The following is a 227,549-nucleotide window of genomic DNA, read 5'->3' as shown; positions in this document are numbered from 1 at the left end:
GCCTGCTTGGAGACCTCCAGGCCGGGCAGTGTGGGCGATCCGGGATGGGCCACCCACTCGACGCCCTGCACCTTGCCCTTCTCGTCGCTGAGCGTGGCCCCCGCCACGATCGGCTTCCCGGCGGACACCCGGACCTCGAGTCGGGCTTGGGGCAGCGGATGGTTCTGTCCCCGCACCAGCTCGGCCGTCATCGCCTTCTCCCCCTCGTTTCGTCTGCGCCGGGCTGTCTAGAGGTGCGGCAGGATCGCGGGCATCAGGTCCTGGAACGTACGGCCGTTGGCCGGCGTACCCAGTGCGGTCATCTGCCATCCGGTGCCCGCGCGGTGCACCTTCGCCATGATCTGCGCCGTGTACTGGCCGCCGCCCGCGAGTGTGTAGCGGGCGAGCTCCTGGCCGTTGGTCTCGTCGACCAGCCGGCAGAACGCGTCCTGTACCTCCTGGAACGTCTGCCCCGTGAAGGAGTTCACGGTGAAGACGATCTGGTCGATGTGGACCGGGATGCGTGCGAGGTCGACGAGGATGGCCTCGTCGTCGCCGCCCTGGCCGACACCGCCGACGAGGTTGTCCCCGGTGTGGCGCACGGAGCCGTCGTCGCTGACGAGGTGACGGAAGAACACCACGTCGACCGGCTGCTTGTCCGCGAAGAGCACGGCCGAGGCGTCGAGGTCGATCTCCCGGGTGCGCGAGCCGAACAGGCCGCGACGCGGGGCCGCCTGCCAGCCGAGCCCCATGCGCACCGCGGTCAGGGTGCCTCCGTCGTTCTTCTGCAGACTGATGGCCTGACCCTTGGTCATGTTGACCGTCACGCGCTGTTCCCCTCTCGAACGTCCCCTGTTGCCGCAGAAACCTGCGGTTGACCAGCAACCCTACGCAGGGGCACTGACAGTGCCGAAGCCTGCCCCACACTTTGTGTCGGTCTTGCAACACAGCGCGCCATCCGCGGTGGTCAGGCGATGCCCGCCTCCTTCATCTGGCGTAGTTCCTTCTTCATCTCCGAGACCTCGTCGCGCAGCCGGGCGGCGATCTCGAACTGCAGGTCCGCGGCCGCCGCGCGCATCCGCTCCGTCATCTCCTCGATCTGCGCGGCGAGTTCGGCGGCGGGGCGGTCGGTGGGCACGGTCTCCTTGGCCTTGCCCTTGGCGGTCTTGGCTCCCTTGGCGGCCTGCGAACCGAGCGCGGGCACCGGGGCCTTGGCTCCCTTGCCGTCCTTCAGGTTGCGATAGCCCGTGCCAAGCAGCTGCTCCGTGTCGACGTCCTCGCGGGCGATCTGCGCAACGATGTCGTTGATCTTCTTTCGGAGGGGCTGCGGGTCGATGCCCCTCTCCTTGTTGTACGCGACCTGCTTCTCCCGGCGGCGGTTGGTCTCCTCGATGGCCTTCTCCATCGCTGGGGTGATCCTGTCGGCGTACATGTGGACCTGGCCGGAGACGTTGCGCGCCGCGCGGCCGATGGTCTGGATCAGTGAGGTGCCAGAGCGCAGGAAGCCCTCCTTGTCGGCGTCGAGGATCGCCACCAGGGAGACCTCGGGCAGGTCGAGGCCCTCCCTCAGGAGGTTGATGCCGACCAGGACGTCGAACTCTCCGGCACGCAGTTCCCGCAGCAGTTCGACTCGGCGCAGCGTGTCGACGTCGCTGTGCAAGTAGCGCACCTGGATGCCCAGTTCGAGGAAGTAGTCGGTGAGGTCCTCGGCCATCTTCTTGGTGAGTGTGGTGACCAGGACCCGCTCGTCCTTCTCGGTGCGCTTGCGGATCTCGTGCACCAGGTCGTCGATCTGGCCCTCGGTGGGCTTGACCACGACCTCCGGGTCGACGAGGCCGGTGGGGCGGATGATCTGCTCGACATGGCCGTCGGAGCGGGAGAGTTCGTACTGTCCCGGCGTTGCCGACAGGTAGACGGTCTGTCCGATGCGCTCCTGGAACTCCTCCCACTTCAGGGGGCGGTTGTCCAGGGCGGAGGGCAGCCGGAAGCCGTGGTCGACGAGCGTGCGCTTACGGGAGGCGTCGCCTTCGTACATGGCACCGATCTGCGGCACGGTGACGTGCGACTCGTCGATGACCAGCATGAAGTCGTCCGGGAAGTAGTCGAGGAGGGTGTTGGGCGGGGAGCCGGGCTCGCGGTCGTCGAAGTGCATCGAGTAGTTCTCGACGCCGGAGCAGGAGCCGATCTGGCGGAGCATCTCCAGGTCGTACGTCGTGCGCATGCGCAGCCGCTGGGCCTCCAGGAGCTTGCCCTGCTTCTCCAACTCGGCGAGGCGCTCCTCGAGTTCCTTCTCGATGCCGTTGACGGCCTTTTCCATGCGCTCCGGGCCCGCCACGTAGTGGGATGCCGGGAAGACGTACAGCTGCTCGTCGTCGCTGATGACCTCGCCGGTGAGCGGATGCAGCGTGGAGAGGGCCTCGATCTCGTCGCCGAACATCTCGATGCGGACGGCCAGTTCCTCGTAGACCGGGAAGATCTCGATGGTGTCGCCGCGGACCCGGAAGGTGCCCCGGGCGAAGGCCATGTCGTTACGCGTGTACTGGATGTCGACGAAGCGGCGCAGCAGCTGATCCCGGTCGATCTCGTCGCCGATCTTGAGGGCGACCATGCGGTCGACGTACTCCTGCGGTGTGCCGAGGCCGTAGATGCAGGAGACCGAGGCGACCACGACGACATCACGGCGGGTGAGCAGCGAGTTGGTCGCGGAGTGGCGCAGGCGCTCGACCTCCTCGTTGATCGAGGAGTCCTTCTCGATGTAGGTGTCCGACTGCGGGACGTATGCCTCGGGCTGGTAGTAGTCGTAGTACGAGACGAAGTATTCGACCGCGTTGTTCGGCAGGAGCTCTCGGAACTCGTTGGCCAGCTGGGCGGCCAGGGTCTTGTTCGGCGCCATCACGAGGGTGGGGCGCTGGAGCTTCTCGATCATCCACGCGGTGGTCGCGGACTTGCCGGTGCCGGTCGCGCCAAGAAGGACTACGTCCTTCTCACCTGCGCGAATGCGCCGCTCAAGCTCGGCGATGGCAGCGGGCTGGTCGCCGCTGGGCGAGTAGGGGCTGACGACCTCGAAGGGCGCCACCGTGCGTTCGATCTTGGATACGGGCCGCATGGAATCCACCGTACGACTCCGCACTGACAACCGGGTCGTCTCACCAGCGCTGCGGGGTCCTGGAGCCGGGGCGGTCGGGGCGGCGGCGCGGGCGGGTCGTGGGCCGACGGCCGGTGTGGCGGACCATGTGGGCGGGGATTCCGGGCTTCTTCTGGGCGGGGCTCCACTCGGGCTTGCCCATGACCATCAGCGGGTCGAACATCACGACGGCGCCGGCCAGCAACAGGAACGTGAGAGGGCCGATCAGCATGGGGGCCAGCAGGGCCGCGGGCGAGTCACCGGCAGGGACGTTGGTGGTGCCGTGCAGATGGACGCTGAGCGCGGCCATGCCTGTGTAGTGCATGCCGCTGACGGCGAGGCCCATGACGAGGCTCGCGCCCACGCTCCACAGGAAGCCGCGGACCTGGCCCGCCGCCCAGAGCGCCGCGGTCGCGGCCGCGACGGCTATGACTACTGAGGCGGCGACGGTGAAGGTGTTGTACTCGAGCTTTCCGTTTAGTCGCATTCCGGCCATGCCCAGGTAGTGCATCGAGGCGATACCTAGGCCGGTGATGGTGCCTCCGGTGAACAGGGCAGTTCCGGAAGCCCCCTTGTAGCCGACGATGAAGATCCCGATGCCGACCATGAGGATGGCGACGCCGAGGCTCGCGAACGTGATCGGCTTGTCGTAGTGGATGGGGGTCTCCTGGACGGAGAAACCCATCATCGCTATGAAGTGCATGGTCCAGATGCCGGAGCCGATCGCCGCGGAGCCCAGCGCGAGCCAGCCGGGCCGCCAGGAGTGGGCGACCAGCATCGATCTGGTGGTGCAGCGCAGGCCGAGCGCACCACCGAGGCAGGCCATGAGGTACGCCACCAGCGGTGTGACGAGTCCGTAGCTGAATCCGTCGACCGTGCCCTGCATGCGCGGCTGCCCTTCCGCCCTGTTGCGTCCCGGAATTTCGTGCAATGCCCCCGTCCCAGGACCGCCATGGCGACCAGGGTTGACGCAGAGAGTATGACCCCCTCCGGAGCCCTCGAACGATTTTCCGGCAAAGAAACACGGCCTTGCCTCAGTTGTGCGGCACTGGTGATCGCCGTCGGGCAACTCCGTTCAATCTGTGGCCATCCTGTACCTCCCTCCTGTTGACACTCCGCTGTCACGCTGGAGCGGCCCGTGACCACAGACGCAAGGAGTACGCATGCATGCGCGCGCTGCCGCCGGCACGACCACAGCACTCCTGGGAGCCGCCGCCCTTGTTCTGCCCCTCTCCCCCGCTCACGCCGCGGTGGGCGACGACCAGCCGCTGGTCGTCGCCCACCGCGGTGCTTCCGCCTACGCCCCGGAGAACACCCTGGCCGCCGTCGACAAGGCGGCGGAGCTGGGCTTCCGCTGGGTCGAGAACGACGTCCAGCGCACCAAGGACGGCGAGCTCGTGGTGATCCACGACGACAACCTGGCGCGTACGACCAATGTCGAGGAGGTCTTCCCCGGCCGGGCTCCGTGGAAGGTCGCGGACTTCACCGCGGCGGAGATCGCGCGCCTGGACGCGGGCAGCTGGTTCAGTGCCGAGTACGCGGGCGCGCGCGTGCCGACGCTGAAGCAGTACATGAACCGGGTTTCACGCAACCACCAAAAGCTCGTGCTGGAGATCAAGAAGCCCGAGCTCTACCCGGGCATCGAGAAGGAGACCCTCAAGGTCCTCAGCAACGAGGGCTGGCTGGGTCCGCACCACGTACGGAGCAAGCTGGTCATCCAGAGTTTCAGCGCGGACACCGTACGGACCGTGCATGAGCTGCGGCCCGACATCAAGACGGGCTTCCTGGGCACGCCGGCGGTCGCGGATCTGCCCGCGTACGCGAAGTTCGCCGACCAGATCAACGCGACGCACACATCCATCTCGGCCGACTACGTCTCCTCGATCCACGCGCTCCGGGGACCGCACGGCAGGCCGCTGGAGATCTTCACATGGACCGTCGACACCGCGGACGGCGCGCGCCGCGTCGCGGACTTCGGTGTGGACGGCATCATCACGAACAAGCCGGACGTGGTCCGGGCGGCGCTGAACGAGCTCTGAGGCTCTCGACCGAAGCGCTCACCGGTGGCGCGGACGCCGCTCGCGTCCGCGCCACCGGCATTGTCAGTGGTGCGCCGTACGGTGGAGCGCATGAACAGCCATGGGCAGAACGAGCAGCGGGTGGTGTGGGCGGTCGTCAGCAGCGACATCGGTCCGCTGCTGCTGGCCGCGACCGGCGAGGGCCTGGTCAACGTCGTCTTCCACGCCACGGACGCGGTGCGCGACAAGGCGCTCGACCGACTGCAGTCCCGGCTCGGCACCAAGCCCGTCGAGGCACCCGACTCCCCGCTGCTGGCCGAGGCGATACGCCAGCTTCAGGCGTACTTCGCGGGTGACCGGTACGACTTCGAGCTGCCGCTGGACTGGTCCCTGATCTCCGGGTTCAACCGCCAGGTGCTGCACGAGCTGGCGTCCGGCGTTCCGTACGGGAAGGTCGTGGGGTACGGCGACCTGGCCGACCGCGTGGGTCAGCCGGGCGCTGCGCAGGCCGTGGGGATGGCCATGGGCGCCAATCCGCTGCCGGTCGTCGTGCCGTGCCACCGGGTCGTCGAGAGTGACGGCGGCATCGGCGGCTTCGGGGGCGGGCTGGAGACGAAGCGGAAGCTGCTGGCACTGGAAGGGGTGCTGCCGGAGCCGCTGTTCTGAGGGCGTCCCGAATTCGGAAGACCGAGTTGGGAAAAGGGGGGAGACTGCGCCGGTGACCACATCCTTCACACGTGTGCACGCGTCCGGCACGGCGAGTTCACCATGAGCGCCGTCGAGCGGCAGACCACCGTGCCTGGCGACGCGGTAGCGCTGTCAGCACTGCAGCGCCGTACGTCCGCTGTGCTCATCGCCAGTCAGATCCTGGGCGGGCTCGGCGTCGCCACGGGCATCGCGCTCGCCGTCGTACTGGCCGAGGACATCAGCGGCACGGAGTCGCTGGCGGGACTCGCGCCCACCGCGACCGTCACGGGGACGGCGGTGCTCTCCATGCCGCTGGCCGCGCTGATGACCGCGCGCGGTCGTCGCCCGGGGCTCGTACTGGCCTATCTCATCGGTGCCTTGGGCGCGGGCCTCTGCGTGATCGCCGCTGCCGTCGGCAACTTCCCGCTGCTGTTGCTCGGCATGGCGGCGTTCGGCGCGGCCTCGTCCGCGAATCTGCAGGCACGCTTCGCGGCCGCCGACCTCGCCGAGCCCCAGCGACGGGCCCGGGCCATCTCGAACGTCGTATGGGCCACCACCATCGGTGCGGTCCTCGGCCCCAACATCGCCGCACCAGCGGGGCGCAGCGTCTCCGGGCTCGGCATACCGGAGACGGCGGGCCCCTTCCTGTGGGCGTCCGGAGTCTTCCTCCTCTCGGCGCTCGTGGTCACCGTGCTGCTGCGCCCCGATCCACTCCTCACCGCCCGCGCGCTCGCACCGGTCGCGGAGCAGTCCGCGGAGGCGCGCTCCATACGGGCCGGGCTGGCCGCGGTACGGGCCTCTTCGCGCGCCCGTCTCGCCTTGGTGACGGTTGCCGTTTCGCACACGGCGATGGTCTCGGTCATGTCGATGACGCCGGTCGACCTGGATCACCATGGCGCGAGCATCGATCTGATCGGACTGGTCATCAGCGTCCATATCGCGGGCATGTACGCGTTCTCGCCGATCATGGGGCGGTTGTCGGACCGGTTCGGGCGCTACTCGGTGATAGGCCTCGCCGTGGGGCTGCTGGCCTGCGCGGCGCTGCTCGCGGGCACCGCGGGCGGCAGTCACTGGCAGAGCGCCGCCGGGCTGTTCCTGCTGGGCCTCGGCTGGTCGGCCGGCCTCGTCTCGGGTTCCGCACTTCTCACGGACTCCGTGCCCCAGCCAGCGCGCGCCGCCGCACAGGGGCTGTCCGACCTGACCATGAACACCTCGGCGGGCGTCGGCGGCGCGGCGGCGGGCCTCATCGTCGCGCAGGCGGGCTACGGCTGGCTCAACCTCATCGCCGCCTGCCTGCTTCTGCCGCTGGGCGCACTGGCGCTGTTCACCCGCGGCAAGCGCAAGGCAGGCACGGCGATATCCGACGAAGCGATATCCGGCTAGGCGATATCCGACTAGTCGTAGTGCCGCGCCTCAAAGATGTTTCCGTCCGGGTCCCGGAAGTAGAAGCTGCGCTTGGCCATTCCGCGGGCGCCGAAAGCGTCGTACGAGAAGTCCGAGACCGGGACGGCCCGCTCCTCGAGACGAGCGCGGAGCGCGTCGAAGTCCTCACCGGGGAGGGACAGGCATACGTGGTTGACCGGGTGGCCGGCGCTTTCCACCGCCCCGGGGACGGCGTCCATGCGTGCGGCCAGCGGCAGGGGTGCGAGGTCGAAGATGGTTTCGTCATTGAGGCGTACAGAAGGGAACGACGCCGTCCCCGCGGCGAATTCGGTGACCCTGAGGGGCTCCATGCCGAGCGTCTTCTCGTAGAAGTCGGCCGAGGCGACGGGGTCGCGCACCCAGAGGACGACGTGGTCGAGACGTATCGAGTTGTCCGTCATGCTCCCAGGCTGGGGCCCCCTTCCGGCCGCCGCAAGGGTTTGGCCGGACAGGCCGCCCGCCAGGTGGGCGGGAGGCCTCGGACAGACACGTGACGGCCGCTCTTTCCAGCCGCCGCTTCGGAGTTACGGCTTGCGCCCCCACGCCGAGATCAGCGGTGCCGTGGCCAGGTCCATGGCGCCTGCCGCCACGTTCGCCAGGTGTCGGTCGATGTCCTGGGCGGTGACGTGGCCCGCCGCGACGAGTTGGTCGCGGACCTGGCGGACCGTCCCGGTTTCCAGGGCGGCGCAGGCGGGCGAGGTGATCGGGAAGTACGCGTCGGCCTCCACGTGTCGCAGTCCGGCCTCGCGGAGCAGCCGTGGTAGCCGACGGCCGTACGCGAGATCGGCGCCGCGTTCGGCGAGCAGTTGGCGGAAGGCGTGGCGCAGCCGGTTGGCCAGTTGCTGCTCGGTACCGCGCTCGTCGGGCCAGAGCAGCGGTTGCAGGGATGGGTCGGCGTCCTCCACCAGGAGCCGTCCGCCGGACCGCAGGGCTCGGATCATCGACCGCAACGCCCTTTCCCTGTGCGGCACATGGGACAGTACGAGCCGGGCGTGCACGAGGTCGAAGCCGTCGCCCGGCGGCTCATCCACACTCACGTCGTGAACGCGCACCTCGACCGGTGCCCGGGTGGCCGAGGCCGCCCACGAGGTGTCGATGTCGGTCGCGACGACTCGTCCGGTGGGGCCGACCTTCTTGGCCAGCCAGGACACCACGGATGTGCCGCCCGCGCCGACCTCCCAGCAGCGCCAGCCGGATCCGATGCCGAGCTGCTCGATGTGGCGGAACGTCGTGGGGTCGAAGAGGGTGGCGAGGGCCTCGAAGCGCTGCCCCGCCTCGGTCTGCCGGTTGTCGAGGAGATACCCGTCGGTTCGCGTCATGCGTGAATCATCCCAGTTGTCCCGCTTATCCGTGATGGGTGACGCTCCCGGCGACGCACGTCAGGACTACCGGAGCGGAATGTTCCGTTCCCACAGGCTTTCCCCGCCGTCGAAGCAGCCTGGCAGACTGGCCGCGGCGGGCGCAGAGTGCGGCGCGAGGAGATCCACGAGGAGATTCCAGATGTCGATGGCAGGGAATCTACGGAAGGTCACGGGCCTGGGCAGGGTCAGCGGCCTTCGCAAGGTGGCGCGGCTGACACGGCGGCGCCCCCGTGTGGACCTGAGTCACCCGGCCCGGTCCCCGCTGGGCTCCGCGGTGGTGAACTGCGTGGCGTACGAGAACGGGACGAGAGTGCCCGGCGGCCGCGATCTCGTAGAGACGGTCGAGCAGGTCAGCAAGGCCGGCGACGGTTTCGTCTGGCTCGGGCTGCACGAGCCGACGGAGCTGGAATTCGCGGGCATCGCCGAGCTCTTCGACCTGCACCCGCTGGCGGTCGAGGACGCGGTGGACGCCCATCAGCGCCCGAAGCTGGAGCGGTACGGCGAGACGCTGTTCGCGGTGTTCAAGACGGTCTGCTACGTGGATCACACCGAACTCACCGCGACCAGCGAGGTGGTGAACACCGGCGAGATCATGGTGTTCGTCGGCCACCACTTCGTGATCACGGTGCGGCACGGCCGGCACGGTTCGCTGGGCCCGCTGCGCGAGGAGCTGGAGGCCGATCCCCAGCAGCTCGCCAAGGGACCGGCCGCGGTTCTGCACGCGATCGCGGACCATGTGGTCGACGACTATCTGAACGTCACCGACTCGGTGCAGGCGGACATCGACCAGGTCGAGACGGATGTGTTCCAGGAGAGCGGCGCGCGGGCCGACCCCGGGCGTATCTACCAGCTCAAGCGTGAACTCCTCGAGCTGAAGCGGGCGGTGGCGCCCCTGAGCCGCCCGCTCCTGGACCTCGCCACCCGGCCGATACGGGTGGTCGATCCGGAGATACAGGCGTACTTCCGGGACGTCTCCGACCATCTGCTGCGGGCGACCGAGCAGATAGCCGCGTTCGACGAGCTGCTCAACTCGATTCTGCAGGCGCACCTCGCGCAGGTCAGCGTCGCGCAGAACGAGGACATGCGGAAGATCACGGCATGGGCGGCACTCATCGCCGTGCCGACGATGGTCTGCGGTGTGTACGGCATGAACTTCGAGCACATGCCGGAGCTGCACTGGAAGTTGGGCTATCCCTTGACGCTCGGTGTGATCGCCACCGCCTGCTTCGTCCTATACCGAGGCTTCAAGCGCAACGGCTGGCTGTGACACCGGCCGTGACGCTCCTCGTCCGGCACGGCCGGCCGGACGAGGGCGGGTTCCCGGTGGCGGCGGGATCCCGGCGTCAGCCGGTGGCGGTCCTCGCGTAGACGCTCTCGGCCCAGTGCGCGAGCTGTTCGTCCGTCAGGTGCGCGGCCAGATCGGCCTCGCTGATCATTCCGACCAGACGCTTGTTCTCGATGACAGGAAGGCGGCGGATCTGGTGCCCCTGCATTTCGCCGAGCACTTCGCTGACATCGGCGTTCGCGTCGATCCAGCGCGGTGTGCCCTGGGCCATCTCACCCGCGGTGACGCGTGCCGGGTCGTGGCCCATGGCCACGCAGCCGACCACGATGTCGCGGTCCGTGAGGATGCCGCAGAGCCGTTCGTTCTCGTCACTGATGGGCAGCGCGCCCACATTGAGCTCGCGCATCAGCTGGGCGGCGCGGTCCAGGGTCTCGTGGGCGGGGATCCACTGGGCACCGCGGTGCATGATGTCTCCGGCAGTGGTCATGAAGTACCTCCCGATGCCGGCGGGCCGGCGCGGCGCGGGGACGCACCGCTAGGGCGCCGCTGATGGATCTCCGTGGAGGAAGGAGCGGCGTCCGGTGCGTGGGATCGGCGTGCGGTGTGAAGGGTCATGTGGCGGAGCCACCTGTCCCTTCGCGCCGTGCGGCGAGCGTGCGTGCGTGCTGGGCGCCGCGACGCCGCGGAGATCCATCAGCGGCGCCCTAGTCCCGGCGCCCTACATTCTCGCCGGGCAGGGAGCGATACGCACCCGCAGGTACCCGGATTCCGGCGGCCCTGCCGGGAGAGAGCCGGTGAAGTGGTCCAGAGCCACGCGCCGTCGCCGTCAGCCGTTCCATGCCGGGTGCCGTGGGTCGTCCGCACGCACCAGGACGTCGGCGGTGTCGCCCGGAGTCACCTCGTTCTCGTAGCGCTCGAACGCGGGAAGCGTCCAGTGCTCGCTCTCGGGGGTGCGTCGGCGCAGGGCACCTGGAGAAAGGCGTACGTGGACGGTGAAGTCGAACGGGAACCAGTGGCGCAGTAGCAGGGGGCCGTGCAGCAACAGCAGAGCGCTGGGGTGGAGTTGGACGTAAGGGCTGCGGGTGGCGCGGTCGGCGACCGGGTCCCAGAGGTCGGGCAGGACGCGACCGTCACCGCCGGGGTCCAGCGGGCCGAAGACCTCGCGCCACAGGGCTCCCGTGTCGAACCAGCCGTCGTAGTACGCCTCCACGTCCCGGTGCCCGTGCTCGAACCGGAGCGAGGCGGGGCGCAGGAAGCCCTCCGCGCCGACGACGAACGCGGACCGGCCGCGCAGGCGCAGGGCTTCGGCGACGCGTTCGGCGAGATCACCGGGGTGGGCGGCCGGGGCTCCGTCGAAGGCGATGCGTGGCCAGGGACTGCCGTCGTCCGGCTTCAGATCGAGCAACCGCTCGGCGAGGAGGTCACCGAGGCGCTCCCAAGTGATCGCTTCGAGTCGCACAGGGCCATGATGCCGCGCGGGCGGGGCGGGCAGGTGGGCGGGGGAGGGAGGGCAGAGAGGGAGGGAGGGGGGCGGGGGGGCCGGGGGCCCCAAGCCCGAGCGCTTCGCTTATGCCCCCGAGCCCCTCGGCGATGGTGACCCTGGTCGTGCCGGACTTCACTTGTGGTGACCGGGAGCGCCGGGCAAGATCCTTCAATATGCAGGAGTTTTCATGATCGATGGACCGTACTTCGTGCTGACGGTGCTGGGTGTGCTCGGTACGGGGCTGGTGGCCGGGGTCTTCTGCGCGTTCTCGACGTTCGTGATGAGGGGGCTTGCCGCGCTGCCGCCGGCGCAGGGCGTGGCGGCGATGAAGTCGATCAATGTGACGGCGTTGACGCCGGCCTTCATGGCGGTGTTCGCCGGGACGGCGGTGCTGTGCGCGGTGCTCGCGGTCGTCACGTTCGTGCTGTGGCCCGACGAGGGCACGGTGGAGTTGCTGCTCGGCAGCGCGCTGTATCTGTTCGGCAGCTTCGGGGTCACGATGGTCGCGAACGTCCCACGCAACGAGAAGCTGGCCACGATGGATCCCGGCACGCGGGAGGCCGCCGCGTACTGGCGCTCGTACGTGAGTGAGTGGACGACGTGGAACCACGTCCGCATGATCGCGTCCGCCGGCGCGGCGATCTCATACGTACTGGCGCTCGCCTGAGCCCGAGTACGTCCCGGCGCCCGCCTGAGCCGGACCTGAGCCTGACTAGGTCCTGACGCTCACCCGAGGCAGAGGCGCATGCCCCGGCGCACGCACTGGGGCTTACGCGCCGTGGGCGACGTATCGTGGCAGGAAGAGTCTGCCGCATGGCCCTGCGCACCCCGCCCTCCGGCCCCGGCCCGCCGCCCCGGCCCGGAGGCGGGATGCCGTATGGGCCCCGTTCGCGTACGTGAGGGAAGACGGCCATGGCCGATCCCAAGGGTTTCCTCAACGCCTCCCGCGAGGACTGGCCGCGCCGCCCCGTCGAGGAGCGGGTCCGTGACTGGGACGAGGTGTACGTCCCGGGCGCGCTGCTGCCCATCATCCGCACGCAGGCGGACCGCTGTATGGACTGCGGCATCCCCTTCTGCCACGAGGCCTGTCCGCTCGGCAATCTGATCCCCGACTGGAACGACCTGGTCTCGCGCGACGACTGGCGAGCGGCGAGCGATCGCCTGCACGCCACGAACAACTTCCCCGAGTTCACCGGCCGGTTGTGCCCCGCGCCCTGCGAGGCAGGCTGCGTGCTGGCGATCAACCAGCCCGCGGTCACCATCAAGAACGTCGAGGTCGCGATCGCCGACCGGGCCTGGGAGGAGGGCTTCGCGCCGCCGCGACCGCCGGACCGGCTTTCGGGACGTACGGTCGCGGTGATCGGCTCGGGTCCTGCGGGCCTTGCCGCGGCGCAGCAGTTGACGCGGGCCGGGCACACCGTCGCCGTGTACGAGCGGGACGACCGGCTCGGCGGGCTGATGCGGTACGGGATACCCGAGTTCAAAATGGAGAAGCGGCATCTGGAGCGGCGGCTCGAGCAGATGCGGGCGGAGGGAACGAAGTTCCGTACCTCGACCGCCGTCGGCCGGGACATCGATGCCGCCGCGCTACGGTCCCGTTACGACGCTGTCGTACTCACCGTGGGTGCAACGGCCTGGCGTGAACTCCCCGTGCCGGGGCGTGAGTTGGACGGCATACACCAGGCGATGGAGTATCTGCCGCTGGCCAACCGGGTGTGCGAGGGGGACATCGAGGCCTCCCCGCTGTCCGCGGCGGGCAAGCACGTGGTGATCGTCGGAGGCGGCGACACGGGGGCCGACTGCCTGGGCACGGCGATACGCGAGGGCGCCGCGTCCGTGACCCAGCTCGACATCTACAGGCAGCCGGGCACGGAACGCGACGAGGACGTCGAGCCCTGGCCCACGTACCCGAAGATCTACCGGCTGTCGGCCGCGCATGAGGAAGCCCGCGAGCTGCGGACGGCGCCCTCGGCGGACGCCGACGCCCGGCTCTTCGCGGCGTCCACGCTCCGCTTCACCGGCGATGAGAACGGCCACGTACGCGCGCTGCACCTGGTGGAGGTCGACGCCGAGCGCCGCCCCATCCCCGGCACCGCACGCCGGCTCCCCGCCGACCTCGTCCTGCTCGCCCTCGGCTTCTCCGGCCCCGACCGCTCCGACGGCCTCGTAGACCAGCTCGGCCTCGACCTCGACCCCCGCGGCACGATCACCCGCGACGCCGACTTCGCAACCAACGTCCCCGGCGTGTACGCCGCCGGCGACGCCGCACGCGGCCAGTCCCTGATCGTCTGGGCCATCGCGGAGGGCCGAGCGGTAGCGGCAGCGGTCGACCGCCAACTGACGGGAAGTTCACGACTTCCGGCGCCGATAGGGCCGTACGACCGCCCGATGACGGTGTGAGACACCAGGGCCGCCGGGAACACTAGGATCAGCGCTCGTCCGTGCCCGCCACTTTCCCCGTCGACAGCGCGATCCGGTTCCATGTGTTGATCGCGAAGATCAACGCCAGGACCTGCGCGAGTTCGTGCTCCTCGAACTGGTCGGCGGCCCGCGCGTAGACGTCGTCCGGGACGCCGCGGTCGGCCACCAGCGTCACCGCCTCGGTCAGCGCGAGCGCCGCCTGTTCCCGCTCTGTGAAGAAGTGGCGGGCCTCGCGCCACACCGCGACCATATGCAGCCGGTCCTCGCTCTCGCCCGCCTTGCGCGCGTCGTTGGTGTGCATGTGGAGGCAGTACGCGCAGTGGTTGAGGTGCGAGGCGCGGATCTGGATCAGCTCGACGAGGGCCGGGTCGAGCCCTTCACGGGCGGCGGCGTCGAAGCCGATGAGGGCTCGGAAAGCCTTTCGGGCGGACTTCGCGAAGTCGAGGCGAGCGTATTCGGCTACCGCGGCCTGGTTCACCGCCTTCGTTGCGTTCACCGTGTTCGCCGCGTTCATCAGGTCCATCGCGGTCTTCGTGTCTGTCGTGTTCGTCGTCATGACCATGAATCTACGGACCGGAAAGACCGTCTGTAGGGTTCATTTCCATGGCGGATTCGTGGGTCAATTCGGCGGAGCGCATCGGCGCCGACCTGCATCTGGAACTGGAGCTGTCGGGTACGGGCGGCCGTCGCGCCGCCCTCATCCGCGCCCTGCGAGACGCCGTACGGAGCGGCCGTCTCGCCCCGGGCGCCCGCCTTCCCCCATACCGCTCGTTGGCCGCCGATCTCGGCGTGGCCCGCAACACGGTCGCCGACGCGTACGCCGAACTCGTCGCTGAGGGCTGGCTGACCGCGCGCCAGGGCTCGGGCACGCGGGTCGCCGACCGGGCCGAACCCTTGCGACACGCCACGCGCGTCCCCAAAAAGGCACCCCCACGCGCGCGTGGACCGCGACACGACCTGCGTCAGGGCACCCCGGACGTGTCGGCGTTCCCGCGCACCGCCTGGCTCACCTCGTACCGGCGAGCCCTACAGCAGGCGCCCAACGAGGCGTTCGGGCCGGGAGACCCTGCCGGCCGTCGCGAGCTGAGGGAGGCGCTCACGGAGTACCTGGCACGCGCGCGGGGCGTACGCACCGAGCCGGGCCGGATCGTGATCTGCTCCGGCTTCGCCCACGCGCTGCGGCTCCTCTTCAGGGGCTCCGGAGGCGGGGTGCTCCAGGGCCCGCTGGCCGTAGAGGCGTACGGGCTGCCCTTCCACCGCGAATTGCTGGCAGCGGCAGGTGTACGGACACTCCCGCTGCCCCTCGACGAAGACGGCGCCCAGGTCAAGGAGTTGGGCAAGGAGCGGGCCGTACTGCTCACACCGGCGCACCAGTTCCCGACGGGCGGTCCGCTGCATCCCGCGCGCCGCACCGCTGTGATCGACTGGGCACGCGCGCGTGGCGGGGTGATTCTGGAGGACGACTACGACGGGGAGTTCCGCTACGACCGCAAGCCTGTGGGCGCCGTTCAGGGTCTGGACCCGGAGCGGGTCATCCACATCGGCTCGGTCAGCAAGAGCCTGTCGCCCGCACTGCGGCTGGGCTGGATGGTCCTTCCGGAACGGTACGTCGATGCCGTACTGGAGGCGAAGGGCGAGCGTGAGGCGTGGGTGAGCGTTCTCGACCAGCTGGCGCTCGCGGACTTCATCGTCTCCGGGTCGTACGACCGTCATGTGCGGCGTATGCGGCAGCGGTACCGGACGCGGCGTGACCGTCTCGTCGTCGCGCTGGCCGCGCACGCGCCGCACATCGAGGTCACCGGGATCGCGGCGGGGCTGCACGCGGTGCTACGGCTGCCGCCCGGAAGCGAGCAGGCAGCCGTCAGGGCCGCCCATTGGCAGGGGCTGGCCTTGGATGGGCTCGCTGAATTCCGGCACCCGGAGGCGCCGATCTCCGCGCCGGAGGGACCAGATGGGCTGGTCGTCGGCTATGCGACGCCTCCGGAGCACGCGTACGGGGCCGCGCTGGACGCGTTGTGCGCGGCGTTGCCGCCCGGGTAAGTGGCCACACCGGGCAAGTAGCCGAAGGATCGCGGCGGGCCACCACCCGGCCCATCGCCGAGCGGCGGCCCGCCGCATTTCGCGGGCGGGCCGCCGTCGATCGGGCAGAGCTCTTGAGGAAGGACGGAAGACAGAAAAGGCAACTAATAAGAGACAACTGACAACGGAGTTCGTGAACAACAGCCTCAGGACAGCAGGAAGTCCGCCTCCCCCGCCTTCGCGCCCTGGATGAACGCCGTCATCTCGCCGGGGGTGTAGATGAGGGCGGGGCCGTCCGGGTCCGCGGACTGGCGGACTGCGATGCGGCCGTCGGCGAGCTTCATCGCCTCCAGGCAGTTGCCGCCGTTGCCGCCGCTCCAGGGCTTGTGCCAGCCTTCGCTGCCCAGCTCGCGTGCGGGCATGCCGTTGTAGATCCGCCCGTTGTGAACCCGGGCCTTGATGCGATTCATTCACAGCTCCTTGCGGAGATCCAGGAGGATCTCGTTCGTGCGATGTGCTGTGGCGGCCTGCGCCGCCATGCGGTCCATGACCTCGAGGTGGGTTGCCACTTCGGAACGCGCGTCCAGGTAGACGGCGCCGGTCAGGTACTCGCTGTAGACCATGTCCGGCAGTTCGGGCACGGCAAATCGGAAGAGCACGAAGGGCCCGTACGTGCCCGCGTGCGGCCCCGAGGAGAACGGGGCGATCTGCAGCGTCACGTTCGGCAGTTTCGTGACCTCGAGCAGCTTGTCGATCTGGGCGCGCATCACGGCGGGGCCGCCGACGGGCCGGCGCACGGCCGTCTCGTCCATGATGACCCAGAACCGTGGCGCGTCCTCACGCCTGAGCAGCTCCTGGCGCTGCATGCGCAGCGCCACGTGACGCTCTATGTCCTCCGGTTTCGTCTGGCCGATGGCGCCGGATTCCATGACGCCATAGGCGTACTCCTCGGTCTGCATCAGTCCGGGCACGAAGTGGGGTTCGTAGCTGCGGATGAGGCCGGCCGCGCCCTCCAGGCTGACGTACATCGAGAACCAGCCCGGCAGGATGTCATGGAACCGCTGCCACCAGCCTGGCTTGTTGGCCTCCTCGGCGAGGGTGACGAACGCGTCGGCCTCTTCCTCCGAGACTCCGTACGCCTTCAACAGGAGCTGGAGATACGGGATCTTGAGGGCGACCTCGGCCATCTCCATGCGGCGGACGGTGGCGGCTGTGACGCGCAGTATGCGCGCCGCCTCCTCGCGCTTGAGCCCCGCGCGCTCCCTCAGGTCCAGCAGGCGCCGTCCGAGGACGACCTGCCCGACCGTCGGCGCGGACCGTGGCTCACTCACGTCCACCTCCACATAGTCCTGAACAGCCCGGGCGGCGCCCGGTGGATACCCGGCGAGTACCCAACAGACGCCGCGTCACGTGCTGTTGCGATGCAGTGTGCCATGGCCCCCTCCGCACGGAACACTGCACTCTGCAATTTTCAGAGTGACTCTTGCCAAGTGTTCACGGCGGGGAGATAGTGGCAAGCGTGACTCCGCCTTCGCCGTTAAGAGCAGACGCCGCAGACGCCGGGAGCCGGTTTGGTCTCGGCGCCACCGATGCGGCTGCCGAGCGCCGGTTTCGTTTCGAACTGGCAGCGCATCCGGGTTCCGCCGCACAGGCCAGGCGCCTTACCCGCGCCCGGCTTTCGGGGTGGGCCGTCTGTGAAGACATCTGCGACATGGCGGAGCTGGTCGTCTCCGAGCTGGTCACCAACGCGGTCGTGCACACAGCGAGCCGCCAGGTGATGTGCGAACTGCACGACGGCGACGACCGGGTGCGAATAGCCGTACGCGACGAGGGGTGTGCGACGGGTGAGCCCTACCCTTCGCCACAGCGCCCCGAGGAGGAGCACGGGAGGGGATTGCTTCTCGTCGCTGCGGTGTGCACGGCCTGGGGCGCCCAGGATTCCGGACCCGGACTGCTGGTCTGGGCGGACCTGCCGCGCTCGGCGAACAACGGCGCCGAGCCGCGGTCGGACCTGGGCTGGAGTGCGAGGAGCCGGCCGGCCCCAGCCGGCTCCTCGCGAACCGGCACCGCCTTGACTGGGGCGGACGGGCCCGCGACAGGGCACTGGTTCTGAATCGTTCGAAGACGTTCGAAAACTTGAGAACGGACGGGGCTGCATGGGTGTGAGGGCTACGTCGGCCGGGGTGCCCCGGGTGCTTCACCTGGACACACTGGTTCGTCTACGTCATTCGCTGCGGGCCCCCTCCGGAGCGGGAGCGTTGCGACGCCTCACCGTCCCGGAGGGTATGGACGCGCCACTGGGCTGCGACGCGGTGGCGATGCCGGCCCGCTTCGGCCCTCTGCTGATGCCCCGCCTCCCGCGCGTCGGCTGCGTATACGCCGACGCTTCCCAGTGGTGGTGGCTGGTCCCCGCAGACTCCGACGTCTCCCTGGAATGGCCCGCCCCCACGCACTACGCAACGGGCGCAATAATCCCGGGCACACCCGCACTCCCACCCCCGGACCTGATCCACAAACCGGCCACCACACTCCCGTACACACCACCGATACCGCTGTACTTGGCCCTGTGCCGGGTTACGGGGACGACGCCGGTGTGGTCGAGGGTGGTCCGAGCCTGATCATGGTCCGCGGATATCCGCCGGACCAGGTGCGCCCCTTCAGGGGCGCGGGGCTGTATCAATTTGCGGCTCCGCCGCGAGGGCGCGATCAACCACGACGGACCCGCAGCCGCCGCACAGCCCCCTACCAGGGGGCCTGGGGGCGCAGCCCCCTCACGCGGCGGAGCCGCAAATTGATACAGCCGGGAAGGGGCGGGGCTGGGGAAAAGACCCCCTCACTCGCCACGGTCGCTAACGACCACCAGAAACGCATCGGACGTCAGGTCCATAACAACCTCAGCCTGCTGCCCCTCAAGGCGGCAAGCCTGCGCGAACTCCTCCGCAGGCCAAGACCCCCGCGGCCCCCCAGCTGGAAAGCGCCCAAGCACCGTTCGCCCGTTCACCTTGCACCTCCATGTAGCGCTGCTCCCGTAGAAGCGCTGTTCTTCTAGAGTTAATAAACGCCAACCATGGGGGAAACGGATCGCTGAGTGACCGTACTGAGACGTAGCTGACACTCGGTTACTGCCTTGGTGTGAGTGATCTCTCAGCTTTCGTGACGTTTCGTGTCACTCCTCGTACTCGTAGTGATATCGGACCCTTCTTCACACCCGCCCCGTGCTCCCCACCCCAAGCCCTCCCCCTCCGCCACACTCAGGCGTCGTACTCCTGAATCTTCCTGCCATGGCTCCGATCAAGCAGTGACGGCATCCGCTCCCCCAGCTCCCCCACGATCCCCGCCACATCGAGCGTCAGCAGCTCACGCTCACGCATGAGCACCCGCCCGCCGACGATCGTCGTCCGTACGTCACTGGAGCGAGCACTGTGCACCAGGGCGGCGGCAAGGTCGTGCACAGGCTGTGTGTGCGGCCCGGAGAGGTCGACGAGGATGATGTCGGCCTTTCGCCCCGGGGCAAGGCTGCCGATCGACTCTCCGAGCCCGACCGCCCGCGCGCTCTGCAACGTCGCGTGATGCAGAGCCTGCCGCGAGGTCAGCCACCGCGTGTCACGCTCCGTGAACTTCTGCACCAGCGCGGTGAGCGCCATGGCATCCCACACGTCCAGCGAACCGTTCGACGCGGCCCCGTCCGTACCGAGCCCGACAGGGATGCCGAGCTCCCGCAGGGCGCGTACCGGAGTGGTCGTCGGCCAGGCGAACTTGAGGTAGCCGCGCGGCGCACTGGCCACCGCGACGCGCCCCGTGGCACGGGCGAGGACGGGAAGGTCACGCTCCACGATGCCAGTGCCGTGCGCGATGAGCAGGTCGACGTCGAGGAGCCCGGCGCCCTCAAGGATCTCGATCGGCGTGCGGCCGTGCCGAGCCAGGCTGGTGTCGGTCTGGTCGCGGTTCTCGGCGGCGTGGATGTGCACCAACAGGCCGTGTTCGCGGGCGAGTTGAGCGGTGGCGGCGAGATCGGCGTCGTCGACGGTGTACGGGGCGTGCGGGGCGAGCGAGGTGGTGATGCGGCCGTCGGCCGCCCCTCGCTGTCGTAGCGCGAAGTCCAGTGACCGCTCGCGCCCTTCGGCTCCCTGCGAGGAGAAGTAGGCCTCTCCGAGGTTGGCGCGCATCCCGCAGTCGTCCACCACGGCGGCGACGGTGTCCATGGAGAAGTAGTGGTCCGCGAAGCAGGTGACACCACCCCGGATCATCTCCGCGCAGGCGAGCCGCGCCCCCAACTCCACGTCCTTGTCGGTGAGGTTGGACTCGATGGGCCAGATGACGTCGTTGAACCATTCCTCGAGGGGCAGGTCCTCGGCGACACCGCGCAGGGCGACCATCGGTGCGTGCGTATGGCAGTTGACCAGGCCGGGCATCGCGATCTGGCCGCGGGCGTCGATGCGTTCGATCGCGGGGGTGTCCTCCAGGTCGTCCGGGGCATCGGTCGTCACGGACTCGATGAGCCCGTCCCGTACGACGATGGTGGCGTCCTCGACGAAGTCGATCTGTTCATGATCGTCGTGCACGAGGGCGGTGCATCCGGTGATGATGAGATCGGCGGCGTTCTTCGCGTCGGGCGATGTCATCACGCCACGGTACGACGGGGTCGTACCGCCTGGTGATGTGAACCGTGCATCCGGTCATCGCCCTGTCGCCGCAAGGGTTCGGCGCGCACTCTGGCTTCACCGAAGCCCCGTCAAAGAACCCGGCCGTCCCGACCGGCAGCGCTCCCCGGAAGGAGCCCGGCATGCTTCTCGGCACCTGGAATCTGGAGAACCTGTACCGGCCCGGCGGCCGGTTCGGACCGAGGAACGAGGACGCGTACAAGGCGAAGCTCACCGCCCTGGCCTCCATGATCACGGACCTCGACCCCACCCTGCTCGGTGTCCAGGAGGTCGGCGACCCGGCGGCGCTGCGCGATCTGGCCGACATGCTGGACGGCGACTGGCACATCGCGCTCTCGGAGCACCCGGACCCCCGCGGCATCAGAGTCGGTTTCCTCAGCCGCCCCGCACTACGGGTACGGGCCGACACGAACGCCTTCCCCGCACCACTGCGGCCCGTGCAGGGTGACGACGACGGGGAGCCGGTGGATCGTACGGGCCGCGGTTTCCTGGCGGTGGAGATCGCCATGGGGGCGATGACCCTGACGGTGGCGGTGTGCCACCTGAAGTCGAAGCTGCTGACCTATCCGGGCGGGCGGTTCCAGCCGCGGGACGAGGGCGAGCGAGCGCGGTACGGCGCGTACGCCCTCTATCGGCGGGCCGCCGAGGCCACGACGTTGCGCGCGCTCGCCGACAAGTTCCTCGACGGCAAGGGCAGGGAGCGGAACGTGGCCGTCCTCGGCGACCTCAACGACGAGGTCGCCGCCGCCACGACCCAGATCCTCCAGGGCCCGCCGGGTTCCGAGATCAACACCCCCGGCTTCGAGCGCCCCGACAAGGGCGACGCGTCCCGCCTGTGGAACATCGCGCCGCTCATCGACGAGAAGCAACGATTCTCCCGAGTGCACGCCGGCCGCCCCGAGCTGATCGACCACATACTGGTCAGCCGCCTCCTCCTCGACCATGTGACCGGCGCGGGGACCGGGGCTCCGGCCCAGGAGGTCACCACGCTGCCGTCGGTGGGCGACGACCCGAGTGCGCGCCGGGACGAGGCGGGGTCGGACCATGCTCCGGTGTGGGCGCGAATACGGGTGTGAGGGCTTCCTTGCGTTTCCTCGCTCTCCCTCGCGCTTCCTTGAGCCAGGTTCGTACAGGCCGAGACAGGTCCGTACGGGCTGAGACAGGCCCGTACGAGCTGATCAGGCACTCAAGTTCAGGCTCGAGCCCGGACTCAACCGGTCGTACTCCGATGTCAGCCCCGCCCGCTCCCGCCGCTCGACGAGTTCGTCCAGCAAAGTTGCGAGGCGTTCGGTGTGCTGTGGCGTGAGCCGTCCCGTGTCGTCGAGGTGGACGGCGCAGGCGGTGGTCGTGTCCACGAGGCGTTCCAGGGTGTCCGCCACCTCGTCGGTGCCTTCCGTGTGCCGTGCCAGGGTGGGGAGTTCGGCGGAGGCGCGGTCGATCGCGGCGCGGGCCTCGGCCAGTGTTCGGTAGGCCTCGCGGCGCAGGGCCCAGCGTGCCGCGCGGTCGTCGGCGCCGCTGAGCACCTGCGCCAGGTACGCGTGTGCCGCCTCGGTGGCACGCGCAAGGCGGGCCCGTACGTTCCCGCCGCGCTGTCCCGGTGCCGGCAGATGTCCGACGAGCAGCACGATCGCGCAGGCCAGCAGTGTCTCGCCGATGCGGCTCCAGGAGGCCTGCGATTCGCCGCCGACCATGACGAGCGAGAGCACCAACACGGTGATGACGGCGGTCTGGGCGGCGAAGTGCCGTAGGGCGATCGGGATCAGGGCCCCGCTGACGGCCACGAGCGCCACGAGCCCTTCCGGCGCGGGCAGTACCGCGGCGAACCCGGCGAACACCACGGCACCGAGGACGGTTCCAGCGGCCCGGCACAGTACGCGCGAGACGAGCGGTCCGAGGTCGGGCTTGACGAGGAAGACGGCGGTGGCCGGGAGCCAGTACCAGTGCACATGGTGCAGCGCCTGCGCGACGGCGGCGCTCGCGCCGAAGCTCAGCGCCACCCGGAGCCCGTACTCGCGGCCTCCGGCGCCGGTGACCGTACGCAGGAGGGCCTTGGCGCGGACGGGACGTAGATGCAGACCGTGGCGGGCGGTCTGCTGGGCGCCGAGGTCGATGGGGCCGCTGGAACCCTTGAGGCTGGGCTTCTTGCCGCCCCGGTCGAAGGCCTCGGCCGCGTGCAGGAGCGCGTCGTCGAGAGCCCGCAACCCCGGTACGGAACGGGAGGGGGCGGGCAGCGGCCCACAGGCCTCCCCCGTCCGTACGGCCACGGCGAGCCGTCGCGGACCGTCCGCAGCCCGCGCGGGCAGGGCGTCCCCGGACCAGGCGAGCGCGGTCGCGGCCTCGGCGAGGGGCAGCGCGGCGGCGTACTGCGCGCGCAGTCGCCGTTCGGCCGCGGAACTGGCGTACCGGCGCAGCCGTGGCCCCGCGAGCGCGTCCTGCGCGTGATCGAGCGCGGCGGTCAGTGCGGCACGCCGGGCCATGGCGTCCTCACCGCCCACGGCGGCGAGCAGCGCGGCGACCGCCTCGTACACGGAGGCGACGGCTGCCCGCTCCCCGTCGAAGCGGAAGTCTCGGAGGTCATTGACCAGGGCCCCGGGTGTCGGCAGCACAAGCCGCAGCACGATCAGCCAGACCGCGCCGCCGAAGAAGAACAGGGCGCGCTGCCAGCCTGGTTCGGGCAACGGCATCCCGGCCCCCACGGCGGCCGCGACCAGCAACTGCGTTCCCGCTCCGGACGCCACCGGCCCCACGGCACTGACAGCACCGCCGACGAGACCGAGTCCCGTCAGCGCCAGGGTCAGCAGTACCGCTCCGGCCTGCTCCCCGAGGTACGCCCCCAGGAACAGGCCTCCGGCCCCGGCGAGCGCGGGCACCCCGAGCCGCTTGATGGAGGACCGCCTGCTCCCCGGCCGGTCGTTGGTCCCGGCGAGCATGGCGCCGAGGGCGGCCACGACTCCGATGGAGGGCCGGTCGACGAGCACGGCCACGAGCAGCAACGGCCCGGCGGCCAGCGCCCCTCGTACGACCGCGCTCCACGGCACGGGTCCCCGCTGGGCGCGCAGCGCATGGGCGAGCCAGGGAGGCAGGGCAAGGGCGGGGCGGGACACGGGGCTCCTGTCAGTACGAGGGCGGGGGTGTGCCTTCGGGCGACGTCGGCCGGGCGGTGTTGTGTGGTGCCCACGGTAGGTCGCGAACCTGGAGCAAATGCAACTCTCGCATTTCAGCGAGGTGACGCATGGCCGGGAAGCCGCGTTCTTTATGAACGCAATCCGGGGCTACGGCAGTTGGAGCGGGCCTCCGGAGCGGCGGGCGGTGCACGCGAACCGGAGGGTGCATGTGATGAGCGCGAACCGGAGCGCAGGCGGTGTGCGCGACCGGTGGGCAGGCGCTGTGCGCGCGCGAACCGGACGCCAGGCGATGGGCGTAAGAAGGATCAAAAAAGGAGCGGACCCGGGGGCGTAGCCGGCCCCCGAGCCCTGTGATGCCGCCCATGTCGCACGCCGGCACGCTTGAGGACCCAGGTCAGTCTGAAGTCGCCGCGTCCTGCCTTTGGACCACCGCACATCGAGCTGTGCGGGCCGGACTTGAACCGGCATTTCGACGTCCGGGGCCCGGGCCCGGTCGATCCGGCGATCGGCGGCGAATGCTGAGTCTGGAGCAATAGTCTGAGATTGATCGCGGTTCCCGATCCGGGACCGCGCAGTCACGACAAGGCTCAGCTTCAGCTTTGCGCTCCTCGCGCACCCCGGCCGAGATGGCTCTGATGGCCGGGGAGTTTCTGAGGCTACCCGAACAGGTAGCCGAACACGGCGTCACCGACCCGCTGGTCGACGACCTCGGCGCCGTTCGCCTCTTCCCGCGCGAACTTGACGGCCTGCTGCAACTTCTCGACCCGGTCCAGCAGTTCGTTCACACGCCGGGCGGGAAGGGCACCCGAGAACTTGACGGTCGTCCAGTAGCCGACCGGTATGTCCTCGTAGTACACCTCGACCTGTGCCGGATGCTTGTCGGTCGCCTCGGCCTTCACATGGTTCCGAGGCACCTTCTTCGTACGAAGCGTCCGGACCGGCTCGGTCTTCCAGGCGTCGGTGGACGGGTCCTGCGCCCACGACTCGGAGGCGTCGAGCACCGGCAGCTTCCGTACAAAGGTGTTGAGGTCGGTGAGCTGCTTCTCGAGAAACAGCAGATAGGACACCGGCACTTCGGCGACGAGCACCCGCCCGTCGACGCTGATGTCCGCCCTGGCCGAGGTGTTGGCCCAGTCCTTGGTGGCGGTCACATCGAACAGCCGCGTAAGGACCGCCGCGGTGTCCCGCAACACGTCCTCGGCCTTCACCTGCACCCGAGTCGACTCGGGCGGCAACTGCTCACCCTCCTCGTCCTTCGGCTGATACGTACGCGAGATACCGGCCAGCAGGGCTGGCTTCTGCAGCCCATGGTGAGCCGCCGTCAGGTCCTGATGAGACTTGGCCTTGACGCCCTTCTCGACTGCGATGATCTGATTGAGTTTCGCCACGTCGGAGACGGTAGCAGCGGCAAGTGGGCTTTTACGAAGGAGTATTCGACGAGGTTCCTTGTCAGCGATGGCGTCGAGGGTCTCGTCCCACGGGAGCCCGAAGCCCGGGCGGGCCGAGCGCGTGGCTTTCGCTGTGAGAGGTCACCGGCCGGCGGGCCGGAAGTGGTGCCTCAGTGCCCAGCGGGAGACTTCGCGGCCCAGCTGGTTGCCGTCGGTCATCGCCTTGCGGAAGTGGATGCCCAGCCAGACCCGGGCATTCTTCGTCTCCTGGTTCAGCGCGTCCGCGGTGGCGTAGTGCCGGGTCGTGCCGGTGACGGCGGAGTCCACCGTCAGGTCGATGTTCCGCGCTCCGAACAGTTGGCTGAGGCCGGCCGTGGTGGCGCCGGTGAGGCAGGCGTGGCCGCTCGGGTAGTCCGGGTAGGGCGGGTTCGGGACCAGCGGGCTCCACGCCGGGTCGGGTGCGGTGGCCGGGTTGGAGTCGGTGTCGGCGAGCTGGATCGCGGTGCTCGGACGCCAGTAGGCGTGGTCGTACTTGCCGCGCCAGCAGGCGATGGCCGCGTCCGCGGTGGTCGCGTTGAGGAGGGCGAACATCCGCGCGCTGTCGGCGATGTCCAGATGCCGACGAGCGGCCTGGTCACGGAACGCGGTCTGGAACTGGCGGGGCAGGTTGTCGTTCCAGAACCTGGCGGTCTCGGTCTGTGCCGGCGTACGACTGCCGCCGGATGCCACGCCGACCGCCTTCACCTCGTTGAAGTCCCGGGTGTAGGCGGCGCTGTTCAGCGCGTCAGGGCCGGCCAGACGGATCTGCGTCGGGGACTTGAGCAGCAGCGGCCGGACGAACCCCAGCCAGGGAAAGGCCATCGGCGCGAACGCGGGCGGCGTCGGCCGCCACACCCCCGGCGCGGGAGTCACGTCAAGCGTCACGTCGGCGCCGCGGCCATCATCCGTACGCAGCCGCACCATGGTGGCGGCGGCCGCCTTTCCCGCCCGGATGCCGTGCGTCTTGCCGACCCCTTCGCGGATCTTCGCGAGCGACGCGGCGTAGTCGGAGCTCAACGCCTGTTGGGACGCCGGGAAGTAGTGACTGAGTACCTTGTACGCGGCTGTCGCGGCGGCGGCCTGCGAGGAGGCGTGCGGGCGGGGGCGCGGCTGCTTGGCGTACGGCGTGTACCTGCCGTCGATGGCGGCCACCGCGTCGTACACGGCGGTCGAGACGAAACCCAGATACAACTGCCCCACCGGCGGGGGCTGTTGCCCCTCCGCGAAGATGGTGCGCACGGCGATGGCGTTCCAGTCCGTGATCACCGCCGGGTCCGCGGCGGCGCGCGGGGCCGCCTGCGCGGTGGACACGAGCGCGGTCGACGTCGCGACCGCCATCGCCGTGGCGCATCCGATGGCCAGCCGTAAGAACATCCTGACAGGCATGATCCCCCCAACCGCAGTGGTCGGCGGGACCAGGAGGCGGGATCCACCCGTGTCGTCGTCGGCTCAGTCCCGCCAATCTCCTCGCCCCACCGACCCTCGTCAAGGCTCCTGACGTCCCGGCGGCGAGACGACGCTCGACAGGTCATGCGAACAGCGCGTCTATCGCCTCTCGCAGGGCTTCGGCGACAGCGAGCACAACAGCGGCGGAGCTGATGGCGGCGAGCAGACCGCCCTGCACTGGCATATCCCGCAACGTCACGGCGGGCACCCCGGCGCGAGGCCCGCCCGAGGCTCGCGAGAAGGTGAGGACCAGTGGCGACTCCCTCCCCAACTTCCAAGGTGGCGACCGGAAATGACGAACCCTCTGGTGCGCGGAATCCCGTCCCCGTCCCGCAGGACTCTGCTCGGCGCGACCTTCCTGAGCAGCGTCGCCCTGGCCACAAGAGCAACCGGCACCGCAAAGGCGGCGTCCGTCGGAGGCCGCCGCCCCTCCCCCACCGACCGAGCAACAGCCCCCGAGCCGTACACCCCGATACCCGTAGCCCCCGGCGGCGGCCCCACCCCCACGGACCGCGTACACGTCCTCAAGATCGGCCCCCGGAACGCCGCAACCGTCCTGCTGCTGGTCCCAGGAATGTTCGGAGCCGCCAACGACTTCCGGCTGATGGCGAGAGATCTGGTCGCGGCCATACCCGGGCTGCAGGTGTGGGCATTTGACCGGCGGGAGGAGAACCTGGCGGACCGGACCGGGTTCGGCCGGTCCGACCCCGCTTCGTCCAACCCCGCTTCGTACTACCTCGACGGTCACTACCGCTCCCAGGACCCGGCCGCTTCCGCCTTCGCCGGCAAGTGGGGACTGGCGCTCACCCTCGACGACCTCCGTACGGTCGTGCTCGCCGCCCGGGCCGGCGGGAGTCGGCGCGTGGTGCTGGGCGGTCACTCCTGGGGTGCTACCAGTGCGTTGGCGTACGCCGCTTGGGACTTCGCGGGGCACCCCGGGTTCCGCGATCTGGCCGGCCTGGCGGTGATCGACGGCGGGGTGCTCGGAGCATTCGACGGGACCGGTACGCCCATACAGGACTCGCCGGAGGAGGTCCGGCAGCGACTCGCGGCGATCGAGGGTGGGGCCGTGTTCGACATGACCCTCACCGGAGTCGGGCTGGGCGGCCGGGCCGAGAGTACGCAGATCTGGTACCAGCTCGCCGGGTGGTACGCCCACCACGATCCGGGCGCCCGCTCCTTGCTCCAGCCCAGGCTGCCGGACGCTCTGCGGCCCTCGTTCCCGGTCAGCAACGCGGCCCTGCTCGGCCTCCTCGTCGACGCCGGGTTCGGCTGGCCCAACGACATCACCGTCCACTCCGGGCACTTCGCCGAGAGCGCGGACAGCAATGGCGTACGGGGCTGGGTCGACGCGGGGATCACGCCGATCTCGCGCGTCGCCGAGGCGTACGCCGGTCCGGTGCCGGGCGTCTGGGAGTGGTACTGGCCCGCCCGGCTGTCCGTCGACCTCGACATCGCCGACGTCTACGCCGACACCGACCTCGCCCGCTCCCTGGACCTGCGCCTGCACCACGCCAACGACATCGACGTACCGCTCTACGCCTTCGGCACCAGCTACGCGAAGGGCACGGTCCTGGAGGCGGCCCGCAAGCTCGCAGCCAACTCCCGTGTGCCGTACGGAATCTACGAGTCGGACAACGGCATGAACCACCTGGACCCACTGTTCGCCGCGCCGGCCCACAACACGGCGACGCACACGCTCACGGAGTTCCTGCACAAAGTGCTCGCCACGACCCGCTGAAGCGATGCGAGGGCTGGGCAAGGCAGCCGCTGCGACCATGAGAGGAGGGGGGAGGCTGTTGCGCAGAAATGTGACAGTGAGGGGGCCAAGTGTCACACTTCCACGCAACTGCTTCTCTCCCCGCGGCTCATTTGAACGGTCACAGAACGCCCTCTCAGACCTCCGGCGCGAGCACCGTCAGCCGTAGCAGTGCGGCGATGGCCAGGGCCGCCTTCTTCAAACTCACCTAGGGCGCGTATCGGGTCGTGATCAATGAGTCGCTCTGGTGAGGCTTTGATCCAGGTCAGCACGAACGCCAGCGGGCGACACTTGCGGTCGGCGGCGTGCATCCCGGCGGCGGCGTGGTGGGCGCGTGTGGTGGTGGAGTCGATGCTGGCCAGGGACAGGTCCACCTCGCCGCACCGTAGTCATGTCGCCGTACGCGGCGAGGGCCTCCACCAGCAGCACCCAGCCCAGCGCCCGGCGGTGGCCCGTCACCAGCAGGATGCCCAGGACCAGGGCCAGGACGACGTCGCGGATTCCCTTGGTGATCAGGAAGCCGTCACCGTCGCCGGAGTGGCGCCTGATCAGGCCGCGCGGATGCGGCTGATCGAGGGGCGTAGCTTGCGGGGATCGCAGTTGTGGGATCTGAGCGGCAGCTGCATTTCCGGATGCCGGGGTTTCGGTGGTCAGCCGCCGCCCGGGGAGTGGGGATTGTGCGGCCACCGGCGCGGCGTCGGCCCGGGGGGGGCAGAAATCCGAAGCCCTCTCGGGCTCACCCCGACGGGGCAAAAGCCGTCGATATACGTCGACATACAGGGGGCGAACCAGCGCATACCGTGGCAGCGGTGGTATCAGGCGAGCGCGGCGACCAGCAGGGTGAACGCGGCGATGATGACGGCGACGCGGACGTAGTGGTAGCGGCCCCAGCGGTGCAGCTGCTGCTTCCAGTCGGCGGGCCGGTTGTCGGGTGTCCAGGTCTTGTTTCGGTTGTTGATCGGGACGAGCAGCACGAGCGACATGATCACGCTGAGGATCAGCAGCGCGCCTGCGGTGGCGACGAGTCCGGCGCCGTCGTGGTGCCATCCGGCGACGGCCCAGATCGCGACGAGGACGAGCGAGCCGACGTACCAGAACGGCATCAGGGCGCCGAGCATCCGGCCGCCGTGGGCGTGGCCGAGCTGGCCGCTGTCCTCGGGAAGCGCGTCCAGGATCCGGTTCATGATGAAGGCGACGGAGAACTCCACCCCCACCATCAGGCCGACGACGACGGTAGTGACGACCTCGAGTGCGTTGAGCATGACGATCCCTCCGTTGAACTAGCATTGCTAGCTGATGAGGCAACGCTAGCCCTACTGCCGCTCGATTGTCTAGCGGTGCTAGGATCGATTCATGTCGGTACAGGAACGCAAGCAGCGCGAACGGGCGGAGCGCGAGCGCCTCATCGTGGCGACAGCCCGTGAACTCGCCGAGCAGCAGGGCTGGGACGCGGTCACCACCCGCCGGCTCGCCGAGCGCATCGAATACAGCCAGCCCGTCCTCTACAGCCACTTCCGCGGCAAGCGCGAGATCATCGGCGCCGTCGCCCTTCAGGGGGCCGCCGAACTGGCCACGGCGGTGCGGGCCGCGACCTCCGCCGCGGACGGCCCGCGCGCCCGGGCCGCCGCCCTGGCCCGCGCCTACCTCGACTTCGCCGCACGCAACCCGGCGGTCTACGACGCCTTGTTCCAGCTAGACGGCGGCCTGGCGTACGCACAGGAGGACACCCCCGAGCCTCTGAAGGACGCCTTCGCCGCCCTGCTGGAGACTCTCGCCGAGGTCGCCGGCGACGGCGTCCATCCAGGGCTGTTCACCGAGACGTTCTGGGCGGCCCTGCACGGCCTGGCCACCCTGACCCGCGCGGGCCGCCTCCTGCCTGAGGACGCCGAGCCGAGGGTGGAGCTGCTGGTGGACCGGCTCGCCATGGTCTGACACACCGCCCCGGCGGACACGCAGCCGGAGCCCTCGGGCCCCGCAGCTGCCTGCCTGCGGCAACGCTTCCAGTCACCCGCGTCCACACGGCGCAGCCGCAGATCGCCAGGCCCCGCACCCCAGACGGCGCACCCACCCCGGAGGCTGCGATGCTCATTGATCACGACTCGATACACGCCTCAGTAACCGGCCGTCCTGAGTCGTTGGGCATGCTGCATCCGCACAGCAGCGCCAGGACAGTTGGCGGTCCTCACCCCTTCAGGCTGACGATGATGACCTTGTACGCGGGATCGCTCCCCACCGATGCCACGGAGCCGACTCCGAGGATTTTGTCGGTGCCTGGGACCGCTGTGATGGCGTTCAGGGTGAACCGTTCCCTTCCCTTGATGCCGTAGCGGATCGGTGGTTCTGGAGTCGCGATGCGTCGGCAACTGCCGTCCGCGGTGAGGTACTTGCGAGCGCTGAGGACCTTCCCGCGCTCGCCGTCGCGGACCCCGTGGCCGCGGTCGGCGCAGGCTCCCTCGGGGTTCGGCTGCTTGGTCCAGCGGGTGCCGTTCCAGCGAAGGTGGATGTTCTCCGTCGGTGGGTCGGGTTCGTCGTCCTCGCTGACGGAGGTGAGTTCGCCGTAGGCGTGTACGTCGCCGTCCTGCACGACGACCTCGGTGAGGAGCGCCGTCTCCTCGGGGGCCGGGACCTTGTAGCGGTACTCCGGCGTCGGTACGAGCTTCCAGGCACGGCCGTCCCAGTGCACGGCGGCGGGCTGGCCGCCCGGCAACCCCGGGCCCGCGTCCTCCTTCCCGTAGCGGTCGCCGACCGCCCACAGGTCGTCGGACGCGGCGCCGTCGAGTGCGGTGACGGTGGTGGGCAGGTCCATGGCAGTCCAGCGGGTGCCGTCCCAGTGGTACGCCCCGGTCCCGCCGTCGAGGACCCAGATGTCGTCCGGGGCGAGGGCCTTGATGTCGGAGGCCCGGGGGTCTCCGGGGAGCTTGGGCAGCGGCGTCCAGCGGGTGCCGTCCCAGTGAGCCATCCGCAGCGAGTTCAGGCCCAGGCTCCCTGTCAGCAGCAGTCCACCGGAGTCCACGGCGTCGAAGCGCGCGTCATAGACGCTGGTGCCGAACGACGCCGGCATGGGGCGGCGCTCCCAGTCGGTGCCGTCGTAGTGCATGAGGAAGCCGTCGTCGGCCGACTCGTCGCCTGCGTTGCGGATGTTGGGGGTGGACTGGCCCGCCGCCCAGATGTCGTCGGCGGCGGTCGCCATCACGGCGGACAGCTTGGTCGCGCGGCCGGCCCTGGAGTCGAAGGCCTTGTCGTAGTTCCAGGTCATGCCGGAGGGGCCGCCGTAGTCCCTGGTCATGCCGGGGTTCCTGGTCATGCCGGAGTCGCTGGCGACTTCGAGGACCACCGCGGAGAGGAACAGAAGCAGGGCCGCGGCGATCGCCACGTTGACCTTGACTGCGCGCGTGTTCACGTACGTGTGACCCATCCTGGTGCGACGAGACCTGACCTTGTGCATGTACGTCCAGATCAGCCGGGCAGCCGCAAGGTTGCGCCCTTCACCTTCTCTGCACCACTGCCTTCGCGTATCTGCTCCTCAGCGGGCGCCATGTGCCGGGGCGTCGTCGCTCTGGTTCAGGTGCTGCTTGAACAGGGACAGCCAGCGGGGCAGCTCGATTTCGGCGCGTACGGTCTTGCCGGGCGGTTCCCGGTCCAGGATCTCCCAGCGGTCGGTCTGCGCCTCTACGAGGACGAGGCCGCGGCCGGAGTCGGCGAGGGGCTCCGGAGGCTGTACGTCGCCGGGGCCGGGCGGACGTGCCTCGGTACGGGTGTCGGTGACCTCGACGCGCAGGCTGCCCGGGATGAGGGAGAGGCACAGTTCGAAGTCGCGGCCCGGTACGCGGCCGTGGGTCACCGCGTTGGCCGCCAGCTCCGCGACGATCACGGCGGCGGTGTCGGAGGCGCGGGTGCCGTGCGGGATGCCCCAGTCGTGGAGCTGATTCAGGGCGAGGCGCCGGGCGAGGCGGGCGCCGAGCGGGGTGGCACTGAAGCGCTGGGTGAACACACGTACAGTGAAGGGGAGTTGGCGGGTGGCAGGTGCTGTCCTGCGCCCAATGTGGCGGCCTGGAAGGGCACTTCACCAGGCCTGACGCGCGTACGGTGCGCGAGCGTACACGGCTACGAGCTGGACAGTACTCATCACCTGCCGTAACCGGCCTGCCGTCTCTATCGGAAGGTGGAGGCGGCCGGGGGCGGGTCCTTCCGGCGCAGGACGTGTCGGCGAGAAGGCGCGTCGTAGGCTCAAGCCCTCATGGAAACCCTACGGAACTGGCTGCTGCCGCCGGCCGTCGCGGCCTTCCTTCTGGTGTGGCCGGGACCGGAGGCGCTGGACGGAGGCTACGGCCTCTACCGCGAGGACCTCGGGTTCACCCTCGTCGTGGCGGCCGGGACGACCATCGCGCTGGGCCTGCGACGGCGGATGCCGCTGGTGGCGCTGGCAGGAGTGGCCGCCTGCTACGGACTGGCCCTGCTGACGGGGGCCTCGGACACGGTCCAAATGTTCGTCATCGTGGGCGACTTGGTGGCCGTGTACTCGGTCGCCGCCCGCACCACCCTGCCGATGACACTGCGGGCGGTCGGCGTCCTCGTCTGCTACCAGGGCCTGGTCGGCTTCGCCGTCGACGGCGTGAGCCTTGAGGCCGGCGTCGGCCTGATCGTCGCCGTCGCGTTCCACCTGGGAGTCGTCGGGCTCGGCCGGGGCCGCGCCCACCAGTCGGCCGCACGAGCCCGGGCCGCCGCCCGCCTGGCCCGGGCCCGGGCCGAGGGGCAGCAGGCGGGGGAGAGTGAACGGCGCAGGCTGGCACGGGAGTTGCACGACGTCAGCGCTCACCACCTCACCTCCGTGGTCGTCACCGCGGAGGCCGCCCTGCACCTCGCCGCCAGCCGTCCCGAACTGGCCGCCGAGGCCCTCGACTTCGCCGCCCGCACCGGCCGCGAGACCCTGGCCACCGTGCAGCGCATGGTCACCTCCCTGGGGGCCGCCGAGGAGGGCGACGACGTCCCGCTGGGCACCCGGCTCGAGGAACTCGCCAGCGGCTTCATCCGCCTCGGGCAGCGCGTGGAGATCACGGGCGTCGCGGACGTCGCGGCAGCCGGCACGAAGGTGACGGAGGCGGTGTTCGGCATCGCCAGGGAGGCCCTCACGAACACGCTGCGCTACGCCCCGGGGGCGGTCGTACGAGTCGGCCTGCAGGACCTGGGCGACGGGTGGCTGGCGCTCACCGTCGACGACGACGGCGGGTCCCGTACGAATCTGGAGGCCGGCGCACCCGGCGCCGGCGGCCGGGGTCTTGGCTCGGGGCGGGGTCTTGGCTCGGGGCGGGGTCTTGGCTCGGGGCGCGGCATGACCGGCATGCGCGAGCGCGCCGAGGCGGTCGGCGGCACGGTGACCGCCGGGCCGGGAGCGGGCCCGTCCGGCGGCTGGTCGGTGCGGGCGGAACTGCCGGCCCACCCCGGGCAGACCGCACGTCCCTCGACCGGGCGGGCCAGGGCGCTGGACTGGCGCCTCGCCTCGCACGCCTTGCTGCCGGCCGCCGGGATCCTCCCGGCCGTGTTCCTGTTCACCGAGGACCGGGACGCGCCCAGTCTGTTGCTGCTGGGCGCGCTGTTGATCGTGCAGCTGCTGCCGTTGCTGTGGCGGCGGTCGGCGCCCTGGCCGGTGCTGGCCGCGTTGCTCGCGGGAGCCTGGCTGTGGCCGTGGGCGCCCGGCTCCGACGCCGATCCCTGGCTGGCCCTGATCGCGGGCGCCTGCGCCCTGGTGGGCGGGGTGTACGCGGTGGGGGCGTACGGCCGTGATCCGTGGGCGACCTGGGCATCGGTGCCGGTGGCGGCGCTGGTACTGGCCGGCGCGGTGGCGGTGACAGCGGCGCGGGACGGCACGATCGACGGGGATCCGGCCGGAACCCTCGTCGTGGGGATCACCGTGTTCGCCCTGACGGTGATGCTGCTGCCGCTGTTCGGCTGCGCGTGGCTGGCGGGTTTCCTCGTACGGTCCCGGCGCGGGCGCATCGCCCGCCGCGAGGACGGCGAGCTGGGCAAGGTCGTCCACGAGGCGCTTGCCGCGGCGCACATGGAACGGCAGCGGGTCGCCGCCGGGCTGCGCGCCGCGGTCCTCGACCGGACCGCCGAGGTGGTCACCGCCGCCGAGGAGGGCCGCCTCGACGACGTGGCCCCGGCGGCCCGCGAGTCTCTGGCGGCGATGCGCGAGCTCCTGGGCAGCCTGCGCGACGGCACCCCTGCCGACGCCCCGCCCACGAGCCCTGCCGAGGGCTCGCTACAGTGACGCCCCATGACCTCGCCCTCCACCCCCTCCCGGGTCCTGGTCGTCGACGACCAGGCCGTGGTCCGCGCGGGATTCGCGGCCATCGTCGACGCGGAGCCGGACTTCGTGGTGGTCGGCGAGGCGGGTGACGGCGCCGAAGCGGTCACGTTGGCCGGCCGGCTGACCCCGGACGTGGTCCTGATGGACATCCGCATGCCCGGCATGGACGGCCTGACGGCGACGAGCCTCCTGACCGGCCCGACGTCGGGCCACGTGCCCCGGGTACTCGTCCTGACCACCTTCGACCTCGACTCGTACGTCTACGAGGCCCTGCGCGCCGGCGCCTCCGGCTTCCTCCTCAAGGACGCCCAGCCGGCCGAACTCCTCACGGCGCTCAGGGTGGTGGTCGCCGGCGAGGCCATGCTGGCCCCCGCGATCACCCGCCGTCTCATCCACACGTTCACAGCCACCGCCCCCGCCCCACCGTCCGCCCCCGCGGCCCTCGATGCCCTCACCCCCCGGGAACGCGAGGTCCTCTCCCTGATCGCGACCGGCCTCGCCAACGCCGAGATCGCCGCTCGCCTGGGCGTTGCCACGGGCACCGTGAAGACCCATGTCAACGCTCTCCTGAGCAAATTGGATCTACGAGACCGGGTACAGGCGACGATCTTCGCGTACGACACCGGCCTGGTACGGCCGCGACCGCCGCTCGCCTGAAGTTCGCGGCCCGCGCATCCGGTGATCCGGTCCGGTGATCCGGCGACGCTCCAGGTATACCCCAGGGTGCAGGAGCAGATCGCCCTCCGGAGCGACGCGGTCTACCGCCCTGGTCAGGGAGGCTGATCCCCAGGACCAGCAGGAAGAGGAAGGCCGTATGGAAGCGACCAAGACGCCCGACTGGAACGTCGTGGGAATCCTGGGGGCCGCCCGGGGTGCGAAGGGTGACGCCGAGGGAGCCATCGGCACCGAGCATCTACTGGCCGGCATCACCACGGCCAAGGGCCCGGCGCGCGAAGCACTCGCGGCGGAAGGGGCGACCAAGACCGCGCTGCTGACGGTGTTGCGGGACCGCATGCACAGGGACGGCGCGTGGAGTACCGACGACGACGCGGAGGGAAGCGTCGCCTCGCAGGACATCCTCGGGGACGACGGTGATCGGCGCACCCACTTCACGGGCGCCGCGGCCAGAGCGCTGACCGCCGCGATGGAGCACGCGCAGCGGGAAGACGCGAAGAAGTTCGGCGCCGAGTACCTGCTGAGGGGACTGCTGGAGGAGGACAACCGCGCCGTGGAGCTGCTGGGCGCCTGCGGCATCTCACCGCTCGCCGTACGCACCCGCCTAGACGGTGGCTCAGGGAGTCAGGAGGATGACCTCAACCCTCTGCTGCACCCCACCCGCGACGTTCTCCTCGGCCGTAGCCACTATCGCCGGATGCCCTCCCTCTGGATGCGGTGGCTGGTCAGACTCAGCGGGGTCAACTGGGCTTCACTGCCCGCTGGTTGGGTCAGGCAGGAGACGTACGAGCAGGCACGTCGCCTCGGCCATGGCGTGGTGGGTACCGAGCATGTACTGCTCGCGATCCTGGCCACCCACGAGGTCGCCCTCCGCTACCCGCATCTGTCGGCGGGCAGCGCCCCCGACTGGGAAACCCAGTACGCAGGCGGCGAGCGACTGGCCCGCCTGGGCATCGACTACGCCTCGGTCCACCGTGCGCTGACCGCCGCTGATCGCATTCACCTGACAGCCGACGCCCGGCCCGTCGAGCAGTACGTCGACGAGGCCGCCGGCCTGAACCTGACGAGTACGGCCGATCCGGGCACCGGCCCCCTGGTCGAGGCCCTCCTGAGCGAGGAGACCCGCGCCCGCCAGCTGATCGACGCGCTGACCAGCACTTCCGGCAACTGAGAGCCCAACGTCACGGCCGCGAAAGAAGAGATCAGCCGACTCCAGCAACGGTATGCAAAACTGCGCTCGCAGGCTCTCATCCCTGAGGACTCCAGGAACCTGCTGGAGCGAATGCGAGGAGAGCAATGAGCAGCACGTCCGAACTGGCCTGGTTCAAGAGCAGTTACAGCGGCTCTCAGGGCGACAGTTGCGTCGAGGTCGCTCTTGAGCCTGTCACCGTGCACGTACGCGACTCCAAGGACAGGCAGGGCCCGCAACTCGCCCTCTCTCCCGCCACCTGGACCGACTTCGTCTCGTACGCCGCCCAGGCCTGACCGTTCACAACGCCGTGCCCCGCACTCGGTCAACTCTGGTGCGGGGCACAGCCGTTCACGCGGTCGATGATCCTACTGAGAAACCGCCCGGCTGAAGAGCGTCTCGGCCTCCGTGACGGCCTGGACGAGGGCCATCGGCTCCGAGGTCAAGTCCCCCACCAACGCGTCGACTTCACGCAACCCCGCCCGCTCCAGCAACCGCTTCTCGTTGGTGACCCACTCCCCCCGCGCCGCCAGCACCGCATGCGCCGTCTGCGTCGCCGCGACGGCGATCGCGCCCGCGACCTGGGTGAGGGCGCCCTTCGGGGCGTGGCCGGCCTTCGCGTAGGCGAGGGTGAGGGTGGCTATGCCGTGCCAGCGCTCGGGGGCGGTCTTGCGCAGAGCCTGCGGGTAGGCGGACGGGCGGCGCAGTTCGCCTCGTAGCACCTGGTTGATCGCGAGTTCGGCGACGAGCAGGTAGGTCGGGATTCCCGCGAGGTGGAACATCAGGGGCTCGATCCGGAAGCGCCCCTCCTCCGCCTCCGCCCACACGTGCTCCACCACATCGAGATCCCGATAGTGCACGTCCACACGTCGGCCCTCGATCGTCAGCCACGCCCCGCCGTTGAAGACTCCGCCGCCCCAGCCGCCGATTTCGGAGACCTCGCCGGGCCAGCCGAGGGCGCGTAGGTCGGCGGGGTCGAACGCCCCGCGGTAGTAGACGGCGAGGTCCCAGTCGCTGTCGGGGGTGTGGGTGCCCTGGGCTCGAGAGCCGCCAAGGGTCACCGACCGGACGGTGGGCAGGGTGGCCAGGCGGTCGGCGATGTGGTCGAGGAAAGCGGAGTCGGTCGCTTCGTGCATGGGGCCCCCTCAGCGCCGTACGTAATGCGCGTGGTGTGGAGGCTCCACCGTAATCCTCGGGACTGACATCACTCGCGGGGTGATAGCTGTCCCTCATTCAGCCGCAGGGGATGCCCGGCGCGTGTGGCCGGGCATCCCCAAGTCTGGCTGGGCGGGCTGGGCTTCAGGGTCCCCCGTTCCCCGAAGACCCCGAATACCCCGGAGTCCCCGGAGGGGTCAGCCGGCGGCTACCGCGTCGCGGAGGGTGGCCAGTTCGTCGTACATGACCTGGCCGGGGCACTCGGTTTCCATCCAGTCGCGGTGACCGCTGATTTCCGGTACGTCCCTGGTGGTGCCGTTGATCGGATTGGTGTACGTGACCTGGGCCTTCGGGTCGACGCCGTGGAGGCGGACGAGGACGCGGGTCAGGCGGGTGAGGGCCTCGCGGGCGGCTTCGGTCGGGCCCTGGGTGGTCAGGGTGCCGAGGAGGGCGATGCCGAGGTTGCCGGAGTTGAAGCCGGCCGCGTGGAAGGCGGTGACGAGCTTGCCGTCGCCGTCGTGGGCGGGGATGCCGTCGTCGCCCGAGAAGCGGCCCTCGTAGATGGTGCCCGCCTCGTCGATGAGGAAGTGGTAGCCGATGTCGCCCCAGTCGTTGGTGACCGCGTGGAGCTGGTATATCGCACGCACCGTGGCGGCCGGGTCCGGGTCGGCGTTGACGGACGCGGTGTGGTGGACCGTGAGGGTCTGGAACGGGTAGAACGCGGTCGGCGAGTTCTCCGTACCGTCCGGCTTGAAGCGCAGCGACTCGTCCGCGCCCCAGGCCGCGCGCGTCAGGTAGGCGATGCCGCGCACCCGGGTCGTGTCGGACGGGACGGCCACCTTGCGCGCCGGGCCCTGCTTGGTGTCGATGGCACAGGAACGCAGCTCGGTGGCGCCGTTCGGGGCCTTCACCTCGTAACCGGACGCCTGGCCCGCCGCGACGAGCAGGACACCGCCGTTGCTGTCCGAACAGCCGCTGGCGCTCAGGTCCTTCCAGGCGCCCTGGCTTCCGTCGGCGTCGGTCAGCCGAATCCCGCCGCCGGCGGCTTTGCGCGTGCCCGCCCAGGTCAGGCCCACGTAGGCAATGGGAAAGGCGGCCTCGACGGATGCTTCGCCGGTGGCCGCCTTGGTGCGGGTCTTGGGGAAGTTCTCCGGTGTCGTACCGGGTTTGGCCGCTGTGGTGTCGGCGTCTTTGGCGTCCGCGTCGGTGGACTCCGAGTTGGTGGTCGCCATCACGGCCGGGGTGATCACGGCACCTGCCGCGACCGCGCCTGCGGCGCCGATCAACCCACGCCGGGTGACGCGGGATTTGGGGCGATGGGAAGTGGGGGGAACTGTCATCGGGGGGATCCTTACGGGTTCCGTGCTCGTTCCTGACGGCTACTGGGGCATACGGGCCCCGAGCGCCAGCCGTGCTTGAAGACGCAAGGGATCATACGGTTCCGGAATAACGTTTCGGCCACCACCCCCTGTGAAAATGGCGGGAGTTGAGCTACTCGGCGGTAGGGCCGGGTCGTCTCGTGAGGGCGGGGCGAGGCCGCCGTCCGTCCCACCCCACTCCCGGGCTCCCACCCGAAAACTCGGATGCGCGACCGGCCTCGCCACGCGACGATCGGCAGGTCATTTCTCGTCAAGTCGCCGAAGGCCAGGCCGCCGTAAGTAACCGCAAGTCACTCCTTGATGAGACCCGCCGATCCCTGATCCTTGGGAGGTCCCATGCTCCAGCGCGTCACCGTCTCCACCCTCTTCCCGCCCCCGACCTACTCCCACGCCTCCGTGGTCGAAGCGGGCACGCGCCTCGCGTTCCTCGCCGGCTCCGTCCCTCTCGACGCCGACGGAAAACTCGTAGGCGAAGGCGACCCGGTACGTCAGGCCGAGCAGGTCATCGCGAATCTGAGTGAGCAACTGCGGGCGATCGGCAGCGAGTTGGCGCATGTCGCGTACACCGACGTGTACGTCGTGACGAGCGACCCCGCCGTCCTCTCGGAGGTCTGGAACGTCGTCGAGGCCTCCGGACTCAGCACCGGCCCGCATGCGTCGACTCTCCTCGGGGTCGCCTGCCTCGGTTACCCGGGCCAGCTCGTGGAGATCACGGCGACAGCCGTCGTGCCCGAGCCTGAGCCCGACGCCACACCGTAGGCACTACGGAACGTCCGTCGGTCCCCAACTCCGTCTCTTCGGCAGCGGTTTCGCGTAACTCCCGGCGCGGCTCGTCGTCAGCCCCAGGCTCACCAGCGACTCGGCGAGCTTCACGGCCGCGGCGACCCCGTCGACGACCGGCAGCCCCAGCTTTTCGCCGACCACCCGCTGGAGTCCCGTCATTCCGGCGCAGCCGAGTACCAGCACCTCCGCGCCGGCGTCGCGGGCCCGTTCGGCGGCGGTCACGAAGGCCTCCTCCGTGCGGAGAGAGTCGCCGAGGTCGAGGACGCCGAGGCCTGTGCCGACGACAGCGGCGCAGTTCTGGGCGACCCCGGCCGCGTACAGGCTGTCCTCGATCTGTCCGCGCGAGCGCGCCAGCGTGGTGACGACTCCGTACCGTCGCCCGAGCAGGCAGGCGAGATGGGCCGCGGCCTCGGTGATGTCGACGACGGGTACGTCCACGAGTTCCCGTACGCCCTCGCGCCCGTGCTCCCCGAACCCCGCCATGACGACGGCGTCGTACGGCTCTTCGTACGTCCGCAGGGTGTCGAGGACGGCCGCCGCCGAGAGATAACTGTCGAGCCAGCCCTCGACGGACTCGGGCCCCCACGCGGGGGTCAGACCGGTCACGGTGGTGCCCGGGCCTGCGGCGGCCCGGGCACCTCGTACGATCTCCGCGGTCATCTCCTGCGTCGTATTGCAGTTGGTGACGACGATCCGCACGTTCAGCCCTCCACGGTGGCGGGCTGGGAGGCAGCGGTTTCGCCGGCGGCGCGCTCCGGGCGGCAGAGCAGGGCGTACAGACCCGCGGCCATCGCCGTGCCGATGAACCAGGAGTACGGGGCCACGGCGCTGAAGTCCTTCACCAGCGCGAGCACCGCCGACACTGCGGCCGCGGGCAGGAACGCCCACAGCGCCTTGGGGTTGACGCCCTTGCGGTAGTAGTAGCGGGAGCCGGGAGTGGCGTCGAAGAGCGCGTTGACGTCGATACGGCCGCGCTTGATCCAGAAGTAGTCGAGCATGATCACGCCGAACAGCGGGCCCAGGAAGGCGCCGAGGCCGCCGAGGAAGTAGTTGACGACCGTGGGGTTGGAAAAGAGGTTCCACGGGGTCACGACCAGCGCGGCCACCGTGCTGATCATGCCGCCGACCTTGAAGGTGATCTTCTGCGGCCAGACGTTCGCCAGGTCGTACGCCGGTGAGACGAAGTTGGCGACGATGTTGACGCCCATGGTGGCGATGGCGAAGGTCAGCGCGCCCAGCACCAGCACCCAGGTGTTGCCGATCTCGGCGACGAGGTAGGCCGGTTCGGTGTGGGCCTTGCCGAAGACCTCGATCGAGCCCGCCGTGACGATGACCGAGACGACCACGAACGCCGTCGAGTTGATGGGCAGGCCCCAGAAGTTGCCGCGCTTGACGGTCTTGTAGTCCGGCGAGAAGCGCGAGAAGTCGCAGAAGTTGAGCATCAGCGTGCCGTACGTGGCGAGGATGAGCCCGATCGCGCCGAACCACTGCCGCCACTGTTCGCCCACCGAGACCGGGTTCGGGGTGTCGGTGAGCGAGATGGTCCAGCCGGCTTTGGCGAGGATCCACACGGCGAGCGCGATCATCACGATCCAGATCGCGGGACCGCAGAAGTCCTGGAACTTACGCACCGACTCCATGCCCTGGCTGATGATCGCCGCCTGGATGAGCCACAGGGCGATGAAGGTGCACCAGCCGAGCTGGTGCAGTCCCAGGAAGGAGTTGTGGGTCCAGGACTCGAGGCCCGGCCAGGCGGCCAGCAACATGATGTTGACGGCGACGGAGGCCAGGTAGGTCTGGATTCCGTACCACATGATCGCGATGACGGCCCTGATCAGGGCGGGGATGTTGGCGCCCCAGACGCCGAAGCTGATGCGGCTGACGACCGGGAAGGGCACGCCGTGACGCTGCCCGATCTTCCCCATCCAGTTCATGCCGATGTAGATGATCACGAAGCCGACGAGCAGGGACGTGAACACCTGCCACACGTTCATTCCGAGGACCAGCAGGCCCGCCGCGAACGTGTAGTTGCCGAGGTTGTGGACGTCGGACATCCACATGGCGAAGAGGTCGAAGACCTTCCAGTTGCGCTTCTTCGCGGGGGCGAGGTCTTCGTTGGTGAGCCGGGGATCGGGGACGAACTCGGTGGCGCTCTGGGCTGCGGCCGGATCGGCGAGGGACACGGGGCCTCCAGGGGGAGGGACGGAGGGCGGGGAGGGAGCCGGGGGTATGGGGAGCGGGATGGGGACGGGGACGGGGGTGAGGGGAGCGGATGGGGCCGGGGCGGCGCGAGCGGCAGGTGGTCGCTCGCGGTCGGGAGCGGGGGAATGATCGCTCGCGGTCGTGAGCGGGGGTGGCCGCTCGGTGCTCGCTTGCGGTCGTGAGCGGGGGTGACCGCTCGGTGCTCGCTCGCTCTGGATTTTTGGTATACCAAACTTGCGTTATGGTCCCGCCGTCAACGGCACTCGGCAATGTCCGTGCGGTTACGGCTCGGTAAAACAGCCCTCGGTTCGGTGAAGATGGAGCCATGACAACGGTGGAACCGCTGGGGGCGGTCCGTGAGCGAGTCCTCGCCGCGCTGCGGCAGGAGATCATCACCGGGCGGCTGCGGCCCGGCGACCGGCTGGTCGAGCGCGAACTGGCCGACCGCTTCGGGGTCTCCCGCGTCCCGGTCCGCGAGGCCATCCGCGCCCTGGTCGCCGAGGGCTTCGTCCACTTCGAGACCCCGCGCCGCACCGTCGTACGCCCGCTGACCCCGACGGATGTCAAGGAACTCTTCGAGCTCCGCGAGGCCCTGGAGGTGTACGCCACCGGGCTCGCGGCCCAGCGCGCGACCCGGGCCGACCTCGCCGAACTGGAGGAACTCCTCGACCGCGCGGCCGCCGCCACCCGGGCCGAGGACGCGGAGGCGATCCCCGAGATCAACACCCGCTTCCACGACCGCATCCTGGCGATGGCCGACAACGGCCTGCTCATCTCGGTCATGGAACCGGTCGCCGGCCGCGTACGCTGGCTCACCCACCAGAACGAGGAATGGCCCCAACTCCTCGTAGAACACCGCGAGTTGTACGCAGCCATCGCCTCCGGCGACCCGGAACGCGCCCGCACCCACGCCCTCGCCCACGTCCAGGCCAACTACCGCTCTACGGTGCGGCAGCTCTTCGGGGACGCAGGGGGCGGCTCTGGAGGACACGAGTGAAGGGGACGTTGCTCGTTGGCGTCAGCGGGAGGCCGCGTACCGGTCCGTCGTCGCGACGAGCGCGTCCACGGCGTCCGCCGCTCCCGCGTTGTGGCCCACGTCGTCGATCATGATCAATTCGCTTCCGGGCCAGGCGTGGTGGAGGCGCCAGACGGTGCCGAGGAGGTTGCCGGGGTCGAGGCTGCCCTGGACCAGGGTGCCGGGGATGTCCTTGAGGCGGGGGGCGTCGCGGAGGACCACTCCCTCCTCGTTGCCCTCGCCGAGGAAGTGGTCGTTGCCCCAGTAGTGCGTGACCGTGCGGGCGAAGCCCATGCGGAACACCGGGTCCTCGTAGCGAGGGATCGAACGCGGCGGGGCAGGAGCCATGGCCGTCTCCCAGTCGGTCCAGGCCCGTGCCGCCCGCGCCCGCACCTCGGGGTCGGGCGACTCGATCAGCCGGTTGTACGCCGCCGCCAGGTTCCCCTCGCGCTTGTCCTCGTCCTCGGGCAGCTCCGCGAGGAACCGCTCGAAGGCCTCGGGGAAGAACTGCCCGAGCCCTCTGGTCATCAGGGCCACTTCACGGCTGGCACCGGTCGCGACCGCCGTCAGCACCAGCTCGGACACGGCACCAGGGTGCGTCTGCGCGTACCGCAGCCCGAGCACCGACCCCCACGACACGCCCCACACCAGCCACCGCTCGATACCGAGGTGAGCCCGAAGCAGCTCCAGGTCAGCGATGATGTGCGCCGTCGTGTTGACGCTCATGTCGGTGTCGTACGCGCTCGCGTGCGGCGTGGACCGTCCGCAGCCGCGCTGGTCGAGAAGGACGATGCGGTACGCGGCCGGGTCGAAGTACCGCCGTAAGAAGGGGTTGCTCCCGGTACCGGGCCCGCCGTGCAGTACCACCGCGGGCTTGCCACGCCGATTGCCGCACACCTCCCAGTAGACGTGGTTGCCGTCGCCGACATCGAGCATGCCGTGGTCGTACGGTTCGATCTCCGGATAAAGAGGCATCGGGCGACCCTAGCCCGCATACGGCCTGGTCGAAAGCCCTGCCGCCTCCGCTGCGGTACGCAGCACACTCCGCAGCATTTCGGGGGTGAGGCGCCCGGTGAAGGTGTTGCGCTGGCTCACGTGGAAGCAGCCGAAGACTTCCAGCGGGGTGTTGGGCGCGGTGCCGCTGTGGCTCGGGCTCGGGCTCGGGCTCGGGCTCGGGCTCGGGCTCGGGCTCGGGCTCGGGCTCGGGCTCGGGCTCGGGCTCGGGCTCGGGCTCGGGCTCGGGCTCGGGCTCTCCAGGATGATCCGTGCGCCGTGGGAGAAGGCCGGCCGGGGTCGGGGCACCGTCCAGCCCGCCTCGGCGAACGCGGGCAACGCGGCCTGCCAGCCGAAGGCTCCGAGCACCACGACCGCCCGGAGGGTGGGCCTGAGCAACTTCAGCTCGCTCACCAGCCAGGGGCGGCAGGTGTCGCGCTCTTCGGGGGTCGGCTTGTTGGCGGGCGGCGCGCAGTGCACGGGTGCGGTGACCCGTACGCCGTGCAGTGTCAGCCCGTCGTCCGCACTCACAGACGTGGGCTGCGACGCCAGCCCCACCTCGTGCAACGCCTCATACAGCACGTCCCCGGAACGGTCCCCGGTGAACATCCGCCCGGTCCGGTTCCCACCATGCGCCGCGGGCGCGAGCCCGATGACGAGCAACGAGGCGTCCGCTGGTCCGAACCCCGGCACCGGCCGACCCCAGTACGTCCACTCCACAAAGGCAGCGCGCTTGGTACGGGCCACCTCCTCGCGCCAGTCCACCAGCCGCGGGCAGGCCCGGCAGCCGGAAACGCGGGCGTCGAGCTCGTCCAGCGCGGCCAGGCTGTTGTCCATGCCCACAACGGTATGCCTGGGAATGCATGCCCGGGATGCGGGTGTGAGTCGGGGTGAAAAACGGCTCCGGCTACCCACCTCCCGAGGGCTAAGGTCGAAGCATGGCTTCAGGGACTCAGAGGAACGGCGCGGACGGCGATGGCAGGGCCGGCGAGGGCGCGGCCAGCTCGGCCGAAGCCGTGGCCGCCGCGAAGGCCGCCGCCCCCGCGAACGGTGAGACCGTCCGCGTCGACAGCTGGATCTGGTCCGTACGTCTCGTCAAGACCCGCTCGATGGGCGCCACCGCCTGTCGCGGTGGTCACGTCCGCGTGAACGGCGAACGCGTCAAGCCCGCACACGCCCTCCGCATCGGCGACGAGGTCCGCCTACGCCGCGACGGCCGCGAACGGATCGTCGTCGTCAAGCGCCTGATCCGCAAACGAGTCGGACCCCCTGTAGCCGCCGAGTGCTACATCGACAACTCCCCACCACCCCCGCCCCGCGAAGCGGTCGCCCCCGCAGGCATCCGCGACCGAGGCACCGGCCGCCCCACCAAACGCGACCGCCGCGAACTGGAACGCCTACGGGGCTTGGCGGGGCCTGGCCCTGGACCGGCCTCCGGCCCCGGAGCCAGCGCCGGCCCACGTTGATCTCCTTGCCCCGCGCGGGCCCCGGATGCCGTTGGCGCGACGGTCCATCGCGGCGACGCAGGGTGGGCGCGCTAACCGGACTTGCCAAAGTCCGGCCAGCGCGCCCCTGAGGGGCGCGGGGAACTGCGCGACCAGCCACAATGGACCCGCAGCTCCAAACCGCACCCCCAGCGGAGCGCCCCGCGCGGCCCCCTCCCCCCGCACCGGACGCCGTCCGACTAAGGGGTCACGACCGTCGTCGTATGAGCCGCAGCAGCTCGGCGTTGTGACTCCGGCGTGCGTAGGCGATCAGGGCCAGCGGGACTATCAGGATCAGCGGAGTCGCGGCGTACTGACCGTCGAAGACGGCGAGTTGCGTGATGAAGGCGCCCACCATCAGCGCGCTCAGCGAAACCGCAGCCACCGACGACAGCAGCGGGATCAACAGCGCGATACCGCCGAGCAGTTCGAGCACACCGATGCTGTACATGCCCGCGCTGCCCCAGCCGATCTTGTCGAAGGACTCGACGGCCGACTCGTGCCCGATCAGCTTGGGCAGCGCGCTCGCGAAGCCGAAGAAGAGAGCGAGTACAACCTGCAGGCCACGCAGGGCGATTCGGGCGCGACGGCCACGAGCGGTCGCGGATTCGGCGACGACGATGCCGGAGTTCACGGAGGCGGCGGAAGCGGCGGTCTCGGACATGAGGTTCTCCTGGGTGAAGCGGTTCGCGTTGCTGTCAGAGAGGTAGACCGACCCGCCTCCCGAAACTCATCGCTCGGCAAGCGGAGTTCTCCGCCGAACCGCGAAACTCATCACCCATCACCCCCAAACTCACGCCACCTGCGGCCCGCTGCCCGGCTGCCTGCTGCCGAGTCGCGCCAGGCTCACACCACCAACCGCCGACCCAAACTCACTCCCCCGCGGCCCGCGGCCGCTGCCCGTCAACCCGAGCTCACGCCACCCGCCGCCCCAAACTCACGCGCCCACCGGAACCGCCCGCACCCATGTCCCGTCCTCCGTCAGATACCGGTCGACCTTCAGCCCCGCCTCCGCCAGCGCTTTCTCGAACTGGCCCTTCGTGAGCGGTCGGGCAAGGAACGTCTGGGTCCATATCGCGTCCGGGAAGACATACTCCGCGCGCACCGAGTTCACCCCGTCCCCGACCGGCTCCGCGGACAGCATCCGCACCGTGAACCCGCTCGGATCACGACGTTCGCGCGGCAGATTCGTGTGGTAGTCCTCGCCCTCGCGCTGGATCAACACGCACCCGTCGTCCGCGACATGGCTCCGGCACACGTCCAGCATCCCGCGCCGCACCTCAACGTCGCCGGTGTGTACGAGGAACGACGCGAGCATCACCACGTCGAACTTCTCCCCCAGCGAGAGTGTCTCGATGGGACTGCATATCGTGCGCGCCCCACGCACCTGCTCCAGCATCTCCGCCGACTCGTCCACCGCCGTGACCGTGAACCCCCGCTCCAGAAGCGGATGCGTCATCCGCCCCACCCCGCAGCCCAGTTCGAGGATGTGCGCCCCCGCGGGCGCGGCCCCGCTGATGATGTCCGGCTCGTCACCGACGGGCAGTCGCGCATACAGCTCCACCGCGCAGCCGTCCGGCGTAATCGCTCCGGGCCCCGTTCCCTCGTATCCCGCACGCATCTCGGTCGTCATACCCGTCAAACGGCCCGTGCCCGCGGCCCCGTTCCCCCTCCCCACCGGTTCACCCGTTCGAGTTACAGCGCGAACCAGCCATGGCCGCCGTACCAGTGACCGCCCGCCCGTAGATGATCCCCGACCGCCCGCTCCACACTCGTACGCCGAGGCAGCCCCTCCACCGGCAGTTCCGGATCGCCGAAGACGAAGCCCACCGCGCTCTTGTCGTCCGCTTTCGTCTCCTCGTACGCGAGCTGAAATCGTTCCTGAAAGCGGACGATGTTGGAGTCCGCCGGCAGGTACCGCTTCAGCTGAGGGTCGAGCAGCCAGGAGTGGCAGACCGCCACCCTGTATCGCTCATCCGGGTAGTGGCGGGCGAAGAACTCCCGTGCCAGGTCCAGGGATTGGTCGCACGCGCGCGGTGACAGGGGCCCGCGAAAGTCGGCGATGTGCAGGCTCAGGCAGGGGTCGCCTGGGCCGGTGTCGAGGCCGGCGGCGGCAGCAGCCCGCCCCGTACGCCCGCCGAGCCGCGCACGCTGGAACTGCAGCCGCCCCAGCTGGTACAGCTCCCCGTGGAAGTGCAGGGTGAGCCACCACGGCTCCAGGAGACCGCAGGTACCGAGCCGTCGCCGGTGCACGGCCATGTGCCGCCCCAGATCTGCGAGGCTGCGCCGCGACACGGCCTCCGGGATGCCCCGGTCCCGGTGGTATGCGCGTACGTACGGCAGTGCGGCGACGAACACGAACACGTGGAAGCTGCGGCCGAGCGGCCCCGTGGACTCCGGAAAGGCCGGCGGCTCCCACCCTTTGCCGATCTCCCCCATGTCACGTATGAACCGGCCGACGCACCGCCGCAGCAGCATCATCGCGTCCGGGTCCGCCGCCAACCGCTCCCGCTGCGCGACGAGTTCATTGACGCACTCGTGCGGCACAGACAGATCGAGGAGTACGTCCGGCAACGCGACCGCGCCCGGAAGAACGGCCTCCACTCGCGGGACCGCCTCACTCTCGAGATCCCTCAGCCATTCCGCGAGCCTGTCGTCGGCCCGCAGCGCCTCCAGCAGCACAGCCGCTCCCCCGTTCGTCCGCCCTTTGGTGAACGTGCACTACGAAGAGTACGTTTCCGAGTAGGAGCAGTGATCCGGATGCGTACGGGCAGTGAACCGACGACTGCGCGCAGTGCGTTGCGAGCGCGCATGTGGCTCAGCGTGTGGGGTCTGGTCTGGGCGATCGCGGGAACCGCGGCCTTCGCTCTCGCCGGGCGGCCCGGCTGGGCGATCGCCTGCGGGGTGCTCTGGGTGATCATCACCGTCGACCTGGCAATGATCCTCCGGCATATCCGCCAGGGCCCTCACTACCAGCCGGGCCCGGACATCCCGCCTTACCGACCGCCGGACAGACGTCGCTAAGCGGACTTGCGCCCCTTCAGAGAAACCGCCTTAGCCAGCGGGTCTCTCCATCAAGGTCAAGAGTCGAAGCGGGCCGCAGCCACATACTCCGGCTGCGGATCCAGCGCCGCCGCGAGCCGGAAGTGGCGTATCGCCTGCTCGGGCCGGCCCGAGCGCTCGTACGTGCGGGCCAGCGCGAAGTGCGCGAACGCGTTGTCCGGCTCGCGCTCCAGCACGATCGTGAACTCCAGCTCGGCGGGCCGAAGTTGAGCCGCCGCGAAGAAAGCCCGCGCACGCAGCAGCCGCGCCGCCGTGTTCTCGGGATGCGCGGCGATGACCTTGTCGAGCAGCTTCACGGCGCCCCGCGGATCACGCGCGGCCAGCAGCTGCTCGGCGGCGCGGAAGTCGATGACATGCGTCTCCGGAGTAGGTCCGGTGGAACCTCTGGACTCAGGCACGCCTCACTCCTTCCCTCGCTGCCCCGCTTCAACGCCCCGGGCGGGGCCCGCTATTCCAAGGTCGTTTTCTGCTGTGCCCGCCGCACAAGATCCGCCCAGACCTCCCGTACGCGTCGCTCCAGCTCCTCCAGCGGTACGTCGTTGTCGATGACGATGTCCGCTATGTCCAAGCGTTTCTCACGGGTGGCTTGGGCGGCCATGCGGGCGCGAGCGTCCTCCTCGCTCATGCCGCGCAACCGTACGAGCCGGTCGAGCTGGGTCTCGGGGGCCGCGTCGACGACCACCACGACGTCGTACAGCGGCGCGAGACCGTTCTCGGCGAGGAGCGGGACGTCGTGCACGATGACGGCGTCCTGGGAGGCGGCGGTTTCGAGTTCGCGGGAGCGTGCGCCCACGAGGGGGTGCACGATCGAGTTCAGCTGAGCGAGCTTGTCCGGGTCCGTGAAGACGATCGAGCCCAGCTTCGGCCGATCGAGACCGCCGTCCGGGGTGAGTATGTCCTCCCCGAAGGCGTCGACGACCGCTGCGAGACCGGGAGTTCCGGGCTCGACGACCTCTCGCGCGATCTTGTCAGCGTCGATCAGCACGGCGCCGCACTCCACGAGCAGCCGCGACACCTCGCTCTTGCCGGCGCCGATCCCGCCGGTCAGGCCCACTGTCAGCATGCCCGAAAGCTTAGGACCTGCCTCTGACAACGCCGTCGACGGGCCTCATCGGCTCTCTCCCGCCGCGCTACGCGTCGCCTTCCCGCTCCGCCAGGAACCGCTCGAACTCGAGCCCGATCTCGTCCGCCGACGGAATGTCCAGGGGCTCGGCGAGCATGTTGCCCCGTGTCTCGGCGCCCGCGGCGGCGTCGTACTGATGCTCCAGGCCCTGGACGAGCGCGACAAGTTCCTCGTCGCCCTCCTGGATCTGCCGGTCGATCTCGGTCTGGGTACGGTGCGCGTCGGTGCGCAGGGCGTGTGCGATACCGGGCAGGACCAGACCGGTCGCGCCGGTAATCGCCTCCAGTACGGTCAGCGCGGCGTCCGGATACGGGGAACGCGCGATGTAGTGCGGCACGTGCGCGGCGACCCCAAGGACATCATGGCCGGCCTCCATGAGGCGGTACTCGACAAGCGATTCTGCGCTGCCGGGGACCTGAGCCTCGTCGAAGGGGCTGGTGTGGCCGGGCACCAGTTCGTTGCGGTTGCCGTGCGGGGTGAGGCCGACTGGACGGGTGTGTGGGACGCCCATGGGGATGCCGTGGAAGTTCACGGCCAGGCGGACGCCGAGCCGCTCCACGATCTGCTGGACGGCTGCGGCGAAGCGCTCCCACTCGACGTCCGGCTCGGGTCCGGAGAGGAGCAGGAAGGGGGCACCTGTCGCGTCCTGGACGAGCCGAACGTCGAGCGTGGGCTCCTCGAAGTCGGTCCAGCGGTCGCGCTTGAACGTCAGCAACGGGCGACGGGCGCGGTAGTCCACGAGCCGGTCGTGGTCGAACCGGGCGACGACCTGGTGGGGCAGCGAGCCGAGGAGCCGGTCGACGATCTGGTCGCCGGTCTCGCCCGCGTCGATATATCCGTCGAAGTGGTAGAGCATGACAAGGCCCGCCGACTCCTGGGCGAGCGCCATGTCGACGACGGCCAGGCCCTTCGGCTCCCATGCGTACAAACCCTGCGGATCAAGCACTGTGACCGCTCCTCCTCGTGTTCATACTGCACAACGAGCCCTGGAACGCGGGCATTCCCGCAGCACGCCTCTTCCTGCTCCTCTTACTGGCTTCTCATGCGCTACGACATCGGCACGCGCGCGTGGAGGGCGATTAATGCCGCGCGGGCGCCGACGGGACCCCAGCAGGGCAAAGCACCGGGCCCGCACCCCCCAACAGGGGTGCGGGCCCGGTTACCTGCTCAGTCCAGCGCGAGCGTTAGCTCTGGCCGCCGGCCAGCTTCTCGCGGAGGGCAGCCAGGGCCTCGTCCGACGCCAGGGCGCCGGAGTTGTCGTCCGACTCCGAGGAGTACGAACCGCCGCCGCCACCACCAGAGGCGGCCGGAGCCGCACCCGGGGTGCCGCCGCCACCGGCAGCGCCCTCGGCCTCGGCCTGGGCGTCCGCCTCGCGGGACTTGATGACCTGCGCCTGGTGCTGCTCGAAGCGCTGCTGCGCCTCGGCGTACTGGCGCTCCCACTCCTCGCGCTGCTTCTCGTACCCCTCGAGCCAGTCGTTGGTCTCGGGGTCGAAGCCCTCGGGGTAGATGTAGTTGCCCTGGTCGTCGTACGACGCGGCCATGCCGTACAGCGTCGGGTCGAACTCGACCGAGGCCGGGTCGGCACCGAAGGACTCGTTGGCCTGCTTCAGGGACAGCGAGATCCGGCGACGCTCGAGGTCGATGTCGATGACCTTGACGAAGATCTCGTCGTTGACCTGGACGACCTGCTCCGGGATCTCCACGTGGCGCTCGGCCAGCTCGGAGATGTGGACCAGACCCTCGATGCCCTCGTCCACGCGGACGAACGCACCGAACGGAACCAGCTTCGTGACCTTGCCGGGCACGACCTGACCGATCTGGTGGGTGCGGGCGAACTGCTGCCACGGGTCTTCCTGGGTCGCCTTCAGCGACAGGGAGACGCGCTCGCGGTCCATGTCGACGTCCAGGACCTCGACCGTGACCTCCTGGCCGACCTCGACGACCTCGGAGGGGTGGTCGATGTGCTTCCAGGACAGCTCGGAGACGTGGACCAGACCGTCGACGCCACCCAGGTCCACGAAGGCACCGAAGTTGACGATCGAGGAGACCACGCCGGAGCGGACCTGACCCTTCTGGAGGGTCGTGAGGAAGGTCTGGCGGACCTCGGACTGGGTCTGCTCCAGCCAGGCACGGCGGGACAGGACCACGTTGTTGCGGTTCTTGTCCAGCTCGATGATCTTGGCCTCGAGCTCCTTGCCCACGTAGGGCTGGAGGTCGCGGACGCGGCGCATCTCGACGAGAGAGGCCGGCAGGAAGCCACGGAGGCCGATGTCGAGGATGAGACCACCCTTGACGACCTCGATGACGGTACCGGTGACGATGCCGTCCTCTTCCTTGATCTTCTCGATGGTGCCCCAGGCACGCTCGTACTGGGCGCGCTTCTTCGAGAGGATCAGGCGGCCTTCTTTGTCCTCCTTCTGGAGGACCAGGGCCTCGATCTCGTCACCGACGGCGACGACCTCGTTCGGGTCGACGTCGTGCTTGATCGAGAGCTCGCGGCTCGGGATGACACCTTCGGTCTTGTAACCGATGTCGAGCAGGACCTCGTCCCGGTCGACCTTCACGATGACGCCGTCGACGATGTCGCCGTCGTTGAAGTACTTGATCGTCTCGTCGATCGCGGCGAGGAAAGCTTCCTCGTTACCGATGTCGTTGACCGCAACCTGCGGGGTGGTGGCGGTGGTCTCGGTGCTGCTCGTCATGTGGGAAAGGGCTCCGGTACGGACATTGAAGTCGTAGGTACTGCTCACGCCGGGAGCCCGTTTCGCTCTGCAGAAGCCGGACAGCCAAGGAAGCGCCGAAATCTGAGGATCCAGAGGCGCCTCGACAACCGAGGGGACATACATACAGATGCGAGCGCAGCCTGCTACGTCTGAGGTGCGCAGGCCCGCAGCGCAACTTGTAGCATACGGGGGCAGCCAGGCAGGGTCAATGCGCGAAGGCGCACACCCGGGGCGGATCGCCGCATACCCGGCACAAGACCACTCGCGGCCGAGCCGCACACCAGACACTCTCTGGCGTCACGCAGGCTCAAACAGCCCCTTCTGTGACACCACCGGGACGGGTCGGCCGGTCGAGGCCGCAGACTAATACGAGGGAGCCGATCATCCAAGAGCGCGAAGAGGAAGAGCCCCAACCGCTCGAGCCGGAGGCGACGCGACGCCCGGCGGGGGTCGCGGAGAGCTCCCGTGCCAGCCGTGGCTGGTGGGACCGGAACGCGGACGACTACCAGGTCGAGCACGGCACGTTCCTCGGCGACGACCGCTTCGTGTGGGGGCCCGAGGGGCTCGACGAGGTGGAGGCCGAGCTGCTGGGGCCGACCGAGGAGCTGAAGGGCAAGGACGTACTGGAGATCGGCGCGGGTGCGGCGCAGTGTTCGCGCTGGCTGGCCGCCCAGGGAGCCCGCCCGGTCGCTCTGGATCTCTCGCACCGGCAGCTTCAGCACGCGCTGCGGATCGGCACCAAGGGTGTGGCTCTGGTGGAGGCGGACGCCGGGGCACTGCCCTTCGGGGACGGCACGTTCGACCTGGCGTGCTCGGCGTACGGGGCGCTCCCGTTCGTCGCCGATCCGGTGCGGGTCCTTCGGGAGGTACGCCGCGTGCTGCGGCCAGGCGGCCGGTTCGTCTTCTCCGTCACGCATCCGATCCGCTGGGCCTTCCCCGACGAGCCGGGGCCCGAGGGCCTGAGCGTCTCGGCCTCGTACTTCGACCGCACGCCGTACGTGGAGCAGGACGAGAAGGGGCGCGCGGAGTACGTCGAGCACCACAGGACGGTCGGCGACCGGGTCCGGGACGTGGTGGCTGCGGGCTTCCGGCTGGTGGACCTGGTCGAACCGGAATGGCCCTCCTGGAACAGCCAGGAGTGGGGCGGCTGGTCGCCGCTGCGCGGAAATCTGATCCCTGGGACGGCGATTTTCGTGTGCGTGCGGGACGAGCGGGACGAATAACCGAACGGGCACGCGCGCGTGCGGGTGATGCGGGGGCACGCGCGCGTGCGGGGCGTTTTGGCCGTCGTACGACACTGGGGGCGTGATCCGTACCGACGCTCTGGACCGGCTACCCGTTCGTTCTGTCGTGCCCGCGTTGCGGGACGCCCTGGAGGGGCATGGCACGGCTGTGCTGTGTGCGCCGCCGGGGACCGGCAAGACGACGCTGGTGCCGTTGGAGCTGGCTGGGCTGCTGGACCCGGGCGCGGGCGCAGATGCGGATCGTCCGGCCGTACGTCGTGTCGTCGTCGCTGAACCGCGGCGGATCGCTGCTCGGGCCGCCGCGCGGCGGATGGCGTGGCTGCTCGGTGAGAAGGTCGGCGAGCGCGTCGGCTACACGGTGCGCGGTGAGCGGGTGGTGGGCCCGCACGCGCGCGTGGAGGTCGTGACGACCGGTGTCCTGTTGCAGCGACTGCAGCGGGATCAGGAGCTGGCCGGTGTCGATGTGGTCGTGCTCGACGAGTGCCATGAGCGGCATCTGGACGCCGATACGGTGGCGGCTTTCCTGTGGGACGTACGGGCCGCTCTCCGTCCCGAGCTGCGGCTGGTGGCCGCGTCCGCGACGACGGACGCGGAAGGGTGGGCGCGGCTGCTGGGCGATGCGCCCGTGATCACCTCGGAGGACGCCTCGTACCCCGTCGAGGTGGTGTGGGCGCCGCCCGCGCGGCCGGTGCGGCCCCCGCACGGGATGCGGGTGGATCCGGCGCTGCTGACGCATGTGGCGTCGGTAGTGCGGCGGGCGCTGTCCGAGCGCAAGGGGGACGTGCTGTGCTTTCTGCCCGGCGTCGGGGAAATCGCCCGAGTCGCCGGGCAGTTGGGGGATCTGGGCGGGGTCGAGGTGCTCCAGGTGCACGGGCGGGCGTCGGCGGCCGTCCAGGACGCGGTGCTCTCGCCCGGGTCACGGCGCCGGGTGGTGCTCGCGACGTCCGTGGCCGAGTCATCCCTCACGGTTCCCGGCGTACGGACAGTCGTGGACGCCGGGCTGGCTCGGGAGCCGCGCGTCGACCATGCGCGAGGGCTGAGCGCGCTGACGACCGTACGGGCGTCGCAGGCGGCCGGACGGCAGCGTGCGGGCCGGGCCGGGCGTGAGGGGCCCGGGGCGGTGTACCGGTGCTGGACGGAGGCGGAGGACGCCCGTCTGCCGCGTTTCCCCGCGCCGGAGATCCAGGTGGCCGACCTGACGGCATTCGCCTTGCAGACTGCGTGCTGGGGCGATCCGGAGGCGTCCGGGCTCGCGCTGCTGGACCCGCCGCCGAGCGGCGCGCTCGCCGCGGCACGCACCGTCCTGACGGCCATCGGGGCGGTGGACACCGCAGGGCGGGCCACGGAGCGGGGCGTACGCATGTCCCGGCTGGGCCTGCATCCCCGGCTCGCCCGCGCCCTGCTGGACGCTGCCCCCGAGGTCGGCGCCGACCGGGCAGCCGAGGTGGTCGCCCTGCTGAGCGAGGAGCCACCGCGGGACTACGGCGACGACCTCGCCGCGGCTTGGCGTACCGCACGGCGCGGCGGCGACGCGTATGCGCTCCGATGGAGGGCGGAGGCGCGACGGCTCCGTACCGCGACGTCGCCCGGGACCGCCGAGTCCGGCACACGCGTGCAGGAAGCACCGGGCGACGACCACGTAGCAGGCCTCGTTGCCGCTCTCGCCTTTCCCGAGCGGGTTGCTCGTGCGCAGGGCGGCTCGTATCTCATGGTCTCCGGTACGCGGGCCGAGCTCGGTGGAGGGACGGGGTTGCGGGGAACGGCCTGGCTCGCTGTCGCCGTTGCGGATCGGCCTGTGGGGGCGGGGCACGCGCGCGTGCGGCTCGGGGCCGTTGTGGACGAGGAGACCGCGCGGCGGGCCGCCGGAGCGCTGTACGGCGTGGGCGAGGAGGTGCGCTGGGCGGACGGGGACGTGATCGCTCGGCGTGTGGAGCGGCTGGGGGCCGTGGAGTTGACGGTACGGCCGCTCAAGAACGCCGCCCCCGGGCTCGTACGACAGGCGCTGCTTGACGGGTTGCGGGAGGAGGGGCTCGGGCTGTTGCGGTGGTCTCGGGATGCCGAGGTGCTGCGGCAGCGGCTCGGGTTCCTGCGTCACCATCTGGGGGCTCCCTGGCCCGCGGTTTCGGACGACGCCCTGCACGCGCGCGTGGACGACTGGTTGGAGCCCGAGCTGAGCCGGGCGCGGCGGCGGGCCGATCTGGAACGGATCGACGCCGGGCAGGCCCTCGGGCGGCTGATGCCGTGGGCCTCCGGGGAGGCGGCGCGGTTCGAGGAGTTGGCGCCCGAGCGGATCGAGGTGCCGAGTGGGTCCAGAATCCGGATCGACTACGCGGATCCTGAACAGCCCGTACTCGCCGTGAAGTTGCAGGAGATGTTCGGCCTGCAGGAGTCCCCGGCCGTCGCCGGGGTGCCCGTACTCGTGCATCTGCTGTCGCCCGCCGGACGGCCCGCCGCCGTCACCGCCGACCTAGCCTCGTTCTGGCGGGACGGGTACCGGGGCGTACGGGCCGAGTTGCGCGGCCGGTATCCGAAGCATCCGTGGCCCGAGGATCCCGCCACGGCGGAGCCGACCCGGTATACGAACGCGCGCCTCAGGCGCTGACGGGTTCCGGTTCGTGCGTCTCCGTGGGCGCCGGGTCCGCGGGGCGGCGGCTGCGGGCTTCCAGGTACAGGGACAGCGACAGCAGTCCGGCGCCCAGGATCAGGAAGCCCCAGGGCAGGTACGAGGTCAGCAACATGATGAGTACGCGCTGGGACTTGACCAGGTCGACTGTCGAGTCGATGTAGTCCTCGCGCATTTTGACGTGCCCGGAGAACGCGGTCACCTTGTCGCGGCCCCCTAGGAGCGTGCCGCCGCGCAGTTCCTCCTTGTGGATCTCCTCGCCGTAGACGGGCGCTCCGGTGGCTGGTTCGACCCAGAACTTGCGCACTGTGGTGTACCAGCGGGTGGTGCCCGTCTTGGCGACCGACTCCGGAGTGATGCCTTTGACCGGCATGGCCTTGGGGATGGGCACTTTGGTCCAGGGGATGGTCTGCTCGAAGTAGTAAACGTTTACGCCCCGGAAGTCCTGCGTGCCCTTGTAGTGGATGGGGGCGGTGACGCGGGCCTGCGCGTCGAAGTACTCGTAGTCCCGTTTCTCGGTCAGGAAGGGCCACTTGAACTCGATGCCCTCGCGCCTGACGGCGTCGCCGTCGACCATCTCACCGGTGGCGTGGACGGGTTCCTGGGTGTGGGCGTCGAAGATGTAGCGCTCGGGGATCTTGGAGACCATCTTGCCGTCGGGGCCCTGGACGTAGGACAGGCCGTCCCAGACGACGACGTCGCGGCCCGCTGTCTTCTCGATCTTCTCGGAGGCCTCGACGTTGCCCTTGAGGGTCTGCACGATGCTGACCTTGTCGACTTTCCTGGCCGTCATGGTCCCGTAGTCGAGGAGGGTCGCGTCCTTCGCCTCCAGGACCATGTCCTGGTACTGGTTGGCCGGGATCTTGGCGAGGCGGGGGAAGGCGTACCAGCGCAGCAGCGGGGACAGCGCCGTGCAGAACACGGCGAAGGCGAGGAGGATCAGGCTGGCCTTGCGGCGCATCTGGGCGGCCCTCCCTAGGGGTTACGGGTGCTCGGGGATGGTGGTCAGCAGCGGTTTCGGTGAGGTCTTGCCGGCCGGCGAGCCGATGGCCGTGATCGTGAGGACCAGCGCGAGCGCGACGGCGAGACCGGTCGCGGCGGCGATCAGGGCGCGCATACGGGGCCTCCCCAGCCAGCTGATGGAGCGTCAGGGCTGGGGCACCGTAGCAACGGCAGGCCGAGATGAGAACACGTTGCACACACAGACAGCGGCGCCCCTTCCGTCGACCGGACGGAGAGGGCGCCGCTGATGCAGAGGATCTACGAAGCGGAAGGGCTCGGTGAGGCCGTCGCCGCCGCTACCTTCAGTTCGACCGTCAGGGTCGCGCCGCCGGTGGTGGTGATGCGCAGCAGGAACGTGCCGGTCGTGTCGTCCGCGTACAGCTTCGGCAGCTCGAGCAGGCCGTCCGCGTCCGTCTTGAGGCCCTTCAGGGTGCGTACGGCCTCGCCGTCGGCGTCCTTGAAGTAGGGGCCCTCGTCGTTCACGGTCGCGTCGTCCGCCGAAGTGACGAGCGTGGCGGTGGCCGCGACACCGTCGGCGGCGGCGCCCTTGTACGTGGCCTTCACCTCGACCTGGTCTTCGAACTCGTCGCCCGGGGCGCAGGCCAGCTCGTCGTCGCTGGTGCGGACGAGGGCGTCGGCCTGGCGGGCGGTGACCGTCGCCGCGAAGTTGAGGGCGGGCACGCTGCGGCCGACGACGGTGGCGCGGACCGTGAACTGGCCCGTCTCCTCACCGGCCTTGAGCGCGGGCGCGGTGGCCACGCCCGCGCTGTTGGTGACGACGGTGGCGACGCTCTCGCCGCCGCTGAAGGTGGCGTCCGTGGTGCCGACGATCGTGAAGCGGACCCGGACCTTCGCCACGGCCTTGCCGGCCTTGGTCTCCGTACGCGCGGCGATCTTCCCCGTGAAGGCGTCACCGGCGGTCGCGGTGAGCTTGCCGGTGCCCGCGTTCTCGATGCGGGTCACCGTGTCCGTGGGCGTGGACGGGGAGGCCGGAGGCGAGCTCGGAGGCGGCGAACTGGGCGGGTTCGGGCTGCCGGACCCGGGAGGCTTGGGCGTGCTGGAGCCCTCGCCGCCGGGCGAGGGGCTGCCGGAACCGCCGCCCTCAGGCGTGGAGTTGGGGCCCGACGGCCTCGACGTGCCCGGGGGGGTCGCTGACGGGTTGCGGCCCGCCCCGCTGTTGTTGTCGTCGCTGCGGTCGGAGGGCAGTGCGCCCGTGCCGTCCGGCACCTCGTGGGTGCCCTTGCGGTAGTACTCGAGCCACGTCAGGACCAGGTTCAAGTACTCGGTCGACTGGTTGTAGCTGAGGATCGCGCGGTTCAGTTCCTTCTGGACGGACATGTCGCGGTCCAGCCGGCAGAGGTAGTGGCCGGCGGCGAGAGCCGCGTCGTAGATGTTGTTGGGGTCCTTCGTGCCGTCGCCGTTGCCGTCCCGGCCCGACCAGGCCCAGGTGGAGGGGATGAACTGCATGGGGCCGACGGCTCGGTCGTGCGAGGTGTCCCCGTCGAACTCACCGCCGTCCGTGTCGGAGATGTTCGCGAAGCCGTTGCCGTTGAGGACGGGGCCGAGGATCGGCGCAGTCGTGGTGCCGTCGGCATCGACGCGGCCGCCGCGGGCCTGGCCGGACTCGACCTTGCCGATGGCGGCGAGGAGTTGCCAGGGCAGGTTGCAGCCGGGCTTGGATTCGCGGAGCGCCGCCTCGGCCTTCTTGTAGGCGTCGAGGACCGTCGCGGGTATGCCGGCCTCGGCTTCGCCGATGGGGCCGTCGCCGCCGGGAGTCGTACTCGGGCTCGGGGTCGGGCTGTTGAGCGGCGGGAGGTCCGTGTAGTACGGCGAGTTACCGGTCGCGCTCTCTTCGGGGTTGACCTCGGTCGAGGGCTGCGAGCCGGCATTCTGGCGGTCTTGCGTGGTCACGCCCGGGGCCTGGGACGCGGAGAGGGCCGCCACCGCGGCCGCGGCCACAGCGGTCGTTACCGTCCCTTTGGCCAGCCTCCTGCCGAATTGCGCCGCCATCGCGTGAACCCCTCCCGTCGTCGACTGCCCGCGCCGTGCGCGTTGTCCTGCCGGCCGGCCACGCTCCCCGCGCGGCAACTCAGGTGACCCTACGACAACTTGCGGCGCGCATACACCTGTTCGTGCCCGAAATTCACCGGTTGGCCGGATCCGTTTTCTGCGGCCCGCGTGCGCCCGAAGTTTGCGATGCTCGTCCCGCATACTGGCGTCCTCGATCAAGGAAGCGTTCAGGACCGTCAGGTTCGGTCAACGTCGTTAACGGGGAGCCCAGTTGCCGTTCACTCTCAGCCATGCCGCGGCTGTCTTGCCCGTCGTCCGCCTGGACGGAAGCGGTCGCGGTCCGCTGGTTCCCGCGGTACTCATTGCCGGTTCGTTCGCGCCCGACTTGACCTATTACGTGGCGAGCGTGCTGCCCGAGGCGATGGAGTTCGGCGAGTTCACGCACTCCTTCACCGGTGTGTTCACGATCGACATCCTCATCGCCTGGATGCTCGTGGGCGTTTGGCTGCTGCTGCGCGAACCGCTGGTGGCGCTGCTGCCGCCGCGCTGGCAAGGGCGTACAGGGGCTCTGCTGCGATGTGGAGCGCCACGTGCGCCCTTCCGGCCGGCGCGGGCGCTGTGGTGGTACGTGTCCGCGCTGCTGGGCGCGCTGACGCATGTCGTGCTGGACGCGTTCACCCACCTCGACCGGTGGGGGATGCGGGTCTTTCCCGTACTGGGGCGGGAGTTGGCGGGTTCGCCGCTGTACTGGTATCTGCAGTACGGAGGGTCGGCCGTGCTGGCGGTGGTGATCGCGGTCTTCGTGGCCCTCGCTCTGCGGCGACGGCCCGTGGTGGAACCCGTAGGGGTTCCGGTGCTGTCTGTACGGGACCGGTGGCTCGCCGGGCTGGTGATCGGTGGCTGTGCGGTGGTGGCAGCGGTGCAGCGGGCGTCTCGGTGGTGGGCTTACTGGGGGTCGCGTGCGGAGCCCTGGGAGCTGATTCCCACCGTGTGCTTCGGGGCAGGGGCCGGGCTGGCCATCGGGCTGCTCCTGTACGGCTTGGGAGTCAGGGTGTGGCGTCCGGCTCCGGTTCCTTCTGGCCAGGCAGCGGATCGTACGGAGCCGAGCCGTCCGGCTCCTCGCTGAGCCGTCTACTGCTGCGCGTTCGCGAACGCGCAGGTCGGGGCGGTTTCTCCGGGCACTGTCACAGTGACGGGGACGTGGGAGGAGTGGCAGTGGGCGCATGGGCTGGGTGCGTCGAGGGGCTCTGCGCCGGTGGGGACGCGGGCGGTGCTGGCGCCGGCTGCGAGGGCGGGGACCGGCGTGCGCAGCGCGGACGCGAGTGCGGTGCGGCAGTGCCGTCGTATGTGAGGGCCCATGCCCCGCATCCTCCGGGGGCGCGGAGGGCGGGGCTTGTGCTGGAGAGCCAGGCGAGTGACGATCGCTCCGCCGCGCGCTCCGCGGGAAGTGGGGTGCGGCCGGTACGAACGCTGCGGGTCGTCGGTGGCTGGTCGTGCCCGCGCGGCGGAGCCGTAGATTGACACAGCCCCGCGCCCCTACGGGGCGCGACACGAACCGTTCGCGCCTCAGCGGCGCGCGGCCACCGACGACTCAGCCCTTGCGTCGCCCAATCCCAGCCCGCCGAAGGCTAATGCGCCGCCGACTCCCAGTCGTCGCCCGAGCCGACCGAAACGTCCAGTGGGGCCCGGAGGTGGACCGCGTTGGCCATTTCGTGGCGGACCAGGGCCTCGGTCTGTTCCCGCTCGCCGGGGGCGATCTCCAGGACGATTTCGTCGTGGACCTGGAGGAGGATCCGGGACTTGAGGTTCGCTTCGGTCAGGGCGCGGTCGACGTTCAGCATGGCGATCTTGACGATGTCGGCGGCGGTGCCCTGGATGGGCGCGTTCAGGGCCATCCGCTCGGCTGCCTCGCGGCGCTGGCGGTTGTCGCTGTTGAGGTCGGGTAGGTAGCGGCGGCGCCCGAACAGCGTCGCCGTGTAGCCCGTGGCCCGCGCCTCGTCCACAGCCCGGCGCAGATAGTCCCGTACGCCGCCGAAGCGCTCGAAGTACGTGTCCATCAGCACCCGCGCCTCCCCCGCGTCGATGTTCAGCTGCTGGGACAGGCCGAAGGCCGACAGGCCGTACGCCAGGCCGTACGACATCGCCTTGATCTTGCGCCGCATCTCAGCGTCCACCGCGGAGCGCTCCACGGAGAACACCTGTGAGGCGACCGTGGTGTGCAGGTCCTCGCCCGAGGTGAACGCCTCGATGAGGCCCTCGTCCTCGGAGAGGTGGGCCATCACTCGCAACTCGATCTGGCTGTAGTCGGCGGTCATGAGCGACTCGAAGCCGTCGCCGACGACGAAGCCGCGGCGGATCGCGCGGCCCTCGTCGGTGCGGACCGGGATGTTCTGGAGGTTGGGGTCCGTGGAGGAGAGGCGGCCGGTGGCGGCGACCGTCTGGTTGAACGTGGTGTGGATACGGCCGTCCGCGGCGATCGACTTGATGAGGCCTTCGACGGTCACGCGCAGCTTGGCCTGCTCGCGGTGGCGGAGCATGATGACCGGCAGTTCGTTGTCGGTCTGGGTGGCCAGCCAGGCCAAAGCGTCCGCGTCCGTGGTGTAACCGGTCTTCGTGCGCTTGGTCTTGGGCAGGGCCAGTTCGCCGAAGAGGACTTCCTGGAGCTGCTTGGGCGAGCCCAGGTTGAACTCGTGCCCGGCTGCCGCGTGCGCTTCCTTTATGGCCTGCTGCACGGCGCCCGCGAACAACTGCTCCATGGCTTCGAGGTGTGCGCGGTCCGCGGCGATGCCGTGCCGCTCCATGCGGGCGAGCAGCGTCGAGGTCGGCAGCTCCATGTCGCCCAGCAGATCGGCCGCACCGACCTCCTTCAGCCGGTCCCCGAAGGCTTCGCCCAGGTCGAGTACGGCGCGGGCCTGCACCATCAGCGCTTCGGCCTCGGCACCCTCGTCGGCGCCGAAGGCGAGCTGCCCGTCGGCCGCGGCGGCGGGCGCCAGCTCCCGGTGGAGGTACTCCATGGAGAGCGCGTCCAGGTCGAAGGAGCGGCGTCCGGGCTTGACGAGGTAGGCGGCGAGCGCGGTGTCCATGGAGACGCCGGCGATGGTCCAGCCGTGGTCGGCGAAGACGCGCATGGCGCCCTTGGCGTTGTGGAACACCTTGGGTTTGTCCGGGTCGGCGAGCCACTGCGCGAACGCGTTCTCGTCGGCCTCGTCCAGCTGCGTCGGGTCGAACCAGGCGGCTGCTCCTGCCGCCGCGGCGAGCGCGACCTCGGCCACCGCGCCCGTGCCGAGCGACCAGGTATCGACGGTGGCGACACCGAGGACCGCGTTGCCGTGCTGGTCGAGCCATGGCTTGAGCTCGCCCGCGCCGAGCACCGCGCCGTCCAGTGGCACGCCCTCGGCGACCGCGGGTGCGGGTTCGGCTTCGTCGGCTCCGGGGTCGACGGCCAGCAGGCGCTCGCGCAGGGAGGGGTTACGGATCTCCAGGGTGTCCAGGACCATCGCGACGGCCTTGCGGTCGTACGCGGCGCGCTCCAGGTCGGCGACCGTCCTGGGCAGCTCCATGTGCCGCTCCAGCTCGGTGAGCCGGCGGTTGAGCTTGACGGCCTCCAGGTGGTCGCGGAGGTTTTGACCCGCCTTGCCCTTGACCTCTTCGACGCGCTCGACGAGCTCCGCGAACGAACCGAACTGGTTGATCCACTTCGCGGCGGTCTTCTCGCCGACGCCGGGGATGCCCGGCAGGTTGTCGGACGGGTCGCCGCGCAGGGCCGCGAAGTCGGGGTACTGGGCGGGTGTCAGCCCGTACTTCTCGAAGACCTTCTCCGGGGTGAACCGGGTCAGCTCGGAGACGCCCTTCGTCGGATACAGCACCGTCGTGTGCTCGGAGACCAGCTGGAAGGAGTCCCGGTCGCCGGTGACGATCAGCACCTCGAAGCCCTCGGCCTCGGCCTGGGTGGCGAGGGTGGCGATGACGTCGTCCGCCTCGAAGCCCTCGACCGCGAACCGCTCGGCGTGCATGGCGTCGAGCAGCTCGCAGATGAGCTCGACCTGGCCCTTGAACTCGTCGGGGGTCTTGGAACGGTTCGCCTTGTAGTCGGTGAACTCCTCGGAGCGCCAGGTCTTGCGGGAGACGTCGAACGCCACCGCGAAGTGTGTGGGTTCCTCGTCGCGCAGGGTGTTGGCGAGCATCGACGCGAAGCCGTAGATCGCGTTCGTCGGCTGTCCCGTCGCCGTCGTGAAATTCTCCGCGGGCAGCGCGAAGAACGCTCGGTACGCCAGCGAGTGCCCGTCCATGAGCATCAATCGCGGGCGCCCGCCGGAGGAGGTCTTCTCGGTCTTCTTCGATGCTGTCTCTGCCACGACCCCGATCCTGCCACGAGCCACTGACAACGCGGCCCCCGCGGCCCGGCCACGGTTGTTGTCACCGGCGCGTGGCAGGATCAAAGACGTACCTCACACATGCGCTCGAATGAGGAGGCCGAGATGGCCGGCAAGCCGCCCCAGGGGGATCCGGTTCAGGACGCGCCGCAGGTCGCCGCGCCGAAGCATGCAGCGGCCGGCCTGCCTGCCATCGGCCATTCGCTGCGCGTCGCCCAGCAGCAGATGGGAGTGCGGCGTACGGCGCTGACGCTGCTGCGGGTCAATCAGAAGGAGGGCTTCGACTGCCCGGGCTGCGCCTGGCCGGAGCCGGAGCACCGGCACAAGGCGGAGTTCTGTGAGAACGGCGCGAAGGCGGTCGCCGAGGAGGCGACGCTGCGCCGGGTCACGCCGGACTTCTTCGCCGCGCATTCGGTGGCGGACCTCGCGACCCGCAGCGGCTACTGGCTGGGGCAGCAGGGCCGTCTCACGCACCCCATGTATTTGGCGGAGGGCGCCGAGCACTACGCGCCGGTGTCCTGGGAGCGGGCCTTCGACATCATCGCGGAGGAGCTCACCGCCCTCGGCTCCCCGGACGAGGCCCTCTTCTACACCTCCGGCCGCACCAGCAACGAAGCGGCGTTCCTGTATCAGCTGTTCGCCCGCGAGTACGGCACGAACAATCTGCCGGACTGCTCCAACATGTGCCACGAGTCGTCGGGGTCCGCGCTCAGCGAGACGATCGGCATCGGCAAGGGCAGCGTCCTCCTGGAGGACCTCTACAAAGCGGATCTGATCATCGTCGCCGGGCAGAACCCGGGCACGAACCATCCGCGCATGCTCTCGGCCCTGGAGAAGGCGAAGGCGAACGGCGCGCGGATCATCACGGTGAACCCGCTCCCTGAAGCGGGCATGGAGCGTTTCAAGAACCCGCAGACCCCCCAGGGCATGTTCAAGGGCGCCGCCCTGACCGATCTGTTCCTGCAGATCCGCATCGGCGGGGACCAGGCCCTCTTCCGCCTCCTCAACAAGCTGATCCTCGAGACGGAGGGCGCCGTCGACGAGGAGTTCGTGCGCGAACACACCCACGGCTACGAGGAGTTCGCGGAATCGGCCCGCGCCGCCGACTGGGACGAGACGCTCACCGCGACGGGCCTCACGCGCGCGCAGATCGACGAAGCGCTGCGCATGGTCCTCGCCTCGAAACGCACCATCGTGTGCTGGGCCATGGGCCTGACCCAGCACAAGCACTCCGTGCCGACCATCCGCGAGGTGGTCAACTTCCTTCTGCTGCGCGGCAACATCGGGCGCCCGGGCGCGGGCGTGTGCCCGGTGCGCGGCCACTCGAACGTGCAGGGCGACCGCACGATGGGCATCTTCGAGCGCCCCGCACCGGCCTTCCTGGACGCCCTGGAGAGGGAGTTCGGCTTCGCACCGCCGCGCGAGCACGGCTACGACGTCGTACGGGCCATCCGCGCGATGCGTGACGACAAGGCGAAGGTGTTCTTCGCGATGGGCGGCAACTTCGTGTCGGCCTCCCCCGACACCGAGGTCACCGAGGCGGCAATGCGCCGTGCCCGGCTCACGGTGCATGTCTCCACGAAGCTCAACCGCTCGCACGCCGTCACGGGCGCGCGTGCCCTGATCCTGCCGACCCTCGGCCGCACCGAGCGTGATCTCCAGGGCAGCGGCGAGCAGATCGTCACCGTCGAGGACTCCATGGGCATGGTGCACGCCTCACGGGGCCGCCTGGAGCCCGCGAGCGAGCACCTGCTGTCCGAGACGGCCATCGTGTGCCGCCTCGCGCGCCGCGTCCTCGGCGACGAATCCCGCACGCCCTGGGAGGAGTTCGAGAAGGACTACGCGACGATCCGCGACCGCATCGCGCGCGTGGTCCCCGGTTTCGAGGGCTTCAACGCGCGCGTGGCCGATCCGGGAGGCTTCGCCCTGCCCCACGCCCCGCGCGACGAGCGCCGCTTCCCCACCGCCACCGGCAAGGCCAACTTCACCGCCGCGCCCGTCGAGTACCCGAAGCTCCCCGAGGGCCGTCTCCTGCTGCAGACCCTGCGCTCGCACGACCAGTACAACACCACGATCTACGGCCTGGACGACCGCTACCGCGGCATCAAGAACGGCCGCCGGGTCGTGCTCGTGAACCCCGACGACGCCCGTGAGCTGGGCCTGGCCGACGGCTCGTACACCGACCTCGTCAGCGAGTGGCAGGACGGTGTGGAGCGGCGCGCCCCCGGCTTCCGGGTCGTGCACTATCCGACGGCGCGGGGCTGCGCGGCGGCTTACTACCCGGAGACGAACGTCCTGGTCCCCCTGGACGCCACCGCGGACACCAGCAACACCCCCGCCAGCAAGTCCGTCGTGGTCCGTCTGGAACAATCGGCTGCCAACTGAGCGTTCGCTTAGCGAGCGCGCCGACAGGCGGCCGAAAGACAAAGGAGCCGGAGCCCATGGGCGAGCACCAGCACGTGAACTTCCCGCAAGAGGTCATCGACGAGTACGCGACCCTGGGCGTCGACCTCGTCGCCATGTTCTCCGCGGGGCACCTGGGCACGCGCATGGGCGTCGAGATCAGCGAGGCCTCCGCGGACCGCGTCGTGGGCACCATGCCGGTCGAGGGCAACACCCAGCCGTACGGGCTGCTGCACGGCGGCGCCTCCGCCGTGCTCGCCGAGACGCTGGGCTCGATCGGCGCGATGCTGCACGCCGGCAGCTCCAAGATCGCCCTCGGTATCGACCTCAACTGCACGCACCACCGGGGAGCCAGCTCCGGCCTCGTCACCGGTGTCGCGACACCCCTGCACCGGGGCCGGTCCACCGCTTCGTACGAGATAGCGATCAGTGACGAGGCGGGCAAGCGCGTATGCACCGCGCGGCTCACCTGTCTGCTGCGTGATGTGACGGCGAGCGACGAGGAGCGCGTACGGGCCGCGGACTGATCCCCGTCGCTTCTGAACCCGGTTCTGCCGGACCCCAATCACCCTGGCGGGTACCGGATTTGTCCACAGCACGGTGCTTGTCCACAGGGCCGTTGCTCCCCGGCACCCGGCGGCTTAGCGTCAAGGCATGACATCGGGAGGAGCCCCCTGGTCGGGGGCCGCGCTCGGATTCGGGCTCGGGCTCGCGCTGTTGACCGGCGGCCTGATCACCGGGTGCGGACAGGACGGCTCGAAGGACAGCGCGGGTCCGCGGGATGCCGCGCGGACCGGTGCCGGCTCGCCGTCGCCGTCGGCCACTCCTCCCGAGGACCTGTGCACGCGGATCGTCACGTACTGGTCGCGGGAGGCCTTGGCCGGGGACACCTACGGGGACTACCAGTCGATGGGCTTGTCCGGCAGGCAGTACGAGCTCTTGATGAAGGTCGTGGACGCCGCCCGGACCGAGAAGAAGAGCAAGGGCGCACAGGCCGCCGAGCGGCTGATCGACCGCGAAACGCGCGCGGGCTGCGAGGACCTGTACCGCCCCGGCGCCCCGAGCAGGGAGCCGTGGGGATGAGCGGCGTCGGCCCCGTCGAGCCGGGCGAAGGCACACGCGCGTGGGACCTCCCGGCTCCGGACGCCCCACCCCCGCCGGAACCACCGCGCGGACGCCTCGCGCAGGCGTATACGCGGCACCGCCGCCTCGTCCTGGCGATCGTGGCCGCGGTCGCACTCCTCGCGGGCGGCGGCTACCTCTACGTCACCCGGCCCGAAGAAGCCCCGCCGGACCCGCCGCCGTACCCCTCACAGGTGGTCGGCATCACCTACCTCGGGCGGGAGCCCACACCTGAAAACGCTCCGCCCAAGAGCTTCAGCATCGGAGTGGAGCTGACCGTTCAGTCCGGCCCTCAGGTCACCGTGCTGCGGATCACGCAGCCCTACGCCGGTCTTTCGCTGGCCTCGGTTCCCCAACTCCCTTTCCGGACAAGGACCGGCTTTCCCCACAAGATCAACATCACCATGCAGGTGACGGAATGCGCACAAGTGCCGAGGAACGCCGGACTGCCTTTCCTGGACGTAACTCTGCGTAATACGCGCGCAATACAAGTGCACAGTTTCATCCTTGGTGAGCGCTATGCACAGGACCTCTCGGAAGCCGTTCAAGCAGCCTGCGGCACCAACTCCGCGTCATCACCAAAACCGTAGAACACTCCTGACCGCACCTGGTGAGGCCTGCACTGTCTCACAATGCGGACCGGGCGAATCGGCCGTAATTCCACTCTTCCACCCACTGAGTACCGCTCTGCATTACCTCGTGTCATAACAAGAGCGTCACAGCATTGGCCAGACCCTCCTCCACGTTCCCTACACACGCTTAGAGTCACGCCCAGTCACGGCGCTATCGGGATCCGAATCACCTTCGGACCAGCGCTCGACTCGGCCACTTCTACAGGGAAGGGCCGCGCATGGGAAAGGACTGATCGTGCGCCAACGTTCGCTCATCGCCATCACCGCCGCGCTGGCGGCGGGAGCACTCACACTCACCGCCTGCGGCTCGCGCGACGAGAACGGCGGCTCGGACTCCGGCGGCGGTGGCACCACCGTGGTCATCGGTGTCGACGCCCCGCTGACCGGCGACCTGTCGGCCCTGGGCCTCGGCATCAAGAACTCCGCCGACCTCGCCACCAAGCAGGCCAACAAGCAGAAGGTCGTCGAAGGCATAACCTTCAAGATCGAAGCTCTCGACGACCAGGCACAGCCTTCGTCCGGCCAGCAGAACGCCACCAAGTTCGTCGCCAACAAGGACGTCCTCGGCGCCGTCGGTCCGCTGAACTCCTCCGTCGCCGAGTCCATGCAGAAGGTCTTCGACGACGCGAAGCTCGTCCAGGTCTCGCCCGCCAACACCGGCCCGACCCTGACGCAGGGTCAGGACTGGCAGAAGGGCGACAAGGTCCGCCCGTACAAGTCGTACTTCCGCACCGCGACCACGGACGCCATCCAGGGCCCGTTCGCCGCGCAGTACGTCTTCAACGACGCCAAGAAGAAGAAGGTCTTCGTCATCGACGACAAGAAGACCTACGGCGCCGGTCTGGCCGGCACCTTCACCGACGAGTTCAAGAAGCTCGGCGGCCAGGTCGTCGGCACCGAGCACATCGACCCCGAGACCAAGGACTTCTCCGCGGTCGCCACCAAGGTGAAGAACTCCGGCGCGGACGTCGTCTACTACGGCGGCGAGTACCCGCAGGCCGGCCCGCTCAGCAAGCAGATCAAGGCCGCAGGCGCCAAGATCCCGCTGGTCGGCGGCGACGGCATCTACGACCCCGAGTTCATATCGCTCGCCGGAGCCGGCAGCGCGGGTGACCTCGCCACCTCCGTCGGCGCGCCCGTCGAGGAACTCCCCTCCGCCAAGGAGTTCGTCGCCAACTACAAGGCCGCCGGATACAAGGAGCCCTTCGCCGCTTACGGTGGCTACTCCTACGACTCCACCTGGGCGATCATCCAGGCCGTGAAGAAGGTCGTCGAGGACAACAAGGGCGAACTCCCGGACGACGCCCGCGCGAAGATCACGGAAGCCATGCAGAACGTCACCTTCGACGGAGTGACCGGCAAGGTCGCCTTCGACGAATTCGGTGACACCACCAACAAGCAGCTCACCGTCTACTCGGTCGAGGGCACCGAGTGGAAGCCGGTGAAGTCCGGCACGTACGAAGGCTGATCACACCCGCATCACTGAACGAGCCGCGCGGGGCGCTGCACCACTGGCGCCCCGCGCGGACTCGCATCCGGTCCAAATCCCTCGACATATCCGAAGTCTCGGAGGACATGCGGTGAACGAACTGCCGCAGCAGCTGGTCAACGGCCTGCTACTGGGATCCATGTACGGGCTCGTCGCCATCGGCTACACGATGGTCTACGGCATCGTCCAGCTCATCAACTTCGCCCACGGCGAGATCTTCATGATCGGAGGGTTCGGCGCCCTCACGGTCTACCTGTACGTCCTGCCCGACGGCACCACCATGTGGGTCGCACTGCCACTGATGCTCCTCGGCGCCGTCATCGCCGCGGTCATCGTCGCCGTGGGAGCGGAACGGTTCGCCTACCGCCCACTGCGCGGCGCACCACGCCTCGCCCCCCTCATCACCGCCATCGGCCTCTCCCTCGCTCTGCAGCAGGCCGTATGGGCCTGGTACCCGGACGCCAAGGAATCCATCAACTTCCCGGAGATCGCCGGCGGCCCCTTCGAGATCGGCAACGTCACCTTCCAGACCGGTGACGTCTTCCTGGTGATCGTCGCCCCCATCAGCATGGCGATCCTCGCCTACTTCGTCATGAAGACCCGCACCGGACGCGGTATGCAGGCCACCGCCCAGGACCCCGACACCGCCAAACTCATGGGCATCAACACCGACCGCATCATCGTGGTCGCCTTCGCCCTCGGCGCCGTGTTCGCCGCCGTCGGAGCCGTCGCCTACGGCCTCAAGTACGGCCAGGTCCAGTTCCGTATGGGCTTCATCCTCGGCCTCAAGGCCTTCACCGCCGCCGTCCTCGGCGGCATCGGCAACATCTACGGAGCCATGATCGGCGGCCTCGTCCTCGGCATCGCCGAAACCATGGCCACCGCCTACATCGCCGACGTCCCCGGCATGGAGCAACTCGGCGGCCAGTCCTGGGCCAACGTCTGGGCCTTCGTACTTCTCATCCTCGTCCTCCTCTTCAGGCCACAAGGCCTGATGGGTGAGCGCGTGGCGGACAGGGCGTGACACCGATGACCACACAGACCACTGCACCCCAGACGCCGAGCACCCCGGCCAAGGGCAAGCCCAGCGGCCTCATCGGCATGCCCGAGAACCTGGGCCGCGCCCTCGCCACCGGCGGCGGCGTCCTCACCGTCGTGTCCACCTTCCTCGCCTGGACCTGGACCGACGCCTTCCCCGGCGACCTGACCGTCTACGGCTACCCCGGCGGCCTCCAGGTCCTCGTCCTCATCGCCGGCGCCCTCACCGCGCTCTTCGGCCTCGCCTCCTACGGCATCAAGGGCCTGCGCTGGCTCACCCCCGGCTCCGCCGACAGCGCCATCAAGCTGGCCGCACTCGCCGCCTTCACGACCGCCTGGTTCACGATCATCGCGATCAGCGTCAACCTCGGCGGCCTCGCCAACCTCGAACCCGGCGGCTGGGTCGTCGCCATCGTCACCCTCGCGACCCTCCTCGGCGCACTCTCCCTGCCCTTCGAACGGCCCGTCACCGAACCGGCCGACCCCGATGACACCGACTGGGAGCAGTTCCGCCACAACACCCGCAACAAGCTGACGGTCTTCAAATCGGCCTTCGCCTCCAGCGACGTAACCCCGGCCCGCGCGCTCCCCGCGTACGCCGAAATCCTCATCATCGTCGCGGCACTCGCCATCGGCCTGACCGTCTTCACCTACGGCATCGGCACCGAATACGACGAGCTCTTCGTCGGCTTCATGATCACCGTGGGCTTCGGCTTCGCCGCCGCCACCAAGGCAGGACTGGTCGCCAGGGTCTCCGCGATCACCTCCAAACACCGCAACGTGACGATGATCGGCGCCTTCGTCGCCGCCGCGGCCTTCCCGTTCACGCAGTCCGACGACCAGTACGCGACCATCGGCGTCTACATCCTGATCTTCGCGACCGTCGCCCTCGGCCTGAACATCGTCGTCGGCATGGCAGGGCTCCTCGACCTCGGATACGTCGCCTTCCTCGGCGTCGGCGCCTACACCGGCGCCATGGTCTCCGGATCCCCCTCCTCCCCCTTCGACATCCACCTGCCGTTCTGGGCCTCCGCCCTCCTCGGCGCAGCAGTCGCCATGATCTTCGGCGTCCTCATCGGCGCCCCCACCCTGCGACTGCGCGGCGACTACCTCGCCATCGTCACCCTCGGCTTCGGTGAGATCTTCCGCATCGCCGTCCTCAACGCCGACGGCACCTCGGGCCCGGACATCACCAACGGCTCCAACGGCATCGCGTCGATCCCGAACCTCAACATCTTCGGCTTCGACTTCGGGCAGGAACACACGATCGCCGGGTTCACCATCGCCCGCTTCGCCAACTACTTCCTGCTGATGCTCCTCATCACCCTCATCGTCGTCATCGTCTTCCGACGCAGCGGCGACTCCCGCATCGGCCGCGCCTGGATCGCCATCCGCGAAGACGAAACCGCCGCCCTCGCCATGGGCATCAACGGATTCCGCGTCAAACTCATCGCCTTCGCCCTCGGCGCCGCACTCGCCGGCCTCGCCGGCACCGTCCAGGCCCACGTCACCTACACCGTGACACCCGAGCAATACCAATTCGCCCACGTCGTACCACCGAACTCGGCATTCCTCCTCGCCGCAGTCGTCCTCGGCGGAATGGGCACCATCAGCGGCCCCCTCGTCGGCGCCGCACTCCTCTACCTGATCCCCGCCAAGCTCCAATTCCTCGGCGACTACCAGCTCTTCGCCTTCGGCCTCGCGCTCGTCCTGCTCATGCGCTTCCGTCCGGAAGGCCTCATCCCGAACCGGCGCCGCCAGCTCGAATTCCACGAAGAAACGGAAGCGCCCACAGTCCTCAGCAAGGCAGGGGCCTGACCACCATGACAACCGACACCACCACCAAGGACACCGCACCGGCCGCACCCACGCCCGGCGAGACCGTCCTCGACGCCCGCGGCGTCACCATGCGCTTCGGCGGCCTCACCGCCGTACGCAACGTCGACCTCACCGTCAACAGCGGCGAAATCGTCGGCCTCATCGGCCCCAACGGCGCCGGCAAAACAACCTTCTTCAACTGCCTCACCGGCCTCTACATCCCCACCGAGGGAGAGGTCCGCTACAAAGGCACCGTCCTGCCGGCGAAATCCTTCAAGGTCACCGCCGCCGGAATCGCCCGCACATTCCAGAACATCCGGCTCTTCGCCAACATGACGGTTCTGGAAAACGTGCTCGTCGGCCGCCACACCCGTACGAAGGAAGGGCTGTGGTCCGCGCTGCTCCGCGGCCCCGGCTTCCACAAAGCCGAAGCCGCCTCCCGCGAACGGGCCATGGAACTGCTCAAGTTCATCGGCCTCGACAAGAAGGCCGAACACCTCGCCCGCAACCTCCCGTACGGCGAACAGCGCAAGCTGGAAATCGCGCGGGCGCTCGCCAGCGAGCCGGGCCTGCTCCTGCTGGACGAGCCCACCGCCGGCATGAACCCGCAGGAAACCCGGGCCACCGAAGAACTCGTCTTCGCCATCCGGGACATGGGCATCGCCGTACTCGTCATCGAGCACGACATGCGCTTCATCTTCAACCTCTGCGACCGCGTCGCAGTCCTCGTTCAGGGCGAAAAACTCGTCGAAGGCAGCAGCGAAACCGTCCAAGGCGACGAACGCGTAGTCGCCGCCTACCTCGGAGAACCCTTCGAAGACGCCCCGGGCGCCAAAGAAGTAGCGGAAGTCGAAGCCGCCGAGGCCAACGCCGCCACCCCGACGGACGCCGCGCCCCGCAAGGAGAACGACCGATGACCGCCCTCCTCGAAGTCGACGAACTCCGCGTCGCCTACGGCAAAATCGAAGCCGTCAAAGGCATCTCCTTCAAGGTCGAAGCCGGCGAAGTCGTCACCCTCATCGGCACCAACGGAGCCGGCAAGACCACGACACTGCGCACCCTGTCGGGTCTGCTGAAGCCGCTGAGCGGCCAGATCAAATTCGGCGGCAAATCGCTGAAGAAGACCCCGGCCCACCAGATCGTCTCGCTGGGACTCGCCCACTCCCCCGAGGGGCGGCACATCTTCCCCCGCATGACCATCGAGGACAATCTGCGGCTCGGCGCCTTCCTCCGCGACGACAAAGCCGGCATCGAGAAGGACATCCAGCGGGCCTACGACCTCTTCCCCATCCTCGGGGAACGCCGTAAACAAGCCGCCGGAACCCTCTCCGGCGGCGAGCAGCAAATGCTCGCCATGGGCCGCGCCCTCATGTCACAGCCCAAACTCCTCATGCTCGACGAACCCTCCATGGGCCTCTCGCCGATCATGATGCAGAAGATCATGGCCACCATCGCCGAACTCAAATCCCAGGGCACGACCATTCTCCTGGTCGAGCAGAACGCCCAGGCGGCGCTGTCACTGGCCGACCACGGACACGTCATGGAAGTCGGCAACATCGTCCTCTCCGGCAGCGGACAGGACCTCCTGCACGACGAATCCGTACGCAAGGCGTACCTGGGCGAGGACTAAGCTCCTCACCTGCATACGACGAGGCCCGCGCCCCTGGAAAGGGGGCGCGGGCCTCGTCGTATATGCGCGTGTACGCGCGTGCAGGTACCGAATCAGTCCTTCGCGGCCTTCTTCTCCTCCGCGTCCTGAATAACCGCCTCCGCCACCTGCTGCATCGACATGCGACGATCCATCGACGTCTTCTGAATCCACCGGAACGCCGCCGGCTCCGTAAGCCCGTACTCCGTCTGCAGAACCGACTTCGCACGATCGACAAGCTTGCGCGTCTCAAGACGCTGCGTCAGATCGGCAATCTCCTTCTCCAACTGCTTCAACTCAGTGAAGCGCGAGACAGCCATCTCAATCGCCGGAACCACATCACTCTTACTGAACGGCTTGACGAGATACGCCATCGCACCGGCATCACGGGCCCGCTCGACAAGATCACGCTGCGAGAAGGCAGTCAGCATGAGGACGGGGGCAATGGACTCCTCGGCGATCTTCTCGGCCGCGGAGATCCCATCCAGCTTCGGCATCTTCACATCGAGGATCACCAGGTCCGGCCGATGCTCCCGAGCCAGCTCGACGGCCTCCTCACCGTCACCGGCCTCACCAACGACGGAGTAGCCCTCTTCTTCGAGCATCTCCTTGAGGTCGAGACGGATCAACGCCTCGTCCTCGGCGATGACGACACGGGTCGTCAGCGGAGGCACGTGCGACTTGTCCTCGTCGGGCGCGTCTACGGGCTGGGGCGACTCGGGGGCGGTCACGGGGGCTCCTCGTTCAGGGCAGAGGTACTGCTTTCCAAGAGGGTACCCAGCTGCGGTATGGTGGACGGGCAGCGGGTCGGGGTAAACCTTCGATTCACTGGGCCCCGGTAGCCCAATTGGCAGCAGGCAATGGATTCAAAACCCATACAGTGTCGGTTCGAGTCCGACCCGGGGCACTTTTCCTTAGATTCCAAGGTCACTATCAAGAAGCGGATGCTCACGTGGTCGTGAACATCCGCTCTTTGCTGCGCCCCACTACTTGGGCGCGTCGTCCTCGCCGATGTGATGTACCCGGACCAAGTTCGTCGAGCCAGAGACCCCAGGCGGCGACCCAGCGGTGATCACCACGATGTCGCCCTTTTGACAGCGGCCGATCTTCAGGAGTTGTTCGTCGACCTGGTCGACCATCGCGTCGGTGGAGTTGACGTGGGGGCCGAGGAAGGTTTCTACGCCCCAGGTGAGGTTGAGTTGGGAGCGGGTGGCCGGGTCCGGGGTGAAGGCCAGGAGAGGGATAGGCGACCTGTAGCGGGAGAGGCGGCGGACGGTATCGCCGCTCTGCGTGAAGGCCACCAGGAACTTTGCGCCCAGGAAGTCGCCCATTTCTGCTGCTGCGCGGGCTACGGCGCCGCCTTGGGTGCGGGGTTTGTTGCGTTCGGTCAGGGGCGGCAGGCCCTTCGCGAGGATGTCTTCCTCTGCCGCTTCCACGATGCGGGACATCGTGCTGACCGTTTCGATCGGGTACTTGCCGACGCTTGTCTCGCCGGACAGCATCACCGCGTCCGTGCCGTCGATGACGGCGTTGGCGACGTCGCTCGCCTCTGCCCTCGTCGGGCGGGAGTTGTCGATCATCGAGTCGAGCATCTGGGTGGCGACGATGACCGGCTTGGCGTTGCGCTTGGCGAGTTTGATGGCGCGCTTCTGGACGATCGGGACCTGTTCCAGGGGCATTTCCACGCCGAGGTCGCCGCGGGCGACCATGATGCCGTCGAATGCCGCCACGATGTCTTCGATGTTGTCCACCGCCTGCGGTTTTTCGACCTTGGCGATGACGGGGAGGCGGCGCCCCTCCTCGTCCATGATCCGGTGGACGTCCTTGATGTCGCGTCCGCTGCGGACGAAGGAGAGGGCGATGACGTCGAAGCCGGTGCGCAGGGCCCAGCGGAGGTCGGCCTCGTCCTTGTCGGAGAGGGCGGGGACGGAGACGGCGACGCCGGGGAGGTTCAGGCCCTTGTGGTCGGAGACCATGCCGCCTTCGACGACGGTGGTGTGGACGCGGGGGCCGTCGACGCCGGTGACTTCGAGGCAGACCTTGCCGTCGTCGACGAGGATGCGTTCGCCGGTGGTGACGTCGGCGGCGAGTCCGTCGTAGGTGGTGCCGCAGGTCTGGCGGTCGCCTTGGACGCCGTCTTCGACGGTGATGGTGAAGGTGTCGCCGCGTTCAAGCAGTACGGGACCTTCGCTGAATCGGCCGAGTCGGATCTTCGGGCCTTGAAGGTCGGCGAGGATTCCGACGCTGCGGCCGCTTTCGTCGGAGGCCTTTCGTACGTGCTGGTAGCGCTCCTCGTGGTCGGCGTAGATGCCGTGACTGAGGTTGAAGCGGGCTACGTCCATTCCGGCTTCGACCAGTGCTTTGATCTGGTCGTACGAGTCGGTGGCGGGGCCCAGAGTACAGACGATCTTTGCTCGGCGCATGGTTCGAGCCTAGGGCTTACCGGCGGGTAGGGAATTGGTCGTGCATGACTACTCAACGACCTTTGCGTGAAGGGCTATTGACAAGTGTTGAATTGTGCGCCGGGGTGCTCCGATGAGCATTTAAGGCAGTGATTACAGCTCCGGGGGCGCCATCGTAAAGCGGGCATTTACGTGGGCGTAGACGTGCTGGCGTTGGGGTTCGAGGTCGAGGGGTGCGGCGCCGGATTCCTCGATGGCGCCGGCGTAACCGGCGCTGCGCATGCGGCTCGAGGCGGCCACTGCGTAACGTTCGCTGCTTTCCGCGCCGATGTCGGCGAGTTCGACCAGCGCCGCAAGGGTCGTACCGAGTGCTTCGGCGTATTCGCGGGCGCGTTGGACGGCTTCGCGTACTGCCTGTTGGCGGGCTTGGCGGTGGGCCGGTGAGGTGGGGCGCAGCGCCCAGAAGGGGCCGTCGACGCGGGTGAGGTCCAGGTCTGCCAGGCGTGTGGTCAGTTCGCCGAGTGCGGTGAAGTCGGTGAGTTCGGCGGTGGTGTGGACGCGGCCGTGGTAGGCGCGGATGCGTTCGCCGCGGCCGTGTTTGGTGAGTTCGGGGCTGATGGAGAAGGCGCCGGTTTCCAGGTGCTCGACGGCCTGGCCGTACGTCTTGATCAGGTCGAGGGCGGTGGCGTTGCGGCGGGTGAGGTCGTCGAGGGCGGAGCGGCGGTCGGTGCCGCGGGCCATGACGGTGACGCCGATGCGGGCGATTTCGGGGTCGACTTCGAGGTGTGCTTCACCGCGGACGGCGAGGCGGGGTGCGTCCGGCGTGCCGTAGGGGGTTGCGGGTCGGGGTTCCTCTGCGGCTGAGGTCATACGTCCCACTCTGTCATCGGTGGCCTGGTTGTGGGACTGAGCCGTTGTCGGGTTCTGCTGCGACCGCTGCCTGCTGGCAGGTTGCGGGGCAATACGATCCCGGTGATCGCCGACGAGGTGATCACCCACCAGAGAACGTGAAAGGGACGCGACAATGAGCGAGCACAACCACTTAGAGACATCAACGCCGGGCGCGTTATGGGCGCTGGTGACCGGTTCGACGAGTGGGATCGGTCGTGCGACGGCGGCCGGCCTGGCTCAGGACGGGTACTCGGTCATCGTCACGGGGCGCGATCGAGAGCGGGCCGCCGAGACTCGTCGATCCATCGAGGCCGAAGGCGGCCGGGCGGTCGATCTGGTCGCCGACCTGGGCGATCCCGCGGCGGTGCGCGGTCTGGTCGAGCGGATACGGGATGCCATCGACGGCCCGCTCGACGTCTTGGTGCACAACGCCGGCGGTGGAGGCTTCGCACCGACCGAGTCCACTCCGGAGGAGATGTACGACGCTGCCTTCAACGTCCACGCCAAGGCGCCGTTCATCCTGACGGGCGCCTTCGCCCCGGCCATGGCCGAGCGCGGCCGAGGAGCCATCGTCAACGTAGGAAGTCTGAGCACCTCGATGGCCGCTGCCGGGACGTGCGCCTTCCAGGCTTCGAAGGCGGCGTTGTCAATGATGACCAGGTCGTGGACGGCGGAGTACGGCCCTCGAGGGGTACGGGTCAACTCCGTCGATCCCGGCTTCATCATCACCCCGGTGAACGAGGGCATCCGCGACATGTACGGCACCTACCTCGCCTCGCTGCCTGCCGGACGTGGCGGAGACCCCGAAGAGGTCGCGAACGCTGTCCGGTTCCTTGTGTCACCCAAGGCCTCCTACATCAACGGCACCACGCTGACTGTGGATGGCGGAAAGACCGCTGTCGTGGCTATGTGACGCGCTGCCGTCGGCTCCACGCCTGCGGCCGGCTCGCGCACTCACGGGACACGGACGCGGGAGAGCGCCCCTGTTTTGCCCCGATCCCCTCTCCCCGTGATCCCGTCTTCGAGGCCGAAGGTGGTGAAGGCGGTGCGCCGTGGGAGGGGGTAAGGGTCTTTGCCGGTGAGGGAGTTGAGGATGGTGGCGCTGCGCCAGGCGGCGAGGCCGAGGTCGGGGGTGCCGACGCCGTGGGTGTGGAGTTCGGCGTTCTGGACGTAGAGGGAGCCGGTGACGGCGGGGTCGAGGCTGAGGCGGTACTGGTCGTCGATGTGGGGGCGGCCGGCGCTGTCGCGGCTCACGTAGGGGTCGAGGCCGGCGAGGAGCGGGTCGAGGGGGCGTTCGCGGTAGCCGGTGGCGAGGACGACGGCGTCGGTGGTGAGGCGGGTACGGGTGCCCTGCTGGACGTGTTCGAGGTGGAGCTCGATGGCCGTCTTGTCGATGCGGCCTGCGGTGCGGACATGGACGCCGGGGGTGAGGACGGTGTCGGGCCAGCCGCCGTGGAGGGTGCGCTGGTAGAGCTCGTCGTGGATGGCGGCGATGGTGTCGGCGTCGATGCCTTTGTGGAGCTGCCATTGGGCGGGGATGAGGCGGTCGCGTACGGGCTCGGGCAGGGCGTGGAAGTAGCGCGTGTAGTCCGGGGTGAAGTGTTCGAGGCCGAGTTTCGAGTACTCCATGGGGGCGAACGCTTCTGTCCGGGCGAGCCAGTGGATCTTTTCGCGGCCTGCGGGGCGGTGGCGGAGGAGGTCGAGATAGACCTCGGCGCCGGACTGTCCTGAGCCGATGACGGTGATGTGGCCGGCGGTGAGGAGCCGCTCGCGGTGTTCGAGGTAGTCGGCGGCGTGGATGACGGGGACGCCGGGGGCTTCGACGAGGGGGCGGAGCGGTTCGGGGATGTGGGGGGCGGTGCCGATGCCGAGGACGAGGTTCTTGGCGTACGTACGGCCGCGGGCCTCCCCGCTTTCCGCGCCTGCGCCGCCTTCGGGTCGTCGGGTGAAGTCGACTTCGAAGAGGTCGCGGTGCGGGTTCCAGCGGACGGCGTCGATGCGGTGGCCGAAGTGGAGTCCGGGGAGGTTGTCGCTGACCCAGCGGCAGTACGCGGCGTATTCGGCGCGGTGGATGTGGAAGCGCTCGGCGAAGTAGAAGGGGAAGAGGCGGTCGCGGCTGCGGAGGTAGCTGAGGAAGGACCAGGGGCTTACGGGGTCGGCGAGAGTGACCAGGTCGGCGAGGAAGGGGACTTGGAGGGTGGCGCCGTCGATGAGGAGGCCGGGGTGCCAGTCGAAGGCGGGGCGCTGGTCGTAGAAGGCGGTGTCGAGTTCGGTGAGGGGCTGGGCGAGGGCGGCGAGGGAGAGGTTGAAGGGGCCGATGCCGATGCCCACCAGGTCGCGGGGTGCCTCGGGTTCGTGCTGTGCGGGGCGAGGACTCGGGATCATCGGGGTGCGTGTCCTTCCACCAGTTTCAGGAGGGCGGCGAGGTCGCCGGGTGTGGTGTGCGGGTTGAGGAGGGTGGCTTTGAGCCAGAGGCGGCCGCCGGGGCGGGCGCGGCCGAGGACGGCGCTGCCCTCGGTGAGGAGCGTGCGGCGTACGTCGGCGACGGCGTCGTCGGTCCAGTGGGCGGGCCGGAAGAGGACGGTGCTGATGGTGGGCGGTGCGTAGAGCTCGAAGCCGGGGTGTGACGCGATGAGGTGGGCGAACTCGCGGGCGTGGGCGCAGACTTGGTCGACGAGCGCGCCGAGTCCTTGCCGTCCGAGGGTCTTGAGGGTGACGGCGATCTTGAGGATGTCGGGACGTCTGGTGGTACGCAGGGAGCGGCCCAGGAGGTCGGGGAGGCCGGCCTCGGTGTCGTCGTCGGCGTTGAGGTAGTCGGCGTGGTGTTCCAGTACGCGGAGGTCGTGCGGGTCCCGGACGGCGAGAAGGCCTGCGGCGACGGGCTGCCAGCCGAGTTTGTGCAGGTCGAGGGTGACGGTGTGGGCGCGGGCTAGTCCGTCGAGGCTGCTGCGGTGGCGGTCGCTGAAGAGGAGGCCTCCGCCGTACGCGGCGTCGATGTGCAGGCGGGCGCCGTGAGCCTGGCAGACGTCGGCGATGGCGGGGAGCGGGTCGATGAGTCCGGCGTCGGTGGTGCCGGCGGTGGCGGCGACGATCAGTGGGCCGGGCAGCTTGGTGAGGGTTGCGGCAAGGGTGGCGGGGTCGAGCGCGCCTGCGGGGGCGGGAACGGTGATGGGTTCGGGGAGGCCCAGGAGCCAGGTGGCGCGGTGCAGGGAGTGGTGGGCGTTCTGGGCGCATACGAGTTGGACGGCGCCGTTCAGTTCACGGGCGAGGAGGAGGGCGAGCTGGTTGGACTCGGTGCCGCCGGTGGTGACGAGGGCGTCCGCTGGTGTGCCGTACACCTCCTTGGCGAGTGCTGCGGTGACCAGGGCTTCCAGCTCGGAGGCGGCGGGGGCCTGGTCCCAGGAGTCGAGGGAGGGGTTGAGCGCGGAGGCGGCGAGGTCGGCGGCGGTGGCGACGGCGAGGGGCGGGCAGTGGAGGTGGGCGGTGCACAGGGGGTCGGCGGGGTCGGCGGCGCCTGCGGCGAAGGCGTGGACGAGGGTGCGTAGCGCGTCCGGGTCGCCGTGTGGGGGGATGGGGTCGCCCAGGGCGGTGCGTATGCGTGCGGCGACTGTTTCGGGGCCGCCGGTGGGGAGGGGGCCTCTTCTTGCGGCGGCGCCGGTGCGCAGGGCTTCGAGGACCGTGGTGAGCAACGGCCTCAGGGCGGCCGGGCCTTGGGGGCCTGAAGCGAGGCCTGAATCCAGGCGCGGTGCGGGGCCTGTTGCGAGCGGGCTCATGGTCGTCCTCCGGGGCGCGGGGTTGGGGCTGCGCGCCCGGAGGACTCAACGATCGTTACCCGAATGGGGGTACGGGTACGCTCCGCTGGTTGAGCAGTTAAAGAGCTCGGTGGGTAAGGGCAGTTTTGCAGCTGCGGGCCCGTTGTGGTTGCTCGCGAAGTTCCTCGCGCCCCTTAACGGGGCGCTGCCCCCAGCCCAACTCAAGTGGGAGCCGTCACTCCTCCCTCACCCTCAACGCTCGCTCCATGTCGTCCAGTTGGTCCACCAGCTTGCGGTGCAGCGCCGGAGTCGCGTTGCCCTTTGTCAGGCATTTCTTGCCCAGGCGGAGTGTCTCGGGGGAGACCGCGTACACCGGGAATGCCCAGCGGCCTGCCGCCTCTGCGATCGCGGAGCCCCGGCGGGCTGCCACTGCCGGGGCCTGCTTGAAGTAGCGCGGCACGTAGTCCCGTACCAGATCTGCCTGTTCGGGTTGCCAGAAGCCCTTGGCTGTGGCGGTGAACAGGTAGGTGGAGAGGTCGTCGGTGGTGAACATGGCCTCCCAGGCCTGGCGTTTGGCCTCGGGGTCGGGGAGGGCGGCGTGGCAGCGGGCGGCGCCTTCCTGGCCGGTGGCGCTGGGATCCTGGACGAGTTCGGCCTCGATGACGGCGTCGTCGATGGCGCCGAGTACGGCGAGGCGGCCGAGGATGCGCCAGCGCAGTTCGGGGTCGAGTTCGGGGCCGCCGGGGACGGTGCCTTCGGAGAGCCAGGCGGTGATCGTGTCGGGCTGGGCGGCGGCGTCGATGAAGTGGCGTACGGCGGTCAGGCGCAGCCCGGGGTGGGAGCCGTCCTCGGTGCGGCGGATCAGGTCGCGGCACAGGGAGGTGATGGTGGCGAGGGCGGCGGGCCGGTCGGGGGCCGGCAGGTAGCGGTCGGCGACCTGGGCGGTGGCGAAGGCGAGGACGCCCTGGACGAGGGCGAGGTCCCGCTCGAGCGGCAGGTGGGTGCGGGCGGCCTCGAGGTAGGCGGTGGGGGCCAGTTCACCGTCGCGTACGCAGTCGCGCAGGGCGTTCCAGACGACGGCGCGGGTCAGCGGGTCGGGCAGGGCGGACAGTTCGGCGCGTACGGTCGCGAAGGAGTCGGAGTCGAAGCGGATCTTCGCGTAGGAGAGGTCGGCGTCGTTGAGGAGGAGCAGGGCGGGCCGTTTGCCGATGGGGTGGGCGGGTTCGGCCTGGGGGACGTCGACTTCGAGGCGTTCGCGGAGGCTGAGGCGGCCTTCGTCGGGGTCGCGGTCGTAGAGGCCGACGGCGATGCGGTGGGGCCGGCTGCCGTCGTGCGCGATCGTCAGCGCGCAGGTGCCGTTGTCCGTCGGGACGATCTTCGGGGTGAGGGTGTCGACTCCGGTGGTACGGAGCCAGGAGTCGGCCCAGGCGTGGACGTCGCGTTCGGTGCTGTCGGCGAGGGACTGGATGAAGTCGGCGAGGGTGGCGTTGCCGAACTTGTGCCGGGCGAAGTGGGTGTTGATGCCGGCGAGGAAGTCCTTCTCGCCGAGCCAGGCGACGAGTTGGCGCAGCGCGGAGGCGCCCTTGGCGTAGGAGATGCCGTCGAAGTTGAGGAGTGCGGAGGCGGTGTCGGGGACAGAGTCGGGGTCGGGGGCGACGGGGTGGGTGGAGGGCCGCTGGTCGGCTTCGTAGCCCCAGGGTTTGCGGGTGACGCCGAAGTCGGTCCAGGTGCCGGTGAAGCGGGTGGCTTCGATGAGGGTCTGGTAGCCCATGTACTCGGCGAAGGACTCGTTCAGCCAGATGTCGTCCCACCAGCGCAGGGTGACGAGGTCGCCGAACCACATATGGGCCATTTCGTGGGCGATGACCATGGCGCGGGTCTGGCGTTCGGTGTCGGTGACGGCGGAGCGGTAGACGAACTCGTCGCGGAAGGTGACGAGGCCGGGGTTCTCCATGGCGCCGAAGTTGAATTCGGGGACGAAGGCCTGGTCGTAGGAGTCGAAGGGGTAGGGCTCTTCGAACTTCTCGTGGTAGCGGTCGAAGCAGGCGCGGGTGATGGCGAGGAGTTCGTCGGCGTCGGCGTCCAGGTACGGGGCGAGTGAGCGGCGGCAGTGGAGGCCGAAGGGCAGTCCGCGGTGTTCGGTGCGTACGGAGTGCCAGGGGCCGGCGGCGATGGCGACGAGGTAGGTGGAGATCAGCGGGGTGGGGGCCGCTTTCCACAGGCCGTCGCCCTGGTGCTCGGTGATGCCGTTGGCGAGGACGGTCCAGCCTTCGGGTGCCTTTATCGACAGTTCGAAGACGGCTTTGAGGTCGGGCTGGTCGAATGCGGGGAAGACGGACTGGACGTCTTCCAGGGACATTTGGGTGTAGAGGTACGTTTCGCCGTCGGTGGGGTCTGTGAAACGGTGCATGCCCTCGCCGGTGCGCGAGTACCGCATGCCGGCCTCGATGTCCAGTTCGTGCTCGCCCGGGGTGAGGTCCTTGAGGGGCAGCCGGTTCCCGTCCAGGGTGTCCAGGTCGAGGTGGTATCCGTCGAGGCGGGCGTTGCGCAGCTCGGCGGGCTTGAGCTCGACGAACGTGTCCTCGGCCTCGAGGTCGCTCCGTACCGTGAAGTGGATGACGGTGTGGGAGGTGAAGATCTCGTCGCCGCGTGTCAGGTCGAGCTCGATCTGGTAGCGGTGGACGTCGAGGAGCCGGGCACGGGTCTGCGCTTCGGCGCGCGTCAGTACGGACATGGGGACATGCTGCCTGATGAGCGGGGCGCGGCGCAGGCGAGGTCCGGTTCCGGTAGGCCGGCCCGTACGGACACGGTCATCGTGGTCAGACGTGGTCGCGGGTGGTCCTACGCGGTCTGGTCGTGCTCGCGGAGGATCGGCCGCTGCGGCGGTACGCGGGCGTCGAGGCGCGGGTCGGGTTCGAGGGTCTGGTTCGGCGGCGGTAACTCCTTTACCAGCGCCCGGAGTTCGCGTACCTCCTGTCTCATCCGCAGATATCTCTGGTGGGCGTCGTACAGGTAACGCACCTTGGTGCGCAGGGCCCAGGGGTCTATGGGTTTCATCACCAGGTCGGCGACGCCGAGCCGAAAGGCGGTGGTGGTGAGTTCGGCGTCCGGGCCGAAACCGGTGACCAGGATGACCGGAATGTGCTGGGTCTGTTCCAAGCGGCGCAGATAGCGGACGACGTCGAAGCCGTCGACGTCCGGCATGTGCACATCGAGGACGAGCAGTCCGACCTGGCCGCGGAGGACTTCCTTGAGGGCGGCGTCGCCGCTGGTGGCGCGCGCCAGCCGGTAGCCGAGCGGGGCCAGGGCGCTTTCCAGCGCGTAGAGCGTTTCCTCATGGTCGTCGACGATGAGGATCTTGGCATCCGACGGCATCGCGCGAAGTCCCCTCGTTCTGGACAACCAGTGTGCCCGGACTGGCTGACAGGGAGTACTCACAGACTGACAAGGAGTGCTGCGCGCAGGATGCCTCATTTCGGCCCCGAGGCCGAGGGGGTGCGCGGACAAAAGCGCGATGAATGGGGTCAGCCGGTCGAAACACCGCCGGTGTTCGCATTGCCGGCGATGTTCTCGTGGTGCCTGATGACCTCGGCGATGATGAAGTTGAGGAGCTTCTCGGCGAACGCGGGGTCGAGTTTGGCGTTCTCCGCGAGCCGGCGCAGCCGGGCGATCTGGTGGGCCTCACGGGCCGGGTCGGCGGGCGGCAGCTGGTGGGCGGCCTTGAGGTGGCCGACCTGCTGGGTGCACTTGAAGCGTTCGGCGAGCATATGGACGACGGCGGCATCGATGTTGTCGATGCTGTCGCGCAGCCGGTCGAGCTCGGCGCGGACGGCGGGATCCACGTCTGAGGTTCCGTTGTTGCTGGTGGTCATGAGCGTTCACCCTACGACCCGCCCCACAGGCCTTCGACGGCACCCGCGAGCGCCGGGGATTATCGTGGATGTGGGTTCAGGCCTCTTGGGGGGTGCGGGCGTGGCGAACGGCGGTCCCGTCGAGCATGGCTACCCGCACCTGGACACGGTGCGGGCGGCGATCACCGCGCTGTACAAGCGGCTCTCGTACGACACCATCCACACCTTCGACACCAGCGTGGCCCCCGCCGACGTGGCGTTCGCCGATCAGGACGACCTGTATCTGGGTGCCCAGCGCGTGGCCCGCGAGCTGGTCCAGCACTTCCGGCTGCCGGACGCCCGCATGATCGTCAGCTTCCGCGAGATGCACCACGCGGCGAATGTCGAACTCGCCGCGGGCCCCGAGTACTTCATCGAGCTGAACGACCGCTTCCGCACCCACCGCAGGGACATCGGCGCGGCCCTCGCCCATGAGATCATGCATGTGTACCTGCACCGCCTGGACCTGTCGTTCCCGGGCACGCGCGACAACGAGATCCTCACGGACACCGCGACGACGTATCTGGGCGCCGGCTGGCTGCTCCTCGACGCGTTCCGCGAGGACGGCGCCTCCTCGCAGAAGCTCGGCTATCTGACTCCCGAGGAGTTCGGATACGTCCTCGCCAAGCGGTCGCTGATCTTCGGCGAGGATCCGTCGACGTGGTTCACCAGCCCACAGGCGTACACCGCGTACACGAAGGGCATGGCGCGGGCCCGCCACGACGAACAGCAGCCCCCGCTGACCGCGGCCGGCTGGGCGGGCCGCCGCCGCTATGCGAAGGACCGCCGTCACGCCCAGGACCATCACGGCCGTCCCGTCGGCGTCCCGTACGACTTCACGCCGGACGGCCATGGCCCGCTGCGCGTGTCGTTTCCCTGCCCGACCTGCCATCAACGGATCCGGGTGCCGGTACGGGGCCGGGTGCGGGCCCGCTGCGGTCTGTGCCGCACGGTGCTGGAGTGCGACACGTAACCCAGTGCGACGTATGGGCAAGGTCACGTGATTCATGGCGAAATGCTTTGCCCTATGCGTGTCTGACGGGCGAAGGTCGAAGGATGAACACGCACGAGCTGGCGGCCGGTCTGTTCACCGCCGTGTACGAGGACGACGAGGACGCGGTCGTACGGATGCTGCGCGCGGGCGCGAGTCCGGAATCGGTGGACGAGGACGGGCAGACGGTCCTGTACCTGGCGACCATGATGACGGACGGCCCCGGTGTTGTACGCCTCCTCCTGGCCACCGGAGCCGAACCGGACCGGCTCAGCTCGGGCACGGACTCGCCGCTGTGCGGGGCGGCGTGCGGCGGTCACACGGAGGTCGTACGCGCATTGCTGGCGGCCGGGGCGCGGCCGGATCTGGTGGAGGAGTTCGGGTTCACGGCCATGGCCTGGGCTGTCCAGCGCGGCCACGCACCCGTGGTCGCCGAGCTCCTGGCGCGCGGTGCGGACCCGAACCGTCTGGGCCCCAACGGAGAGCCCCCGCTGGTGACGGCCGCGCGCCGCGGCTCCCTCGGCTGCGTCCGCGCGCTGCTCGAGCACGGGGCGCGAGCCCGGGCGGAGGCGCTGACCGAGGCCCGGCGCTGGCTGACCCTCGATGTGGCGACGGAGCTGCGGGCGGGCCTGGAGCACACGCACGGCACCGGCCATGAGTGCGTCACCCGCCGCTACCGGGAGGACGGCGGCGTGACGGTCGAGGTCAGGTTGATGAAGGCCGGGGCAAGCCACACCTCGGGCAACGACCAGCAGACGGGCCACGCGGCCATCGTCACCGTCCTGGAGACCTCGCTGGGCATCGCGGCCCCCGCCCCGGAACTCGCCGACCGCGCCCTGCGCTGCGCCGACCCCGACAACGACGACTGGACCGAGGCGGCGACCGTGCTCGCGCGGCGCGGCGACGAGGAGACGTTCCGGACGGCGGTGCTGTGGTGCGGGGACAGCGCGCAGCCGTTGCTGCAGGCGTTCGGGGCGGATGTGCTGGGGCGGTTGGGGGCGGAGGGTGGGCCGGACCAGGGCGACGCGGCCGTACGCCCGTACGCGGCCCAAAGCGTGCCGCTGCTGCGGGAGTTGGCGCGCGGGGCCCAGGATCCCTTGACGCTGCGATGCGTGGTCGCTGCGCTCGGGCAGCACCAGGATCCCGCCGCCCTGCCCGAGATCCTGCGGCACGCCCGCCACGCGGACACCAGCGTGCGGCGCGCGGTCGCCGTTGCCCTGTGCGGGCTGGTTCCCGCCTCGCACGCGGAGGGCGTCGCTCGGCTCGTCGCCATGTCTCGTGACGTCGACCGGGACGTGCGCAACTGGGCGACGACGGCACTGGCCGTGCTCGACGCGGACACGCCCGCGCTGCGGGATGCGCTTGCCGCGCTGTTGGGGGACCCGGATGCGGAGGTTGCCGCGGAGGCGGCGCGGGGGCTGGCTGTGCGTCAGGATTCGCGCGCGATCCCTGTGCTGGAGCGATTGCTTGCCGAGGAGCGGCCTGACAGTACGCCGCGCGCGACGGCGGAGGAGGCGGTCGAGCACATACGGGACGACCGGGTTCGGGCCTTGCTGGCGTCTACGCTGCCGCGGCGGATCTGAGCGGGCGGTTCCTTTTCCCCAGCCCCGCCCCTTCCCGGCTGTAACAATTTGCGGCTCCGCCGCGTGGGGGGCTGCGCCCCCAGGCCCCCGCCAGGGGGTGGTGGGTGACACTTCGTGTCGCGGCTGCGGGTGCGTTGGGGCTGGTCGCGCAGTTCCCCGCGCCCCTAAAAGCAAAAGCCTGCGACTGCCGGCACCCGGAAGGCGCCTGCGCCCCGAGCAAGCCCGCGGCCCGGAAAGCCCCGCCGGAGGGAGCCCGCACCCCCACGGCCCCGCAGCCGCCCACGGCGGCAAGGGGACGGGGCGGGGGTGTGCGCCCGCAGCGGCCGGCGCGCCCACACCGGCACCCCCTACCAGCCAACAGCAACGCGCGCCGGTCCGAGGACGGACACCACCGACGCGGCCCCGCACCCACCACCCACCCAAGGGGCGCGAGGCTGTGACATATGCGGCTCCGCCGCGTGGGCGCGACCAGCCACGACGGCGCCGCAGCCGACAAACCGCTGGAGGCAACCGTCAGCCGACAACGAACCCAGCGGAGCGCTCACGCCCCGTACACAGCCCCCGGCACCTCCGCCCCCGCAAGCAACTTGCGAGCCGCATCCCCCGCCTCAGACGGCGTCCACCGCGCCCCCTTATCCGCGCTCGGCCCAGCCCGCCACCCCTCCATGACAGTGATCCGCCCACCCTCCGCCTCAAAGACCCGCCCGGTCACCCCGCCGCACGCGGCCGAGCCGAGCCAGACGACGAGCGGCGAGACGTTCTCGGGCGCCATGGCGTCGAAGCCGGCGCCCGGGTCCGGCGCCGCCATCGTGTCGGCGAAGGTCCGCTCGGTCATCCGCGTACGCGCGGCCGGCGCGATGGCGTTGACCTGCACTCCATAGCGGCCCATCTCGGCGGCAGCCACCAGCGTGAGCCCGACGATTCCCGCCTTCGCCGCGCTGTAGTTGCCCTGCCCGACCGACCCCAACAGCCCCGCTCCGGAGCTGGTGTTGACGACACGGGCCTCAGGCGTGCGTCCGGCCTTCGCCTCCGCCCGCCAGTGCACGGCGGCCTGCTGCAGCGGCAGAAAGTGCCCCTTCAGGTGGACGCGCACAACGGCGTCCCAGTCGTCCTCGTCGAGATTCACAAGCATCCGGTCGCGCAGAAACCCGGCGTTGTTGACGAGCGTGTCGAGCCGCCCGAACGCATCGAGCGCCGTCGCGATCAACGACTCGGCGCCCGCGCGCGTGGCGACGTCCCCGCCATGCGCGACGGCTTCCCCTCCGCCCGCGCGGATCTCCTCGACGACAAGCGCGGCCGGGCTGTCCGGCCCGGGCGCTCCGTCGAGCCTGACACCGAGGTCGTTGACGACGACCCGCGCCCCCTCGGCCGCGTAGGCGAGGGCATGCGCCCGCCCGAGTCCCCGTCCCGCACCGGTGACGATCACTACCCGGCCGTCACAGATTCCGGTCATCTCAACTCCCCTTACTGACCGTGTTGTTGACCGTCGCCGCGTCCAGGAAGGCGGGCCGCTCTCCCCCGCCGTGCACGAGCAGGCTGGCCCCGGTGATGTACGCGGCCGCGTCCGAGGCGAGGAACACGGCCGCCTCGCCGATGTCCGAGGGAGCGGCGAGGCGCCCCAGCGGGACAGTACGGGCCACGGACGCGATGCCCTCCTCGTCCCCGTAGTGGAGATGGGACAGCTCGGTACGAACCATCCCGACGACCAGCGTGTTGACGCGAACGTCCGGCGCCCACTCCACCGCCATCGACCGGGCCAGATTCTCCAGGCCCGCCTTGGCCGCACCATAGGCCGCCGTACCGGGAGAAGGCCGCGTCCCGCTGACGCTGCCGATCATCACGATCGAGCCCCGGGCGCGCTTGAGATGCTCGTACGCCGCAAGGGACACGGTCAGCGGTGCGGTGAGGTTGAGCTCGATCACACGCGCGTGCCGCTCGGCGGCGTCCGCCCGATCGAGCAGCCGGAACGGGGCGCCACCCGCGTTGTTGACCAAGACATCGAGGCGAGGCAGCGCGTCGAAGAAGGCGCGCACGGCCGCCGGTTCGCGCACGTCGAGAGGCATGAACTCGACGCCCTCGACCGGTACTTCGGGGGGTCTGCGGGCGCAGGCCACGACCTCGGCACCCGCCTCGGCGAACGCCCGGGCGATCCCGGCGCCGACCCCGCGGGTTCCGCCGGTGACCACCACGAGTCGCTTGTCCTGGCGACTGTCCTCCCGGTTATCCACAGGGCCTCCCGCTGGTCGGCAATCGCTGTTACCTTCACATCAGATCGAACCTAACAAATGTTTGGTGGAAAGGTAGCTGATGCGCGCATGGGTGTCTCCACCTCGTCCCCGGAAAAGGGGATTTCCGTCGTCACGGTCGACTTCCCGCCCGTGAACGCGCTGCCGGTGCACGGCTGGTTCGACCTGGCCGACGCCGTGCGCACAGCGGGCCGCGACCCCGAGATCCGCTGTGTAGTGCTGACCGCCGAGGGACGGGGCTTCAACGCGGGCGTCGACATCAAGGAGATACAGCGCGAGCGGGACGGACAGCCGGATGGACGGCAGCAGCAGGGGCCGCGGGCCGCGACGGGCCACGGTGCGCTGTTAGGCGCCAACCGAGGCTGCGCGGAGGCGTTCGCCGCGGTGTACGACTGCGAGGTGCCCGTGGTGGCGGCCGTACGGGGCTTCTGCCTGGGCGGCGGCATCGGTCTGGTGGGGAACGCGGACGCGATCGTGGCAAGCGACGACGCCACCTTCGGGCTTCCCGAGCTGGACCGAGGCGCGCTGGGTGCCGCCACGCATCTGGCCCGCCTTGTGCCGCAGCACCTGATGCGTGCGCTGTACTACACCTCGCGCACGGCCACGGCGGCCGAACTGCACGCGCACGGTTCGGTGTGGCGGGTCGTACCGCGTGCCGAAGTCCTGGACGCCGCCCTGGAGTTGGCGCGGGAGATCGCGGCCAAGGACGGGCAGCTGATCCGGCTCGCCAAGGCCGCCATCAACGGCATCGACCCCGTCGACGTACGCCGCAGCTACCGCTTCGAGCAGGGCTTCACCTTCGAGGCGGGCCTCAGCGGGGTGGCGGACCGGGTCCGGAGCACATTCGGCCAGGAGACATCTGGAGGGGAGGACCGTTGAGCGACAAGACCATGTCGGCGGAGGAGGTCGTCGGCCGTCTGGAGAGCGGGATGACGATCGGCATCGGAGGCTGGGGGTCCCGCCGCAAGCCGATGGCGCTGGTGAGAGCACTGCTCCGTACCGGGATCACCGATCTCACCGTCGTCTCGTACGGCGGCCCGGACGTCGGCATGCTCGCGGCCGCCGGGCGGATACGGAAACTGGTCGCCGCCTTCGCGACCCTCGACTCGATCCCGCTCGAACCGCACTACCGGTCGGCGCGCGAGAGCGGTGCTCTCGAACTGATGGAGATCGACGAGGCGATGTTCATGTGGGGCCTGCACGCCGCCGCGAACCGGCTGCCCTTCATACCGGTGCGGGCCGGCCTCGGCTCGGATGTAATGCGGGTCAATCCCGTGCTGCGGACGGTCACTTCCCCGTACGAGGACGCGTCGACGGGACTGCAGGAGACCTTCGTCGCCATGCCCGCGCTGCGCATGGACGCCGCGCTGGTCCATGTGAACCGCGCGGACCGGTTCGGCAACGGTCAGTATCTGGGCCCGGATCCGTACTTCGACGACCTGTTCTGCGAGGCGGCCGACACCGCGTATGTCTCCTGCGAGCGCATAGTCGACTCGGCCGAGCTGACGAAGGAGGCCGCCCCGCAGACCCTGCTGATCAAGCGGCACAGCGTGACCGGCGTGGTGGAGGCCCCGAACGGGGCGCACTTCACATCCTGCGCGCCCGACTACGACCGGGACGAGGACTTCCAGCGGCTGTACGCGACCACGCCCTGGCCGGAGTTCGCCGAGCGGTTCCTGCACGGGAGCGAGAAGGACTACCAGACGGCCGTACAAGCCTGGCATGCGTCGAACGAGGAGCGGTGATGAGCGACGTACAGAGCAACGACGTACTGAGCAGCGTCACGCGGGCCGAGTACTGCGTGATCGCCTGCGCCGAGGCCTGGCGGGACAACGGCGAGGTGCTGGCCAGCCCCATGGGTGCCGTCCCGTCCGTCGCCGCCCGGCTCGCCAGGCTGACCTTCGCCCCGGACCTGCTCCTCACCGACGGCGAGGCGATGCTGGTCGGCCCCGACGGCACGGTGGAGGGCTGGCTGCCGTACCGGCAGCACCTCACGATGGTCACCGGCGGCCGACGCCACGTGATGATGGGTGCGAGCCAGATAGACCGGTTCGGCAACCAGAACATCTCCTGCATCGGCGACTGGGAGCGCCCCACGCGGCAGCTTCTCGGGGTACGGGGCGCGCCGGTCAACACCCTCAACAATCCGGTCAGTTACTGGGTCCCCAGGCACTCCACCCGGGTCTTCGTCGAGAAGGTCGACATGATCTGCGGGGTGGGCTACGACAGCGCCGCGGCGGCCGGTCCCACGGCGAGCCGTTACCACCGCATACCGCGGGTCGTCTCCAACCTCGGTGTGTTCGACTTCGCGACCCCGGACCGCTCGATGCGGCTCGCCTCGCTGCATCCCGGAGTGACGATCGAGGAGGTCAGGGAGGCGACGGGCTTCGAGCTGACGGTTCCCGAGGAGGTGCCGTACACCCGCGAACCGACCGGGGAGGAGCTGGAGTTGATACGCGAGATGCTCGACCCGCAGGGGCTGCGCAACCGTGAGGTCAAGGGCTGATGGAGACCGCGCTGACGCAACTCGTCGGGGTACGCCATCCGATCGTGCAGACCGGTATGGGCTGGGTCGCGGGCCCCCGCCTGGTCTCCGCCTCCGCGAACGCGGGCGCTCTGGGGATCCTGGCCTCCGCGACGATGAGCGTGGAGGAGCTGAGAAGGGCCGTCCTGGAGGTCAAGTCCCGTACGGACGCCCCGTTCGGCGTGAACCTGCGGGCGGACGCGGGCGATGCCCACGACCGGGTGCGGATCATCATCGACGAGGGCGTGAAGGTCGCCTCGTTCGCGCTCGCGCCCTCCCGCGAGCTGATCGCCGAGCTGAAGGACGCGGGTGTCGTGGTCATCCCGTCCGTCGGGGCCCGCCGCCATGCCGAAAAGGTCGCGGCGTGGGGTGCGGACGCGGTGATCGTGCAGGGCGCCGAGGGCGGCGGGCACACGGGCGAGGTGGCGACGACGGTGCTGTTGCCGCAGGTCGTGGACGCGGTGGGGATACCGGTCGTGGCGGCGGGCGGCTTCTTCGACGGCCGGGGCCTGGTCGCGGCGCTCGCGTACGGCGCGGCGGGCATCGCGATGGGCACCCGCTTCCTGCTCACCTCGGACTCCACGGTTCCGGACGCGGTGAAGGCCGAGTACCTGGCGGCGACGGTCAAGGACGTCACGGTGACCAGGGCAGTGGACGGCCTGCCCCACCGCATGCTCCGCACGGACCTGGTCAACTCCCTTGAGGGAGCGGGCCGTACGAGATCCCTGGCGCGTGCGGTGCGCCGAGCCGCCACGTTCCGCAAGCTGTCCGGCCTCACCTGGCCCGCGATGATCCGCGACGGCCTCGCCATGAAGCACGGCAAGAACCTGTCCTGGAGCCAGGTCCTGCTCGCTGCCAACACGCCCATGCTGCTGCGCGCGTCAATGGTCGAGGGGCGTACGGATCTGGGGGTGATGGCATCGGGCCAGGTGGCCGGCGTGATCGAGGACCTGCCGTCGTGCGCGGAGCTGGTGGAGCGCGTGATGACGGAGGCGGAGCGGGTGCTCGACGAACTGGCTGCCGCCAAGCACTGATCACGCAAGCGATGATCGCTCGAGAGCCGACCGGCTGATGTCAGAGCCGACCAAGTGCCGACCGGCGGACGTCAGGACCGCTCACGTGCTGACCGGCGGAAGTCAGAGCCGCTCGATGATCGTCACGTTCGCCTGACCGCCTCCCTCGCACATCGTCTGCAGGCCGAACCGGCCTCCCGTGCGCTCGAGTTCGTGCAGCAGCGTCGTCATCAGCTTGACGCCGGTCGCGCCCAGGGGGTGGCCGAGGGCGATCGCGCCGCCGTTGACGTTGACCTTTGCCGGATCCGCGCCCGTCTCCTTCAGCCAGGCCAGGACGACCGGAGCGAAAGCCTCGTTGATCTCCACGAGGTCGATGTCGTCGATGGTCAGGCCGGTCTTCTTGAGGGCGTGTGCCGTGGCCGGGATCGGGGCCGTGAGCATACGGATCGGGTCCTCGCCTCGTACGGAGAGGTGGTGCACGCGCGCGCGGGGCGTCAGGCCGTGTTCGCGTACCGCCCGCTCGGAGGCCAGCAGCATCGCGGCGGCGCCGTCGGAGACCTGGGAGGAGCAGGCGGCGGTGATGGTGCCGCCGTCGATGACCGGCTTCAGGCCCGCCATCTTCTCCAGTGAGGTGTCCCGGCGCGGCCCTTCGTCGACCGTGACATCGCCGTACGGCACGGTCTCGCGCTCGAAGCGGCCCTCGTCGATCGCGCCGATCGCCCGCTGATGGGACCGCAGCGCGAACTCCTCCTGGTCCAGGCGGCTGATTCCCCACTTGGCGGCGATCATCTCGGCGCCGACGAACTGGTTCACCGGCTGGTCCCCGTACCGCGCCCGCCACCCCTCGCTTCCCGCGAACGGCCCCCCAGTGAGCCCCAGCGGCTCGGTGGCCCGTCCGGAGGCGTAGCCGATGGGGACCAGCGTCATGTTCTGGACCCCGCCGGCCACCACCAGGTCCTGCGTGCCGGACAGCACACCCTGCGCGGCGAAGTGCACGGCCTGCTGCGACGAACCGCACTGCCGGTCGACCGTCACCCCCGGCACCTCCTCCGGCAGCCCGGCCGCCAGCCAGCAGGTCCGCGCGATGTCACCGGCCTGCGGCCCCACGGTGTCCAGACAGCCGAAGACGACGTCCTCGACGGCGGCCGGGTCGACGCCGGCACGCGACACCAGAGCCTTCAGAACATGCGCGCCCAGGTCGGCGGGATGCACCCCGCTCAGGCCCCCTTTGCGCCGCCCGACGGGCGTACGGACCGCTTCGACGATGTAGGCCTCGGCCATGACAACTCCCAGTCAATTCAAGTCGATCCAGTTCGGTGGAGCCACTTCGGTGTCGATCTAGTTCGGTTGTGTACGTACTGCGATCCCGTCCAGCACCATCGACAGGTACTGCCGGGCGATCTCCTCGGGGCCGTGCTGTCCGCCGGGCCGGTACCAGGACGCGGCGACCCACACCGTGTCGCGCACGAACCGGTAGGTGAGCCGTATGTCGAGGTCCGCCCGGAAGACCTCGGCGGCCACCCCCCGCTCCAGCGTGCTCAGCCAGACCTTCTCGAACTTGCGCTGCGAGTCGGCGAGGAACGCGAAGCGCTCCTGCGACACCAGGTGCTTGGACTCCTTCTGGTAGATGGCGACGGCCGCGCGGTGCCGGTCGATCTCCCGGAAGGACTCGATGACCAGGGCCTCCAGCGTCTCCCGGGGCCCGAGCTCGGCATCCAGGACGGTGTCGTACCCGTCCCACAGCTCGTCCAGGAAGGTCCGCAGGATCTCTTCCAGCATCGATTCCTTGGAGTCGAAGTGGTAGTAGAGGCTGCCCGCGAGCATGCCCGCGTGGTCGGCGATCTTGCGGACGGTGGTGGCGTTGTAGCCCTGCTCGGCGAAGACCTCGGCGGCGGTGCCGAGGAGTTCACTGCGCCTGGCGGGTGAGGCGGTCACCTGGGGCTTCTTCTTCGTAGGCACGGTTCCATTGTCGTCCTAGGCGTGCTGGCTGCTGACGGAGACGACCTCTCCGGTCATGTACGAGGAGTAGCCGGACGCGAGGAACACGATCACGTTGGCCACCTCCCAGGGCTCGGCGTACCGCCCGAAGGCCTCGCGCTCGGTGAGTTCCTCCAGCAGTTCGGGGCTGGTGACCTTCACGAGGTGGGGGTGCATGGCGAGGCTGGGCGACACGGCGTTCACCCGCACCCCGTACTCGGCCGCCTCTATGGCCGCGCACCGGGTCAGCGCCATCACGCCCGCCTTCGCGGCGGCGTAGTGCGCCTGGCCGGCCTGGGCGCGCCAGCCGACGACGGAGGCGTTGTTGACGATCACGCCGCCGTGTCCACCGTCGCGGAAGGCCCGCAGGGCGGCGCGTATGGACCGGAACGTCCCGTTCAGCGTCACGTCGAGCACCCTCGACCACTGCTCGTCCGTCATGTCGACGAGGTCCGAAGTCCCGCCCAGACCGGCGTTGTTGACCACGATGTCGAGCCGCCCGTGCAGTCGCTGGGCGGTGTCGAAGAGCGCCTGCACCTGCGCCTCGTCCGTGACGTCGCAGGCGAGCGCCGCGACCCCCTCGAACTCGGCCGCCAGTTCCCCCTCGTACTCCTTCAGCCGCCGCGCATGCGCGTCGCTGATCAGTACGCGCGCGCCCTCCTCCAGGAAGCGGCGTGCCGTTGCGCCGCCTATCCCCGCGCCCGCGGCGGCGGTGATGACGGCCGTGCGCCCCTTCAGCAGCCCGTGCCCGGGGACGTACTCCGGACCCTCGACGTCTGTCATGGAGCCACGCTAACCTACCAAACACTTGTTAGGGAAGGCCGCTTTTCGCTTCGCGGAGCCTCGATGGACTCCGAGGAACGCTGAGGAACTCCAAAGAACTCCGAGGAAGGTGACCGTGGACCTGGACCACTCCCCCGCCGACGAGGCGTTCCGCGCCGAAGCCAGAGCCTGGCTCGCCGCGCACGTACCGCCCGCACCCCTCCCCTCCCTGGAGACCGAGGAGGGCTTCGCGGCGCACCGCGGCTGGGAGGCCGAGCTGGCCGCGGACCGCTGGTCGGTGGTGTCCTGGCCGGCCGAGTACGGCGGCCGGGGCGTCGACATCCTCAAGTGGCTGATCTTCGAGGAGGAGTACTACGCGGCTGGCGCCCCAGGCCGCGTCAGCCAGAACGGCATCAGCCTCCTCGCCCCCACCCTCTTCGACCACGGCACCGAGGAGCAGCGCGCCCGGATTCTGCCGCCCATGGCGTCCGGCGAGGTGATCTGGGCGCAGGCGTGGTCCGAACCTGAGGCCGGTTCGGACCTGGCCTCGCTCAGGTCAAGAGCCGTGCGCACGGACGGAGGCTGGCTGTTGAGCGGGCAGAAGACGTGGTCGTCGCGGGCCGCGTTCGCCGACCGCGCGTTCGGCCTGTTCCGCAGCGAGCCCGACACCCCGAAGCCGCACCAGGGGCTCACCTACGTGATGTTCGACCTGCGCGCGCCGGGCGTCACCGTCCGCCCCATAGGCCGCCTCGACGGAAAGCCGGCCTTCGCGGAACTCTTCCTGGACGAGGTCTTCGTGCCGGACGAGGACGTGATCGGCGAGCCCGGCCAGGGCTGGCGGGTCGCCATGTCGACAGCGGGCAACGAACGCGGTCTGACCCTCCGCTCCCCCGGCCGTTTCCTCGCCGCCGCCGACCGGCTGGTCGACCTGTGGCGGACGCACGGCGACCCGGCCGATACAGCAATGCGCGACCGCGTGGCCGACGCGGTGATCGGCGCCCGCGCGTATCAGCTCTTCACGTACGCCCATGCCTCCCGCTTCCTCCAGGGCGAGCCCCTCGGCCCCGAGTCCAGCCTGAACAAGGTCTTCTGGTCCGAGTACGACATCGCCCTGCACGAGACGGCGCTCGATCTGCTGGGCGCGGAGGGCGAGTTGGCGGACACCGACTGGAGCGAGGGCTACGTCTTCTCGCTCGCCGGCCCCATCTACGCCGGCACCAACGAGATCCAGCGCGACATCATCGCCGAGCGCCTCCTCGGCCTGCCGAAGGGACGCCGCTGATGCGCTTCCTCCTCGACGACGAGCAGCAGGCCTTCGCCCGCTCGCTGGACGCGATGCTGACGGCCGCGGACACCCCGTCGGTCATACGGTCCTGGAGCGCCGGGGATCCCACGGCCGGGCGCGCGCTGTGGAGTCGTATCGCCGAGGCGGGAGTCTTCGCGCTCGCGGTTCCCGAGGCGTACGAGGGCGTCGGGCCGCTGCCCGTCGAACTGGCCGTGGCCTTCGTGGAGCTGGGGCGGCAGGCGGTGCCGGGGCCGCTGGTGGAGACGGTGGCGGCGGCCGTGCTGCTCACCGAGCCGGAGGCGGCCAAGCGGCTGCTCCCCGCGCTGGCGTCCGGCGAGGTGATCGCGACGTTGGCACCGGAGGGCTCGTACGCCCTGGACGGTGACGTGGCCACGGTCCTCCTCGCGGTCGACGGCGAGGAACTGCGACTGGCCCCCGGGCACGGCCCGGTGCGTACGTCCCTGGACCCGGCCCGCCGCCTCACCCTCCTCGACCCCGGCGGTGAACTCCTCGCCCGGAACCCACCCCTCCCCCGGGCCCGAACCTGGGCCCGGCTCGCCACCGCCGCCCAAGCCCTCGGTGTGGGACTGGCGCTCCTCGATACGACGGTCGCGTACGTCAAGCAGCGCCACCAGTTCGGCGTGCCCATCGGCTCGTTCCAGGCGGTCAAGCATCAACTGGCCGATGCGAAGCTCGCGTTGGAGTTCGCGCGTCCGCTCGTCTTCGGCTCCGCGCTGTCCATGAACCCGGCTGATGTCGCCGCGGCCAAGGTCACGGCGTGCGAGGCGGCGTACGCCACGGCGCGCACGGCGCTGCAACTGCACGGCGCGATCGGCTACACCGCCGAGTACGACCTGTCCCTGTGGCTGACCAAGGCCCGCGCCCTGCGCACCGCTTGGGGCACCCCGGGCGAGTGCCGGGCCGAGGTGCTGAGCAGCGCGGTCAGTGGTGGTGGTGATCGCCGCTCGTGAGTTCCCGGTACTCCTCGGGGGTCGGTTTGGGGATATGCGTGTTCGGCCCATGCATGACGCGGGCGAGCCGGGCGCGCAGCCGCTCGGTGGGTCTGACCTTCCGGACGACACCGTTGGCGTCGACGGTCGGGCCCACCTCGTACGGCGGGACGTGCTCGTGCTGGGTGAGGGTGAACCGCTGCTCCTGCGAGAGCGGTTCGTGCACCTCGACGAACTCGCCGTGCGGCAGCCGTTTGATGGTGCCGGACTCCCTGCCGTGCAGCACCTTGTCCCGGTCACGGCGTTGCAGCCCGAGGCAGATCCGTCTGGTGATGATGAAGGCGAGGACGGGCACCACGAAGAAGCCGATCCGTACGGCCCACGTGATCACGTTGATCGACAGATGGAAGCGCGTGGCCACGATGTCGTTGCCGCCGCCGATCAGCAGCACCCCGTACAGACTCAGCCAGGCCACGCCGAGGCCGGTACGTGTGGGCTGGTTGCGCGGGCGATCCAGGATGTGGTGCTCGCGTTTGTCGCCGGTGATCCAGGCCTCGATGAACGGGTACACGCCGATCGCGAGCATGATCAGCGGGAAGAGGGAGAACGGAATGAAGACGCCGAGGGCCAGGGTGTGGCCGAAGGCGTTGATCTCCCATCCCGGCATCACTCGGATCAGTCCCTCGGAGAAGCCGAGGTACCAGTCGGGTTGAGCGCCGGTGGTGACCAGGTCGGCGCGGTAGGGGCCGAAGGCCCACACGGGGTTGATGGTCGCGATCGCGCCCATCACCGACAGCACACCGAAGACCAGGAAGAAGAAGCCGCCCGCCTTGGCCATGTAGACCGGCAGGAACGGCATCCCGACCACGGACTTCTGGTCGCGTCCGGGCCCGGGGAACTGTGTGTGCTTGTGGTAGAAGACCAGGATCAGATGGGCGACCACCAGGCCGAGCATGATCCCGGGCAGCAGCAGAATGTGGATCGGGTACAGCCGGGCGATGATGTCGTCGCCCGGGAACTCTCCGCCGAAGAGGAAGAAGGAGAGATACGTTCCCACGACCGGCACCGACAGGATCGCGCCCTGTGCGAAGCGCAGGCCTGTGCCGGAGAGCAGGTCGTCGGGGAGCGAGTAGCCGGTCAGCCCGGTGATGATGCCGAGGAACAGCAGCGTCCAGCCGAACAGCCAGTTCAGCTCGCGCGGCTTGCGGAACGCGCCGGTGAAGAACACCCGCATCATGTGGATGAGCATTCCGGCGACGAACACGACCGCCGCCCAGTGGTGGATCTGCCGGATGAGGAGTCCGCCGCGTACGTCGAAGCTGATGTCGAGCGTGGACTCGTACGCCCTGGTCATGATGATGCCGTTCAGGGGCTCGTACGAACCGTGGTAGACGGTCTCGGCGCTGCTCGGCTCGAAGAACAGCGTGAGGTAGACGCCCGTGAGGATCAGGATGAGGAAGGTGTAGAGGCAGATCTCGCCCAGCATGAAGGACGGGTGGTCCGGGAACACCTTGCGCATCTGGGCCTTGGCGAGGCCGTAGACCCCGAGCCGTCCGTCGGCCCAGTCCGCCAGCCGCTCGCCCTTGCCCGTCTGCACCGGCCGCCCGCCGCCGCTGTGCCGGTCCGCCGATCGCGCGCCCATAAGCCGCCTCTCGCCGCAATTGCCCTCAGAGTGACAGGACGATCACATAAATCCAAGCACGCGCCTATCGGACTGGCTAGGGGCCACTCGCCGATTCGGAGCCTGGCGGAACGTACCCTGAGCGCCATGAAGCGCGCTGGTTGCCTGATGTTCGCTGCCGTGCCTGTCGTGGTGACGGCGACGGTCTACTTCTTCATGCCCGGGGAGACGAAGTCGGACGGTGCCGGCTCGGGGGGACGGCCGTCGGCTTCGCAGCCGAGTGGGCGGGCGGCCGAGGATGCGATGATCGCGGATCTGCCGCCGGGGCTTGCGGCGCCGGAGAAGAAGGAGCTGGCCCAGAAGATCGTGACGAGCGCGGAGAACTCGACGCTGAATTGGCGCGACCAGTACGGCTATATCGAGGACATCGGCGATGGCCAGGGCTACACCGCGGGCATCATCGGCTTCTGCACCGGTACGCACGATCTCCTCGTGCTCGTGGAGCGCTATACGAAGGCTCACCCGGACAACGGGCTCGCGCGCTATCTGCCCGCTCTGCGCAAGGTGGACGGTACGGACTCGCACCAAGGGCTGGACCCCGGGTTCACCGCCGCCTGGAAGAAGGAGGCGAAGGTGGAGGCCTTCCGCGAGGCCCAGAACGCGGAGCGGGACCGGGTCTACTTCGAGCCCGCGGTGCGGCTCGCCAAGCTCGACGGGCTTGGCACGCTCGGGCAGTTCATCTACTACGACGCCATGGTCATGCACGGTCCCGGTACCGGTCCGACCGGCTTCTACACGCTGCGTGAGCGGGCCGTCTCCGAGGCGGACACGCCTGCGCAGGGCGGCAAGGAGAAGGCGTACCTGGACATCTTCCTGGACGTCCGCCGCGAGGCGATGAAGTCCAAGAAGTCCCACCGCGACACCAGCCGAATCGATACGGCACAGCGGCGGTTCCTCTACAACGGGAACCTTGACCTCGACACTCCGCTGGAGTGGGCGATGTACGGCGAAACGTTCCGGGTGGCCAAGTAGCCGGTCGGTGGCGGCGGTTTTCTCGCCCACGCCGCCCTTACCCGTCCCATACCAAGGGGCTCCGCCCCTGGACCCCGCTGGGGGCTACGCCCCCAGACCCCGCTATCGGCCTGGCGGCCTCGTCCTCAAACGCCGGACGGGCTTAATTCAGCCCCTCCGGCGTTTGAGGAGCGGGGGTTCGGGGGCTGGCCCCCGAAACGGGGTCCGGGGCGGAGCCCCGAGGGGGTTCAGGGGCGCAGCCCCAGCGGGGTCCGGGGCTGGCCCCGGGATGGGACGGGTAAGGGCGGCGGGGGCGAAACACCACAACGCCCGCCCAGCGTCCGGTCGGGGACAAGGGGCGGGCGTTGTGTGTTCCGTACGCCTTTGTACGGGACGTTTGGGGGGGCGTCAGACCGCCAGCGCGCGGTCCGTCGGGCGGATGGGGGCCGGGAGGTCGCTCGCGCCCGTGAGGAAGCGGTCGACCCCGCGCGCGGCCGAGCGGCCCTCCGCGATGGCCCAGACGATCAGCGACTGGCCGCGGCCGGCGTCGCCCGCCACGAACACACCCGGAACGTTCGTCTGGAACTCACCGTCGCGGGCGACATTGCCGCGCGCGTCGAGGTCCAGGCCGAACTGCGAGACCAGCCCGTTCTCCTGGTCGATCCCGGTGAAGCCCATCGCGAGCGTGACCAGCTGAGCCGGAATCTTCCGCTCCGTACCCGGCTTCTGGTTGAGCTTGCCGTCCACGAACTCGACCTCGACAAGGTGCAGCCACTGCACGTTGCCGTCCTCGTCGCCCTCGAAGTGGGTGGTCGAGACGGAGTAGACCCGCTCGCCGCCCTCCTCGTGCGCGGAGGTGACCTTGTAGAGCATGGGGAACGTCGGCCAGGGCTGGCCCGGGTTCCGCTCCTCGCCCGGCCGCGGCATGATCTCCAGCTGCGTGACGGAGGCCGCGCCCTGACGGTGGGCCGTGCCCACACAGTCCGCGCCGGTGTCACCGCCGCCGATGACCACGACGTGCTTGCCCTCGGCGGTGATCGGAGGCGTCACATAGTCGCCCTCCTGCACCTTGTTGGCCAGCGGCAGGTACTCCATCGCGAAGTGGATGCCGTTCAGCTCACGCCCGGGGACGGGCAGGTCACGCGAGACGGTCGAACCGGCCGCGATGACCACGGCGTCGTACCGCTTGCGCAGATCCGTCGCCTTCATGTCGCGGCCGATCTCGATGCCCGTACGGAAGCGGGTGCCCTCCGCGCGCATCTGCTCGATACGGCGGTTGATGTGCCGCTTCTCCATCTTGAACTCGGGGATGCCGTAACGGAGGAGACCGCCGATGCGGTCCGCGCGCTCGTAGACGGCGACGGTGTGGCCGGCCCGCGTGAGCTGCTGGGCGGCAGCCAGGCCCGCCGGGCCCGAGCCGATGACCGCGACCGTCTTGCCGGACAGCCGCTCCGGCGCCTGGGGCGCGACATCGCCGCTGTCCCAGGCCTTGTCGATGATCGAGACCTCGACGTTCTTGATGGTCACGGCCGGCTGGTTGATGCCGAGCACGCACGCCGACTCGCACGGGGCGGGGCACAACCGCCCGGTGAACTCCGGGAAGTTGTTCGTCGCGTGCAGGCGGTCGCTCGCGGCGTGCCAGTCCTCGCGGTACGCGTAGTCGTTCCACTCGGGGATCAGGTTCCCCAGCGGACAGCCGTTGTGGCAGAACGGGATACCGCAGTCCATGCAGCGCGACGCCTGCTTGGAGATGATCGGCAGCAGCGAGCCGGGGACGTAGACCTCGTTCCAGTCCTTGACGCGCTCCTCGACCGGGCGTGACTTGGCGACCTCGCGGCCGTGGTTGAGAAAGCCCTTGGGATCAGCCATTGGTCGCCGCCTCCATCATCTTCTCGGTGATCTCGGACTCGGAGAGCCCGGCTCGCTCGGCGGCGTCCTTGGCGGCGAGCACTGCTTTGTACGTACTGGGGATGATCTTGCTGAAGCGGTCCACCGACTCGGACCACTCGGTGAGGAGCTTCCCGGCGACCGTGGAGCCGGTCTCCTCCGCGTGCCGGCGCACCACATCGTGCAGCCACTGCTTGTCGGTGTCGTCCAGCTTCTCGATGGCGCCGACGTTGCCGACGTTCACGTTGTCGCGGTTCAGGTCGATCACGTAGGCGATACCGCCGGACATACCGGCCGCGAAGTTGCGGCCCGTCTCGCCGAGGATCACCGCGTGACCGCCCGTCATGTACTCGCAGCCGTGGTCGCCCACGCCCTCGGACACGACCGTCGCGCCGGAGTTGCGGACGCAGAACCGCTCGCCCGTACGGCCCCGGAGGAACAGCTCGCCGCCGGTCGCGCCGTACGCGATGGTGTTGCCCGCGATCGTCGAGAACTCGGCGAGGTGATCCGCGTTCCGGTCCGGGCGGACGATCACCCGGCCGCCGGACAGGCCCTTGCCGACGTAGTCGTTGGCGTCGCCCTCGAGGCGGAGCGTGACACCGCGCGGCAGGAAGGCGCCGAAGGACTGGCCCGCCGAACCCGTGAAGGTGATGTCGATGGTGTCGTCGGGCAGGCCCGCACCGCCGAACTTCTTCGTCACCTCGTGGCCGAGCATGGTGCCGACCGTGCGGTTGATGTTGCGGATCGCGACCTGGGCGCGGACCGGCTGGGCGTCGGTCGCGCCGGCCGCGGCCAGGGCGTCGGCGGAGAGCTTGATCAGCTCGTTGTCGAGCGCCTTCTCCAGGCCGTGGTCCTGCGCGACGACCTGGTGGCGCACCGCGCCCTCGGGCAGCTCGGGCACGTGGAACAGCGGCTCCAGGTCCAGGCCCTGCGCCTTCCAGTGGTCGATGGCCCGCGTGACGTCCAGCGTCTCGGCGTGGCCGACGGCCTCCTCGATGGAGCGGAAGCCCAGCTCGGCGAGGAGCTCGCGGACCTCCTCGGCGATGAACTGGAAGAAGTTCACGACGTACTCGGCCTTGCCCGTGAACCGGTCGCGGAGCGTCGGGTTCTGCGTGGCGATGCCGACCGGGCAGGTGTCCAGGTGGCAGACGCGCATCATGACGCAGCCGGAGACGACGAGCGGCGCGGTCGCGAAACCGAACTCCTCGGCGCCGAGCAGCGCGGCGATGACGACGTCACGGCCGGTCTTCAGCTGGCCGTCGGTCTGCACGACGATGCGGTCGCGCAGGCCGTTGAGCAGCAGCGTCTGCTGGGTCTCGGCGAGGCCGAGCTCCCAGGGACCACCGGCGTGCTTCAAAGAAGTGAGCGGCGACGCGCCCGTACCACCGTCGTGACCCGAGATCAGTACGACATCGGCGTGGGCCTTGGAGACACCCGCGGCGACCGTGCCGACACCGACCTCGGAGACCAGCTTCACGTGAATCCGCGCCTGCGGGTTCGCGTTCTTCAGGTCGTGGATCAGCTGGGCCAGGTCCTCGATGGAGTAGATGTCGTGGTGCGGCGGCGGGGAGATCAGGCCGACACCCGGCGTCGAGTGCCGCGTCTTGGCGACCCACGGGTAGACCTTGTGGCCGGGCAGCTGGCCGCCCTCGCCGGGCTTGGCGCCCTGGGCCATCTTGATCTGGATGTCGTCGGAGTTGACGAGGTATTCGCTCGTCACGCCGAAGCGACCGGACGCCACCTGCTTGATCGAGGAACGGCGCGCCGGGTCGTACAGACGGTCCGGGTCCTCGCCGCCCTCACCGGTGTTGGACTTGCCGCCCAGCTGGTTCATCGCGATGGCGAGCGTCTCGTGGGCTTCCTTCGAGATGGAGCCGTACGACATGGCGCCGGTGGAGAAGCGCTTGACGATCTCGCTGACCGGCTCGACCTCGTCGATGGAGATCGGCTCGCGGTCCGACTTGAAGCCGAACATGCCGCGGAGCGTCATCAGCCGCTCGGACTGCTCGTTCACGCGGTCCGTGTACTGCTTGAAGATGTCGTAGCGGCGCGTACGCGTCGAGTGCTGGAGGCGGAAGACCGTGTCCGGGTCGAACAGGTGCGGCTCGCCCTCGCGGCGCCACTGGTACTCGCCGCCTATGTCGAGGGCACGGTGCGCGGGCGCGATGCCGCTCGCCGGGTACGCCTTGGCGTGGCGGGCGGCGACCTCCTTGGCGATGACGTCGATGCCGACGCCGCCGATCTTGGTGGCGGTGCCGTTGAAGTACTTCTCGACGAAGGCCTGGTCGAGGCCGACGGCCTCGAAGACCTGGGCGCCGCGGTAGGAGGCGACGGTCGAGATGCCCATCTTGGACATGACCTTGAGGACGCCCTTGCCGAGGGCGTAGATCAGGTTGCGGATGGCCTTCTCGGGCTCGATGCCGGGCAGGAACGTCCCTGCGCGGACGAGGTCCTCGACGGACTCCATCGCCAGGTACGGGTTCACGGCCGCGGCGCCGTAGCCGATGAGCAGGGCCACGTGGTGGACCTCGCGGACGTCACCGGCCTCGACGAGCAGGCCCACCTGGGTGCGCTGCTTCGTACGGATCAGGTGGTGGTGGACGGCCGCGGTGAGCAGCAGCGACGGAATCGGCGCGTGCTCGGCGTCGGAGTGCCGGTCCGAGAGGACGATCAGGCGGGCGCCGTTCTCTATGGCGGCGTCGGCCTCGGTGCAGATTTCCTCGATACGGGCCGCGAGGGCGTCGCCGCCTCCGCCGACCCGGTAGAGACCCGACAGGGTCGCGGCCTTCATGCCGGGCATGTCGCCGTCGGCGTTTATGTGGATGAGCTTGGCCAGCTCGTCGTTGTCGATCACCGGGAAGGGCAGCGTGACACTGCGGCACGACGCGGCGGTCGGCTCCAGGAGGTTGCCCGCGGGGCCGAGGGACGAGCGCAGCGAGGTGACGAGCTCCTCGCGGATGGCGTCCAGCGGCGGGTTGGTGACCTGCGCGAACAGCTGGGTGAAGTAGTCGAAGAGGAGACGCGGACGGTCGGACAGGGCCGCGATCGGCGAGTCCGTACCCATCGAACCGATCGGCTCCGCACCGGCCTTGGCCATCGGCGCGAGGATGACGCGCAGCTCCTCCTCGGTGTAGCCGAAGGTCTGCTGGCGGCGGGTGACCGAGGCGTGGGTGTGCACGATGTGCTCGCGCTCGGGCAGGTCGGAGAGCTCGATCTCGCCGGCTTCCAGCCACTCCGCGTACGGGTTTTCCGCCGCGAGCGTCCGCTTGATCTCGTCGTCCTCGATGATGCGGTGCTCGGCGGTGTCCACGAGGAACATCCGGCCGGGCTGCAGCCGGCCCTTGCGGACGACCTTGGCCGGGTCGATGTCGAGGACGCCGACCTCGGAGCCCAGGACGACGAGGCCGTCGTCGGTGACCCAGTAGCGGCCGGGGCGCAGTCCGTTGCGGTCGAGGACCGCGCCGACCTGGGTGCCGTCGGTGAAGGTGACACAGGCCGGGCCGTCCCAGGGCTCCATCATCGCGGAGTGGAACTGGTAGAAGGCTCGTCGGGCCGGGTCCATGGAGTCGTGGTTCTCCCACGCCTCCGGGATCATCATCAGCACGGAGTGCGGCAGCGAACGGCCGCCGAGGTGGAGCAGCTCCAGGACCTCGTCGAAGGACGCGGAGTCGGAGGCTTCCGGCGTACAGATCGGGAAGACCCGGTCCAGCTTCTCCTGCGGGCCGAACAGGTCGGAGACCAGCTGCGACTCGCGGGCGCGCATCCAGTTGCGGTTGCCCATGACCGTGTTGATCTCGCCGTTGTGTGCGACGAAGCGGTACGGGTGCGCGAGCGGCCAGCTCGGGAAGGTGTTGGTGGAGAACCGGGAGTGCACGAGCGCGATCGCGGAGGCGAACCGGCGGTCGGACAGGTCCGGGAAGAAGGGCTCCAGCTGGCCGGTGGTCAGCATCCCCTTGTAGGCGATGGTGCGCGCGGAGAGCGACGGGAAGTACACGTCGGCCTCACGCTCGGCACGCTTGCGCAGCACAAAGGCCTTGCGGTCGAGGTCGATGCCCTTGCTGACGCCGTCACTCACGAAGATCTGCCGGAAGGCGGGCATCGTGGAGCGGGCGGTGGCGCCGAGGAGTTCGGGGGCGATCGGGACGTCACGCCAGCCGAGGACGGTCAGGCCCTCGTCGGCGGCGATCTCGTCGATCCGCGCCACGGCGTCGGCCCCGCCGTGCTCGGGCAGGAAGGCGGTACCGACCGCGTACGCGCCGGCCTCGGGCAGCTCGAATCCGGCCACCTCACGGAAGAAGGCGTCGGGGACCTGGGACAGGATGCCGGCACCGTCGCCCGAGTCGGGTTCGGCGCCGGTGGCACCGCGGTGCTCCAGGTTACGCAGAACCGTGAGCGCCTGCTCGACCAGCGCATGGCTCGCCTCGCCGGTGAGGGTCGCCACAAAGCCGACGCCACAGGCGTCGTGCTCGTTGCGGGGGTCGTACATACCCTGCGCAGCAGGGCGAGCATCCATGAACGACCACTTCTGGCCATTCTCGGAATGCTGGGACGGCTGGCGCGGCGTACGCATCGGCTCTCCCGTCGTCGTCATGTGGCATATGCAGATTGCCGAGGGACGACGTTGGCCCTCTGCTGAGATCAAAATTTCGTGCAGGTTACATGATGGAGCGGTTCTCGGGAACCGGATACCGCGTTCCAACATGCGGACACCGCGGGTCGCGGTGGGGGTACCGCTCGTGGCGGTGGAATAAGGGGGCCAACGGGGACAGATCCATGCCCGCCGGTCCGGGTAACGCGGCAGGCAACGTCGCCCACCGCGCTGGTGCACAGCAGGCCTCATTGCCCGCAGCGCTTACGGCTCATGCCCAGTGGTTAAGGATTCGAAACCGCCGAGTAACAGTTACTTATGCAGCCCCATGCATAGAACCCTCAGCCGATCCATCATACGGCCGCACCGAACAGACTGCCCAGGGCGTACGTCACACCCGCCGCGGCACCGCCCAGGGCGAGCTGCCGCAGCCCGCTGTACCACCAGGATCGCGCGGTCACCCTGGCCACCACCGCCCCGCACGCGAAGAGCCCGAGCAGCGCCAGCAGCACCGCCGGCCACAGCGCGGTCGCACCGAGCAGATACGGGAGTACGGGCAGCAGGGCGCCCAGCGCGAACGAGCCGAAGGAGGAGGCGGCGGCCACGGTCGGCGAGGGCAGGTCGCCGGGGTCGATGCCGAGCTCCTCGCGCGCGTGGATCTCGAGGGCCTGCTCGGGGTCCTTCGACAGCTGCCGGGCCACCTCGCGGGCGAGGGCGGGGGCGACGCCCCGCGCCTCGTACAGCTCGGCCAGCTCCCGCTCCTCACACCTGGGATGCTTGAGCAACTCCCTGCGCTCCACGTCGAGTTCGGCCTCGACGAGCTCGCGCTGCGAGGCGACGGAGGTGTACTCGCCGGCCGCCATGGAGAAGGCGCCGGCGGCGAGTCCCGCGAGGCCGGTGAGAACGACCGTCTGGTGGGCGACGGCGCCGCCCGCCACCCCGGTCATCAGCGCCAGATTGGAGACGAGACCGTCCATCGCGCCGAAGACCGCGGGGCGCAGCCAGCCACCGTTGACGTCCCGGTGGGTGTGGTTGTCACGGTGCGCCTCGTGCAGGCTCGCTTCGGTCTCGATGATGGCCACGCCGGTTCCCCCAGAGAGCTTGACTGGACTCATTCCACGTCTTGACAACATCAAAAGTACGCCGGGAATTTCGCCTCTGCCAGCAAGGAAGGCCGTACTTACCTGCGCTTTTGCGCGACACCGGGGTGTGTGGCGCATGACGAAGGGGGCGCCCCGAGCAACTGGGGCGCCCCCTTCGACGTACAAGCCGGGGTCAGGTCTTCTTGGCCGACTCGGCCTCGTCCTTCTTCAGACTGGGCTTCGCATCGGAGGTGTCAGCATCGGAGGAGTCGGAAGACTCGGACTCCTCGGCGGAGGCCTTCGCGTCGTCGGACGGAGCGTCGTCGGCCGGACCGTCGGTGACAGCCGCCGGCTCGACGACCTCTTCACGGCCCGGGCGCTTCTTGGCCGACAGCACCATGTAGAGGATGGCGAGGAGGAAGACCACGATCGCGGTCCAGTTGTTCAGACGCAGCCCGAGGAATTCATGGGCCTCGTCGACGCGCATGTACTCGATCCAGAACCGGCCCGCGCAGTACGCGGCGACGTACAGCGCGAACGCCCGCCCGTGCCCGAGCTTGAAGCGCCGGTCCGCCCAGATGACGAGCAGGGCGACGCCGATGCACCACAGCGACTCGTAGAGGAAGGTCGGGTGGTAGGTGCCAGGAATGCGCCCGTCGTCCGAGGACGTGATCTCCACCGCCCAGGGCAGATCCGTGGCGCGCCCGTACAGCTCCTGGTTGAACCAGTTGCCCCAGCGTCCGACGGCCTGCGCGAGCGCGATGCCCGGGGCGACGGCGTCGGCCCAGGCAGGCAGCGGGATCCCGCGGCGGCGGCAGCCGATCCACGCTCCCAGGCCGCCCAGCGCGATGGCGCCCCAGATGCCCAGGCCGCCCTCCCAGATCTTGAAGGCGTCGACCCAGTCCTCGCCCTCGCTGAAGTACAGCTGGTAGTCCGTGACGACGTGGTACAGCCGGCCGCCGACGAGACCGAACGGCACCGCCCATACGGCGATGTCGGCCACGGTGCCGGAGCGGCCCCCGCGGGCGATCCACCGTTTGTTTCCGAGCCAGACGGCCAGAAAGACGCCGGCGATGATGCAGAGCGCGTAACCGCGCAGCGGAATGGGGCCGATTTCGACCATACCGCGCGACGGACTGGGGAATGAGGCAAGTTCCATGGCAGGGTCGACGCTACCTTGCCGGGCGGGAAGTGCGGCAACCCACCCGGGCTACGGCTCCATAACGGGTAACGGGCGCCGCGCCCCGAAACCCGTACCGGTACTACGACTTGTCCGACTCCAGGATCATCCGCTTCAGCTTCGCCGGGGTCATCGCCCGGTCCTGGTAGATGTTCTCGCCGTTCAGCAGCACGGTCGGGGTGCCCTGGAAGCCGCCACTCTGGAAGGCCTTGTTGGACTTGGCGACCCAGCTGTTGTGCGTACCGTCCTCGACGCACTTCCTGAACGTCGGGGTGTCGAGTCCGTCGACCTTGCCCGCCAGCTCGATCAGCTTGCCGTTGTCGGCGAACGCGTCGTTCGTCTCCGGAGGCTGGTTCTGGAACAGCACGTCGTGGTACGCGGGGAACTTCCCGGCGTTCTGAGCGCACGCCGAGGCGTTGGCGGCGCGCAGGGAGCCGCTGCCGCCCATGTTCCCGTCGATCAGCGTGGCGAGGTGGTACTCGACCTTCAGCTGTCCGGAGTCCGTCAGCTCATGGATGGTCGAGCGGTACGCGTCCTCGAAGCTCTTGCAGGCCGGGCAGCGGAAGTCCTCCCACACGGTGAGCGTCGATCTCGCGCTCTTCTGGCCGACGGGGATGGCGGGACTGTCGCCGCCGCTCGTCCCGGAGGGTGCTCTGACCGGCCCCTCCGTATCCGACTTGCCCTGGCCCGCATTCGCGGCCAGAGTGCCGATCATCCCGGCCAGGGCCAGTACGCAGACCACGGTGGAACTCACGATCAGCGCTCGGCGGCGCTTCTCCCCGGCCTTCTGCTTCGCTCGCTCGACCGCCAGCCGCTCGCGGGCGGTGCGCTTTCCTTCACGATTCTTCTCGCTCACATGTGGCAGAACGAACCGGGGAGGCACAGAGCGCCTCCCCGGCCCCAGGTCCACCCGTACGAGTGAGCGGATTTGCTCGTTACATACGTGGTCGTAACGGACGTCAGCGGCCGACCGGACCGCTTGTCACACCGTGCCGCGCACGCCCTTCGCGAGGTCCGCGGCCAGAGTGCGTACGGCCTCCAGGGCCGCCGTCTCGTCCGGCGCGTCCAGCATGCGCTTGACGAAGGCCGAGCCGACGATGACGCCGTCGGCGAAGCCGGCGACCTCGGCGGCCTGTTCGGCGTTGGAGACGCCGAGGCCGACGCAGACCGGCAGCCCGGTGGTGGCCTTGGTGCGTCGTACGAGGTCCTGCGCCTGCGCGCCCACCGACTCGCGCGTGCCGGTGACGCCCATCAGGGAGGCCGCGTACACGAATCCGGAGCCCGCCGCGGTGATCTCGGCGAGCCGGGCGTCCTTGCTGCTGGGCGCGACGACGAAGACGGTCGCGAGGCCGTGCTTCTCTGCGTGCTCCCTCCAGAGCGCGGACTCCTGGACCGGGAGGTCGGGCAGGATGCAGCCCGCCCCGCCGGCTGCCGCCAACTCGGCGGTGAAGCGCTCGACGCCGTAGCGGTCGATGGGGTTCCAGTACGTCATCACGAGCACCGGCTTCCCGGTCGCCTCGTACGCCTCGCGGACCGTGCGCATCACGTCCGCGATCCTGACTCCGCCGCGCAGGGCGATGTCGTCGGCGGTCTGGATGACCGGGCCGTCGAGGACCGGGTCGCTGTGCGGCAGCCCGACCTCGACGACGTCGGCGCCGCCGTCGAAGACGGCCTTGATGGCGGCGATCCCGCCGTCGACGGTCGGGAAGCCGGCCGGGAGGTACGCGATGAGGGCGGACCGGCCCTCCGCCTTCGCTGCCGCGAGAGTGTCGCTCAACAGCTGGATGTTCCCGCTCACTTGGCGTCCCCCTCGATCTCGGCGGTGTCACTGTCGGCATCCGCGGCGACGACGGCGTCGGCGCCCTTGTCGTACAGGCCGAAGTAACGGGCGGCCGTGTCCATGTCCTTGTCGCCGCGTCCGGACAGGTTGACGATGATCAGCCCGTCCGTGCCCAGCTCCTGGCCCACCTCGAGGGCACCGGCGAGTGCGTGCGCGCTCTCGATCGCCGGGATGATGCCCTCGGTGCGGGACAGCAGGCGCAGGGCCTGCATCGCCGCGTCGTCGGTGACGGCGCGGTACTCGCCGCGGCCGCTGTCCTTGAGGTACGAGTGCTCGGGGCCGATGCCCGGGTAGTCGAGGCCGGCCGAGATCGAGTACGGCTCGGTGATCTGGCCTTCCTCGTCCTGGAGGACGTAACTCCTCGAACCGTGCAGGATGCCCGGCTCACCGGCGGTGAGGGTGGCCGCGTGCTCGCCGGTCTCGACGCCGTGGCCGGCCGGCTCACAGCCGATGAGGCGTACGTCCGGGTCGGGGATGAACGCGTGGAACAGGCCGATGGCGTTGGAGCCGCCGCCGACGCAGGCGATGGCGGCGTCGGGGAGCCGTCCGGCGCGCTCCAGGAGCTGACGGCGGGCCTCGACCCCGATCACCCGGTGGAAGTCGCGCACCATCGCGGGGAAGGGATGCGGGCCTGCCACGGTCCCGAACAGGTAATGCGTGTGCTCGACGTTGGCGACCCAGTCGCGGAACGCCTCGTTGATGGCGTCCTTGAGCGTCCGGCTGCCGGACTTCACGGCGATGACCTCGGCGCCGAGCATGCGCATCCGGGCGACGTTGAGGGCCTGCCGCTGGGTGTCGATCTCGCCCATGTAGATGGTGCACTCGAGACCGAAGAGCGCGCAGGCGGTGGCGGTCGCGACGCCGTGCTGGCCGGCTCCGGTCTCGGCGATGACGCGGGTCTTGCCCATGCGCTTGGTCAGCAGGGCCTGGCCGAGCACGTTGTTGATCTTGTGCGAGCCGGTGTGGTTCAGGTCTTCCCGCTTGAGGAAGATCCGGGCGCCACCGGCGTGTTCGGCGAACCGGGGCACCTCGGTCAGTGCGCTCGGCCGCCCGGTGTAGTTGACGAGCAGATCGTCCAGCTCGCGTGCGAACTCCGGGTCGGACTTCGCCTTGTCGTACTCCACGGCGACCTCGTCCACGGCGGCGACCAGCGCCTCCGGGATGAACTTGCCGCCGAACGCGCCGAAGTACCCCTCGGCGCTGGGAACTTGACCCTCCGGGTCAGGGATGAAGAACTCGCTGGGCATGCGGTTACCTCGCAGGGGCGTGGGCCCCGGTTGCAGATCGGATGACGGTCACGGTGTGCGCGCGCGTACCGCCAGAGGTATCCGCCGGTGTGCACCGTGCGGAGACCTACCGGCCGGGAAGGCGCGCGCGGCGCCGACGCCATCGCATTCCGTTGACCTGGCCGGGCTCATCGCCGATCACGTACCGCACCCTGCGTCCGTGGACCCGGCGGGCGGGAGCCCGGCAGCCGCGCGGGCGGCAGCCTCGGGCGAGGCGGGCGTAGGGGTCGCGGGCCGCCGTGAGAGCCTCGGCGACTGCACGTGCCCCGAGGCGGCCGGGGCGGGTGAGGCCCCGCGGCGCGAGACCGGCCGAAGTGCCATGGCCGACGGCGCCGACGGCGGAGCGCGCCGCAAGGCGGTGAGCGACCGCGCATACGCCGGGGCGGGCTTCCCCGGCACGTGGGGCCGCCGCGACCGGGCGCCCTCCGAGAAGGGCCTCGCCGTCACTCGGATCGTGCGGTGCAGCCGACCGTACGCGCGCCGAGTCCCCGTCGGGGCGCAGGCCCGGACGGGTGGCGGCGGCGTCGGAAACGGTGTGCACCGGAGCGTCAGCCCCGCCCGTGCCGCAGCGCCGGGTGGGCGCCCGCTGCCACCAGGTCGGAGACCGCTGCCTTCGGGTCGCGGCCGGTGACCAGGGACTCGCCGACCAGGACCGCGTCGGCGCCGGCGTTGGCGTACGCGATGAGGTCGTGCGGGCCTCGGACGCCTGACTCGGCGATCTTGACGATGGTGTCGGGGATCTCGGGGGCGATGCGGTCGAAGGTCGTGCGGTCGACCTTCAGGGTCCTCAGGTCGCGGGCGTTGACGCCGACGACCTTCGCGCCGGCCTCCACCGCGCGCTCGACCTCGTCCTCGTCGTGCACCTCGACGATCGGTGTGAGCCCGATGGACACGGCGCGCTCGACGAGGGACTCCAGGGCGGCCTGGTCCAGGGCCGCGACGATCAGGAGGGCCAGATCGGCGCCGTATGCCCGCGCCTCCCACAGCTGGTACGACGTGACGATGAAGTCCTTGCGCAGGACCGGGATGTCCACCCGGGCCCGTACGGCCTCCAGGTCGGCCAGCGAACCTCCGAAGCGACGCTGCTCGGTCAGCACCGAGATCACCGCCGCGCCGCCCGCCTCGTAGTCCGCCGCGAGCCCGGCCGGGTCGGCGATCGCGGCGAGCGCGCCCTTGGACGGGCTCGAACGCTTCACCTCGCAGATGACCTTGACGCCGTCGCCACGCAGGGCGGCCACGCCGTCCTTGGCCGCAGGAGCCTTCGCCGCACGCTCCTTGAGCTCGTCGAGGCTGACGCGTGCCTGCCGCTCCGCGAGGTCGGCACGGACTCCGTCGATGATCTCGTCGAGCACACTCACGCGAGCGGCCCCCTTCCTGACGGTGGACGGTTCAAGCTGTCGAGCTGCTGAGCGGTTGATTCGAAGGTCGCCCGCATCAGACGAAACCGATGGTCACTGCGATGGTATCCGCAGGAGGGCGTTGCCCCCGCATCCGGTTGACGCCGGTCCCACTACCTGGACGTTCGCCAGTTGATCAAGGATGAAGCCAGCCACCGAACGGCAGGTTCCGGACAACGGTGAAGACGAGCAGTACCGCCCCGATGCCCCACTGGTGAACGGGCCGCAGTTCGAAGCTCATCGGCCGGCCTCGCACCGAGCGGACCATCCACACCGTCCACAGCACCGCGAACCCGAAGTACGCCACGACCGCGAGCGCGTTGGCCTGCAGCGCCGCCGCGAAGTCCCCGTGCACGAAGGCGTGCGCGCTGCGCAGTCCGCCGCAGCCGGGGCAGTACACGCCCGTGTACTGGAACAGCGGACAGGCGGGGTAGTGCCCCGGCTCGTTCGGGTCCACGGCGGCGACGTACGCGAAGGCCCCGGCGACGGCCGCGAGCACACCGCCGGGCACGGCGAGCCGCCGCACCACGGATCCGGGACGGGAGGTTGTCACCCGCCGGCTTTCGGTGTCCACTCGACGCATTCTCCTCGGGAGCAGCCCTCCATGCACAGGAAAAAGCACGCGAAAAGGCGGCCCCGGCGCTGGAAGCCCGGGCCGCCTTCCTCGATGCCGCGAGGACGGGTCAGCTGTCGGAGGCCACCTTGTGCGGCGGGTGCGTGCCCTTCGGCTGCCCGAGGCCCGCCGCGCTCATGGCCATGCCGACCACGCCGCCGAGGACGGTGATCACCATGCCGGCCCAGAAGCCCAGCGGGTTGGCCAGCACCATGAAGGCACCCGCGACGCAGAAACCGATGAAGGAGATGATGACACCGGTCCAGGCGGCCGGGGTGTGACCGTGGTGGTTGCCCGCCATGACTTGCTCCTCGTTGCTGATGACGTGTGACGTGTGTGGCTGTGTGAGTCGGACGCTCGAAGGTCATTGTCCCGCACGCGCGCGTGCACGGTGATCGGGGGTCCGACTTGCCGAAGCCCGGCGCTGGCCCGCGCCCCTGAGGAGGCCGCAGGCCTCTAAGGGGCGCGGGGAACTGCGCGACCAGCCACAACGAGCCCGCAGCTTCGAACCGCCCTCCCAGCGGAGCGCTTACGCCCCGGTCGGGTCCTCGCCTCGGTCCAGTGCCTTCCACATCTCCTCGGGCCGGTCCGGGTCCGGGGCGGGCCTGGCCTTACGGGGCCTGGGGGCGCCGTCCCGCTCGTAACGGCCCGACATGGCAGGCCACAGCCGTCCGTAGCGCAGCGCCAGCAGCCCCGCGAGCAGGAGCAGCACTCCGCCCGCGGCCGCCACGTACGGCCACGCGGTATGGCTCATGGAGTCGACGGTCGCGGCGGTGTCGCCGGAGGCCTGCGCTGCCTTGTCGTCGAGTGCGGAGCTGTCGGAGGCGCCGAGGAGGGCCGCGGCCACGGTGCCCGCGCCGGAGAGCGCGAGGAGTGCGGCGACCAGAAAGCGCCCGGCACGGCGTACGGCGAAGACGGCGACGAGGGCGGCCAGGCCCACTATGGCGAGGGCCGCGGGCACGCCCGTGACGTCGCTGCCCGTGGCGCTCAGCGGGAAGTCGCCGCCGGCCACCGTAGCGGTGCCCTCCGACCAGCCCTGCCGCGAGGCGAGCAGCGCCACGGCCGCACCGAGCGCGCCGCAGAGCAGGGCGATGGCGAGGCTTCGGCGGCCGGACCGGGCGGATCCGGCGGCTTCGTATCGGGGATGCGGTACAGCAGTCACGTACCCCACTATCGCTCGAACCCCGGGCGAACGGTCACCCGGGGCCCACGTGAGAAGTGCCCTATTGTCCGAGCCGGTTCGCCGTGTGTACCGCCCGCAGCACGGCCGCCGCCTTGTTGCGGCACTCGTCGTCCTCGGCCACGGGGTTCGAGTCGGCGACGATTCCGGCGCCGGCCTGCACGTATGCCGTGCCGTCGCGCAGCAGGGCCGTACGGATGGCGATGGCGGTGTCGGAGTCGCCCGCGAAGTCGAGGTAGCCGACGCAGCCGCCGTACACGCCGCGGCGGCTCGGCTCCAGTTCGTCGATGATCTGCATCGCGCGGGGCTTGGGGGCGCCGGAGAGGGTGCCCGCGGGGAAGCAGGCGGTCAGGACGTCGAAGGCGGTGCGGCCACCCGCGACCTTGCCGGTCACCGTCGACACGATGTGCATGACGTGCGAATAGCGCTCGATCGACATGAAGTCGACGACCTCGACGGAGCCCGGTTCGCAGACGCGGCCGAGGTCGTTGCGTCCGAGGTCGACGAGCATCAGGTGCTCGGCGCGTTCCTTGGGGTCGGCGAGGAGTTCGTCGGCGAGGGCCTGGTCCTCCTGCGGGGTCGCGCCGCGCGGCCGGGTCCCGGCGATGGGGTGCACCATCGCGTGCCCGTCCTCGACCTTGACGAGGGCCTCCGGGGAGGAGCCCACGACGTCGAACCCGTCGAAGCGGAAGAGGTACATGTACGGGGACGGGTTGGTGGCCCGCAGTACCCGGTAGACGTCCAACGCGCTTGCCGTGCAAGGGGTTTCGAAGCGCTGGGAGGGTACGACCTGGAAGGCCTCGCCGGCCCGGATGCGCTCCTTGATGTCCTCGACGGCGATCTGGAAGTCGGGGCCGCCCCACAGCGCGGTGTACTCGGGGAGTTCGGAGGGCGGAAGCGCGGCCGGGGGCTGGGAGACGGGACGCGAGAGGTCTGCCTCCATGGCGTCGAGGCGGGCGACGGCGTCGGCGTACGCCTCGTCGACGCCCGTGTCGAGGTCGTTGTGGTTGATCGCGTTGGCGATCAGCAGGACCGTGCCGTTCCAGTGGTCGAGGACCGCGAGGTCGCTGGTGAGCAGCATGGTCAGCTCGGGGAGCTTCAGGTCGTCGCGTTCGCCGGGGCCGATCTTCTCCAGGCGGCGCACGATGTCGTAGCCGAGGTAGCCGACCATGCCGCCGGTGAAGGGCGGCATGCCCTCCTGGTGGGGGGTGTGCAGGGCCTCGATGGTGGCGCGCAGGGCGGCGAGCGGGTCGCCGTCGACGGGGACGCCGACGGGCGGGGTGCCGAGCCAGTGCGCCTGCCCGTCGCGCTCGGTGAGCGTGGCGGCCGAGCGTACGCCGACGAAGGAGTAGCGGGACCAGGAGCGGCCGTTCTCCGCGGACTCCAGCAGGAAGGTGCCGGGGCGCTCGGCGGCGAGCTTGCGGTAGAGCGCGACGGGGGTGTCACCGTCCGCGAGGAGGGTGCGGCTGACGGGGATGACTCGCCGGTCGGTGGCCAGCTTGCGGAACGTCTCGAGGTCCATGGCGGCTGACCTTACTGACCGAGGGACGGTACGTCGGACCCGGCGTCCCCCGCGGACGCTGCATCCTCGCCAGACACGGCGTCCTTGATGACGTCGGCGTCGAAGCAGGTGCGGGCGCCCGTGTGGCACGCGGCGCCCACCTGGTCGACCTTGACCAGGACGGTGTCGGCGTCACAGTCGAGGGCGACGGACTTGACGTACTGGACATGCCCGGAGGTGTCGCCCTTGACCCAGTACTCCTGGCGGCTGCGTGACCAGTAGGTGCAGCGACCCGTGGTCAGCGTGCGGTGCAGCGCCTCGTCGTTCATCCAGCCCAGCATCAGCACCTCCCCGGTGTCGTACTGCTGGGCGATCGCGGGGACGAGCCCGTCGGCGCTGCGCTTCAGGCGCGCGGCGATGGCGGGATCGAGAGGGCTGGGCGGGGGCGTGCGGGTCATGGGAGCCATTGTGCCGCGCCGGTACGGGCCGTCCGGCGGGCGTCCACTGTCCGGACCGCGGGCCCGGTCGTAGGCTGGCTGACATGTCGACCCATGCAAAGCGTGAACGACTTCTCCTCGCCGACCTGTTGGAGGCCTCCGGCCCGGATGCCCCGACCCTGTGCGAGGGCTGGAACACCCGGGATCTGGCCGCCCATGTGGTGGTGCGCGAACGCCGCCCCGACGCCGCCGGCGGAACCCTGATCAAGCAGCTCGCGCCACGCCTGGACCGGGTGATGACGGAGTTCACCGAGAAGCCGTACGAGGAACTGATCCAGCTGATCCGTACCGGCCCGCCCCGCTTCTCGCCCTTCTCCCTCAAGCAGATCGACGAGGCGGCGAACACGGTGGAGTTCTACGTCCACACCGAGGACGTACGCCGCGCACAGCCGGACTGGACGCCCCGCGAACTCGACCCCGTCTTCCAGGACGCCCTCTGGTCCCGCCTGGAACGAACGGCCCGCCTCATGGGCCGCGGCATCCCCACCGGCCTGGTACTGCGCCGCCCCGACGGTCAGACGGCGGTCGCCCACCGCGGCACCCCGGTGGTGACGGTGACCGGCGAGCCCTCCGAGCTGGTGATGTTCACGTACGGCCGCCAGAACCAGGCCGACGTGGAGCTGGAGGGCGACAAGGACGCGATCGCGAAGCTGCACGAGACGAAGCAGCTGGGGATCTGACCGCCCCATCGGGGTGCGGGCTGTCCGCACAGCCCCTGGCTACCGCACGGGATGCCCCGCCCCCCGCAGCGTCTCCTTCACCTGGCCGATCCGCAGGTCGCCGAAGTGGAAGACGGAGGCCGCGAGCACCGCGTCCGCGCCCGCGCTGATCGCCGGCGGGAAGTCGGCGAGCTGTCCGGCGCCGCCGCTGGCGATCAGCGGGACGGTGACGTGCTTGCGTACCGCCTCGATCATCTCGATGTCGTAGCCGTCCTTGGTGCCGTCCGCGTCCATCGAGTTCAGCAGGATCTCGCCCGCGCCCAACTCGGCGGCCTGGTGCGCCCATTCGACGGCGTCCAGGCCTGTGCCGCGCCGCCCGCCGTGGGTCGTCACCTCGAAGCTTCCGGACGGAGTCCTGCGGGCGTCGACCGACAGGACGAGCACCTGGCGACCGAAGCGTTCGGCGATCTCCCGGATCAGCTCGGGGCGGGCGATCGCGGCCGTGTTCACGCCCACCTTGTCCGCGCCCGCCCGCAGCAGTTTGTCGACGTCCTCGGTCGTACGGACCCCGCCGCCGACCGTCAGCGGAATGAACACCTGCTCCGCCGTGCGCCGCACCACGTCGTACGTCGTCTCGCGGTTGCCCGAAGACGCCGTGATGTCCAGGAACGTCAACTCGTCGGCGCCCTCGGCGTCGTACACCTTGGCCATCTCGACGGGGTCGCCCGCGTCGCGCAGGTTCTGGAAGTTGACGCCCTTGACGACCCGGCCGTTGTCGACGTCCAGGCAGGGGATGACTCGTACGGCGAGGGTCATGCTGTGGGCTCTCCTCGGAACGCCTCCACCTCGACCTCGACGACCAGGCTGGGGTCCACGAAGCCGGAGACGATGATCATGGATGCGGCGGGCCTGACGGAGTCGAACAGCTCCTTGTGAGCACGTCCGATGTCCTCCACGTCCCGGGCGTGGGTGATGTACATGCGCGTACGTACGACGTCGTCGCGGCCGAGACCCAGTTGCTCCAGCGCGGCGAACGCGACCTTGAAGGAGTTGATCGTCTGCTCGTAGGGGTCGCCTCCGGCGATCTGGCCGTCCACGATGGACGTGCAGCCGGAGACCAGCACCAGACCGTTCGGCAGCTCCACCGCTCGCGAGTACCCGAAGGTCTCCTCCCAGGGCGCGCCGGTCACGACGCGTCGTACGTCGCTCACTTGGCTACCGCCTCCAAGGCCTCTTCCAGGGTGAACGCCTTCGCGTACAGGGCCTTCCCGACGATGGAGCCCTCGACACCGAGGGGTACGAGTTCGGCGATGGCCCGCAGGTCGTCCAGGGAGGACACTCCGCCGGAAGCCACCACCGGGCGGTCCGTCGCCGCGCACACATTGCGCAGCAGCTCCAGGTTCGGGCCCTGCAGCGTGCCGTCCTTGGCGATGTCCGTGACGACATAGCGCGCGCAGCCCTCGGAGTTGAGGCGCTCCAAGGTCTCGTAGAGGTCGCCGCCGTCGCGGGTCCAGCCGCGGCCGCGCAGTGTCGTACCGCGTACGTCGAGACCGACCGCGATCTTGTCGCCGTGCTCGGCGATGACCTTGGCGACCCACTCGGGGGTCTCCAAGGCGGCCGTGCCCAGGTTCACACGCGTACAGCCGGTGGCCAGGGCGGCGGCCAGCGAGGCGTCGTCGCGGATGCCGCCGGACAGCTCGACCTTGATGTCCATCGCCTTCGTGACCTCGGCGATGAGGTCACGGTTGTCGCCGGTCCCGAACGCCGCGTCCAGGTCCACCAGGTGCAGCCACTCGGCACCCGCCCGCTGCCAGGCGAGAGCGGCCTCCAGAGGGGAGCCGTACGAGGTCTCCGTACCGGACTCGCCGTGCACCAGGCGGACCGCCTGGCCGTCACGGACGTCGACGGCGGGGAGGAGTTCGAGTTTCCCAGAGGGATTCGACGTCATCAGAGGGTTCCGATCCAGTTCTTCAGCAGCTGCGCTCCGGCGTCGCCGGACTTCTCGGGGTGGAACTGCGTCGCCCACAGCGCGCCGTTCTCCACGGCCGCCACGAACGGCTTGCCGTGCGTCGACCAGGTCACCACGGGCGCCCGCATCGCCGGGTTCGCGGTCTCCAGGGACCAGTCGTGGACGGCGTACGAGTGCACGAAGTAGAAGCGGGCGTCGGCGTCCAGGCCCGCGAACAACTCCGAACCGGCCGGTGCCGCAACGGTGTTCCAGCCCATGTGGGGCACGATGTCCGCCTGCAGCGGCTCGACCGAGCCGGGCCACTCGTCCAGGCCCTCGGTCTCCACGCCGTGCTCGATGCCGCGCGCGAAGAGGATCTGCATACCGACGCAGATGCCCATCACCGGGCGCCCGCCCGACAGCCGGCGATCGATGATCCAGTCGCCGCGGGCTTCCGTCAGTCCCTGCATACAGGAGGCGAAGGCGCCGACTCCCGGCACCAGCAGCCCGTCCGCGTTCATGGCCTTGTCGAAGTCGCGGGTTATCTCGACGTCGGCACCCGCGCGCGCGAGAGCGCGTTCGGCGGACCGTACGTTCCCAAAGCCGTAGTCAAAGACGACTACGTGTTTCGAAGGGGCACTCAATTCCATACCTCCAGCCGGAGGATCCCCGCCACGAGACACATCGCGGCACCGATGGAGAGCAGCACGATGAGGCTCTTCGGCATCTGTTGCTTGGCGAAGGAGATGATGCCGCCGACCAGGAAGAGCCCGACGACGATCAGTACGGTGGACAGGCCGTTCATGGCTTTACAGTGCGCCCTTCGTGGACGGAAGGATGCCGGCGGCCCGCGGGTCACGCTCGGAGGCGTAACGCAGCGCCCGCGCCAGCGCCTTGAACTGGCACTCCACGATGTGGTGCGCGTTGCGTCCGTAGGGCACGTGGACGTGCAGCGCGATCTGCGCCTGGGCGACGAAGGACTCCAGGATGTGCCGGGTCATCGTGGTGTCGTACTCGCCGATCATCGGCGCCATCTTCTCGGGCTCCGTGTGCACGAGGTAGGGGCGGCCGGAGAGGTCGACGGTCACCTGGGCGAGCGACTCGTCCAGCGGGACCGTGCAGTTGCCGAATCGATAAATCCCCACCTTGTCGCCGAGGGCCTGCTTGAAGGCCGCGCCCAGCGCCAGCGCCGTGTCCTCGATGGTGTGGTGCGAGTCGATGTGCAGATCGCCCTCGGTCTTCACGGTCAGGTCGAACAGACCGTGCCGGCCGAGCTGGTCGAGCATGTGGTCGTAGAAGCCGACCCCGGTCGACACATCGACCTTTCCGCTGCCGTCGAGGTCGATCTCGACGACGACGGACGTCTCCTTGGTGTTCCGTTCGACACGGCCTACGCGGCTCATGCGTTCTGCTCCTTCTTGAGTTCACGTACCGCGTCGAGGAACGCGTCGTTCTCTTCGGGTGTACCGGCGCTGACCCGCAGCCACCCCTGTACCCCGTTGTCCCGGACCAGGACACCCCGGTCAAGGATCTTCTGCCAGACCTGATGCGCGTCGGCGAACCGGCCGAACTGCACGAAGTTGGCGTCGGACTCGGTCACTTCGTAGCCGATCGCGCGCAGTTCGGCGACCAGCCGGTCCCGCTCGGTCTTCAGCTGCTCCACGTATCCCAGCAGCGTGTCGGTGTGCTCCAGCGCGGCGAGCGCGGTCGCCTGCGTGACCGCCGACAGGTGATACGGCAGCCGTACGAGCTGGACGGCGTCGACCACCGCCGGGTGCGCGGCAAGATAGCCGAGGCGCAGCCCGGCCGCGCCGAACGCCTTCGACATGGTCCGCGAGACGACCAGATGCGGCCGGCCTTCGAGCAGCGGCAGCAGCGAGTCGCCGTGGCTGAACTCGATGTACGCCTCGTCCACGACCACCATGGACGGCTTCGCCGCCTGCGCTGCCTCGTACAGCGCGAGGACCGTCTCGGGCGGAACGGCGTTGCCCGTGGGGTTGTTGGGGGTCGTGATGAAGACGACGTCGGGCCGGTTCTCGGCGATCGACTCCTCGGCGGCGGCGAGATCGATCGTGAAGTCCTCGTTGCGGGGCCCGGAGATCCACCCCGTGCCCGTGCCGCGCGCGATCAGGCCGTGCATCGAGTACGAGGGCTCGAAGCCGATCGCCGTACGGCCCGGTCCGCCGAAGGTCTGCAGCAGCTGCTGGATGACTTCGTTCGAGCCGTTGGCCGCCCAGACGTTCTCGAGGCCGACCGCGTACTTGCCGGTGTCCGTCAGGTACTTGGCCAGCTGGGTGCGCAGCTCCACCGCGTCCCGGTCGGGGTAGCGGTTGAGGTTCCGGGCAGCCTCACGCACTCGCTCGGCGATCCGCTCGACGAGGGGTTCGGGCAGCGGGTACGGGTTCTCGTTGGTGTTCAGGCGTACGGGGACGTCGAGTTGGGGCGCGCCGTAGGGGGACTTGCCGCGCAGCTCGTCGCGTACGGGGAGATCGTCGATGCCGGTCACTTGCTGGGCACCTTCCAGTCGAAGCGTGCCTTGATGGCCGCACCGTGCGCAGGCAGGTCCTCGGCCTCGGCGAGCGTCACCACGTGGTGCGCCACCTCCGCCAGCGCCTCGCGCGTGTAGTCGACGATGTGGATGCCGCGCAGGAAGGACTGGACGCTGAGCCCCGAGGAGTGGCAGGCACAGCCGCCGGTCGGCAGGACGTGGTTGGAGCCCGCCGCGTAGTCGCCCAGCGACACGGGCGCCCAGGGGCCGATGAAGATCGCGCCCGCGTTCGTCACGCGGTCGGCCACCGAGGTGGCATCGGCCGTCTGGATCTCGAGGTGCTCCGCACCGTACGCGTTCACGACCCGCAGGCCTTCGTCCACACCGGAGACCAGCACGATCGCGGACTGCCGGCCTGCGAGCGCCGGGGCGATCCGGTCCTCGATGTGCTTGGTGGCCGCGACCTGTGGCTGAAGCTCCTTCTCGACGGCATCGGCCAGCGCCACGGAGTCCGTGACGAGGACGGCCGCCGCGAGCGGGTCGTGCTCGGCCTGGCTGATCAGGTCGGATGCGACGTGCACCGGGTCGGCGGTGTCGTCCGCGAGGATCGCGATCTCAGTGGGACCCGCCTCGGCGTCGATGCCGATCTTGCCCGCGAAATAGCGCTTGGCGGCGGCGACCCAGATGTTGCCAGGGCCCATGACCATCGGCGCCGGGGCGCAGGACTCGGTGCCGTACGCGAACATCGCGACGGCGGTCGCACCACCGGCCGCGTACACCTCGTCGACGCCGAGCAGCGCGCAGGCGGCGAGGATCGTCGGGTGCGGCAGGCCCCCGAAGTCCGACTGGGCAGGAGAGGCGAGCGCGATCGACTCGACGCCGGCCTCCTGCGCCGGGACCACATTCATGATCACGGTCGACGGGTACACGGACCGCCCGCCGGGCGCGTACAGCCCAACCCGGTCGACCGGTACCCACTTCTCGGTGACCGAGCCGCCGGGCACGACCTGCGTGGTGTGCGTGGTGCGGCGCTGCTCGCGGTGGACGAGCCGGGCGCGGCGGATGGACTCCTCCAGGGCCGCGCGCACGGCAGGGTCCAGTTGTTCGAGAGCCGTAGCCAAAGCCTCGGCCGGAACCCGCACCGACTCCAGCCGTACGCCGTCGAACTTCTCGGCGAAATCGATCAGCGCCGCGTCGCCCCGATGGTGCACGGCCTCGCAGATCGGACGCACCTTCTCCAGGGCGGCCGAGACGTCGAAGTCGGCTCGGGGCAGCAGGTCGCGCAGGGCAGGACCCTCGGGGAGGGCGTCGCCGCGCAGATCGATTCGAGAGATCACGAAGCCAATTCTCTCAGACGTGGATCGGACGCCGGACGGCTGTATCAATCGCTGATACGAAGCCCGTACCGGCAGACCACCTTCACTCTGCGCGTTCATACGGTCACTCAGCGGGCATCACATGAACAGCTGTACGAACGCTGAGTGGCACGAGTAGCAGAGGAAGCAGGGAAACCGTGGCCGAGGGTGCCGGCATCCGGAACGGGGTCCGGGACGTGGATCCGCCGGGCGATCTCACCACCGCCGAGAGGGGAATGTGGCAGGCATTCCGCAACGGCAGCATGTACGACCTGCGCACCGGGGACCCCACCACGGACGATCCGCACGGCGGCCGTCCATGGGGCCCGGAGCGCAGTGTGCGGGCCCGCGTCGTGGCCATGCTGTTGCTGAACGGGCCGCCCGCGCTGGACGGCCGCGTCTCGTCCCTGAAGCTGACCGGCATCCAGATCACCGGCGTACTCGATCTCGCGGGCGGCACGATCGTCCCGTACGTCGAGATGAAGGGCTGCCGTTTCGAGAAGGAACTCCTGCTGCCGGAAACCCGGTTCACGACCGTGCGCCTGGTCGGCTGCTCGGTGCCGCGTCTGGAGGCGGCCCGGCTGCACACCGAGGGCGATCTGCATCTGCCTCGCTGCCGCTTCCACCGCGGCGTACGCCTCACGGACGCGCAGATCGGCACGGATCTGCTGCTCAACCAGGCCGTGGTCCACCGGGACCGGCACGGTCGCTCCATCACCGGTGACGGAATGACCGTAGGTCAGGACCTGCAGGCCGAAATGCTGGAGTCCGACGGGGAGTTGAGCCTGCGCGGCGCCACGGTGGGCGTCTCGCTCAGTCTGCGCGGCAGCCGGCTGAAGAACCCGCACGACCGGCTGGCGCTGAACGCCCCGCAACTGACCGTCGAGCGCACGCTCTATATGACGCCCGCGGGCGTCGGCAATCCGCTGCAGACCAGCGGCCGGACTCCGGCGCGCGGAACGCGGGTGCAGCGCTTCGCGTGCGAGGGCGGGATCCGTCTGGACGACGGGCGGTTCGGGGACGCGGTGGACCTCGAGCAGGCTCGCTTCGTCCTCAGGGACGACCAGGAGATATCGCTGCGCCGCGTACAGGTACCCGAGCTGCGCTTCCTCGGGGAACGGCCGAGGCGCGGGCGGGTCGTGCTGTCCGGCGCCCGGGTCGTCAACCTCATGGACGCGGCGGCCAGTTGGCCGGGCGCGGGCCAGTTGCAGATGGGCGGCTTCCAGTACGAGAACCTCGTGCCGCGCGGCCCGTTCCCACTCGCCCGGCGCCTGGAGTGGGTGGCCGCCGCGACCCCCGAGTACAACCCGGAGCCGTACGAGCGGCTGGCGGCCGTGCTGCGCGACGGCGGCGAGGAGGAGGACGCACGCGAGGTACTGCTCGCCAAGCAGCGCCACCGCCGCGAGTTCCTGCCGCTCGCGGCCAGGCTCTGGGGGTACGTACAGGACTGGACGGTCGCCTACGGGTACCGCCCCGGACGGGCCGCCCTATGGATGGCGGTGCTGTGGGCGGCGACTTCGCTCGCCTTCCGCCACGCAGACCACCCGCCGATCAAGACGGGCGAGCATCCCCCGTGGAATCCCTCCCTCTTCGCCCTGGACCTGCTCCTGCCCGTCATCGACCTCGGCCAGGTGGGCTACTGGCAGTTACACGGCGGCTGGCAGTGGCTGGCCACCGCGGTGATCCTCCTCGGCTGGATCCTGGCAACAGCGGTAGCAGCGGGCGCGACACGGCTGCTTCGCCGGGGCTGAACCGTAATCTGAACGCGCACAACCATGGCCGCATTTCGACCGTCTTCTCACCGCAAGAATCTTTTTGAGCAGCACGACTGCTGGGGCCTGCGAAGTACCGGTGCGGAACCGCGCCCCTTCAGGGGCGCGGGGAACTGCGCGACCAGCCACAACGGACCCGCAGGTTCGAACCACAGCTCCGGCTCAGGCGCAAAGGGAGGTGCCACAAAGAAATGGCACTGCTACGCGCGTTCATCCGTACCGCCCGGATGGCACGGAACACCTCCCCACTGGCCGCCGGTCTCCCCCGAGACGACGAGGTCCTGCTCGACGCCCCGGACGAGCGGCTCGCGCCGGCGCTGGTCGCCGCGGGCCGGGGCGAGTACGAGCCCGCCGCCAAGCTGCTCGCCACCACGCGGGAGGCCGCCGAGTGGGAGGACCGCGACCGGTACGCCACGCGTCTCGCCGCCTTCGCGCGCTCCCGCCCCGAGTGGTTCGCACTGTGGCGCTACGCGGCCCCGCACGACCCCGACGCGCTGCTCGTCAAGGCCGAACTGGCGGTCTGCCAGGGCTGGGAGTCGCCGGCCCGTGCCGAACTGCTGCGCCAGGTCGCGCCGTTGGTCACAGCGGCCGCCGAGGCCGACCCGCGCGATCCGGTGCCGTGGCGGATCGCGCTGGACCACGCCCGGGGCACGAACGCGCCACACACCGAGTTCGAGGAGCTGTGGACCGAGGCCGTACGCCGCTCCCCGCACCACTACGGCTGCCATGTGTCCGCCCTCCAGTACCTGTCCGCCGCCTGGTACGGCTCGCACCGCGAGTGCTTCGACTTCGCCGAGCGGGCCTCGCAGGACGCACTGCCGGGCTCCCTCGTCCAGGCACTCCCCGTGCGCGCGGCCTTCGCGTATCTGACCGAGGAGAGCGGCAGGTGCGCGGTGCCGCGCGAGCGCCTGGACGCGGCGGCCGATCTGGCGATCGCCCTGTCGCAGGAGTACGAGCCCGCCGACCCGTGGCCCGCCCAGGTCCGCAACCTGCTGATGTACGTGCTGATCCGGCTCGAACGCTGGGAGGACGCGCTGACGCAGCTGCGCCGGATCGGGCCGTATGCCACCTCGTTTCCCTGGGACCGGATCTCGGACGATCCGCTCGGGCAGTTCCTCGAACTCCGGGACGGCGTACGGCTGGAGGTGGCCGCGCGCACGCCGTTACGGCTACGCAGAGCGGCGCCTCCGCGTCCACTGAGTGACCACGGCGAACCCGCCCATCCCGGCGACCATTAGGCTTTTGCGTCGTGACCATTGTCCGGCTGCCGCTCTTCCCCCTGAACTCGGTGCTGTTCCCGGGGCTCGTCCTGCCCCTGAACGTCTTCGAGGAGCGCTATCGCGCCATGATGCGGGAGTTGCTGAAGACTCCCGAGGACGAACCGCGCCGGTTCGCCGTCGTCGCGATCCGCGACGGCCACGAGGTCGCGCCGAGCGCGCCGGGGCTGCCGGACCAGACGGCGGTACCGGAGCGCGGGCCCGCGGCCGGTTTCGGCGACGATCCCGCGCAGGCCCTCCACAAGGTGGGCTGTATCGCGGACGCGGCGACCATCCGGGAACGGGCCGACGGCAGCTTCGAGGTACTGGCCACCGGGACGAGGCGCGTACGCCTGCTCTCGGTGGACGCCTCGGGCGCGTTCCTCACGGCTGAGCTGGAAGAGCTGGAGGAGGACCCGGGCGACGAGGCAGGGGCACTGGCCCAGGGAGTACTGAGGGCCTTCCGCCAGTACCAGAAGCGGCTGGCCGGTGCGCGCGAACGGTCCCTGTCGACGGGCGGCGAGCTGCCGGACGAGCCGTCCGTCGTCTCCTACCTGGTAGCGGCGGCGGCCATGCTGGACGTACCGGCGAAGCAGCGCCTGCTCCAGGCCCCGGACACGGCGTCCCGCCTGCGCGAGGAGCTGAAATTGCTGCGCGCGGAGACGGCGATCATCCGTAACCTGCCCTCACTGCCCGCGACGGAGCTGACCCGCGGGCCGACGAGTCTCAACTGACGTAAGGCTGGGTTCCGTTGGCGAAGAAGTCGAAGAAGCAACAGCAGTCCGGCGGTACGCCCGCGACGGTGGCCCTGACGGCGGCGGGCGTCGAGTACACGGTCCACGCGTACGAGCACGACCCTTCCCACCCGTCGTACGGCGAGGAGGCGGCCGAGGCGATGGGAGTGTCCCCCGAGCGAGTCTTCAAGACCCTGGTGGCAGACGTCGACGGAGCCCTGACGGTCGCCGTTGTCCCGGTGGCAGGCTCCCTCGACCTCAAGGCCCTGGCCGCGGCGGTAGGCGGCAAACGCGCCACGATGGCCGACCCGGTGGCAGCGGAACGCACGACGGGCTACGTCCGCGGCGGAATCTCTCCCCTGGGCCAACGGAAGAGGCTCCGCACGGTCCTGGACTCCTCGGCGTCGGCCCACGCCACAATCTGCGTCTCGGCGGGCCGCCGCGGCCTGGAAGTCGAACTCTCCCCCGATGACCTGACCAAGCTCACGGAAGCAGCGTCGGCCCCGATCGCCCGAGCGTGACCACTCGACGAATGCCGCATTCTCGGCTAAACCGAAAACATGTCGAAGAAAACACGCAAGCGTAAATGGCGCACAAAGAAGGGCCGCTCAAACCATGGCCACAGGCCCGCGTAGGGACAAGGGCGGGCGGGGGCTACCGCCTAGGCGGTAGCCCCCGCCCGCCCGCACTCACGTGAACTAGCCTGCACTGTTCAGCCAAGCCCAGCCACAACCGTCTGGGGCACCCCAGCGGTAGCTGGGGAACTCGAGGACGAGGCCGCCAATCCGGCTTGCCCACCCACCCGCACTTTCCCGCCCACCCCAGGCAAACTCAGCCCGTCCGGCGCTTGAGGACGAGGCCGCCAGGCCGACCTGCCCGCCCACCCCAGGCAAAACCAGCCCGTCCGGCGTTTGAGGACGAGGCCGCCAGGCCGATAGCGGGGTCTGGGGCGGCAGCCCCAGCGGGGTCCAGGGGCGGAGCCCCTTGGTATGGGACGGGTAGGGGCGGCGGGGGCGAAAACCCGCGGCGCCCAGCCCCGCCCCGGCAACAAGCCTGCCCCTACGCCGGAGGCGCCCCGTACGGCCCCTCCTGATAAGCCTCCGGCTCAGGATCCCGCGGCCCAAACAACGCCGTCAGCCCCAGATGAACGACAAGCGCCCCCAACGACCACGCCAACAACGTCCCCTTAGCCCCAAGCTCCAGCGGCGCCGAGAAAGTAACCCCCCGCCCCACCTCCCGCGCATGCGCCGCCACATCCTGCGTAGGCCCAAGCCATATCCCCAGCCGCCAGGCAAGCAACGACCCGAGCACACCCCCGACCGTGAGCGCAACCACGATCGGAATCCCCCCACGCCGCCGCAGCACAAAAACCACCAGCGCACTGACCAGCCCAAACCCAAGCGCAAGCAGAGTGAACGTCCCGTCCACCCCGATAGCCTGCTCCCCCTCCGTGTCCTTGAGATAGACCGCGGACGAGTCCGAGACCAAGGGCACCTCAGGCGCAAGCCACCACCACAGCACCCCGAGCAACACGCCACCGACCGCCATCGCGAACGCGATGACAGCGGCCTCCCGCACTTCGGTCTTCATCCCGGGACCGTCCTCCTGATAGCCGACGGATCCGCCCGCACCAGCAGCGGCGGCGTACGGCGACGCCTGCCAGGCAGGGTGCGGCGACTGGTACTCCGGAGACTGCTGATCCGGGGCCTGCTGATCCGCAGAGGGACGATGCGGCGGCTGGGGCGGAGTAAACGGTGCGGTCACCCTGACATCGTGCCAGGCTCGGCTGTGGGCCGCGTCATCGGACGGCAGCCCGACGATAGGCCCAGGTCGCGACGGCCAGCGAGACCACCCCGACCCCCGCGCACACGGCGAGGTTCAGCACGACGACCCCCCAGTCGGGATGGGACCCAAAGGTCAGCCCGAGGGCCTCGACACCGTACGTGGATGGCACCAGATCCCGCGCGTACTGGACGACGCCCGGCAACCGCTCCGCAGGCAGAACCCCGAGCAGCAGAGCTGCCGACATCCCCAACTGCCCGAGCAACGTGGCGAGTTCGGGCCGCGGCGCCAACAGCCCCAGCGCGGCTCCGAGCCCGGCGAGGGCCGCGCCCGCGAGCGGGATCACGGCGGCGAGGATCCACAGATGAGCCATCGGCAGGCCGAACAGCACACACCCGAAGACGGCGGTGACCACGGTCCCCGGCACGGTGAAGGAGGCGTACGCGCCCGCCGCACCCAGCACCACAGCCGCCGGCGGCACCGGCAACGTCGCGTAATGATCGAGCCCGCCGCTCGCCCGCAGCTGCCCGAAGTACTGCGCGAGCAGGTTCAGCGCGACGAACGCGACGACGAGCACCGACGAGCCCGCCACCACGGCCCGCGCCTCGCCCCCGCCGTCCACCACCCCGCGCATCAGGACCATGATCCCGATCGACTGGAAGGTGGCCACGAACAGCAGCGGAATCCGCGCGACCCGCGCCCGGGACAGCTGCGCCCGGTACACGGCGCACAGCGCGGGCCACAGCCGGGCACGCGGTCCGAGCTCGGCGGCTTCCTCCGCGACGGCGTCCTCGACGGGGAGGGCACGGCCCGGCAGGACCTCGGCGGGTACGACACTCACGTCGAGCGGCTCCTGTTCGCTTCAGCAGTCGTCCTGTTCCGTACGGCCCTGGAGGCCCGAACACTCACGCCTTGACCAACCCCCGTACATTTCCGGCGCTCCCGCCGAGCGCCAGGTACACGTCCTCGAGGCTCGGTGTGGCGAGGGTGAAGTCGTCCAGGGCGGCGAACGCGGCCCCGCCGGTGACGGCGGCCACGGCCGCGCGGGCCTCCTCGGGGGCCAGGCGCAGCGCCCAGCGGCGGCCGGACTCTACGGCACGGTCGCGCAGCGCGGCGACCTCGGGAACGTCGAGGGGCGCGCGCTCGCGCCAGACGAGTTCGAGGCGCACCTCGCCCGCGACCTGCTCTTTCAGCCCGGAGGGGGTGTCGCAGGCGATGACCCGGCCCTGGTCCATCACGGCGACACGGTCGAGAACCGTCTCGGCCTCGATGACGTTGTGGGTGACCAGCAGAACCGTCGTGCCGTTCTCGGCCCGCCGCCGGTCGACGGCGCCCCAGACGGCGCGACGGGCGATCGGGTCCATACCGGCGGTCGGCTCGTCCAGCACGAGCAGCGGACGCTCACCCACGAGCGCGGCGGCGAAGCAGGCGAGCCGCCGCTGCCCGCCGGACAGCCTTCGCAGCGGCCGCGAGGCGAGGTCGGTGAGACCGAGCTCTTCGAGGACGGTGTCCCGCTCGGCCCGCGCGCTGCGCACATCGAGCCCGCGCAGCCGCCCGGTGGTCTCCGCGGCGAGCGACACCGTCAACTCGTCGAGCGCGGTCGACTCCTGTCCGAGGTACGCGAGGATCCGCGCCGCCCGCTCGGGATGCCGCACGATGTCATGCCCGAGGATCTCGACGCTGCCGCGATCGGGGCGCATCAGCCCGGTCAGCTGCCGTACGAGGGTGGACTTCCCGGCCCCGTTCGGCCCGAGCAGCCCGAAGATCTCACCACGCCGGATATCGATCCGTACGCCGTCGGTGGCCCGCACCTCGGGCGTCCCCGGTGCCCCGCGCCGTCCGCGCACCGCCGGATACGTCTTGGTCAGATCCCGCACCGCGCACACGACATCCCCACCGTGCCCCTGCCGGGCTCCCTGTGCGGCGCGCATACTCACGAGGGACGAGCCTACGGGGTCACGAGCACCGATTTACGCCCGGGTCACTGCCCGAGCCCCGTCAGGGGCGCATGCAGTGCCCCGCCACGGGCGCGGGGCCGTGACATTTGCGGCTCCGCCGCGGGCCGCGACCAGCGCCCCTTCAGGGGCGCGGGGCTGTGACATTTGCGGCTCCGCCGCGGGGCGCGACCAGCCACAACGAACCCGCAGCCGCCAACGAACAAAGCGCCCCGAGCTACTAGGCGTCGTCCCCGCGGAAGCGCACTCCGCGCCTCCGTTAGGGCGCGGAGCTGTGACATATGCGGCTCCGCCGCAGGGCGCGACCAGCGCCCGTCAGGGGCGCGGGGCCGTGACATTTACGGCTCCGCCGCGGGGCGCGACCAGCCACAACGAACCCGCAGCCGCCAACGAACAAAGCGCCCCGAGCTACTGGGCGGCTCACTCCCCCGCGGGAGCGTGCTCCGCAGCGGTCCGCACATCGATCTCCCGCCAAAACCCGGCCCGGATCGCATACCGATCATGCTCATCGATCTGATCGTCCTTGTGCGCGAGCAGCCCGAACCGCGCCGCGTACCGCAACAGCTCCCCGTCGATCCGATGCGGCACCCGGGGATACATCGTGGACAGCTTCTGCAGATGCGCCGGATCGGACAGCCGCCCCATCCAGCGCCGCGCGAACACCTGCCCCACCTCGTACGGATCCCCGCCCACCGTCGTGATGTCCTCCTCACGATCGGCCCACCGCTGCTCGGCCGTGGTGAGCTGCGCGAGCGTCGGCAGCGAGGCGGCGTCCGCGGACTCGGCGGCGCCGGGCCGGTCGACCCAGCCCTTGTCGGACGACCACCGCAATGTGGCGTTCGCCGGGTGCTGGGCGGTCTGCGCACCGGGCGCACCAGGCGCACGCAACGCCGCCAGATCCTTCGGCGTCGGCACGCCCTTCGCGGGCCCCCGCTCCTGCGTGCCGTTCTCACTCGGCGCCGGCTGCGGATGCTGCGGCTCCCGCGCACTCCGCTCGCTCCCGGAGGACAGCCCGGACTCGGGCAGCGGCGCGGAGAGGATCGCGGCGATCTCGGGCCGCGGCGCGGGCGGCGGCGCGCAGATCCCGCCGAACTCCTTGGCCCGTACGGCCTTGGTGATCCACGTCCGGTCCAGTACGCGGCGTTCGTCGGCCTCCGCGACCAGGTCCTCGGACTGGTTGTAGTCGCCGTCAGCGGCCTGCACCGCCCACAGGTGGACGGCGACGCCGTGCTCCTTGGCGGCCATCATGCCCGGCAGCAGATCCCCGTCACCGGTCACCAGGACCACGTCGGAACAGGCCCTGTTGCGCGCCAGCTCGGTGAGCTCGGCGTGCATGGCGGCGTCGACGCCCTTCTGCGCCCACCGCCCGTCACTGCGGGTCAGTGCTCCCAGACGTACGGTCACCCGCGGCATCACACGCAGCCTGCGGTGCTCGGGCTGCGGGACGCGGTCGGGGGCGCCGTCGAACCAGTAGATGCGCAACAGGGGCCGTTCCGTGTCGGACTCGGCGCGCTCGCGCAGCCCCTGGATCAGGGCGGCGTGGTCGACGGTGATCCGGGACCTCGAAGGCTCCCCGGCGAGAAGACTGGCGGCGGCCCCGAGCAGATACCCGGCGTCCACCAGGACGATGCAGCGGTCCACGCGATCCACCCTCTTTCCGGGAGGTTTGCTTCGGGCTTCCTTCGAGTCTGCCCGACTGCGCGGAGGTTAACGGCCGGAACTCGATCTTCGGCGTGGCGCATCTGAGGTTCACCCTCCGACAGGCCTTACTACGCACAGTAATTCTCTGACATGCGCGGCTTCTACGCCTATGTGAATCTGATCCCGATCCTGACCCCTAGGCAATCCCAACAGGAGGCAGATCACCATGGCCAAGAACAAGAACCGCAAGCAGACCCACCCGAAGCAGCGCGGCGCGCAGGATCAAGCCCGGCGCGGGACCGAGGAGTTGGCGTCCACCGCCGAGCAAACCGAACCAGCGGCGAGCACCACCCAGTTCGCCTCCGGCGGCGGCAAGCGGCGGAAGAAGTTCGGCCACAACTGAGCGGCCTAGGAGCGGCACAGGGCGAGAGGGGCGCACCCGGATCGGGGCGCCCCTCGTCGTTTCCCGTACGCGGCGGTGCGTACGCGCTGTTGCGTACACCGTGTTCCGTACGTCGTTTCCGTACGCGTCTGCTCAGCCGGCCAGGCAGGACGGGCCGAGCAGGACCTTCAAGTCCCCGAAGAGCGCCGGGTCCGGCTTCACGCGGTGGCGGTCGAGCCGTAGCACCGTCGTCTTGCGCGGGCCCTGGAGCTTGATGCGTACCTCGCTGTCGCCCTTGTGATGACTGAGGATCTCGCCGAGCCGGCTGACCATGGGCGGGGTGACCTTCAGGGCCGGGATCGTCAGGATGACGGGGGCGTTGGTGCCCGCGTTCGACAGATCCGGGACCTGGAGTTCCATGGCGACAAGGCGGGGTACGTCCTCCCGCTTGTCGAGGCGTCCCTTGACGAACACCACGGCGTCCTCGACGAGTTGAGTGGACACCAGCTGATAGGTGGCGGGGAAGAACATGCACTCCAGGGAGCCGGCCAGGTCCTCGACGGTGGCGATGGCCCAGGCGTTGCCCTGCTTGGTCATCTTGCGTTGCAGGCCGGAGATGATGCCGCCGATGGTGACGACCGCGCCGTCGCCGAAGTCGCCGCCGGTGAGCTGGGCGATGCCGGCGTCGGCCTTGTCGGACAGCACGTGTTCCAGGCCGAACAGCGGGTGGTCGGAGACGTACAGGCCGAGCATCTCCCGTTCCTGGGCGAGCAGGTAGGCCTTGTCCCACTCCTCGTCGGTGAAGGTGACGTCCATGCCGAAGCCGGGTTCGTCGGCACTGTCGTCGCCCATGCCGCCGAAGAGGTCGAACTGGCCCTCGGCCTCCTTGCGTTTGACCTGCACCACGTTGTCGATCATCGGCTCGAACTGGGCGGTCAGCCCCTTGCGGGTGTGCCCCATGGTGTCGAAGGCGCCGGCCTTGATCAGTGATTCGGTGGTGCGCTTGTTGCAGACGACGGCCTCGACCTTGTCGAGGTAGTCGGGGAAGGAGGCGTACTTTCCCTTCTCCTTGCGCGAGCGGATGATCGACTCCACCACGTTCGTGCCGACGTTACGGACGGCCGAGAGGCCGAAGAGGATCACGTCGTCGCCCTGGGCGGCGAAGTTGGACATCGACTCGTTGACGTTCGGCGGCAGCACCTTGATGCCCATGCGCCGGCATTCGTTGAGGTAGACGGCCGACTTGTCCTTGTCGTCCTTGACCGAGGTGAGCAGCGCGGCCATGTACTCGGCGGGGTAGTTCGCCTTCAGATACGCAGTCCAGTACGAGACCAGTCCGTACGCGGCGGAGTGGGCCTTGTTGAACGCGTAGCCGGCGAACGGGACCAGCACGTCCCACAGTGCCTGGATCGCCTCGTCGCTGTAGCCGTTCTTCCGGGCGCCCGCCTGGAAGAGGACGAAGTTCTTCGCCAGCTCGTCGGGCTTCTTCTTGCCCATCACCCGGCGCAGGATGTCGGCCTCGCCGAGCGAGTACCCGGCGATGATCTGGGCGGCCTTCTGCACCTGCTCCTGGTAGACGATCAGGCCGTAGGTGACGGCGAGCACCTCTTCGAGGGGCTCCTCCAGCTCCTTGTGGATCGGGGTGATCTCCTGGCGGCCGTTCTTGCGCTCCGCGTAGTTGATGTGCGAGTTCATGCCCATCGGGCCCGGCCGGTAGAGGGCCGAGACGGCGGAGATGTCCTCGAAGTTGTCGGGCTGCATCTGGCGGAGCAGCGAGCGCATCGGGCCCCCGTCGAACTGGAAGACGCCGAGGGTGTCACCGCGGCAGAGCAGTTCGAAGGTCTTGGGGTCGTCCAGCGAAAGGGAGAGCATCTCCAGGTCGATGCCCTTGTTGGCCTTCACCATCTTGATGGCGTCGTCCATGATCGTGAGGTTGCGCAGGCCCAGGAAGTCCATCTTCAGCAGGCCAAGCGACTCACACTGCGGGTAGTCCCACTGCGTGATGGTCACGCCGTCGGTGTGCCGCACCCAGATCGGGGCGTGGTCGACGATGGGCTCGCTGGACATGATCACGCCGGCCGCGTGCACGCCCATCTGCCGGACCAGGCCCTCGACGCCCTTGGCGGTGTCGATGACCTTCTTCACATCCGGCTCGTTCTCGTACATCGACCGGATCTCGCCCGCCTCGTTGTACCGGGGGTGCGAGGGGTCGGTGATGCCGTTCAGGTCGATGCCCTTGCCGAGCACGTCGGCGGGCATCGCCTTGGTGAGCCGGTCGCCCATGGCGTACGGGTAGCCCAGTACGCGCGCCGAGTCCTTGATCGCGTTCTTCGCCTTGATCTTGCCGTACGTGCCGATCATGGCGACCTTGTCGGCGCCGTACTTCTCCGTCACATAGCGGATCACCTCGACGCGCCTGCGCTCGTCGAAGTCGATGTCGACATCGGGCATGGAGACGCGCTCGGGGTTGAGGAACCGCTCGAAGATCAGACCGTGCGGGATCGGGTCGAGGTCGGTGATGCCCATGGCGTACGCGACGATCGAGCCGGCCGCGGAACCACGGCCCGGACCGACCGCAATGCCCTGCTCCTTGGCCCACATGATGAAGTCGGCGACCACGAGGAAGTACCCCGGGAACCCCATCTGGATGATGACGTCCATCTCGTACTCGGCCTGCTTCTGGCGGTCCTCGGGGATGCCGCCGGGGAAGCGGCGCTCCATCCCTCGCCGGACCTCTTCCTGGAACCAGGTGACTTCGGTGTAGCCCTCTGGGATGTCGAACTTCGGCATGAGGTTCTTTGTCTCGAACATGCCGCTGGTGTCGATCTGCTCGGCCACCAGCAGCGTGTTAGCACACCCCTGCTGCCAGGCATCCGAGGAGTCGATCGCGTACATCTCGTCCGTCGACTTCAGGTAGTAGCCGGTGCCGTCGAACTTGAAGCGGTCCGGATCCGAGACGTTCTTGCCGGTCTGAATACACAGCAGGGCGTCGTGCGCGGCCGCCTCGTGCGGGTACGTGTAGTGCGAGTCATTGGTCACCAGCGGCGGAATGCCCAGCTTCTTGCCGATCTCCAGCAGCCCGTCGCGCACCCGGCGCTCGATCTCGATGCCGTGGTCCATCAGTTCCAGGAAGTACCGGTCCTTGCCGAAGATGTCCTGGTACTCGGCGGCCGCCTTCAGCGCCTCGTCGAACTGGCCGAGACGCAGCCGGGTCTGCAGCTCCCCCGACGGACAACCGGTGGAGGCGATCAGCCCCTCCGACCACTGGGAGATCGTCTCCTTGTCCATCCGCGGCCACTTCTGCAGCCAGCCCTCCGCATACGCGTCCGAGGACAGCTTGAACAGGTTGTGCAGCCCGGTCTTGTTCGCCGCCCAGATCGTCTTGTGGGTGTAGCCACCGGAGCCGGAGACGTCGTCCCGCTTCTGGTGCGGCTGCCCCCACTGGATCTTCCGCTTGTTGCGCCGCGACTCCGGCGCCACATACGCCTCGATGCCGATGATCGGCGTGACCCCGGCCTTCTTGGCGGAGTGGAAGAAGTCGTACGCCCCGTGCAGGTTGCCGTGGTCGGACATGGCGATGTGCGTCATGCCCATCTCGTTGCACGCGTCGAACATGTCCTTGAGCCGCGCGGCACCGTCCAGCAGCGAGTACTGGGTGTGGACGTGCAGGTGCGTGAACGGCGGCTTTGACACGGCTTCGGCCTCCAAGGCGAACAGCGGTCGACGGGCTCCCGACAGGCTGCGAACAGTCTGGGGTCAGCGTCGAAGTCTATGCCTCGGCACTGACAATTCGAGGGTCCCCCCGCGTACGTTCACATGCGGAGAACGGGCACTCCCGCGTACCTTCGTCCGTTGGAAGAGGACGGGCGATTTCCGTCCCACTTGTCATGCGTCACCCTGCACCTGGAGGCACCCCGCGATGTCGGATCCGCAGCTCAGCGCCGAGCAACGCGGCGAACAGATCCTCGCCGTCTTCGACACCGCCTTCGGCGAGTTGCTGGCCGCCGACCCGGCCGCGTTCCGCGTGAAGTTCCGGAAAATGGCGGCCTCGGCGTTCGCGTTCTACCGCGGCACGGCGTGCCTCTTCTATTACGACCTGGAGCAGGAGAAGCGGGGCGGACCGTACCTCGATGAGCGGACCTCGCGCGTGTGGATCCACGGCGACCTGCACGCCGAGAACTTCGGCACGTACATGGACGCCCAGGGCCGCCTGATCTTCAACGTCAACGACTTCGACGAGGCGTACGTCGGCCCCTTCACCTGGGACCTCAAGCGCCTCGCCGCCTCCGTGGCGCTGATCGGATACGCGAAGGCGCTCAGCGACGAGCAGATCACCGAGCTGGTACGGATCTACGCGGCCTCGTACCGCGACCGGATCCACGCCCTCGCGACGGGCGCCAAGAGCGACGAGGTGCCGCCCTTCACGCTGGACACCGCCCAGGGACCGCTCCTGGACGCGCTGCGGGACGCCCGCTCGCTGACCCGTTTCGGGCTGCTCGAGTCGATGACGGAGATCCGCGACTTCGAGCGCCGTTTCGCGGCCGGCGGCGGCTCCATCGAGCTGGACGCGGCCACGCGCTACAAGGTGCTCGCGGCGTTCGACGGCTATCTGGAGACGCTGCCGGAGGCCTCCCTGTCCCGCCCGGACTCGTATCGCGTGAAGGACGTCGTGGGCCGGCGCGGCATCGGCATCGGCTCGGCCGGTCTCCCCTCGTACAACATCCTTCTGGAGGGCGCCACGGACGCCCTGGAGAACGATGTGGTGATCTACATCAAGCAGGCCCAGACCCCGGCCGTCTCCCGGCACATCACGGACCCGGCGATCCGCGAGTACTTCCAGCACGAGGGCCACCGCACGGTGATCTCGCAGCGCGCCCTCCAGGCGCACGCGGACCCGTGGCTGGGCTGGACCGAGCTGGACGGCTCGGGCCAGCTGGTCGCCGAGGTGTCGCCGTACGCGGTGGACCTGGACTGGGGCGATATCGACGACCCGGAGGAGATCGCGGCGGTCGTCGCCGACCTGGGGCGGGCCACGGCCACCATGCACGCGGCGGCGGACGACGAGAGCGGCCACTCCGAGCTGGTGCCGTTCTCCACGGAGCGGGCCATCGACGCGGCGATCGCGGCGGACGAGTCCGGCTTCGGGGATCTCCTGGTGGACTTCGCCCACGCGTACGGCGCACGCGCGCGTGCCGACCACCAGATCTTCGTGGACCTGTTCCGCAACGGACGGATTCCGGGGCTGTAGACCGGTGACCGCCCGCTCACACACAGGGAGTTTTTAGAGCTTCCTTACGGGAGTACGTGCCACACTCTCCACTGCTATGGACATATCCGGGACCCAGCTGAGAGCCGTACGCGCGGCACTGTTCACGGCACTCGTCGTGACACTGTCCGTCGCGTCACACGTGCTGCTGTCCCGGGCTCCGCTGCCGCTGGCCACCGTGGCCGCGCTCACGGCCGCCGTCTTCGTCATCGCGTACGCGCTGGCAGGCCACGAGCGCGGCTTCGGGCGGATCGCGGCCCTGCTCATCCCGTTGGAGCTGGCCGCCGACACGCTGTTCACAGCGGGCCAGCACGCCTGTTACGGCAAGGCGGGCGGCCCGGTGGCGGGACCGCTGCGGTCGGTCGGCCTCGACTTCCTGTGCTCCGGCGAGGTCGGCACTCCGCTGGCACGGGTGACGCGGGAAGGCGACGGCGCCGCCGCGCTTCTCGCCCACGCCGATCCGGCCGCCGCCTGGCTGCTGCTCGCCGCACATGTCGGCGTCGGCCTCCTCGCGGCCGCCTGGCTACGGCGCGGCGAGCGGGCCCTGGCCCAACTCCTGTGCGCGGCCGTCGCGTCCACCTTCCGGCCGCTGCTGCTCGCCGTCGCCACGGTGACCGTGCGGCCCGCACGCGTACCCCGGCTCCCGCGCCCCGTGCGCCGCCCGATCGCGCCCCGCAGCCACTTCTTCGTGCACTCCCTGGGACGGCGTGGACCGCCGTGCTCGCTTGTTCTCGCCCTCGTGGCGTGAACCGCAGCTGAGCACAGCAGTCCACATCCCCATGCCTTCACACGGAGAAAACGATCATGAGCAAGAGGAACAGCCAGTCGGCGAAGACGGCGGCCCGTGAGCGGCTGCGCGCCGAACGCGAGCGCCAGGCCAAGCGCGCCAAGATCAAGCGGCAGGTCATCGTCGCCTGCTCCGTCGTCGGTGTTCTCGCGGCGGCCGGCGGCATCAGCTACGCCGTCGTCCAGGGCAACAAGCCCGGCCACTGGGAGGCCGCGCAGGACGCCAAGCTCGTCAAGCCGGCCCACACCAGCGGCAAGAACGGCACGACCGTCGTCATCGGCAAGAGCAGCGCCAAGAAGACCCTCGAGATGTACGAGGATCCGCGCTGCCCGGTCTGTGCCCAGTTCGAGCAGGCGGTCGGCCCGACGGTCGACAAGGGCCTCGAGGACGGGACGTACAAGGTCCAGTTCATCGGCGCCACGTTTATCGACAACGCCACCCAGGGCGAGGGCTCCAAGAACGCGCTCAGCGCGATGGGCGCCGCCCTGAACGTGAGCACGGACGCCTTCCTGCAGTACAAGGGCGCGCTCTACTCGGCGAAGTACCACCCCGAGGAGAGCCAGGACAAGTTCAAGGACGACTCGTACCTGATCGAGGTGGCCAACACCGTCGACGCCCTCAAGAACAACAAGAAGTTCCAGACGGCGGTGGAGAACGGCACCTACGACAAGTGGGCGCTGCTCATGTCGAAGAAGTTCGACGACAGCGGTGTCCAGGGCACGCCGACGCTGGAGATGGACGGTAAGAAGCTCACCGGCTCCGACGGCAAGAACGCGCCGATGACCCCCGCCGACTTCCAGGCGGCGATCGACAAGGCACTGGCGGCCTGAGCCGGCAGAGAGCGCCCAGGGCCTGAGCCGGCGGAGAACGCTCAAGGCTTGAGCGAATCCGTGTCAAAGAGCGGGCGAACTTTCCGAGTTCGCCCGCTCTCGCCATGTACTGATCAGTAATCTGAGCGCCTGTGACCAGTCGCATCAGATCCCACACAGACCCCAATTCTCCCAAATCCCTCAACTCACCCGCCCCGCGCCGCCGTACGGTCGTCAAGGCGGCAGCGGCGACCGCCGCGCTCGCGGGCCCTCTCGCCGCCGCGATACCCGCCCGGGCCGCCGCCGAGGCCCCTGCCTTCCTGCACGGTGTCGCCTCCGGTGACCCGCTGCCCGACGGCGTCCTGCTGTGGACCCGGGTGACGCCCACCCCGGAGGCCGTGCCCGGCTCCGGGCTCGGCCCTGACGTCGAAGTGAGCTGGACCGTCGCCCTGGACAAGGCGTTCATGAACGTCGTCGTCAAGGGCTCCACCACCGCGTCCGCCGCCGCAGACCACACCGTCAAGGCGGACATACGCGGCCTGAAGCCCGCCACGGACTACTGGTTCCGCTTCTCCAGTGGCGCCACCGACTCCCCGGCCGCCCGCACCCGCACCGCCCCCGCCACCGACGCGGCCGTGCCCGGCATGCGCTTCGGCGTGGTGTCCTGCGCCAACTGGGAGGCCGGCCACTTCTCGGCATACCGGCACCTGGCCGCGCGCGGCGACCTGGACGCCTGGCTGCATCTGGGCGACTACATCTACGAGTACGGCACAGGCGAGTACGGGACGCGCGGCACCGTCGTACGCCCGCACGCGCCCGCCCACGAGATCCTCACTCTCGCCGACTACCGCACACGGCACGGCCGTTACAAAACCGACCCCGATCTTCAGTCACTGCATCAAGCAGCCCCCGTCATCGCCATCTGGGACGACCACGAGCTCGCCAACGACGCGTGGTCGGGCGGCGCCGAGAACCACACCGAGGGCGCGGAGGGCACCTATGCGGCCCGCCAAGCGGCCGCCAAGCAGGCCTACTTCGAGTGGATGCCGGTCCGCCCGGCGGTCGAGGGCACGACCTATCGCCGGCTGCGCTTCGGCAAGCTGGCCGATCTCTCGCTGCTCGACCTGCGGTCCTTCCGTTCGCAGCAGGTCACGGTCGGCAACGGCGGAGTGGACGACCCGAACCGTACGCTCACGGGTAGGGCCCAACTCGACTGGCTCAAGGCCGGGTTGAGGGCATCCGACACCACCTGGCGACTGGTCGGCAACTCGGTGATGATCGCGCCGTTCGCGATCGGCTCGCTCTCCGCCGAGATCCTGAAACCCCTCGCCAAGCTGCTGGGCCTGCCGCAGGAGGGCCTCGCCCTCAACACCGACCAGTGGGACGGCTACACCGACGACCGCCGCGAACTGCTCGCGCATCTTCGGAACAACGCCATCCGCAACACCGTCTTCCTCACCGGCGACATCCACATGGCCTGGGCCAACGACGTGCCGGTCAACGCCGGTACGTACCCCCTGTCCCCCTCCGCCGCCACCGAGTTCGTCGTCACCTCCGTCACCTCCGACAACCTGGACGACCTGGTCAAGGTCCCCGAAGGCACCATCTCGGCCGTGGCCGCACCGGTGATCCGCGCCGCCAACCGGCATGTCCACTGGGTCGACACCGACCGGCACGGCTACGGCGTACTCGACCTCACCGCCGAGCGCGCACAGATGGACTACTACGTCCTCTCCGACCGCACGCGCGCCAACGCCACGGCGTCCTGGGCCCGTTCGTACCGCACGCGCAGCGGCACGCAGAAAGTCGAGCGGGTGCACGCACCGGTGAACTGACCCCTTCTTCTGCCCCTCCCTTCCCGTCGATCAGAGGCTGTCGAGGAAGCCGAGCGCCACCCGCCAGGTGGACTCGGCCGCCTCCTTGTCGTAGTCCGGCAGGCCGGGATCCGTGTAGAGGTGACCGGCCCCCGCGTATCTGTGAACCTCCACGTCGGCGCCCGCCCTGCCCATCCGGAGATACCAGGCGGTCAGCCAGTCGTCGGGCTCGAAAGCGTCCGGCTCGGCCACGTGCAGCTGGACCGGCAGCTCGTCCACCGACGCGTTCTCGGCGATGTCCGAGGTGCCGTGCAGCAGCAGGAGCCCTCTCGCCTTCTCGTCGCCGAGCGCCAGCGTCTGGGCGATCGCGGCGCCGAGGGAGAACCCGGCGTAGACGAGACCGCGCTCCGAGTAGGGCGCGGCGGCCAGGATCGCGCGCTTGAGCAGCTCGTCCACGCCTATCTCATCCTTGAAGGCCCTTCCCTCTTCGACGGTCTCGAAGGTCCGCCCCTCGAAGAGGTCGGGCGTCCACACCTCGTGGCCCGCCGCGCGCAGCCGGTCCGCCGCGTCGCGCACCGCGGGCCGCAGCCCATAGGTCGAGTGGAAGAGCATGATGTCCATGAGGCCATCGTGCCAGCCGGCACTGACAACGGCGCCGGACCGGAGCTGGGGCCGAAACCGGAACCGGGGCTGGGACTACATGTTCATGGCGGGCCGGAGCCGGTTACCGTCGAGGGCATGGAGAACGTACTGCGCCCGCTGATCGTCGTCGGCGGCTCCGTCGTCCTCACCCTGGTGATCGGCTGGGCCGTGGACCGGACGATGCGACGCATCGACGAAGCGCACAGCGAAACCCCGCTGTGGGGCCTGCTGCGCCGCGCCCGCATCCCCTTCCAGGTCGTGCTGCTCACGGCCTTCCTGAGAGGCTCGTACGACCAGGCGCGGATCTTCCCGTCCCAGTCCGCCGCGATCGGCCGGATCCTGACGCTGGTGCTCATCGGGTCCGCTGCCTGGCTGGTAGTACGTATCGCGGCGGCGATCGTCGAGACGTCGTACGTCCGTTACGCCTCGACCAATCGCGACCCGGCCCGGGTTCGCCGCGTGCGCACCCAGGTGTCACTGATCATGCGCGTGGTCACGGCGATCGTCGGCGTGGTGGCGATCGCCGCGATGCTGTTCACCTTCCCCGCGATGCGGGCGGCCGGGGCCTCACTGCTCGCCTCGGCCGGCATCCTCGGCATCGTCGCCGGTGTCGCCGCGCAGTCCACGCTCAGCAATCTCTTCGCCGGGCTGCAGATCGCCTTCGGCGACATGGTGCGGCTCGGCGACGTCGTGGTGGTGGACGGCGAATGGGGCACGGTCGACGAGATCACGCTGACCTTCCTGACCGTACGCACCTGGGACGAGCGCCGGATCACCATGCCGGTCTCGTACTTCACGTCCAAGCCCTTCGAGAACTGGTCCCGCGGCGGCGTCCAGATGACCGGCACGGTCTTCCTGCACGTCGACCACAGCGCGCCGCTGGAGGCGATGCGCGAGCGACTCCGCGACATCCTGCGCGAGTGCCCGGCCTGGGACGGCCGCCACTACGACCTGACCGTCACCGACTCGACTCCCACCACCATGGAGCTGCGCGCCCTGGTGACCGCCAAGGACCCCGACGACCTGTGGACGGTCCGCGTCACGGTCCGCGAACAGCTCCTCCGCTGGCTCACCGAACACCACCCCTACGCACTCCCCCGCGTCAACACAGCCGACGCGATCCTCCCTCCGGGCTCCCCCCTGCCGGACGGCTCGCTACCGCGCACGAACCGGGGCCGCTTCCACGCTCCGCCGCGAACGGAACGCGCCCCTTAGGGGCCCTTAGGGGCCTGCCTCCGGCGGTCGGGTTCGTTGTCGCCCCCTGACAGGGCGCTCCGCCGGAGGCTAATGACCGCGTTCCGCCCCGCCGTTGACCTGGATGATCTGCGCGGTGATATGCGCGGCGGCCGGTGAGGCCAGCCAGTGCAGCGTCGCGGCGACGTCACCGGGCGTTCCGGCACGACCCGTCGACGTCTCGGCGATCAACCGCTCGCGCCGCGCGTCATCCATGGTCTCGCCGAAGAACCCGGTGTCCTCGACATAGCCGGGCGCCACCACGTTCACGGTGACGCCGCGCGGCCCCAACTGCCGGGCCAGATCGAAGGCGTACGGGTGCAGCGCGGCCTTGGACGCGGCGTACGGCCCGCTGCCGGAACCGCGGTAGGCGGCGATCGAGCTGAGGAACAGCACGCGCCCGCCGGGCGACGCGAGCCGGTCCCGCAGCGCCTCGGTGAGCAGCGCCGCCGTCAGCGTGTTGAGCCGGAAGTTGAGCGTCCAGTTGTACGCGGCGATCACCAGCGGATCATCGCTGCCGACCTTCGGCTCCAGATGCCCGGCACCGCCCGCGCTGTGGACGAGTACGTCGACGGTGCCCAACTCGGCGGCCACGAAGCGCTCGACCCCGCGCACCCCTTCGACCTCGGTGAGATCAGCGGCGTACGTGAGCGCCCTGGGCACGTCCGCCTTCTCCAGCACCTCGGCCCGCCGCCCGAGCAGCAGCACCTGATCCCCGTCCGCCGCGAAGGCCCGGGCCGCCGCGAGCCCGATCCCCGTACCGCCACCGCTGATCACCACATTGCGTGCCATGAGATCGATCCTACGAAGACTCAGGCAGCCACGGCGGCAGCTACAGAGAGCGCCTCATCGCCTGATGCGGAATCCCCGCCTCAAGATATTCCGGGCCGTACGCCTCATACCCCAGCCGCTCATAGAACCCCAGCGCATGCGTCTGCGCGTGCAGATCGACCGCCGTCAGCCCACGCGCGCGTGCCGCGTCCTCGATGCCCCGGACGAGCGCAATGCCGACACCGAGCCCGCGCGCGGACTTCAGCACGGCGAGCCGCCCCAGGGAGCCGACACCCGGGTCACCACCGTTCTTGGCGGCCGCCGCCTCGCCGTACAGCAGGCGTCCCGCGCCGATCGGCACCCCGTCCTCGCGGACGGCCAGGACATGCACGGCGTCGGCGTCGTACGCGTCGTACTCCAGGTCCTCAGGGACCTGCTGCTCGCCGACGAAGACCTCCTTGCGCACCGCGAAGCAGGCCTCGCGGTCTGCGGGGTCCTCGGCCACCCGCACCGCGTACGACGCGCTCATGCGTAGGTCTCCTCCCGCACCTGGTCCAGCGCCTGCTGCAGGTCCGCGGGGTAGTCGCAGGCGAACTCGGCCCATTGCCCGTCCCCGGGGTGCTCGAAACCGAGCCGCACGGCGTGCAGCCACTGCCGGGTCAGCCCGAGCCGCTTGGCGAGGGTCGGGTCCGCGCCGTACGTCAGGTCGCCCACGCACGGATGCCGGTGGGCCGCCATGTGGACGCGGATCTGATGCGTGCGCCCGGTCTCCAGCTTGATGTCGAGCAAGGAGGCGGCGCGGAACGCCTCGATCAGGTCGTAATGCGTCACGGAGGGCTTGCCCTCGGCCGTGACCGCCCACTTGTAGTCGTGGTTCGGGTGCCGTCCGATGGGTGCGTCGATGGTGCCGCTGGTCGGGTCCGGGTGACCCTGCACCAGCGCGTGGTAGCGCTTGTCGACCGTGCGCTCCTTGAACTGGCGCTTGAGCGACGTGTACGCGTACTCCGACTTGGCCACCACCATCAGGCCCGACGTACCCACGTCCAGGCGGTGCACGATGCCCTGGCGCTCGGCGGCGCCCGAGGTCGAGATGCGGTACCCGGCAGCCGCGAGCCCGCCGATCACCGTGGGACCCGACCAGCCGGGGCTCGGGTGCGCGGCGACCCCGACGGGCTTGACGATCACCACCACGTCATCGTCGTCGTGCACGATCTCCATGCCCTCGACGGGCTCGGCGACGATCTGCACGGGCGCGGGCGCCTGCGGCATCTCGACCTCCAGCCACGCACCGCCCTGCACGCGCTCGGATTTGCCGACCGCAGTGCCGTCGACCAGCACCTTGCCTGCCGCGGCCAGCTCGGCCGCCTTCGTACGGGAGAAGCCGAACATGCGTGATATGGCGGCGTCGACGCGCTCGCCCTCCAGGCCGTCGGGCACGGGCAGGGTACGGATCTCGGGAACTGTGCTCACCCGTCGAGTATGCCGGACGAGACTGACAGCACCGCCCGCGAGGGAGCACGGGCCGGCCCTGAGGGCGGGGCGGGCTCAGTTCTTGTGGACCGTGCCGTCCGGGTCGAGGCCGCGGAACGACAGCAGCACGATCAGGATGCCGCCGCAGACGATCGCCGAGTCGGCGAGATTGAAGACGGCGAAGCCCTTGGGGGCGATGAAGTCGACGACCGCTCCCTCGAAGACGCCGGGCGAGCGGAAGATCCGGTCGGTGAGGTTGCCGAGCGCCCCGCCGAGCAGCATGCCGAGCGCGATCGCCCAGGGCAGGCTGTAGAGCTTGCGCGCGAGGCGGGCGATCACCACGATCACGGCCGTCGCGATCACCGTGAAGATCACGGTGAAGGCCTCCCCGAAGCCGAAGGCCGCGCCCGCGTTGCGGATCGCCTCGAACCTCAGCCAGTCCCCGATGATCTCGATCGGCTCATGGTGCTCCAGCTTCGCGACCACGATGATCTTGCTGATCAGGTCCAGGGCGTACGCCAGGGCGGCGACCGAGAACAGCACGGCGATCCGGCGCTTGGCCCTGGGCCGCTCGGCCTGCGCCGCCTTCTCCTCGGAACCGGAGTCGGAGTCGGATCCCGATGCCTCGTCCGGTCCCGACGGCTCCCGCGTCCCCGGGGAGTCGGACCGCTCGCCCGACGCCGCGCTCTTGTCGGTGTGCTCCGGCTCGGCCCCAGCCGCCTCCGGGATATCCGGCGTACCGATGATGCGCTCCGCCTCTGCCACGTGTGTCCCTCAACCTAGGTGCCTGACTGAGGACGAGAGTACGGCACGCCTCCAGGCACCCATGTGCCACTTCGGCGCACCGGGCCGCTCAGGAACGGCGCTCCGTCTTCTGCTTGCACTCGACGCACAGAGTGGCGCGCGGGAAGGCCTGCATACGGGCCTTGCCGATGGCATTGCCGCAGTTCTCGCACAAGCCGTACGTGCCCGCGTCCAGGCGCTCGAGGGCGCGCTCGGTCTGCTCCAGCATCTCCCGGGCGTTGGCCGCGAGCGCCATCTCGTGCTCGCGCGTGATGTTCTTGGTGCCGGTGTCCGCCTGATCGTCGCCGGCCCCGTCCCCGGAGTCGCGCATCAGGCCCGCCAGGGACTCCTCGGAGTTGATGATCTCGGCGCGCAGTCGCACCACCTCCGAGAGCAGCTCCGCACGTGCCTCCGCGACCTCTTCCGGGGTCCAGGGGTCCTCACCAGGGCGTACGGCGAGCTCGCCGGGCTCCGCCGCGGCGAGCCGCGCCTTGGGAACCGCGGTGGTCTTGCCCGCCGCCGTGGCCGTACCAGGAGTCTTCTTCGCAACCACCGTCGTGGCTCCCGTCGTCTTCGCGGCCTCGGCCGCACCCTCGGCCGCGGAGGCGACCGCTTTCTTGGCCGTACGTGTGCGCGTGACACTGCGCTTCTTACCGCCGGGCCCCTTCCCGGAGACCTCCTTACCGCCGGTCCCCTTCCCAGGGACCTCCTTACCGCCGGCCTTCCCTGCCGCAGCCTGGGCGGCCACGCCGGTGGCCTCCTTCACGGCGGTCTTCACCGCCGCCTTCTCGGCCGCCGCCTTCCTGGCCGGTGCCTTCTCGGAAGCGCCTTCCCTTGAGGCTGCCTTCTTGGTGACTGCCTCTTCGATGGCGGCCTTCTTAGTGACCCCTTTCCTGGCAGCCCCCTTCTTGGCGACCGCCTTCGAAGCCACCTCCTTCTTGGTGGCCGTTTTCTCACCGGCCGACTTCGTAGCCGCCGTCTGCCTGGCGGCCGTCTTCGTACCGGCCAGCTCTGTAGCGGTCGTGGTGCTCTTCCTGGCAGCCGTCCTCTTCGAAGCGCCGGCTCCCGAACCAGCCGTCTTCGTAGCGGCCGTCTTCTTGCTCGCGGCAGCCGTTTTCGTACCCTCCGGCTTCCCGCCACCGGCAACACCGCCGGCACGAGAGCCGACACCCGCCCCCGCAGCGGAGCGCCCCCGCGTGCTCTTCTTGCCGTTCACATCCTTGGCCGCCGCTCCGGCACCGCCCGCCGCCCCCGTGGTTCTCCTGGACGCCGACTGCGGTACGGCCGTCTTCTTCGCCACCATGGCCGCGGCCCCTTCACAAATTGTGATCTTGTTCGCGAATCGTGCTGGGACGATAAATCGACTTCTGGCCCGCGGCAACGGGGCACGCTGCCCGATTCACCCGCCTCTCAGGTGCCACGTGGCGAGCCTGCAAGCGTTGTGCCCAGCTCCCCGCCAGGTAATCCGCCGAGTCCCCTGTACCGGGACGCGAACCACGGCCCCTGGCCATTCGGGTCAGTCCGTGCGCCTCCCGCACTCCCTGTGAGCCCCTGCCCACGGGTCCCGGAAAACCGGTCGGCCGCTGTCTGTCCGGCGCCGTACACTGGGCGGAGCGAAAAGCGTGGATGGGGACGAGTAGCGACGTACGCAGCCATGAGCGACCCGGGGACGGTGCGAGCCCGGGGGCGAGCGCGACGTGAAGATCACCCCGGAGCCGCCGGAAGAACACCGCAGCCGTAGGCGGCGGCCAGTAGACCCGGCATCGCGACCCCAATGAGGGGGCTCACCGACGCACACACGGTGTCGGCGGGCCAAGGAGGGTGGTACCGCGGGAGCGCGCCGAAACCGGCGTACGGAAAGACACGGCTCTCGTCCCTCCGGACGGAAGGCAGCAAGTCCGCCGGAGGAAGCTCGCTGATGACAACGCCGATGTACCGCCAGGTGCCCGCCCAGGTCGACCTGCCCGCCCTCGAGCACGCCGTGCTCGACTTCTGGCGTGAGCAGAAGATCTTCGCCAAGAGCCTGGAGCAGTCCGAGGGGCGCCCGGAGTGGGTGTTCTACGAGGGCCCGCCCACAGCCAACGGCATGCCGGGCACCCACCACATCGAGGCCCGTGTCTTCAAGGACGTCTTCCCCCGCTTCCGCACCATGCGCGGCTACCACGTGGCGCGCAAGGCCGGCTGGGACTGCCACGGCCTGCCCGTGGAGCTGGCGGTGGAGAAGGAGCTCGGCTTCAACGGCAAGAAGGACATCGAGGCGTACGGCATCGCCGAGTTCAACGCCAAGTGCCGCGAGTCCGTGACCCGCCACACCGACGCCTTCGAAGAGCTCACGACCCGCATGGGGTACTGGACCGACCTCAGCGACCCGTACCGCACGATGGACCCGGAGTACGTCGAGTCGGTCTGGTGGTCGCTCAAGGAGATCTTCAACAAGGGCCTGCTGGTCCAGGACCACCGCGTCGCCCCCTGGTGTCCGCGCTGCGGCACGGGCCTGTCGGACCACGAGCTGGCGCAGGGCTACGAGACGGTCGTCGACCCCTCGGTGTATGTCCGTTTCCCGCTCACCTCCGGTCCGCTCGCGGGCGAGGCCGCGCTCCTGGTGTGGACGACCACCCCGTGGACCCTGGTGTCCAACACCGCGGTCGCCGCCCACGCCGAGGTCACCTACGTCGTCGCCACGAACGGCGAGGAGAAGCTCGTCGTCGCCGAGCCGCTCGTCGCCAAGGCCCTGGGCGAGGGCTGGGAGACCACCGGCCAGAGCTTCACGGGCGCCGAGATGGAGCGCTGGTGCTATCAACGACCGTTCGAGCTCGTGGAGTTCCCGGAGACCGAGGGCGGCACGCACTACGTCGTCAACGCCGAGTACGTCACGACCGAGGACGGTACGGGTCTGGTCCACCAGTCCCCCGCCTTCGGTGAGGACGACCTCAGGGTCTGCCGCGCTTACGGCCTGCCGGTGGTCAACCCGGTGCGCCCCGACGGCACCTTCGAAGAGGACGTCCCGCTCGTAGGCGGCGTCTTCTTCAAGAAGGCCGACGAAAAGCTCACCGAGGACCTCCAGCAGCGCGGTCTGCTCTTCAAGCACACCCCGTACGAGCACAGCTACCCGCACTGCTGGCGCTGCCACACCGCGCTCCTCTACTACGCGCAGCCGTCCTGGTACATCCGCACCACGGCCGTCAAGGACCGCCTCCTCCAGGAGAACGAGAAGACCAACTGGTTCCCGGAGACGGTCAAGCACGGCCGCTACGGCGACTGGCTGAACAACAACATCGACTGGGCCCTGTCCCGCAACCGCTACTGGGGCACCCCGCTGCCCGTCTGGCGCTGCGCGGAGGACCACCTCACCTGCGTGGGCTCCCGGGCGGAGCTGACCGAGCTGACCGGCACGGACCAGTCGAGCCTCGACCCGCACCGCCCGTTCATCGACGAGGTCACCTTCGCCTGCCCCCAGGACGGCTGCGGACAGACAGCCACGCGCGTGCCGGAGGTCATCGACGCCTGGTACGACTCGGGTTCGATGCCGTTCGCGCAGTGGGGCTATCCGTACAAGAACAAGGAGCTCTTCGAGCAGCGCTACCCTGCGCAGTTCATCTGCGAGGCCATCGACCAGACCCGCGGCTGGTTCTACACGCTGATGGCCGTCGGCACGCTCGTCTTCGACAAGTCTTCGTACGAGAACGTCGTCTGTCTGGGCCACATCCTCGCCGAGGACGGCCGCAAGATGTCCAAGCACCTGGGCAACCTGCTCCCGCCGATCCCGCTGATGGACGAGCACGGAGCGGACGCGGTCCGCTGGTTCATGGCGGCCGGCGGCTCCCCCTGGGCGGCCCGCCGCGTCGGCCACAACACCATCCAGGAGGTCGTCCGCAAGACGCTCCTGACGTACTGGAACACGGTCGCCTTCCAGGCCCTGTACGCCCGCACGTCGAACTGGGCGCCCAGTGCGGCGGACCCGGCCCCGGCCGACCGCCCGGTCCTGGACCGCTGGCTCCTGTCCGAACTCCACGCGCTCACCGACCAGGTGACCCAATCCCTGGAGGCGTACGACACCCAGCGCGCCGGAAAGCTCCTGTCGGCGTTCGTCGACGACCTCTCCAACTGGTATGTACGCCGCTCCCGTCGCCGCTTCTGGCAGGGCGACAAGGCGGCGCTGCGCACCCTGCACGAGGTCGTCGAGACGGTCACGCGCCTGATGGCCCCGCTGACGCCGTTCATCACCGAGCGGGTCTGGCAGGACCTGGTGGTGCCGGTGACGCCGGGCGCCCCCGAGTCCGTACACCTGTCGTCCTGGCCGGAGGCGGATCTGTCCGTCATCGACCCGGAGCTATCGAAGCAGATGGTGCTCGTACGCCGTCTTGTGGAGCTGGGCCGTGCCACGCGCGCGGAGTCGGGTGTGAAGACGCGTCAGCCGCTGTCGCGTGCGCTGGTGGCGGCGAGCGGGTTCGAGGCGCTCGACTCCGAGCTGCACGCGCAGATCACGGAGGAGCTGAACGTCTCCTCGCTGGCGTCGCTGAGCGAGGTGGGCGGTTCGCTGGTCGACACGACCGCGAAGGCCAACTTCCGTGCGCTGGGCAAGCGGTTCGGCAAGCGCGTCCAGGACGTGGCCAAGGCCGTCGCCAACGCGGACGCGGCCGCTCTGTCCCTGGCCCTGCGCGAGGGCACGGCCTCGGTCGAGGTCGACGGCGAGACCGTGACGCTCGCTCCGGACGAGGTCATCATCACGGAGACCCCGCGCGAGGGCTGGTCCGTCGCCTCGGACTCCGGCGCGACGGTCGCCCTCGATCTGGAGATCACCGAGGAGCTGCGCCAGGCGGGCCTGGCCCGTGACGCGATCCGACTGATCCAGGAGGCCCGCAAGAACAGCGGCCTCGACGTGGCCGACCGCATCGCCCTGCGCTGGACCTCCACGGACCCGAAGGTCACCGCGGCCCTGTCCGAGCACTCCGGCCTCATCTCGGACGAGGTCCTCGCCACGGACTTCGCCCAAGGCGACGCGGACGACAGTTACGGCGCCCCGTTCACGGACGAGTCGCTGCAGCTGACGTTCCGCCTCCGCAAGGAGTAAGCAGGCACAGCACGCGCGAAGGCCCGGGCCCGCCGAACTTCTTTGGCGGGCCCGGGCCTTCGGCGTTGCGTGCCCACGCACAGACGCTCGCCAGGTCAGCACAAAAGGGCGAGACAAAGGGCGAGGCCCCCGGAAATCCGGGGGCCTCGCCCTGAACGCTGCCGACGCCTAAGGCGTATAAGAGGCCGTCAGTTGTCGTCCTCGTCGATCAGGAACCCACGCATCGGCGAGGGAGCCTGGCCCATCGGCGACGGGCCCTGCGGGCGTACCGGCGCCATCGGCTGGGTCATGGCCGGGGACATCTGCTGCTGGCCGCCGTAAGACGGAGCAGCGGGGGCCGGGCCACCGCCCATCGACTGGTTGCCGCCGTAGGACGGCGCGCTCGCACCGGCCGGCGCCATGGAGGGCGACGACGACGGCAGCGAGGCGGTCGCGGGCTGACGCGGCGGAGCCAGCGAGTCGTCCGCCTGGGTCTCCAGCTGACGCAGCTGGGACTCGAGGTAGGACTTGAGCCGCGTACGGTACTCGCGCTCGAAGCCGCGCAGGTCCTCGACCTTGCGCTCCAGCGTGGCGCGAGCGGACTCCAGGGAGCCCATCGCTACGCGGTGCTTCTCCTGCGCGTCCCGCTCCAGGGCGTCCGCCTTGGCACGAGCGTCCCGCTCCAGACCCTCGGCACGGCTGCGCGCCTCACCGACGATCTTGTTGGCCTCGGAACGCGCCTCGGCGATCGCCTGGTCGGCGGTCTGCTGAGCAAGCGAGAGCACGCGGGCCGCGCTGTCGCCACCGGGACCGCCCTGGCCGCCCATCTGCTGCGGAGGACCGCCCATCGGGCCACCCATGGGACCGCCCATCGGGCCACCCATCTGCTGCGGCAACTGCCCCTGCATCGGGCCGGGCCCCTGGCCCATCTGACCCTGGCCCATCTGACCCTGGCCCATCTGACCCTGACCCATCGGACCCTGGCCCATCTGGCCGGGGCCACCGGGCCCCTGCTGACCGCCCTGTCCGCCGGGGCCGGCGGGCAGCTGCGGTGCACCGCTCGGCAGCGCGGGCGGACCACCCATGGGGCCACCCATCTGCTGCTGCGGCGGGCCCGATATGCCGGCGGGTACGGGACCACCCGGACCGCCTCGCATGCCCTCCGGACCACCGCGCATACCCTGCGGCGGCCCCTGTTGCCCCTGATCCTGGGGTTCAGGCGGCTTGCGCATGCCCTGCTGCTGGTTCTGCGCGGCGGCACGCGTGGCAGCGGCCAGCTTGGCGCGCAGGTCCTCGTTCTCGCGGAGCAGGCGGGTCAGTTCGGCTTCGACCTCATCGAGGAAGGCATCGACCTCGTCCTCGTCATAGCCTTCTCGGAGGCGGACGGTCGTGAACTGCTTGTTCCGCACGTCCTCGGGGGTCAACGGCATCTCTTCACCTCAACGTAGTCGTCGGCATCGTCGGCGTTCGGCAAGACCGTATCGTTCACAGCCGGATCACAATGGAGATCAGGATGTAGACGATGATCATCAGTACGAAGAAGGACAGGTCGAGCGCCACGCCCCCGAGACGCAGCGGCGGGATGAACCGCCGCAGAAGCTTGAGCGGTGGATCCGTGACAGTGTAGGTGGCCTCGAGAATGACCACCATCGGCTTGCCGGGTTGCCATGAGCGGGCGAACTGGAAGACGTAGTCCATGACAAGCCGGAAGATCAGCACGATGAGGAAACACATCAGCGCGATGTAGACAACATCCAAGACCACGCTCATGATCCGCGCTTCCCTCTCCCCTGTTTCCGTGCTCTGTCCGGTCCTACGTATCAGCTCTGGTTGAAGAACCCGCCCTCTGCGATGCGAGCCTTGTCCTCCGCCGTGACATCGACGTTAGCAGGCGACAACAGGAACACCTTCTGCGTCACCCTCTCGATACTCCCATGAAGACCAAACACCAAACCGGCGGCGAAGTCGACAAGTCGCTTGGCATCGGTGTCATCCATCTCGGTCAAGTTCATGATCACCGGGGTGCCTTCACGGAAGTGTTCCCCGATGGTACGGGCCTCGTTGTAGGTCCGAGGGTGCAGTGTGGTGATCCGGTACGGCTCTCGTTCCGACACGACCTTGGGCATGATCACCGGTGCGTTCTTCTCCAGGCTCTGACGTTCTTGTGTGATGGATGCCACGGGGGCGATTCGCGCCGGACGTCCGGATTCCGCCGATAGCGAAGCGGAATGTGACACGGGATCACGCTGAACCGGAGGCTGCACGACTCGTACGGATTCGTCCCGTTGGGACTGATGCGACTGGTGCGACTGATGCGGCGGCTCGTGCCGCCGGCGGTCGCGCTCGGGCTCCGGATCAAGCTCGGGCTCGAAGTCATCGTCGGGGTCGAAGCCCCTGCCGTCGTACCCATCGTCCTCCACGAGGCCGAGGTAGACCGCCATCTTGCGCATCGCGCCGGCCATTGCTCTGAGTCCTCCGCTCTGTGGTGGATCGGCTGACTATTGCCAAGCGCCCGCGATCCACGAGGTCGTTATGCCCGCTTTCGGCGGTAATGACCATATTTTCTGCTGTGGTCCGACTTCTTGGCGACGTTACCCGAGCCCGGGACGGACTCCGAGTACCGCGGTGCCGACGCGTACATGTGTCGCTCCGGCCGCCACGGCCTGTTCGAGGTCCGAACTCATCCCTGCCGAGACCATGTTCGCAGCCGGATGAGCCCTGCGCAGGTCAGTCGACAAATCCATCAACCGCTCGAACGCCGCCTGTTCACGCCCCGCGTACGGTCCGGTGAGCGGAGCGACGGTCATCAGTCCGTCAAGTCGCAACCCCGGAGCCCCCGCCACAAGTTCGCCCAACTCCTCGACTCCGTCGGGCCCGACGCCCCCGCGGGCCCCCCGCCCGCTCTCGTCCGCGTCGAGCGCGACCTGGATGAGACAGCCCACCTCGCGTCCGGTACGTACGGCTTCCTTCGACAGAGCCGTGACGAGCCTGGCCCGGTCGACCGACTGCACAATTCCCGCATAACCGACCACGGAACGCACCTTGTTGGTCTGCAACTGACCGACAAAGTGCCAGGTGAGAGGAAGATCTGAGCACTCGGCGGCCTTGGGTGCCGCGTCCTGGTCCCGGTTCTCGGCGACGTGACGCACACCGAGTTCCGACAGGATCCGCACATCGCTCGCGGGATAGGTCTTGGTGACCACGATGAGGGTCACCTCTTCGCGCTTGCGGCCCGCAGCCACACATGCCGCCGTGATGCGTTCCTCAACGTGCGTGAGATTTCTGGCGATTTGCGCCTTACGGTCCGTCATGCCCCATCAGTCCAGCCACACATAGCCCGCGAGCCGACCGGTGGTGCGATCGCGGCGGTACGAGAAGTGGTCGCCCGATTCGAGCGTGCACACCGGCGACTTCTCCCGGTCGCGCACCCCGAGCCGCTCCAGCTGTGCGTGCACTCCGGCGGTCACGTCGACGGCCGGGGTGCCCCAGCTGGTCTCGGCGTACGCCGCCGGCTCGACGGCGGCGACCTCGGCGCGCATCGCGTCGGGCACTTCGTAGCAACGACCGCAGACGGCGGGACCGGTGCGGGCGACGATCCGGCCCGGCTCCGCGCCGAGTTCGACCATCGCCGCGACGGCGGCGGGCACGACTCCGGCGACCATGCCGGGCCGTCCCGCGTGAGCGGCGGCGACGACTCCGGCGACGGGGTCGGCGAGCAGGACGGGCGTGCAGTCTGCGGTGAGGACGGCGAGGGCGAGGCCGCGGCAAGCGGTGACGACGGCGTCGACCTCCGGCACGGGACGGTCCCCCCAGGGTTCGTCGACCACGGCCACGTCCCGCCCGTGCACCTGGTTCATCCAGACGACCCGGGCAGGGTCGAGGCCGAGCGACTTGGCGGCCAGTTCGCGATTGGTGCGTACGGCGTCGGGGCCGTCGCCGACCGCTCCGCCGAGGTTGAGCTCCTCGTACGGAACGGCGCTCACCCCGCCCCACCGGTCGGTGAAGGCGAAATGCGCGCCGCTCACTGTGCTCGATTCGGAGCGATGTCCTATCACTTGAGGAAGTCCGGCACGTCCAGTTCCTCGGCCGCGCTGTCGGAGTAGGTCCGCGACGGCGGGACCGGCGGGGCGACCGGCAGTTCGTTCACCGGCTCGGGGGCGGGCTCCGGGGTCTCCTCGCGCGGCGTGACACTGCCGAGCGAGCCGAAGGACGGGCGGCTCTCGGAGGGTCGTGCCGACGTGGACTCCTCGCGCTTGGCGGAGGAGCCGAGGACGTTGTCCCGCTTGGACGGAGGCTGTCCGCCGTCGAAGCCGGCCGCGATGACGGTGACCCGGACCTCGTCGCCCAGCGCGTCGTCGATCACCGCACCGAAGATGATGTTGGCCTCGGGGTGCGCGGCTTCGCTCACCAGCTGGGCGGCCTCGTTGATCTCGAACAGGCCGAGGTCGGAGCCGCCGGAGATGGAGAGCAGTACGCCACGGGCGCCGTCGATGGAGGCTTCCAGGAGCGGCGAGGAGATCGCCATCTCGGCGGCGGCCACCGCGCGGTCGTCGCCGCGGGCGGAGCCGATACCCATGAGCGCCGAACCGGCTTCGGACATCACGGACTTGACGTCGGCGAAGTCGAGGTTGATGAGGCCGGGGGTGGTGATGAGGTCGGTGATGCCCTGGACACCGGAGAGCAGCACCTGGTCGGCGGACTTGAAGGCGTCGAGCACGCTGACCTGGCGGTCCGAGATGGACAGCAGCCGGTCGTTCGGAATGACGATGAGGGTGTCGACCTCTTCGCGGAGCTCGGCGATGCCGTCCTCGGCCTGGTTGGCGCGGCGCCGGCCCTCGAAGGTGAACGGGCGCGTGACCACGCCGATGGTGAGGGCGCCGAGGGAACGGGCGATGTTGGCCACGACGGGTGCGCCGCCGGTGCCGGTGCCGCCACCTTCACCGGCCGTCACGAAGACCATGTCGGCCCCCTTGAGGACCTCCTCGATCTCCTCGCGGTGATCCTCGGCGGCCTTGCGGCCGACGGCCGGGTTGGCTCCGGCGCCGAGTCCGCGGGTGAGTTCACGGCCGACGTCGAGCTTGACGTCGGCGTCGCTCATCAACAGGGCTTGCGCGTCGGTGTTGATGGCGATGAACTCGACGCCCTTGAGACCGACCTCGATCATCCGGTTGATGGCATTGACACCACCGCCGCCGACACCGATGACTTTGATGACTGCGAGGTAGTTCTGCGGTGCTGCCACGTCGAAGGCCTCTCGCCTCGAGTTACGTGTCGCCGCCTCGCGGTTGCCCGCGATCCGACGACTGATGCCGAATGGGACGGTCCGAACGCCGACCCGAACCCTAACGCTGAAGTTTAGGGTTACCAGTGTGTCCGTTGCTGGTTTTCGTCTGACCCTTCCGAACAGGACACTAAGTCGACAAGTGGCGCGCGTTCAACGAACACGCCGAACCTCCCGTTTTTCTTTTCACCCTATGTGATCAGCCGTAGCACTGCCCAACCAGGGTGCTGGCCTGCGCGTATGTGCGTCAACTCCCTGATGACGCAGGGGCGGTGGGAACGCTGACATCGAAGTGCCTTGCGTCGGATGCGGCTTTCAACAGAGCGGTCAGCGTTCTCGCCTTGGCGCGACCCTTCTCGGCACTGCCCCACGCGACGGTCCGGTTTCCGCTCAACTCCAGCGAGATGGAGTCGTACGAACGGACCTTGACGGTACGGGTCTCACGCGCGACGACGGCCGGGAGGGCACCCGCGACGCGCACCGCCTCGCGCACGAGCCGGCTGGTTCCGAAGCGTCGAAGGCTCGCGGACTGCGAGGTTCCGGAGGAGGACTGAGGCACCGTCAATTTCAGTTCCGGCACGCCCTTCGGAGCGCGTGGAACCGTCGCATATCGCACCCCCTTGGCGTCCACTTCTACGAAGCTTCCACCCTTTTTCACCATCAGAACCGGAGTGCGTTCTTTCACTTTCAGCCCGATTTCGTCGGGCCAGGAACGGATGACATCAACCGAGTCAATTCGGGGCAATTTTCGACGCAGTCTTGCCTCAATCGCCTCGGTGTCGATGGAAATCAACGGCGACCCGACCGGTACGTCCGCCGCCTCGAGCACCTGCTCGTTCGTCAGGACCCGCATCCCGGAAGCCGATACGCGCTCCGCACGCAGCCACGACGAGCCGTAGAGCACCCAGACGCCGCCCACGGCGAGGAGTGCGACGCAGACGAGCAGCACGAGGAGCGTACGGGGCCGGGGCAGCCTCCGGAGGCGGGGCGGCCGGGGTGGGCCGGACCGAAGTCTCTCGCGGTCGCCGCGCTCTGCGGTCGTCGGTCCGGCCACGCTCTCCTGCCTTCTGTCACGCGCTAACGGCGTGACGCGATCGCCTCGTACACCATCCCGACGAGCAGTTCGTCGGCGTCCCGGCGGCCGAACTCGGCGGCGGCGCGGGACATCTCGAACAGCCGGTGCGGATCCGCGAGCACGGGCAGGACGTTGGACTGGACCCACTGGGGCGTCAGTTCCGCGTCGTCGACGAGGAGTCCGCCACCGGCCTTGACCACCGGCTGGGCGTTCAGCCGCTGTTCGCCGTTGCCGATCGGCAGCGGGACGAAGGCGGCGGGCAGTCCGACGGCGGCGAGTTCGGCGACGGTCATCGCGCCCGCCCTGCAGAGCATCATGTCGGCCGCGGCGTACGCGAGATCCATCCGGTCCACGTACGGTACCGGGATATACGGGGGCATCCCCGGCATCTGCTGGACCTGCGGCAGTTCGTTCTTGGGGCCGACCGCGTGCAGGACCTGGATGCCGGCCTGCTGGAGGTACGGGGCGACCTGCTGGACCACCTCGTTGAGGCGGCGGGCGCCCTGCGAGCCGCCGGAGACCAGCAGGGTCGGCAGGTTCGGGTCGAGCCCGAAGGCGGCGCGGGCCTCGGGGCGCATGGCGGCACGGTCGAGGGTCGAGATGGAGCGGCGCAGCGGGATGCCGATGTAGCGGGCGCCGCGGAGCTTGCTGTCCGGGGTCGAGACGGCGACCTGGGCGGCGTACCGCGAACCGATCTTGTTGGCCAGTCCAGGCCGCGCGTTGGCCTCGTGGATGACGATCGGGACGCCGAGGCGCTTGGCCGCGAGGTAGCCGGGCAGAGCGACATAGCCGCCGAAGCCGACGACGGCGTCGGCCTTGGTGCGCTCCAGGATCTGCTCGGCCGCCTTGATCGTGCCGCGCAGCCGCCCGGGGACGGTGATCAGCTCGGGGGTGGGTTTGCGGGGCAGCGGGACGGCGGGGATCAGCGCGAGTTCATAGCCCCGCTCGGGTACGAGCCGGGTCTCGAGTCCGCGCTCCGTGCCCAGGGCCGTGATGCCCACGGTCGGGTCCTGCCTGCGCAGGGCGTCCGCGAGGGCGAGCGCGGGCTCGATGTGGCCGGCGGTCCCTCCACCGGCGAGTACGACATGCACCGAAATTCACCGCTCTCCGGACGAACGCGCCGAGGCGCGCCGTCGCATCGTGTTCCAGCTCCGAGGTCTCCGAGTGTTTCCGGAACCTCCAGCCCGCTTTCTACCAAAGCGTGGTTGTCGCATCGCAAGCGCCATCCGCGCAGCGGGATCCTCCCGCGCGAAGGCGATCAGGAGCCCGATGGCGAACATGGTCGGCAGCAAAGCGGAACCCCCGTAGGAGAACAGCGGGAGCGGGACTCCGGCGATCGGCAGCAGACCGAGCACCGCACCGATGTTGATCACGGCCTGGGCCGTGATCCAGGTGGTCACGCCTCCCGCGGCGTACCTCACGAAGGGGTCCTCCGTGCGTCCGGCCACGCGGATACCCGCATAGCCTAGAGCCGCGAAGAGGGCGAGTACCGACAGCGTCCCCGCCAGGCCCAGTTCCTCCCCGGTGATGGCGAAGATGAAGTCCGTGTGTGCTTCCGGGAGTTGGCCCCATTTCTCCACGCTCGCACCGAGGCCGGAACCGAAAATTCCGCCGGAGGCGAGAGCGTAGATTCCGTGCACGGCCTGCCAGCAGGTGTCGTTCGGTCCGGGCTCGGTGGCGCCGATGCAGCCCAGCCGCGCCATACGGTTCGGGCTGGTCGTGATCAGCATCAGGCCGAGCGTCCCGGCGATGGCCAGTACGCCCGCGAAGAGCCGCGTCGGGGCTCCGGCCAGCCAGAGCAGGCCGAACAGGATCGCGGTGAGGATGATCGCCGTGCCCATGTCGCCGCCGAGCATGATCAGTCCGAGCAGCATGAAGGCCGCCGGCACGAGCGGCACCAGCATGTGCTTCCACTGGGTCAGCAGCCGCTTGTCCTGTTTGCGGGCGAGCAGATCGGCGCCCCACAGCACGAGCGCGAGCTTGCCGAACTCGCTGGGCTGGAGCTGGAACGGGCCGCCGACGGAGATCCAGTTCTGGTTGCCGTTCACCGCGACCCCTATCCCCGGGATCTGCACCAGGACCATCAGGAAGACGGAACCCAGGAGCATCGGATACGCCAGCGCGCGGTGCAGCTTGGACGGCATCCGTGAGGCGATCAGCAGCAGGATCGTGCCCAGCACGGCGGCCAGGAACTGCTTCCGGAAGAAGTACGTTCCCGGCAGCGACAGTTGCAGTGCCTTGATCTGGGAGGCCGAGTACACCATCACGATCCCCAGGACGGTGATCAGCATGCTGCTGCCGAGGATCAGGTAGTACGCGGTCAGCGGCCGGTCCCAGGCACGGCGTGCACGCGTGTAGAGGCGGCGTACGGGGTTGTCGCTCGGCGGAGGGGCGACGGCGGGGCGCGCGGTGGCGCGCGGCGCGGCGGGACGGCCGGTGCGGTTACTCGGCATCGGCACCGCCCAGCGGCCCACGATGCACCGGCCACGATGGCGTCACGCGTCCCTCCCAGAGGTACCGGGGCGCCTCCCGGTGCGGCAGCAGCCGAGTCAGGCGCTCGCGGCGCCGAGTTCGCGGACGGCCTCCGCGAACATGTCGCCGCGCTGGTTGTAGTTGGTGAACATGTCCATGGAGGCACAGGCGGGAGCCATGAGCACCGTGTCTCCCGCGCGGGCGAGCCGCGTCGCCTCCTGGACGGCCTCGAACATCGCCCCAGTGTCGGTCCGGTCGAGGTCGACGACCGGTACTTCGGGCGCGTGTCGCGCCAGCGCCTGCCGGATCAGGGCCCGGTCGGCACCGAACAGGACGACGCCCCGGAGTCGCTTTGCCGACTTGGCGACCAGCTCGTCGAAGGTCGCGCCCTTGGCGAGCCCTCCGGCGATCCACACGATCGACTCGTACGCCGCCAAAGAGGCTTCCGCGGCATGGGTGTTGGTGGCCTTGGAGTCGTCGATGTAGGCGACCCCGCCGACGTCGGCGATGTGCTGGATGCGGTGCGCGTCCGGACGGAAGGCCCGCAGTCCGTCTCGTACGGCCGCTGCGGGCACTCCGTAGGCGCGCGCGAGGGCCGCCGCCGCAAGGGCGTTGGCGATGTTGTGCGGGGCGGGCGGCTGGACGTCGCCGACCTCCGCGAGTTCCTGGGCCTGCTTGTGCCGGTCCTCGACGAAGGCGCGGTCGACCAGAAGGCCCTCCACGACGCCGAGTTGGGACGGTCCGGGCGTGCCCAGTGTGAAGCCGATCGCCCGGCAGCCCTCCTCGACGTCCGCCGCGCGCACCAGGTCCTCGGTGGCCTTGTCCGCGACGTTGTAGACGCAGGCGACCCGATTGCCCTCGTAGATACGGCCCTTGTCGGCGGCGTACGCCTCCATGGAGCCGTGCCAGTCGAGGTGGTCGGGCGCGAGGTTGAGCACGACGGCGGAGTGAGCGCGCAGGGAGGGCGCCCAGTGCAGCTGGTAGCTGGAGAGTTCGACGGCTAGGACGTCGTACGGCTCCTCGCCCAGCACGATGTCGATGATCGGTGTGCCGATGTTGCCGACGGCGGCCGTGCGCAGGCCCGCGGCGCTGAGGATCGACGCGAGCATCTGCGTGGTGGTGGTCTTGCCGTTGGTGCCCGTGACGGCGAGCCAGGGCGCCGCGTCCGGGCCGCGCAGCAGCCAGGCGATCTCCACGTCGCCGACCACGTCCACGCCCGCCTTCTCCGCCGCGGCGAAGAGCGGTGAGGTGGGCTTCCAGCCCGGCGAGGTGACCACGAGGTCGGTGGCCTCGGGAAGGTTCTCGGCGTCCCCGAGACGTACCGAAATGCCCTCTGCCTCAAGGGAGTCGGCCCGCTCCCGTAGTGCCGGGGAGGCTCCCCCGTCGACGACCGTGACGGACGCGCCGAGGCCGGCCAGGGCGCGGGCGGCGCTGATGCCGCTCACGCCGAGGCCGGCGACGGTGATGTTCCGGCCCTGCCAAGTGGTCACTTGTCGGCTGCCCACCCTGCGTAGAAGAGACCCAGACCCACGATCACGCACATGCCCTGGATGATCCAGAAGCGGACCACGACAAGGACTTCGGACCACCCCTTGAGTTCGAAGTGGTGCTGGAGGGGTGCCATGCGGAAGACGCGCTTCCCGGTCAGCCGGAAGGAGCCGACCTGGATGACGACCGACATGGTGATCAGGACGAAAAGACCGCCGAGCAGCGCGAGCAGCAGCTCGGTACGGGAGCAGATGGCGAGTCCGGCGAGCGCGCCGCCGAGCGCCAGCGAGCCGGTGTCGCCCATGAAGATCTTGGCGGGCGAGGTGTTCCACCACAGGAAGCCGAAGCAGGCGCCCATCAGTGCGGAGGCGACGACCGCGAGGTCGAGTGGATCGCGTACTTCGAAACAGGCGGTCGGGTTGGTCAGCGTGTCCCCGTTGGCGCAGGACTCCTGGAACTGCCAGACGCCGATGAACGTATAGGCGCCGAAGACCATGACGGAGGCGCCGGTGGCGAGGCCGTCCAGGCCGTCGGTGAGGTTCACGCCGTTCGACATGGCGAGGATCATGAACAGCGCCCAGACCACGAACAGCACAGGGCCGATGGTCCAGCCGAAGTCCTGCACGAAGGAGAGCTTCGTGGAGGCCGGCGTCTGGCCCCGGCTGTCCGCGAACTGCAGCGAGAGCACGGCGAAGCTGATGCCGACGATCAGCTGGCCGGCCATCTTGGCCTTGGCGCGCAGACCGAGCGACCTCCGCTTGACGATCTTGATGTAGTCGTCGAGGAAGCCGACCAGGCCCATGCCGCCCATCAGCCCGAGCACCAGCACACCGGAGAACGTCGGCGGCTTGCCGGTGATCACCTTGCTGAGGAAGTACGCGATGATCGTGGCCAGGATGAAGGCGATGCCGCCCATGGTCGGCGTACCGCGCTTGGCGTGGTGCTCGCGCGGGCCGTCGTCGCGGATGTACTGGCCGTAGCCCTTGCGGGCGAGGAGTTTGATCAGCAGCGGGGTGCCCACGAGAGTCAGGAACAGACCGATGACTCCCGAGAACAGGATCTGGTTCATCATCGGGCGGCGACCTCACCCTCGGCACCCTCGAGCAGTGCCTGGGCCACCCACTCGAGCCCCACCGATCTGGATGCCTTCACGAGCACGACGTCCCCCGGGCGCAGCTCATTGCGCAACAGGTCGACAGCCGCCTGTGCGTCGGACACGTGCACCGACTCCTCACCCCACGAACCCTCGTTATATGCGCCCAGTTGGAGCCAGGACGCTTCCCTGCCCCCGACCGCGACGAGCTTGCTGACGTTGAGCCGGACGGCGAGCCGTCCGACCGCGTCGTGCTCGGCGAGCGCCTCGTCCCCGAGCTCGGCCATCTTGCCGAGCACCGCCCAGGTCCGGCCCCCCCTTGCCCGTGAGGCTCCGCCCATGGCAGCCAGCGCGCGCAGAGCCGCCCGCATGGATTCGGGGTTCGCGTTGTAGGCGTCGTTGACGACCGTCACGCCGTCCGGGCGCTCGGTGACCTCCATCCGCCAGCGGGAGAGGGAGCCCGCCTCGGAGAGCGCGACGGCGATCTCGTCTGCGGACATGCCCAACTCATGGGCGACGGCGGCCGCGGCGAGCGCGTTCGACACGTGGTGCTCACCGTACAGGCGCATGGTCACATCACTCGCACCGGAGGGTGTGTGAAGCCTGAACGCGGGCTGCCCGCTCTCCGTGAGCCGCACGTTCTCGGCCCGTACGTCCGCTTCGCCGGACTCTCCGAAGAGGATCACGCGGGCCTTCGTACGGGATGCCATGGCGCGTACGAGGGGATCGTCGGCGTTGAGAATCGCGGCGCCCTCTTCGGGGAGCGCCTCCACCAGCTCGCCCTTGGCCTGGGCGATCTGCTCGCGTCCGCCGAACTCGCCGATGTGGGCGGTGCCGACGTTCAGGACGAGGCCGATCTTCGGCGGGGTCAGTCCCGCGAGGTAGCGGATGTGGCCGATACCGCGGGCGCCCATCTCCAGGACGAGGAACTTCGTCTCATCAGTGGCGCTGAGCGCGGTGAGGGGCAGCCCGATCTCGTTGTTGAGCGAGCCCGGTGTGAACACGGTCGGGGCCTTGCGCCGGAGTACCTGCGCGATCAGGTCCTTGGTGCTGGTCTTGCCGGCAGAGCCGGTGAGGGCCACAAGGGTCGCGCCGAGTCGTTCGACGACATGGCGGGCGAGGGCTCCGAGGGCGGCCTGGACGTCGTCCACGACGATCGCGGGCACGCCGACGGGCCGGGACGCCAGTACGGCGGTGGCGCCCCCCTGGACGACCTGTGCGGCGAAGTCGTGTCCGTCCACGCGCTCGCCCACGAAGGCGACGAACAGGCTGCCTGGCTCCACCTCTCGGGAGTCCCTGACGACCGGTCCGGTGATCTGGACCGACGGATCCGGTATGTCGTACGTCTGCCCGCCGACGACTGAGGCGATCTCGGCGAGAGAGAGGGCGATCACAAGTTCATCCCTGGGTCTTCTGGATAGCTTCGCGAAGCACCTGGCGGTCGTCGAAGGGACGGACCACCCCGGCGATGTCCTGGCCCTGCTCGTGGCCCTTGCCCGCGACCAGCACGGTGTCGCCGGGTTCGGCGCGGGCGACGGCCGCGGCGATCGCGGCGGCCCGGTCCTCGAAGACCGCGACCTCGCCGCGCTCGTGCGCCGGTACATCGGCGGCGCCCGCGAGCATGGTGGCGAGGATCGCGAGGGGGTCCTCGGAGCGGGGGTTGTCCGACGTCAGTACGGCGGTGTCGGCGAGGCGGGCCGCGGCGGCGCCCATCGGCATCCGCTTGGACTTGTCGCGGTCTCCGCCGCAGCCGAGCACGATGTGGATCTTGCCCTCGGTGACCTTGCGCAGGGCGCGCAGCACGGATTCCACGGCGTCCGTCTTGTGCGCGTAGTCGACGACCGCGAGGTACGGCTGACCGGCGTCCACGCGTTCCAGACGGCCCGGCACACCCGGTACGGCCGCGATGCCGTCGGCCGCGGTCTGGGCGTCGAGCCCGGCGGCGGCCAGGGCGACGATCGCGGCAAGCGTGTTGGCGACGTTGAAGGGGCCCGCGAGCGGCGACTTGGCGCTGATCCGCTCCCCCTTGGGGCCGATCGCGACGAACGTCGAGTCCAGCGGACCCACCTCGACGTCCTCGGCGCGCCAGTCGGCGTCCGGGTGCCCCTCGGCGGAAAACGTCATCACAGGGACGGTGGCTTCCTTGACGAGCCTCCGTCCGTACTCGTCATCGAAGTTGACCACGCCGAAACGGCTGCGTTTCGGCGTGAACAGCTGCGCCTTGGCCCCGAAGTAGTCCTCCATGTCGGAGTGGAACTCCATGTGCTCCGGGCTGAGGTTGGTGAAGACGGCGATGTCGAAGACGCAGCCGTCGACCCGGCCGAGGACCAGTGCGTGGCTGGAGACCTCCATGGCGACCGCGTCCACGCCGCGCTCACGCATCACCGCGAACAGCGCCTGGAGGTCGGTGGCCTCGGGAGTCGTCCGCTCCGACTTGATGCGCTCGTCGCCGATACGCGTCTCGACGGTGCCGATGAGTCCGGTGCTGCGGACCGTCTTGAGGCCGCCCTCGATGAGGTACGCCGTTGTGGTCTTGCCGGAGGTGCCCGTGATGCCGATCTGGAGGAGATCGCGGCCGGGGTGGCCGTAGATCGTGGCCGCCAGTTCGCCCATCCGTCCGCGCGGATTGTCGACGACGAGGACCGGCAGGCCGGTCGCGGCGGCGCGTTCGGCGCCGGTCGGGTCTGTGAGGACCGCCGCCGCGCCCAGGCCTGCGGCCTGTGTCACGAAGTCGGCGCCGTGCAGCCGGGCGCCGGGCAGCGCGGCGTAGAGGTCGCCCGGGCGTACGGCCCGGGAGTCGTGGGTGATGCCCGTGACCTCGGCCGCAGCGGGGGCGGTGACACCCAGCTGATCGGCGAGGTCCGCCAGGTCCGTGGCGGAGACCTGAACCGGTCGCGGCGGCCCCGGAAATGTCACAGGAACGCCCTTCTGGGTGGTTTGGGACTGATCAGCGTGTGGCACGGCGGTGAGCGTACCGGGCGCGCCCCCGGCACGGCGAAGCGAGGGGCCGGGCTCCGGATGTTTCCCCGGGTCAGAAGTGATCGTTGTCACGAATTGCCACCTGCTCGTGTTCCGGGTGACCGGACATGTCCGGTGCTGATCAGGGATTGAAGGTGACCGGAAGGCGGGCGGGCGGCTTTCCGGTGGGCGGCACCTGGAGGGTCTTGAGGGCGAACTCCAGTACCTCCTTGTAGACGGGCCCGCAGATCTGGCCGCCGAAGTAGCTGCCCTTGGTGGCGTTCTGGATCGCGCAGTACACGGTCACCCGGGGGTTGTCGGCGGGCGCGAAGCCGGCGAACGAGGAGGTGTAGCCGCGGTAGCGACCGGTGTCCGGATCCACTCGGTTGGCGGTGCCCGTCTTCCCCGCGACGCGGTAGCCGGGGATACGGGCCTTGGTGCCGGTGCCCTCCTCGTCGTCCACGACGGACTCCAGCATCTGGGCGAGGGTCTTCGCCGTCTTCTCGCTCACGACCCTTGTCTTCTGGGGCTTCGGGGCCGGTGTGAAGCGGCCGTCGGCTCCCTTGGTGCCCCGTACGAGGGTCGGCTCGACGCGTACGCCGCCGTTCGCGATCGTCGAGTACACAGAGGCCGCCTGCATGGCGTTGATCGACACGCCCTGGCCGAAAGGAATCGTGTACTGCTGCGAGGTCGACCACTTGTCGGCGGGCGCGAGGATGCCGTCCGTCTCGCCGGGGAAGCCGAGTCCGGTCTCGCGGCCGATGCCGAACTTGCGCAGATACGAGTAGAGGACCTGGTTGGCCTGCCTCTGAGTCTTGCCGAGTTGGCCGGTCGCCAGGATGGTGCCGATGTTGCTGGACTTGGCGAGGACGCCGTTGAGCGTCAGGTACCAGGTCGGGTGGTCGATGTCGTCCTGGAAGAGCCGGTCGCCGCGGTGCAGCCGGTTGGGCACCGTGACATGCGTCGAGGGTGTAGCGGCGTTCTCCTCCAGAACAGCCGCCATCGACATGACCTTCGCGGTAGAGCCGGGCTCATACGCGTCCTGGAGGGCCGCGTTGCCGAGCGCCGCCGACCCGGCCTGTGAGAGGTCGTTCGGGTCGAAGCCGGGCGAGTTGGCCATCGCGAGGATCTCGCCGGTCTTGTTGTCCTGCACGATCACATAGCCGCGGTCCGCCTTGGACTCCTTGACCTGCTCGGTGATGGCGCTCTGCGCGGCCCACTGGATGTCGCGGTCGATGGTCAGCTCCACCTCGGAACCGGCCACGGCGGGCGTTTCGGTACTGCCCGCGGTCGGCACCCGGTGGCCGCCGGCCTGGGCGTAGCGGATCTTGCCGTCCTTGCCGGACAGTTCCTCGTTCAGCTGCTGCTCGATACCGCCGCCGCCCTTGCCGTCGGCGTTGACCCAGCCCAGTATCCCGGCGCCCAGGTCGCCGTTCGGATAGACCCGCTTGCTGCTGGGCTCCTGGAAGACGCCCGCGAGCACGTTCACGGCCGTCCTGTCCTGCTGGGCCTTCTCGGCGAGCGTCGTCTTCAGGTCGTTGATCTGCGTCCAGACCTGCGGGGTCTGGCGACGGGCCAGCAGGACGTACTGGGTGCCCTGCGTCCGGAGCTTCTCGGCGATCTCGGCGGGTTCCTTGCCGAGGATCGGGCCGAGCAGCGCGGCGGCCTGCTCGGGGGCGTCGCCGATCTTCGTCGCCTTCCGCGTGAACATCGTGGGGTCGGCCGTGATGTCGTTCGCGTCCACGCTGGTGGCCAGCTCGACGCCGTTGCGGTCGGTGATCCCGCCGCGCTCGGCGGGCAGGGTGCGGCTGAAGTACCTGTTCTGTTCGGCCTTGGCCGAGTACACGTTCGCGTCGACCGCCTGCACCTGGAGCAGCCGCACCACGAAGGCGATCATCACCAGCGTCAGGGCGAGACTGACCAGGCGCAGCCGGGGGCGGGGGCTGCCCAGCCGGATCATCCGCGGCCGCGGTGAGCGCCCCGCGCGGGGCGCAGCTGGGCGACGCGGTGGGCGTGCGCCTGGTCCCGGACGCCGACTGGCGGGGCGTACGGACTTGGCGGGCGACGGCACGCGGCGGCGCGGGGGTTCCTTGTCGGACACTTCCGTCACCTGCCGGGGGGCGTAGGGGGCTGCGTGGACGGGGTGCGGGGCTGTGCCTGGGGGGACGCGGCCTGGCTCGCAGCCGGCTTGGGCGACTGCTTGGGCGTGGGCGTCGCCTTCGGCGTGGGCTTCGGCTTCTGCTTCGGCGTGGAGGCGGGCTTCTTGGGTGACAGCACCAGGGGGACGCGTACCGACGACTGCTGGGCGGCCTCAGGAATCCCTCGTACCGTGCCGTCGGGGTTGAGGAAGGCGGGATCGCCGCCGGGGACCATGCCGAGCTCGCGGGCGCGGCGCTGGAGGGCGTCGGGGGCGGAGTAGGCGTCCACGTCCCGCTGGAGTGCCTGCTCCTCGTCGGTGAGGCTCTTCGTGTCGTCCTGGAGGTCGTCGAGCTTGAACGCGCCTTCACTGAGGGCGGAGTTCAGGACCAGCAGCCCGATGAGGCCGCCGCCCAGGAGGAGCACGATGAGGAGGACGAAGGGCGTACGGGCGGCCTGTCCGGAACCGGACGGGATGAGCCGGGCGAGCCGGGCGGCCCGCCCCCTCAGTTCGGGTTTCCTACTCACTCACCGCCCCCTTCTTGCCTCACGCCCCTCATTCGACGGACTCCCTGATGCGCTCTGCCCCGCGCAGCCGCGCCGGGGCGGCCCGCCGGTTCTCAGCGATCTCCTCCTCCGTGGGGAGCTCCGCACCGCGCGTCAGCAGCTTCAGCCGGGGCTGATAGCGCTCGGGCACCACCGGCAGGCCGGCCGGCGCGGTGGTGGCGGCACCGGCCGCGAACACCTGCTTGACCAGCCGGTCCTCCAGCGAGTGATACGACAGAACGGCGATCCGGCCACCGACGGCGAGCGCTTCCACCGCCGCGGGAATCGCCCTCTCCAGGACGGTGAGTTCGCCGTTGACCTCGATACGCAGCGCCTGGAAGGTCCGCTTGGCCGGGTTACCCCCGGTGCGCTTGGCGGCCTGCGGCAGCGCGTCCCGGATCAGCTCGACCAGACGCGCACTGTTACTGAAGGGCTCCTTCTCGCGCTCACGCACGATCGCGGACACGATCCGCTTGGCCTGCTTCTCCTCGCCGTACACCCTGAGGATCCGGACGAGTTCGCCCGGCGGGTACGTGTTGAGCACCTCGGCCGCACTCACCCCGGTCGACTGGTCCATCCGCATGTCGAGCGGGGCGTCCTGGGCGTACGCGAACCCGCGTTCCGCCTCGTCGAGCTGCATGGAGGAGACGCCGAGGTCGAAGAGGACGCCCTGGACGCGCGGGAGCCCGAGCCGGTCGAGTACGTCGGGGAGTTCGTCGTAGACGGCGTGCACCAGGGTGGCCCGGTCACCGAAGGGGGCGAGCCGCTCTCCGGAGAGGCGCAACGCCTCCTTGTCGCGGTCCAGGGCGACGAGGCGAGCTTCGGGGAAGCGGGTGAGCAGGGCCTCGCTGTGGCCGCCGAGGCCGAGGGTGCAGTCGACGACGACGGCTCCGGGCCGCTCCAGCGCGGGGGCCAACAGGTCCAGGCACCGCTGGAGCATCACCGGAACATGTCGCTGTCCCTCCCGCCGCCCGCCACCACCCTCATTCGAATGCGCTTCGCGCCCCATTGAATCCGGGCCCTCTCAAATCCGACGCGGCCGTACGCACCGCCGGGTCCCCGACCGACCGGGAGCGGGAGGAGGCCGAGCCGTACGTACGCGCCGCGCACGCGGGGAGACTCCGGCATGTCGCCGGGTCCTCCGGGGGACAACAGTCCAGTTGGGAGACTCTCGCCTCCCAGTTCGCGTCACTTTAGTCCACCGTGGCTCGCGGTCAATCAGCCGCCCTGCGCGTCGCGCGACCCCGCCGCCACCGACGCGGCACAGCCCGGAGAACCACCCTTACGGGCACGCACGCGACAGCCATGTGGGTTAGCTCACAACAACGCTTGTTGATGTTCTTTGTCCGCTCTCACAGCGGGCGTGTACGGACTGTGACGATTAACGTCATGGGTATGACGACTTCCGCATCCGTTCCCACCGAACCCGAAGCCGCCATATCCGGCGGCGACACCGTCACCGACCGTCTCGTCGAGGCCAACAAGGGGTACGCCGCCGCATTCAGCGACCCGGGCATGGATGCCCGCCCGGTGCTCGAGGTAGCCATCGTGGCCTGCATGGACGCCCGTCTCGACCTGCACGACGCGCTCGGCCTGGAGCTGGGCGACTGCCACACGATCCGTAACGCGGGCGGGGTCGTCACCGACGACGTGATCCGCTCCCTCACCATCAGCCAGCGGGCGCTCGGCACCCGCAGCGTCGTACTCATCCACCACACCGGCTGCGGTCTGGAATCCCTCACCGAGGAGTTCCGGCACGAGCTGGAGATGGAGGTCGGCCAGCGTCCCGCCTGGGCGGTGGAGGCCTTCCGGGACGTCGACCAGGACGTACGGCAGTCCATGGCGCGGGTACGCACTTCTCCGTTCCTTCTTCACACCGACGACGTACGTGGTTTCGTGTTCGATGTGAAAACGGGACTGCTGCGTGAGATTGACCCCACCTGACCCCACCCAAAAGGCGTAAGCCCCGACATATCACAGCCAGTTGTCCACAGGCGAGTGACACGAACCGGTAACGGCAACAAGAATGCGGGTGTGGCGTCACGCGGAACTTTTCACGCGTGGTGTCCGTGTTCGAGGTGGGCCGATTCGCGTCGTGAGCGTCGGCCCGGAGAAAGAACGGGCCGAGGAGGGCCGGGTGACGACCTATGACGATCGAGCGAGCCTTACGGATCTGACCACCACTGTGGAGCGAGTCCGCAGTTCGGTGGAGGGAGTGATCGAGGGCAAGCCTGAGGTCGTACGGCTTTCGCTGACCGTACTGCTCGCCGAGGGACATCTTCTGATCGAGGATGTTCCCGGCGTCGGCAAGACCATGCTGGCCAAGGCACTGGCGCGGTCCATCGACTGCTCGGTGCGGCGAATCCAGTTCACGCCCGATCTGCTGCCCTCGGACATCACAGGTGTGTCCATCTGGGATCAGCAGCGCAGCGAATTCGAGTTCAAGCCGGGCGCGATCTTCGCGCAGATCGTGATCGGGGACGAGATCAACCGCGCGTCACCCAAGACGCAGTCCGCGCTCCTGGAGTCCATGGAGGAACGCCAGGTCACCATCGACGGGCATACGTACGAGCTGCCCAGCCCCTTCATGGTCGTGGCCACCCAGAACCCCGTCGAGATGGAGGGCACCTACCCGCTGCCGGAGGCGCAGCGCGACCGCTTCATGGCACGTGTATCTATCGGCTATCCCAGCGCGGAGGCCGAGTTGGAGATGCTGGACATCCACGGCGGTGTCTCACCGCTGGACGACCTCCAGCCCGTGGCGCATGCGCACGACGTCGTGAAGCTCATCGACGCGGTCCGCACGGTCCATGTCGCCGACCCGGTGCGGCGTTACGCGGTGGACCTGGTCGCCGCCACACGAACCCACCCCGACCTGAGACTGGGCGCCTCCCCGCGCGCGACGCTGCACCTGCTGCGTGCGGCGAAGGCTTCCGCGGCGCTCAGCGGCCGGGACTACGCGCTGCCGGACGACGTCCAGGCGCTGGCGGTGGCGGTTCTCGCCCACCGTCTGCTGCCGACAGCCCAGGCTCAGCTGAACCGCCGTACGGCCGAGCAGGTCGTGCTGGAGATCCTGCAGCGCACTCCTGTGCCCGCGGCGCCTGTCTCGCAGAGCGGTCTGACGATGGGCCGGCCGGCTCCGGAGTTCGGCCAGCAGCCACCCCGGAGGCTGTGATGACCACCGGGGGCATGCCGGCGGCGCAGGCCGAGGAGGACAAGGGCGGCCTGCGTACGGCACTCGCCGGGCTCACCACGCGCGGGCGATCCTTCCTGGCGGCGGGCGTGGCGGCCGCGGTGTGCGCGTACGTCCTGGGGCAGAGCGATCTGCTCCGGGTCGGGCTGCTGCTGGCCGTGCTGCCGCTGGTGTGCGCGGCCGTGCTGTACCGCACGCGCTACCGGGTGGCGGGCAGCCGCCGGCTTTCGCCCGGGCGGGTGCCCGCGGGCTCCGAGGCCCGGGTCCATCTGCGGATGGACAACGTTTCTCGGCTGCCCACGGGGCTGCTGATGCTCCAGGACCGGGTGCCGTACGTGCTGGGGCCGCGGCCCCGGTTCGTACTGGACCGGATGGAGGCGGGCGGCCGGCGCGAGGTGTCGTACCGCGTGCGCTCCGACCTGCGGGGCCGCTATCCGCTGGGTCCGCTCCAACTGCGGCTCAGCGACCCGTTCGGGATGTGCGAGCTGACCCGTTCCTTCTCGACGTACGACACCCTGACGGTCATCCCGCGCGTGGAGCCGCTGCCTCCGGTGCGGCTGACCGGCGAGGCCAAGGGGTACGGCGACGGGCGGAACCGCTCACTGGCGCTGGCCGGCGAGGACGACGTGATCCCGCGCGGGTACCGCTACGGCGACGATCTGCGCCGGGTCCACTGGCGCTTGACCGCGCGCTACGGCGAGCTGATGGTGCGCCGCGAGGAGCAGCCGCAGCGGGCCCGTTGCACGGTGCTCCTCGACACCCGAGGCATCGCTTTCGAGGGCGCGGGCCCGGACTCGGCCTTCGAGTGGGCCGTGTCGGGCGCGGCGTCCACGTTGGTGCACATGCTCGAACGTGGCTTTTCGGTACGGCTGTTGACGGACACCGGCAATTCGGTGCCCGGCGAGGGGGCGGACGGGTTCGCGGGCGCCAACCAGGAGTCGGCGGACGCGGCGGGTCTGATGATGGACACCCTGGCGGTGATCGACCACTCCGACGGTACGGGCCTGTCCCGGGCGTACGACGTGCTGCGCGGGGGGAACGAAGGGCTTCTGGTGGCTTTTCTGGGCGACCTCGACGAGGAGCAGGCGACGGTGCTCGCCAAGATGCGGCAGCGCAGCGGCGGGGCAGTCGCCTTCCTGCTGGACAGTGAGTCGTGGGTGGAGGGTGAGGCCCACCAGGACAGCGAGGGGCGGCTGCGGATGCTGCGGGAGGCGGGCTGGACCGCTGTGGCGGTGCCGCCGGGCGCGGGTCTCCCCGATCTGTGGCGGGAGGCCGACCGGCAGCGCAATCAGGTCACACCGGCCGGCAGCGCGGCGGGAGGCGGCTCATGAGCGGGGGTGCGCGACTGGCGCTGTGCTCCATGGCGGCGACGCTGCTGGCGGCGTGCGCGCTGCTGCCGCTGGTCACTCCGGCGACGTGGCTGCTGCAGGCGGCGTTCCTGCTCGCGATCCAGACCGGTGTGGGCGCGGCGACCCGGCGGGTTCCGCTGGCCCGGCCGCTGACCATCGCGGCGCAGGCTCTGGTGACCCTGATGCTGCTGACGCTGACGTTCGCCCGTGAGCAGGCCATTCTCGGGTTCATCCCGGGCCCTGAGGTGTTCCAGCAGTTCGGGCTGCTGCTGCAGACGGGCGGGGAGGACGTCGGACGGTTCGCGATCCCCGCACCGTTGTCCGAAGGCATCCGGCTGATGATGGTCGGCGGTGTCCTGGTGATCGGGCTGGCGGTGGACGCGCTCGCGGTGACGCTGCGCAGCGCGGCGCCGGCCGGACTGCCGCTGCTCGCGCTGTACTCGGTCGCGGCCGGCCTCTCGGACGGCGGCGCCGGATGGCTGTGGTTCCTGCTGGCGGCCGCCGGTTATCTGCTGTTGCTGCTCGCCGAGGGCCGTGACCGGCTCTCGCAGTGGGGCCGGGTCTTCGGCGGCGCACCCCGCATGCCGGGCCCCGATACCTCGCCGGGCGCGGTCGCGCCGGTCCGCACGGGACGGCGCATAGGTGCCGTCGCGCTCGGCATAGCCCTCGTGGTGCCGCTCGGACTGCCGTCCCTCGACGGCGGCCTGCTGGCCGGTACGGGGACAGGCGTCGGCTCGGGCAACGGAGGCGGCGGCACGATCTCCGCGGTGAACCCGCTGGTCTCGCTCCGCGACAGTCTGAACGTGGACGAGGACCGCCAGGTCATGTCGTACAACACCAACTCCGAGGACACGCAGGACCTTTATCTGCGGATCGTCTCGCTCGACGAGTTCGACGGCACGGCATGGAAGCCCTCCAAGCGCGCCATCGAGGATGTACCGGGGACCTTCCCGACGCCGCCCGGTCTCGGAGACGAGGTCCGGCGCACCGAGGTCGAGACGAGGATCTCGGCGTCCGACTCGTACGCGCAGGACTGGCTGCCCATGCCCTACCCGGCCAGCCAGGTGGGGATCAGCGGCAAGTGGCGGTACGAGCCCGTGGGGCGCACGCTCGTCGGCGACCACGGCCAGACCACGCGCGGCCTCGACTACTCCGTCAAGAGCCTGATCGTGCAGCCGACCGCGGAGCAGCTCGCCGACGCTCCGGAGCCGCCCGGCTGGCTGCGGCGCGAGTTCACCGATGTGCCGGAATCGCTGCCCCCGGTGGTGTACGACACGGCGCGGCAGATCACGTCGGGTTCGAGCAACAACTACGAGCGCGCGGTGAAGCTCCAGGACTGGTTCTCCCTGGAGGGCGGATTCGTGTACGACACGGAGGTGCAGGTCGGCAGCGGTTCGCAGGCGATCGAGCGCTTCCTGAGGGACAAGGAGGGCTTCTGCGTCCACTTCTCCTTCGCGATGGCCTCGATGGCCCGCACGCTGGGCATACCCGCCCGCGTCGCGGTCGGCTTCACACCCGGCTCGCCCGAGTCGAACGGCACGATGTCCGTGGGCCTGCGGGACGCGCACGCCTGGCCCGAGCTGTACTTCGAGGGCGTGGGCTGGACCCGCTTCGAGCCGACGCCGAACCGCGGCACGGTTCCGGAGTACACCCGCTCGGACACTCCGGGCACCACGCTCCCCGAGCCGGGCACGTCGGAGGAGGTCGCGCCTCGGCCTTCCGCGGCCGCACCGTCCACCAGCGAGAGCTGCACGGCAGAGCAGAAGAGGCTGCAGGAGCCTTGCGCCAGCGAGTCTCCCGAGGCGGCGATCACGGCGCCGGACGACGGCCTGCCGTGGCGCCAGTTCCTGCTGTGGCCCCTGGTCGGACTCGTACTCGCGATACCACTGCTGCCGATGATGTGGCGGATGAGAGTACGGGCCGTACGGCTCGGCACGCATGGCCGCACCGAGGCGGACGCGGCGGCTCACACGCTGGCCGCTTGGCATGAAGTGACCGATACGGCCTGGGACTTCGGTATCGCGCCGGACGAGTCCCAGACGCCCCGCAAGGCGGCGGCCCGGATCGTCCGGCTGGGACACCTGGATCCGGCGGCCACGACGTCCGTGCACCGGATCGCGGACGCGGTGGAACAGGTCCTGTACGCCCCGCGGCCCCGGCCGACGTCCGGCCTGGCCGAGGACGTCCACAGGATGACCGACAGTCTGCGCGCCTCGGTCAGCAACGGCACCCGCCTGAGGGCACTGCTGGCGCCGCGCTCGGCTGTACGGGTGGCGTGGGCGGTCTCGGAGGGCTGGGCATCGCTCAAGTCCCGGGCGACGGCCCGCGTGACGACGCTGGTCCGGCGGCCTTCGGCTGGAGAGGGCAGCGGCTGAGGGGACTGAACCTGGCCCTTGGAGGGGGCGCCTGCCCGGTCGGGTGGGCGCCCCCTTGGGCGTATCGGCGCGGTGTGCTGCCGTACGCCGGTGGTGTGCGGGTGCTGTGCGTACGCGAGGCTCAGCGCCGTACGCCGGTCAGGTGCGGTGCCGCGTATCTCGTGAGCGAGGGCCTGTGAGCGTGACGTGGGCGAAGCTCGCCGCGCCGCAGAGGGCGCCGCACTGTACTGACGCGGCCCGCGGTCGACGCCGGAGCGTGCCGTACGCCTCGCGGCGAGGGCCGGTGAGCGTCACGTGGGCGAAGCTCGCCGCGGCCGCGGAGGGCGCCGAGTTGGACCGACGAGGCCTGCGGTCGACGCCCCGGAAGCGTGCCGTACGCCTCCCGGGCGAGGGCCGGTGACCGAACACTCTTGAGCACACCTCAGTCGGACAGCAACTCCGGTCCTCCGCGCCGGAGGCGGACGGCATGCCGAAGGGGCGGCCACCGCTTGGTGGTCACCCCTTGCGCGCTGTGCTGGCTCTCTGCCCGGGGGCTAATGGCCTTGTTCGTCGCGGCGCCGCTGCCAGCGCTCCTCGATGCGGTCCATCATGGAGCGTCGCTGCCGGCCCTGACGGCGGGCTTGCGGAGCGCTCGGCGCACCGGCACCCGCGGCGGGCTGCTCGCCCGGCTTGGGGGCTTTGCGCCAACCGGTGACGGCGAGCACCGCGCAGCCCAGCATGACGAGGAATCCCACCACGCTGACCCAAATCTGCTGTGCGACCATTCCGGCCATGAGGAGCGCGATACCAACCAGGAAGCCCACGACCGCCTGGTAAACCCGTTTCCGGGTGTACGTACGCAGCCCGCTTCCCTCAAGCGCTGTCGCGAACTTGGGATCTTCGGCGTACAGCGCTCGCTCCATCTGCTCGAGCATTCGCTGCTCGTGCTCCGAGAGCGGCACGGAGTCCTCCTCATCGTGCAGTCGCCGGGGCGACCGGGGGTCCCCTTCAGGATAGGCAGGGAATCGCCCCCGTGAAACCCGCCCCTCTACGCCAATTAGCCAACCGGATTCCGCCATGGCACCCCGGCTCACTGAAGCGTGCATTCCCCAGCGACGGGCCCGTCATGCCGGACGGTCTCCTCCGATCATACGGCTCCGAGCGCTCGATCGGGGCCGCTGTGGCGTACTCCATCTGCCGTCGCGCTCCTGATCAGCGGCAGGGCCACGGGAGTCGGCTCAGGCCTCGGCGGCTTCCCTGGTCTCGCCGAGCACATGGAGCTGGGTGGCCACAGAGTGGAAGGCGGGCAGCTCGGCCGCCACGGCCTCCAGCTTGAGCAGGGCGTCCAGGGCGCCCGGCTCGGTGTCGACGAGGACTCCGGGGACGAGGTCCGCGAAGACCCGTACGCCGTGCACCGCGCCAACGCGCAGACCGGCGCCCTCGACGAGAGCGGTGAGCTGCTCGGTGGTGAAGCGCCGGGGCACGGGATCGCCCTCGCCCCAGCGGCCGTCCGGGTCGCCGAGTGCGTGCCGGGCCTCGGTGAAGTGTCCGGCCAGGGCGCGCGCGAGCACCGCGCCGCCCAGTCCGGAGGCGAGCAGACTGAGGACTCCCCCGGGGCGCAGCGAGGCCACGGCGTTGGCGACGCCCTCGGCGGGGTCATCCACGTACTCGAGCACGCCGTGGCACAACACCGCGTCGTAGCCGCCGCGTTCGACGACGTCGAAGAGGCCGTGGGCGTCGCCCTGGACGCCCTGGACCCGGTCGGCGACGTCGGCCTCGGCGGCCCGGCGCTCCAGCGCGAACAGCGCGTTCGGGCTGGGGTCCACGACGGTGACGCGGTGGCCGAGGCGGGCGGCGGGCACCGCGAACTTGCCGCTGCCGCCTCCTGTGTCGAGCACGTCGAGCGACTCCCGGCCGGTGGCCTTGACCCGGCGGTCGAGGGCGTCCTTCAGGACGTCCCAGACCACGGCGGTACGGAGAGAAGCGCGGGGGCGCGACGGGTCCGACACGGCAGTTGACTCCTCGGCGCGGCACCGCCTCGGCTACGGCGGAGCAATAGGGATGCCTTCCCCGGACCTGTACGGCCAGGGAAAGGTGCAGGCGATGCCAACCCTATTGCCTCCGGCCCCGTGCCCGACTCTCCGTCTCGCGCGACGGACGACCGCGCCTGAGCGGACGGCCGTACCGAGTCGGCCCCGGGCGGACGCGGCCTCGCTCATCCCGCTTCTGTGTCGTTCATCCCGCATCCGGCACCTCCGGTACGTCTGGTTCTTCCTGGTCGGCGTCCTGCCGGGGCTGGGGCAGCACGGGCTGCAGCACGAGCATGCGCTCGACGAGGCGCAGGAACATCGCCACGTCGCGCAGCAGGTCGTCGGCGTCGCGGCTGCTGGCCGCGCCCTGTATGCCTGCCTCCGCGCGGGCGCGGCGGCGGGCGCCGGAGGCGAACAGCGCGCTCCACTCGGTGAGTTCGGGCGCGATCTCGGGGAGCACTTCCCAGGCGCTCCGGATCTTCGCCCGACGCCTCGGACTGGACTCAGGGCGCCCCCGGGCGGCGAGCACGGCGGCGGCGGTGCGCAGGGCCGCGAGGTGAGCCGTCGCGTAGCGCTCGTTGGGTGTTTCCAGCAGGGCCGCCTCGTCGAGTCCGGCGCGAGCCTGAGCGAGCAGGTCGAGCGCGGCGGGCGGGGCCGTGGCCCGGCGGAGCACGGGGTGTACGTCGCTCGCCGGTCCGGTCAGTGAGGGGGCAGGGCCGGTGGCGCGGCGCCGACGGGCGGCGGCTGCGTGGTAGCTGGCCATGACGAACCTCCTGTCGTCTGTGTGACGGCAACGGCATGTCAGGTGATGCCGTATGTGCCCATCGTGAGGTATGCCACTGACAACGCGTTCTGACCTGGGCTTTTGATTCGATCTAGCGTTCGGGAAGGTGATCGAGGGCCGTCGGTCTCAGGGGCGTACGTGAGCTGCGCCTGTGAGAATCAGGGCCATGGAAAGCAGCAAGGCCGTGGACAGCGGCAGCAGCCGGAGACAGCTGACCCGGCAGAAGCTCTACGAGGCGGCCGTGACGCTCATCGCGGAGCAGGGCTTCTCCGCCACCACCGTGGACGAGATCGCCGAGCGCGCCGGCGTCGCGAAGGGCACCGTCTACTACAACTTCGCGAGCAAATCCGTCCTCTTCGAAGAGCTGCTCCGGCACGGCGTGGGACTCCTCACCGCCTCCCTCCGGGAGGCGGCCGAGAAGACCGCTCAGGAGGGCGGCAACAAGGTCGACGCCCTGGACGCGATGATCCGGGCGGGACTCGTCTTCATCGACCGCTATCCGGCCTTCACGCAGCTGTACGTGGCGGAGCTGTGGCGTACGAACCGGGCCTGGCAGTCCACCCTGCTGGTGGTCAGGCAGGAGGCCGTCGCGGTGGTCGAGGGAGTTCTGCGCGACGGCGTGGCGAACGGCGAACTGAGCGACGAAATCGACATCCCGCTCACGGCGGCGGCCCTGGTGGGCATGGTCCTGGTGGCCGCCCTGGACTGGCAGGCCTTCCAGCCGGAGCGCTCCCTGGACGACGTCCACGCGGCGCTGTCGCGGCTGCTTCAGGGACGGGTGAGCGGCAACCGCTGAAGCGCCCGCGAGCACAGAGGGCCGAAAAAGCGAGCGCCGGTCCGAGGTGGCCGCGTCCCCCGCGGGCCACGCCGAACCGGCGCCCTTCTTGCTCCCCCGTACTCCCCCGTTACTTCCCCCGTTTCGGTCTCCCCCCCCGGTTCCCCCGTGCCTCGCTCCCGCCCCACTTCTCGGCGGAAGGAGCGGCCAAGGGCGCTGCACCGTTCCGCCGCCCCGTGTCGGCGGTGCCGGAGCCGCGCCCCTTTCCGTGCCCCCACTCTCTCGTTCGCGCAGGTCGGGCCCCATCCGCGCGCGTACTCATCTCTCTGACTAGGTACGGCTACTCAGACCTGCGCACTCAGGCCCAGAACGCACCGTTGCCTACTGGTTACGAACGCGTCCGCGCCGCTACTCCCGCGCCGCTCTCCTGGGCCCGAATCCGGGACCCACGCGCGCGTGGCGGTGGCAAGCCGATGTGGCGGCAGCGTTGTCAGTGGCGGCCGATACAGTCCCTGGCATGGCACGAATTGCGGTGATCGGCGCCGGGATGGGCGCGCTGGCGGCCGCCGCCCGGCTGGCCGTCGCGGGCCACCGGGTGGTGGTGTTCGAGCGCGCGGCGACGTACGGCGGGTCGGTGGGCGTCCTCGAGCGCGACGGCTTCGTCTTCGACATAGGTCCGGGCCTGCTGCCGCTGCCCGCGGTCTACCGCGATCTGTTCGTCAAGACCGGCAAGGAGCCCCTGGAGAAGTGCGTCGACCTGGTCCAGGTGGACCCGGCCTCGCACCACGTCTTCGCGGACGGCACGGAGGTCTCGCTGCCGAACGCCTCGCGGGCGGGAGTCGTCTCAGCCCTGGAAGCGGCCCTCGGGGCGGGCGCCGGAGAGAGTTGGGGCGAGCTCCTGGTGCGGGCGCGCGAGGCCTGGGACCGTACGCGCCGACCACTGCTCGAAGAGCCCCTGTGGCCCAACTGGCAGGTCCTCGCCGAGCGTGACCCCTATCCGCCGGTCAAGCAGCGGCGTCTGCTGCGTACCCGCACAGCGACGACTCTCGCGGAGGTCGGCGCCTGGGAGCTGGGTGACGCGCGACTCGCGGCCCTCTTGGAGAGCCACGCCCTCGCGTACGGCCTCGACCCGCGCGTCGCTCCGGCCGCCGCGACCGTACTGCCGTACATGGAGCACGCCTTCGGAACGTGGTATGTGCGCGGTGGGATACGGGAGTTGGCGCGGGCGGTGTACGAGCGGTGCGTGGCCCGGCGGGTGGAGTTCCACTTCGATACGGCTGTCGAGCGGATCATCGAGAAGGACGGCCGTGCGGCGGGCCTGGAGCTGGCCGACGGCACCCTCGAAGAGGCGGACTTCGTGGTCGCGGGCGTGGCGCCCGGAGTGCTGGACCGGCTGACCTCCGGGATCGCGCTACACGGCGAAGGCGAAGTGCCGCCTCAGCGGGGACTGCCGAGCCGCCTGACGGTTCACCTGGCGCTGCGCGGCGGGCGGCCGGAGGGGGTGGCTCATCGGACGGTGGTGCACGCGGCGGATCGTGAGGCGGAACTGCACTCGTTGTTCGGCGACCGACCCGGCCGTACGGCTCCTGCGGGCCCTGGCCTCCCGGCCGCGCCCACGGTGACCGTGCTGCGCCCCGGCGATCCCGCACTGGTGCCGGACGACGACCACGAGGCGGTCACGCTGCGCGTCACGGTGCCGTCAGGCCTGGAGCCAACCGAGGAAGACGTCCAAGGCGTTCTCACCACCGCCGAGCGCGCGATACCCGGCCTGCGGGAGCGGCTCCTCTGGCACGAGGTCCGTGCGCCGGCGGACATAGCGGAGGCGACGGGCGCGGACGGCGGCGCCGTTCCGGCCCCGGCCCTGGCCGCCGCGGGCGGACGTCACCTGCACCCGTCCAACAGCACCCGTCTGCCAGGCCTGTTCACGGTCGGCGGCTGGGCACACCCCGGCGGCGGACTGCCGCACGCGGGTATGTCGGGCGCGCTGGTCGCGGGACTGATCGTGGAGGGACCGGACTTCCAGGGCTCTCAGTAGGAACTCGACAGGTCCCGAAAGGATCGTGCCGCCGCTGCCAGAACCGATACTGCTCAGAACCGGTACTGCTCGTCGTACCCGTTGCCGGTGCCGTTCCCGTTGCCGTTGCCGTTCCCATTGCCCTCGTACGGGTACTGCTGCTGCTCCGGCGGGAGTTCGCCGCCGTACGTGTCGTCGGAGCGCTGCTGCGGGACCCAGACGCCGCCAGCCGGGGTCTCGCCACCGTAGCCTCCGCCCGCGTACTGGTCCTGGCCGTAGCCCTGCTGCTCGTACTGCTGCTGCGAGGCGTCGTAGGGCGAGTCGTACGAGGCGCCCCCGTACGTCTGCGAGCCGAGGTACGGGTCGGAGTAGGCGGCGTACTGCTGCTGGCCGGTGTCGTAGCCGTACTGCTGCTGGTCGTAGCCGGAGTAGCCGTCGTACCCGTAGTTCTGGCTGGCGAAGTCCTGGGACTGGGTGGATGCCGCGTAGGCCGGGTCGGTGGCCGCTGCGTAGGCGGTGTCGCTGTAGACGCCGTAGTTGCCCGTGTCGTCGGGCAGGGGCTGCGGCTCGTAGACAGAGGTGGTCTCGGCGTGCTGCCCGAAGCTGTCGGAGCGCTGCCCGAAGACGGACTCCTCGCGGCCGTAGAGGTCGTCGCCCGGGCCGAAGTTGTCCCGTGGACGCATTCCACCCTCCGCCGCCTGGAGGTCGGAGACCTCGAGAGTCGGGTCGCGGTCCGGCTCACCACGGCGGCGCTTGTTGGCGCCCGGGCGGCCGGCGACGGCCCAGCCGGCTGCGAAGCCGCGGCGGAACGACAGCGTGACGTAGGTCTGCCCGACGGCGAACGCGGCGGCGCCCAGGCCGATGACGGGCACGGACGGGATGAGCACGCCGATCACCACGCCGAGGAAACCCGCGAAGGCCAGCAGCCGCCAGCGGAGCCGTGCCTTGTACTGCAGCAGGACCTCGCCGAGCAGCCACAGCGCGACGATGCCGAACGCGATATAGAGGACCGTCCAGCCCATGTACGCCCCTCTCCCAGTGGCCGTTACGCAGTGTGTCGTACGAGGATGCGTCCGGTCTAGGCCTGCTGTGGGTGGTGCAGTCCCAGATTCTCGTAGATTTCCAATGTCGCGGTGGAGTTGTTCAACGTGATGAAGTGCAGTCCGGGGACTCCCTCGGACAGCAGCCTCGCGCAGAACTCCGTAGCGAACTCGATTCCAATGGAGCGTACAGCCGCCGGATCGTCCTTGGCTGTGAGGATCCTGTCTTTCAGGGCGTCCGGGAACGAGGCGTTGCTGAGCTTCGGGAGCCGCTCCAGCATCTTCACGCTGGTCACGGGCATGACTTCGGGGATGACCGGGGTCTCGCAGCCGGCCGCGTCGACTCGGTCACGCAGCCGCAGGTACGACTCGGGGTGGAAGAACATCTGCGTGATCGCGTAGTCGGCACCGGCCCGGCATTTGTCGACGAAGTGTGCGACGTCCATGTCCCAGCTGGCGGAGCGCGGATGCATCTCCGGGAAGGCCGCGACGCCCACGCAGAAGTCGCCCGACTCCTTGATGAGTCGGACGAGTTCGGCTGCGTAGGTCAGGCCCTGGGGGTGCGGGATCCAGTCGCCCATGGGGTCGCCGGGCGGGTCGCCGCGCACGGCGAGCATGTTCCGGATCCCGGCGTCCGCGTACTGGCCGATGATGTTGCGCAGCTCGGCGATGGAGTGGTTCACCGCGGTGAGGTGGGCGACCGGGGTGAGCGTCGTGTCCGCGACGATCTGCTCGGTCTCCTTCACCGTGCCGGCGCGGGTCGAGCCGCCCGCGCCGTAGGTCACGGAGACGAAGTCGGGGGCGACGGCCTCGACGCGGCGGAGCGCGTTCCACAGGTTCCGCTCGCCCTTCGGGGTCTTCGGCGCCGAGAACTCGAAGGAGTACGTCGTCTTGCCGGTGGCGAGCATGTCACGCACAGTGCGTGCGCGGTCAGTCCTGGTGGACGCAGATCCGAGGGCCATACCCGCAGGTTAGTCAGGGGCTGGCGGTCCCCCAACCAGACAATGAAAATTGCCCGGTTTGTCGGTCAATTGTCCATGCCTCGGACAACTATCGGACAACTAACCGTGACGCAATCGTTTCGAGAACTCCCTAGCCGCCGCGCCCGGATCATCGGCTTCCGTGATCGCCCGTACGACGACGACGCGGCGGGCGCCCGCTTCGAGGACCTCGTCGAGGTTGCCCAGGTCGATGCCGCCGATGGCGAACCAGGGGCGGTCGGTGCCGAGCGCGGCCGTGTACCGGACGAGGTCCAGGCCGGGAGCGTGGCGGCCCGGCTTGGTGGGCGTCGGCCAGCAGGGGCCCGTACAGAAGTAGTCCACGCCCTCCTGGACGGCGGCGGCTGCGGCCTCCGGCCCGGCGTGTGTGGAGCGGCCGATGAGGATCTTGTCGCCGAGGATCGCGCGGGCGGCGGGGACGGGGAGGTCGCCCTGTCCCAGGTGCAGCACGTCGGCGTCCGCCGCGTGGGCTACGTCCGCGCGGTCGTTCACCGCGAGCAGCTTGCCGTGCCGTGCGCAGGCCTCGGCGAACACCTGGAGGTGCTCCAGCTCCTCGGCGGCCTCCATGCCCTTGTCGCGCAGCTGCACTATGTCGACGCCGCCCGCGAGGACCGCGTCCAGGAACTCGGCGAGGTCGCCCTGACGCTTCCGGGCGTCCGTGCAGAGGTAGACGCGGGCGTCGGCGAGCCGCGCGCGTGCGGTGGCTTCGGGCATGCGGAAATCCCCCGTTGTCGGTGGCGTACGGGCCCTGCCGTGCAGGGCACGGCCCGTACGCCGGACGGTGTGTTCAGGTCAGACGGCGAGCGCCTGGGCGCGGCGCTTCACCTCCGTACCGCGGTTCTCGCTGAGGGCCTGCGCGGGGGTGCCGGGCAGGCTCGGGTCCGGGGTGAAGAGCCACTCCAGCATCTCTTCGTCCGTGAAGCCGTCGTCCCTCAGGAGCGTCAGGGTGCCGGACAGGCCCTTGACGACCTTGTCCCCGTCGATGAAGGCGGCGGGAACGTGCAGCGCTCGGTTCTCACCACGGCGTACGGCGATGAGCTGGCCTTCCTTGACCAGCTGCCGCACACGGGTCACCTCGACGCCGAGCTGTTCGGCGATGTCGGGGAGGGTGAGCCAGGCGGGGACGAGAGCATCGATTTTTGCGTCAATCTCGGTCACGGGATTAAGCGTGCCATCCCGGACTGACAGTCGGAAGTCGTGGCCGCCCAGCCTGGGCCGTTCGCTGGACCCCACAGCGTGCGCCGCCCGGGCCGCGGGTCCGGATTCCGGCTGTCTACGCGGTTGCCGATTTCGCCGATTTCAGCGGCCGGGACGGGTCCGACAGCAACTCAGGATTCATCAGTACCCCGGCCTCGATCAGCTTGCGTCCCTGCGCCAGATCCCGGGGCCGTCCCACCGCGAGCACGGCGACCAGCCGGTTCTCCCGGAGCCAGCACACCGACCAGGCCGGGCCCGTCGGGTCGCCGCGCCAGATCGTGGCGTCCGCGCGCGCGTGGTGACCCGCGTACTGGACGAAGCGGCCGAACTGCTCGGACCAGAAGTACGGCACGGGGTCGTAGGCGGCGGGCGTCTCGCCGATGATGTTCGCCGCGACCGTACGGGGCCCCTGGAGGGCGTTGTCCCAGTGGTGGACCAGGAGACGCTCGCCGTACCTGCGCGAGGGGAAGGAGGCGCAGTCGCCGACCGCGTACACGTCCGGGGCTGAGGTGCGCAGATGGTCGTCCGCGACCACTTCGCGATGGGCGCCGAGCTCGATCCCGGACCCGGTCAGCCAGGCGGTGGCGGGCCGTGCCCCGATGCCGACGACGACGGCGCCGGCGGGCAGCCGCGAGCCGTCGTCCAGTACGACCGCGCCCGGCTCGACCTGCTCCACGCGCGCGTGGGTGCGCAGCGAGGCGCCGCTGTCCGCGTACCAGGCGGCCATCGGAGCGGCCACCTCGGCGGGCAGCGCGCCGGCCAGCGGCCGGTCGGCGGCCTCGACGACGGTCACCGCACACCCGGCCTCGCGCGCCGCCGTCGCGAACTCGGCGCCGATCCAGCCCGCACCGACGACCACGATGTCGTGCTGCCGGGCGAGCACGGGCCGCAGCCGCTCGGCGTCGTCCAGGGTGCGCAGCAGATGCACGCCCGGTACGCCCTCCGCGCCCGGCAGCCGCATCGGTTCCGCGCCCGTCGCGATGACCAGGACGTCGTACGGAACGGGGCCCGCGGCCGTGTCGAGTCCATGCTCGAAGGGGCGTACGCCGGTCACCTCGAGCCCCAGGCGCAGCTCGATGCCCAGGGCCTCGAAGTCGACGTCGAAGGCGGAGCCCTCGGCCGTGCCGAGCAGGATGGCCTTGGAGAGCGGCGGGCGGTCGTACGGCTGGTGCGGCTCCGCGCCGATCAGCGTCACGGTGCCGGTGAAACCCTGTTCCCGCAGGGCGACCGCGGTCTGCACACCGGCCATGCCCGCACCGGCGATCACGACACGTCGTCGCGCCGTCCGGCTCCGTTCCCGCGTCTGCTCGTTCACTCGATCACCATAGTCAACTGACGTTGCGTCAGTCAGCGGGAGCGATCAGTGACGTCCTGCACAGCCGTCATGCCGTCCCGCGCAGCCGTCAGCGGTCGTCGGCGAGCTGCTCCACCACGCTCGTTCCGCTGCCTTCCTGCGACTCCCACTCCCAGGTCTCCTCCAGGCGTACGCGCCCGTCGGCGAGCTCGGCCACCTGGGACACACAGTGCCCCGAGGAAGTGCTGCCGTCCCGCTTCAGCTGCACGTACCGGAAGTCGAGGCGGTCACCTTCACGCGTACCCACGAGGTGGCCTCGTACGACGTCGCCGCCCTCGTACTCGGCCCAGATCTCGCCGTCCTTCTCGTGGTACGTGAAGCGGGTGCGCGTACCGACCTGACCTGGGGCTTGGTCCGCGACCGGGGCGAGAACGAGACCGTCGAGCGAGCGGGCCATGGCGTACGGCTCCCTTACTGAGCTACGACACGAAGAGTTAGGGTGGCCAACGTAGAGCACTCGCGGGAGTCCGGACGCACCGGGCTGAGAGGGAGGCTGGGACGGCCTCCGACCGTACGAACCTGATCCGGGTCATGCCGGCGAAGGGAGGGGCTGGACGCCCATGTCGCGTACATCGGTCGCATCGCACGCATCGTCGAGCACATCCGACACATCTGCCACATCTGACGTCCTGATCGTCGGGGGCGGAATCATCGGCCTGGTGACGGCCTGGCGGGCCGCACAGCGCGGCTTCACCACCGCACTCGTGGACCCAGACCCCGGCGGCGGAGCGGCCCAGGTGGCCGCCGGAATGCTGGCCGCCGTCACCGAGCTCCACTACGGCGAGCAGACCCTGCTCGGCCTCAATCTCGCGTCGGCCCGGCGTTATCCGGAGTTCGCCGCCGAGCTCACCGAGGCGACTGGCCTGGACCTCGGCTATCGCCAGTGCGGTGCGCTCGCCGTCGCGCTGGACGCCGACGACCGCGCCCATCTGCGCGAACTGCACGCGCTGCAAGTCCAGTCGGGTCTGGAGTCGGAGTGGCTGAGCGGGCGCGAGTGCCGGCGCCTGGAACCGATGCTCGCGCCGGGCGTGCGCGGGGGGCTCCGGGTCGACGGCGACCATCAGATCGATCCGCGGCGGCTCGCCAAGGCGCTGGTCGCGGCGTGCGAGCGAGCTGGAGTGGTCTTCCACCGGGTCTGGGCGGAACGGCTCCGGGTCGCGGGTGACCGGGCCACCGGGGTCGTCACCACCGACGGGACCGAGTTGGCCGCGGGCCAGGTCGTCCTCGCCGGGGGCAGCCTCAGCGGGCGGCTCGCGGGCGTTCCCGACGCCGTGCTGCCGCCCGTACGGCCGGTGAAGGGCCAGGTGCTGCGGCTGACCGTGCCGAAGCGGTACGCGCCCTTCCTGAGCCGCACGGTGCGGGCCGTCGTCCGGGGCAGCCATGTGTACCTGGTGCCGCGCGAGAGCGGTGAGCTGGTCGTCGGCGCTACGAGTGAGGAGCTGGGCTGGGACACCACGGTGACCGCGGGCGGCGTGTACGAACTGCTACGCGACGCCCACGAGTTGGTCCCCGGCATCACCGAACTCCCGCTCACCGAGACCCGCGCGGGACTGCGCCCCGGCTCCCCCGACAACGCGCCCCTGCTCGGGCCGACGGAGCTGGACGGCCTGCTCCTGGCCACCGGTCACTACCGCAACGGCGTCCTGCTCACCCCCGTCACGGGCGACGCCATGGCGCACCTGCTGACCACCGGTGAACTCCCGGAGGAGGCACGCGCATTCACGCCCAAGCGATTCAGCACGGCCCGCGCGGAGCAGCCCGTATGAACGCCTTCGTCAGGGACACCTTCACCATGAACGTCTTCGTCAACGGTGAGCGGCAGGAGATCGCCGCCGGCACCGCACTCGACGCGCTGGTCGCCACCCTCACCGCGGCGCCCTCCGGAGTCGCCGCCGCCCTCAACGAAACCGTCGTCCCGCGCGCGCAGTGGCCGGACACACGCCTCTCCGAGGGAGACCGCATCGAAGTCCTCACCGCCGTCCAAGGAGGCTGAGCCATGGCCGACGATCCGTTCCTCATCGGCGGTACGTCCTTCACGTCCCGTCTCATCATGGGCACCGGTGGGGCGCCCAGCCTCGATGTGCTGGAGCGCTCGCTTGTCGCGTCCGGCACGGAGTTGACGACGGTGGCCATGCGGCGCGTAAACGCTTCCGTACAGGGGTCGGTGCTGTCTGTGCTGGAGCGGCTGGGGATTCGGGTGCTGCCGAACACGGCCGGGTGTTACACCGCCGGGGAGGCTGTGCTGACCGCCCGGCTGGCTCGGGAAGCGCTGGGTACCTCGCTGGTGAAGCTGGAGGTCATCGCTGATGAGCGGACCTTGCTGCCGGATCCGATTGAGTTGCTGGACGCGGCGGAGATTCTCGTTGATGACGGGTTCACTGTGTTGCCTTATACGAACGATGATCCCGTTCTGGCGCGGAAGCTGGAGGATGTGGGGTGTGCGGCGATCATGCCGCTCGGGTCGCCCATCGGGTCGGGACTGGGGATTCGGAATCCGCACAACTTCCAGTTGATCGTGGAGCACGCGCGCGTGCCGGTCATTTTGGATGCGGGGGCGGGTACGGCATCTGATGCCGCGCTTGCGATGGAGTTGGGGTGTGCGGGGGTGATGCTTGCTTCTGCCGTTACTCGGGCTCAGGAGCCGGTGCTTATGGCTGAGGCCATGAAGCATGCGGTGGAGGCGGGGCGGTTGGCTCGGCTTGCGGGGCGGATTCCTCGGCGGCATTTTGCTGAGGCGTCGTCTCCTGCGGAGGGGTTGGCGCGGTTGGATCCGGAGCGGCCTGCGTTCTGAGCGGGCGCGGGTGTGGGTGGGGGGGTTTCTTCCCCGTACCCGCCCCTTCCCGAAACTGGGGGCTGCGCCCCCAGGCCCCGCTGCTGCCTCCGGCGGGTGGGGGCGGGCCTGCCGGGCGCGGGGTGGGGCGTGGGCGGGTGGGGCGCCTACCGGGCTGGTGGGTTGGGGTTTGTGGGCGACTGCGGGCCCTCCGTGGCTTGTCGCGCCCACGCGGCGGAGCCGCATATCGACACAGCCCCGCGCCCCTTACGGGGCGCGTTTCAGCCACCCGCCTCGATGCGGTTGCTCCCCTCGCGCCGTTGATCCCGGTGTGGCCTGTGATCCCCGTGTGACCTGCGATCTCGTCACAGCTCGGCTGCAGTCCGGATCCGAATCTTCACCGATCACGCGGCGTTGACAGTGTCGGCTCGTACACTCACCTGCGTGGATACGACCCTTCAGGACCCGTTGGTCGGTCAGGTGCTCGACGGCCGGTACCGCATCGACGCGCGCATCGCGGTCGGTGGGATGGCCACGGTCTATCGGGCCGTGGACACCCGCCTGGACCGCGTGCTCGCACTCAAGGTGATGCATCCCGGACTGGCCGCGGACGCCACGTTCGTGGACCGGTTCATCCGCGAGGCCAAGTCGGTGGCCAGACTCGCGCACCCCAATGTGGTGCAGGTTTTCGACCAGGGGACCGACGGGCCGTACGTCTACCTGGCCATGGAGTACGTCGCCGGGTGCACCCTGAGGGACGTACTGCACGAGCGCGGGGCCCTGCAGCCGCGGGCGGCGCTCGACATCCTGGAGCCGGTGCTCGCCGCGCTCGGCGGTGCGCACCGCGCCGGGTTCGTGCACCGTGACATGAAGCCGGAGAACGTCCTCATAGGGGACGACGGCCGGGTCAAGGTGGCCGATTTCGGCCTGGTACGGGCTGTGGACACGGTCACCAACACGACCGGGTCCGTGCTCGGCACGGTGTCGTATCTGGCCCCGGAGCAGATAGAACACGGCACGGCCGATCCACGCGTCGACGTGTACGCCTGCGGGATCGTCCTCTACGAGATGCTGACCGGCGACCGGCCGCACCTCGCGGACTCGCCCGCCGCGGTGCTCTACAAGCACCTCCACGAGGACGTACCGCCGCCGTCGGCGGAAGTGCCGGGCCTGGCCTACGAGCTCGACCAACTGGTCGCGTCGGCGACCGCCCGCGCCGCGGACGTACGTCCGCACGACGCGGTGGCCCTGCTCGCACAGGTCCGGGACGCACGCGGCAGGCTGACCGCCGAGCAGCTGGACGCGTGGCCGCCGCAGGCGCTCACCGAGGACCACGACATCGGCGAGGACCGTACGAGCGTGATCCCGCGCGCGCTGTCCATGCCGCGGCCGCTTCCCGTGAACGAGGACGGCGGCGATCGCGGGTTCCAGCACACGAGCGTCCTTCAGACCCCGCCCCCAGACGCCCCTTCGCGTCGCCGTGCCCGTGCCCCGTTCCCGCGGCGCGGTGTGCTCGCGATCGTCGCGGCCATGCTGCTGGTCCTCGGGCTCGGTGCGGGTGTCTGGTACATCAACTCCGGCCAGTTCACGAAGGTCCCGCCGCTGCTCGCGATGACCGAGGCGAAGGCCAAGGACCGGCTCGCAAGCGCCGGGCTCGATGTCGGGCCGGTCGAGCGCGAGTACAGCGACACCGTCGAGCGCGGCACGGTCATCAGCAGCGACCCCAAGGCGGGCGCCCGGATCCGTGACAACGACCCGGTGTCGCTGACGATCTCCAGGGGCCCGAAGAACGTACGGGTGCCCAATGTGGAGGGCTACACGCTGGACAAGGCACGGGCACGGCTGAAGGAGGAGGGCCTGAAGGCGGGCATGATCACCAGGGCCTTCAGCGACGAGGTCACCTTCGGCTTTGTGATCAGTACGGAGCCGGGTGCGGGCACCACGCGCCGCGCGGGCTCCGCCATCGCGCTCACCGTCAGCAAGGGCAGCCCGGTGGATGTGCCGGATGTCACGGGCGACGAGCTTGCCGACGCGCGGCAGGAGCTCGAGGACGCGGGCCTGAAGGTCGAGATCGCCCCTCAGCAGATCAACTCCGAGTTCGAGGCGGGCCTGGTCGCCCAGCAGTCGCCGTCCCCGGAACGGCAGTTGGGCGAGGGCGACACCGTCACGCTGACCATCTCCAAGGGCCCGAAGCAGATCGAGGTCCCGGACGTCGTGGGCGACAAGGTCGACGACGCCAGGCGGGAGCTGGAGGGCGCCGGCTTCAAGGTCAAGGAGGACCGGGGCTTCCTCGGGCTCTTCGGTGGGGACACGGTCAAGGGGCAGTCGGTGGCCGGTGGCGAGACGGCGCCGGAGGGCTCAGAGATCACCATCGAGATCGAGTGACGGGGGTCGGCCACGGCTGACCGGCATCCGCCGAGGGGGCGCGCGGGGCGCCATGGCACCCTGAACGGGTGAGCACTCCGCAGTCCCGCAACCCCGTCGGCAGCCATGTCCCCGTGGCCGGCGGCCTCGCCTCCGTAGGTCTGTCGTACGCGCGTGATCTGGGCGCCGAGACCGTCCAGGTCTTCGTCGCCAACCCGCGCGGCTGGGCGACTCCGCCGGGGAATCCGCGGCAGGACGAGGAGTTCCTTGCGGCCTGTGCGGCGGGGTCGATCCCCGCGTACGTCCACGCGCCCTATCTGATCAACCTCGGCTCGCACACCGAAGCGACCCTGGAGCGATCCGTGGAGTCGCTGCGGCACTCACTGCGGCGCGGGCGCGCGATCGGGGCGCGGGGAGTCGTCGTCCACACCGGTTCGGCGACCGGCGGCCGGACGCGGGCGGTCGCGCTGCAGCAGGTACGCGAGCATCTGCTGCCGCTCCTCGACGAGCTGACCCACGACGACGACCCGGACCTGCTCATCGAGTCGACCGCGGGCCAGGGCGCGTCCCTGTGCTCCCGGACCTGGGACTTCGGCCCGTACTTCGAGGCGCTCGACGCCCACCCGAAGCTCGGCGTCTGCCTGGACACCTGCCACATCTTCGCCGCAGGCCACGACCTCACCGGCCCCACCGGCACACACCAAACCCTCGACCTACTGGTGAACACGATCGGCGAGGGCCGCCTGAAACTGATCCACGCCAACGACTCCCAGGCCGTGGTCGGCGCCCACAAGGACCGTCACGCGAATATCGGCGCCGGCCACATCGGCGAGGATCCCTTCCGCGCCCTGATGACCCACCCCGCCACTGAGGGCGTACCCCTGATCATCGAAACCCCCGGCGGCAAGGAGGGTCACGCGGCGGACGTGGAGCGGCTCAAAAAGCTCCGGGACGGCTGAGGGCTACGCGCCGGGTCAGTCCTCCGTCTCGAAGAGCACGTGTGACGTGTCGACGAGGTGGACCACGAGCACGATCAGCAGACCGTCGCTGATGACGTATTCGATTGCCATGGAGTGGGTCAGCGCGAGCGAGCGGGTGTTCTCGTCATCCGAGATGGCTGCGGAGATCTTGGTACGGGGATCCATGGCCACTATGGCCAGGCCGCGCTGGAGTACCTCAAGGCGGTCCTCCGGCAGGCTGTCACGGACCCGTGCCGCAGCCTCCGAGAAGATCACGTTGAACACGGCCATGGAGGGCTCCCTGCACAGTTGTCGTGGTAACCGCCCATGAGCCTACCGCCGCGGCCAGAACGACAGCACTCGCCTGCGGGAGCTCAGAGCTCGGGCCCGTCCCCCGGCTCTTCCTGGTACGAGTAGCGCTGTTCGCGCCAGGGGTCGCCGATGTTGTGGTAGCCGCGTTCTTCCCAGAAGCCTCGGCGGTCGGCTGTCATGTATTCGATGCCGCGGACCCACTTGGGGCCCTTCCAGGCGTACAGGTGGGGCACCACCAGGCGCAGGGGGAAGCCGTGTTCCGCGGTGAGGAGTTCGCCGTCCTTGTGGGTGGCGAAGATCGTGCGCTCGGCGGCGAAGTCGGTGAGGCGGAGGTTCGAGCTGAAGCCGTATTCCGCCCAGACCATGACATGCGTGACGGTGGCTGCGGGCGGGGCGATTTCCAGGAGCGTACGGGCCGGGACGCCGCCCCATTCGGCTCCGAGCATGCTGAACTTCGTCACGCAGTGCAGGTCGGCCACGACGGTGGTATACGGCAGGGCCGAGAATTCCTCGTGGTTCCAGCAGTGCTTCTCGCCGTCGGCGGTGGCGCCGAAGACCCTGAACTCCCAGCGTTCGGGCCGGAACTTGGGGACGGGTCCGTAGTGCGTAACCGGCCAGCCACGCTGCAGTCGCTGCCCCGGCGGAAGCTCCGACTGCGCCGCATCTCCAGATTCTCGCTCCACCGGCTGACCCATGCCTCCATCCTGACAGACCAGAGTCGGTGCAGATGACCAGGCCTGTCCCGATTCGGGCATCTGCTACTAAGCCTGCACTTACTGGACGGTCTCAGAAGCCGGTGGAATCATGCGGCGCATCTGGCCTGTTCCCCGCGTGGAAGGAGCCTCTGCAATGCAGGGCGACCCCGAGGTCCTCGAATTCCTCAATGAGCAGTTGACCGCCGAACTGACCGCGATCAACCAGTACTTCCTGCACGCGAAAATGCAGGAGAACTTCGGCTGGACAAAGCTCGCGAAATACACCCGGGCCGAGTCCTTCGACGAGATGAAGCACGCGGAGACCCTCACCGACCGGATCCTCTTTCTGGAAGGCCTGCCGAACTACCAGCGGCTCTTCCACGTCCGGGTCGGACAGACGGTCACCGAGATGTTCAAGGCCGACCGGCAGGTCGAAGTCGAGGCGATCGACCGCCTCAGGCGCGGTATCGAGGTGATGCGGAACAAGGGCGACATCACCTCGGCGAACATCTTCGAGTCGATCCTCAAGGACGAGGAGCATCACATCGATTACCTGGACACCCAGCTGGAACTGGTGGAGAAACTCGGCGAGGCCCTCTACATCGCCCAGCTCATCGAACAGCCGGACAGCTGAGCAGCCGCCCACCTATGCGGCTTCACGCCTACGCGGCTTCGTCCAGCTCCGACACCCCGGCGAGCGCGGACCGCGCCTGATCGGCGACCTCATCGCGGAACGCGCCCCGGCCCAACAGTGCCTGAATGCGTCGTACGCAGGAACCGCAGTCGGTGCCCGCCTTGCAGGCCGACGCGATCTGGCGAGGCGTGCAAGCACCGGCTTCCGCGTGCTGCCTCACCTGTGCCTCGGTGACACCGAAGCAGTTGCAGACGTACACGCGGTTCACCACCCGACGGGAGAAAAGCGGGACAGACAGGTCGCGCCATCCCGACTTATCGGCAGATTTATCGGTGAGGCAAACCTAACCTTACCCGGCAGGGGTGCATCGTAAAAGTGGGATGGGGCGTGGATCGTATGTGATCCACGCCCCATCGCATGCCCTGTGCACCCACCGGACCGCTACTGGTCGCGGTACATCTCCGCCACCAGGAACGCCAGATCCAGGGACTGGCTGCGGTTCAGCCGCGGGTCGCAGGCCGTCTCGTAACGCTGGTGCAGATCGTCGACGAAGATCTCGTCGCCGCCGCCCACACACTCGGTGACATCGTCACCGGTCAGCTCCACGTGGATGCCGCCCGGGTGCGTACCCAGCTCCTTGTGAACCTCGAAGAAGCCCTTGACCTCGTCGAGTACGTCGTCGAAGCGGCGGGTCTTGTGCCCGGACGCCGCCTCGAAGGTGTTGCCGTGCATCGGGTCGGTCACCCAGGCCACGGTCGCGCCCGAGGCGGTGACCTTCTCGACCAGCTCGGGCAGCTTGTCGCGGACCTTGTCGGCGCCCATACGGACGACGAAGGTCAGCCGGCCCGGCTCACGCTCCGGGTCGAGACGCTCGATGTACTGCAGCGCGTCCTCGGCCGTCGTCGTCGGACCCAGCTTGATGCCCAGCGGGTTGCGGATCTTCGAGGCGAACTCGATGTGCGCGCCGTCCATCTGCCGGGTGCGCTCACCGATCCACACCATGTGGGCCGAGACGTCGTACAGCTGCCCCGTACGGGAATCGACCCTGGTCAGCGCCGATTCGTAGTCGAGCAGCAGCGCCTCGTGCGAGGAGTAGAACTCGACGGTCTTGAACTCCTCCGGGTCGGCCCCGCAGGCGTGCATGAAGTTCAGGGCCTGGTCGATCTCGCGCGCCAGCTGCTCATAGCGCTGCCCGGAGGGGGACGACTTCACGAAGTCCTGGTTCCAGGCGTGTACCTGGCGCAGGTCGGCGTAGCCGCCGGTGGTGAAGGCGCGCACCAGGTTCAGCGTGGAGGCGGAGGCGTGGTACATCCGCTTCAGGCGCTCGGGGTCCGGGATGCGGGCGGCCTCGGTGAACTCGAAGCCGTTGACGGAGTCGCCGCGGTAGGTCGGCAGGGTCACGCCGTCGCGGGTCTCGGTCGGCTTGGAGCGCGGCTTGGAGTACTGGCCGGCGATACGGCCGACCTTGACGACCGGCACGGAGGCCGCGTACGTGAGGACGGCGCCCATCTGAAGCAGCGTCTTCAACTTGGCCCGAATCTGCTCGGCGCCGACGCCGTCGAAGCTCTCCGCGCAGTCGCCGCCCTGCAGGAGGAACGCCTCGCCCCTGGCGACGGCTCCCATCCGGGCGCGCAGCTGGTCGCACTCGCCCGCGAAGACGAGGGGCGGATAGCTCGCCAGCTCGGCGATCACTTCGCGCAGGGCCTCGGCATCGGGGTAGTCGGGCTGCTGCGCCGCGGGCAGGTCTCGCCAGGTCGCTTGCGCAGCGACGGCTTGGGTATCAGCGTTCACGGTCACCCACTAAACATTACGGGGTCGTGTCGAGCGATTTTCGTCCGGTTCGACTGGTGAGACAAAGCCTGAAGGCAGCGGACTGCGCCCGCGACCGGGCCCCGGCATGGGCTTCGTATGGGATAAGGTGCCGCACATGTTCGCGCACTCGACCAAGACCCAGAACCAGAACTGGTGGTGGACCGCTCACCCGGCGGCCCACTGACTGCGCGTACGCAAGACTTCGCGAAGGCCGCCCGAGGGGCGGCCTTCAGTGTTTTAACGACCAGGGCCGTTCCTCCCGATCAATCGGCATCGATCACCGACGATCACGATGGAAGAGGAACCCATGGACCTGGCCCGGCTCCTGCACGACGACCGCCCGTTCGCGCTGCTGCGTCGCCGTACCCCCGGACACGACCACAGCACCGTAGAAGTCCTGCTCGGCCCGGTCACCACGTTCGACCGCCTCGCCGACATCCCCGACGAGGGCCTGGCCCTCATCCCCTTCCGGCAGATCCGCGAGCGCGGCTTCGACGTCCGCGACGACGGTACGCCGCTCGCGGTGCTGACCCCCGAGGAGACGTACGAACTCCCCCTGGACCAGGCCCTGTCGCAGCTGCCCGCACACGACGTGCACGTGACGGGCGGTGGCTTCGACGTTGACGACGAGGAGTACGCGGAGATCGTCGGGCGTGTGCTGCGGGAGGAGATCGGGCGGGGCGAGGGCGCGAACTTCGTCATCCGGCGCACGTACGAGGGCGAGATCCCCGGCTTCGGCAGAGCCGACGCGCTCGCGCTGTTCCGGCGGCTGCTCGTCGGGGAGCGGGGGGCGTACTGGACCTTCGTGGTGCACACCGGAGAGCGGACGCTTGTCGGCGCCAGCCCCGAGGTGCACGTCCGCATGGCAGGTGGAAGGGGCGAGCGCGAAGCGCTCTCGGTTGAGGGCGGTGGTGGGAGACGGGCGGGAGGGACGGTGGTCATGAACCCGATCAGCGGGACGTATCGCTATCCGGCCGAAGGACCGACCCCCGAGGATCTGCTGGACTTCCTCGCCGACGGCAAGGAGATCGAGGAGCTGTCGATGGTCGTCGACGAGGAGCTCAAGATGATGTGCACGGTCGGTGACATGGGCGGGGTCGTCATCGGGCCGCGGCTGAAGGAGATGGCCCATCTCGCGCATACGGAATACGAGTTGAGGGGGCGGTCGTCGCTCGATGTGCGCGACGTCCTGCGCGAGACGATGTTCGCGGCGACCGTCACCGGGTCGCCGGTGCAGAACGCCTGCCGGGTGATCGAGCGGCACGAGGTGGGTGGGCGCGGGTACTACGCCGGGGCGCTGGCGCTCGTCGGGCGGGACTCCGGCGGTGCCCAGACGCTCGACTCCCCCATCCTGATCCGTACGGCCGACATCGACGCGGACGGAAAGCTGCGGGTGCCGGTTGGTGCCACGCTCGTCCGTGGCTCCGATCCGGCGAGCGAGGTCGCCGAGACGCATGCGAAGGCGGCGGGGGTGCTGGCCGCTCTGGGGGTACGGCCCGGAAGGCGGGCCGAGGAGCGCGTACGGCCCCGGCTGGCTGACGATCCGCGGGTGCGGGCCGCGCTCGACGGGCGGCGGTCCTCGCTGGCGCCGTTCTGGCTGCGGATGCAGGAGCGTTCGGCGGAGTTGGAGGGCCATGCGCTGGTCGTCGACGGGGAGGACACCTTCACGGCGATGCTCGCGCATCTGCTGCGGTCGTCGGGTCTCGAGGTGTCGGTTCGGCGATACGACGAGCCGGGGCTGCGGGAGGCGGTTCTGGCGCACGAGGGGCCGCTGGTGCTTGGCCCCGGGCCGGGTGATCCCTCGGACACGGCCGATCCCAAGATGGCGTTCCTGCGCGGGCTCACCGCCCAGGTCCTCGGCAGTCACCCGCACGGCGTGCTCGGTGTCTGCCTCGGGCACGAGCTGATCGCGGCGGAGCTGGGCCTGGAGATCGTACGGAAGGAAGTCCCCTACCAGGGCGCGCAGACGGAGATCGAGCTCTTCGGGCGGACGGAAACCGTCGGCTTCTACAACAGCTTCGTGGCGCGCTGCGACGACGAGCGTGCGGTGGAGCTGGCGGCGCGCGGTGTCGAGGTCAGCCGGAGTAACAGCGGTGAGGTGCACGGGCTGCGCGGGCCCGGGTTCGCGGGGGTGCAGTTCCACCCGGAGTCGGTGCTGAGTCTCAACGGCACCGCTGTTGTACGGGAGTTGATCGGTCAGCTGCGGGGCACCGGCACGGTCTCCGAGCGGCGCCCCGCCGTGTAGATCGCTTACGTGCGGTTACGCGGCCTCAGCCGAAGAACACGCCGACCTCCTCGTACAGCTTCGGGTCCACGGTCTTCAGCCGGGCCGTGGCCTCAGCGATCGGGACGCGCACGATGTCGGTGCCGCGCAGGGCGACCATCTTGCCGAAGTCGCCCTCGCGGACCGCGTCGATGGCGTGCAGGCCGAAGCGGGTGGCGAGCCAGCGGTCGAAGGCGCTGGGGGTGCCGCCGCGCTGGACGTGGCCGAGGACCGTCGTACGGGCCTCCTTGCCGGTGCGCCTCTCGATCTCCTTGGCCAGCCATTCGCCGACGCCGGAGAGCCGGACGTGCCCGAACTCGTCCAGCGAACCGTCCTTGAGCACCATGTCGCCGTCCTTGGGCTTCGCTCCCTCGGAGACGACGACGATCGGGGCGTACGAGGCCTTGAAGCGGGAGGTGACCCAGGCGCAGACCTGGTCGACGTCGAAGGGCTGCTCGGGGATGAGGATGACGTTGGCGCCGCCGGCCAGTCCGGAGTGGATGGCGATCCAGCCTGCGTGCCGGCCCATGACCTCGACGACGAGGACACGCATATGTGACTCGGCGGTGGTGTGGAGGCGGTCGATGGCCTCCGTGGCGATGTTGACGGCCGTGTCGAAGCCGAAGGTGTAGTCGGTGGCCGAGAGGTCGTTGTCGATGGTCTTGGGTACGCCGACGCAGGGGACGCCGTAGTCGTCGGAGAGGCTCGCGGCGACGCCGAGGGTGTCCTCTCCGCCGATCGCGATCAGGGCGTCGACCTCGTCCTTTTCGAGGTTCTCCTTGATCCGGCGGATGCCGCCGTCCACCTTGAGGGGGTTGGTGCGCGAGGAGCCGAGGATGGTGCCGCCACGGGGCAGGATGCCGCGTACGGCGGGGATGTCGAGCTGGGTGGTGTCGCCCTCCAGCGGACCGCGCCAGCCGTCCCGGTAGCCGGTGAAGTCGTAGCCGTACTCCTGCACGCCCTTGCGGACGATGCCTCGGATGACGGCGTTGAGTCCGGGGCAGTCGCCGCCTCCGGTCAGTACTCCGACCCGCATTGGAAAAGTCCCTTCGCCGCGGTTGCCTGATGGAGGTCACGCTAATAGTGATCCAGGTCACTTAGGCATGGGGCGGAAGGTCAATTCCGGTGAATTGTGCGGAGATTGATCTTTGAGGTTCATCCGAAGGTGGGAGCCGGGTGGATGGGTTGACTCGGTGCCGGGTGTTTGCGGCTGACGGCTGAGCGGGCGGTGGCCTGGCTCTCGGTTACTCGTCTACTCGTCGTCGAGGCCTCGCTCGATCGCGTAGCGGACGAGTTCTACGCGGTTGTGGAGCTGGAGTTTGCCGAGGGTGTTCTGGACGTGATTCTGGACGGTGCGGTGGGAGATCACGAGGCGTTCGGCGATCTGCTTGTAGCTCAGGCCCTTGGCTACCAGGCGCAGGACCTCCGTCTCGCGGTCGGTCAGCTGGGGGGCCTTGGGCTCGTCGGCGCCGGGGGCGGGGGCGGGCTCTGAGGCGAGTCTGCGGTACTCGCCCAGGACCAGGCCTGCTAGGCCGGGGGTGAAGACGGGGTCGCCTGCGGCTGTGCGGCGGACCGCGTCGATGAGTTCCTCCGTGGAGGCGGACTTCAGGAGGTAGCCGGTGGCTCCTGACTTGACTGCTTCCAGGACGTCGGCGTGTTCGCCGCTTGCGGAGAGGACCAGGACGCGTAGGGCTGGGTTGGCTCCCACTAGTTCCTTGCAGACCTGTACGCCGGGCTTGGCGGGGAGGTTCAGGTCCAGTACCAGTACGTCGGGGGTGGCTGCCTGGGCTCGGCGTATGGCCTGGTCGCCGTCGCCTGCCGTGGCCGTTACGTTGAAGCCGGCCTCGGTCAGGTCGCGAGCCACGGCGTCCCGCCACATGGGGTGGTCGTCGACCACCATGACCTTGATCGGGTTTTGCTGGTCACTCATCGTTGCTCCCGCTTCGTGGCTTTCTTTTCCCCAGCCCCGCCCCTTCCCGGAACTGGGGGCTTCGCCCCCAGGCCCCCATGGGTTGTATCCCGGGTGCCGGTCCGTTTGGGCTGGTCGCGCAGTTCCCCGCGCCCCTGACAGGGCGCCTCCTGCAGGACCTCGTTACTTCGAAGCCCTCAGTGTTTTGGGGCCCTTAGTTCTACTTCCGTGCCCTGCCCGGGTATTGAGATCAGTTCTGCTGTGCCGCCTATGTCTCTTAGGCGGCCTCTGATGGAGAGGGCTACGCCCATGCGGCCCTCTCCCTCGGCCTGGGCCAGGCGGCCCTCTGGGATTCCGGGGCCGTCGTCTCGGACTGTGACGATCACTGTGTCTGGTTCGTCCTCGATCAGGATCCAGGCTCGGGCTGTTTCGCCTGCGTGGCGGTGGACGTTGTCCAGGGCGGCTCCTACCGCTGCTGCCAGTTCCTTTGCCGTGGAGGGGGGCAGGAGGACGGGGGCGCCGGGTTCGGAGAAGGTGACCTTCGCGGTGGCGTACGGGGTCAGCAGGGTGCGGAGGTCGCGAGGGGTGTCCTCGGTCTCGTCGGAGTCGTCGGGTTCGTCGATCGCGCGGACCAGGGCTCCCTGCGTTGCGTCCTCCGAGACGCGGGAGGGCGGGATGCCGCCGGAGACCAGGGTGCGCAGGGCTACCTCCTGCTCGCCTGCCATACGGCCCAGTTCCGCCGCATCGCCGCCCAGTGCGGAGCCGCGGCGCTGCACCATCGCGAGGACCTGGAGGACGCTGTCGTGGATGTCGCGGGCCAGGCGCTCGCGCTCGCGCGTCGTGGCCTCGATCTCCAGGGCGCGCGCGAGGGTGCGTTCGGAGGCTCGGGCGACCTCGACTACGTAGCCGATGGCGATGGAGGCGACCCAGACGAGCAGCACGTTGTGGAGGGTGTCCTGGCTGAGTGCTCCTCGCTGGACGACGTTCGCGATGCCTACGAGCGTCGACGCGAAGGCCGCCCAGCGCCAGCCGCCCTTGATCGCGAAGGCGAGGACGGAGCCCGCGGTCCATATCGACGGCAGCGTCGGCCCACCGGTGACGATCCGGTCGTGGGAGTCCGCGACCGGGGTGAGCAGGATGCCGGTGAGCGCGACGGTCAGGTCGGCGGCCAGGAACCGCTTGGTGCAGCTCGCCTCGTTGGCCACCTTGGGCAGCGTCGCCAGCGTCCACACGAAGAGCACGGACAGGAAGGCGATGGCCACTTCCGGCCGGGGGAACTCGTCGTAGGCGCTGACGAAGAGGCCGATCGCGTAGCACATCGTCAGTACGCGGTAGGCCGAGAGCGCGCGCCACAGCGGCTGCTCGACCGACATCCTCATGACTCGCTCGCGCTTGGCCATGTCCCCCGCCCCCCTTGACCCTGACGACAACCCACCCCAGACGGACGCGCCTAGGACCCGGACCGTTCCTTCCCGGCGTCCTTCTCCGCTTCCTGTCCGCCCGCTTCCTGCTCGGCCGCCTTCTCGGCGTCCTGTTCCTTGCGTGCCTGTCCGGCCTGCTTCTGCGCCTGTTTCTCCGCCTTCGCCGCATCCGCGAGCTGCCGTTTGGCGGCGGTCGCGTAGATGTCGACGTACTCCTGGCCGGAGAGCCTCATGATCTCGTACATGACCTCGTCGGTCAGGGCGCGCAGGACGAACCGGTCGTGCTCCATGCCCTGGTACCGGCTGAAGTCCAGCGGCTTCCCGATGCGGATCCCCGGGCGCATCAGCTTCGGGACTACCTTGCCGGGCGGCTGGATCTTCTCCGTGTCGATCATGGCGACCGGGATGACCGGCGCCCCGCTGGCGAGCGCCACGCGCGCGAGGCCGCCGGGCTTGCCCCGGTAGAGGCGGCCGTCGGGTGAGCGCGTGCCCTCGGGATAGATGCCGAACAGCTCGCCGCGCTCGAGCACGTCCAGGCCGCTCTGGATGGCCGCCTGTCCCGCGCCACGGGCTCCGGAACGGTCCACCGGAAGCTGGCCGACGCCCTTGAAGAAGGCGGCTGTCATACGACCCTTGACGCCGGGCGTCGTGAAGTACTCGGCCTTCGCGATGAAGGTGACCTTGCGGTCGAGGACGGCGGGCAGGAAGAAGGAGTCCGAGAACGACAGGTGGTTGCTCGCCAGTATCGCGGGACCCTCGGCGGGTACGTGCTCGAGGCCCTCCACCCAGGGCCTGAAGGCGAGCTTCAGAGGCCCTCCGACGGCAACCTTCATCGCGCCATAGATCACCCGACTGCCTCCTGTGTCCGTGGATCAGACCCTAACCCGGAGCACTGTCAAAGGACCCGACGGCCCTGGTCGGTGTCAGTGCCGTCGCGTACGGTGAAGTACACCTCGAAGTCTCGGGGTGATCGTCTTGTCGCCCCTGTCGGATGAACACCCCTGAACGCCCCTGAACACCCTTTGAGACATTCCTTGGTACGTCCCTTTGTACGCCCCTTCAGACGAACAGGAGACCGAAGGTGCCGGTCCTTCCTGGAGCCGAGCCGTACCGCCACGACGGCGGAGAGGTCGGTGTGCTCCTCTGCCATGGCTTCACGGGTTCCCCGCAGTCGCTGCGCCCCTGGGCGGAGTATCTCGCCGAGCGCGGTCTGACCGTCTCGCTGCCCCTGCTGCCCGGACACGGCACACGCTGGGAGGACATGCAGCTCACCGGCTGGCAGGACTGGTACGCGGAGGTGGACCGCGAGCTGCGCGCCCTGCGTGAGCGCTGCTCCCAGGTCTTCGTCTGCGGACTCTCCATGGGCGGCGCGCTGGCCCTGCGGCTGGCCGCGAAGCACGGGGACGCGGTGAGCGGCATCGTCGTCGTCAACCCGGCGAACAAGGTGCACGGGCTGTCCGCGTACGCCCTTCCGCTGGCCCGCCACGTGGTCCGTACGACGAAGGGAATCGCCAGCGACATCGCCAAGGAGGGCAGCGTCGAGATCGGCTACGACAAGGTTCCGCTGCACGCGGCGCACTCGTTGCGGAACTTCTTCCGGCTGGTCGACGGCGAGCTTCCGCAGGTCACGCAGCCGCTGCTGCTTCTGCACAGCGTCCAGGACCATGTGGTGCCGCCGGCCGACTCGGCGCGGGTGCTGAGCCGGGTGTCCTCCACGGACGTACAGGAGATCGTGCTGGAACAGAGCTACCACGTCGCGACGTTGGACCACGACGCGGACCGTATTTTCGAGGAGAGCTTCGCCTTCGTCGAGCGGCTGGCGCCGGAAGCCGGCAAGCAGCCCGACGCGGTTCGGATGGACCAGTCAGGTCAGGCAGGTCAGGTGGGTCAGCAGGAAGGGACGGCCACTGGTGGCTGAGCACGACGCGGACCGCGAGCCCGAGGAGAAGGACGCGCCGCCCGGCGAGGAGCAGGGCCCGTCGTTCGACGAGGCCGCGGCCTGGGCTGCGATCGTCGCCGGGTACGGCGATGAACCGCCGGACCCGCCCGGCGCCAAGCCCTTCAAGTCGGTCGAGGACCTGGCACTCCTGGAGTCCGGGACGAACGACGCGAAGGGTCCGAACGAGCCGGACGGCGCCGACTCCGAGCGGCCCGGGGACACCAAGGAGAGGCCCAGGGGCTCCTCGGCGTCCGAGGGTTCCGACGGCGATACGGCGGACGATCAGTCGACGGCTGGCAAGAAGGCAGACTTCAGGAAGGGGGGCGACAAGCCCGCCGGCGAGAAGCCGCTCGGCAGCTCCGTCGCCTTCCCGCCCGGGGTCGGGGGCCCGCGCGACTACCAGGCGCCGGAGCCCTCCGAGGAGGACTTCGACGCGGACGACGAGGGCCACTTCGTACCGCCCGAGCCGCCCCCGCTGCCCGCCGCGGACACCACGGCCAAGTTCGCCTGGCTCGCCGTGCTCGGCGGCCCGCTTCTGCTGCTGCTCGCCGTGCTGTTCGACTGGCACATGACTTGGTGGCTGACCACGCTCGGCATCGGCGGCTTCGTGGGCGGCTTCGGCACGCTGGTCCTGCGGATGCATCCGGGCGACGAGGACGAGGACGATGATCCGGGGCGCGGCGCGGTGGTGTGACCGCGGTCCCGCGCTCCTACTTATGGGCGGGCACTCTGAGGGCGGCCAGTACGGGCAGATGGTCCGTGGCCGCCCTCAAGTCTGTTTCCCTGACGCCCGGTTGACCCAAGGGCACGCCGCAGCCCAGGACTTCGATGCCCTCGGTGGCGAAGAGGGCGTCGATCCGCTGGTGCGGGTCGGTAGGCGTGGAGGTGTACTCGCCGCCCCAGGGAGCGACCGCCCAGCAGTCCTGGAGTTCGGTGGCGAGGCGTTTGAACGTACGGCCGCCGGGGCCTTCGTTCACGTCGCCGCCTGCGATCGCGTACGGCGCTTCGAGTGCGGCCAGGCGGTCGAGGAGCAGGCCGCCCTGCTCGTAGCGTTCGTCCTTCTGCAGCGAGAGGTGGCAGCTCAGCACGCCGAGGCGGGCGGCTCCGAACCGTACGACCGCGGTGGCGAAGCCGCGGCGGTGGAGGCCGGGGGTGAGGGGCAGGAGTACGTCCTCGCTGCGCTCGACTGTTGCCCGGAGGGAGGAGAGGAGGGCGGGGCCGGAAGCGGTGGCCCCGCCGGAGAGGATCACCTGGCCCGACGCTGCGGCCAGGCGGGCCAGTTTTTTCCGCCAGCGGAAGAAGCGGGGGGCTTCTTGGACCAGTACGAGGTCGGGGGCGCAGGCACGGATGACTCGGGCCAGCGCCTCGGTGTCGTCGCGCATGGAGCGGATGTTGTAGCTGAGGACTCGGATGACGGCTGAACCGTCGGGTTCGGTGTGGGAGGTTGGGAGCGGCGGCGTTGGCATGCGGTCAATTTACGGTTGGACCGCGGGTGGGGGCGCCTAATAGCTCGGGGAGCGGGGGTTGTGGGCGACTAACGGTTGTCGGTGGCTGGTCGCGCAGTTCCCCGCGCCCCTTACGGGGCGCCCCCCTGGACCCTGCGTTACATGATCGGGTCCGGCTCCCTTGCCAGGTCTGCTGCGCCTACCAAGCCCGCCTTGTTGCCGAGTTGGGCGGCGATTACGTCGGCTACCGGGCGCCAGTTTCCGCCGACGAGCCAGCGCTTGTAGGACTTGCGGATGGGGTCCAGGACCAGTTCGCCCTCGTCCGAGAGGCCGCCGCCGACGATGAAGGCTGAGGGGTCGAAGAGGGAGGCCAGGTCTGCCAGGCCTGCGCCTGCCCAGCGGGCGAGTTCGCGGTAGGAGTCCACGGCTACCGGGTCGCCTTGTCGTGCCGCCATCGAGATGTGCTTGCCCTCGATGCCCTCGGGGGTTCCGTCGCCCAGGGAGAGGAGGATCTCGGCGTTCTCGGGGGTCGCGTTGGCGCGCTGCTTCGCGTAGCGGACGAGGGCGCGGCCGGAGGCGTACTGCTCCCAGCAGCCCTGGCTGCCGCAGCCGCAGAGGAGGCCGTCCGGCACCACCCGGATATGGCCGAACTCGGCGGCGACGCCGAAGTGGCCGCGACGGAGCTTGTTGCCGATGATGATGCCGCCGCCCAGGCCGGTGCCGAGCGTGATGCAGATGACGTTGCGGTGGCCCTTGCCCCCGCCGAACTTGTACTCGCCCCAGGCGGCCGCGTTGGCGTCGTTCTCCACGACGACCGGCAGGCCCACCCGGCGCTCGACCTCGTCCTTCAGCGGCTCCTGGCGCCAGTCGATGTTCGGCGCGAAATAGACCGTGGAACGCTGCCGGTTGACGTACCCTGCGGCGCCGATGCCCACGCCGACGATCTCGTGTCCGGCACGGGCGCCCTCGACGGCGGAGGCGATGGCGTCCACGATGGCCTCGGGCGTGCCCGGGGTCGGCACCTTGTGGGTCGAGAGGATGTTGCCTTCCTCGTCGACCACGCCGGCCGCGATCTTCGTGCCGCCGATGTCGACGCCGATGGTGAGTCCCATGAATCCCTCAGTTTCGGTCGAGCCCCGCTACGGCCAACCTTATCCGAGGGCCTGCCGTCGCCTTCCCGTCGTCCGCCCGCCGGACAGGCGGGAAGCGGACGGCAGGGCCTCAGGGGATTGCAGGGCCTCCGGGGATTTCTCAGTCCAGGTCGATGTGTTCCCCGGGGCCGGAGTCCTCGTCAGGGCGGTGCGGGGGCTGGTCCTGGGTCCAGCGGCGCTCTTGGGACTCGACGGCGGAGCGGTACGCGGCGAGGAGTTCGTTGCCGGCCGCTGCCAGGTGGTCGAAGAAGTCGGGGTTGCGCTCGATCACGGGCTCGACGGCGGCCTTGGCCTGCTGCACGACCTGGTTGACCATCTGCTGGGCGGCACCGCCGGCCACGGCGCCGAGCAGCGGCGACTGCAGTCCGGACAGCCGGTCGGTGACGGTGTCGAAGAACTTGCGCAGCTCCTCGCCGGCCGAGCCGGGAGGCGGGCCGTACTGGGCGCGTCGGCGGGCCTTCTCCGCGGCCAGGTCCTCCGCGCACGCCGTCGCCCAGGCGTCGGCGTCGGTCGCTCGCACCTCGTTGCCGTGCGCCTTCTCGAGGGCGTCCTCCGCGGCGTCGGACGTGGGGCGCTCATCGCTCATGGCGGACTCCAAGCATTGGCTCTGTGTCTCTCGACGTTACCCGAACGGGGATGTGCCGTTCACCGTCTCCGGCGGCCGAGAATCCCGTACGGGCACGTACTCGGCCAATCCGGCCAACTCAGTCAACGTACCGAAGCCACCGTCACGTTCCCCGCGGCCACAGCTCCGGGTCCGGGGCGAAACGGATGCGCAGCTCGCCGTCGCGCAGGGCGGCGCCGTGCACGGTGCAGCGGCGGAGGGCCGAGGGGAGCGGGACGATGCGGTGGAACGGGCCGACGGTGACGACGAGTTCATCGCCGCGCCGGATGAGCTCGAGGTCGTCCCGTACCGCACCGGGCAGCGGGATGTGCCAGACGATCACGCCGTCCGCGGAGAGCCGGTCCGTCATCGTCCACTCGACCCGGCGCGGAGCCGGGCCCGCTCCGGGCACGGGCAGCGCGGTGAGGTCGTCGGATCCGCGCGGATCGCGGCCGAGGTGCGGCACCTCACACACCTCGTACGTGCCCCGCCACTCGTCCAAGGCCTTGCGCTGCTGGGCCGCGAGGCCCGCAAGCCAGGTGTCGGGGGACGCTTCGGGCAGGACGCGGTTCGCGATCAGGGCGTCGGGGCGCAGTCCGCGCAGAGCGAGGCCGGTGGTGACGGTGCGTACGGCGTCGGTGCCGGCCGGGCCGGGCTCGGCGACCAGCCGTACGGTCGTCGACCGGTCCGCCAACACCGCCTCCACCGCGGCGAGTTCGAGGTCCCAGCGGGCGGCCGTGTCGTACAGGCGGTCCGCGGGCATCGGGACGCCGGCAAGGCGGCCGAGTACGGGGCGCAGGGCGCGGGCCGCTTGGCGCTCGGCGGGGAGCAGGCGGCTGAGGTAGCGGCGTAGTTGCTCGGGGAGTGCGAGGAGGGCCAGCGCGTGGGGGGTGGGGGGCAGGTCGACGATCAGGAGGTCGTACGTGTCTGCCGTTGCCGCGTCGCGGAGGGCGCGGAGGAGGGCGAGTTCTTCGGCGCCGGGGAGGGGGGTGAGTTCCTCTGCGTCCAGGCGCGTGGCGCCGAGCAGGTCCAGGGCGGAGGCGGCCCTCTCCTGGAAGGCCAGGAGGTCTTCGCGGAAGTCCTCGCCGGCGTCTGGGCGCCAGGTTGTCAGGGTCGGTTCTGCCACCGCGGGGGTTGGGGCGGTGGGCCGGCCCAGGGCGGCGCCGGGGGTGTCTGTGCGGTCTGCGCTCAGGAGCAGGGTTTTTGTGCCCTGGCGGGCGGCTTTTAGTGCCGTGGCCGCGGCGACCGTTGTGCGGCCGGAGCCGCCGGGGCCTGTGATCAGGACAGTGCGCATGCGCTCCGCTCGGATTGCTTATCGTTGAGCCTTGCTTGGGACTGCACCCGGTACTGGTGTGCTGTGCCCACCCTCCCCCACTCTCGGCTTCGCTCGAGCGGGGGGACCCCCATCGCCCCGCGGAACGATTGCCCACAGCGGGCAGCGGTGCGGCGCGGCTGCCCGCAGCCGTAGCAGCTACTCGCCGCCCGTCTCCACCCTCTTCTTCAGGCCCGCCAACGCCCTGTCGATGATGACCTTCTCTGCCTTGCGCTTGATCATGCCCAGCATGGGGATCTTGACGTCCACCGTCAGTTTGTACGTGACCTCCGTGGAGCCCGCGCCCGCCGGCTTCAGGATGTACGAGCCGTCCAGGGAGCGGAGCATCTGGGACTTGACCAGGGTCCACGAGACCTCGTGGGGGCCGGTCCAGGTGTAGGCCAGGACCTGGTCGTCCTTGATGGCGCCGGCGTCCATGACGAGGCGTACCTGTTCGGCGCGGCCCTGGTCGTCGCTGGCGAGGACCTCGGCCTCCTTCACTTCGCCGGTCCAGTCCGGGTAGCGCGCGAAGTCGGCGATCACCCCCATGACGTCGGCCGGTGCCGCCTCGATCGTGATACTCGAGCTGGTGTGTTCCGCCATCGCTGTGGCTCCTCCAGATGCGGTCCGGACAAAGAGGGGTGTTTCTCAACGTTCCTGAGGTTCTACCTGCGGATGCAGCGTGAAGGCTACCGCGTGACGGCAGCCCACCCATCGCCGGGAGCCCCAGGACGTCACCACTTCGGACATCACCACTCCAGAACCCACGGCTTTCCCGATCCCGCGAAGTGCCCGACGTTGACGCACTCGGTCGCCCCAAGGCGCATCCGCCGCACCAGCGGCTGGTGAACGTGCCCGAAGAGGGAGTACCGCGGACGGGTCTTCCGGATCGCGTCCAGCAGCGCCCGGCTCCCCCGTTCGAAGCGTCGCGCCACCGTGTCGTAGACGAGCTCGGGGACCTCCGGCGGGATGTGCGTGCACAGGACGTCCACCTCGCCGAGGGCCTCGATCTTGGCCGCGTACTCCTCGTCGCTGATCTCGTACGGCGTCCGCATCGGCGAGCGCAGGCCCCCGCCCACGAAGCCGAAGGTCCAGCCGCCGATCTCGACGCGCTGCCCGTCGAGCACGGTGGTGCCGGGGCCGGCGTACTCGGACCACAGGGTCGGCATGTCGACATTGCCGTACGTGGCGTAGGTCGGCGTGGGAAAGGCGGCGAACAGCTCCGCGTACTGCTTGCGTATGGCCTTCTCGATGGCCGAGCCGCGGTCGACTCCCGCCCAGAGCCGGTTGCCGAACTCGCGCGCCTCCTCGTAGCGGCGGGCGGTGCGCAACTCGACGATGCGGTCCGCGTTCTCGGTGCCGAACAGGTCGGGGAAGATGCCGCGCGAGTGATCGGCGTAGTCGAGGAAGAGGACGAGGTCGCCGAGACAGATCAGGGCGTCCGCGCCGCTGCCGGCTCTGGCCAGGTCACGGGCGTTGCCATGCACGTCGCTGACGACGTGGATCCGCGTGCTGGGGGTGCCGCCTGAAGTGCCTGCCATGGCGATCAAGGGTAAGCGCGTGAAGCAGAGGTGTGTAGACAAGGTGTGCAGACGTGGCCGGACCTGCGGTGACTTCGCAGGGCGTCCCATACTCGATTACGCTCGTTCGGGAAAGGTCCGGACGCGTGACGCCGTTGTGACGCGGGGAACATCTCCCCCGGGCCCCTGTCGTAGAAGTGGTACCGACGGGTAACCTCCGGGCAGTCCCGTGTACTCAGGGTTTCAACAACTGAATCCCCGAGTGCCCGCCCGAGCCTTGGACCGCTCCGTCGCAACACACGAGGTCGTGGCGTCGGCGCCCTATGAGGAGCAGCAGTCTTGCGCGAGTTCAGCCTTCCGGCTTTGTACGAGGTCCCTGCGGACGGCAATCTGACCGACATCGTCCGCAGAAACGCCGCGCAGCATCCGGATGTCGCGGTCATCGCCCGCAAGGTGGGCGGCAGTTGGACGGATGTCACCGCCACCGCGTTCTTCGCCGAGGTGCAGGCCGCCGCCAAGGGCCTGATCGCGTCGGGTGTGCAGCCCGGCGACCGGGTCGGCCTGATGTCCCGTACGCGCTACGAGTGGACGTTGCTGGACTTCGCGATCTGGAGCGCGGGCGCGGTCACCGTGCCCGTGTACGAGACGAGTTCGCCGGAGCAGGTGCAGTGGATCCTCGGTGACTCGGGCGCGACCGCCTGCATCGTGGAGATGGACAGCCATGCCGCGTCCGTCGAGTCGGTGCGCGACCGGCTGCCTGAGCTGAAGCACGTCTGGCAGATCGAGGGCGGCGGTATCGAGGAGTTGGGCCGCGCGGGCAAGGCCGTCTCCGACGAGACGGTCGAGGAGCGCAGCTCGCGCGCCAAGGCGGACGACCCGGCGACCATCGTCTACACCTCCGGAACCACCGGCCGCCCCAAGGGCTGCGTCCTCACCCACCGCAGCTTCTTCGCGGAGTGCGGCAACATCGTGGAGCGACTGCGCCCCCTGTTCCGTACGGGCGAGTGCTCGGTCCTCCTCTTCCTGCCGCTGGCCCATGTCTTCGGGCGGCTGGTGCAGGTCGCGCCGATGATGGCGCCGATCAAGCTGGGCTGCGTCCCGGACATCAAGAACCTCACCGATGAACTGGCCTCGTTCCGGCCGACGTTGATCCTCGGTGTGCCGCGGGTCTTCGAGAAGGTCTACAACTCCGCGCGGGCCAAGGCGCAGGCGGACGGCAAGGGCAAGATCTTCGACAAGGCGTCGGACACGGCGATCGCGTACAGCAAGGCTCTGGACACGCCGTCGGGCCCGTCGCTCGGTCTGAAGATCAAGCACAAGACGTTCGACAAGCTCGTCTACAGCAAGCTGCGGGCCGTCCTCGGCGGCAAGGGCGAGTACGCGATCTCCGGCGGCGCCCCGCTGGGCGAGCGGCTCGGGCACTTCTTCCGCGGCATCGGCTTCACGGTCCTGGAGGGCTACGGACTGACCGAGTCCTGCGCGGCCACGGCCTTCAACCCCTGGGACCGGCAGAAGATCGGCACGGTCGGCCAGCCGCTGCCCGGCTCCGTGATCCGGATAGCGGACGACGGCGAGGTGCTGCTGCACGGCGAGCACCTGTTCAAGGGGTACTGGAACAACGAGGGCGCCACCGAGGAGGCGCTGGCCGACGGCTGGTTCCACACCGGCGACATCGGCACGCTCGACGAGGACGGCTACCTCAGGATCACCGGCCGCAAGAAGGAGATCATCGTCACCGCGGGCGGCAAGAACGTCGCTCCGGCCGTGATCGAGGATCGTATCCGCGCGCACGCGCTGGTCGCGGAGTGCATGGTCGTCGGCGACGGCCGCCCGTTCGTGGGCGCGCTGATCACCATCGACGAAGAATTCCTGGGGCGCTGGTGCGCCGACCACGGCAAGCCGGAGGGTTCCACCGCAGCGTCGCTGTGCGAGGACGCGGACCTGCTGGCCGCGATCCAGTCGGCGGTCGACGACGGCAACGCCGCGGTGTCGAAGGCGGAATCGGTGCGGAAGTTCCGCATTCTGTCCTCCCAGTTCACGGAGGATTCGGGCCACCTGACGCCGTCCCTGAAGCTCAAGCGCAACGTGGTGGCGAAGGACTACGCGGACGAGATCGAGGCGCTCTACCAGAAGTAGCCCACCCCGGTCGTACGACGGCTCATGGCGCGGTGTCCTCGGCGAGGACCCGCGCCATCGTGCGTTCGGCGAGCGCGGTGATCGTCACGAGCGGGTTCACACCGATCGAGCCGGGCACGAGCGAGCCGTCCGTGACGTACAGCTTCGAATAGCCCTTCACCCGGCCGTAGTTGTCGGTCGCCCTGCCCAGCACACAGCCGCCGAGCGGGTGGTACGTGAAGTCGTCGGCGAAGATCTTGCTGGGCGAGCCGAACAGGTCGTACCGGTAGATCGTCGAGTTCGCCGAGTTGATCCGGTCGAAGAGCTTCTTGGCCATGGAGACGGAGACCGCGCTCTGGGCGGCCGTCCAGCCGAGCCGCACCCCGCCGGTGCCGCTGTCGTACGAGAACGACGCCCGCTGCGGGTTCTTGGTGAGCGCCAGATAGAGGCTGACCCAGTGCTCGAGGCCCGTGGGCAGCGGGGCGATCTCGGCGAAGACGGGGTTGGCGGTGTTGGCCCAGTCGTCGATGGCCATGACGGGCATGGTGGACTGGTTGGCCCCGACGGTGTCCCACAGGTGGTTGGCCCGCCCGAGCATCACGTTCCCGTTGGTTCCCCAGCCGCTGCCGACGCTCGCGTCCAGGGCGGGAAGCGTCCCCGTCTCCCGCGCGCGAACGAGGAGTTCGGTGGTGCCGAGGCTGCCGCCGCCGAGGAAGAGGTACGTACAGCCGTACTGCTTGGTCTCGACGACCTTGCCGGTGGCGTCGATACGGTCGACGGTCAGGACGTACGTGCCGTCGGCGGCCCGCTCGATCCCGCGCACCTTCTCCAGCGTGTGGATGGTCACGTTCCCCGTGCCCAGCGCCGAGGCCAGATACGTCTTGTCCAGGCTGCGCTTGCCGTGGTTGTTGCCGTAGATCACCTCCTGGCCGAGCGCCGACTTCGTCGCGGTACCGGCCGCCTCGCGCTGCATATGGCCGAAGTCGTAGACGCTCGGCACGAATGTGGTCCGCAGACCGGTGTTCTGCGCGTGCTTACGGGACACCCGCGTGAACCGGTACCACTCGGTCGACTCGAACCAGGCGGGGTCGACGGAGTTGACGCCGAGCACGGACCGGGCGCGCGGGAAGTACGTGCCGTACATCTCGTTCACGTCCACGGTGGGGAACTGCTCGGCGAAGTACGACCGGAGCGGAGTGACCGCCATGCCACCGTTGACGAGCGAGCCGCCGCCGACGCCCCGGCCGACGAACACGGACATGTTGGCGAAGCGCACGCGGTCCAGGACGCCGGGATACAGGCTGATGTCCCTGTTGACGACGTCCAGCCACAGGAAGGTGGCGAGCGGCGCCTCGGTGCGCGTGCGGAACCACATGGACCGCTGGTCGGGGGCGGCAGTGGAGCAGAAGACCTTGCCGTCGGGGCCCGGCGTGTTCCACAGCCGGCCCATCTCGAGGACGATCGTGCGGATGCCGGCCTGACCGAGGCGGAGGGCGGCGACGGCGCCGCCGTATCCGGAGCCGATCACGATGGCGGGAGCGTTGTCGACGGCGGCGGGTTCGGCGGCCGTCGCCGACTGCAGACCGATGCGGGTGAGACCGGACGCGGCGGCGGTCTGGAGGGCCACCATGCCCAGGACCTGACGTCTTGTCAGCTGATGCTGCATCAGTTTTACTGTCATGTGCGCAGCATGTGCGGATTATCCGGTTCCGCCTAGGGCTCGCGCTACAGCAGTGTCCGCAATTTCTCCGCCAGCAGATCCCAGCGCCACGTCTCCTCGACCCACTGCCGCCCCCGCTCCCCCATCCGACGGCGCAGCTCCGCGTCACCGAGCAGGGTGGTGATGCGGTCGGCCGCCGCCTCGGGGGAACCGCCGCGGACGACCCACCCCGTCTCGCCGTCCAGCACCGCGTCCGGCGCACCGCCGGAGTCGCCGGCGACGACCGGCAGGCCCGTCGCGGAGGCCTCCAGATAGACGATGCCCAGGCCCTCCACGTCGAGCCCGCCCCGGCGGGTCCGGCAGGGCATGGCGAAGACGTCGCCCGCGCCGAAGTGGGCGGGCAGTTCGGCCCAGGGAACGGGGCCGGTGAAGTGCACGGAGTCGGCGACCCCGGTCTCGTACGCGAGCTTGCGCAGCTCCTTCTCGTACGGGCCGCCGCCGACGATCAGCAGGACGGCGTCCGGCTCCTTCGCGAGGATGCGCGGCATGGCGAGGATGAGCGTGTCCTGCCCCTTGCGCCGGACGAGCCGCGAGACGCAGACGACGACCGGGCGGTCGGTGAGGCCGAGGCGGGCCCGTACGGCGTCTCCGCCCGAACCCGGGTGGAAGGTCTTCTCGTCGACACCGGGCGGCAGTTGGACCATACGGCCCGCCGCGTCGGGCGTCAGCGCGGCAGCGATCCGAGACCGCGTGTACTCGCCGAGGTAGGTGATCGTGTCCGTGGACTCGCCGATACGGCGCAGGAGTTGGCGTGACGCAGGCAGCTGGGCCCAGCCCGCCTCGTGGCCGTGCGTGGTGGCGACGAGGCGCTCGGCACCGGCCTTCCGGAGCGCGGGCGCCATCAGGCCGAGCGGGGCCGCCGCGCCGAACCACACCGATGTGCAGCCGTGTCCGCGCAGCAGCCCTGCCGCCCGCCGGGTGACGGCCGGCGTCGGCAGCAGCATCGTCGTGCGGTCGCGTACGACGGTGAAGGGCTGCTCGGCGTCGAAGGCGGCGGTTGCCTCGATGCCGGCGCGTCCGCGCTTCCAGGTGGACGCGTAGACGATGAGCTGGTCGGGGTCCAGGCGTAGCGCCATGTTGTGGAGGAAGGCCTGGATGCCGCCGGGTCTGGGCGGGAAGTCGTTGGTGACGATGAGGGTCTTGTGCATCGGTTCCGACAGTAGCGGGTTGCCATCCGGCGGTTGAGCAGGGGCGCCTACGGGGAGGGGGGTCGGTTCGCAGGCGTGCGCGGGTGCGTCGTGGCTGGTCGCGCAGTTCCCCGCGCCCCTAAAGGGGCGCGACCGGAGCCGCCAGCTACAACAACCCGCACTTGCCCCACGGCCCTGGCCACCGACCACCTAAGGGGCGCGGGGAACTGCGCGACAAGCCACAACGCACCCGCAGCCGCGACACAACGCGTCACCCCCACCCCCTGGCGGGGGCCTTGGGGCTGCGCCCCAAGTTTCGGGAAGGGGCGGGCTGGGGGAAAGAAACCCCGCCGCCGAAAACACGTCATCATGGCCATGGACGGGATCCCCACGAACAGAACTGGGCGGCCATGGCACACGCGAGGGCGACAAGCACGTACGGGCTGCTCGCGGTCTGGACCCTCACCAGAATCCTGCTGCTCATCTTCGTCTTCAAGGTGATCGTGTTCCCGGGCCCGGACGTCACCACCGACGTCGAGGGGATCTACCAGGGCTGGTACGTCACCCTCCGCGACGGCACCTTCCCGCTCAGCGACGTGGCCTGGCAGTACCCACCCGCCGCCGCCCTCCCCATCCTCTCCCCCGCCCTGCTGCCCTTCCTCGACTACGCCTCGGCGTTCTTCGTCCTCGTCTGCCTCACCGACGCCTGCGTCCTCGCCCTGCTCCAGTACGCGGGCCGCCGCGACAACCACAGCCCCCGCGGCGCCTGGGTGTGGACCCTCGGCGTCCCCCTCCTCGGCCCGACGGTCTACGCCCGCTACGACGTGATGGTGACAGCCGTCGCCGTGGCGGCGCTCCTCGCGGGCCTGCGCCGACCACGGCTACTCGGCACCCTCGCGGCCTTCGGCGCGCTCCTGAAGGTATGGCCCGCGCTACTGCTCGTGGGCACCACGAAGCGGAAGCCCTGGGCCGCCGCGGCGGTGACGGCCGTGGCGATCATGCTCGCCTTCACCGTGACGATGCCCGGCGCGTTCGCGTTCCTGACCGCCCAGCGCGACCGCGGCACCGAGGTCGAGTCCCTCGGCGCCCTGGTCTTCCACGTAGCCCGGCACTTCGGCTGGGAGGGCGAGGTGCTGCTCAACTACGGCTCCATGGAGTTCGTCGGCCCGTACGTCGGCGTCGTCAGCACCGCCGCTCTCATGCTGACCCTGCTCGCCTTCGGCTGGCTCCTGCTGTGGCGCCTGCGCGCCAGGCGCTTCGCGCCGCACACCCTCTCCGACGCCGCGTTCGTGGCCGTACTCCTGTTCACGGTCACCAGCCGGGTGATCAGCCCGCAGTACCTGGTGTGGCTGATCGGCCTCGCCGCCGTCTGCCTGCTGTTCCGCGAGAGCCGGATGACCCTGCCGACCGTCCTGCTCCTCGCGGCGGCGTTCCTGACGGTCCTGGAGTTCCCCCTCTGGTTCGGCCATGTCGTGGCCAGCGACGCCCTGGGCGTCACCGTCCTCTTCCTCCGCAACGGCCTGCTGGTCGCCGCGACGACCATCGCGGCGGTACGCCTGTGGCGCGACACAGTGCCGCACGCGCCCCCGGCTCCCGAGCCCGGCCAGGCGCCCCCGCCCCGGACCGAGCAGCTGACTCAGCCGAGTTGAGAGGCGAGATACGCCCGCCACTGCTCGGTGAACTTCTCCGGGGTCGTCTCCAGCACCTCCCGCATCGCGGCCTCCACCGCACCCTCGCGCGAACCGTGCGCACCCACCGCGCGGTAGAACTCGCCGAGGCGGACCTCGCCCCACCGTTCGGCGATCAGCCGGCAGGCCATCCAGCCGGCTTCGTACGCCTCCGCCAGCCCGCCCGCCTCCCCGCCGAACTCGAAATCCTTGTCGGCCGGGAGCCCGCCGGGGGCCCGCCCGTCGCGCACCGCGTCGCGCAGTTCGGGGGCTATCTGTACGGGGGTGCGGCCGGTGCCGCGGTAGCCGACCCAGTCCGCGTAGCCCTCGGAGAGCCACAGGGGCGTGGCCGCCGTGGTCTGGGCGCGGGTGGCGACATGGGTGGTCTCGTGGGTGAGGACGACCTGGCGGCCGAAGTCGCCGAGGACGGCGTACGCGTCGGGGTTGACCACGATCCGGTCCGCGGGCGCCTTCGCCGCGCCTCCCGCCTCGCCGGTGGTGACCGCCGCTATCCCCCGGTATCCGGACGCGGGCGCCCCGAGCAGCTGAGCCATCTCGTCCAGTGACTTCGGTACGAGGACGACGACCCGTCCCGACCATTCCTCGCCCCACGCCTCCTGGACCGCCGGCACCGCGCGGTCGGCCAGCTTGGCGTACCCGCGCAGGGCCCTGGCCGTCTGCCCGACGCCGAGGACGAGGCTGTGCTCCCCGCGTACGACCTCGACGGCGCCCTGCTCCCACAGCTGTTCGCTGGCGTCCTCGGCGGGCCGGTCGGCGGCGATGTACCAGTGGCCGTCTTCGCGTCTCAGGCTCAGGGTGCGGGCGGCGACGAGGGGTGCCTTGTCGTAGCCGGCTATGCGGTAGCTGAGGTCAGCTTCGGCGGTGGCGCGGTCACCGTCGCGGTGGAAGCCGGTCACGCGGTAGGACCAGGACTCCAGCGGCAGGGCCCGTAGCCGCTCGAACTCGGTGCGGGCGGCGGCCGGTTCACGGCTGGGCGCCCAAGTGGCGACGTACGCGCTCCCGTTGCCGTCGAGCACCGCCTGAGCCCGCCGGTCGAGCAGCCGCTGGGCGTCCGTGGCGGCGGGGTCGGGGGCCGTCGAGCCGCAGGCCACCAGACCAGCCAGCAACAGCCCGATCATCCACCACGGCACATGCGTACGACCAGCCACAAGTCCTGATCGTACGGGCCGTCGCCGCTGGGGTCAGGGGCGCGTCACGGACGAGATCGGCATCATGCCGACGGGGTCGTAACGGACTGGAGCGCCGGGGTAGGGCGCGTGGATCACCTGGCCGTTGCCCATGTACATCCCGATATGGCTGGCGTCGCTGCGGTAGGTGACCAGGTCGCCGGGCCGCGCCTGCGAGAGCGGCACCCGCTGGCCGGCGTGCGCCTGGGCCTGTGAGGTGCGCGGCAGACCGACGCCGGCCTGCGCGTACGACCACTGCATGAGGCCCGAACAGTCGAAGCCGGTGGGCCCGTTGGCGCCCCAGACGTAGGGGCGGCCGACGGCCGAGCGGGCCGCGGCGACGGCGGCTGCCGCGCGCGCGGAGGGCGGGACGGCGCCGCCGAGGTCGGGGAGGCGGCCGGAGCGGGAGGCGCGGTCGTAGGCGGCGCGCTCCTCGTCCGGCATCGCGTTCAGGAGCTGCCGCGCCTCGGTGAGCTTCTGCTCGACGGCGCGTTTGTAGCGGGTGACGGCCACGCGGCTCTTCTGCAGCTCGGCGAGGTCGCTGGTGGCTTCCTTGCGTTCCTGCGAGAGCTGCCTCATGGCGCTCCGTAGATCCTTCAGGGCTCCGGCCTGACGGACGCCGATCCGGTCGAGTACGGCCGCCTTGTCGAGGTAGTCGTCGGGGTCCGCGGAGAGCATCAGCGCCAGGGAGGGGTCGAGGCCGCCCGAGCGGTACTCGGCTCCGGCGAGCGAACCGAGCGCGTCCCGCATGGTGTTGATGCGGTCCTGCTGGCGGGCGATCCGGTCCTGGGCGGTGGTCACCTTCTCGCGCAGGGCGTCCGCGCGCTCACCGGCCTTGTTGTGCGCCTCGGTGGCCCGCTCGGCCTCCGCGTACAGCCGGTCCACCTCGGCGCGTGCGTCGTCCTGGGGCGCGGCCGGTGCGGGCGGTGTGGCGCCGGCCGGGACGAGACCGAGGGCCGCTGCCGCGGCGGACAGTACGCAAACGGTGGCGCTGCGGGCGCCCCGGTCGAGACCGGATGGTGCAGGACGGCGATGAGAACCCACGGAAAACCGCTCTCCCTTCCGCTGACGAACCCCCTGAGTCGGGGGAAGCGCGCCAGACAGTAGCCGCGCGACTACGCAACGAACAAAGCCCTGGGCGTGCACACACCGTGACGTCCCGCCTCAGACGCAGGTCACCGGCGGGACGTACGGCCGCCGGGGAGCGACGGAATTCCCCCGTTCGGCCGGGCGCGACCCACCAGAGGGCTCAGCTCAGGTGGCGCTCGAAGAACGCCATCGTCCGGTCCATCGAGTCCGGCCAGCGCGGCGCGAAGGTGTGCCCTTCGCCCGCGTACTTCACGAACTCGACGCTCTTGCCCGCCGCTTCGAAGTCGGCGACCACCCGCTCCGACCAGGCGATCGGGCAGGTGTCGTCGGCGGTGCCGTGGTGGATCAGCAGCGGCTCGGTCACGCGGTCGACGTAGGTGAGCGGCGAGACCTGCTTCCAGAACTCCGGGTTCTCCTTGGGGGTGCCGTGCTTCGCCTCGATCTCGGCGACGATCGGATCGCCGTTACGGCGCTGGAAGTGGTCGATGTTCTCGGCCGGACGCGAGCTCACGGGCGCGAAGACCACCGCGGCGTCGAAGAGGCCGGGTGCCACCACCAGCGTGTTGTAGACGACGCCGCCGCCCATCGACCGCCCGAGCAGGCCGATCCGCTCTCCGTCGATCTCCGGCCGGCCGGACGAGCGCAGCGCCATGGCGGCGCCGATGACGTCCTCGGTGTAGCCGAGGCGGAGGTTCACGTCGTTGTCGGCGTCGCGGTCGGAGTCCGCGTGGTTGCGGTAGTCGGTGTGCAGCACCACGTAGCCGTTACGGGCGAGGAGGTCCTGTTCGCGGGCGAGGCCGCGGCCGGTGGTGTAGATGGCCGGGTCGATGTAGCCGTGGGCCAGCACCAGCGCCGGGAACGGGCCCTTGCCCCGGGGGATGTTCATCAGGCCCGAGATGGTGAGCCCGTTCGCCTCGTACGTGACCGTGTAGCTGGTGTAGGCGTCGGTCCGGGCGCGTACGGCGCCGAGCCGCAGGTCCGAGCCCGAGTGCTTGCGCGCGATCAGGCCCGGGATCGACACCGGGTTGGCCGGCGAAGGGCTCGGACTGGGCGTCGCAGCAGGGGACTTGGTCGCCGCGCGGGACGACGCCGGTGGATTCGTACGCCCGGCATCGTCGCCGTCTTCGCTTCCGGTGCAGCCGACCGCCGCCACCAGGGCCAGTGCCAGGCCGGCGGCGATACGGGCCATGCCCACTATCCGCATGCGGCCCAGTATCGCCCGAGCCGCGAGGGAACTCAGATGCGTACGCCGAACTGGAAGGTGCCGATGGTGCTCATCGACTCGAAGCGGACGACGGTGCCCGGCTTCGGCGCGTGGATGATCGTGCCGTTGCCCGCGTACAGGCCGACGTGCCCGAGGTTGTTGAAGAACACCAGGTCGCCGGGTGCGAGCTCGCCGCGGCCGATCTTCGTGCCGTCGTTGTGCTGCGTGTACGTGGTCCGGGTGATCGACACCCCGGCCTGGGCGTAGGCCCACTGGGTGAGCCCGGAGCAGTCGTAGGAGTTGGGGCCGCTGCCACCGGAGACGTACGGCTTGCCGAGCTGGGTCTCGGCGGCGGCGAGGGCGGCGGCACCGCGGCCGGAGGCGGGCTTCTCGTTGCCGAGGTCGACGCGGTCACCGGCGGAGCGGCTGGCGCGCTGCTCCTCGGCGGCGAGCGCCGCCTTCTCCTTGGCAGTCAGGGTGTTGAGCAGCTTCTGCGCATCGGCGAGCTTGCTCTGGATTTCCTTCTTCTTCCCGGCGAGGGTCTCGCGGGTGTCGGCGAGGTCCTTGAGCTTCTCGGCGGCTTCCTGGCGCTGCTGGGCGAGCGTGCGCTGCTTCTCCTGGACCTTCTTGAGCGTCTCGACCTGCTGAGCGCTCATCTGGTCCATCGTGGACGCTTTGTCGAGATAGGTGTCCGGGTCGGAGGACAGGAACAGCTGCACCGAGGGGTCGATGCCGCCCGAGCGGTACTGGGAGCTGGCCATCAGGCCGAGGCCGTCCCGGAGGTCGTTGAGATCGCCCTGGCCGCGTGCGACCTGGTCCTGGAGGGTGTCGATCTCTTTCTCGAGCTTGTCCTGCTTCTCCTTGGCCCCGTTGTACTTGTCGGTGGCCAGCTCCGACTCGTGGTAGAGCTTGTCGACCTTGGCCTTGACCTCGTCCTTGCTCGGCTTCTCGCCGGGCGCGGCATTGGCCGCCTGTGAGGTGAGGGCCACGGCGGCAGCGGCGGCGGTGGTGAGCACGGTCACGCGGGTGCGGCTCGGCTGCTTAGGTCGACGGTGGGACGCCACGTGGGCGAGCTCCTTCATTACCTCAGCCGCCACCGAGAACACCGGTTGGCGGGGCCCCTCCACCGTCGCTCCCGATAAGCGATCACCCGAGTGGAGGTTCGAGGCCAGACCTTAGTGATCCTCCTGTGATCAGATCAAATCCTTGCAGGAAAAATCTCGGCTACCGAGCGTTTTCTTTACACCGAACTCACATGCGGTCATGCACGCTTGACATTACGTTGCGTGAAGACCATGCCAATTCGGGCAAGCGGCACAGAGGTTGCGGTTGGGATCTATGGTCCTCATGGGGCGTATGCCGCAGAAGCTCCGCCCTGCCGGAGACGGCCGATCGCCTTCCCTGTACGTGCCTGGCTCAACCCCGCGAGAATCGCTTGAGCAGCACCGCGGAAGCCACCGGCCGCGCGCCCGCCTTGGCCACTCCGTCGGCCACCTCGCGGTCGGTCGAGGCGACGATGACGGGCCGGCCTGGCGGCTCGGCGCGCACCAGCTGGCGGATCAACTCATCGGCGGTGACGCCCGCTTTGGAGAACAGCACCCGCACCCCGCGGGGCGGCGCGAGCAGTACCGGCGCGGCCAGTTCGGCCCCGTCGAAGACGCAGGTGACTTCGGCGCCGGTCTGCGCGGCGAGCTGCGAGAGCTGGCCGAGGAGGCGCAACCGCTGCTTCTCCAGGGGCATTTGGGGATAGCCGGTCTTGGTGACGTTGTAGCCGTCGACGACCAGATGCGCTTGCGGCAGCGCGAGCAACTGGTCGAGGATCGCGGGGTCGTTGTCGGACAGTGCGCGGGCGGCGATGTCCTTCGGGGTCATCCGTCCCGGTTCGTCCGCGTCCACGGTCTCGGCGGGCCGCATCGACACGGGCGGCAGGGCCAGCTCGCGCCGCAGCCCCTGTGCCGCGTCGAGCACGGTGTCGAGCAGCAGTCGTACGCGCATGTCCTCGACGCTGCGGCCCTCCCGCGCCGCTCTGCGGGCGGCCTCCAAGGCGGCCTCGGTCTCCCCGAGCCGTGCCTTCAGCCGCCGGCTCTCGCTCTCGGCGGCCGACACCTGGGCCTGTCCTTCGGCGCGTACGGCCTCGATCTCGCCCCGTGCCTTGCGCAGGGCGGCCTCGCCGCGCTTGACGTCGCTGAGGGCCGAGCGCAGCTTGCGATGCAGCGACTCGGCCTCCTTCTTCGCCGACTCCAGCTCCGTACGCAGCCGTTCGGTCTCGGCCTTGGTCTGGCCGCGGGCCTCGGCGAGTTCCTGGCGCAGCCGCTCCAGCTCGGCGCGGTTCTCCTCGTCGGCGCGCTCGGCGTCCGCCCGCTGAGCCTCCTCACCGGCGGCGGTCACCAGCTTCACCCAGCCCGTGGGCCGCAGCACATAGGCGGCGGCCGCCACGTCGAGAGGGTCCGCGGCCGGGGGCGGCGAGCCCGAGTCGAGGGCCCCGCAGAGCTCCGGCTGGGTCTCTCTGAACCGCTCGCCGATCCGCTGCCGGAAGAGCGGGTCGGTCTCCAGGGCCGCCGCCATGGCGTTGCCGGCGAACTTGGCGCGGCGGGTCGGGGTGAAGCGGGCGTACTGCCGCAGCTGAGTGGGCAGCTCGGCGACCGTCAGCCCGCCGAAGCCGTCCGAGACGATCTGTACGACCCTGCGGCGCACTCCGTCGGGCATCGGGCGGTCGAGCACCTCAGCGGCGCCGTCGGCCGGCTCCCCGCCTGTGGTCTCCACCATCGGTCACCCCAATACCTCGACGGGGCCCGCTCCCTCAGGAGCCGGCGCCCGGCCTGTCCACGAGTTCCACCTGATCCACCGCGTTGCACCAGCGGCAGCGCACCGACTCGATGGTCTCACTGACCACCTCCTGCTCCTCGACCTTCGGCTCACCGGCCAGATCGAGGTGCACGTACTCCACGACCTTCGACGAACGGGTCACGTCGAAGCGCGTGAGATTGCCGCAGAGCGTGCAGCGCCACCGGGTCTCGGCGGTCGGCAGGGGAACCGTCATCGTCGCAGTCGCTCTCTTTCATCGGTCTCGTGCTGTTCTTCTTGCGCGCCGGGCGGCGCCGGAGCGTGTTGGCTCGTAACCCTACGGCCTGGCGTGTAGTCGACGCCCGTCACCGGGGAACGGCGAGGCACTCTGTGCTGTCTGGTCCGGTTACGTCATGATCTGGCCATGATCGGCAACTGGGGTGCGAGTCTCGTCCGGGCGGCCCGGAGTCAGTCCGCACCGGTGACCCACTCACTGATCACCCTGTGCTGTCTGATCTTCCTGTTCGGCCCGGCGTCGGGGCTCAACCCCGTGTATGGCACCGGTGACGAGCTCCTTTCCGCGCAGCGGGCCTATTTCGAGCGCTGGGGTGTCGTGCCCGTCGAGCTGTTCCGCGGGGAGGCGCGCGCCGTCCTCACCCCGGCCACGGCGCTGTTCGTGCACGGCAGCTGGCTGCATCTCCTCGGCAACATGCTCTTCCTCTTCGTCTTCGGTGCGATGGCCGAGGAACGGATGGGCCACCTCGGGTACGCCCTCTTCTACCTGGGCTGCGGCTGCCTCGCCCTGCTCGGCTACGCGGCCGCCCACGCCGACTCCGGACAGTCCCTGGTCGGCGCCTCCGGGGCGATCTCCGCGGTCCTCGGCGCGTTCCTTTACCTGTTCCCCAAAGCCCGCGTGACCAGTCTCTTCCCGTTCTTGTTCTTCCTGCCGCTGCGGTTCCCGGCCTGGGTGGTCCTGCCGTTCTGGGTGGCCCTGCAGTGGCTGGCGGCGACCCGTGAGACCAGGGGTCCGGGGGTCGCCTATCTGGCCCACCTCCTGGGCTTTTCCTTCGGCTTCCTCTACGCGTGGGTGCGTCAGGGCCGTACGGCTAAAGTGAAATCCCCAGCGACGGCCACCGAGGGAGAAAACCAGCCGTGATCACCGCGATCGTGCTCATCAAGACCAGCGTGGACCGCATCCCCGAGATCGCCGAGTCGATCGCGGCGCTGGACTCCGTCAGCGAGGTCTTCTCCGTGACCGGTACGTACGACCTGATCGCCATGGTCCGGGTGAAGGCCCACGACGATCTGGCGGACATCATCCCCGGGCAGATCAGCAAGATTCCTGGGGTGGAGGCCACGGACACGCATGTGGCGTTCCGTACGTACTCGCAGCACGACCTCGAGGCGGCGTTCTCCATCGGCCTCGACCACTGACGGTCCGGCGAAGCCGATGGCCACGGACGGTCCGATAAAGCCCGGGATGAAGAGTTCTTCATCTTGGGCTCATGCTTCTAGCCGTGTTCCGGCCGCAGGGTTACGGGCATGGCTTTCTCTCGTCGAATGGCGGCGCTGTCCGCCGTTGTATTGATCCCGCTGGGTATCGCCGCGACCAGCTTCGCGCTGGCCGACAATCCCGAATCGCCCAAGGTCCCTGCCACCGTGGAGGTGGACAGCGGCACCCCCTCGCCCACCATCTCACCCGGTTCCAAGGGCGCCTCCCCCACTCCCAAGCCCTCGCCGACGCCCAGCGACGAGGTCGTACGGCCTCCGGTGACCGACAGCCCCACGGGGGACGACGATGACGACGACAGCGGCCAGGGCGACGCCGACGACGGCCCCGGTGACGACGGACCCGGTGACAACTGATCATGGGTACCGGCGGATCACCGCCCGGTTCCGGATCCTCCTCTGGCTGCTGCTCATGATGGCCGTCGGGCTTGTCTCGGTGGCCACCACCACCCGCTACCTGCTGCTGCAGGACGTCGACAAGCGGATCAACCGCCTGCTCACGCAGGAGACCGCCGAGTTCGTCAACTTCGAGGAGCGCGGCGGGGATCCGCAGACGGGCCGGGCGTTCACGGATCCTGCCGAGGTGCTGTATGCCTTCCTGGAACGGCAGTTCCCCGACCCTGACGAAGAGCTCATCGGCCTGGAGCGCGTGCCGGGCGAACCCGACCCGCGGAAGATTCTCCAACAGCACGACGTGCCCGGCACGCAGCCTCTGATCGAGGACAACCACGCCCTGCGCCAGATCTTCCGTTCTGCCGCCTCCTCGGGCGTGCTGCACCGGGCGGAGGGTGAGGTCCGCTGGGCCAAGGTCTCCGTGGCGCAGCGGGGCGCGAGTCCGAGCGCCGCGTTCGTGGTGGCCATCCATCCCCAGGCCGAGCAGGAACGCGTGAACCATGAGTTCCGTATCCTGCTCGGCATCTCAGGGGGCGCTCTGCTGCTGACCATCGGCATCGGCTGGGGGGTCGCCGGGCGGATCCTCAAGCCGGTGCGGCTGGTGCGCATCACGGCCGCGGAGCTCACCGAGCAGGACCTCACCCGCCGGATCCCGGTGCGCGGCAGCGACGACATCGCCGCCCTGGCCGAGACGTTCAACGCGATGCTCGACCGGCTGGAGCGGGCCTTCACCGCCCAGCGCGAGTTCGTCGACGACGCCGGACACGAGCTGCGCACCCCGATCACCATCGTGCGCGGCCACCTGGAAGTGATGGGTGACGATCCTGCCGACCGCGAGGAGACCATCCGGCTCGTCGCCGACGAGCTGGACCGGATGAGCCGCATCGTCGAGGACCTGCTCCTGCTCGCCAAGACGGAGCGGCCTGACTTCGTGGTACCGGAGCCGGTGCAGGTCGCGGAGCTCACCGCCGATGTCTTCGTCAACGCGCGCACCCTCGGGGATCGCGACTGGCAGCTGGCCGAAGTCGCCGACGTAGAGGCCGAGTTGGACTTCCAGCGGATCACGCAGGCCATGGTCCAGCTGGCGCAGAACGCCGTGCAGCACACCACGCCCGGCCAGACCATCCGTATCGGCTCCCGCGTCGACGGCCCGACTCTGGAGTTGTACGTCGCCGACTCCGGGCCCGGTGTCCAGGAGCAGGACGCCGAGATCATCTTCGAGCGCTTCCGGCGGGGAAGCTTCAGGCGCGGTGCCCGTGGCTCCGGCGCCGGACTCGGATTGTCGATCGTCAAGGCGATCGCGGAGGGGCATCGGGGCCGCGTACGGCTGGATGACACACCCGGCGGCGGTGCCACCTTCACCCTCGTTCTGACCGAATCCCAGGTACTGGAAGGCAGCCCCACGTGAACCGCATCCTCATAGTCGAGGACGAGGAACGCATCGCTTCTTTCGTCGACAAAGGCCTGCGCGCCAACGGCTTCACCACGACCGTCGTCTCGGACGGCGACGACGGCTTCGAGTACGCCCTGACCGGCGGCTTCGACCTGATGGTGCTGGACCTCAACCTGCCAGGACGGGACGGCTTCACCATCCTGCGCGAACTGCGCGAGGCCCGCGTGACGACCCCCGTGATCGTGCTGACCGCGCGGGATTCCGTACGGGACACGGTGGCCGGCCTGGAAGGCGGCGCCGACGACTGGATGACCAAGCCGTTCCGCTTCGAGGAGCTGCTCGCCAGGGTCCGACTCAGGCTGCGTACGGCCGCCAGGGCGCCCGAGGTGACGGTCCTCAAGTCGGGTTCGCTGAGCCTGGACCTGCGCACCCGCCGTGCCCGGGCAGGGGAGCAGACCGTGGATCTGACGGCCCGTGAGTTCGTCCTGCTGGAGCTGTTCCTGCGGCATCCGGGGCAGGTGCTGTCCCGGGAACAGATCCTGTCCCACGTATGGGGCTACGACTTCGACCCCGGCTCCAACATCGTGGACGTCTACGTACGCACGCTGCGCAAGAAGCTCGGCGCGGAGCGGGTGGAGACGGTCCGCGGGATGGGGTACCGGCTGCCCACCGCGTGAAGCACCAACCGAAGCCCGGGCGAGAGCCCGGGCTCAAGGCTGCGCGAATGCCTGGGTGAAGTTCCTTTCATTTTCGGCTCATCGACGGCTCACCGCCCGAGTGAACCCTCGATGACGTGACATTGAACCTACGAGCAACCATTGCCCTGTGCGTGGCGCTGTCCCTGAGCACGCTGCTCGCGATGCCCATGAACTTCCCCGGGCTCGGCGCCGACGCGCGTTTCACACTCATCGTGTTCGTCCTGGCGACGGCCGCCTGGGTCGGAACGAAAATCGACGACACGTATATCGCGCTGGGCGCCGCACTGGCGCTCACGGTGACCGGCGTCATCAGCAACAACGCCTTGTTCGGCACCCTCGGCGACTCCACGGTGTGGCTGCTCATCTGCGCCTTCGTCATCGCGGCCGCGGTCACCCGGACCGGGCTCGCGGGGCGGGCGGCGGTGTTCCTGGTCAGCGGGGCCCGCACCGTGCGGCAGCTCGTACATCTGACGACGGCCGCGCTGGTCGTCACGGCGTTCGCGGTGCCCGCCACCTCGGGCCGGGCGGCGCTCGCCCTGCCCGTGTTCCTCGCCCTGGCCAAGGTCCTCGCCGACCGGAAGCGCCTGGTCGTGATGCTGGCGCTGCTGTTCCCGACCGTGATCCTGCTGTCGGCGGTGGCGACCCTGATCGGCGCCGGCGCGCATCTGATCACCGTGTCGGTGCTGCTGGACCAGACCGGGGAGCACATCGGCTTCACGCAGTGGCTGCTGCTGGGCCTGCCGCTGGCGGTGACGTCCTCCCACCTGGCCGCCGAACTGGTGCTCCTGACGACAACCCGGCGCGCGGACCGCCGCGGCCCGGTCCACATCACCGCCGAACAGATCCAGGAACACAGCGAGAGCCAGGTCACCGGCCCCTGGACGCAGGCCGAGAAGCGCTGCGCCCTGCTGCTCGCCACGGTCGTACTCCTGTGGTGCAGCGAGCCGCTGCACCGCCTGTCTCCCGCGATCGTCGCGCTGATCGGCGCGATCATCGCCGCCTCGCCCGCCCTCGGCACCGTACGCATGAAGGACGCGCTGAAGACCGTGCCCTGGGCCCTGCTGCTCTTCATGGCGGCGACCATGGCGATGGGCCTCGCGCTCGAGCACTCGGGAGCGGCGAAGTGGCTGGTCTCCGGGCTGCCGACGAATGAGCCC

At 69.7% G+C, this 227,549-nt stretch carries 207 protein-coding genes, 1 tRNA gene, 2 pseudogenes and 1 riboswitch (2 of these 211 running past the window's edge); of the genes and pseudogenes, 80 read left to right on the top strand and 130 right to left on the bottom strand.

The genetic code is table 11. The features are described from left to right. The 4 genes from ACQEVY_RS35925 to ACQEVY_RS35910 form a co-directional block, all read right to left on the bottom strand. Nucleotides 1-191: the beginning of a TerD family protein gene (locus ACQEVY_RS35925; RefSeq protein ID WP_432953652.1), read on the bottom strand. 1,789 nt of this gene lie to the left of the window's left edge; 191 of the gene's 1,980 nt are visible here — the first part of the coding sequence; its start codon is at nt 189-191; its stop codon lies off the left edge, out of view. A 36-nt stretch (nt 192-227) separates the two neighbouring features. After that, nucleotides 228-806 (bottom strand): TerD family protein, encoded by a 579-nt coding sequence (locus tag ACQEVY_RS35920; RefSeq protein ID WP_151478427.1) that lies wholly within the window; start codon nt 804-806, stop codon nt 228-230. A 140-nt stretch (nt 807-946) separates the two neighbouring features. Then, nucleotides 947-3,085, bottom strand: a complete 2,139-nt coding sequence (gene uvrB, locus ACQEVY_RS35915; RefSeq protein ID WP_432953650.1) for an excinuclease ABC subunit UvrB — start codon at nt 3,083-3,085, stop codon at nt 947-949. 40 nt (nt 3,086-3,125) lie between these two features. Continuing rightward, nucleotides 3,126-3,989: an MHYT domain-containing protein gene (locus tag ACQEVY_RS35910; RefSeq protein WP_432953648.1), complete on the bottom strand. Its 864-nt coding sequence runs from the start codon at nt 3,987-3,989 to the stop codon at nt 3,126-3,128. Nucleotides 3,990-4,266: 277 nt separating this feature from the next. On the opposite strand from ACQEVY_RS35910, the gene ACQEVY_RS35905 reads away from it, so the two are divergent. The 3 genes from ACQEVY_RS35905 to ACQEVY_RS35895 all read left to right on the top strand — a co-directional run bounded on the left by ACQEVY_RS35905 (nt 4,267) and on the right by ACQEVY_RS35895 (nt 7,191). Continuing rightward, nucleotides 4,267-5,142, top strand: coding sequence for a glycerophosphodiester phosphodiesterase (locus ACQEVY_RS35905; protein WP_432953646.1), 876 nt, complete (start codon nt 4,267-4,269; stop codon nt 5,140-5,142). Nucleotides 5,143-5,232: 90 nt separating this feature from the next. Beyond that, nucleotides 5,233-5,787: a methylated-DNA--[protein]-cysteine S-methyltransferase gene (locus tag ACQEVY_RS35900; protein WP_432953644.1), complete on the top strand. Its 555-nt coding sequence runs from the start codon at nt 5,233-5,235 to the stop codon at nt 5,785-5,787. Between the two features lie 102 nt (nt 5,788-5,889). Continuing rightward, entirely contained in the window at nt 5,890-7,191 is a 1,302-nt protein-coding gene (locus ACQEVY_RS35895; RefSeq protein WP_432953642.1) for an MFS transporter, read from the top strand. A gap of 11 nt (nt 7,192-7,202) precedes the next feature. On the opposite strand, the gene ACQEVY_RS35890 is transcribed toward ACQEVY_RS35895, so the two are convergent. Continuing rightward, nucleotides 7,203-7,631, bottom strand: a complete 429-nt coding sequence (locus ACQEVY_RS35890; RefSeq protein WP_432953641.1) for a VOC family protein — start codon at nt 7,629-7,631, stop codon at nt 7,203-7,205. Between the two features lie 123 nt (nt 7,632-7,754). Further along, complete coding sequence (locus ACQEVY_RS35885; protein ID WP_432953639.1) at nt 7,755-8,549, bottom strand: methyltransferase domain-containing protein; 795 nt, start codon at nt 8,547-8,549, stop codon at nt 7,755-7,757. A gap of 181 nt (nt 8,550-8,730) precedes the next feature. Here ACQEVY_RS35885 and ACQEVY_RS35880 point away from each other — a divergent pair, with 181 nt between their 5' ends. Then, entirely contained in the window at nt 8,731-9,858 is a 1,128-nt protein-coding gene (locus ACQEVY_RS35880) for a magnesium and cobalt transport protein CorA (RefSeq protein ID WP_432953637.1), read from the top strand. A 76-nt stretch (nt 9,859-9,934) separates the two neighbouring features. Here ACQEVY_RS35880 and ACQEVY_RS35875 read toward each other — a convergent pair whose 3' ends face one another. Next, a complete protein-coding gene (locus ACQEVY_RS35875) occupies nt 9,935-10,363 on the bottom strand; it encodes a CBS domain-containing protein (RefSeq protein ID WP_328772409.1) in 429 nt (142 codons plus the stop codon). A gap of 339 nt (nt 10,364-10,702) precedes the next feature. Next, on the bottom strand, nt 10,703-11,335 hold the full coding sequence (locus ACQEVY_RS35870) for a uridine kinase (protein ID WP_432953635.1): 633 nt from the start codon (nt 11,333-11,335) through the stop codon (nt 10,703-10,705). A 211-nt stretch (nt 11,336-11,546) separates the two neighbouring features. Here ACQEVY_RS35870 and ACQEVY_RS35865 point away from each other — a divergent pair, with 211 nt between their 5' ends. Continuing rightward, nucleotides 11,547-12,026, top strand: coding sequence for a DUF1772 domain-containing protein (locus ACQEVY_RS35865; RefSeq protein WP_432953634.1), 480 nt, complete (start codon nt 11,547-11,549; stop codon nt 12,024-12,026). 245 nt (nt 12,027-12,271) lie between these two features. Next, the gene (locus ACQEVY_RS35860) at nt 12,272-13,759 is read left to right on the top strand and encodes a glutamate synthase subunit beta (protein WP_432953632.1); all 1,488 of its coding nucleotides are present in this window, start codon (nt 12,272-12,274) and stop codon (nt 13,757-13,759) included. A gap of 28 nt (nt 13,760-13,787) precedes the next feature. Here ACQEVY_RS35860 and ACQEVY_RS35855 read toward each other — a convergent pair whose 3' ends face one another. Further along, complete coding sequence (locus ACQEVY_RS35855) at nt 13,788-14,342, bottom strand: carboxymuconolactone decarboxylase family protein (RefSeq protein WP_432953630.1); 555 nt, start codon at nt 14,340-14,342, stop codon at nt 13,788-13,790. 41 nt (nt 14,343-14,383) lie between these two features. Here ACQEVY_RS35855 and ACQEVY_RS35850 point away from each other — a divergent pair, with 41 nt between their 5' ends. Then, nucleotides 14,384-15,820, top strand: a complete 1,437-nt coding sequence (locus ACQEVY_RS35850) for a PLP-dependent aminotransferase family protein (RefSeq protein WP_432953628.1) — start codon at nt 14,384-14,386, stop codon at nt 15,818-15,820. 185 nt (nt 15,821-16,005) lie between these two features. Here ACQEVY_RS35850 and ACQEVY_RS35845 read toward each other — a convergent pair whose 3' ends face one another. Together ACQEVY_RS35845 and ACQEVY_RS35840 are read right to left on the bottom strand one after the other, a co-directional pair. Next, a complete protein-coding gene (locus tag ACQEVY_RS35845) occupies nt 16,006-16,269 on the bottom strand; it encodes a DUF397 domain-containing protein (RefSeq protein WP_189321341.1) in 264 nt (87 codons plus the stop codon). Next, nucleotides 16,270-17,130 carry a helix-turn-helix domain-containing protein gene (locus tag ACQEVY_RS35840; RefSeq protein ID WP_432953626.1) on the bottom strand — a complete coding sequence of 287 codons (861 nt, stop codon included), beginning with the start codon at nt 17,128-17,130 and terminating at the stop codon, nt 16,270-16,272. 179 nt (nt 17,131-17,309) lie between these two features. Here ACQEVY_RS35840 and ACQEVY_RS35835 point away from each other — a divergent pair, with 179 nt between their 5' ends. Both ACQEVY_RS35835 and ACQEVY_RS35830 read left to right on the top strand, forming a co-directional pair. Beyond that, nucleotides 17,310-17,912 carry an ATP-binding protein gene (locus ACQEVY_RS35835; protein WP_432953624.1) on the top strand — a complete coding sequence of 201 codons (603 nt, stop codon included), beginning with the start codon at nt 17,310-17,312 and terminating at the stop codon, nt 17,910-17,912. A 43-nt stretch (nt 17,913-17,955) separates the two neighbouring features. Next, nucleotides 17,956-18,417 (top strand): hypothetical protein, encoded by a 462-nt coding sequence (locus ACQEVY_RS35830; RefSeq protein ID WP_432953622.1) that lies wholly within the window; start codon nt 17,956-17,958, stop codon nt 18,415-18,417. A 633-nt stretch (nt 18,418-19,050) separates the two neighbouring features. On the opposite strand, the gene ACQEVY_RS35825 is transcribed toward ACQEVY_RS35830, so the two are convergent. Beyond that, nucleotides 19,051-20,421, bottom strand: coding sequence for an amidohydrolase (locus ACQEVY_RS35825; protein ID WP_432953620.1), 1,371 nt, complete (start codon nt 20,419-20,421; stop codon nt 19,051-19,053). Between the two features lie 161 nt (nt 20,422-20,582). Here ACQEVY_RS35825 and ACQEVY_RS35820 point away from each other — a divergent pair, with 161 nt between their 5' ends. Then, nucleotides 20,583-21,536, top strand: a complete 954-nt coding sequence (locus ACQEVY_RS35820) for an endonuclease/exonuclease/phosphatase family protein (protein WP_432953618.1) — start codon at nt 20,583-20,585, stop codon at nt 21,534-21,536. A 102-nt stretch (nt 21,537-21,638) separates the two neighbouring features. Here the strand turns inward: ACQEVY_RS35820 and ACQEVY_RS35815 are convergent, their stop codons facing one another. The 3 genes from ACQEVY_RS35815 to ACQEVY_RS35805 form a co-directional block, all read right to left on the bottom strand. Beyond that, nucleotides 21,639-23,564, bottom strand: a complete 1,926-nt coding sequence (locus ACQEVY_RS35815) for an FUSC family protein (RefSeq protein ID WP_432953616.1) — start codon at nt 23,562-23,564, stop codon at nt 21,639-21,641. A 677-nt stretch (nt 23,565-24,241) separates the two neighbouring features. Then, entirely contained in the window at nt 24,242-24,973 is a 732-nt protein-coding gene (locus ACQEVY_RS35810) for a hypothetical protein (protein ID WP_432953614.1), read from the bottom strand. A gap of 141 nt (nt 24,974-25,114) precedes the next feature. Further along, entirely contained in the window at nt 25,115-26,398 is a 1,284-nt protein-coding gene (locus ACQEVY_RS35805; protein ID WP_432953613.1) for a vanadium-dependent haloperoxidase, read from the bottom strand. 352 nt (nt 26,399-26,750) lie between these two features. Here ACQEVY_RS35805 and ACQEVY_RS35800 point away from each other — a divergent pair, with 352 nt between their 5' ends. Then, complete coding sequence (locus ACQEVY_RS35800) at nt 26,751-28,199, top strand: alpha/beta hydrolase (protein WP_432953611.1); 1,449 nt, start codon at nt 26,751-26,753, stop codon at nt 28,197-28,199. Between the two features lie 249 nt (nt 28,200-28,448). On the opposite strand, the gene ACQEVY_RS35795 is transcribed toward ACQEVY_RS35800, so the two are convergent. Together ACQEVY_RS35795 and ACQEVY_RS35790 are read right to left on the bottom strand one after the other, a co-directional pair. Further along, nucleotides 28,449-28,904: a DUF4267 domain-containing protein gene (locus ACQEVY_RS35795; RefSeq protein ID WP_432953609.1), complete on the bottom strand. Its 456-nt coding sequence runs from the start codon at nt 28,902-28,904 to the stop codon at nt 28,449-28,451. Nucleotides 28,905-29,032: 128 nt separating this feature from the next. Then, entirely contained in the window at nt 29,033-29,479 is a 447-nt protein-coding gene (locus tag ACQEVY_RS35790; RefSeq protein ID WP_432953607.1) for an anthrone oxygenase family protein, read from the bottom strand. Between the two features lie 91 nt (nt 29,480-29,570). Here ACQEVY_RS35790 and ACQEVY_RS35785 point away from each other — a divergent pair, with 91 nt between their 5' ends. Further along, nucleotides 29,571-30,149, top strand: coding sequence for a TetR/AcrR family transcriptional regulator (locus tag ACQEVY_RS35785; protein ID WP_432953605.1), 579 nt, complete (start codon nt 29,571-29,573; stop codon nt 30,147-30,149). A 250-nt stretch (nt 30,150-30,399) separates the two neighbouring features. Here ACQEVY_RS35785 and ACQEVY_RS35780 read toward each other — a convergent pair whose 3' ends face one another. Next, nucleotides 30,400-31,617, bottom strand: a complete 1,218-nt coding sequence (locus ACQEVY_RS35780; protein WP_432953604.1) for a hypothetical protein — start codon at nt 31,615-31,617, stop codon at nt 30,400-30,402. A gap of 123 nt (nt 31,618-31,740) precedes the next feature. Then, nucleotides 31,741-32,208 (bottom strand): ATP-binding protein, encoded by a 468-nt coding sequence (locus ACQEVY_RS35775; protein ID WP_432953602.1) that lies wholly within the window; start codon nt 32,206-32,208, stop codon nt 31,741-31,743. Between the two features lie 246 nt (nt 32,209-32,454). On the opposite strand from ACQEVY_RS35775, the gene ACQEVY_RS35770 reads away from it, so the two are divergent. The 5 genes and pseudogenes from ACQEVY_RS35770 (at nt 32,455) to ACQEVY_RS35750 (ending at nt 36,684) form a co-directional block, all read left to right on the top strand. After that, complete coding sequence (locus ACQEVY_RS35770) at nt 32,455-34,485, top strand: sensor histidine kinase (RefSeq protein WP_432953600.1); 2,031 nt, start codon at nt 32,455-32,457, stop codon at nt 34,483-34,485. Between the two features lie 6 nt (nt 34,486-34,491). Beyond that, the gene (locus ACQEVY_RS35765) at nt 34,492-35,181 is read left to right on the top strand and encodes a response regulator (protein WP_432953599.1); all 690 of its coding nucleotides are present in this window, start codon (nt 34,492-34,494) and stop codon (nt 35,179-35,181) included. Nucleotides 35,182-35,338: 157 nt separating this feature from the next. Beyond that, entirely contained in the window at nt 35,339-36,370 is a 1,032-nt protein-coding gene (locus ACQEVY_RS35760) for a Clp protease N-terminal domain-containing protein (protein WP_432953597.1), read from the top strand. 24 nt (nt 36,371-36,394) lie between these two features. Further along, a pseudogene (locus ACQEVY_RS35755) lies at nt 36,395-36,499 on the top strand (transcriptional regulator); the annotation flags it as partial. Beyond that, nucleotides 36,496-36,684, top strand: coding sequence for a DUF397 domain-containing protein (locus tag ACQEVY_RS35750; RefSeq protein WP_432953596.1), 189 nt, complete (start codon nt 36,496-36,498; stop codon nt 36,682-36,684). The pseudogene ACQEVY_RS35755 and the gene ACQEVY_RS35750, both read left to right, overlap by 4 nt. 72 nt (nt 36,685-36,756) lie before the next feature. Here the strand turns inward: ACQEVY_RS35750 and ACQEVY_RS35745 are convergent, their stop codons facing one another. Further along, a complete protein-coding gene (locus ACQEVY_RS35745; RefSeq protein ID WP_432953594.1) occupies nt 36,757-37,524 on the bottom strand; it encodes a nucleotidyltransferase domain-containing protein in 768 nt (255 codons plus the stop codon). Nucleotides 37,525-37,740: 216 nt separating this feature from the next. Continuing rightward, complete coding sequence (locus ACQEVY_RS35740) at nt 37,741-38,883, bottom strand: peptidoglycan recognition protein family protein (protein WP_432953593.1); 1,143 nt, start codon at nt 38,881-38,883, stop codon at nt 37,741-37,743. A 375-nt stretch (nt 38,884-39,258) separates the two neighbouring features. On the opposite strand from ACQEVY_RS35740, the gene ACQEVY_RS35735 reads away from it, so the two are divergent. Continuing rightward, nucleotides 39,259-39,681 (top strand): RidA family protein, encoded by a 423-nt coding sequence (locus ACQEVY_RS35735; RefSeq protein WP_432953591.1) that lies wholly within the window; start codon nt 39,259-39,261, stop codon nt 39,679-39,681. Nucleotides 39,682-39,684: 3 nt separating this feature from the next. Here the strand turns inward: ACQEVY_RS35735 and ACQEVY_RS35730 are convergent, their stop codons facing one another. After that, nucleotides 39,685-40,404: an aspartate/glutamate racemase family protein gene (locus tag ACQEVY_RS35730; protein ID WP_432953589.1), complete on the bottom strand. Its 720-nt coding sequence runs from the start codon at nt 40,402-40,404 to the stop codon at nt 39,685-39,687. Between the two features lie 2 nt (nt 40,405-40,406). After that, a complete protein-coding gene (locus tag ACQEVY_RS35725) occupies nt 40,407-41,888 on the bottom strand; it encodes an NCS1 family nucleobase:cation symporter-1 (RefSeq protein WP_432953587.1) in 1,482 nt (493 codons plus the stop codon). Between the two features lie 344 nt (nt 41,889-42,232). On the opposite strand from ACQEVY_RS35725, the gene ACQEVY_RS35720 reads away from it, so the two are divergent. After that, the gene (locus ACQEVY_RS35720) at nt 42,233-42,904 is read left to right on the top strand and encodes a GntR family transcriptional regulator (protein ID WP_432953586.1); all 672 of its coding nucleotides are present in this window, start codon (nt 42,233-42,235) and stop codon (nt 42,902-42,904) included. A gap of 21 nt (nt 42,905-42,925) precedes the next feature. On the opposite strand, the gene pip is transcribed toward ACQEVY_RS35720, so the two are convergent. After that, a complete protein-coding gene (gene pip / locus ACQEVY_RS35715; RefSeq protein ID WP_432953585.1) occupies nt 42,926-43,897 on the bottom strand; it encodes a prolyl aminopeptidase in 972 nt (323 codons plus the stop codon). A 9-nt stretch (nt 43,898-43,906) separates the two neighbouring features. After that, a complete protein-coding gene (locus tag ACQEVY_RS35710; protein ID WP_432953583.1) occupies nt 43,907-44,752 on the bottom strand; it encodes a uracil-DNA glycosylase in 846 nt (281 codons plus the stop codon). 101 nt (nt 44,753-44,853) lie between these two features. On the opposite strand from ACQEVY_RS35710, the gene ACQEVY_RS35705 reads away from it, so the two are divergent. Further along, complete coding sequence (locus tag ACQEVY_RS35705) at nt 44,854-45,381, top strand: RNA-binding S4 domain-containing protein (protein ID WP_432953581.1); 528 nt, start codon at nt 44,854-44,856, stop codon at nt 45,379-45,381. 226 nt (nt 45,382-45,607) lie between these two features. Here the strand turns inward: ACQEVY_RS35705 and ACQEVY_RS35700 are convergent, their stop codons facing one another. The 3 genes from ACQEVY_RS35700 to ACQEVY_RS35690 all read right to left on the bottom strand — a co-directional run bounded on the left by ACQEVY_RS35700 (nt 45,608) and on the right by ACQEVY_RS35690 (nt 48,081). Continuing rightward, nucleotides 45,608-46,063: a DoxX family protein gene (locus tag ACQEVY_RS35700; RefSeq protein WP_432953579.1), complete on the bottom strand. Its 456-nt coding sequence runs from the start codon at nt 46,061-46,063 to the stop codon at nt 45,608-45,610. 273 nt (nt 46,064-46,336) lie between these two features. Beyond that, nucleotides 46,337-47,032 (bottom strand): class I SAM-dependent methyltransferase, encoded by a 696-nt coding sequence (locus tag ACQEVY_RS35695; RefSeq protein WP_432953578.1) that lies wholly within the window; start codon nt 47,030-47,032, stop codon nt 46,337-46,339. Nucleotides 47,033-47,094: 62 nt separating this feature from the next. After that, the gene (locus ACQEVY_RS35690; protein ID WP_432953576.1) at nt 47,095-48,081 is read right to left on the bottom strand and encodes an acyltransferase domain-containing protein; all 987 of its coding nucleotides are present in this window, start codon (nt 48,079-48,081) and stop codon (nt 47,095-47,097) included. Between the two features lie 78 nt (nt 48,082-48,159). On the opposite strand from ACQEVY_RS35690, the gene ACQEVY_RS35685 reads away from it, so the two are divergent. Next, the gene (locus tag ACQEVY_RS35685) at nt 48,160-48,423 is read left to right on the top strand and encodes a DUF6343 family protein (RefSeq protein WP_432953574.1); all 264 of its coding nucleotides are present in this window, start codon (nt 48,160-48,162) and stop codon (nt 48,421-48,423) included. 56 nt (nt 48,424-48,479) lie between these two features. Here ACQEVY_RS35685 and ACQEVY_RS35680 read toward each other — a convergent pair whose 3' ends face one another. From ACQEVY_RS35680 to rpsA, 4 genes are all read right to left on the bottom strand, one after another. After that, nucleotides 48,480-48,860 (bottom strand): tetratricopeptide repeat protein, encoded by a 381-nt coding sequence (locus ACQEVY_RS35680; RefSeq protein ID WP_432953572.1) that lies wholly within the window; start codon nt 48,858-48,860, stop codon nt 48,480-48,482. A gap of 50 nt (nt 48,861-48,910) precedes the next feature. Further along, nucleotides 48,911-49,525: a dephospho-CoA kinase gene (gene coaE / locus ACQEVY_RS35675; protein ID WP_432953570.1), complete on the bottom strand. Its 615-nt coding sequence runs from the start codon at nt 49,523-49,525 to the stop codon at nt 48,911-48,913. 67 nt (nt 49,526-49,592) lie between these two features. Next, nucleotides 49,593-50,531 (bottom strand): PAC2 family protein, encoded by a 939-nt coding sequence (locus tag ACQEVY_RS35670; RefSeq protein WP_165342225.1) that lies wholly within the window; start codon nt 50,529-50,531, stop codon nt 49,593-49,595. A gap of 238 nt (nt 50,532-50,769) precedes the next feature. Next, the gene (gene rpsA / locus ACQEVY_RS35665; RefSeq protein ID WP_432953568.1) at nt 50,770-52,290 is read right to left on the bottom strand and encodes a 30S ribosomal protein S1; all 1,521 of its coding nucleotides are present in this window, start codon (nt 52,288-52,290) and stop codon (nt 50,770-50,772) included. A 344-nt stretch (nt 52,291-52,634) separates the two neighbouring features. Between rpsA and ACQEVY_RS35660 the strand changes: the two genes are divergently transcribed. Further along, nucleotides 52,635-53,534 carry a class I SAM-dependent methyltransferase gene (locus ACQEVY_RS35660; protein WP_432953566.1) on the top strand — a complete coding sequence of 300 codons (900 nt, stop codon included), beginning with the start codon at nt 52,635-52,637 and terminating at the stop codon, nt 53,532-53,534. Between the two features lie 82 nt (nt 53,535-53,616). Then, nucleotides 53,617-56,157 carry an ATP-dependent helicase HrpB gene (gene hrpB / locus ACQEVY_RS35655; protein ID WP_432953564.1) on the top strand — a complete coding sequence of 847 codons (2,541 nt, stop codon included), beginning with the start codon at nt 53,617-53,619 and terminating at the stop codon, nt 56,155-56,157. On the opposite strand, the gene ACQEVY_RS35650 is transcribed toward hrpB, so the two are convergent. From ACQEVY_RS35650 to ACQEVY_RS35640, 3 genes are all read right to left on the bottom strand, one after another. Further along, nucleotides 56,147-57,139 (bottom strand): DUF3068 domain-containing protein, encoded by a 993-nt coding sequence (locus tag ACQEVY_RS35650; protein WP_432953562.1) that lies wholly within the window; start codon nt 57,137-57,139, stop codon nt 56,147-56,149. The genes hrpB and ACQEVY_RS35650 overlap by 11 nt on opposite strands. A gap of 21 nt (nt 57,140-57,160) precedes the next feature. After that, the gene (locus ACQEVY_RS35645) at nt 57,161-57,295 is read right to left on the bottom strand and encodes an SPW_0924 family protein (protein WP_106972263.1); all 135 of its coding nucleotides are present in this window, start codon (nt 57,293-57,295) and stop codon (nt 57,161-57,163) included. A 143-nt stretch (nt 57,296-57,438) separates the two neighbouring features. Beyond that, nucleotides 57,439-59,190 (bottom strand): lytic transglycosylase domain-containing protein, encoded by a 1,752-nt coding sequence (locus tag ACQEVY_RS35640; protein ID WP_432953560.1) that lies wholly within the window; start codon nt 59,188-59,190, stop codon nt 57,439-57,441. A gap of 271 nt (nt 59,191-59,461) precedes the next feature. Between ACQEVY_RS35640 and ACQEVY_RS35635 the strand changes: the two genes are divergently transcribed. Further along, nucleotides 59,462-60,316 carry a DUF4184 family protein gene (locus tag ACQEVY_RS35635; protein ID WP_432953558.1) on the top strand — a complete coding sequence of 285 codons (855 nt, stop codon included), beginning with the start codon at nt 59,462-59,464 and terminating at the stop codon, nt 60,314-60,316. A gap of 502 nt (nt 60,317-60,818) precedes the next feature. On the opposite strand, the gene polA is transcribed toward ACQEVY_RS35635, so the two are convergent. Continuing rightward, nucleotides 60,819-63,545, bottom strand: coding sequence for a DNA polymerase I (gene polA / locus ACQEVY_RS35630; RefSeq protein ID WP_432953556.1), 2,727 nt, complete (start codon nt 63,543-63,545; stop codon nt 60,819-60,821). Between the two features lie 123 nt (nt 63,546-63,668). On the opposite strand from polA, the gene ACQEVY_RS35625 reads away from it, so the two are divergent. The 9 genes from ACQEVY_RS35625 to ACQEVY_RS35585 all read left to right on the top strand — a co-directional run bounded on the left by ACQEVY_RS35625 (nt 63,669) and on the right by ACQEVY_RS35585 (nt 73,695). Next, nucleotides 63,669-65,948, top strand: a complete 2,280-nt coding sequence (locus ACQEVY_RS35625) for an FdhF/YdeP family oxidoreductase (RefSeq protein WP_432955581.1) — start codon at nt 63,669-63,671, stop codon at nt 65,946-65,948. A 56-nt stretch (nt 65,949-66,004) separates the two neighbouring features. Continuing rightward, a complete protein-coding gene (locus ACQEVY_RS35620; RefSeq protein ID WP_432953554.1) occupies nt 66,005-66,493 on the top strand; it encodes a hotdog fold thioesterase in 489 nt (162 codons plus the stop codon). 127 nt (nt 66,494-66,620) lie between these two features. Beyond that, nucleotides 66,621-67,049 (top strand): hypothetical protein, encoded by a 429-nt coding sequence (locus ACQEVY_RS35615; RefSeq protein WP_432953552.1) that lies wholly within the window; start codon nt 66,621-66,623, stop codon nt 67,047-67,049. Then, a complete protein-coding gene (locus tag ACQEVY_RS35610; RefSeq protein WP_432953551.1) occupies nt 67,046-67,678 on the top strand; it encodes a Tat pathway signal sequence domain protein in 633 nt (210 codons plus the stop codon). Before ACQEVY_RS35615 ends, ACQEVY_RS35610 begins: the two co-directional genes overlap by 4 nt. A 277-nt stretch (nt 67,679-67,955) precedes the next feature. After that, on the top strand, nt 67,956-69,188 hold the full coding sequence (locus ACQEVY_RS35605) for a branched-chain amino acid ABC transporter substrate-binding protein (protein WP_432953549.1): 1,233 nt from the start codon (nt 67,956-67,958) through the stop codon (nt 69,186-69,188). A gap of 112 nt (nt 69,189-69,300) precedes the next feature. Beyond that, nucleotides 69,301-70,233, top strand: a complete 933-nt coding sequence (locus ACQEVY_RS35600; protein ID WP_432953547.1) for a branched-chain amino acid ABC transporter permease — start codon at nt 69,301-69,303, stop codon at nt 70,231-70,233. Between the two features lie 5 nt (nt 70,234-70,238). After that, nucleotides 70,239-72,065, top strand: coding sequence for a branched-chain amino acid ABC transporter permease (locus ACQEVY_RS35595; RefSeq protein ID WP_432953546.1), 1,827 nt, complete (start codon nt 70,239-70,241; stop codon nt 72,063-72,065). Between the two features lie 5 nt (nt 72,066-72,070). Beyond that, nucleotides 72,071-72,982: an ABC transporter ATP-binding protein gene (locus ACQEVY_RS35590; protein WP_432953543.1), complete on the top strand. Its 912-nt coding sequence runs from the start codon at nt 72,071-72,073 to the stop codon at nt 72,980-72,982. After that, the gene (locus tag ACQEVY_RS35585; protein WP_328772355.1) at nt 72,979-73,695 is read left to right on the top strand and encodes an ABC transporter ATP-binding protein; all 717 of its coding nucleotides are present in this window, start codon (nt 72,979-72,981) and stop codon (nt 73,693-73,695) included. Before ACQEVY_RS35590 ends, ACQEVY_RS35585 begins: the two co-directional genes overlap by 4 nt. A gap of 92 nt (nt 73,696-73,787) precedes the next feature. On the opposite strand, the gene ACQEVY_RS35580 is transcribed toward ACQEVY_RS35585, so the two are convergent. Continuing rightward, nucleotides 73,788-74,444 carry an ANTAR domain-containing response regulator gene (locus ACQEVY_RS35580; RefSeq protein WP_432953541.1) on the bottom strand — a complete coding sequence of 219 codons (657 nt, stop codon included), beginning with the start codon at nt 74,442-74,444 and terminating at the stop codon, nt 73,788-73,790. Between the two features lie 101 nt (nt 74,445-74,545). Here ACQEVY_RS35580 and ACQEVY_RS35575 point away from each other — a divergent pair. Beyond that, a tRNA-Leu gene (locus ACQEVY_RS35575) sits at nt 74,546-74,620 on the top strand. 79 nt (nt 74,621-74,699) lie between these two features. On the opposite strand, the gene pyk is transcribed toward ACQEVY_RS35575, so the two are convergent. After that, the gene (gene pyk / locus ACQEVY_RS35570) at nt 74,700-76,136 is read right to left on the bottom strand and encodes a pyruvate kinase (protein WP_432953540.1); all 1,437 of its coding nucleotides are present in this window, start codon (nt 76,134-76,136) and stop codon (nt 74,700-74,702) included. Between the two features lie 132 nt (nt 76,137-76,268). Continuing rightward, nucleotides 76,269-76,985, bottom strand: a complete 717-nt coding sequence (locus tag ACQEVY_RS35565; protein ID WP_432953539.1) for an SIMPL domain-containing protein — start codon at nt 76,983-76,985, stop codon at nt 76,269-76,271. Nucleotides 76,986-77,139: 154 nt separating this feature from the next. Here ACQEVY_RS35565 and ACQEVY_RS35560 point away from each other — a divergent pair, with 154 nt between their 5' ends. Next, on the top strand, nt 77,140-77,919 hold the full coding sequence (locus tag ACQEVY_RS35560; protein WP_432953537.1) for an SDR family NAD(P)-dependent oxidoreductase: 780 nt from the start codon (nt 77,140-77,142) through the stop codon (nt 77,917-77,919). A 41-nt stretch (nt 77,920-77,960) separates the two neighbouring features. Here ACQEVY_RS35560 and ACQEVY_RS35555 read toward each other — a convergent pair whose 3' ends face one another. From ACQEVY_RS35555 to ACQEVY_RS35535, 5 genes are all read right to left on the bottom strand, one after another. Beyond that, nucleotides 77,961-79,391 carry a lysine N(6)-hydroxylase/L-ornithine N(5)-oxygenase family protein gene (locus ACQEVY_RS35555; RefSeq protein WP_432953535.1) on the bottom strand — a complete coding sequence of 477 codons (1,431 nt, stop codon included), beginning with the start codon at nt 79,389-79,391 and terminating at the stop codon, nt 77,961-77,963. Further along, on the bottom strand, nt 79,388-80,779 hold the full coding sequence (locus ACQEVY_RS35550; RefSeq protein WP_432953534.1) for a pyridoxal phosphate-dependent decarboxylase family protein: 1,392 nt from the start codon (nt 80,777-80,779) through the stop codon (nt 79,388-79,390). Before ACQEVY_RS35550 ends, ACQEVY_RS35555 begins: the two co-directional genes overlap by 4 nt. Before the next feature lie 214 nt (nt 80,780-80,993). Continuing rightward, a complete protein-coding gene (gene pepN / locus ACQEVY_RS35545; protein WP_432953532.1) occupies nt 80,994-83,492 on the bottom strand; it encodes an aminopeptidase N in 2,499 nt (832 codons plus the stop codon). A gap of 107 nt (nt 83,493-83,599) precedes the next feature. After that, nucleotides 83,600-84,133 (bottom strand): response regulator, encoded by a 534-nt coding sequence (locus ACQEVY_RS35540; protein WP_432953530.1) that lies wholly within the window; start codon nt 84,131-84,133, stop codon nt 83,600-83,602. Between the two features lie 149 nt (nt 84,134-84,282). After that, entirely contained in the window at nt 84,283-84,630 is a 348-nt protein-coding gene (locus tag ACQEVY_RS35535; protein WP_432953528.1) for a chorismate mutase, read from the bottom strand. A gap of 100 nt (nt 84,631-84,730) precedes the next feature. Here ACQEVY_RS35535 and ACQEVY_RS35530 point away from each other — a divergent pair, with 100 nt between their 5' ends. Continuing rightward, nucleotides 84,731-85,621: a hypothetical protein gene (locus tag ACQEVY_RS35530; RefSeq protein ID WP_432953527.1), complete on the top strand. Its 891-nt coding sequence runs from the start codon at nt 84,731-84,733 to the stop codon at nt 85,619-85,621. 83 nt (nt 85,622-85,704) lie between these two features. Next, nucleotides 85,705-87,222 (top strand): ankyrin repeat domain-containing protein, encoded by a 1,518-nt coding sequence (locus tag ACQEVY_RS35525; protein WP_432953525.1) that lies wholly within the window; start codon nt 85,705-85,707, stop codon nt 87,220-87,222. 541 nt (nt 87,223-87,763) lie between these two features. Here the strand turns inward: ACQEVY_RS35525 and ACQEVY_RS35520 are convergent. Together ACQEVY_RS35520 and ACQEVY_RS35515 are read right to left on the bottom strand one after the other, a co-directional pair. Continuing rightward, nucleotides 87,764-88,675, bottom strand: coding sequence for an SDR family oxidoreductase (locus ACQEVY_RS35520; protein ID WP_432953524.1), 912 nt, complete (start codon nt 88,673-88,675; stop codon nt 87,764-87,766). 1 nt (nt 88,676) lies between these two features. After that, on the bottom strand, nt 88,677-89,450 hold the full coding sequence (locus ACQEVY_RS35515; RefSeq protein WP_432953523.1) for an SDR family oxidoreductase: 774 nt from the start codon (nt 89,448-89,450) through the stop codon (nt 88,677-88,679). Nucleotides 89,451-89,537: 87 nt separating this feature from the next. On the opposite strand from ACQEVY_RS35515, the gene ACQEVY_RS35510 reads away from it, so the two are divergent. The 4 genes from ACQEVY_RS35510 to ACQEVY_RS35495 are packed head-to-tail and all read left to right on the top strand — an operon-like array spanning nt 89,538 to nt 93,026. Beyond that, nucleotides 89,538-90,347: an enoyl-CoA hydratase family protein gene (locus tag ACQEVY_RS35510; protein ID WP_432953522.1), complete on the top strand. Its 810-nt coding sequence runs from the start codon at nt 89,538-89,540 to the stop codon at nt 90,345-90,347. After that, nucleotides 90,344-91,213, top strand: coding sequence for a CoA transferase subunit A (locus ACQEVY_RS35505; RefSeq protein ID WP_432953520.1), 870 nt, complete (start codon nt 90,344-90,346; stop codon nt 91,211-91,213). The genes ACQEVY_RS35510 and ACQEVY_RS35505 overlap by 4 nt, the downstream gene beginning before the upstream one ends. Then, nucleotides 91,213-91,974: a CoA-transferase subunit beta gene (locus tag ACQEVY_RS35500; RefSeq protein WP_432953518.1), complete on the top strand. Its 762-nt coding sequence runs from the start codon at nt 91,213-91,215 to the stop codon at nt 91,972-91,974. The genes ACQEVY_RS35505 and ACQEVY_RS35500 overlap by 1 nt, the downstream gene beginning before the upstream one ends. Then, on the top strand, nt 91,974-93,026 hold the full coding sequence (locus tag ACQEVY_RS35495; RefSeq protein ID WP_432953516.1) for an NAD(P)H-dependent flavin oxidoreductase: 1,053 nt from the start codon (nt 91,974-91,976) through the stop codon (nt 93,024-93,026). Before ACQEVY_RS35500 ends, ACQEVY_RS35495 begins: the two co-directional genes overlap by 1 nt. A 102-nt stretch (nt 93,027-93,128) precedes the next feature. Here ACQEVY_RS35495 and ACQEVY_RS35490 read toward each other — a convergent pair whose 3' ends face one another. Genes ACQEVY_RS35490 through ACQEVY_RS35480 form a run of 3 tightly spaced genes read right to left on the bottom strand, consistent with a single transcriptional unit; the run spans nt 93,129 to nt 95,765 of the window. Further along, nucleotides 93,129-94,286, bottom strand: a complete 1,158-nt coding sequence (locus ACQEVY_RS35490; RefSeq protein ID WP_432953514.1) for an acetyl-CoA C-acetyltransferase — start codon at nt 94,284-94,286, stop codon at nt 93,129-93,131. Nucleotides 94,287-94,343: 57 nt separating this feature from the next. Then, nucleotides 94,344-94,964: a TetR/AcrR family transcriptional regulator gene (locus ACQEVY_RS35485; protein ID WP_432953513.1), complete on the bottom strand. Its 621-nt coding sequence runs from the start codon at nt 94,962-94,964 to the stop codon at nt 94,344-94,346. A gap of 15 nt (nt 94,965-94,979) precedes the next feature. After that, complete coding sequence (locus ACQEVY_RS35480) at nt 94,980-95,765, bottom strand: SDR family oxidoreductase (RefSeq protein WP_432953512.1); 786 nt, start codon at nt 95,763-95,765, stop codon at nt 94,980-94,982. A gap of 115 nt (nt 95,766-95,880) precedes the next feature. On the opposite strand from ACQEVY_RS35480, the gene ACQEVY_RS35475 reads away from it, so the two are divergent. Then, the gene (locus ACQEVY_RS35475) at nt 95,881-97,026 is read left to right on the top strand and encodes an acyl-CoA dehydrogenase family protein (protein WP_432953510.1); all 1,146 of its coding nucleotides are present in this window, start codon (nt 95,881-95,883) and stop codon (nt 97,024-97,026) included. Continuing rightward, nucleotides 97,026-98,000 carry an acyl-CoA dehydrogenase family protein gene (locus tag ACQEVY_RS35470; RefSeq protein WP_432953508.1) on the top strand — a complete coding sequence of 325 codons (975 nt, stop codon included), beginning with the start codon at nt 97,026-97,028 and terminating at the stop codon, nt 97,998-98,000. The genes ACQEVY_RS35475 and ACQEVY_RS35470 overlap by 1 nt, the downstream gene beginning before the upstream one ends. Here the strand turns inward: ACQEVY_RS35470 and qcrB are convergent. Continuing rightward, a complete protein-coding gene (gene qcrB, locus ACQEVY_RS35465) occupies nt 97,972-99,621 on the bottom strand; it encodes a cytochrome bc1 complex cytochrome b subunit (protein WP_432953507.1) in 1,650 nt (549 codons plus the stop codon). The two genes, ACQEVY_RS35470 and qcrB, sit on opposite strands and share 29 nt — an antisense overlap. Before the next feature lie 126 nt (nt 99,622-99,747). Here qcrB and ACQEVY_RS35460 point away from each other — a divergent pair, with 126 nt between their 5' ends. Beyond that, nucleotides 99,748-100,632 (top strand): chitosanase, encoded by an 885-nt coding sequence (locus ACQEVY_RS35460; protein ID WP_432953505.1) that lies wholly within the window; start codon nt 99,748-99,750, stop codon nt 100,630-100,632. A 387-nt stretch (nt 100,633-101,019) separates the two neighbouring features. Here ACQEVY_RS35460 and ACQEVY_RS35455 read toward each other — a convergent pair whose 3' ends face one another. The 14 genes and pseudogenes from ACQEVY_RS35455 to hisI form a co-directional block, all read right to left on the bottom strand. Next, nucleotides 101,020-102,480: a glutamate synthase subunit beta gene (locus ACQEVY_RS35455; protein ID WP_432953503.1), complete on the bottom strand. Its 1,461-nt coding sequence runs from the start codon at nt 102,478-102,480 to the stop codon at nt 101,020-101,022. Further along, nucleotides 102,473-107,068: a glutamate synthase large subunit gene (gene gltB, locus ACQEVY_RS35450; RefSeq protein WP_432955579.1), complete on the bottom strand. Its 4,596-nt coding sequence runs from the start codon at nt 107,066-107,068 to the stop codon at nt 102,473-102,475. The genes ACQEVY_RS35455 and gltB overlap by 8 nt, the downstream gene beginning before the upstream one ends. Nucleotides 107,069-107,439: 371 nt before the next feature. Continuing rightward, nucleotides 107,440-108,168: a VIT1/CCC1 transporter family protein gene (locus tag ACQEVY_RS35445; protein WP_432953502.1), complete on the bottom strand. Its 729-nt coding sequence runs from the start codon at nt 108,166-108,168 to the stop codon at nt 107,440-107,442. 193 nt (nt 108,169-108,361) lie between these two features. Continuing rightward, a complete protein-coding gene (lgt, locus tag ACQEVY_RS35440) occupies nt 108,362-109,327 on the bottom strand; it encodes a prolipoprotein diacylglyceryl transferase (protein ID WP_432953500.1) in 966 nt (321 codons plus the stop codon). 103 nt (nt 109,328-109,430) lie between these two features. After that, entirely contained in the window at nt 109,431-110,204 is a 774-nt protein-coding gene (locus ACQEVY_RS35435) for a DsbA family protein (protein WP_432953499.1), read from the bottom strand. A gap of 126 nt (nt 110,205-110,330) precedes the next feature. Beyond that, a complete protein-coding gene (gene trpA / locus ACQEVY_RS35430; RefSeq protein WP_432953498.1) occupies nt 110,331-111,146 on the bottom strand; it encodes a tryptophan synthase subunit alpha in 816 nt (271 codons plus the stop codon). Beyond that, complete coding sequence (trpB, locus tag ACQEVY_RS35425) at nt 111,143-112,435, bottom strand: tryptophan synthase subunit beta (RefSeq protein ID WP_432953496.1); 1,293 nt, start codon at nt 112,433-112,435, stop codon at nt 111,143-111,145. Before trpB ends, trpA begins: the two co-directional genes overlap by 4 nt. 106 nt (nt 112,436-112,541) lie before the next feature. Beyond that, nucleotides 112,542-112,772, bottom strand: a pseudogene (gene trpM, locus ACQEVY_RS35420) (tryptophan biosynthesis modulator TrpM); the annotation flags it as partial. Nucleotides 112,773-113,022: 250 nt separating this feature from the next. Continuing rightward, complete coding sequence (gene trpC / locus ACQEVY_RS35415) at nt 113,023-113,832, bottom strand: indole-3-glycerol phosphate synthase TrpC (protein ID WP_432953494.1); 810 nt, start codon at nt 113,830-113,832, stop codon at nt 113,023-113,025. A 175-nt stretch (nt 113,833-114,007) separates the two neighbouring features. Next, nucleotides 114,008-114,454, bottom strand: coding sequence for a DUF2752 domain-containing protein (locus ACQEVY_RS35410; protein WP_432953493.1), 447 nt, complete (start codon nt 114,452-114,454; stop codon nt 114,008-114,010). Nucleotides 114,455-114,554: 100 nt separating this feature from the next. Next, on the bottom strand, nt 114,555-114,785 hold the full coding sequence (locus tag ACQEVY_RS35405) for an HGxxPAAW family protein (protein ID WP_432953491.1): 231 nt from the start codon (nt 114,783-114,785) through the stop codon (nt 114,555-114,557). A 228-nt stretch (nt 114,786-115,013) separates the two neighbouring features. Beyond that, nucleotides 115,014-115,655: a TIGR02234 family membrane protein gene (locus tag ACQEVY_RS35400; RefSeq protein WP_432953489.1), complete on the bottom strand. Its 642-nt coding sequence runs from the start codon at nt 115,653-115,655 to the stop codon at nt 115,014-115,016. A 52-nt stretch (nt 115,656-115,707) separates the two neighbouring features. Beyond that, nucleotides 115,708-117,186 (bottom strand): anthranilate synthase component I, encoded by a 1,479-nt coding sequence (locus tag ACQEVY_RS35395; protein WP_432953487.1) that lies wholly within the window; start codon nt 117,184-117,186, stop codon nt 115,708-115,710. Nucleotides 117,187-117,197: 11 nt separating this feature from the next. Beyond that, nucleotides 117,198-117,632: a phosphoribosyl-AMP cyclohydrolase gene (gene hisI / locus ACQEVY_RS35390; protein ID WP_432953486.1), complete on the bottom strand. Its 435-nt coding sequence runs from the start codon at nt 117,630-117,632 to the stop codon at nt 117,198-117,200. Nucleotides 117,633-117,706: 74 nt separating this feature from the next. Here hisI and ACQEVY_RS35385 point away from each other — a divergent pair, with 74 nt between their 5' ends. Continuing rightward, complete coding sequence (locus tag ACQEVY_RS35385) at nt 117,707-118,342, top strand: TIGR03085 family metal-binding protein (protein ID WP_432953484.1); 636 nt, start codon at nt 117,707-117,709, stop codon at nt 118,340-118,342. A gap of 39 nt (nt 118,343-118,381) precedes the next feature. Here the strand turns inward: ACQEVY_RS35385 and hisF are convergent, their stop codons facing one another. From hisF to hisD, 8 genes are read right to left on the bottom strand one after another with little or no spacing between them, the layout of a single operon-like run. Next, nucleotides 118,382-119,137 (bottom strand): imidazole glycerol phosphate synthase subunit HisF, encoded by a 756-nt coding sequence (gene hisF / locus ACQEVY_RS35380; RefSeq protein ID WP_432953483.1) that lies wholly within the window; start codon nt 119,135-119,137, stop codon nt 118,382-118,384. Next, a complete protein-coding gene (locus tag ACQEVY_RS35375) occupies nt 119,134-119,532 on the bottom strand; it encodes a RidA family protein (RefSeq protein WP_432953481.1) in 399 nt (132 codons plus the stop codon). The genes hisF and ACQEVY_RS35375 overlap by 4 nt, the downstream gene beginning before the upstream one ends. Further along, nucleotides 119,529-120,269, bottom strand: a complete 741-nt coding sequence (gene priA, locus ACQEVY_RS35370) for a bifunctional 1-(5-phosphoribosyl)-5-((5-phosphoribosylamino)methylideneamino)imidazole-4-carboxamide isomerase/phosphoribosylanthranilate isomerase PriA (protein ID WP_432953479.1) — start codon at nt 120,267-120,269, stop codon at nt 119,529-119,531. Before priA ends, ACQEVY_RS35375 begins: the two co-directional genes overlap by 4 nt. After that, complete coding sequence (hisH, locus tag ACQEVY_RS35365) at nt 120,269-120,919, bottom strand: imidazole glycerol phosphate synthase subunit HisH (RefSeq protein ID WP_432953477.1); 651 nt, start codon at nt 120,917-120,919, stop codon at nt 120,269-120,271. The genes priA and hisH overlap by 1 nt, the downstream gene beginning before the upstream one ends. Then, nucleotides 120,910-121,074: a hypothetical protein gene (locus tag ACQEVY_RS35360; protein ID WP_033318048.1), complete on the bottom strand. Its 165-nt coding sequence runs from the start codon at nt 121,072-121,074 to the stop codon at nt 120,910-120,912. The genes hisH and ACQEVY_RS35360 overlap by 10 nt, the downstream gene beginning before the upstream one ends. Before the next feature lie 4 nt (nt 121,075-121,078). Then, nucleotides 121,079-121,672, bottom strand: coding sequence for an imidazoleglycerol-phosphate dehydratase HisB (gene hisB, locus ACQEVY_RS35355; RefSeq protein ID WP_151479224.1), 594 nt, complete (start codon nt 121,670-121,672; stop codon nt 121,079-121,081). Continuing rightward, entirely contained in the window at nt 121,669-122,775 is a 1,107-nt protein-coding gene (locus ACQEVY_RS35350; RefSeq protein ID WP_432953475.1) for a histidinol-phosphate transaminase, read from the bottom strand. Before ACQEVY_RS35350 ends, hisB begins: the two co-directional genes overlap by 4 nt. After that, the gene (gene hisD / locus ACQEVY_RS35345; protein WP_432953473.1) at nt 122,772-124,094 is read right to left on the bottom strand and encodes a histidinol dehydrogenase; all 1,323 of its coding nucleotides are present in this window, start codon (nt 124,092-124,094) and stop codon (nt 122,772-122,774) included. Before hisD ends, ACQEVY_RS35350 begins: the two co-directional genes overlap by 4 nt. A gap of 176 nt (nt 124,095-124,270) precedes the next feature. On the opposite strand from hisD, the gene ACQEVY_RS35340 reads away from it, so the two are divergent. From ACQEVY_RS35340 to ybaK, 4 genes are all read left to right on the top strand, one after another. Further along, entirely contained in the window at nt 124,271-125,863 is a 1,593-nt protein-coding gene (locus tag ACQEVY_RS35340) for an oxidoreductase (protein ID WP_432953472.1), read from the top strand. 212 nt (nt 125,864-126,075) lie between these two features. Beyond that, nucleotides 126,076-127,122, top strand: coding sequence for a hypothetical protein (locus tag ACQEVY_RS35335; RefSeq protein ID WP_432953470.1), 1,047 nt, complete (start codon nt 126,076-126,078; stop codon nt 127,120-127,122). Nucleotides 127,123-127,133: 11 nt separating this feature from the next. Continuing rightward, the gene (locus ACQEVY_RS35330; protein WP_432953468.1) at nt 127,134-127,874 is read left to right on the top strand and encodes an LON peptidase substrate-binding domain-containing protein; all 741 of its coding nucleotides are present in this window, start codon (nt 127,134-127,136) and stop codon (nt 127,872-127,874) included. Nucleotides 127,875-127,891: 17 nt separating this feature from the next. After that, nucleotides 127,892-128,395: a Cys-tRNA(Pro) deacylase gene (gene ybaK, locus ACQEVY_RS35325; protein WP_432953467.1), complete on the top strand. Its 504-nt coding sequence runs from the start codon at nt 127,892-127,894 to the stop codon at nt 128,393-128,395. 538 nt (nt 128,396-128,933) lie between these two features. On the opposite strand, the gene ACQEVY_RS35320 is transcribed toward ybaK, so the two are convergent. The 4 genes from ACQEVY_RS35320 to ACQEVY_RS35305 all read right to left on the bottom strand — a co-directional run bounded on the left by ACQEVY_RS35320 (nt 128,934) and on the right by ACQEVY_RS35305 (nt 133,252). Next, nucleotides 128,934-129,638: an AAA family ATPase gene (locus tag ACQEVY_RS35320; protein ID WP_432953465.1), complete on the bottom strand. Its 705-nt coding sequence runs from the start codon at nt 129,636-129,638 to the stop codon at nt 128,934-128,936. Between the two features lie 34 nt (nt 129,639-129,672). After that, complete coding sequence (locus tag ACQEVY_RS35315) at nt 129,673-130,497, bottom strand: ABC transporter permease (protein WP_432953463.1); 825 nt, start codon at nt 130,495-130,497, stop codon at nt 129,673-129,675. 64 nt (nt 130,498-130,561) lie between these two features. After that, entirely contained in the window at nt 130,562-131,542 is a 981-nt protein-coding gene (locus ACQEVY_RS35310) for an ABC transporter ATP-binding protein (RefSeq protein ID WP_432955578.1), read from the bottom strand. A 489-nt stretch (nt 131,543-132,031) separates the two neighbouring features. Then, the gene (locus tag ACQEVY_RS35305; RefSeq protein ID WP_432953461.1) at nt 132,032-133,252 is read right to left on the bottom strand and encodes an NYN domain-containing protein; all 1,221 of its coding nucleotides are present in this window, start codon (nt 133,250-133,252) and stop codon (nt 132,032-132,034) included. 226 nt (nt 133,253-133,478) lie between these two features. Here ACQEVY_RS35305 and ACQEVY_RS35300 point away from each other — a divergent pair, with 226 nt between their 5' ends. After that, on the top strand, nt 133,479-133,655 hold the full coding sequence (locus ACQEVY_RS35300; RefSeq protein ID WP_432953459.1) for a hypothetical protein: 177 nt from the start codon (nt 133,479-133,481) through the stop codon (nt 133,653-133,655). 132 nt (nt 133,656-133,787) lie between these two features. Here ACQEVY_RS35300 and dnaE read toward each other — a convergent pair whose 3' ends face one another. After that, a complete protein-coding gene (gene dnaE, locus ACQEVY_RS35295) occupies nt 133,788-137,327 on the bottom strand; it encodes a DNA polymerase III subunit alpha (protein WP_432953457.1) in 3,540 nt (1,179 codons plus the stop codon). Between the two features lie 226 nt (nt 137,328-137,553). Here dnaE and ACQEVY_RS35290 point away from each other — a divergent pair, with 226 nt between their 5' ends. The 4 genes from ACQEVY_RS35290 to ACQEVY_RS35275 all read left to right on the top strand — a co-directional run bounded on the left by ACQEVY_RS35290 (nt 137,554) and on the right by ACQEVY_RS35275 (nt 142,331). Further along, a complete protein-coding gene (locus ACQEVY_RS35290; protein WP_432953455.1) occupies nt 137,554-138,882 on the top strand; it encodes a DUF2252 domain-containing protein in 1,329 nt (442 codons plus the stop codon). 76 nt (nt 138,883-138,958) lie between these two features. Then, on the top strand, nt 138,959-139,648 hold the full coding sequence (locus tag ACQEVY_RS35285) for a hypothetical protein (RefSeq protein ID WP_432953453.1): 690 nt from the start codon (nt 138,959-138,961) through the stop codon (nt 139,646-139,648). A gap of 56 nt (nt 139,649-139,704) precedes the next feature. Then, the gene (locus tag ACQEVY_RS35280) at nt 139,705-140,517 is read left to right on the top strand and encodes a thioredoxin domain-containing protein (RefSeq protein WP_432953451.1); all 813 of its coding nucleotides are present in this window, start codon (nt 139,705-139,707) and stop codon (nt 140,515-140,517) included. Nucleotides 140,518-140,648: 131 nt separating this feature from the next. Further along, the gene (locus tag ACQEVY_RS35275; protein ID WP_432953449.1) at nt 140,649-142,331 is read left to right on the top strand and encodes an alkaline phosphatase D family protein; all 1,683 of its coding nucleotides are present in this window, start codon (nt 140,649-140,651) and stop codon (nt 142,329-142,331) included. Between the two features lie 30 nt (nt 142,332-142,361). Here the strand turns inward: ACQEVY_RS35275 and ACQEVY_RS35270 are convergent, their stop codons facing one another. Continuing rightward, on the bottom strand, nt 142,362-142,931 hold the full coding sequence (locus ACQEVY_RS35270) for a dienelactone hydrolase family protein (RefSeq protein ID WP_432953447.1): 570 nt from the start codon (nt 142,929-142,931) through the stop codon (nt 142,362-142,364). 117 nt (nt 142,932-143,048) lie between these two features. On the opposite strand from ACQEVY_RS35270, the gene ACQEVY_RS35265 reads away from it, so the two are divergent. Next, entirely contained in the window at nt 143,049-144,167 is a 1,119-nt protein-coding gene (locus ACQEVY_RS35265; RefSeq protein WP_432953445.1) for a mechanosensitive ion channel family protein, read from the top strand. Nucleotides 144,168-144,236: 69 nt separating this feature from the next. Here the strand turns inward: ACQEVY_RS35265 and ACQEVY_RS35260 are convergent, their stop codons facing one another. The 5 genes from ACQEVY_RS35260 to ACQEVY_RS35240 form a co-directional block, all read right to left on the bottom strand. Next, complete coding sequence (locus ACQEVY_RS35260; protein WP_432953444.1) at nt 144,237-144,977, bottom strand: SDR family NAD(P)-dependent oxidoreductase; 741 nt, start codon at nt 144,975-144,977, stop codon at nt 144,237-144,239. 40 nt (nt 144,978-145,017) lie between these two features. Continuing rightward, entirely contained in the window at nt 145,018-145,485 is a 468-nt protein-coding gene (locus ACQEVY_RS35255; protein WP_432953443.1) for a GNAT family N-acetyltransferase, read from the bottom strand. Further along, complete coding sequence (locus ACQEVY_RS35250) at nt 145,482-146,426, bottom strand: RluA family pseudouridine synthase (protein WP_328772287.1); 945 nt, start codon at nt 146,424-146,426, stop codon at nt 145,482-145,484. The genes ACQEVY_RS35255 and ACQEVY_RS35250 overlap by 4 nt, the downstream gene beginning before the upstream one ends. A gap of 75 nt (nt 146,427-146,501) precedes the next feature. Further along, nucleotides 146,502-147,191 carry a signal peptidase II gene (gene lspA / locus ACQEVY_RS35245; RefSeq protein ID WP_432953441.1) on the bottom strand — a complete coding sequence of 230 codons (690 nt, stop codon included), beginning with the start codon at nt 147,189-147,191 and terminating at the stop codon, nt 146,502-146,504. 88 nt (nt 147,192-147,279) lie between these two features. Then, nucleotides 147,280-148,512, bottom strand: a complete 1,233-nt coding sequence (locus ACQEVY_RS35240) for a TraR/DksA C4-type zinc finger protein (RefSeq protein WP_432953438.1) — start codon at nt 148,510-148,512, stop codon at nt 147,280-147,282. A gap of 615 nt (nt 148,513-149,127) precedes the next feature. Here ACQEVY_RS35240 and ileS point away from each other — a divergent pair. Continuing rightward, complete coding sequence (ileS, locus tag ACQEVY_RS35235; RefSeq protein WP_432953436.1) at nt 149,128-152,280, top strand: isoleucine--tRNA ligase; 3,153 nt, start codon at nt 149,128-149,130, stop codon at nt 152,278-152,280. 188 nt (nt 152,281-152,468) lie between these two features. On the opposite strand, the gene ACQEVY_RS35230 is transcribed toward ileS, so the two are convergent. The 16 genes from ACQEVY_RS35230 to rsmH all read right to left on the bottom strand — a co-directional run bounded on the left by ACQEVY_RS35230 (nt 152,469) and on the right by rsmH (nt 170,317). Further along, complete coding sequence (locus ACQEVY_RS35230; protein ID WP_432953434.1) at nt 152,469-153,689, bottom strand: DivIVA domain-containing protein; 1,221 nt, start codon at nt 153,687-153,689, stop codon at nt 152,469-152,471. 55 nt (nt 153,690-153,744) lie between these two features. After that, nucleotides 153,745-154,029 (bottom strand): YggT family protein, encoded by a 285-nt coding sequence (locus tag ACQEVY_RS35225; protein WP_328772282.1) that lies wholly within the window; start codon nt 154,027-154,029, stop codon nt 153,745-153,747. 50 nt (nt 154,030-154,079) lie between these two features. Then, nucleotides 154,080-154,721 (bottom strand): cell division protein SepF, encoded by a 642-nt coding sequence (locus ACQEVY_RS35220; RefSeq protein ID WP_386345910.1) that lies wholly within the window; start codon nt 154,719-154,721, stop codon nt 154,080-154,082. A gap of 129 nt (nt 154,722-154,850) precedes the next feature. After that, nucleotides 154,851-155,570 carry a YggS family pyridoxal phosphate-dependent enzyme gene (locus tag ACQEVY_RS35215; RefSeq protein WP_432953432.1) on the bottom strand — a complete coding sequence of 240 codons (720 nt, stop codon included), beginning with the start codon at nt 155,568-155,570 and terminating at the stop codon, nt 154,851-154,853. A gap of 6 nt (nt 155,571-155,576) precedes the next feature. Continuing rightward, on the bottom strand, nt 155,577-156,284 hold the full coding sequence (pgeF, locus tag ACQEVY_RS35210; RefSeq protein WP_432953430.1) for a peptidoglycan editing factor PgeF: 708 nt from the start codon (nt 156,282-156,284) through the stop codon (nt 155,577-155,579). 26 nt (nt 156,285-156,310) lie between these two features. Continuing rightward, the gene (gene ftsZ / locus ACQEVY_RS35205; protein WP_328772278.1) at nt 156,311-157,501 is read right to left on the bottom strand and encodes a cell division protein FtsZ; all 1,191 of its coding nucleotides are present in this window, start codon (nt 157,499-157,501) and stop codon (nt 156,311-156,313) included. A gap of 286 nt (nt 157,502-157,787) precedes the next feature. Next, the gene (locus ACQEVY_RS35200) at nt 157,788-158,594 is read right to left on the bottom strand and encodes a cell division protein FtsQ/DivIB (protein ID WP_432953427.1); all 807 of its coding nucleotides are present in this window, start codon (nt 158,592-158,594) and stop codon (nt 157,788-157,790) included. Between the two features lie 23 nt (nt 158,595-158,617). Then, nucleotides 158,618-159,706 carry an undecaprenyldiphospho-muramoylpentapeptide beta-N-acetylglucosaminyltransferase gene (murG, locus tag ACQEVY_RS35195; RefSeq protein ID WP_432953425.1) on the bottom strand — a complete coding sequence of 363 codons (1,089 nt, stop codon included), beginning with the start codon at nt 159,704-159,706 and terminating at the stop codon, nt 158,618-158,620. 6 nt (nt 159,707-159,712) lie between these two features. Beyond that, nucleotides 159,713-161,068, bottom strand: coding sequence for a putative lipid II flippase FtsW (gene ftsW, locus ACQEVY_RS35190; RefSeq protein WP_432953423.1), 1,356 nt, complete (start codon nt 161,066-161,068; stop codon nt 159,713-159,715). Between the two features lie 96 nt (nt 161,069-161,164). After that, on the bottom strand, nt 161,165-162,577 hold the full coding sequence (gene murD, locus ACQEVY_RS35185) for a UDP-N-acetylmuramoyl-L-alanine--D-glutamate ligase (protein WP_432953421.1): 1,413 nt from the start codon (nt 162,575-162,577) through the stop codon (nt 161,165-161,167). Beyond that, nucleotides 162,574-163,647: a phospho-N-acetylmuramoyl-pentapeptide-transferase gene (gene mraY, locus ACQEVY_RS35180; protein ID WP_165340597.1), complete on the bottom strand. Its 1,074-nt coding sequence runs from the start codon at nt 163,645-163,647 to the stop codon at nt 162,574-162,576. The genes murD and mraY overlap by 4 nt, the downstream gene beginning before the upstream one ends. After that, nucleotides 163,644-165,062 carry a UDP-N-acetylmuramoyl-tripeptide--D-alanyl-D-alanine ligase gene (locus tag ACQEVY_RS35175; protein WP_432953419.1) on the bottom strand — a complete coding sequence of 473 codons (1,419 nt, stop codon included), beginning with the start codon at nt 165,060-165,062 and terminating at the stop codon, nt 163,644-163,646. The genes mraY and ACQEVY_RS35175 overlap by 4 nt, the downstream gene beginning before the upstream one ends. Before the next feature lie 4 nt (nt 165,063-165,066). Further along, nucleotides 165,067-166,584, bottom strand: a complete 1,518-nt coding sequence (locus ACQEVY_RS35170) for a UDP-N-acetylmuramoyl-L-alanyl-D-glutamate--2,6-diaminopimelate ligase (protein WP_432953417.1) — start codon at nt 166,582-166,584, stop codon at nt 165,067-165,069. Between the two features lie 184 nt (nt 166,585-166,768). Beyond that, nucleotides 166,769-168,727 carry a peptidoglycan D,D-transpeptidase FtsI family protein gene (locus ACQEVY_RS35165; RefSeq protein WP_432953415.1) on the bottom strand — a complete coding sequence of 653 codons (1,959 nt, stop codon included), beginning with the start codon at nt 168,725-168,727 and terminating at the stop codon, nt 166,769-166,771. Nucleotides 168,728-168,732: 5 nt separating this feature from the next. Next, on the bottom strand, nt 168,733-169,290 hold the full coding sequence (locus tag ACQEVY_RS35160) for a hypothetical protein (protein ID WP_432953413.1): 558 nt from the start codon (nt 169,288-169,290) through the stop codon (nt 168,733-168,735). A gap of 28 nt (nt 169,291-169,318) precedes the next feature. Beyond that, entirely contained in the window at nt 169,319-170,317 is a 999-nt protein-coding gene (gene rsmH / locus ACQEVY_RS35155) for a 16S rRNA (cytosine(1402)-N(4))-methyltransferase RsmH (protein WP_432953412.1), read from the bottom strand. Between the two features lie 386 nt (nt 170,318-170,703). On the opposite strand from rsmH, the gene ACQEVY_RS35150 reads away from it, so the two are divergent. From ACQEVY_RS35150 to ACQEVY_RS35135, 4 genes are all read left to right on the top strand, one after another. Next, nucleotides 170,704-171,252: a beta-class carbonic anhydrase gene (locus ACQEVY_RS35150; RefSeq protein ID WP_432953411.1), complete on the top strand. Its 549-nt coding sequence runs from the start codon at nt 170,704-170,706 to the stop codon at nt 171,250-171,252. Between the two features lie 193 nt (nt 171,253-171,445). Further along, on the top strand, nt 171,446-172,483 hold the full coding sequence (locus tag ACQEVY_RS35145) for an AAA family ATPase (RefSeq protein WP_165340590.1): 1,038 nt from the start codon (nt 171,446-171,448) through the stop codon (nt 172,481-172,483). Further along, nucleotides 172,483-173,832 carry a DUF58 domain-containing protein gene (locus ACQEVY_RS35140; protein ID WP_432953410.1) on the top strand — a complete coding sequence of 450 codons (1,350 nt, stop codon included), beginning with the start codon at nt 172,483-172,485 and terminating at the stop codon, nt 173,830-173,832. Before ACQEVY_RS35145 ends, ACQEVY_RS35140 begins: the two co-directional genes overlap by 1 nt. Then, nucleotides 173,829-176,225: a transglutaminase TgpA family protein gene (locus ACQEVY_RS35135; protein ID WP_432953409.1), complete on the top strand. Its 2,397-nt coding sequence runs from the start codon at nt 173,829-173,831 to the stop codon at nt 176,223-176,225. Before ACQEVY_RS35140 ends, ACQEVY_RS35135 begins: the two co-directional genes overlap by 4 nt. A 533-nt stretch (nt 176,226-176,758) precedes the next feature. On the opposite strand, the gene ACQEVY_RS35130 is transcribed toward ACQEVY_RS35135, so the two are convergent. The 3 genes from ACQEVY_RS35130 to ACQEVY_RS35120 form a co-directional block, all read right to left on the bottom strand. Then, entirely contained in the window at nt 176,759-177,166 is a 408-nt protein-coding gene (locus tag ACQEVY_RS35130; protein WP_165340587.1) for a DUF3040 domain-containing protein, read from the bottom strand. A gap of 276 nt (nt 177,167-177,442) precedes the next feature. Next, nucleotides 177,443-178,213: a class I SAM-dependent methyltransferase gene (locus tag ACQEVY_RS35125; protein ID WP_432953408.1), complete on the bottom strand. Its 771-nt coding sequence runs from the start codon at nt 178,211-178,213 to the stop codon at nt 177,443-177,445. Nucleotides 178,214-178,439: 226 nt separating this feature from the next. Continuing rightward, the gene (locus tag ACQEVY_RS35120; RefSeq protein ID WP_165340585.1) at nt 178,440-178,997 is read right to left on the bottom strand and encodes an SAV_6107 family HEPN domain-containing protein; all 558 of its coding nucleotides are present in this window, start codon (nt 178,995-178,997) and stop codon (nt 178,440-178,442) included. A 187-nt stretch (nt 178,998-179,184) separates the two neighbouring features. Between ACQEVY_RS35120 and ACQEVY_RS35115 the strand changes: the two genes are divergently transcribed. Together ACQEVY_RS35115 and ACQEVY_RS35110 are read left to right on the top strand one after the other, a co-directional pair. Continuing rightward, nucleotides 179,185-179,814 carry a TetR/AcrR family transcriptional regulator gene (locus tag ACQEVY_RS35115; protein ID WP_432953407.1) on the top strand — a complete coding sequence of 210 codons (630 nt, stop codon included), beginning with the start codon at nt 179,185-179,187 and terminating at the stop codon, nt 179,812-179,814. Between the two features lie 496 nt (nt 179,815-180,310). Continuing rightward, nucleotides 180,311-181,828: a phytoene desaturase family protein gene (locus tag ACQEVY_RS35110; protein ID WP_432953406.1), complete on the top strand. Its 1,518-nt coding sequence runs from the start codon at nt 180,311-180,313 to the stop codon at nt 181,826-181,828. Between the two features lie 53 nt (nt 181,829-181,881). Here ACQEVY_RS35110 and ACQEVY_RS35105 read toward each other — a convergent pair whose 3' ends face one another. The 6 genes from ACQEVY_RS35105 to ACQEVY_RS35080 form a co-directional block, all read right to left on the bottom strand. Continuing rightward, on the bottom strand, nt 181,882-182,829 hold the full coding sequence (locus ACQEVY_RS35105; RefSeq protein WP_432953405.1) for a hypothetical protein: 948 nt from the start codon (nt 182,827-182,829) through the stop codon (nt 181,882-181,884). A gap of 56 nt (nt 182,830-182,885) precedes the next feature. Then, nucleotides 182,886-183,809, bottom strand: coding sequence for a methylenetetrahydrofolate reductase [NAD(P)H] (metF, locus tag ACQEVY_RS35100; RefSeq protein WP_432953403.1), 924 nt, complete (start codon nt 183,807-183,809; stop codon nt 182,886-182,888). Between the two features lie 99 nt (nt 183,810-183,908). Next, on the bottom strand, nt 183,909-184,559 hold the full coding sequence (thiE, locus tag ACQEVY_RS35095) for a thiamine phosphate synthase (RefSeq protein WP_432953401.1): 651 nt from the start codon (nt 184,557-184,559) through the stop codon (nt 183,909-183,911). A 78-nt stretch (nt 184,560-184,637) separates the two neighbouring features. Then, nucleotides 184,638-185,003: an Rv2175c family DNA-binding protein gene (locus tag ACQEVY_RS35090; RefSeq protein ID WP_053671919.1), complete on the bottom strand. Its 366-nt coding sequence runs from the start codon at nt 185,001-185,003 to the stop codon at nt 184,638-184,640. Nucleotides 185,004-185,118: 115 nt separating this feature from the next. Then, nucleotides 185,119-186,357 (bottom strand): NAD(P)/FAD-dependent oxidoreductase, encoded by a 1,239-nt coding sequence (locus ACQEVY_RS35085; protein WP_432953399.1) that lies wholly within the window; start codon nt 186,355-186,357, stop codon nt 185,119-185,121. Nucleotides 186,358-186,445: 88 nt separating this feature from the next. Next, nucleotides 186,446-186,793 (bottom strand): hypothetical protein, encoded by a 348-nt coding sequence (locus ACQEVY_RS35080; RefSeq protein WP_432953397.1) that lies wholly within the window; start codon nt 186,791-186,793, stop codon nt 186,446-186,448. Between the two features lie 52 nt (nt 186,794-186,845). Beyond that, nucleotides 186,846-186,959: riboswitch (TPP riboswitch) on the top strand. Here ACQEVY_RS35080 and thiO point away from each other — a divergent pair. The 5 genes from thiO to ACQEVY_RS35055 all read left to right on the top strand — a co-directional run bounded on the left by thiO (nt 186,957) and on the right by ACQEVY_RS35055 (nt 192,489). Beyond that, a complete protein-coding gene (gene thiO / locus ACQEVY_RS35075; RefSeq protein ID WP_432953395.1) occupies nt 186,957-188,162 on the top strand; it encodes a glycine oxidase ThiO in 1,206 nt (401 codons plus the stop codon). (Overlaps the previous riboswitch by 3 nt.) A gap of 26 nt (nt 188,163-188,188) precedes the next feature. Then, the gene (gene thiS / locus ACQEVY_RS35070) at nt 188,189-188,389 is read left to right on the top strand and encodes a sulfur carrier protein ThiS (RefSeq protein WP_432955576.1); all 201 of its coding nucleotides are present in this window, start codon (nt 188,189-188,191) and stop codon (nt 188,387-188,389) included. Nucleotides 188,390-188,392: 3 nt separating this feature from the next. Beyond that, nucleotides 188,393-189,187: a thiazole synthase gene (locus tag ACQEVY_RS35065; RefSeq protein ID WP_432953394.1), complete on the top strand. Its 795-nt coding sequence runs from the start codon at nt 188,393-188,395 to the stop codon at nt 189,185-189,187. Between the two features lie 423 nt (nt 189,188-189,610). After that, nucleotides 189,611-191,551 carry a Stk1 family PASTA domain-containing Ser/Thr kinase gene (pknB, locus tag ACQEVY_RS35060; RefSeq protein ID WP_432953392.1) on the top strand — a complete coding sequence of 647 codons (1,941 nt, stop codon included), beginning with the start codon at nt 189,611-189,613 and terminating at the stop codon, nt 191,549-191,551. Between the two features lie 68 nt (nt 191,552-191,619). After that, nucleotides 191,620-192,489: a deoxyribonuclease IV gene (locus tag ACQEVY_RS35055; protein WP_432953391.1), complete on the top strand. Its 870-nt coding sequence runs from the start codon at nt 191,620-191,622 to the stop codon at nt 192,487-192,489. A 15-nt stretch (nt 192,490-192,504) separates the two neighbouring features. Here the strand turns inward: ACQEVY_RS35055 and ACQEVY_RS35050 are convergent, their stop codons facing one another. Beyond that, on the bottom strand, nt 192,505-192,780 hold the full coding sequence (locus ACQEVY_RS35050) for a hypothetical protein (RefSeq protein WP_432953389.1): 276 nt from the start codon (nt 192,778-192,780) through the stop codon (nt 192,505-192,507). A gap of 83 nt (nt 192,781-192,863) precedes the next feature. Next, complete coding sequence (locus ACQEVY_RS35045; RefSeq protein WP_328772249.1) at nt 192,864-193,496, bottom strand: sulfite oxidase-like oxidoreductase; 633 nt, start codon at nt 193,494-193,496, stop codon at nt 192,864-192,866. A gap of 154 nt (nt 193,497-193,650) precedes the next feature. Here ACQEVY_RS35045 and bfr point away from each other — a divergent pair, with 154 nt between their 5' ends. Further along, a complete protein-coding gene (gene bfr, locus ACQEVY_RS35040; RefSeq protein WP_432953387.1) occupies nt 193,651-194,130 on the top strand; it encodes a bacterioferritin in 480 nt (159 codons plus the stop codon). A gap of 28 nt (nt 194,131-194,158) precedes the next feature. Here bfr and ACQEVY_RS35035 read toward each other — a convergent pair whose 3' ends face one another. Both ACQEVY_RS35035 and ACQEVY_RS35030 read right to left on the bottom strand, forming a co-directional pair. Further along, entirely contained in the window at nt 194,159-194,398 is a 240-nt protein-coding gene (locus tag ACQEVY_RS35035) for a (2Fe-2S)-binding protein (protein WP_432953385.1), read from the bottom strand. A 173-nt stretch (nt 194,399-194,571) separates the two neighbouring features. Further along, on the bottom strand, nt 194,572-195,927 hold the full coding sequence (locus tag ACQEVY_RS35030) for a class II 3-deoxy-7-phosphoheptulonate synthase (RefSeq protein WP_432953383.1): 1,356 nt from the start codon (nt 195,925-195,927) through the stop codon (nt 194,572-194,574). 100 nt (nt 195,928-196,027) lie between these two features. Here ACQEVY_RS35030 and ACQEVY_RS35025 point away from each other — a divergent pair, with 100 nt between their 5' ends. After that, the gene (locus tag ACQEVY_RS35025) at nt 196,028-196,126 is read left to right on the top strand and encodes a trp operon leader peptide (RefSeq protein WP_432953381.1); all 99 of its coding nucleotides are present in this window, start codon (nt 196,028-196,030) and stop codon (nt 196,124-196,126) included. A gap of 123 nt (nt 196,127-196,249) precedes the next feature. Next, nucleotides 196,250-198,187: an anthranilate synthase family protein gene (locus ACQEVY_RS35020; RefSeq protein WP_432955574.1), complete on the top strand. Its 1,938-nt coding sequence runs from the start codon at nt 196,250-196,252 to the stop codon at nt 198,185-198,187. A 25-nt stretch (nt 198,188-198,212) separates the two neighbouring features. Here ACQEVY_RS35020 and ACQEVY_RS35015 read toward each other — a convergent pair whose 3' ends face one another. The 4 genes from ACQEVY_RS35015 to ACQEVY_RS35000 form a co-directional block, all read right to left on the bottom strand. Further along, a complete protein-coding gene (locus ACQEVY_RS35015) occupies nt 198,213-199,241 on the bottom strand; it encodes a 6-phosphofructokinase (protein WP_432953380.1) in 1,029 nt (342 codons plus the stop codon). 216 nt (nt 199,242-199,457) lie between these two features. After that, nucleotides 199,458-200,135: a response regulator gene (locus ACQEVY_RS35010; protein ID WP_432953378.1), complete on the bottom strand. Its 678-nt coding sequence runs from the start codon at nt 200,133-200,135 to the stop codon at nt 199,458-199,460. A 176-nt stretch (nt 200,136-200,311) separates the two neighbouring features. Next, complete coding sequence (gene macS / locus ACQEVY_RS35005; RefSeq protein WP_432953376.1) at nt 200,312-201,514, bottom strand: MacS family sensor histidine kinase; 1,203 nt, start codon at nt 201,512-201,514, stop codon at nt 200,312-200,314. Between the two features lie 50 nt (nt 201,515-201,564). After that, nucleotides 201,565-202,368, bottom strand: coding sequence for a 1-acyl-sn-glycerol-3-phosphate acyltransferase (locus ACQEVY_RS35000; RefSeq protein ID WP_432955573.1), 804 nt, complete (start codon nt 202,366-202,368; stop codon nt 201,565-201,567). Nucleotides 202,369-202,616: 248 nt separating this feature from the next. Between ACQEVY_RS35000 and ACQEVY_RS34995 the strand changes: the two genes are divergently transcribed. Both ACQEVY_RS34995 and ACQEVY_RS34990 read left to right on the top strand, forming a co-directional pair. After that, on the top strand, nt 202,617-203,453 hold the full coding sequence (locus tag ACQEVY_RS34995; RefSeq protein WP_432953374.1) for an alpha/beta hydrolase: 837 nt from the start codon (nt 202,617-202,619) through the stop codon (nt 203,451-203,453). Continuing rightward, complete coding sequence (locus tag ACQEVY_RS34990; RefSeq protein ID WP_432953372.1) at nt 203,446-204,168, top strand: hypothetical protein; 723 nt, start codon at nt 203,446-203,448, stop codon at nt 204,166-204,168. Before ACQEVY_RS34995 ends, ACQEVY_RS34990 begins: the two co-directional genes overlap by 8 nt. 16 nt (nt 204,169-204,184) lie before the next feature. On the opposite strand, the gene ACQEVY_RS34985 is transcribed toward ACQEVY_RS34990, so the two are convergent. From ACQEVY_RS34985 to ACQEVY_RS34960, 6 genes are all read right to left on the bottom strand, one after another. Then, the gene (locus tag ACQEVY_RS34985; protein ID WP_432953370.1) at nt 204,185-204,940 is read right to left on the bottom strand and encodes an endonuclease/exonuclease/phosphatase family protein; all 756 of its coding nucleotides are present in this window, start codon (nt 204,938-204,940) and stop codon (nt 204,185-204,187) included. Nucleotides 204,941-205,077: 137 nt separating this feature from the next. After that, nucleotides 205,078-206,031 carry an ROK family glucokinase gene (locus ACQEVY_RS34980; protein ID WP_189321210.1) on the bottom strand — a complete coding sequence of 318 codons (954 nt, stop codon included), beginning with the start codon at nt 206,029-206,031 and terminating at the stop codon, nt 205,078-205,080. A gap of 139 nt (nt 206,032-206,170) precedes the next feature. Continuing rightward, a complete protein-coding gene (locus tag ACQEVY_RS34975) occupies nt 206,171-206,656 on the bottom strand; it encodes a DUF5304 domain-containing protein (RefSeq protein WP_432953368.1) in 486 nt (161 codons plus the stop codon). Between the two features lie 142 nt (nt 206,657-206,798). Then, nucleotides 206,799-207,968 (bottom strand): ArsA family ATPase, encoded by a 1,170-nt coding sequence (locus ACQEVY_RS34970; RefSeq protein ID WP_432953366.1) that lies wholly within the window; start codon nt 207,966-207,968, stop codon nt 206,799-206,801. Between the two features lie 177 nt (nt 207,969-208,145). Further along, nucleotides 208,146-208,589: an SRPBCC family protein gene (locus tag ACQEVY_RS34965; RefSeq protein ID WP_328772236.1), complete on the bottom strand. Its 444-nt coding sequence runs from the start codon at nt 208,587-208,589 to the stop codon at nt 208,146-208,148. A 146-nt stretch (nt 208,590-208,735) separates the two neighbouring features. Next, nucleotides 208,736-209,527 carry a metallophosphoesterase family protein gene (locus ACQEVY_RS34960; protein WP_432953363.1) on the bottom strand — a complete coding sequence of 264 codons (792 nt, stop codon included), beginning with the start codon at nt 209,525-209,527 and terminating at the stop codon, nt 208,736-208,738. Nucleotides 209,528-209,845: 318 nt separating this feature from the next. On the opposite strand from ACQEVY_RS34960, the gene ACQEVY_RS34955 reads away from it, so the two are divergent. Next, nucleotides 209,846-211,642 (top strand): AMP-dependent synthetase/ligase, encoded by a 1,797-nt coding sequence (locus ACQEVY_RS34955; protein WP_432953362.1) that lies wholly within the window; start codon nt 209,846-209,848, stop codon nt 211,640-211,642. Between the two features lie 22 nt (nt 211,643-211,664). On the opposite strand, the gene ACQEVY_RS34950 is transcribed toward ACQEVY_RS34955, so the two are convergent. Further along, entirely contained in the window at nt 211,665-213,251 is a 1,587-nt protein-coding gene (locus ACQEVY_RS34950; RefSeq protein ID WP_432955571.1) for a GMC oxidoreductase, read from the bottom strand. Nucleotides 213,252-213,346: 95 nt separating this feature from the next. Beyond that, nucleotides 213,347-214,489: a glycosyltransferase family 4 protein gene (locus ACQEVY_RS34945; protein ID WP_432953360.1), complete on the bottom strand. Its 1,143-nt coding sequence runs from the start codon at nt 214,487-214,489 to the stop codon at nt 213,347-213,349. A gap of 389 nt (nt 214,490-214,878) precedes the next feature. On the opposite strand from ACQEVY_RS34945, the gene ACQEVY_RS34940 reads away from it, so the two are divergent. Next, complete coding sequence (locus tag ACQEVY_RS34940; RefSeq protein ID WP_432953358.1) at nt 214,879-216,117, top strand: glycosyltransferase 87 family protein; 1,239 nt, start codon at nt 214,879-214,881, stop codon at nt 216,115-216,117. On the opposite strand, the gene ACQEVY_RS34935 is transcribed toward ACQEVY_RS34940, so the two are convergent. From ACQEVY_RS34935 to ACQEVY_RS34910, 6 genes are all read right to left on the bottom strand, one after another. Beyond that, entirely contained in the window at nt 216,105-217,274 is a 1,170-nt protein-coding gene (locus tag ACQEVY_RS34935) for a hypothetical protein (RefSeq protein ID WP_432955570.1), read from the bottom strand. The genes ACQEVY_RS34940 and ACQEVY_RS34935 overlap by 13 nt on opposite strands. Nucleotides 217,275-217,337: 63 nt before the next feature. Beyond that, complete coding sequence (locus ACQEVY_RS34930) at nt 217,338-218,366, bottom strand: NlpC/P60 family protein (RefSeq protein WP_432953356.1); 1,029 nt, start codon at nt 218,364-218,366, stop codon at nt 217,338-217,340. Nucleotides 218,367-218,571: 205 nt separating this feature from the next. Beyond that, on the bottom strand, nt 218,572-219,615 hold the full coding sequence (locus ACQEVY_RS34925; RefSeq protein ID WP_432953354.1) for an alpha/beta hydrolase family protein: 1,044 nt from the start codon (nt 219,613-219,615) through the stop codon (nt 218,572-218,574). Between the two features lie 32 nt (nt 219,616-219,647). Then, entirely contained in the window at nt 219,648-220,679 is a 1,032-nt protein-coding gene (locus ACQEVY_RS34920; RefSeq protein WP_432953353.1) for an NlpC/P60 family protein, read from the bottom strand. Nucleotides 220,680-221,031: 352 nt separating this feature from the next. Further along, complete coding sequence (locus tag ACQEVY_RS34915) at nt 221,032-222,381, bottom strand: NYN domain-containing protein (RefSeq protein ID WP_432953351.1); 1,350 nt, start codon at nt 222,379-222,381, stop codon at nt 221,032-221,034. Nucleotides 222,382-222,415: 34 nt separating this feature from the next. Next, nucleotides 222,416-222,655 carry a hypothetical protein gene (locus ACQEVY_RS34910; protein WP_165340765.1) on the bottom strand — a complete coding sequence of 80 codons (240 nt, stop codon included), beginning with the start codon at nt 222,653-222,655 and terminating at the stop codon, nt 222,416-222,418. A 168-nt stretch (nt 222,656-222,823) separates the two neighbouring features. On the opposite strand from ACQEVY_RS34910, the gene ACQEVY_RS34905 reads away from it, so the two are divergent. The 6 genes from ACQEVY_RS34905 to ACQEVY_RS34880 all read left to right on the top strand — a co-directional run. After that, nucleotides 222,824-223,555 carry a rhomboid family intramembrane serine protease gene (locus tag ACQEVY_RS34905; protein ID WP_432953349.1) on the top strand — a complete coding sequence of 244 codons (732 nt, stop codon included), beginning with the start codon at nt 222,824-222,826 and terminating at the stop codon, nt 223,553-223,555. Beyond that, complete coding sequence (locus tag ACQEVY_RS34900; protein WP_328772227.1) at nt 223,552-223,833, top strand: Lrp/AsnC family transcriptional regulator; 282 nt, start codon at nt 223,552-223,554, stop codon at nt 223,831-223,833. Before ACQEVY_RS34905 ends, ACQEVY_RS34900 begins: the two co-directional genes overlap by 4 nt. A 108-nt stretch (nt 223,834-223,941) precedes the next feature. Next, on the top strand, nt 223,942-224,265 hold the full coding sequence (locus ACQEVY_RS34895; RefSeq protein WP_432953348.1) for a small secreted hydrophilic protein: 324 nt from the start codon (nt 223,942-223,944) through the stop codon (nt 224,263-224,265). Continuing rightward, complete coding sequence (locus ACQEVY_RS34890; protein WP_432953347.1) at nt 224,198-225,709, top strand: sensor histidine kinase; 1,512 nt, start codon at nt 224,198-224,200, stop codon at nt 225,707-225,709. Before ACQEVY_RS34895 ends, ACQEVY_RS34890 begins: the two co-directional genes overlap by 68 nt. After that, on the top strand, nt 225,706-226,371 hold the full coding sequence (locus ACQEVY_RS34885) for a response regulator transcription factor (RefSeq protein ID WP_432953346.1): 666 nt from the start codon (nt 225,706-225,708) through the stop codon (nt 226,369-226,371). The genes ACQEVY_RS34890 and ACQEVY_RS34885 overlap by 4 nt, the downstream gene beginning before the upstream one ends. A 116-nt stretch (nt 226,372-226,487) precedes the next feature. Continuing rightward, a protein-coding gene (locus tag ACQEVY_RS34880; RefSeq protein WP_432953345.1) for an SLC13 family permease crosses the window boundary here: on the top strand, nt 226,488-227,549 show its 5' portion. Its footprint extends 354 nt past the window's final position; the window shows 1,062 of its 1,416 coding nt (coding positions 1-1,062); it begins with the start codon at nt 226,488-226,490; the stop codon falls past the right edge of the window.

It is taken from the genome of Streptomyces sp. CA-288835 (assembly GCF_050936385.1).
Classification (GTDB): domain Bacteria; phylum Actinomycetota; class Actinomycetes; order Streptomycetales; family Streptomycetaceae; genus Streptomyces.
Note: the sequence above shows the minus strand (reverse complement) of the source record. Positions and strands in the feature narration are given on the sequence as shown.

What these genes read in the sequence shown, in the direction of transcription:
- uvrB (WP_432953650.1), bottom strand. Translation starts at nt 3,085, where the DNA reads ATGCGGCCCGTATCCAAGATCGAACGCACGGTGGCGCCCTTCGAGGTC.
- ACQEVY_RS35910 (WP_432953648.1), bottom strand. Translation starts at nt 3,989, where the DNA reads ATGCAGGGCACGGTCGACGGATTCAGCTACGGACTCGTCACACCGCTG.
- ACQEVY_RS35905 (WP_432953646.1), top strand. Translation starts at nt 4,267, where the DNA reads ATGCATGCGCGCGCTGCCGCCGGCACGACCACAGCACTCCTGGGAGCC.
- ACQEVY_RS35900 (WP_432953644.1), top strand. Translation starts at nt 5,233, where the DNA reads ATGAACAGCCATGGGCAGAACGAGCAGCGGGTGGTGTGGGCGGTCGTC.
- ACQEVY_RS35895 (WP_432953642.1), top strand. Translation starts at nt 5,890, where the DNA reads ATGAGCGCCGTCGAGCGGCAGACCACCGTGCCTGGCGACGCGGTAGCG.
- ACQEVY_RS35890 (WP_432953641.1), bottom strand. Translation starts at nt 7,631, where the DNA reads ATGACGGACAACTCGATACGTCTCGACCACGTCGTCCTCTGGGTGCGC.
- ACQEVY_RS35885 (WP_432953639.1), bottom strand. Translation starts at nt 8,549, where the DNA reads ATGACGCGAACCGACGGGTATCTCCTCGACAACCGGCAGACCGAGGCG.
- ACQEVY_RS35880 (WP_432953637.1), top strand. Translation starts at nt 8,731, where the DNA reads ATGTCGATGGCAGGGAATCTACGGAAGGTCACGGGCCTGGGCAGGGTC.
- ACQEVY_RS35875 (WP_328772409.1), bottom strand. Translation starts at nt 10,363, where the DNA reads ATGACCACTGCCGGAGACATCATGCACCGCGGTGCCCAGTGGATCCCC.
- ACQEVY_RS35865 (WP_432953634.1), top strand. Translation starts at nt 11,547, where the DNA reads ATGATCGATGGACCGTACTTCGTGCTGACGGTGCTGGGTGTGCTCGGT.
- ACQEVY_RS35860 (WP_432953632.1), top strand. Translation starts at nt 12,272, where the DNA reads ATGGCCGATCCCAAGGGTTTCCTCAACGCCTCCCGCGAGGACTGGCCG.
- ACQEVY_RS35855 (WP_432953630.1), bottom strand. Translation starts at nt 14,342, where the DNA reads ATGGTCATGACGACGAACACGACAGACACGAAGACCGCGATGGACCTG.
- ACQEVY_RS35850 (WP_432953628.1), top strand. Translation starts at nt 14,384, where the DNA reads ATGGCGGATTCGTGGGTCAATTCGGCGGAGCGCATCGGCGCCGACCTG.
- ACQEVY_RS35845 (WP_189321341.1), bottom strand. Translation starts at nt 16,269, where the DNA reads ATGAATCGCATCAAGGCCCGGGTTCACAACGGGCGGATCTACAACGGC.
- ACQEVY_RS35830 (WP_432953622.1), top strand. Translation starts at nt 17,956, where the DNA reads ATGGGTGTGAGGGCTACGTCGGCCGGGGTGCCCCGGGTGCTTCACCTG.
- ACQEVY_RS35825 (WP_432953620.1), bottom strand. Translation starts at nt 20,421, where the DNA reads ATGACATCGCCCGACGCGAAGAACGCCGCCGATCTCATCATCACCGGA.
- ACQEVY_RS35820 (WP_432953618.1), top strand. Translation starts at nt 20,583, where the DNA reads ATGCTTCTCGGCACCTGGAATCTGGAGAACCTGTACCGGCCCGGCGGC.
- ACQEVY_RS35805 (WP_432953613.1), bottom strand. Translation starts at nt 26,398, where the DNA reads ATGCCTGTCAGGATGTTCTTACGGCTGGCCATCGGATGCGCCACGGCG.
- ACQEVY_RS35800 (WP_432953611.1), top strand. Translation starts at nt 26,751, where the DNA reads ATGACGAACCCTCTGGTGCGCGGAATCCCGTCCCCGTCCCGCAGGACT.
- ACQEVY_RS35790 (WP_432953607.1), bottom strand. Translation starts at nt 29,479, where the DNA reads ATGCTCAACGCACTCGAGGTCGTCACTACCGTCGTCGTCGGCCTGATG.
- ACQEVY_RS35785 (WP_432953605.1), top strand. Translation starts at nt 29,571, where the DNA reads ATGTCGGTACAGGAACGCAAGCAGCGCGAACGGGCGGAGCGCGAGCGC.
- ACQEVY_RS35770 (WP_432953600.1), top strand. Translation starts at nt 32,455, where the DNA reads ATGGAAACCCTACGGAACTGGCTGCTGCCGCCGGCCGTCGCGGCCTTC.
- ACQEVY_RS35765 (WP_432953599.1), top strand. Translation starts at nt 34,492, where the DNA reads ATGACCTCGCCCTCCACCCCCTCCCGGGTCCTGGTCGTCGACGACCAG.
- ACQEVY_RS35760 (WP_432953597.1), top strand. Translation starts at nt 35,339, where the DNA reads ATGGAAGCGACCAAGACGCCCGACTGGAACGTCGTGGGAATCCTGGGG.
- ACQEVY_RS35750 (WP_432953596.1), top strand. Translation starts at nt 36,496, where the DNA reads ATGAGCAGCACGTCCGAACTGGCCTGGTTCAAGAGCAGTTACAGCGGC.
- ACQEVY_RS35745 (WP_432953594.1), bottom strand. Translation starts at nt 37,524, where the DNA reads ATGCACGAAGCGACCGACTCCGCTTTCCTCGACCACATCGCCGACCGC.
- ACQEVY_RS35740 (WP_432953593.1), bottom strand. Translation starts at nt 38,883, where the DNA reads ATGACAGTTCCCCCCACTTCCCATCGCCCCAAATCCCGCGTCACCCGG.
- ACQEVY_RS35735 (WP_432953591.1), top strand. Translation starts at nt 39,259, where the DNA reads ATGCTCCAGCGCGTCACCGTCTCCACCCTCTTCCCGCCCCCGACCTAC.
- ACQEVY_RS35720 (WP_432953586.1), top strand. Translation starts at nt 42,233, where the DNA reads ATGACAACGGTGGAACCGCTGGGGGCGGTCCGTGAGCGAGTCCTCGCC.
- pip (WP_432953585.1), bottom strand. Translation starts at nt 43,897, where the DNA reads ATGCCTCTTTATCCGGAGATCGAACCGTACGACCACGGCATGCTCGAT.
- ACQEVY_RS35710 (WP_432953583.1), bottom strand. Translation starts at nt 44,752, where the DNA reads ATGGACAACAGCCTGGCCGCGCTGGACGAGCTCGACGCCCGCGTTTCC.
- ACQEVY_RS35705 (WP_432953581.1), top strand. Translation starts at nt 44,854, where the DNA reads ATGGCTTCAGGGACTCAGAGGAACGGCGCGGACGGCGATGGCAGGGCC.
- ACQEVY_RS35700 (WP_432953579.1), bottom strand. Translation starts at nt 46,063, where the DNA reads ATGTCCGAGACCGCCGCTTCCGCCGCCTCCGTGAACTCCGGCATCGTC.
- ACQEVY_RS35695 (WP_432953578.1), bottom strand. Translation starts at nt 47,032, where the DNA reads ATGACGACCGAGATGCGTGCGGGATACGAGGGAACGGGGCCCGGAGCG.
- ACQEVY_RS35685 (WP_432953574.1), top strand. Translation starts at nt 48,160, where the DNA reads ATGCGTACGGGCAGTGAACCGACGACTGCGCGCAGTGCGTTGCGAGCG.
- coaE (WP_432953570.1), bottom strand. Translation starts at nt 49,525, where the DNA reads ATGCTGACAGTGGGCCTGACCGGCGGGATCGGCGCCGGCAAGAGCGAG.
- rpsA (WP_432953568.1), bottom strand. Translation starts at nt 52,290, where the DNA reads ATGACGAGCAGCACCGAGACCACCGCCACCACCCCGCAGGTTGCGGTC.
- ACQEVY_RS35650 (WP_432953562.1), bottom strand. Translation starts at nt 57,139, where the DNA reads ATGCGCCGCAAGGCCAGCCTGATCCTCCTCGCCTTCGCCGTGTTCTGC.
- ACQEVY_RS35645 (WP_106972263.1), bottom strand. Translation starts at nt 57,295, where the DNA reads ATGCGCGCCCTGATCGCCGCCGCGACCGGTCTCGCCGTCGCGCTCGCG.
- ACQEVY_RS35640 (WP_432953560.1), bottom strand. Translation starts at nt 59,190, where the DNA reads ATGGCGGCGCAATTCGGCAGGAGGCTGGCCAAAGGGACGGTAACGACC.
- ACQEVY_RS35625 (WP_432955581.1), top strand. Translation starts at nt 63,669, where the DNA reads ATGGCCGGCAAGCCGCCCCAGGGGGATCCGGTTCAGGACGCGCCGCAG.
- ACQEVY_RS35620 (WP_432953554.1), top strand. Translation starts at nt 66,005, where the DNA reads ATGGGCGAGCACCAGCACGTGAACTTCCCGCAAGAGGTCATCGACGAG.
- ACQEVY_RS35615 (WP_432953552.1), top strand. Translation starts at nt 66,621, where the DNA reads ATGACATCGGGAGGAGCCCCCTGGTCGGGGGCCGCGCTCGGATTCGGG.
- ACQEVY_RS35610 (WP_432953551.1), top strand. Translation starts at nt 67,046, where the DNA reads ATGAGCGGCGTCGGCCCCGTCGAGCCGGGCGAAGGCACACGCGCGTGG.
- ACQEVY_RS35595 (WP_432953546.1), top strand. Translation starts at nt 70,239, where the DNA reads ATGACCACACAGACCACTGCACCCCAGACGCCGAGCACCCCGGCCAAG.
- ACQEVY_RS35590 (WP_432953543.1), top strand. Translation starts at nt 72,071, where the DNA reads ATGACAACCGACACCACCACCAAGGACACCGCACCGGCCGCACCCACG.
- ACQEVY_RS35585 (WP_328772355.1), top strand. Translation starts at nt 72,979, where the DNA reads ATGACCGCCCTCCTCGAAGTCGACGAACTCCGCGTCGCCTACGGCAAA.
- pyk (WP_432953540.1), bottom strand. Translation starts at nt 76,136, where the DNA reads ATGCGCCGAGCAAAGATCGTCTGTACTCTGGGCCCCGCCACCGACTCG.
- ACQEVY_RS35565 (WP_432953539.1), bottom strand. Translation starts at nt 76,985, where the DNA reads ATGACCTCAGCCGCAGAGGAACCCCGACCCGCAACCCCCTACGGCACG.
- ACQEVY_RS35560 (WP_432953537.1), top strand. Translation starts at nt 77,140, where the DNA reads ATGAGCGAGCACAACCACTTAGAGACATCAACGCCGGGCGCGTTATGG.
- ACQEVY_RS35555 (WP_432953535.1), bottom strand. Translation starts at nt 79,391, where the DNA reads ATGATCCCGAGTCCTCGCCCCGCACAGCACGAACCCGAGGCACCCCGC.
- ACQEVY_RS35550 (WP_432953534.1), bottom strand. Translation starts at nt 80,779, where the DNA reads ATGAGCCCGCTCGCAACAGGCCCCGCACCGCGCCTGGATTCAGGCCTC.
- pepN (WP_432953532.1), bottom strand. Translation starts at nt 83,492, where the DNA reads ATGTCCGTACTGACGCGCGCCGAAGCGCAGACCCGTGCCCGGCTCCTC.
- ACQEVY_RS35540 (WP_432953530.1), bottom strand. Translation starts at nt 84,133, where the DNA reads ATGCCGTCGGATGCCAAGATCCTCATCGTCGACGACCATGAGGAAACG.
- ACQEVY_RS35535 (WP_432953528.1), bottom strand. Translation starts at nt 84,630, where the DNA reads ATGACCACCAGCAACAACGGAACCTCAGACGTGGATCCCGCCGTCCGC.
- ACQEVY_RS35525 (WP_432953525.1), top strand. Translation starts at nt 85,705, where the DNA reads ATGAACACGCACGAGCTGGCGGCCGGTCTGTTCACCGCCGTGTACGAG.
- ACQEVY_RS35520 (WP_432953524.1), bottom strand. Translation starts at nt 88,675, where the DNA reads ATGACCGGAATCTGTGACGGCCGGGTAGTGATCGTCACCGGTGCGGGA.
- ACQEVY_RS35510 (WP_432953522.1), top strand. Translation starts at nt 89,538, where the DNA reads ATGGGTGTCTCCACCTCGTCCCCGGAAAAGGGGATTTCCGTCGTCACG.
- ACQEVY_RS35500 (WP_432953518.1), top strand. Translation starts at nt 91,213, where the DNA reads ATGAGCGACGTACAGAGCAACGACGTACTGAGCAGCGTCACGCGGGCC.
- ACQEVY_RS35495 (WP_432953516.1), top strand. Translation starts at nt 91,974, where the DNA reads ATGGAGACCGCGCTGACGCAACTCGTCGGGGTACGCCATCCGATCGTG.
- ACQEVY_RS35490 (WP_432953514.1), bottom strand. Translation starts at nt 94,286, where the DNA reads ATGGCCGAGGCCTACATCGTCGAAGCGGTCCGTACGCCCGTCGGGCGG.
- ACQEVY_RS35480 (WP_432953512.1), bottom strand. Translation starts at nt 95,765, where the DNA reads ATGACAGACGTCGAGGGTCCGGAGTACGTCCCCGGGCACGGGCTGCTG.
- ACQEVY_RS35470 (WP_432953508.1), top strand. Translation starts at nt 97,026, where the DNA reads ATGCGCTTCCTCCTCGACGACGAGCAGCAGGCCTTCGCCCGCTCGCTG.
- qcrB (WP_432953507.1), bottom strand. Translation starts at nt 99,621, where the DNA reads ATGGGCGCGCGATCGGCGGACCGGCACAGCGGCGGCGGGCGGCCGGTG.
- ACQEVY_RS35460 (WP_432953505.1), top strand. Translation starts at nt 99,748, where the DNA reads ATGAAGCGCGCTGGTTGCCTGATGTTCGCTGCCGTGCCTGTCGTGGTG.
- ACQEVY_RS35455 (WP_432953503.1), bottom strand. Translation starts at nt 102,480, where the DNA reads ATGGCTGATCCCAAGGGCTTTCTCAACCACGGCCGCGAGGTCGCCAAG.
- gltB (WP_432955579.1), bottom strand. Translation starts at nt 107,068, where the DNA reads ATGCGTACGCCGCGCCAGCCGTCCCAGCATTCCGAGAATGGCCAGAAG.
- lgt (WP_432953500.1), bottom strand. Translation starts at nt 109,327, where the DNA reads ATGGAACTTGCCTCATTCCCCAGTCCGTCGCGCGGTATGGTCGAAATC.
- trpB (WP_432953496.1), bottom strand. Translation starts at nt 112,435, where the DNA reads ATGCCCAGCGAGTTCTTCATCCCTGACCCGGAGGGTCAAGTTCCCAGC.
- ACQEVY_RS35410 (WP_432953493.1), bottom strand. Translation starts at nt 114,454, where the DNA reads ATGCGTCGAGTGGACACCGAAAGCCGGCGGGTGACAACCTCCCGTCCC.
- ACQEVY_RS35405 (WP_432953491.1), bottom strand. Translation starts at nt 114,785, where the DNA reads ATGGCGGGCAACCACCACGGTCACACCCCGGCCGCCTGGACCGGTGTC.
- ACQEVY_RS35395 (WP_432953487.1), bottom strand. Translation starts at nt 117,186, where the DNA reads ATGGACCTCGAGACGTTCCGCAAGCTGGCCACCGACCGGCGAGTCATC.
- hisI (WP_432953486.1), bottom strand. Translation starts at nt 117,632, where the DNA reads ATGGCTCCCATGACCCGCACGCCCCCGCCCAGCCCTCTCGATCCCGCC.
- ACQEVY_RS35385 (WP_432953484.1), top strand. Translation starts at nt 117,707, where the DNA reads ATGTCGACCCATGCAAAGCGTGAACGACTTCTCCTCGCCGACCTGTTG.
- hisF (WP_432953483.1), bottom strand. Translation starts at nt 119,137, where the DNA reads ATGACCCTCGCCGTACGAGTCATCCCCTGCCTGGACGTCGACAACGGC.
- priA (WP_432953479.1), bottom strand. Translation starts at nt 120,269, where the DNA reads ATGACGTCGAATCCCTCTGGGAAACTCGAACTCCTCCCCGCCGTCGAC.
- hisH (WP_432953477.1), bottom strand. Translation starts at nt 120,919, where the DNA reads ATGGAATTGAGTGCCCCTTCGAAACACGTAGTCGTCTTTGACTACGGC.
- ACQEVY_RS35360 (WP_033318048.1), bottom strand. Translation starts at nt 121,074, where the DNA reads ATGAACGGCCTGTCCACCGTACTGATCGTCGTCGGGCTCTTCCTGGTC.
- hisB (WP_151479224.1), bottom strand. Translation starts at nt 121,672, where the DNA reads ATGAGCCGCGTAGGCCGTGTCGAACGGAACACCAAGGAGACGTCCGTC.
- ACQEVY_RS35335 (WP_432953470.1), top strand. Translation starts at nt 126,076, where the DNA reads ATGGCACTGCTACGCGCGTTCATCCGTACCGCCCGGATGGCACGGAAC.
- ACQEVY_RS35300 (WP_432953459.1), top strand. Translation starts at nt 133,479, where the DNA reads ATGGCCAAGAACAAGAACCGCAAGCAGACCCACCCGAAGCAGCGCGGC.
- ACQEVY_RS35290 (WP_432953455.1), top strand. Translation starts at nt 137,554, where the DNA reads ATGTCGGATCCGCAGCTCAGCGCCGAGCAACGCGGCGAACAGATCCTC.
- ACQEVY_RS35285 (WP_432953453.1), top strand. Translation starts at nt 138,959, where the DNA reads ATGGACATATCCGGGACCCAGCTGAGAGCCGTACGCGCGGCACTGTTC.
- ACQEVY_RS35280 (WP_432953451.1), top strand. Translation starts at nt 139,705, where the DNA reads ATGAGCAAGAGGAACAGCCAGTCGGCGAAGACGGCGGCCCGTGAGCGG.
- ACQEVY_RS35270 (WP_432953447.1), bottom strand. Translation starts at nt 142,931, where the DNA reads ATGGACATCATGCTCTTCCACTCGACCTATGGGCTGCGGCCCGCGGTG.
- ACQEVY_RS35265 (WP_432953445.1), top strand. Translation starts at nt 143,049, where the DNA reads ATGGAGAACGTACTGCGCCCGCTGATCGTCGTCGGCGGCTCCGTCGTC.
- ACQEVY_RS35260 (WP_432953444.1), bottom strand. Translation starts at nt 144,977, where the DNA reads ATGGCACGCAATGTGGTGATCAGCGGTGGCGGTACGGGGATCGGGCTC.
- ACQEVY_RS35255 (WP_432953443.1), bottom strand. Translation starts at nt 145,485, where the DNA reads ATGAGCGCGTCGTACGCGGTGCGGGTGGCCGAGGACCCCGCAGACCGC.
- ACQEVY_RS35240 (WP_432953438.1), bottom strand. Translation starts at nt 148,512, where the DNA reads ATGGTGGCGAAGAAGACGGCCGTACCGCAGTCGGCGTCCAGGAGAACC.
- ileS (WP_432953436.1), top strand. Translation starts at nt 149,128, where the DNA reads ATGACAACGCCGATGTACCGCCAGGTGCCCGCCCAGGTCGACCTGCCC.
- ACQEVY_RS35230 (WP_432953434.1), bottom strand. Translation starts at nt 153,689, where the DNA reads ATGCCGTTGACCCCCGAGGACGTGCGGAACAAGCAGTTCACGACCGTC.
- ACQEVY_RS35225 (WP_328772282.1), bottom strand. Translation starts at nt 154,029, where the DNA reads ATGAGCGTGGTCTTGGATGTTGTCTACATCGCGCTGATGTGTTTCCTC.
- ACQEVY_RS35220 (WP_386345910.1), bottom strand. Translation starts at nt 154,721, where the DNA reads ATGGCCGGCGCGATGCGCAAGATGGCGGTCTACCTCGGCCTCGTGGAG.
- ACQEVY_RS35215 (WP_432953432.1), bottom strand. Translation starts at nt 155,570, where the DNA reads ATGACGGACCGTAAGGCGCAAATCGCCAGAAATCTCACGCACGTTGAG.
- ftsW (WP_432953423.1), bottom strand. Translation starts at nt 161,068, where the DNA reads ATGCCGAGTAACCGCACCGGCCGTCCCGCCGCGCCGCGCGCCACCGCG.
- mraY (WP_165340597.1), bottom strand. Translation starts at nt 163,647, where the DNA reads ATGATGAACCAGATCCTGTTCTCGGGAGTCATCGGTCTGTTCCTGACT.
- rsmH (WP_432953412.1), bottom strand. Translation starts at nt 170,317, where the DNA reads ATGGGGCGCGAAGCGCATTCGAATGAGGGTGGTGGCGGGCGGCGGGAG.
- ACQEVY_RS35150 (WP_432953411.1), top strand. Translation starts at nt 170,704, where the DNA reads ATGACGACTTCCGCATCCGTTCCCACCGAACCCGAAGCCGCCATATCC.
- ACQEVY_RS35140 (WP_432953410.1), top strand. Translation starts at nt 172,483, where the DNA reads ATGACCACCGGGGGCATGCCGGCGGCGCAGGCCGAGGAGGACAAGGGC.
- ACQEVY_RS35135 (WP_432953409.1), top strand. Translation starts at nt 173,829, where the DNA reads ATGAGCGGGGGTGCGCGACTGGCGCTGTGCTCCATGGCGGCGACGCTG.
- ACQEVY_RS35120 (WP_165340585.1), bottom strand. Translation starts at nt 178,997, where the DNA reads ATGGCCAGCTACCACGCAGCCGCCGCCCGTCGGCGCCGCGCCACCGGC.
- ACQEVY_RS35115 (WP_432953407.1), top strand. Translation starts at nt 179,185, where the DNA reads ATGGAAAGCAGCAAGGCCGTGGACAGCGGCAGCAGCCGGAGACAGCTG.
- ACQEVY_RS35110 (WP_432953406.1), top strand. Translation starts at nt 180,311, where the DNA reads ATGGCACGAATTGCGGTGATCGGCGCCGGGATGGGCGCGCTGGCGGCC.
- ACQEVY_RS35105 (WP_432953405.1), bottom strand. Translation starts at nt 182,829, where the DNA reads ATGGGCTGGACGGTCCTCTATATCGCGTTCGGCATCGTCGCGCTGTGG.
- metF (WP_432953403.1), bottom strand. Translation starts at nt 183,809, where the DNA reads ATGGCCCTCGGATCTGCGTCCACCAGGACTGACCGCGCACGCACTGTG.
- thiE (WP_432953401.1), bottom strand. Translation starts at nt 184,559, where the DNA reads ATGCCCGAAGCCACCGCACGCGCGCGGCTCGCCGACGCCCGCGTCTAC.
- ACQEVY_RS35080 (WP_432953397.1), bottom strand. Translation starts at nt 186,793, where the DNA reads ATGGCCCGCTCGCTCGACGGTCTCGTTCTCGCCCCGGTCGCGGACCAA.
- thiO (WP_432953395.1), top strand. Translation starts at nt 186,957, where the DNA reads ATGTCGCGTACATCGGTCGCATCGCACGCATCGTCGAGCACATCCGAC.
- thiS (WP_432955576.1), top strand. Translation starts at nt 188,189, where the DNA reads ATGAACGTCTTCGTCAACGGTGAGCGGCAGGAGATCGCCGCCGGCACC.
- ACQEVY_RS35065 (WP_432953394.1), top strand. Translation starts at nt 188,393, where the DNA reads ATGGCCGACGATCCGTTCCTCATCGGCGGTACGTCCTTCACGTCCCGT.
- ACQEVY_RS35050 (WP_432953389.1), bottom strand. Translation starts at nt 192,780, where the DNA reads ATGGCCGTGTTCAACGTGATCTTCTCGGAGGCTGCGGCACGGGTCCGT.
- ACQEVY_RS35045 (WP_328772249.1), bottom strand. Translation starts at nt 193,496, where the DNA reads ATGGGTCAGCCGGTGGAGCGAGAATCTGGAGATGCGGCGCAGTCGGAG.
- bfr (WP_432953387.1), top strand. Translation starts at nt 193,651, where the DNA reads ATGCAGGGCGACCCCGAGGTCCTCGAATTCCTCAATGAGCAGTTGACC.
- ACQEVY_RS35025 (WP_432953381.1), top strand. Translation starts at nt 196,028, where the DNA reads ATGGGCTTCGTATGGGATAAGGTGCCGCACATGTTCGCGCACTCGACC.
- ACQEVY_RS35020 (WP_432955574.1), top strand. Translation starts at nt 196,250, where the DNA reads ATGGACCTGGCCCGGCTCCTGCACGACGACCGCCCGTTCGCGCTGCTG.
- ACQEVY_RS35015 (WP_432953380.1), bottom strand. Translation starts at nt 199,241, where the DNA reads ATGCGGGTCGGAGTACTGACCGGAGGCGGCGACTGCCCCGGACTCAAC.
- ACQEVY_RS35010 (WP_432953378.1), bottom strand. Translation starts at nt 200,135, where the DNA reads ATGAGTGACCAGCAAAACCCGATCAAGGTCATGGTGGTCGACGACCAC.
- macS (WP_432953376.1), bottom strand. Translation starts at nt 201,514, where the DNA reads ATGGCCAAGCGCGAGCGAGTCATGAGGATGTCGGTCGAGCAGCCGCTG.
- ACQEVY_RS35000 (WP_432955573.1), bottom strand. Translation starts at nt 202,368, where the DNA reads ATGAAGGTTGCCGTCGGAGGGCCTCTGAAGCTCGCCTTCAGGCCCTGG.
- ACQEVY_RS34985 (WP_432953370.1), bottom strand. Translation starts at nt 204,940, where the DNA reads ATGCCAACGCCGCCGCTCCCAACCTCCCACACCGAACCCGACGGTTCA.
- ACQEVY_RS34980 (WP_189321210.1), bottom strand. Translation starts at nt 206,031, where the DNA reads ATGGGACTCACCATCGGCGTCGACATCGGCGGCACGAAGATCGCGGCC.
- ACQEVY_RS34975 (WP_432953368.1), bottom strand. Translation starts at nt 206,656, where the DNA reads ATGAGCGATGAGCGCCCCACGTCCGACGCCGCGGAGGACGCCCTCGAG.
- ACQEVY_RS34970 (WP_432953366.1), bottom strand. Translation starts at nt 207,968, where the DNA reads ATGCGCACTGTCCTGATCACAGGCCCCGGCGGCTCCGGCCGCACAACG.
- ACQEVY_RS34965 (WP_328772236.1), bottom strand. Translation starts at nt 208,589, where the DNA reads ATGGCGGAACACACCAGCTCGAGTATCACGATCGAGGCGGCACCGGCC.
- ACQEVY_RS34960 (WP_432953363.1), bottom strand. Translation starts at nt 209,527, where the DNA reads ATGGCAGGCACTTCAGGCGGCACCCCCAGCACGCGGATCCACGTCGTC.
- ACQEVY_RS34950 (WP_432955571.1), bottom strand. Translation starts at nt 213,251, where the DNA reads ATGGTGGCCCTCCAGACCGCCGCCGCGTCCGGTCTCACCCGCATCGGT.
- ACQEVY_RS34945 (WP_432953360.1), bottom strand. Translation starts at nt 214,489, where the DNA reads ATGCACAAGACCCTCATCGTCACCAACGACTTCCCGCCCAGACCCGGC.
- ACQEVY_RS34940 (WP_432953358.1), top strand. Translation starts at nt 214,879, where the DNA reads ATGGCACACGCGAGGGCGACAAGCACGTACGGGCTGCTCGCGGTCTGG.
- ACQEVY_RS34935 (WP_432955570.1), bottom strand. Translation starts at nt 217,274, where the DNA reads ATGATCGGGCTGTTGCTGGCTGGTCTGGTGGCCTGCGGCTCGACGGCC.
- ACQEVY_RS34925 (WP_432953354.1), bottom strand. Translation starts at nt 219,615, where the DNA reads ATGCGGATAGTGGGCATGGCCCGTATCGCCGCCGGCCTGGCACTGGCC.
- ACQEVY_RS34915 (WP_432953351.1), bottom strand. Translation starts at nt 222,381, where the DNA reads ATGGTGGAGACCACAGGCGGGGAGCCGGCCGACGGCGCCGCTGAGGTG.
- ACQEVY_RS34910 (WP_165340765.1), bottom strand. Translation starts at nt 222,655, where the DNA reads ATGACGGTTCCCCTGCCGACCGCCGAGACCCGGTGGCGCTGCACGCTC.
- ACQEVY_RS34905 (WP_432953349.1), top strand. Translation starts at nt 222,824, where the DNA reads ATGATCGGCAACTGGGGTGCGAGTCTCGTCCGGGCGGCCCGGAGTCAG.
- ACQEVY_RS34895 (WP_432953348.1), top strand. Translation starts at nt 223,942, where the DNA reads ATGGCTTTCTCTCGTCGAATGGCGGCGCTGTCCGCCGTTGTATTGATC.
- ACQEVY_RS34890 (WP_432953347.1), top strand. Translation starts at nt 224,198, where the DNA reads ATGACGACGACAGCGGCCAGGGCGACGCCGACGACGGCCCCGGTGACG.